Origin of the sequence: Pseudomonas rhizosphaerae (assembly GCF_000761155.1) — a bacterium.
In the GTDB taxonomy this organism is placed as follows: domain Bacteria; phylum Pseudomonadota; class Gammaproteobacteria; order Pseudomonadales; family Pseudomonadaceae; genus Aquipseudomonas; species Aquipseudomonas rhizosphaerae.
Genome location: NZ_CP009533.1, coordinates 1,089,284 through 1,317,046 on the forward strand (window position 1 = coordinate 1,089,284; position 227,763 = coordinate 1,317,046).

Here is a 227,763-nt window from a genome sequence, read left to right on the forward strand (position 1 = left end):
TAACAGCAAAGCCTGCGCCTTCTCAAATCGACCTCTGCAGTGTCCGCTGCCGCCGGGCGGATAGCCTGCCGAACTTGCGGCAGGCAAAGGCTGCACGGGTCGATGGGTCTTGGTAGAGTGAGCCCCCACCTGTGGGGTGCATATTCATCGTTTACGAGGACATTACATGGCAATCGATATCGGCATCAGCGAAGAGGATCGCAAATCGATCGTGGACGGCTTGTCCCGTCTGCTTTCCGACACCTACGTGCTCTACCTCAAGACCCACAACTTCCACTGGAACGTCACCGGCCCTGCCTTCCGCACCTTGCACTTGATGTTCGAAGAGCAGTACACCGAACTGGCGCTGGCCGTGGACTCAATCGCCGAGCGGATCCGTGCCCTCGGCTTCCCTGCGCCGGGCGCGTATTCGATCTATGCCCGTCTGTCCTCGATCAAGGAAGAAGAAGGGGTGCCCTCGGCCCAGGACATGATCCAGCAACTGGTCGAAGGCCAGGAAGCCGTCACCCGCACCGCCCGGGGTATCTTCCCGCTGCTGGACAAGGTCAGTGACGAGCCGACGGCCGACCTGCTGACCCAGCGCATGCAGGTGCACGAGAAGACCGCCTGGATGTTGCGTTCGCTGCTCGAAGGTTGAGCCTGCGCGGCACGGCGGTGCCCGCGTCGAAAGGGCGTCCGCCGTGTCGATCCAGGCCTTTGCGGGCCACATGAAGCAAATCTTGTTGTGGATCACTCCTACGAAACGACGCCGCGCTTCGCACGTGTCCACTTCCGTATTCCCCTGTCGGCGCCGCTCGCCAATACGCTTCCATAGATCTGTCAGCACCCCTCCAGGGTTGGAGGGGGCGATCATCAAGGAAGCATTGATCCATGGAACGGAACATCATTACCCGAGCACGCCAGCTCGACCGATCGAGCAAGCTGGCCATCGATCCCTATGCGGAAAACTTCGACATGGGCCTGGCCCAGCCCGTATCGCGCTCCGTTCGCCTGAACGGTTTTGCCACCTGCCTGCGCCTGGAGCGGATCTACTGGGAGATCCTGGAGCGCATCGCCCTGGCCAACGAATGCACGGTGAACGCGCTGCTTTCCTACGTCGACCGCGAAGTGCACCTGCGCCACGGCGGCGTGAAGAATTTCAGCGGACTGGTGCGCGTGGTCTGCGTCACGCACCTGATGGGACGCGATCGAACGTCGTCTGTTACCTTGGACGGCTGCACGGCGCCGATTAACCGGATATAATCCCGCGTTTCACCCTGGCGCCGCTTGCGCCGCGGTCATTTGGTTGCCGAGACATTACCCATGCCGATGTACGACTATCAATGTGCTTCCTGTGGTCACCAGATGGAAGTCATTCAAAAGATCAGCGCCGAGCCCTTGACCGACTGCCCGGCCTGCCAGGCGCCGCAACTGAAGAAGATGCTCTCCATGCCGGGTTTCCGCCTCGGCGGCACCGGCTGGTACGAGACCGACTTCAAGACCGGCAACAAGAAGAATCTGGCGGGTGGCGACAAGGCCGAGTAAGTTCCGGCCCCCGCCTGCTGCTGCACGATGTCCAGGGTGCCGCGTGTCCAGCTACACGCCGTCATCGAATCATGAATTACGAGAAGTGAAACCACTACTATGATGCGCAGCCACTATTGCGGCCAACTGAACGAGACCCTGGAAGGTCAGGAAATAACCCTGTGCGGCTGGGTCCATCGCCGTCGCGACCATGGCGGGGTGATCTTCCTCGACATTCGGGACCGTGAAGGCATGGCCCAGGTGGTCTTCGACCCCGATCGCGCCGACAGCTTCGCGGCCGCCGATCGCGTGCGCAGCGAGTACGTGGTCAAGGTCACCGGCAAGGTTCGTGCGCGCCCGGCCGGTGCGGTCAATCCGAACATGGCGTCCGGTGCCATCGAGCTGCTGGGCCTGGAGCTCGAAGTGCTGAACGAGGCGGAAACCCCGCCGTTCCCGCTCAACGAATACTCCGACGTTGGCGAGGAAACCCGCCTGCGCTACCGTTTCATCGACCTGCGCCGTCCCGAGATGGCCGAAAAGCTGCGCCTGCGTTCGCGCATCACCACCAGCATCCGTCGCTACCTCGACGAGAACGGCTTCCTCGATGTCGAAACGCCGATCCTGACCCGGGCCACCCCCGAAGGCGCGCGTGACTACCTGGTCCCGAGCCGCACCCACCCCGGCAGCTTCTTCGCCCTGCCGCAGTCGCCTCAGCTGTTCAAGCAGTTGCTGATGGTGGCCGGTTTCGACCGTTACTACCAGATTGCCAAGTGCTTCCGCGACGAAGACCTGCGTGCCGATCGTCAGCCTGAGTTCACTCAGATCGACATCGAGACCAGCTTCCTCGACGAGAAGGAAATCATCGGCATCACCGAAACCATGGTGCGCAAGCTGTTCAAGGAAGTGCTGGACGTCGAGTTCGGCGAATTCCCGCACATGACCTTCGAAGAAGCCATGCGCCGCTACGGTTCGGACAAGCCCGACCTGCGCAACCCGATGGAACTGGTCGACGTTGCCGACCAGCTCAAGGACGTCGAATTCAAGGTCTTCAGTGGCCCGGCCAACGATGCCAAGTGCCGCGTCGCCGCGCTGCGCGTTCCAGGCGGGGCGAGCATGCCGCGCAAGCAGATCGACGACTACACCAAGTTCGTCGGTATCTACGGTGCCAAGGGCCTGGCCTACATCAAGGTCAACGAGCGCGCCAAGGGCGTCGAAGGCCTGCAGTCGCCGATCGTCAAGAACATCCCGGAAGCCAACCTCAACGTGATTCTGGATCGCGTCGGTGCGGTCGATGGCGACATCGTGTTCTTCGGTGCCGACAAGGCCAAGATCGTCAGCGAGGCATTGGGCGCGCTGCGCATCAAGCTGGGTAACGACCTCGACTTGCTGACCTGCGAATGGGCACCGATGTGGGTCGTCGACTTCCCGATGTTCGAAGAAAACGACGACGGCAGCTTCAGCGCCCTGCACCATCCGTTCACCGCGCCCAAGTGCACGCCGGCCGAGCTGGAAGCCAACCCGGCCACAGCACTGTCGCGTGCCTACGACATGGTGCTCAATGGCACCGAGCTGGGTGGCGGTTCGATCCGTATCCACCGCAAGGACATGCAGCAGGCGGTGTTCCGTCTGCTCGGCATCGAGGCGGCGGAACAGGAAGAGAAGTTCGGCTTCCTGCTCGACGCCCTGAAATACGGCGCGCCACCCCATGGTGGCCTGGCCTTCGGCCTGGATCGCCTGGTCATGCTGATGACCGGCGCGCAGTCGATTCGTGAAGTCATTGCCTTCCCGAAAACCCAGAGCGCCGCCGATGTCATGACCCAGGCACCTGGCGTCGTCGATGCCAAGGCACTGCGCGAGCTGCACATTCGCCTGCGCGAACAGCCCAGGGCCGAATAACTGCTGACAGGGCGCATCTTCGGATGCGCCCTTGCGTTGGGCAGTGGAAAAACCCTGCGGGGCAGGGGTCGTATGAGAAACACACAGAATTCGGAGTTGCGTTATGGCTGGTCATTCCAAGTGGGCGAACATCAAGCACCGCAAAGAGCGCCAGGATGCCAAGAGGGGCAAGATCTTCACCAAGTGGATTCGTGAGCTGACCGTGGCAGCCCGTCAGGGCGGCGGCGAGCCAGGGTCCAACCCGCGTCTGCGCCTGGCGCTGGACAAGGCGCTGAGCGCCAACATGAGCCGCGACATCATCGATCGCGCCATTGCTCGAGGTACGGGGGCTGCGGGCAGCGACGACGTAGTCGAACTGAGCTACGAGGGCTATGGTCCCGGTGGCGTTGCCGTGCTGGTCGAATGCATGACCGACAACCGCAACCGTACCGCTGCTGCCGTGCGTCATGCGTTCAGCAAATGCGGCGGCAACCTGGGTACCGATGGCTCGGTGGCGTACCTGTTCGAGCGCAAGGGGCAGCTGTCCTTCGCCCCGGGCGTCGATGAGGATGCGTTAATGGAAGCGGCCATGGAGGCCGACGCCGACGACATCGTCACCCATGGTGATGGCTCGATGGACGTGTTCACTTCGTTTGCCAGCTTCTACTCGGTAGGCAATGCATTGCAGGCGGCAGGTTTCCAGGCCGACGAGGCGGAAATCGTCATGGCCCCGACGACCAGCGCCGAACTCGACGCCGAAGGTGCCGAGAAGGTATTGAAATTGATCGACATGCTCGAAGACCTGGATGACGTGCAAAACGTGTATTCCAATGCCGAGATATCCGACGCCGTGATGGAACAGCTTGGCTGATCCGCCTGTTTGTTTCATCGAAGCCGTGTTTCTCACTACTGCAGGCTTTATGACTTTAATTCTTGGAATCGACCCAGGCTCGCGTATCACCGGGTTTGGCGTCGTGCGTGAAACCGGTCGGGGCTGCGAATACGTGGCTTCGGGCTGCATTCGTACCGGTGGTGGACTGTTGCATGATCGTCTGCAGATCGTTTTCCGCGGTGTGCGCGAAGTGATCCAGACCTACGGGCCGGTGACCATGGGCATCGAGCGGGTGTTCATGGCCCGCAACGCCGACTCGGCCCTGAAGCTGGGCCAGGCGCGAGGCGCGGCCATCGTCGCGGCAGCCGAGGAGGGGCTGGAGATTGCCGAGTACAGCGCCACTCAGGTCAAGCAGGCCATCGTCGGCACCGGTGCCGCCAACAAGGAACAGGTACAGATGATGGTCATGCACTTGCTCAAGCTGACCCAGAAACCCCAGATCGATGCATCCGATGCCCTGGCAATCGCGCTGACCCATGCGCACACCCGCTCAAGCCTCATGCCCCATGGGTTGAGCACCGCCCGCAGTCGCGGTGGACGCCTGCGTCTGTAAAGGCTTACATCGTTTCAAACTTTTTTGCTTGCAGCTCACTCAAGTCCTGCAATGATGGCCACGGTCCGGCGCTCGAGTGCGCCGGCCAGCATGAGCAGGGCGTGACTGCGCCTTCCCATAAAGGATTCAAACGTGATTGGACGCCTGCGCGGTACTCTGGCTGAAAAGCAGCCTCCGCACCTGATTCTCGACGTCAATGGGCTGGGCTATGAGCTCGAAGTACCGATGACCACGCTCTATCGCCTGCCGCCGGTCGGTGAAACCGTGACCTTGCACACCCATCTGGTGGTGCGCGAAGACGCTCAGTTACTCTATGGCTTCTATGAAAAGCGCGAACGCGAGCTGTTTCGCGAGCTGATCCGCCTCAATGGCGTCGGTCCCAAGCTGGCCCTGGCGCTGATGTCGGGGCTGGATGTCGATGAACTGGTGCGCTGCGTGCAGGCCCAGGACACCTCGGCGCTGGTGAAGATACCCGGCGTGGGCAAGAAGACCGCCGAGCGCCTGTTGGTCGAGCTCAAGGACCGCTTCAAGGCCTGGCAAACCACGCCGAGCATGTTCGAGCTGGTGCCCAGCGGGCCGCAAGGCCCGGCGCCGGTCAACAGCGCCGAAGCCGATGCCGTCAGTGCGCTCATCTCCCTGGGGTACAAGCCGCAGGAAGCCAGTCGCGCCGTGGCGGCCATCGATGCCAAGGGGCTGAGCAGCGAGGAATTGATCCGCCGCTCGTTGAAGGGAATGATCTAAGTGATCGAAGCCGACCGCCTGATCGCCGCCACCGGCCGCGATCGAGAAGAAGTACAGGATCGGGCCATTCGCCCGCTCAGCCTGGCCGACTACATAGGCCAGCCCACCGTGCGCGAGCAGATGGAGTTGTTCATCCAGGCCGCGCGCGGGCGCAGCGAATCTCTGGACCATACCCTGATATTCGGCCCGCCAGGGCTGGGCAAGACGACCCTGGCCAACATCATCGCCCAGGAAATGGGCGTGTCGATCAAAAGCACTTCAGGCCCGGTACTGGAGCGGCCGGGCGACCTGGCCGCCTTGCTCACCAATCTGGAACCCCACGATGTGCTGTTCATCGACGAGATCCATCGGCTCTCGCCCATCGTCGAGGAGGTCCTGTACCCGGCGATGGAGGACTTCCAGCTCGACATCATGATTGGCGAGGGGCCAGCAGCGCGTTCCATCAAGCTGGATCTGCCGCCGTTCACATTGGTGGGCGCAACTACCCGTGCCGGGATGCTGACGAATCCGCTGCGCGATCGTTTCGGCATCGTCCAGCGCCTGGAGTTCTACAGCACCGCGGACCTGGCAACCATCGTCAGCCGCTCGGGCAACATCCTTGGCCTGGCGATCGAGGATGAAGGCGCCTTCGAGATTGCCCGGCGCGCCCGCGGCACGCCGCGAATCGCCAATCGCCTGTTGCGCCGGGTGCGGGATTTCGCCCAGGTGCGCGGCAAGGGGCACATCACCAAGCCCATCGCCGATCTGGCCTTGAACATGCTGGACGTCGACGAGCGTGGTTTCGACCACCAGGATCGCCGGCTGCTGCTGACCATGATCGAGAAATTCGACGGCGGCCCGGTGGGCGTCGACAGCCTGGCTGCAGCAATCAGCGAGGAGCGGCACACCATCGAGGACGTTCTGGAACCCTACCTCATCCAGCAGGGCTACATCATGCGGACCCCGCGCGGTCGGGTCGTCACCCGCCACGCCTACCTGCATTTCGGCCTGAACATTCCCAACCGGCTGGGCGACATGCCGACCGGCGATGCCATGCCCGATGAAATCGACCCATGAAAGGCCTACGGCGCAGCGACCTAATTCGGCTTTGCGTGGTCCTAGGGGCTGACGCAGCTTTCGCATGCGCTTTGCCTGCACACGCGACGAAAAAACAGTTGCCTGGGCGGATTGGCAACCTGAGGAGTAAGCACTAGAGTATGCGCGCGCAAAACGGGGTTCAGACGTTTGCCCATCAGTGTCGGGTCTATTACGAGGACACCGATGCCGGCGGCGTCGTCTACTACGTCAACTACCTGAAATTCATGGAGCGGGCTCGGACCGAGCGCCTGCGTGCGCTGGGTTTCGTCCAGTCGCAGTTGGCAGGCGAAAACCTGCTGTTCGTCGTTCATTCGGCAGAGGCGCGCTACCATGCGCCGGCGCGATTGGACGACGAACTGAAGGTGACCGCCGAAATAACCGAATTGAATCGCGCCAGCCTGCGTTTCAAGCAGCAGGTATGGCGTGTGAAGGATACGACGCTGCTCTGCGAAGGGCAGTTCATGGTGGCCTGTGTGCGCGCCGATAATTTCAGACCCCAGGCCATTCCCCCAGCCTTGCGTGCGGCTCTTGCCGACGCAGGCGGCCTGGGCAAACAATCCAATGCAGGAGATTAAGCGTGGAAGCTAACGTCGTCGACCATACCTCCATGTGGAGTTTGGTCAGCAATGCCAGTGTGGTGGTACAGCTGGTCATGCTGATTCTGGTGGCCGCCTCGGTCACCTCGTGGATCATGATTTTTCAGCGCAGCTCCATGCTGCGTGCCGGTCGTCGTGCCCTGGACAGTTTCGAGGAACGCTTCTGGTCGGGCATCGACCTGTCCAAGCTGTATCGTCAGGCTGGCAGCAATCCCGATCCGGACTCAGGTGTCGAGCAGATCTTTCGTGCTGGCTTCAAGGAGTTTTCCCGTCTGCGCCAGCAGCAGGGCGTCGATCCCGATGCCGTGATGGAGGGTGTCGGGCGCGCCATGCGCGTTGCAATTTCCCGCGAGGAAGAAAAACTCGAACAGGGCCTGCCGTTCCTGGCGACGGTCGGTTCCACCAGTCCGTACGTCGGTCTGTTCGGCACCGTGTGGGGCATCATGAACTCGTTCCGCGGCCTGGCCTCGGCCCAGCAGGCGACGCTTGCAACCGTTGCACCGGGTATTGCCGAAGCCCTGATCGCCACGGCAATCGGCCTGTTCGCCGCAATTCCGGCCGTTATTGCCTACAACCGTTTCGCTGCCCGCAGCGAAACCCTGATCAACCGTTACTACACATTCGCTGACGAGTTCCAGGCCATCCTGCACCGTAAAGTGCACACCAGCGAAGAGTGAGCAGGGATAACCCAATGACTCGAGGTCGTCGCCCAAAACGCAAGCCGGTCGCCGAGATGAACGTGGTGCCCTACATCGACGTGATGTTGGTACTGCTGGTCATCTTCATGGGCACCGCTCCGATGATCAACCAAGGTGTGAAGGTCGATCTGCCCAAGGTTTCCAGCGAAGCGTTGCCGCAGGACAACAACACTCAGGTGCTCACCATTTCCATCAAGGCCGACAAGACCTACTACTGGAACGTCGGCAAGGAAGTAGACACTGAAAAGCAGCAGGACAAGGCCATGACCCTGGCGCAGATGACCCAGGCCGCGACCGCAATCATCAATCAGGGCAATGCCAACGGGAAGAAGACCCAGGTCTTCATTCGCGGTGACAAGACCGTGGATTACGGCGCTGTCATGGGCGCCATGGGTGGTTTGCAGCAGGCAGGTGTCGGTAACGTTGGCTTGATTACCGAGGCCCCGTGATGCAAAAGCGAGAGCACTCAGCCTCGGAAAGCTTCTTCTGGCCCACGGTCTGGGCGGTAGCCCTGCACGTGCTGATTTTCGGGATGCTGTTCGTCAGTTTCGCCATGACCCCCGAACTGCCCGAAGCGCGACCCATCGTGCAGGCTACGCTCTATCAGCTCAAGTCCAAGAGCCAGGCCACTACCCAGACCAATCAGAAGCTGGCGGGCGAGGCGAAGAAGTCTGCCGCGCGGCAGACTGAAGTCGAGCAGATGGAAACCAAGAAGCTGGAACAGGAAGCCATAAAGGCGGCGGAACAAAAGAAAGAGGAAACCGCTCAAAAGGCCGAAGCGGCGAAGAAGGCTGACGAAGCCAAGAAAGCCGACGCTGCCGCCAAGGCGGAAGCCGCCTCTGCAGCAGCGGCCAAGGCCGAGGCTGCCAAGGCCGAAGCGGCTGAAAAGGCTGCCGAAGCCAAGAAGAGTGAATTGGCCGATATCGCCAAGAAAAAAGCCGAGCAAGAGGAGGCCAAGAAGGAGGCGGCCGAGGACGCCAAGAAAAAGGCTGCCGAAGACGCCAAGAAGAAGGCCGCCGAAGACGCGAAGAAGAAAGCCGAAGACGACGCCAAGAAAGCCGCTGCTACTGCAGCTGCCGAAGATGCCAAGAAAAAGGCTGCCGAGGACGCGAAGAAGAAGGCTGCGGCCGATGCCGCGAAGAAGAAGGCCCAGGACGCAGCACGCAAGGCAGCGGAAGACAAGAAGGCGCAGGCACTGGCCGATCTGCTTTCCGACAAGCCCGAACGCCAGCAGGCGCTCGCCGATGAGCGGGGTGATGAAGTCGCGGGCAACTTCGACGATCTCATTCGCTCGCGGGCAGCCGAAGGTTGGGCGCGTCCACCTTCTGCACGCAAGAACATGACCGTGGTATTGCAGATCAACATGTTGCCCGATGGTACTGTCACCAATGTCAGCGTTTCGCGCTCCAGTGGCGATGGCCCCTTCGACAGTTCGGCGGTTGCCGCGGTCAAGAACATTGGCCGTTTAACGGAAATGCAGGGTTTGAAACCAGCTGACTTCAACCCCTATCGTTCCTTCAAGATGACATTTACACCTGAGGATCTTGCCTTGTGATTACCCTTCTTCGAGGACTGCTCGTCGTCCTTTGCTGCGCAGCCGGCATGGCCTCTGCGGACGAAAAGAACATCCTGGTCACCAGCGGTGCAGATCGCGCGACGCCGATCGCCGTCGTGCCGTTCGGTTTCCAGGGTGGCAGCGTACTGCCTGACAACATTGCCGAAATCGTCGGCAACGACCTGCGCAACTCGGGCTACTACTCACCCATTCCGCCGCAGAACATGATCAGCCAGCCGTCCCAGGCCAGCGAAGTCATCTACCGCGACTGGCAGGCACTGGGCGCCCAGTACGTCATGGTTGGCAGCATCACGCCAGCCGGTGGCCGTCTGCAGGTGCAGTACGCTCTGCTCAACGTCAACACTCAGCAACCTGTGTTGACCGGCAGCGTGTCGGGCACTACCGATCAGTTGCGTGACATGGCCCACTTCATCTCCGACCAGTCGTTCGAGAAACTGACCGGGATCAAGGGTGCGTTTTCGACGCGCATGCTCTATGTCACCGCCGAACGCGCCGGCACCAATGCCACTCGCTACACCCTTCAGCGCTCGGACTACGATGGTGCCCGTGCCGTGACCCTGCTGCAGTCGCGCGAGCCGATCCTGTCGCCACGCTACTCGCCCAACGGCCGCAACATTGCCTACGTGTCGTTCGAGCAGCGTCGTCCGCGGATCTTCCTGCAGAACGTCGACACCGGTCGCCGCGAGCAGTTGACCAACTTCGAGGGCCTGAACGGCGCACCGGCGTTCTCGCCTGATGGCAACCGCCTGGCATTGGTGCTGTCCAAAGACGGCAACCCGGAAATCTATGTCATGAACCTGGCTTCGCGGGCGTTGACGCGCGTGACCAACAGCCCGGCCATCGATACCGAACCTTTCTGGGGCAAGGACGGCTCGACGCTGTACTTCACCTCGGACCGTGGCGGCAAGCCGCAAATCTACAAGACCAGTACTTCCGGTGGTGCAAACGCCGAACGTGTGACTTTCGTGGGCAACTACAATGCCAACCCGAAACTTTCGGCTGACGAAAAGACCCTTGTAATGATTCACCGGCAAGATGGTTTCACCAATTTCAAGGTGGCGGCGCAGGACTTGGAGCGCGGAAGCGTAAAGATCCTCACAGATTCAACTCTTGATGAGTCGCCTACTGTTGCGCCCAACGGCACCATGGTAATCTACGCCACCCGCCAGCAGGGCCGGGGAGTCTTGATGCTCGTGTCGCTAAACGGCCGCGTGAGGCTCCCGCTTCCTACCGCTCAAGGCGAAGTCAGAGAACCGTCCTGGTCCCCTTACCTGAACTGACGCGGCGTAATACGTTGTACTTAACACATTGGGGTTCATTAGGAGTTTCACGATGGAAATGCTGAAGTTTGGTAAGTTCGCTGCGCTGGCCCTGGCCTTGTCCGTAGCTGTAGGTTGCTCGTCCAAAGGCGGCGAAGATGCTGGTCAAGGCGGCGCTGCTGTCGACCCTAACGCTGGTTACGGCGCAAACACCGGTGCCGTTGACGGCTCCCTGAGCGAAGAAGCTGCTCTGCGCGCAATCACCACCTTCTACTTCGAATACGACAGCTCGGACCTGAAGCCTGAAGCCATGCGCGCTCTTGACGTTCACGCCAAGGACCTGAAAGCCAACGGCGCTCGCGTCGTCCTGGAAGGTAACACCGACGAGCGCGGTACTCGCGAGTACAACCTGGCACTGGGCGAGCGTCGCGCCAAGGCCGTTCAGCGTTACCTGGTACTGCAAGGCGTCTCGCCAGCTCAGCTGGAACTGGTTTCCTACGGCGAAGAGCGTCCAGTAGCTACCGGCAACGACGAGCAGTCGTGGGCTCAAAACCGTCGCGTCGAACTGCGTAAGTAATTCGTCATGCGAACGTGCCGTCGTGCTGTAACTGTTCTGGCTTTCGCCCTGCCTGTGATGGCTTGGGGCGCGGTGCCTGTGGTCGATAGCAACAACAATGGAGGCTACGGTAACAGTGGCGCCGTTGGTGGCAGCTATCCGCCCTCAGGTTACGGTACGAACGGCGCCTCGGCCGGGTCGGGTGCGCAAGCGCCCGTCTCGGCCCAGGGCGAGCTGTTCATGCAACTGCAGCAAATGCAGGAAGACATCGCACGTCTGCGAGGTCAGGTCGAAGTCCAGCAAAACGATATCCAGCGCCTGAAACAGGAAGGGCTCGAGCGGTATCAGGATCTCGATCGTCGGATTGGCTCCGGGGTTACACCTGCACCCGCTGCCCAACCGGATAATTCTTCAGCCAGTGGCGCCTCCGGCGGCGCTGGTGCTTCATCGGCTGCCGGCCAATCGACGGCCAGTTCCGAGCCTGGCGATCCGGCCAAGGAGAAGCTGTATTACGATGCAGCCTTCGACCTGATCAAGGCCAAGGATTTCGACAAGGCCAGCCAGGCGTTTGCCGCTTTCCTGCGCAAGTACCCGAACAGTCAGTACGCGGGTAACGCTCAGTATTGGCTGGGCGAGGTCAACCTTGCCAAAGGTGATCTGCAAGGCGCCGGTCAGGCTTTCGCCAAGGTCAGCCAGCTTTATCCCAAGCACAACAAGGTGCCGGATTCGCTGTACAAGCTGGCCGACGTCGAACGACGCCTGGGCCATACCGACCGAGTCAAAGGCATTCTGCAGCAGGTAGTGACCCAGTACCCAGGCACTTCTGCAGCGCAATTGGCGCAGAAAGATCTGCAAAGATTGTGAAGCTTGCCTTTTGATTCGAAGAAACCCGCGCCTGGCGCGGGTTTTTTCGTTAGAATTTGCCGCCATTTTATGAACACGCTTCCTGAAGCCACGCGATTGCGGGCTGCTTGAAGTGCCCAACGGAGGCGGTCAGCCTGTTTCGCTGTCACGCCCGTGGACCCTATGCAAGACACACTACGCATTACCGAAGTCTTCTACTCCTTGCAGGGTGAGACGCGGACCGCTGGCCTGCCCACGGTTTTCGTGCGCCTGACCGGTTGCCCGTTGCGCTGCCAATACTGCGACAGCGCCTATGCATTCAGCGGGGGTACCCAGCGCACCCTCGACTCGCTCATGGAGCAGGTGGCCAGCTACAAGCCGCGCTATGTGTGCGTGACCGGGGGCGAGCCGTTGGCCCAACCCAATGCCATCCCGTTGATGCAGCGCCTGTGCGATGCCGGCTATGAGGTTTCCGTGGAAACCAGCGGTGCGCTCGACATCAGCGCAGTGGACACGCGAGTCAGCCGGGTGCTTGATTTGAAGACCCCAGGTTCCCTCGAGGTCCATCGCAATCGCTACGAGAACATCGAGTTGCTGACCCGCAACGACCAGGTCAAATTCGTCCTGTGCTCACGTGAAGATTACGACTGGGCCGTGTCCAAGCTGATTCAGTACGGTCTGGACCAGCGCGCTGGCGAAGTGCTGTTCTCGCCGAGCAAGGATCAACTGCGCGCAACCGATCTGGCCGACTGGATCGTGGCCGACAACCTGCCGGTGCGCCTGCAGATGCAACTGCACAAACTTCTTTGGAACGACGAGCCGGGGCGCTGACATGAACCACACAATCGAGCAGCAGAAAAAAGCGGTCATCCTGCTTTCCGGCGGTCTGGATTCGGCCACCGTCGTGGCGATGGCCAAAGACCAGGGCTACGCCTGCTACACCATGAGTTTCGACTACGGCCAGCGCCATCGCGCCGAGTTGAACGCGGCGGCACGCGTCGCTCGCGATCTGGGCGTGGTCCAGCACAAGGTCATCGGTCTGAATCTGGACGGCATGGGCGGTTCGGCCCTGACCGATACATCGATCGACGTTCCCGAAACCCTGGGCGAAGGCATTCCGGTGACTTACGTGCCAGCGCGCAATACGGTCTTCCTGTCGCTGGCACTGGGCTGGGCCGAGGTGCTGGAGGCGCGGGACATCTTCATCGGCGTCAACGCGGTCGACTATTCCGGGTATCCGGATTGCCGGCCCGAGTTCATCGAGGCCTTCGAGCGCCTGGCCAATCTGGCTACCAAGGCCGGGGTGGAAGGCAATGGCTTTACCATTCAGGCGCCGCTGCAGAACATGAGCAAGGCCGAAATCGTCAAGGCAGGCGTTGAATTGGGTGTGGATTATGGCCTGACCGTGTCTTGCTATCAGGCCAACGATGAAGGCCAGGCCTGCGGCAAATGCGACAGTTGCCGCTTGCGCGCTGAAGGCTTCACTGCGGCAGGTGTGAGCGACCCTACGCGTTATTTCTGATTTATTTTCTGTAGGGTGTTGAATTACCAAAAGAATTCGGTATTATACGCCCCACGAAACGGGTCGTTAGCTCAGTTGGTAGAGCAGTTGGCTTTTAACCAATTGGTCGTAGGTTCGAATCCCACACGACCCACCATTTCGAAACCCGCAGCTTGCAAAAGCTGCGGGTTTTTTTATGCCTTGGATTCAGTGCTGGTCCATGCCGCGATAGGGCTTTGCTAAAACCTCGTTTCTCTGTAGCCTGCGCCAGCCCTCAAAAGCCTCACGAAAGCCAGGGCATATACTCCCAGGCCCTTGTCGGCCCGGTCTATACTCGACTCTCGCGCATCAGCGCTCGCAGGTCTTGCCCCATGACGCAGATATCCGAACGCCTTCTGGTTCAGGCTCACCTGGATGCCAAGCAGCCCAAGCCGCTGACACCGCAGCAGGAAGCGGACTACCGTTCAGCCATCGCCGCCGAGCTCAAGGCTCAGGACGCGGTGCTGGTCGCTCACTACTACTGCGATCCGGTGATCCAGGCGCTGGCCGAGGAAACCGGCGGTTGTGTGTCCGACTCGCTGGAAATGGCACGTTTCGGCAACCAGCACCCAGCCCGCACCGTAGTAGTGGCAGGTGTCAGGTTCATGGGCGAAACGGCGAAGATTCTCAACCCGGAAAAACGGGTGCTGATGCCTACCCTCGAAGCGACTTGCTCGCTGGATCTGGGTTGCCCGGTCGATGCCTTTTCGGCTTTTTGCGACCAGCATCCCGAGCGCACGGTGGTGGTCTATGCCAACACCTCGGCCGCGGTGAAGGCGCGGGCCGACTGGGTGGTAACGTCGAGCTGCGCGCTGGAGATCGTCGAGAGTCTGATGGACAACGGCGAGAAGATCATCTGGGCGCCGGACAAGCACTTGGGCAACTACATCCAGACCCACACCGGCGCCGACATGCTGCTGTGGGACGGTGCCTGCATCGTGCACGAGGAGTTCAAGTCGCGGCAACTGAGCGACATGCGTGCGCTGTACCCTGATGCAGCGATTCTGGTGCATCCCGAGTCGCCAGCCGAGGTGATCGCGCTGGCGGACGCCGTAGGCTCCACCAGCCAATTGATCGCCGCTGCCCGTACGTTGCCGCAGCAGACGCTGATCGTGGCAACCGATCGCGGTATTTTCTACAAGATGCAGCAAGCCGTGCCTGGCAAGACGCTGATCGAAGCGCCCACGGCGGGCAACGGCGCTGCTTGTCGTAGCTGCGCGCATTGTCCGTGGATGGCCATGAACACGCTGGAGCTTACGCTGGAATGCCTGCGCGCCGGCAGCAACGAAATCACTGTGGATCCCGCGCTGATTCCCCAGGCGATTCGACCGCTCAAGCGCATGCTGGACTTTACCCAGGCCGCGCGCCTGAAAGTGGCCGGCAACGCCTGATCAGAGGCTTTTGCCCAGCGCGACCACGGGCCGTTCGGGCTTCGGCAGCTCAAGCCTTGGCAGCTCAGGCCGCGGACGGCCCAGTCGTTTGTTCAGTTCCAGCCATTCGGCCAGGGCCAGCATCAGGGCTACGCCGACCAACGCGCTGGCGATCTGCATCGCGAGCTGGTCATCCGCCAGGGCATTGGCCATATCTGCCAACGGTGCCAGCACCACGCTGAGGCAGAAGACCTCGAGCGAATAGCGCCCCATCAGCCCGACTTTGCGTGCCAACAGGTGATTCACCCATGCGCCTTGAGGTATCAGCTTGGCCACACAGTAGGCCAAGGCCACGAAGTGCAGAAGGCGCGAAGGCGAGAGGTTGGTCTTGTCGATGGGGTAGAGCAGTTGACTGAACCAGTCGGGCACCAGTGCCTCATGCAGCGCTGGCCAGCGCCAGCCCAGTGCGACCAGCGCGCTGAATGTCACCAGCGTGGCGCACGCCAGAAACAAAGGCTGACGGCTCAGCGGGCGGACGGGCGTGACCGGCTTGCTCGCCGAATGCAGCGCCGTAGCCCCGCCCAGTACGAACAGCACCTGCCAGGCCAGAGGATTGAAATACCAGAGGCCGTTGTCGTGCGCAGGAATGTTCCAGCCCAGCCATTGCACCATCAGGTACAACACCAGCGACAGGCCGATGGCCTGGGCTGGGCGCTTGATCAGCAACGGCAGGACGATCGGCAGGCCGAGCAGCAACACGATGTACAACGGCAAAGGATCCATCAGGTTGGGCTTGAAGCGCAGCAGTAGCTCGTCGACCATCGCCTGCTGGGGATTGGAGACGAAATAGGTGAGGTTCATCTCCTGGATCATGTCGCGGGTTTCGACGTGATTGTTGGCGACGAAGATGATGCCCATCAGCACGGCCAGCAGGAAGATGTGCACCACGTACAGCACCCAGGCGCGACGCAGGATGCGCACGGCAGCCACCAGGTAGCCGTCGCGCAGGGCGATCTTGCCGTAAGCCAGCACGGCGGCATAGCCGGCGAGGAACACGAACACTTCCGCAGCATCGCTGAAGCCGAAATTGCGCAGCGTGAAGCTGGCCAGTGGGTTTTGCGGTATGTGATCCCAAAAGATGAAGATCAACGCCAAACCTCGATAGAAATCGATCCGATGGTCTCGATCGTTAGTCATGGCGACAGGCTCTTGCGAAAAGGAAGGATGTAGTAAGGATTGAACGCCGGGTGTTGTGGTTCCGCGTCGGCGGCCATTATCGATCAGCGGCGCGGAGGTTGGCGGGTTTCGCAATGAATTGCAAAAGTTTGGCTATTACGGAATGTCACAACGCCAAGTTACCGCAGCCCCGTAGCAGCGGCGCAAGCCGCGTCCGGCCTCACCGCGTCTGTTAAGGCACACCGCATGCACCGATGACGCGGCTTGCGCCGCTGCTACAGGGGGGGATGGATCAGCTGCTGGCGTAGCTCCGTGGTTTCTTCGCTCCAGTACACCGGCTTGCCGGCGATCAAGGCCGCCACGGGCAGGCCGTCGCGGTAGAGCACACGGTTGCTCGGCAACGCTGGCACGGTCTTGTGGATCTGCTGGGGGTCGGCGCCGGGCAATGGCAGCAGGGTACCTGCCAGGTTCAATGGGTCGCTGGCCGAAATGGACACCAGGCTGCCATCCACAGGTCTTTTGCGCACCTCGCGCAGGGCTGGAATGGCCTCTGGCAAGGCGAATTGCTCGCCGGACAAGCCGTCGATGAAACGCCCCCCGCGAATCTGTCCGCGCGCCTCCAGTCGCTGCAGTGCCCGCAGCAGGTCGCGCCAGCTGGGCAGCCAGTCGGCTTCGCGTTGCAGCAGGCGCCAGAACACCACGCCGTAGCGCCGCAGCAGCACCAGCGCGATCTGTTCGACGGCTTCATCGGGGGCACTGCCGTTTGCCTGGAGCAAGGCCCAGCGCCCCGCATCGTCCATGCCGCCAATGAAAGCACCGCGACCACGGCGACTGCTGCGCGCCTGACGTTTTCCGGCCGGTGTGATCAGCGCGCGCAATCCGGCGAAACTGTCGGCGTTCACGCGGCCTGCGGCGACCAGTTCCTGCAGCGCGTTCTCCACTTCGGTGCGCAGCAGGCGCACATCGTGTACGAGATCGTCGAAGAACATCGCGCCCTGCGCGGCCAGGGTTTGTTCGACCTTCTGCGCGCGCATGGACAATTCCTGCGGCTGGACTGTCGGAGCCAGGCTGCGCCACAGGGGCAGGCGCGCGCGGGGCAGCAGCACGATGGGCGTACCGCGCAGGGTGGTTCCTTTGCCGCTGCTGGCCAACCGCGCCCAGACCGTCTTGCCGCTGCGGCAGGCGCGGTCCAGCCACGATGGGTCGTAGCCACGCAGCCGTACGGGCAGCAGATCGCTCTCCCAGGCGCCAGCCGGGGCGCTGTACCCTTCGAACTGTTCCAGGATTTTGGCCAGGGCCTCCTCGCCTTGCAGGCGGGTGCCGGGCGCCAGGCACTGCCAGTCGAGCAGAAAACGCATGAACACTTGCAGGCTGACCGGTTCGATCTCCCGCCGCAGGCGCTTCACCGTATAGCGATGGATACGCGCCAGCAGGTGCCGCTCGCACCACTGGGTTTCCTCGATGTGGGTGAGAAACTGGCCGCGCATCACATAACCCTGGGATTCCAGTTCCAGCAGCGCCAGTTCCACCACGGCAGGATGCAGGTTGAGCGGGGCGGCAATGTCCCCCAGTCGCTGCGGGCCGAATCCGCTCAAGCGGGCGCGGATCAGCTCCAGCGTCGCACTCTCCTGGGTCCACGTCTGGGCCAGATGCGCCGGCACCTGCAGTGCGGGGGATAGCTCGGCGTTGGGGTAAAGGGTTTGCAGGCAGGACATGCGCTCCAGGGCCAGCCACAGGCGATTCCCATCGCCCAGCGTCAGGCGCGCAGCACGGCCGGTGCGCGCCAGTGTCTTCAACAGCGCCAGCTCGCTGGGCTGGGCTTCGTGTTCGGCCAAGGCGCCCAGGCTCATCAAGGCTTCGTGCATCTCGTCGCCGTTGATGGGGGCGGGCCATGCTTCGGCGGCCACGGCGGCGATGGCATCCGTGTCCAGTTCACCCATGTCGTCTGCCGAGCGGGGTTCGTCCCAGCGTCGGTTGAGGACTGCCTGGGTGCGTCGCTCTTCCAGCGGAGCGTCGTCGAGGAACGCGTAGGGCCGGGCATTGAGGATAGCCGCCGCCAATGGCGAAGGGCTGGGCAGGTCGCGCTGGATGAGGGTGATCTGACCGCTCTCGATGCGCCGCAGCAGGGTCAGCCAGCCCGCGCTGTCCATGGCCTCGTGCAGGCAATCGTCGAGGGTCTGCTGGACCAGCGGGTGATCGGGAATCTCCCGCTCGCCGACGATATTTTCCAGGCAGGCGATCTGGTCCGGAAATACCGTGGCGATCAAATCCTCGCCTTTCATGCGCTGCAGTTGCGGGGCCACCTTGCGTCCGCCGCTGTAGCGGGGCAGGGCCAGGGCCGTCGCCGCGTTCCAGCGCCAGCGCACGCCGAACAGCGGCGCATCGAGCAGCGCCTGGATCAATATCGATTCGGCGCTGTGGCTATGCAGGTAATGCCAGACCTCTTCCAGTTCGAAACTGTGGCTGGTCGACAGCGACAGCACGATGGCGTCTTCACTGGCGGCGGCTTGCAGCTCGAAATTGAACGTGCGACAGAAGCGCTTGCGCAGGGCCAGGCCCCAGGCACGATTGATGCGGCTGCCGAACGGCGTGTGGATGACCAGCTGAGTGGCGCCAGAGGCGTCGAAGAAGCGCTCCATGATCAGGGTGTCCTGCGAGGGCAGGGCACCTAATGCCTGGCGTGTGCGCGCCAGATAGTCGAGCAGCTGTTCGGCGCTGTCGCGGGCCAGGCCGAGTTCGTCCTGCAACCAGGGCAGCAGCGGCTCGGGTTGACCTTCGCTGAGTGCCAGGCGGTGGTCGATCGACGCTTGCAAGCGAGCCACGCCAGCAGAAAGCTCGGCGCTGCGTCCGGGTATTTCGCCAAGCCAGAAGGGAATGTTCGGCGCCTGGCCATGGGCGTCTTCGACCCTGACCTTGCCACCTTCGATGCGCAGGATGCGGTAGGAACGGTTGCCCAGTTGGAAGATGTCGCCGGCGAGGCTTTCCACGGCGAAATCTTCGTTGACGCTGCCGATGTTCAACGCCTGAGGCTCCAGCAGCACGCTGTAGTCGGCATTGTCGGCGATTGCGCCACCGCTGGTGACTGCGGTCAACTTGCTGCCGCGCCGACCGCGCAGGGTACGGGTCACGGCGTCGCGATGCAGATAGGCCGCGCGCACACCCTGACGTCCGCTGTAGCCCTCGGCGAGCATGCGCAGCAACCCTTCGAAATCAGCGTCGTCGAGCCTAGCGTAGGGAGTCGCCTGACGGAACATCTGCAGCAGCGCCTGCTCCGGCCATTCCTGGCAGCTGACCTCGGCGATGATCTGTTGGGCCAGCACGTCCAGCGGTGCGTCGGGAATGCGCAGGATGTCCAGTTCGCCGCGGCGCACGCAGTCCAGCAACGCCACGCACTCGATCAGGTCATCGCGCGAGGTGGGAAACAGGCGACCCTTGGGTACGCCACCGACGTGGTGGCCGGAACGTCCGACCCTTTGCAGGAATGCGGAGATAGAGCCGGGCGAGGCGATCTGGCAGACCAGGTCGACGTCACCGATATCGATACCCAGCTCCAGCGAAGCGGTAGCCACCAATACCTGCAAGTCGCCGCGCTTGAGCCGCTGTTCCGCGTCCAGGCGGTGCTCCTTGGCCAGGCTGCCATGGTGGGCCGCCACGTGCTCGCGCCCCAGGCGCTCGCTCACATGCCGGGCCACGCGTTCGGCCAGGCGCCGTGTGTTGACGAACACCAAAGTGGTTCGATGGGCCTGCGCGAGGGCTGCCAAGCGGTCGTAGAGCAGCTCCCAGACATCGTTGGGCATGACTGCGGCAAGTGGCACCGCAGGCACTTCGATCGCAAGGTCCCGTTGCCGAGCGTGGCCGATGTCGACGATCGAGCAGGTCCGCTGCGCGCCGACCAGAAATTGCGCGACCTGATCGATAGGCTTCTGGGTAGCGGACAGGCCAATGCGTCGCAAAGGTTGTGTGCACAGGGCTTGCAGGCGCTCAAGACTCAAGGCCAGATGGCTGCCGCGCTTGCTGCCGGCCACCGCATGAATCTCATCGACGATCACGGTGCGTACATTCGCAAGCATGGTGCGGCCCGAATCCGAGCCGAGCAGCACGTAGAGTGATTCAGGCGTGGTCACCAATATGTGCGGAGGACGCCTGCGCATGGCGGCGCGCTCCTTTTGCGGCGTATCTCCGGTGCGCACCCCGGCGACGATGCTCACCGTGGGCAGGTCCATGGCAGCCAGATGCTCGGCGATGCCTTCTAGCGGGCGCTGCAGGTTCAGCTGGATATCGTTGGACAGGGCCTTGAGGGGCGAGACGTACAGCACCGTCGTGCGCTGGGGCAACTGGCCCTGATGCTCCAGACCTTCTCGCACCAACTCGTCGAGTACCGCCAGAAACGCGGTGAGCGTCTTGCCCGACCCGGTGGGCGCGGCGACCAGGGTCGAGTGCCCTTGCTGGATCAACGGCCATGCCTGGGCCTGGGCCGGCGTGACGGCAGCGAAGTGCTGGCGGAACCAGGCGCTCACCGCCGGATGGAAGTTGGCCAGGGGTGAATCGTGCGGTACGGGTAGGTTCATGATCTATTGATGGGGGAAGGGCGGCGAAGTTGCAAACCAGACAATGCAAACGGCGCACAGGCTGCCGTATTGTCGACGCCCATGAAAAAGGGCGACTTTCGTCGCCCTCGATCATGCCTGTTGCTTTCAACCGCGACGGCGCAAGGCCTCGATGCGGTCTTCCAGCGGCGGGTGGGTCATGAGCAGGCCGGCCAGGCCGTGCTTGAGACCACCGTTGATGCCGAACGCATTCAGCGAGTCGGGCATCTGCACTGGAACGCCCTGTTCGGAGCGCAGGCGTTGCAGCGCACCGATCATTGCATTGGTGCCGGCCAGGCGGGCGCCGGCTTCGTCGGCGCGAAACTCGCGGCGACGCGAGAACCACATGACGATGACGCTGGCCAGGATGCCCAGCACCAGTTCGGCGACGATGGTCGCGATGTAGTAGGCGATGCCCTGGCCCTGTTCGTTCTTGAAGATCACCTTGTCGACGAAGTTGCCGATGATGCGCGCAAAGAACATCACGAAGGTGTTCACCACGCCTTGCACCAGCGCCAGGGTGACCATGTCGCCATTGGCGACGTGGCCGATCTCGTGGGCCAGCACGGCCTTGACTTCATCGGGCGAGAAACGCTCGAGCAGGCCCTGGCTCACGGCTACCAGCGCGTCGTTCTTGTTCCAGCCGGTGGCGAAGGCGTTGGCCTCGTAGGCCGGGAAGATGCCGACCTCGGGCATCTTGATGCCCGCTTCGCGCGACAGCTCCTCGACGGTCTGCAGCAGCCATTGTTCGTGACGGGTGCGCGGTTGGGTGATGATCTGCGTGCCGGTGCTCATCTTCGCCATCCACTTGGAGATGAACAGCGAGAACAGCGAACCGGCGAAGCCGAACACGGCGCAGAAGATCAGCAGCTGATTGAGGTTCAGATCCACCCCGTTGGCCGCCATGAACCCATTGAAGCCAAACAGGCTCAAGGTAATGCTGGCAATCAGCACCACCGCAAGGTTAGTGGCCAGAAACAGCAAAATGCGCATCATGGTTGTAACGTTCTCCTGACGGATTAAAGTGTTGCGTATGCGCTATATAAGGTGCGCGCCCGGTCGATTCAACCGGGGGACTATTTCAAACTGTGTATATGCAGACGGACACTTGAATACGTTCGTTTTTTACTGGCGATAATTCTTCAGAAAGCTGCCGATGCGACCGATGGCCTGCTCCAGATCGTCGACCCGGGGCAGCGTCACTACGCGGAAATGGTCCGGGTTGGGCCAGTTGAACGCAGTGCCCTGGACCACCAGCAGCTTCTCCGACAACAGCAGGTCGAGCACGAACTTCTCGTCGTTGTGAATCGGGCAGACCTTGGGGTCGATGCGCGGGAAGGCGTACAGCGCGCCCATGGGTTTGACGCAGCTGACACCGGGAATGTCGTTGAGCAGTTCCCAGGTGCGGTTGCGCTGCTCCAGCAGGCGGCCGTTGGGCAGGACCAGGTCGTTGATGCTCTGGTAGCCGCCCAGCGCGGTCTGGATCGCGTGCTGGCTCGGCACGTTGGCGCACAGGCGCATGTTGGCCAGGATGTCGATGCCTTCGATGTAGCTCTGGGCATTGTGCTTGGGCCCGGAGATGGCGATCCAGCCCGAGCGGAAACCAGCCACGCGGTAGGACTTGGACAGGCCATTGAAGGTCAGGCAGAGCAGGTCCGGCGCCAGCGAGGCGGTGCAGATGTGCACGGCATCGTCATAGAGGATCTTGTCGTAGATCTCGTCCGAGAACACCACCAGGTTGTGCTGGCGGGCGAGTTCCAGCATGCCCAGCAGCACTTCCCTGGAGTACACGGCGCCGGTCGGGTTGTTCGGGTTGATGATCACCATGGCCTTGGTGTTGGGCGTGATCTTGGCCTTGATGTCGTCCAGGTCCGGCCACCAGTTGGCCTGCTCGTCGCACAGGTAGTGCACGGCATGGCCGCCGGCCAGGCTCACCGAGGCCGTCCACAGCGGGTAGTCGGGCGCCGGGATCAGCACTTCGTCGCCATTGTTGAGCAGGGCCTGCAGCGACATGACGATCAGCTCGGACACGCCGTTGCCCAGGTAGATGTCCTCGATGCCGACACCTTCCACCTGCTTCTGCTGGTAGTACTGCATGACCGCCTTGCGCGCACTGAACAGGCCCTTGGAGTCGCTGTAGCCCTGGGCGGTGGGCAGGTTGCGGATGACGTCCTGGAGGATCTCGACCGGCGCCTCGAAACCGAACGGCGCCGGGTTGCCGATGTTCAGCTTGAGGATGCGGTGGCCTTCCTCTTCCAGGCGCTTGGCGTGCTTGAGCACGGGCCCGCGAATGTCATAGCAGACGTTGGCGAGCTTGTTCGATTTGCTGAACTGCATGGTGAGGTCCCGAAAGATGACAAGGCCCGCGCCGGCCCTGATGATGAAAAAATTGAATCGCTGAAACGCGGGTGACAGACTGCTGTCCAAAGGCGCAATCATACGTGCCGCCTGATCGTTGCAAAAGACACAGATCGGGCTTTTTGAACCGCCGAGGTGTACCGATGGGCAAGCTCACTAGAACCGAAGAAGAATGGAAGCAAATGCTCGATCCCGAGCAGTACAACGTCTGCCGCCTGAGCGCCACCGAGCGGCCGTTCACGGGCAAGTACAACGACTTCAAAGGTGACGGAATCTTCACCTGCGTGGGCTGCGACGAGCCCCTGTTCGACTCCCGCACCAAGTTCGATTCCGGCTGCGGCTGGCCCAGCTTCTACGCGCCGATCGGCGAGCAGGCGATGATGGAGATCCGCGACGTCAGCCACGGCATGATCCGCACCGAGGTCAAGTGCGCTACGTGCGAATCGCACCTGGGCCACGTGTTCCCCGACGGGCCTGCACCGACCGGCCTGCGCTACTGCATCAATTCGGTGTGCCTGGACTTCCAGCCTCGGGCCGACCAGCCTGCATGACCCCTGACAAGAAAACGACCATGAGCAAAGACTTTCTCTCCATCCCGTGCATCACCCTGGACGGCCAGCACAAGACCATCGGCGATTTCGCCGGCAAGGTCCTGCTGGTGGTCAATACGGCCAGCCAGTGTGGCTTCACGCCGCAGTACAAGGGGTTGGAGGAGCTGTGGCAGACGTATCGCAAGCAGGGCCTGGTGGTGCTGGGGTTTCCCTGCAACCAGTTCGGCAATCAGGAGCCCGGCGACACGCTGGACATCGTGCAGTTCTGCGAGAAGAACTTTGGCGTGAGCTTCCCGATGTTCCGCAAGATCGACGTCAATGGCGAGCTGACCCATCCGCTGTTCGCCTACCTGAAGAAAAGCGCGCCGGGAATGTTCGGTTCGGAGAAGGTGAAATGGAATTTCACCAAGTTCCTGGTCGCGCCCGACGGCAGCGTGAAGCGCTTCGCGCCGCTGACCAAGCCCGCCGACCTGGCTCACGAGATCGAGCGCGCGCTGGGGTGAGGCGGTGCAGGTGCCTGGGTTATTCAGGCACCCATTGGTCGATCAGCATCACCAGTTCCTCGCGGCGGAACGGCTTGGACAGGTAGTCGCTCATGCCCGCCGCACGACAGCGCTCACGCTCTTCGGGCATGGCGTTGGCGGTCAGTGCCACGATCGGCAACTGCGGCCACCGCCCGCTTCGACGAATCTGCCGGCTGGCTTCGTAGCCGTCCATGACCGGCATGTTGCAGTCCATCAGCACCAGGTCGAACTCGCTCTTCTCCAGCTCGCTGAGCGCCTCGCCGCCGTGCGCAGCCACGGTGACCTCGCATCCCAGCTTGCTCAGCATGCCTTTGGCTACCAGCTGATTCACCGGATTGTCTTCCACCAGCAGGATGCGGGCGCGGCGCTGCGCCTTGCGCCGGTTGGCCAGGCTGTCCAGCGCCGTTGGTTCGTCACCGACCAGGCTGCGGCGCAGCGCTTGATACAGTGCGTTGCGCGCCAGTGGCCGGGCCTGCTGCTGCAACGGCATCAGCGCAGTGGCCTGCTCGGTAGGCAGGAAGTTGCCGTAGGCGGTGACCAGCAGGATCGGTGCCTGGATGCCCGGGCGCAGGCCGAACAGGCAGTCCAGGCTGTCGGTGATCACCAGGTCCGGCGTGATGCCGGCAAGGTCGGCGCCCAGGTCGTAGCGCTGGTAATCGATGCCCCACAACGGCAACACATCCAGCAGCAGCTCGGCCAGGCCACTGCCGGCGTGTCCGATCAATGCCACCTGGCCACGCAGCAACGGCGGAACATGCGCTGGGCTGTGCGCCATCAAGGGCAAGTCGGCGTAGAACTGGCTGCCGAACCCGGCTTCGGAACTGATGCTCAGTCGCCCCTGCATGGCCTCGCAGAGGTTGTTGGTCAGGGCCAGGCCCAGACCGGTGCCACCGAACTGCCGCGTGATTCCAGCGCCGGCCTGGGTGAAGGGCTGGAAGATCTTGACCTGGGCTTCCTGGGCGATACCGATGCCGGTATCGCTGACTTCGATGCGCACGCCCCCCGGACGGGTATACAGGCGCACGTCGACGCGGCCGAAACGGGTGAACTTCAAGGCGTTGGACAGCAGGTTGCTGACGATCTGCCGCACCCGGGTCGGGTCGCCCAGCACCAGGGCAGGGAAATGCGGGTCGATCAGGCAGGTCAGCTCGACGCTGGGCGCTGCGTTCTGCGACAGCAGGTTGGCGGTGTCTTCGATCAACGCACCGAGGTCGAAGGGAATGCGCTCCAGCTCCAGCTGGCCGGCGTCGAACTTGGACAGGTCGAGGATATCGTTGAGCAGCTCGACCAGCACCTTGCCCGAGTCGTGGGCAATGGAGAGTTGCTGGCGTTGTTCGGCGTTCAGCGGACTGTCCAGCGACAAGGCGATCATGCCCAGCAAACCATTGAGCGGGGTACGGATCTCGTGACTCATGTTCGCCAGGAACGAGGCGCGCGCCTGGGCCATGTCCAAAGCTGTGCGGCGGGCCTTCTCCAGCTCTTCGTTGGACATGCTCAGGCGCGTGTTGCTGGCCTTGAGCTCAGTGGTGCGTGCCGACACGATGTTTTCCAGCTCACCCAGGTACTCGGTCAGGCGGTTTTCGGCGCTGCGCCGCTGCTGGATTTCCGTGGCCATGCTGATGAACTGCTGGTTGGCGACCTTTACCAGCACGCCGATCTCGTCATGTTCGTGGCCCGGGGGATAGTCCAGGCGCGCCGGTTTGGGTTGGTGCGGATCGCTGTTGCTCAACGCGCGGATGACCCGGTTCAGCGGCTTGGTCAACATCACGTAGAAAAAGCCCAGAAGCAGGGCGGTCAGCAGCGCCGTGCGCAGGAAGCCGCTGGCCAAGGTGATTTCGGCACGGCGCAGGAAGCGGTTGCCGATGGCGAAGGTGTCGACGGTCAACTGCAGCGTGCCGAGGCGGTCGTCGGGCATGTGCGAGAGGAACAGCGGGTCTTCGTACTGGCGTTGAGCATTGAAGAGGATGTCGCTGATGAAGCGGTAGCTGCTTTCCAGGCGTGGCCGCTGCACGCTGGCCAGGATGTTGCCATTGTTGTCCGTCAGCCGTGCAGCGGTGATCGACTCCGATTGCAACAGGCCCAGGGTCAGTTCCTTGGCCAGCTCGGCGTCGATGTTGTAGGCGATGCGCGAGGCGGGGTTGTGGCTGATTTCCAACAGTGAACGCATTTGCCGATCGATGGTTTGATCGACGATGGCATAATCGATGCCGATCTGGATAACGCTGAGCAAAGCCCCCAGAATGAAGCCGACCAGTACCGTCAAGCGGGCTTGTTTATAGGACAGCCGCTGGGTGAATTTTATATCCATGGATACTGGGCCAATTTCCATTCCGTGCGCAGGGCCAAAGCATGGACCATGTCTGTGCGCCGCGACGTGCGACGGCATGTTCCCTTGCCGAACCTTTTACACGCAACTTGCCTTGAGGAACAGTCGTGGACTCTCGTTTGAATGCCTTTCTTGAGCGCGCCGAATCCGTGCTGGCGCGGCTCGAGCCTCTGCTGCCCGCGCTGCGCCCCGAGATCGATTGGAATCAGTGCCTGGCCGCGCGCTGGCAGCGCGAGGGTCGCAGTGGCTATCTACTGCCACTGGAAGTCAGCCTCGACATGCGCCTGAGCGACCTGATCGGCGTCGATCAGCAGCGCCAGCAACTGGCGCGCAACACGCAACAGTTTCTCGACGGCCATCCGGCCAACCACGCCCTGCTGTGGGGTTCACGGGGCACGGGCAAATCGTCGCTGGTGCGTGCGTTGCTCGCCGAACACGCCGCCGCTGGACTGCGCCTGATCGAGATCGAGCGTGACCACCTGGCCGATCTGCCGCGGGTGGTCGAGCAGTTGCAGAAGCTGCCGCAGCGCTTCGTGCTGTTTTGCGACGACCTGTCGTTCGAGGCGGGCGAGGGCGATTACCGGGTGCTCAAGAGCGTGCTCGACGGCTCGCTCGAGCAGGCGCCGGACAACGTGCTGCTGTACGCCACCTCCAACCGTCGTCATCTGGTGCCCGAGCATCAGAGCGACAACGAGAACTGGTCGCGGGTCGACGGCGAACTGCACCCCAGCGAAGCGGTGGAAGACAAGATCGCCTTGTCCGATCGGTTCGGGTTGTGGCTGTCGTTCTATCCGTTCACCCAGGAGCATTTCCTGCGCGTAGTGGAACACTGGATCGGCGAGCTGGCCCGTGACAGCGGCTTGCAGTGGTCCCGTGACGAGCAATTGGACATTCTCGCTGTGCGCTGGGCAACCGGTCGCGGCAACCGCAACGGCCGCTGCGCCTATCAATTTGCCCGATACTGGGTAGGTCTTAAACTGCTGGAGCAACAACCATGATCGATCTGCAGGCCGCAGGCGCGGGGCTGGAAGGCTACCGCATGCTGTGCGCTCAACTGGAATCGCTGTTGGCCGACGAGCGCGACTTCGTCGCCAATGCGGCGCAATTCTCGGCGTTTCTTTTCAACCAAGTGGACGAATTGAATTGGGCGGGTTTCTACCTGAACCGTAACGAGGAGTTGGTGCTGGGGCCTTTCCAGGGGCAGGTGGCGTGCGTGCGCATTCCGTTCGGCCGGGGCGTGTGTGGCGCAGCCGCAGCGAGCCAGCAGACTCAGCGGGTCGAGGACGTGCACGCGTTCCCTGGGCATATCGCCTGTGACAGCGCCTCGAACAGCGAGCTGGTGATTCCGCTGATCAAGGACGGCAAGCTGATCGGTGTGCTGGATCTGGACAGCCCACGCACTGCACGCTTCAGCGAAGCGGACCAGCAAGGTATCGAACAGCTGGCAGCGATCTTCCTCGCCTCGACCGACTGCAGCCGCTACTGAAACGCTACCGTCCTCAGTCGTAGTTGGCTTTCTTCTGGAACGGGTCTTCTTTTTCGTCGGCCTTCAAACCGTCGGTGAGTTCGTTGACCTCGTCGCCGGTGGGTTCCATTTCGCTGAGGACCATGGCGTTGGTGCGCTTGAGCATCTTTTGCAGGTACTGCAATTGCTCCTGGTAGAGCACGGCGTCGGGTTGGCTCTTGAGGTACTGCACGCCGCGCTCGAAGGCCAGTCGAGCGCGGCCCGGCAGGCCTTCCCCCAGCAATTGCTGGCCCAGGTTATTGAAGAACTCGATGTGCAGCAGCACCAGGATGCTGCGAATCTCGCGGCCCCAGTGCTTGGTCTCGGCTGGGTTCAGGAAACCCTCCTGCGCGGCCCGGGTCACTTGCGCGTTCAGGGCTTCCAGCAGAAAGCGCACTTCCTTGGCCTGATCTTCGGTCATGATCGGAACAGGGGGATTGTTGATGGCAATGTCATCGCCCTTGGCGATTTCGCCTTGCAACTCTTCCAGGCGAGCCTTGAGCGGCGCGTTCTGCTTGTCGAGCAACAGCAGGCGCTGGCTGATGTTCAAGGCCAGTCGCGTGAGAAGCTGCTTGAGGGCAGGGGTCATCAGTTGACCGGGGAACGTCTCGTCGATGCGAGCGCAGCGGCGCAGGCGGTCGGTGAGTTCGAGCTTGTCGCGCGCCTTGGCCAGCTTGTTGCTCTCGACCATGTTGTTGAGCAGGCCGATGACGATAAGAATGGCGATCCCCGTTACGATGAACAGGGTGATCATGAGTGGAGTCACCGGTGAGCTCTCAAGGTTGAGTGAAGTTGAAGTGTAGGGCCGGTCTGTCGACACGGATAGCACAACACGCTGCGGCGCGCTCATATGATCCGTATCGACGTCTACCGTGACTATGGCTTTGTGCTACCACTGGTGTCAAAGCTTATGGGTCTCGTATGTACAGCCGCTTCCTGCACAGCACCGGGTCGGCGCTCAAAGCACAGTGAAGTCATTGATTTAAATAAATTTATAACAGGGGGTTGACGACCCTCGAAAGCATCCATAGAATGCGCGCCACTTGCAGCGTAAAGCACACACCGAAGCGCAGTAAGTAGTGAATGTTGTAGCGTGTCCCCTTCGTCTAGTGGCCTAGGACACCGCCCTTTCACGGCGGTAACAGGGGTTCGAGTCCCCTAGGGGACGCCATTGCGGGAATAGCTCAGTTGGTAGAGCACGACCTTGCCAAGGTCGGGGTCGCGAGTTCGAGTCTCGTTTCCCGCTCCAGTTTAAGCAGTGTGGCTCTCGGGCGGCACTGAGTGAAACCAGTATCCAGTCTTCGGGCATGGGTCTGGGCGCCGGAATACACACCATGTGTTTCGGTTAGCGTGTCCCCTTCGTCTAGTGGCCTAGGACACCGCCCTTTCACGGCGGTAACAGGGGTTCGAGTCCCCTAGGGGACGCCATTTGCGGGAATAGCTCAGTTGGTAGAGCACGACCTTGCCAAGGTCGGGGTCGCGAGTTCGAGTCTCGTTTCCCGCTCCAAATTCAATGAAAACGCCGCTCAGAAATGAGCGGCGTTTTTGTTCGTGCGTCTTTTTTTGAGGGAACTGCACCGTGGTGGGCTTTTCGCGGCCACTGACCGCTCCCACGGGGTCAGGTGACTATCTGTGGGAGCGGTCAACGGCCGCGAAGGGTTCAACGCGGCTTATCGGCGCTGGCCCGGCGCCGATGGGGTATGTCATCGTCGGCGATCAGCACCCGCTCCATGACCCGGGGGAAATCGCCGTAGTTGTACACCGGGTCATGCAGTGCGGCGCGGTTGTCCCAGAACGCCACATCGCCCGGTTGCCATTTGAAGCGCACAGGGTATTCGGGTCAGGCCACAGCTTCATCCTGACGCGGTCTCGCGTTGCGGTTGGCAGGCACCTCCAGACCGAGGTTGTCGCGCAGGGTCAGGCCGGGGTATTCGGTGCGCAACAGGCCGCGTTGCTGAAGGATCGGCACCACGTAGCGGGTGAAGTATTCGAGGCCGTCGGGCAACAGCGAGTTGATGATGAACCCGTCGGCGGCGTGGCCCTCGAACCAGGCTTGCACGGCGTCGGCAACCTCTTCGGGCAGGCCGACGAAATCCCGTTCGGGCTTGGCAAAGCGCAGGGCCACTTCGCGCAAGGTGAGGTGCTCGTCACGGGCCAGTTGCTTGATCCGCTCGGACGTACCCTTGTGGCTGTTGGCGCCCAGGTCGCCGAGGTCGGGGAAGGGGGCGTCCAGATCGTGGCCGCTGAAGTTGTAGTCGTTGAACGGGCGGCCCAGGGCGACGATGGCGTCTTCGATGCCGACCAGGTCTGCGGCCTCTTGATAGCGACGCTCGACCTCTTCGCGATCGCGCCCGGTGATCGGGCTGATGCCCGGCAGGACGAACAATTTGTCCGGATTGCGACCGGCGCTTGCAGCGCGTTGTTTGAGGTCCTGGTAATAGGCGCGCGACTCGGTGAACGACTCGTGTCGGCAGAAGATCGCATCGGCGTTCTGGGCGGCGAAATTGCGGCCGTCTTCGGAAACGCCGGCCTGGAAGATCACCGGTTGGCCTTGGCGCGAACGAGCGATGTTCAGTGGTCCCTTGACCTGGAAGAACTCGCCACGATGGTTCAGTGCGTGCAGTTTGCTGCGGTCGAAGAACTCGCCGGTGGCCTTGTTGCGGGTGAAAGCGTCGTCCTCCCAGGAATCCCATAGTCCCTTGACCACATCCACGTGTTCCCGGGCGATCTTGTAGCGCACGGCATGGGGTGGATGCTCGGCCTTGCTGAAGTTGTCGGCGGTGCCTGAAAGCCACGAGGTGACCACGTTCCAGCCGGCGCGGCCGCCGCTGATGTGATCGAGGGAGGCCAGTTGCCGGGCGACCTGGTAGGGCTCGGTGTAGCTGACTGTGATGGTGGCGACCAGGCCGATGTGCTCGGTGGTGGCGGCCAGCGCCGAGAGCAGGGTCAGCGGCTCGAAGCGGTTGAGGTAATGGGGGCTTGAGCGTTCGTGGATGTGCAGGCTGTCGGCGATGAAGGCGAAGTCGAAGCGGGCGTCTTCGGCCAGCCGCGCCTGGTGTTGGTAGTAACGCAGGTTGGTACTGGCGTCGGCCAGCGCCTGCGGATGCCGCCACTCGCCCCAGCCGTGCCCTACGCCGTGGATCATGGCGCCCAGTTTCACTTGTCTTGTGCTCATGGAAATCTCCTGTTATGGCGCGCTGGCCAGCGGGGTCTGGGTGGGTGCGCGGAAGTCGTTGAAGTGTTTGTCGAAGCCTTGGGCGACCTTGACTGGCTGCGCCAGCACGCCTTCTTCCAGATAGATGTCGGCGGTCTGCTGCAGGTCGGCGATCACCGCGTCGGTGATCTCGGCGCGCGTGTAGCGGGTCTCGTTGACCGAGGCCAGGTGCACCGCCAAGGGCAGGCGGGTGACCTGGGCCTGAGCGGCAGCGAACTCGTCGTGGTGGGTGTTGGCCCACTGGTAGGCACGCTCCAGGCGCACGACGAAGTCCTCGACCTGAGCGCGCTTGGTTTCGGTGGCCTGCTGGGTGGCCACCAGGTAGGTGTTGTTGGTCAACAGGTCGGTGCCCTTGCGCAGGATGCGGGCGTTGCCCTGGTTCAGCGCAATGGTGGTGTAGGGGTCCCAGGTCGACCAGGCGTCGGCATCGCCGGATTGCAGTGCGCCCTGGGCGTCGCTGGGCAGCAAATTGACGAAGGTGATGTCGGCGGTTTTCAGGCCCGCGTCACGCAAGGCCTTGATCACCAGAAAGTGGCCGATGGAACCGCGGTTGGTGACCACGCGCTTGCCCTTGAGGTCGGCAACCGACTGCAGCGGCGAGTCCTTGGGCACCAGGATGGAGGTGGTGTAGCGGCCTTCGAAGTGAGTGATGCTGACGGCCTTGAGCGGCGCGCCGGAACCCAGCGCAAACACGTAGGGCGCATCGCCCAAGTAGCCCACGTCCACCGCACCCGCGTTCAGCGCTTCACCCAGGGGCGCGGCGGCGGCGAACTCGGAAAACTCGATGGGATAGGGCACGTCCTTGAGCTCGCCTGCAGCGCTGAGCAACAGCTTCAGGGTGGATTTCTGGTTGGCGACACGCAGCGGTTCGAGCTTGTCGGCCCAGGCCAGCGGGCCGGTGGCTAGCAGCCCTGCGGCCAGGAAAAAGGAAAGCACACGAAAACGGGTCATGAACAGCGACTCCTGAAGAGGGATTGAGTTACCTCCACCAGGCAAGGGGTCGGTCTGCGTTCAAACTAAAGCTCTAAAGGAGCGCTGTGAAATGACATTTAGTTCTATGTTAATTATTCTTTTTGTGGATTAATTTAATTTCAAGTTATGCGTAACTCGCATATTAAAGGGCGGCCTGATGTGGGAGCGGTCCGTGGCCGCGAAGAAGGCGCTATGGTGGATCTGACTGAACGCGGTGACTGATTCGCGGCCGATGACCGCTCCCACGGGGACCATGATCCCAAGTGGGAGCGGTCCGTGGCCGCGAAGAAGGCGCTATGGTGTATCTGACTGAACGCGGTGACTGATTCGCGGCCGATGACCGCTCCCACGGGGACCATGTTCCCAAGTGGGAGCGGTCCGTGGCCGCGAAGAAGGCGCTATGGTGTATCTGACTGAACGCGGTGACTGATTCGCGGCCGATGACCGCTCCCACGGGGACCATGTTCCCAAGTGGGAGCGGTCCGTGGCCGCGAAGAAGGCGCTATGGTGTATCTGACTAAACGCGGTGGACTGATTCGCGGCCGATGACCGCTCCTACGGGGACCATGTTCCCAAGTGGGAGCGGTCCGTGGCCGCGAAGAAGGCGCTATGGTGTATCTGACTGAACGCGGTGACTGGTTCGCGGCCGATGACCGCTCCCACGGGCGACCGTGTTCCCAGGGGAAGAGGTCCGGGCCGCGAAAGGGGCAGGACTATGCTAGGGCCCGCCGGCGATTGCCGGGTACCGCGTCGAGCAGTGCCTGGGTGTAGGTATTTGACGGCTGGTTGAACAGTTGAGCGGTGGGGCCTTGATCGACGATGCGACCCTGGCGCATGACCAAGACGTCATCGGCCACGTTGGCGATCACCGCCAGATCGTGCGAAACGATCACATAGGCGATACCCAGCTCGCGTTGCAGTTCGTCCAGCAGGTCGAGAATCTGCCGCTGCACCGAAACATCCAGCGCTGATACCGGCTCGTCCAGCAGTACCAGATCGGGCTGCAACGCCAGCGCCCGAGCGATGGCCACGCGCTGGCGCTGACCGCCGGACAGTTCCCTGGGCAGGCGGTCGAGAAAGTGCGTCGGCAAGTGCACTCGCTCGATCAATTCACGCGCGGCCCGATCCAGCTCCGCACCTTTGGCCAGGCCGAACGACACCAGCGGCTCGACGATGCTGTCGAAAATCGACAGGCGCGGGTCCAGTGCTGCGAAGGGGTTCTGCTGCACCAGTTGCATGCGCCGGCGCAGTGGCCTGAATTGTCGCCAGCCGAAGTCGGTCACGTCCTGTTCGGCAAATTCGATGCGTCCGCTGTCGGCTTTTTCCAATCCCAGGGCGATGCGCAGCGCCGTGCTCTTGCCCGAGCCCGATTCGCCGACGATGCCCAGGGTGCGACCGGCGCAGACCTGGAAACTGACATCGGCCAGCGCCTGGAAGCGATCGGCCTGGCCGCGCACCCGGGGCAGGCGGTAATGCTTGCTCACCGCCGTCAGCGCCAGCAGGGGTGTTTGCCCCGAGGCGGCCACCGGGCGCGGTGCGCGGGGCTCGGCGAACGCCGGCGCGGCGGCGATCAGCGCGCGGGTATAGGGCTGTCTCGGGTTGGCCAGCACCTGGTGTGGCGTGCCCTGTTCGACCAAAGCGCCGGCCTTCATCACCAGCACGCGGTCGGCTCGGTCGGCAGCCACGCCTAGGTCGTGCGTGATGATCAGCAGGGAAATGCCGCGCTCGCGTACCAGCCCTTCGAGATGGTCGAGGATGCGCCGTTGCACGGTGACGTCCAGGGCGCTGGTGGGCTCATCGGCGATGATCAAACGTGGGTTGCCGGCCAGGGCGATGGCGATCAGTACCCGTTGGCGCATGCCGCCGGACAACTCATGGGGGTATTGCCGAGCGCGCAGCTGCGGGTTGTCCAGACCCACCTGAGCCAGCAGTTCGCCGACATCGGCGTCCACCCCTAGGTAGCGCGCGCCTTTGGCCAGCACCAGCGCTTCGGCGATCTGGCAGCCGATGCGCTGGGTCGGATTGAGACTGACCATCGGGTCTTGCGGCACCAGGCCGATGGTGCGGCCGCGCAACTGGCGTTTGGTCCGTTCGGTGGCCTGGCTCAGGTCCTGACCAGCCACCAACAGGCGCCCGGCGGTCACCACGGCGCTGTCCGGCAGCAAGCCAAGAATGGCGTTGGCGATGGTGGTCTTGCCCGAGCCGGATTCACCGACGATGGCCAGGGTCTCGCCTTGCATCAGGCTGAACGACACATCCGTCACGGCCTGGGTCTGTTGCGCGCCGTGGCGGTAGGCGATGCCCAGGTTGTGCACTTCAATGAGCGGATTCATCGCTTGATCTCTTCAAGGGTACGGGCCAGGTGGTTGAGGCTGAACACCACTGCTACGACGAACACGCCCGGCAGCAGCGCCACCCATGGCGCGGTGATCAGAAAGTGTCGGCCGGTGGCGATCAGCGTGCCCCATTCCGGCGCCGGTGGTGCGGCGCCGAAACCGAGGAAGCTGAGCCCGGCGGTGGCCAGGATGGCCGCGCCGAAATCCAGGGTGGCGAGTACCGCGACCGGGCCCCAGGCGTTGGGCAGGATGTGCCGCCACAAGGTCTGCAGCCAGCTCGCGCCGCCCAGTCGTGCGGCCTCAACATAGGGCAAGGTCTTGACCCGCAGCACTTCGGCGCGGGTGGTGCGGGCAAAGCCGGGGATGATTCCTACGCCCACGGCGAGGGCCACCGGCAAGGTGCCGAAGCCGATGGCGGTGACGATGGCCAAGGCCAGGAGCAAGCCGGGCAGGGCCAACAGCACATCGATCACGCGCATGATCACCGCGTCCACGCGGCCACCGGCGAACCCCGACAGCACGCCCAGGGTCAGGCCTCCGAGCAGGGCCAGGCCGACGGCCAGTAGCGCAGCCTGGATCGACAGGCTGGCACCGTGTATCACCCGGGTGTAGAGATCGCGGCCCAACTCGTCGGTGCCGAACCAGTGGGTCGCATTCGGCGCGGTAAGCTTGGCCAGCGGCGCGGTGGCATTGGGGTCGAAGCCGCTGAGCGCGCCCGGTGCCACGGCGGCGAGCAAGGCGAAGGCGACCACCAGAGCAGCCAGCAGGAAGCCAGGTCGGCGTGACAAGGGACGTGAGGCCGCGAGCAGACGCGCCCAGCGACTGCGCCGCCGCCACGCGGGCAGGACCGCTGTCGGTGGCGGCGCGTAGGCCGTCGCAGCAGGCGCGGCCGGGATGAGGCGCTGGTCGAGATCACGCACGGCATTGGATGAAGGCATGAGCGAAGTCCTTGGCTGGCCTAGGCCGCTGTGGGCGCGGCAGGCGCGTGGGTGATACGGGGGTCGAAGATCGGGTAGAGCAGGTCCACCAGCAGATTCACAACCACGAAGGCGGCGGCCGAGATCGCGACGATGGCCAGCACCACCGGGATGTCCTGGCGCAGCACCGCTTCCTGGGCCAGGCGACCGACGCCGTTGCGGCTGAAGATGGTTTCCACCAGCACCGCGCCGGACACGGTATTGCCGACCTGCAGGCCGAACAGCGTGAGGATGGGCAGCGCGGCGTTCTTCAGGCCGTGGCGGTACTGCACCTGGGCGCGGCTGAGGCCCTTGGCGTAGGCGGTGGTGATGTAGGGCTCGCGAGCCACGTGCTGAAATCCGCGTTGGAGCACCTGGGCATACACCGCCGCGCTGGGAATCGCCAGGGTGATGGCCGGCAGCACCAGGCTGTCCAGGCCTTGGCTGCCGGTGGCGGGAAACCAGCCGAGACCGAAGGCGAACACCTGGATCAGCAGCAGCCCCAGCCAGAACACCGGCACCGAGAAGCCCAGCGAAGGCAGACGCGCCATGGCCGATTGCAGCGGCTGCCAACGTACGTAGGCTGTCAGGTAGGCCAGGCCGACGCCGCCGATCAGCGACAGCACGATGGCTGAACCGGCCAGGGTCAGGGTTTGGGGCAAGCGCTCGGCCAGCAACGCGGTCACGGGCCGGTTGAGTGACAGCGACTGGCCAAAGTCACCCTGCAGGGCCTGCCAGAGCAGGTGCCCGTACTGCTCGAACAGACCGCGGTCCAGCCCGTAGTAGGCACGCGCCTTGGCCAGGTCCGCAGGTGACAGCGCATCGACCTCGATCCCCGACGCGCTGAGCATGATCGACAGCGTATCCCCCGGCAGCAGGTAGAGGATGAAGTAGGTGATGGTATAGGCGCCCCACAGCACCAGCAGCGCCTGGCCGACACGGCCCAGCAGGTAACGGTTCATGGCGTGCCGACCTCGATGTCACCGAGGAAGGCGAAGCCCTCGGCGGTCCAGTGGAAGTTCTTCACCCGCGCGGCGGTGGCGGCCTGCCAGACCCGCTCGTAGATCGGAAAGGCCGAGGCTTCGTCCACCAGCAGGTCTTGCAGGTCGCCATAGGCCTTGGCGCGCTGCTCGGTCTGGGTAGCGGTGATGCCGGCATCGAACAGGGCGGTCGCGCGGTTGAGTGCGGCCGGTTCGTAGGTGTTGGTGGCCAGGGTCGAGCTGTTGGCGCTGCGCGGATCGAGAATGGTCTGCAGGATGATCGGGTCGGCACGGGTCATGTAGGTGGACGTCAGGTCGTAGTTGCCCTGGGCGTTGGCCGCCGTCCATTCGGCGCGGGTCACCACGTTGAGTTTGAGGTCGATGCCCACTTTGCGCAGTTGGTCCTGCACCAGCACATCACCGGCCGTTTCGCTGCCGTTGATGTTGTAGGCCAGGCTCAGGCGCTTGCCGTCCTTGTGCCGGTAGCCGTCGGCAGCCTGGGCCCAGCCCGCTTCGTCGAGCAGGCGTGCGGCACCGGCGGCATCGTAGGCCAGCTTTTCGCCCTGGGCCTTGAAGTACGGCGTGGTGCTGTCGTAGACCCCGGTCACCACCGGGAAATCGGCGTTGTACACGGTGCTGGCGTAGCTTTTGCGGTCGATGGACTTGAGCAGCGCCTGACGGACCTTCTTGTCGGCCAGCACGCGGCCGTTGCGGGTGTTGGGGTAGAGGTTCAGGGCCGGACCCGGCAAGGCACGGCTCTGGATGGTCGCGCCCTTGCTCTGGTACAGCTTGAGGTCGACCTCCGAGAAGGGGTTGCGCGGCCACAGCACATCGACCTTGCCTTGCAAAAACAGGCCATTGCGCACGCTTTCCTCGGCGATGTAGCTGATGTCCACGGCATCGAGATGGGCATCGGCCTTGTTCTTCATGTTCGACGACGCCCAGTGGTAGCCCGTACGACGGGTTAGGCGGGCGCCGCTCTCCGGTGTGTAGTGCTCCAGCACGAAAGGCCCGGTGCCGATGATCTGGCCCAGAGAGCGCTGCTTGGCGGTCAATTGGTAGGACGCCGGGGCGAGAATCGCCAGGTTGGTGGTGGAGGTCGCCTGCAGGAAGCCGGCGTTGGGTCGCGACAGCACCAGTTTGACGGTGAAGTCGTCCAGCACTTCGGCGTGGTCGTAGCCGGCCAGGTAGGTGGCGCCGAAGGTGGCCGGCAGTTCCCGGGCGAAGGCCTTGTCGCTGTCGAACGCCGTCTTGACCGCGTGCGCGTCGAAGCGCTCGCCGTTGCTGAAGGTGACGTCGTCACGCAGGTGAAAGGTGTAGCTCAGGGCGTCGTCGCTGATGTTCCAGCTTTTCGCCAGCCAGGGAATGATCTTGCCGCTGTCGGGGTCCTGATCGGTCAGGGATTCGGCGACGTTGCGCAGCAGCACGCGGTGTTCGAGCCAGTAGACCTGGAACGGGTCGACGCTGACCAGGGTGGTGTTGTCGCCGAAGAAGGCGATCTTCAGGGTCTTGTCCGCTTGCTCGGGGGCCGAGGGGGAGCAGCCCACCAGCGTTGCGAGCAGTACGCCGAGCGCCAGCAGGCGGGGGCGTTGAGGTGGGTTCGAAGCCGATGAGAAGGTTGGGTGAGGCATGGGTGAGGGTCCTTGGTAGTGCTGTGATCGGCTTGGGTTTGGGGTAGGGGCCTTCGCGGGCAGAGCCCCGCTCCCACAGGGTCGATGGCGCCTGTGGGAGCGAGGTGTGGGAGCGGGGCTCTGCCCGCGAACGGCTCACCCCGATTCAGGTTGCGAGCGCTCGCGGTCTGCTGGCCAACGGCGAACGCCCATCGGCCACCTGAGGCGGGCCGGCTTCCACGCCCAGCAGTCCGAGCAGGCGCCGGCGAATGGCGTTAAAGGCCGGGGTGCCTTTTTCCCGAGGGCGATCCAGGCCGATGGGCAAGGCCTCGGCAATGCGTCCCTGCTTGAGCACGATGATGCGATCGGCCAGCAGAATCGCTTCTTCCACGTCGTGGGTGACGAGCAACACTGCCGGTCCGTGGGCGCGCCACAGGTCGATGATCAGTTGATGCATGCGGATGCGAGTCAATGCGTCGAGGGCCGCGAAGGGTTCGTCCAGCAACAGCAGACGAGGCTCGCGCACCAGGCTGCGGGCCAGTGCCACGCGCTGGGCTTCACCACCGGACAGGGTCGAGGGAAAGGCGTCGAGCCGGTGCGCCAGGCCCACTTCGGTCAAGGCCTTGACCGCACGCTCGCGGGCCTGCGGGTCGCGCACGCCGAGGGTGACGTTCTTCCACACCCGTTTCCACGGCATCAGGCGGGGTTCCTGAAACACCGCCGAGCGCGCCGCGGGCACCAGCAGGCGGCCGCCTTCGATCGGATCGAGCCCGGCCAGCGAGCGCAGCAGGGTGGTCTTGCCCGAGCCGCTGGCGCCCAGCAGGGCAACGAACTCGCCGGGCGCGATGTCCAGGTCCAGGCCGTCGATGACACGATTGGCGCCGAACTGGCGCACCACGTTCTGCAGGCTGACGGCGGGTTGGGGGTGCAGCGCGGTGTGTGCGGTCATGGGAATCAGCTCTTCACGAAGGAGGGGCGCCAGGCCAGGGCATAGTGCTCCAGGGCGCGGATGATGCCGTCGATCACCAACCCCAGCAGGCTGTACACCAGCAGGCAGATGACGATGATGTCGGTGCGCATGAAGTCGCGCGCGTCGCTGGCCAGAAAGCCGATGCCGGAGGTCGCGTTGATCTGCTCGACGAACACCAGCGCCAGCCAGGAAATTGCCAGGGAGTAGCGCAGGCCGACGAAGAACGAGGGCAGCGCGCCGGGCAATATCACGTGCCAGACCAACTCGCGGTGGTTCAGCCCCAAGGTGTTGCCGGCCTCGATAAGCTTGGGGTCGATGCTGCGGATGCCGGCAAACAAGTTCAGGTACACCGGAAAAGTGGTGCCCATCACGATCAACGCGACCTTGGTGAATTCGCCGATGCCGAACCAGAGGATGAACAGCGGCACCAGTGCCAGTGACGGCACGGTGCGCAGCATCTGCATGGGCGAATCGAGCAGCACTTCGCCGCGTCGCGACAGCCCGGTGAGCAGGGCGGCGACGGTGCCGATGCACACCCCGATGGCCAGGCCCGATACTGCGCGTTGCAGCGAGATCAGCAGGTGCATTGGCAATTCGCCGCTGACCGTCAGGGCCCAGAAGGTCACGCCGATGCTCGACGGCGCGGCGATAATGCGCGGTGGAATCAACCCGGCCCGCGAGGCCAGTTCCCACAGCACCAGGATCGCCAGCGGGCTCAGCAACCTGAGCACGAAGCCAGGCACGCGCACGCCGCGCCGGGGCGCGCTCGGGGTAATTTCCAGCATCTGCACGGGCGCTTGCGCGGTCGGCTGAAAGGCGATTTCAGGTGGCATAGTCTTGGCCCTCGCGTTCCAACTGGCGAATCAGGGCGTCCCAGTGCAGCTGGATCTTGGGGTTGTCGCCGCTGGCTGCACTGGCGGACTGCTGATGCACCTTGTCGATGGCTGCCTGCGGCGCCAGCAACAGGTCGGCGTTGCCGCCGGCCTGGGCGGCGATCTGGATGTTGCAGGCTCGCTCCAGGCCATGCAGTTCGCGAAAGGCGTGCTCGACGCTGACGCCACCGGTCAACAGCCCGTGGTTGCGCAGGATCAGGATGTTGCTGTCGCCCAGGTTGCTGACTAGGCGCGCCTGTTCGTCGAGGTCCAGGGCAATGCCTTCATAGCCGTGGTAGGCCACGCGGCTGTAGTAGAGCAGGGCGTGCTGGGACAGCGGCAGCAGGCCGTTGCGTTGCGCCGACACGGCGGCGCCGTCGCGGGTGTGGGTGTGCAACACGGCCTTGAGGTCGGGACGCGCGCGGTGGATGGCGCTGTGGATCACATAGCCGGCGTGGTTGATGCCCAGGCCTAGCGGGTCGTCGATCAGTTCACCGTCGATATCGACCTTGACCAGGTTGGATGCGGTGATTTCATCGAACAGCAGGCCGAAGGCGTTGATCAGGAAGTGCTCCTGATCGCCCGGAACCCGCGCCGAGAAGTGCGTGTAGATATGGTCGGTCCAGCGCAGTTGCGCGGCCAGTCGATAGGCAGCCGCGAGCTTGACGCGCACTTCCCATTCCTGGGGCGTGACACGCTGGCGCAGCGTGGGCGTGGAATCGTGTAGAACGGACAACGAAGTCATTCGGGTCTCTCCTGAAAAACGTGCAGATCGGCGGCGATGGCGCTGAGGCGCGATCGCCGCTCGGTCCGGTTTCATCAGGTCCCGAGCAGCCAGAAATGTAGGGTGTGGTGGTGTCAGATCACCTTGAAGCCGTGGGTGCCGTCCTTGGCCAGTTGCTCGACCAAGCCGAACTCCCAGTCCAGATAGCCCTGCATGGCTTCGCGGGGGTTGTCGGTGCCCTCGTAGGGGCGGCGATAGCGATCGCTGCGAGGCACCGCCAGATGATGCTCGCCTTGCTCCACCGGTAGGCCTGCCGCCACCCAGGCGGCGTTACCGCCCTCAAGAAGGAAGACGGGCTTGCCGGTCAAGGTTTGCAGGTCGGCCACGGCGAAGCGCGCCAGCAGACCGCTGCCGCAGGTCACCACGTAGCGCTCGGCCACCGGCACTCTCTCCAGGGCCTGGGGCAGTTGCGCGCGCAGTGCCCAGCGGGCCCCGGCGATGTGACGCTGCACGTGGTTGGCGCTGGTGGTGAAATCGAACACCTGAGTGTCGCCCTCACTCTGCCACAGGGCGAGCGTCGCCGGGCTGACCGTCGGCGCCTCGGGCAGGGGTGGCAACGGTGCCTGCCAGGCGCCGGTGGCGGTGAAGTCGCTGGATTGCGCATCGTCCAGCACGGACACGTCCCAGCCCATCTGGGCCAGCCACGACGCACTCATGTTGGCGCGCACACCGTCGTCGTCCACCAGCACCAGCCGCGCGCCGCGCACGCTGGCGAAGTGATCGGTTTCCTGCACCAGTTGGCCGCCTGGCGTGGAGCGCGCCGCAGGCAGGTGTCCGGCTGCGTATTCTTCCGGGGTGCGCACGTCGAACACATAGGTGGTGCGTCCCTGTTCGGCGTGCCAGTTGCCCAGTGTCGCCAGCGTCGTCCGTTGCACGCCGGCCTTGTCTGCCACTGCGCGTGCCGACTGCGCCGCTGCGGCACGGGTGTGTTCGTCGACTTCGCCGAAACGACGTTGCTGGCCGTGCTCCAGGGTCTGACCGGCCAGCGTCCAGCCGATAGTGCCATTGCGCAGCGCCGCCACCGGATTGGGAATCCCGGCGTTGACCAGTGACTGGGTGCCGATGATGCTGCGGGTGCGCCCGGCGCAGTTGACGATCACCTGGGTTTGCGGGTTTGGCGCCAGTTCACGGATGCGCAGCACCAGTTCCGCGCCCGGCACGCTGATGCCGCCGGGAATGCTCATGGTCTGGTATTCATCGAAACGGCGCGCGTCGACCACCACCACGTCCGCTTGACGGTCGAGCAGTGCCTGAACCTCCTCGGCCGCCAGCGACGGCGTGTGCCGGCGGCTTTCCACCAGTTCACCGAACGCCTTGCTCGGCACGTTGACGTCGCGAAACAATTCCCCACCCGCCTCGCGCCAGCCAGCCAGACCGTTTTCCAGCAGGGCCACATCGGTATAGCCCAGCGCCTGCAAGCGTTGCGCCGCGAACTGGGCAAGCTCTTCGCCATCGTCGTAGACAGTGATCGCGGTATCCCGACGCGGTACGCGGGCGTAGATGTCCAGTTCCAGGCGCGACAGAGGAATGTTGGCGGCGAACAGCGGGTGCGCTTCGGCGAAGGGCGCTTCCTCGCGCACATCGATCAAGGCCAGTTCCTGCTGGTCCAGCAGTGCCTGGCGAATCGCGGAGTAGGGGCGTACGGCAATCTTGGTCATGCGGGCGATCTCTCTTTGAACGAGCTTTCGTTGGACGCAGGCTCTTTGGACAGGTCCCAGAAGTTGGGGATACCGGCATTGGAATAGCCGGAAATGAAGGGTTTCCCTTCGCCGTTCTCGCTGTACACGGCGCGCTGCACGGCACCGATGTTGGCGCCGTAGACATGGATGCTGATGGAGACACGGTCGTCGAAGGCGTTGCTGACCTGGTGGATATCGCCGACGCTGGGCGATACCGCTGCGACTTGGCCCGGACCCAAACGGATAGGCGCACCTTCGGGTGCCAGGCGGCCATCGGCCGTGCGGCTGAAGCCTTGGGAGAATTCGGCGCCGCGCAACATGCCGATCAGGCCCCAGACGCGATGATCATGGATCGGCGTGCTCTGCCCAGGGCCCCAGATGAAGCTCACAACGGAAAAGCGCTGGCGCGCATCGGCGTGCAGCAGGAATTGCTGGTAGCGTTGCGGATCCGGCTGCGCAGCGATTTCCGGCAGCCAGTCGTCATGGCTGACCAGTCGTTGCAGCAACACAGCGCCGTGCTCCAGTACTTCGGGCTCGCTTGACGTGCGATCGAGCAGCTCGGCCAGGTCGCCGACGAACTGGCGAAAACGGTCATAGCGCAGGGGATGAGTCATTTCAGTAGCCCTCGAACAGATTCGTTATTACCCTAGCAAAGGGATTAAGCTTCCCGAAATTCAATTTGTTCATAAGCTAATATGCGAAAAGCGAATGAAGATAGATGACATCCAAGCGTTTCTGGCGGTCGTGCGATTGCAGTCGTTGAGCGTCGCCGCCCAATCCCTGCAACTTACGCAGTCCGCCATCACCCGGCGCCTGCAAAGCCTCGAGGAGTCACTGGGGGCAGTCTTGCTCGATCGGCATACCAAACCGATGAAGCCCACGGCCATCGGCCTGCGCGTGTACGAACGCTGCCAGGGCGTGATGCGCGAGATCGATTCGTTGCATGAGCTCGTGGCCGAGGATGCGGCGCCCTCCGGCACCCTTCGACTGGGCGTGCCGCAGACGGTTGGCGACGCGGTGCTGCTCGACGCCCTGCAAGCCCTGAAGCAGCGCTTCGCGGATCTGCAGGTGCAGGTCGCCCATGGCTGGGGAGGCCAGTTGGTCCAGCGGATCCAGCACCGTGAACTGGACGCTGCGGCGGCGCTGTTCCCGGCGGGCAAGGTGTTCCCCGAAGGTGTGGTGGGGCATTCCCTGGCGCGCATGCCGCTGCTGGTCGTCGGCGCCAAGGGCCTGGACCTCGGCAAACGCTGCAAGCTGGCGGATTGCCAAAGCACAGGATGGGTATTGAACCCGGACGGCTGCGGTTTCCGCGCCGGCCTCTCACACGCACTGGCCGAACAGGGCCTGAGCCTCAAACTCAACCTGGAGATCTTCGGCACCGATTTGCAGCTGGGTCTGGCCGCCAGTGGCATGGGCCTGGGGCTGGTCCCGGCACCGCTGTTGCAGCACAGCCGCCACCGCGATCAGTTGCAGGTGTTGCAGGTCTCGGATTTCAAACCCATGGTCGACCTGTGGCTGGTGCACGCCTCCTTCGTAGGTAATCTGCAAGGCGCGATCAAGCTGTTTGGTGAGACCGTGGCCCACGGCATGAATACCGAATGATCACCGTGTCTATGCGTTAATCACATATTAGGATATGAATAAATTGAATTTTACTCATGTCACGGTTCGTGTGTAGAGTGGTATAAATCAACGGCGCCGCGGCTGTGAGTCGTGCTGCCGCGTACCTGTCCGCGAGAGTTTATTCCATGACCCAGTTCGACCCCGTTGCCCTTGCCGCGCTGACCGAACGAATGGCCCTGCACGCCGAGCGCTACGACCGCAGCGGCGAGTTTCCCCATGACAACATCGAGCACCTGCACAGCCTGGGCCTGCTCGCCCTGACCGTGCCCACCGCCTATGGCGGCGGTGGGGCCGACCTGGCCACGGCGCAGAAAGTGGTGGCGGCCGTCGCTAAGGGCGAGCCGGCCACGGCGTTGATTCTGGTCATGCAGTATCTGCAGCAGGCCCGCTTGCACCAGAGCGAGCGCTGGCCCAAGGCCTGGCAGCAGCGCCTGGCCCTGGAGGCTGTGGAAACCGGCGCGTTGATCAACTCCCTGCGGGTCGAGCCCGAGCTCGGCACGCCGGCGCGCGGCGGTTTGCCCAACACCGTGGCGCGGCGAACCGCCGAGGGCTGGCGAATCACAGGTCGCAAGATCTACTCCACGGGCAGCCACGGCCTGACCTGGCTGCTGGTGTGGGCGCGCAGTGACGACGATGAACCGCTGGTGGGCTCATGGCTGGTGCGCAGGGACACGCCCGGCGTCAGCATCGAGGACACCTGGGACCACCTGGGGATGCGCGCGACGTGCAGTCACGACGTGGTCTTCGACGACGTGCTGGTGCCCCTCGACCAAGCGGTGAGCGTGAGCCCGGCCAGCGCGCCGCAGCCGGAACTCGACGCCGAAGGCTTGCGCTGGATGGCGGTGCTGATGTCCAGCGTCTACGACGGCGTGGCCCAGGCCGCGCGGGACTCGTTCATCGACTGGTTGCAGCACCGGGTGCCGGCCAACCTCGGCGCCGCCCTGGCGACGTTGCCGCGCTTCCAGGAGCGGGTCGGCGAGATCGACAGCCTGCTGCTGGCCAACCAGGCCCTGCTGCAATCGTCCGCCGAAGGCCGCCTGCCCGCCGAACGCTGGCCGGCCATCAAGTACCTGGTCTGCAACCAGGCCATCCGCGCCGTGACCCTGGCCATCGAAGCCGGCGGCAACCCCGCGCTGGATCGCCGCAACGCGCTAGAGCGGCACTACCGCAACGTGCTCTGCGCACGCATCCATACGCCCCAGGATGACAGCGCGCTGGTCGCGATCGGGCGCCAGGCGCTGCTGTAGGTCCAGATCTCAGTTGCCCGGCGCCCATACCTCCACGTTCACCGCGTCGATCCGCTTAGGAATCAGCTTCTCGTCTTGAAAGGCGTCGGCGATCTTCTGCTGCTCGGCCAGCCCTTCACGGGTGACTGGCTGCACGTCGTAGCTGCGGCGGGCGTTGGCTTGCTGTACCACGGCCGGATCAAGGTTGCCCCACAATGGGCCCAGTATCGCGGCCGCTTCGGCAGGATGCGACTTGACCCATTTGCCGGTTTCGGCCAGATCATCGAATACGGTTTTCAGAATGGCCGGGTTGGCCTGGGCGTAGGGTGTGCCGGCCAGGTAATAACGCTTGTACGCTGCCAGGCCTTCGCTGCCGGCCAGCACGCGTGTGGGTTGGTGCTGCTGCGCGGCGCTGAGGAAGGGTTCCCACGCCACCCAGGCATCTACCTTGCGGTTCTCGAAGGCAGCGCGACCGTCGGCGATGGTCAGGTAGGCCGGCTGAATGTCGGTGAATTTCAGATCGCCTGCGCGCAAGGCGGCCAGTAGCAGGTAATGCGCGCCGGCGGCCTTGGTGACCGCCACCGTGTGGCCCTTCAGATCGGTCAGTGTCTTCAGTGGCGAGTCTTGCCGAACCAGGATCGCCTGAGCCTGCGGCGAGGCCGATTCGGATGCGTAGTAAGTAAGCTTGCCGCCCGCGGCCTGAGCGAACACCGGCACGGTGTCGGCAACATCGGCGGACAGGTCGACATTGCCGACGTTGAGCGCTTCGAGCAGCGGTTGGCCGCTGGCGAACTCGTGCCAGCTGACGCGCACGCCCTGGTCTGCCAGTTGTTTCTCCAGCGTACCTTGCTGCTTGAGCAGCACCATCAGGGTCGATGATTTTTGGTAGCCGATGCGCAGTTGCGTTTCGGCGTGGGCCGCGACGCTGAAGGACAAGCCGAGCGCAATGCTGAGGCTTGCGGCGAGCAGGTGTCGTGGGGTGAAGAGGGTGGACATGATGTAAGTCTCGTCTTCGACGCATCCGCTGGGCGCGGTCGGCTCGAAGAGAACAGGGGAGGGCATGCCCGGTGATCCGGTCAGGCGACTATAGAAGAACGACAAGGGGGAGGGTAATGGCGTTTGGTTATCAGCTTATGCAGAGAGCACTTCGCCGCCATTGCGACGGCGAAGTGAAGCACCGTCAATGGTGGCTTTGCGGGCCCGACATCGCCATCAACTGCTTCTCCTGATTCCAGTCGAACGGCTCGTCGTTTTCTTCGGCTTCGAAGCGGCGTTCTTCCAATGCTTGATACAGCTCGATCTCTTCGTCGGGCATGTAGTGCAGGCAGTCACCGGCGAAGAACCACAGCAGGTCGCGTGGCACCAGATGGGCGATCTGCGGGTAGCGGGTGATGACCTGACAGATGATGTCCTGGCCCAGGTACTGGCTTTCCACCGGGTCGACCGGTAGTTGCGCGCGCAGTTCGTCGAAACGATCGAGAAACAACGCGTGGCTTTCCTCGGGTACCTGCTCCGCCTCGCCCAATGCCACGAGAATGCTGCGCAAGTGGTCCAGCAGGACAAGGTGGTGTTCGAGATGGGCGGTGGCCATGGTGGGGTCCTCTAGAGCGAAACGGGCGCGGGAGTATAAAGCTCCACGCGCCCGCTGTCTTATCGCAGATCCTCAACGAACCTTGCCGGCGGTGGGCAGCAGTTCATCCTTGTTGAAGTCGTCGACGTCGATCACCTTGCGTCGCGCCGCTTCTGCTCGCTGCAGGGTTTGCGCTTCGGCGGGTTGCAACACGCCGGCGTCCAGCGCTGCGTCAATCAACGATTGCCCAGGCGTTGCACTGAACTGCCGGGCCTTGTAGGCCTGCTGCAGCTTCTTGTGCAAAGGATGGCTCTCGCGCAGCAGATCGTAGGCCACCTGCAAGGCACCGACCGGATCGTCTGCACCTTGCGGGCGATAGCAGCCGGCCAGCAGCTCTTCCAGCGCCGGGTCGCCTTTCGGGCGACCGGTGATAGCCGCCACTTCCGCCTCCAGTTTGTCGGACGGGCCGGTGTGGCGGCGACCGAAGGGAAAGACCACGCCGCGCAGCAGGTAACCGAGCACCTTGCTGGGGAAGTTCTTGAGAATCGCGTCCAGGGCGTGTTCGGCTTTGCCCAGGCTTTCTTCCATGGCCCAGCGTAGCAGCGGCTCCAGGTGTTCGGGTGAGTTCTGGTCGTGGTAGCGCTTGAGCGCTGCCGAGCTCAGGTACAGATAGCTGAGCACATCGCCCAGCCGCGCCGAGAGGCGTTCACGACGTTTCAATTCGCCACCGAGCAGCATCATGCTCAAGTCCGCCAGCAAGGCAAAAGCAGCAGCCTGCCGGTTCAACGCCCGGAAATACCCTTGGGCCAGGCGGTCGCCTGGTGCCTGCTCGAAATGCCCGAACCCCAGGTTGAGAATGAAAGTGCTGGCCGCGTTGCTCACCGCAAAGCCGATGTGCTTGAGCAGCAGGGCATCGAATTCCAGCAGCGCTTGGCCCTGGTCTTCGCGTGCGGCCAGGGCCATTTCCTTGAGCACGAACGGATGGCAGCGGATGGCGCCCTGACCGAAGATCATCAGGTTGCGTGAGAGAATGTTCGCGCCTTCTACGGTGATGAAGATCGGTGCGCCTTGCCAATTGCGACCCAGGTAGTTGTTGGGCCCCATGATGATGCCCTTGCCGCCGTGGACGTCCATGGCGTGGGTGATGCAGTCACGTCCACGCTCGGTCAGGTGGTACTTGAGAATGGCCGACAGTACCGAAGGTTTTTCTCCAAGGTCCACGGCGTTGGCGGTCAGCATGCGTGCGCTGTCCATCAGCCAGGCGTTGCCACCGATGCGCGCCAGAGATTCCTGAATGCCTTCGAACGCCGCCAACGGCACGTTGAACTGCTCGCGCACCTGAGCGTACTGCCCGGTCACCAGGCTGGTGTACTTGGCAGCGCCGGTACCGACCGCTGGCAAGGAGATCGAGCGACCCACCGACAGGCAATTCATCAGCATCATCCAGCCCTTGCCCAGCATCGGCTGGCCGCCAATCAGGTAGTCCAGGGGAATGAATACGTCCTTGCCCGAGTTCGGGCCGTTCATGAACGCAGCGCCCAGGGGCAGGTGGCGACGACCGATCTCGACGCCGGGCGTATCGGTCGGAATCAGCGCGAGGCTGATGCCCAGATTTTCTTTGTCACCCAGCAGGTGCTCGGGGTCATGGGCCTTGAAGGCCAGGCCCAGCAAGGTAGCGACTGGGCCAAGGGTGATGTAGCGCTTTTCCCAGGTCAGACGGATGCCGATGACTTCCTCACCTTGCCACTGGCCTTTGCAGATGACACCGACGTCAGGCATCGCCCCTGCATCGGAACCTGCCAACGGGCCGGTCAGGGCAAAGCAGGGAATGTCGTCGCCACGGGCGAGGCGCGGCAGGTAGTGGTTACGCTGCTCGTCGGTGCCGTAGTGCAGCAGCAATTCAGCAGGGCCGAGGGAATTCGGCACCATGACGGTGGAGGCCAAGTCGCCGCTGCGGGTGGCCAGCTTCATCGCTACCTGGGAGTGTGCGTAGGCGGAAAAACCCTTGCCGCCGTATTCCTTGGGGATGATCAGGGCAAAGAAGCCGTGTTCTTTTATATGGGTCCACGCGGCTGGCGGCAGGTCCATGTCCTGGCCGATCTGCCAGTCACTGACCATGGCGCAGAGCTGCTCGGTCGGGCCGTCGATGAACGCCTGTTCTTCTGCGCTCAATTGCACCTTGGGGTAGGCCAGCAACGTGTTCCAGTCAGGCCGGCCGCTGAACAATTCGCCGTCCCACCAGACCGTACCGGCGTCGATGGCATCGCGCTCGGTGTCGGACATCGGCGGCAGGGTCTTTTTGAACCAGCGGAACAGCGGCGCGGTGAACCACTTGCGGCGCGCCTCCGGCAGGAGCAGGGGCAGGGCGCTGGCAATCAGCAGCAGCCAGAACACCGCCAGCAGCCAACCGGGCGCGCGACTGGCGGCGCCCATGACCAGCAGAAAGACGGCGACGATGCCCATGGCAGGCAGCGCGGGAATACGGCGGTGAGCCAGCCAGGCGATGCCGACCACAAGGGCGACGATCCACAACAACAGCATAGCGTTTTCTCCGTGAAAGCCAGGTGGGACGAACCACCTGCGGATGCCGTCGCTACGGGAACGGCAGACGAAAACACGGTGGCCAGGCACGTAAGCTTCGGTGTGGGAAAGATCCAGGGCTTGCCTGGATAGTGACCGTTGCAGGGTAGGGGAGTTCGCAACACGGCGCTGGTGCACAGTTGTCCGGAACGTTCGCAGGCCGCCGTGGCCATAGCTCAATACCGGCGCGTGGCACGCGTGAGACTGATGTCCACTATCGACAGCGGTCACTTTACGGCGACGGGCACGGCGCCCATCATGGCGTTAGCTCGCACACATCTGGTTGCAAATCATCGCAGTCGCCCTCATTTCATCACCACTCTCAACACGGCGTATAGACCCCTTATGAGTTCTGCTCTGTCCATTCGACAGTTGACCAAAACCTACGGCAACGGGTTTCAGGCCCTCAGTGGCATTGATCTCGACGTAGCGGAAGGCGACTTCTTCGCACTGCTGGGCCCCAACGGCGCAGGCAAATCGACCACCATCGGTATCCTGTCCACCCTGGTCAACAAGACCAGCGGCACGGTCAACATCTTCGGCAACGACCTGGACCGCCAGCCGGCCGCGCTCAAGCGCAGCATCGGCGTGGTGCCCCAGGAGTTCAACTTCAACCAGTTCGAGAAAACCTTCGACATCGTCGTGACCCAGGCGGGCTACTACGGCATTCCGGCCAAGGTTGCCAAGGAACGCGCTGAAAAGTACTTGACCCAGTTGGGCTTGTGGGACAAGCGCGATACGCCATCACGATCGTTGTCCGGTGGCATGAAGCGGCGTCTGATGATCGCGCGGGCATTGATCCACGAGCCGCGCCTGCTGATCCTTGACGAGCCCACCGCGGGCGTGGACATCGAGCTGCGCCGCTCGATGTGGGGCTTTCTCACCGAGCTCAACGAGAAAGGCATCACCATCATCCTTACCACCCATTACCTGGAAGAAGCCGAACAGCTGTGCCGCAACATCGGCATCATCGACCACGGCACCATCGTCCAGAACACCAGCATGCGTGATCTGCTCGGCACCCTGCACGTTGAGACCTTCCTGCTCGATCTGGGGCAGCCGCTGGACGCTGCGCCGCAGTTGCAGGGCTACCCCTGCACGCTGGTCAATCCGCAGACCCTGGAAGTGCAGGTCGACAAGGAGATCGGCATCACCTCGCTGTTCGGCCAGTTGGCATTGCTGAACATCCCGGTGTTGAGCCTGCGCAACAAGACCAATCGCCTGGAGGAGCTGTTCGTGTCCCTGGTGGAGAAAAATCTGAGGAAGGTCGCGGTATGAGCTCCGAATTTCAGGCCAACATGGTCGCCCTGCAGACCATCATCTACCGCGAAGTACGCCGCTTCACGCGGATCTGGCCGCAGACCCTGCTGCCGCCGGCCATTACCATGGTCTTGTACTTCGTCATCTTCGGCAATCTGATCGGCAAGCAGATCGGTGGCATGGGTGGCTTCAGCTACATGGAGTACATCGTACCGGGGCTGATCATGATGTCGGTGATCACCAACTCCTACGGCAACGTGGTCTCGAGCTTCTTCGGTGCCAAGTTCCAGCGTTCCATCGAAGAACTGATGGTCTCGCCGCTGTCGCCGCACACCATTCTGGTGGGCTATGTGGCGGGCGGCGTGTTGCGCGGCCTGATGGTTGGGGTGATCGTTACCGTGCTGTCGCTGTTCTTCACCGACCTGCAGGTGCATCACCTGGGCATCACCGTACTGGTGGTGTTCCTGACGGCGACGATCTTCTCGATGCTGGGCTTCGTCAACGCGGTGTTCGCGCGCAACTTCGACGACATCTCCATCGTACCGACCTTCGTGCTCACGCCGTTGACCTACCTGGGCGGCGTGTTCTATTCGATCAGCCTGCTGCCGCCGTTCTGGCAGACGGTGTCGCTGGCCAACCCGGTGCTGCACATGGTCAACGCGTTCCGCTATGGCATCCTCGGCGTCTCCGATATCAGCATCGGTGTGGCGGTGGCATTCATGCTGGTGGCCACGGTAGTGCTGTACTTCGCCTGCGTGACGCTGCTGGTCAGTGGCCGCGGCATGCGCAGCTGAGTTCCCTCGGCCGGACCGCAAGGCCCGGCCATGTCGTTTCTCGACGGTTCAAGGTCGTAGGTGGAGCATGATCATCGGCGCACGAAGTCGATGATCAGTACGCCAACATTTGCCGTGCGGCATTCGTCGCGCGCAGCCTTATCGGGGAAGCAGAATGAACATGAAGAAAGTTCTCGGAGCCAGTGCTGCTCTGGTTCTGGCCATGGGCTGTAACTGGGCCAGTGCTGCCGCCAAGGAAGTCACCATCGGTTATGTCGATGGCTGGTCGGACAGCGTTGCCACCACCCATGTCGCCGCCGAAGTCATCAAGCAGAAGCTGGGTTATGACGTGAAGCTGCAGGCGGTCGCCACCGGCATCATGTGGCAGGGCGTGGCCACCGGCAAACTCGATGCAATGCTGTCCGCCTGGCTCCCCGTAACTCATGGCGAGTACTGGAGCAAGAACCAGGACAAGGTGGTCGACTACGGCCCCAACTTCAAGGACGCCAAGATCGGCCTGATCGTGCCCGAATACGTCAAGGCCAAGAGCATCGAAGACCTCAAGACCGACGACACCTTCAAGAACCGCATCGTGGGCATCGACGCCGGTGCCGGTGTGATGCTCAAGACCGAACAGGCAATCAAGGATTACGGGCTGTCGGCCTACAAGCTGCAGGCCAGCTCCGGTGCGGGCATGATCGCCGAACTGACCCGCGCCGAAAACGCCCAGCAGTCCATTGCCGTGACCGGTTGGGTCCCGCACTGGATGTTCGCCAAGTGGAAACTGCGCTTCCTGGAAGACCCGAAGGGCGTGTATGGCGCTGCGGAAACCGTGAACAGCATCGGCAGCAAGGGGCTGGACAAGAAAGCGCCTGAAGTGGCTGCCTTCCTGAAGAAATTCCAGTGGTCGTCCAAGGATGAAATCGGCGAAGTGATGCTCGCCATCCAGGACGGCGCCAAGCCCGACGCCGCAGCCAAGGATTGGGTCGCCAAGCACCCGGACCGCGTCGCCGAGTGGACAGCCAAGTAACACCTGCACATCAGCTGAATTGCAGAGAACCAAAAAGGTCGCCCCAGGGCGACCTTTTTGCGTCTGCGAGCCCCGATCTACTACTAAGGTCGTCTGGAGTGCGGCCCAGAGCAGCCTAAAGTGGAATACGTTATATCCATCTGTGCTGCGAGGACAAAAACAATGAACGACAGCATTTACCTCTCGATTCAAAACAGCCCACGCTTCAAGGAGCTGGTGAGAAAAAGGGAGAAGTTTGCCTGGATACTTTCGGCGATCATGCTGGGACTGTATTCGGCCTTCATCCTGTTGATCGCCTACGGCCCCCACATTCTGGGCGCCAAACTCAGTCCCGGATCGTCGATCACCTGGGGCATCCCCATCGGTATCGGCCTGATTCTTTCCGCATTCGTCTTGACCGGTATCTACGTCAAACGCGCCAACGGCGAGTTCGATGACCTGAATCGTCTGATCCTGCAGGAGGCCAAGCAATGATGCGGCGTCTATTGGCAACAATGGGCGCATTCGCCCTGGCCCCGAGCGTAATGGCTGCCGATGCGCTGACTGGCGCTGTGCAGAAGCAGCCCCTCAACGTCGCGGCGATCGTCATGTTCGTGCTGTTCGTGGGTGCCACCCTGTGCATCACCTACTGGGCCTCCAAGCGCAACAAGTCGGCGGCGGACTACTACGCCGCAGGTGGCAAGATCACCGGTTTCCAGAACGGTTTGGCGATCGCCGGCGACTACATGTCGGCGGCATCCTTCCTGGGTATTTCCGCGCTGGTGTTCACCTCTGGCTACGACGGCCTGATCTACTCCATCGGCTTCCTGGTGGGCTGGCCGATCATCCTGTTCCTGATCGCCGAGCGCTTGCGCAACCTGGGCAAGTACACCTTCGCCGATGTGGCCTCCTACCGCTTGAAGCAGAAGGAAATCCGCACCCTGTCGGCCTGCGGTTCGCTGGTAGTGGTAGCGTTCTACCTGATCGCGCAGATGGTCGGCGCGGGCAAGCTGATCCAGCTGCTGTTCGGCCTGGACTATGCCGTGGCCGTGGTCCTGGTAGGCATCCTGATGTGCCTGTACGTACTGTTCGGCGGCATGCTGGCGACCACCTGGGTACAGATCATCAAGGCGGTGCTGCTGTTGTCCGGTGCGTCCTTCATGGCCCTGATGGTGATGAAGCACGTCAACTTCGACTTCAACACGCTGTTCTCCGAAGCCATCAAGGTGCATGCCAAGGGTGAAGCCATCATGAGCCCCGGCGGGCTGGTGAAGGATCCGATCTCGGCGTTCTCGCTGGGCTTGGCGTTGATGTTCGGTACCGCTGGCCTGCCGCACATCCTCATGCGCTTCTTCACCGTTTCCGATGCCAAGGAAGCCCGCAAGTCGGTGCTCTACGCAACCGGTTTCATCGGCTACTTCTACATCCTCACCTTCATCATCGGTTTCGGCGCCATTCTGCTGGTCAGCACCAACCCGGCGTTCAAGGACGCGGCCGGTGCCTTGCTGGGCGGTAACAACATGGCCGCCGTGCACCTGGCCGATGCCGTAGGAGGCAGCATCTTCCTGGGCTTCATCTCGGCTGTAGCGTTCGCCACCATCCTGGCGGTGGTAGCAGGCCTGACCCTGGCCGGTGCTTCGGCGGTGTCCCACGACCTGTACGCCAGCGTCATCAAGAAGGGCAAGACCAACGACAAGGACGAGATCCGCGTCTCCAAGATCACTACCGTCTGCCTCGGTGTCCTGGCGATCGGCCTGGGTATCGCGTTCGAAAGCCAGAACATCGCCTTCATGGTGGGCCTGGCGTTCTCGATCGCGGCCAGCTGCAACTTCCCGGTCCTGCTGCTCTCCATGTACTGGAAGAAGCTGACCACTCGCGGCGCCATGATCGGTGGCTGGATGGGTCTGATCAGCGCGGTAACGCTGATGATCCTCGGCCCGACCATCTGGGTGCAGATCCTGCATCATGACAAGCCGATCTACCCGTACGAGTACCCGGCGCTGTTCTCCATGGCCATCGCCTTCATCGGTATCTGGTTCTTCTCGATCACCGACAAGTCGGCTGCAGCCGACGAGGAACGCGCGCTGTTCTACCCGCAGTTCGTGCGTTCGCAAACCGGCCTGGGCTCCAGTGGGGCAGTTTCCCACTGATACCTGCGCCAAACTGAGTGCAAAAAAAATCCGATGCCTGCAAGGGCATCGGATTTTTTCGTTCGTGGCGCGCGGCCCATGGAGGCCTGCGCACCCGCAAGACTATATCTTGCCGAGCAGTACCAGAATCAGCAGGATGATCAGCACCGTGCCGATGATACCCGACGGACCGTAGCCCCAACTTCTGGAGTGCGGGAATACTGGCAATCCGCCAATCAGCAGTAGAATCAGAACGATGATCAGTATGGTGCCCATGGCGATTTCCTTATGTGGACAGTGAGGTAATGGGTCAGTAAAGCCAGGTGGCGCTCGACTGCTTAATAGGTCGGACTGTGTCACGCCTTAAAAAGTCCCAAAGATTAGAAAATGTTTCTGCGGTGGATGGGCGCTGTCGTATTCTGGCGCTCCGATATTTAGCCGGACACCCTCAATGCTCAACTATTGCTGGTTTTTGCTCGCAGCGCTGTTCGAGATAGGCGGTTGCTATGCCTTCTACCTCTGGCTGCGGATGGACAAGAGTGCCGGGTGGGCGCTGGCCGGGGTGTTGAGCCTGACCTGTTTTGCGCTGCTGCTCACCCGTGTCGAAGCAGCCTATGCCGGACGGGCCTATGCGGCCTATGGCGGGATCTACATCGTGGCGTCGTTGGGCTGGTTGGCAGTGGTCGAAAAAGTCCGGCCACACACCTTCGACTGGATTGGCGCAACACTCTGCGTGTTGGGTGCGAGCCTGATCCTGTGGGGTCCAAGGCTGCAACAGGCGTAAGCCCGTTCAGGGTTCAACTGTCAGTAAATATTCATACAAGATGATTGAAAGTGTATGGATTGGTACAACTTGCCCGCACCATCCCAACTATAAGTGCGAAATATCTGACAGGTAATTTACTAACTTTCGTAGGTCAAGACTGTATTGCTCCGCTTGCCTTGTAGTGCTCGAATACAGGGTCCACCCTCAAGAAGCATTCATTTGAGGGAACAAAGCCATGCTGGTATTGACGCGACATGTAGGCGAGCTGATCTCGATCGGCGATGACGTCTGGATCAAGGTATTGGACGTGCGGGGCAACACCGTGCGGTTCGGCATCCAGGCCCCCAAGGACGTGGAAGTGCACCGCGCCGAGGTCTATCGGCGAATTCAGGAGAAACACGGCAAGCATGCCAAGGAGGTGCCGGTGGTGTGACGCTCAGTCGAACAGCTCGGGCGCTATGTCGTGCTTGAGCATCAGGGTGCACTGCTGGCTTTCCGGATCGAATACGATGAACGCCTGTTTCTTGCCCAGCGCATGACGCACGCGCTCGACGCGGGTCTGCAGCGGTGTTTCGTCGCCGTTGTCGGTCCCGTCCCGGGTCACGAAGTCCTCGATCAAGCGGGTCAGGGTATCGGCTTCGAGATGGTCGTAGGGAATCAGCATGTTAGGCTCTCGCAGGGTAGTAGCGCAGTGTAACAGCGCCGCGCGCCCGGTGGCCCCAGGCCTGTGCAAGGCAAGGGGCAGGGCGGCGGCGCGGGCGTGTCAGGCAGCTCAACTGCTGGATTTTTGCCCTAGCACGTCTTCTACCGCCGGCACTCGGGTGTCCGACTCCATCTGCGCGTCGTGTTCCAACTGATGGCTAAAGCGCTCGAGCGAGCTGTTATTAGGCTTGGCATCGCTGGCGAACACCGGCGGGCTGAGCATGTAGGCCGTGAGAATTCGGCTGAGGGCGCTCAAGCTGTCGATATGGGTACGTTCGTAGCCATGGGTGGCGTCGCAGCCGAACGCCAACAGGGCCGTACGAATATCGTGGCCAGCCGTGACGGCGGAATGGGCGTCGCTGAAGTAGTAGCGAAACAGGTCGCGGCGTACCGGCAGTTCGTTTTCGTCGGCCAGGCGCAACAGGTGTCGCGACAGGTGATAGTCGTAGGGACCACCGGAGTCCATCATCGCCACGCTCACGGCGTGCTCGCTCGAGTGCTGGCCGGGAGCGACCGGCGCGATGTCGATGCCGACGAACTCGCTGACGTCCCAAGGCAGTGCCGCCGCCGCGCCGGAGCCGGTCTCCTCGGTGATGGTGAACAGCGGGTGGCAGTCGATCAGGGGCTCGTAGTCGCTTTCGACGATGGCCTTGAGCGACGCAAGCAGCGCGGCCACACCCGCCTTGTCATCCAGGTGGCGGGCGCTGATGTGGCCACTGTCGGTGAACTCGGGCAGCGGATCGAACGCCACGTAGTCACCGATGTTCACGCCCAGCGACTCACAATCGGCGCGTGTCGCGCAGTAGGCATCCAGGCGCAATTCGACGTGATCCCAGCTCACCGGCATCTGGTCGATGGCGGTATTGAAAGCGTGTCCGGAGGCCATCAATGGCAGCACGCTGCCGCGAATCACGCCGTTGTCGGTGAAAACGCTGACCCGGCTGCCTTCGGCGAAGCGGCTTGACCAGCAGCCCACCGGCGCCAGCGACAGGCGACCGTTGTCCTGCACGGCGCGCACGCTGGCGCCAATGGTGTCCAGGTGCGCGGACACGGCGCGGTCCGGCGAATTCTGCTTGCCCTTGAGCGTGGCGCGAATGGTGCCGCGACGGGTCATTTCGAACGGAATACCCAACTCTTCGAGACGCTCGGCCACATAGCGCACGATGGTGTCGGTGAACCCGGTGGGGCTGGGAATGGCGAGCATTTCCAGCAGCACTTTCTGCAGGTACTGAATATCCGGTTCGGGAATTTTGGCAGTCATGGAAACTCCTGAGGTGGATAGGGATGACAGCGACGGTGTCATAAGCCCAGTGAAACACGAGGCGCAGGGCCTGCGCGGTCGACCCGGCAGGCACTGCGCATGGCCGCTACATCGGGCGGCTGTGGGGAAACAGCAGGTCGACGAAACGCTCTGCCGTGGGTTGCGGTTCATGGTTGGCCAGGCCGACCCGCTCGTTGGCCTCGATAAACACGTACTCGGGCTGGTCGGCGGCCGGCACCAATAGGTCCAGGCCCACCACCGGTATGTCCAGCGCACGGGCAGCGCGTACCGCTGCGTCGACCAGCACTGGATGAAGGATCTGCGTTACGTCTTCCAGATGCCCGCCGGTGTGCAGGTTGGCCGCCTTGCGCACGGTCAATTCCTCGCCTCGCGGCAAAACGCTATCCATCTCGAACCCCGCCGCCTGTACGGTACGCAGGGTTTCCTGGTCCATCGGGATGCGGCTTTCACCTCCCGTGGCCGCCTGGCGACGGCGGCTCTGCACTTCGATCAATGTGCCGATGTCGGTGTGCCCGTCACCGATGATCTGCGCAGGCCGGCGAATGGCTGCCGCGACTACTTCGTAGCCGATGACCACGATGCGCAGGTCGACGCCCTCATGGAAGCTTTCCAGCAACACGCGACTGTCGAACTGGCGAGCATGCTCGATGGCGTGTTGCACTTCCTCGAGGGTGCTCAGGTCCACGGCCACGCCGTTACCTTGTTCACCGTCCAGCGGCTTGACCACCACGCGGCCATGTTCGTCGAGAAAATCCTGATTGTCGTCGGCGCTGCCGGCCAATTGCTGCGCTGGCAGGCTCAGCCCAGCGGCCCGCAATACCTTGTGGGTCAGGCTCTTGTCCTGACACAGGGTCATGCTTACCGAGCTGGTCAGGTCGCACAACGACTCACGGCAGCGAATCCGCCGGCCACCATGGACCAGGGTGAACAGGCCCGCCTCGGCGTCGTCCACTTGCACGTCGATACCACGACGGAATGCTTCGTCGACGATGATCCGCGCATAGGGATTCAAATCGGCCTGCGGGCCAGGCCCCAGGAACAGCTTCTGGTTGATGCCGTTCTTGCGCTTGATGGCGAAGGTGGGCAGGTTGCGGAAACCCAACTTGGCGTAGAGGTTCTTGGCCAAACGGTTGTCGTGCATCACCGAAAGGTCCAGGTAGGCCAGGCCACGGCTCATGAAATGCTCGACCAGATGCCGTACCAGCACCTCGCCCACGCCTGGGCGTGTGCAACGTGGATCGACGGCCAGGCACCACAGGCTGCTGCCCTTTTCCGGGTCGCGAAATGCTTTGGCATGGTTAAGGCCCATGACGCTGCCAATCACATGGCCGGTGTCCTCGTCTTCAGCCAGCCAGTACACCGGTCCCCCCTGGTGACGTGGGGTCAACAGGCCTTGATCGATGGGCAGCATCTTGCGCTTGAGATAAAGCTGGTTGATCGCGCTCCAGTCGCCATCACTCTGTGCCCGACGAATACGAAACCCGCGGAACACACGCTGCGCCGGCCGATAATCGCTGAACCACAGGCGCAGCGTGTCGGAAGGATCGAGGAACAGTTGTTGCGGCGCCTGTGCCAGCACCTGCTGCGGTGCGGCAACGTACAGAGCAATGTCGCGCTCGCCTTGCTGTTCATTGAGCAGTTCGGCGGCCAGCGCTTCGGGGTCAGGGTAGGTATGGCCGACAAGCAACCGTCCCCAGCCACAGTGCAGCGGGCGCTGTTGCAGTTCATCGCTGTTGCCATCTTCGGCGAAGCGCGCCTGCAACCGTTCGTACGACGGCGACTGGCCGCGCAGCAGGCGCTGATTGAGGGCCGTGGCATTAGCTTTCATCGATCAGAGTCCTTGTTCGCTGAGCCACAGATTCAACGCAGCCAATTGCCACAGCTTGGAGCCGCGCAGCGGCGTGAGCTGGCCTTGCGGATCGGTCAGCAGGCGGTCGAGCATGTTGGGGTTGAACAAGCCACGGTCCTGGCTCGGGTCCAGCAGCAGGTCCCTGACCCAGTTCAGCGTGTCGCCTTCCAGGTGCTTGAGGCCAGGCACCGGGAAATAACCTTTCTTGCGGTCGATGACTTCACTAGGGATCACCAGACGTGCGGCTTCCTTGAGCACCTGCTTGCCGCCATCGGGCAGCTTGAACTTGCCGGGAATGCGCGCCGACAGTTCGACCAGGCGGTAGTCCAGGAACGGCGTACGCGCTTCCAGGCCCCAGGCCATGGTCATGTTGTCGACACGTTTGACCGGGTCGTCGACCAGCATCACCGTGCTGTCCAGACGCAACGCCTTGTCCACCGCGGCATCGGCACCGGGCATGGCAAAATGTTCGCGCACGAAATCGCCGGCCGCATCGTTGGCGGTCAGCCACTTGGGCGCGACGGTGGCAGCGTAGTCATCGTAGCTGCGGTCGAAGAACGCGTCGCGGTAGGCCTGGAAGGGATCGCTGGCGCCGTCCACTTGCGGGTACCAGTGGTAGCCTGCGAACAGTTCGTCAGCGCCTTGGCCGCTCTGTACTACTTTGCAATGCTTGGACACTTCTCGCGACAGCAGGTAGAAGGCAATGCAGTCGTGGCTGACCATCGGTTCGCTCATCGCGCGGAAGGCGGCCGGCAGTTGCTCGATGATTTCCCGCTCTTGGATGCGCAGCTGGTGGTGCTGCGTGCCGTAATGCTTGGCGATCAGGTCGGAATACTGGAACTCGTCGCCACGTTCGCCACCGGCGTCCTGGAAACCAATCGAGAAGGTCGACAGATCCTTCACGCCCACTTCGCGCAACAGGCCCACCAGCATGCTCGAGTCGACGCCGCCCGAGAGCAGCACGCCAACATCGACAGCGGCACGCTGGCGAATGGCGACCGCTTCACGGGTGCTTTCCAGCACGCGGTCGCGCCAGTCTTCAAGGGTCAGGTTGGCTTCGTCGGCATGGGGCCCGAAGGGCAGGGTCCACCAAGTCTGCTGTTCGGTCTTGCCATTGGCGTCGACGCGCATCCAGGTCGCTGGCGGTAGCTTTTCGATGCCCGCGATCAACGTACGCGGTGCAGGCACCACGGCGTGGAAGTTCAGGTAGTGGTTCAGCGCCACCGGGTCGAGGATCGGGCTGATGTCGCCACCCTTGAGCAACGCCGGCAGGGCCGAGGCAAAACGCAGGCGCTTGTCGGTACGCGACAGGTACAACGGCTTCACGCCCAGGCGGTCGCGGGCGATGAACAGGCGCTGCGTATCACGCTCCCAGATGGCGAAGGCGAACATGCCATTGAGCTTGGGCAGCAGCTTTTCGCCCCAGGCGTGGTAGCCCTTGAGCAGCACTTCGGTGTCGCCACCGGAGTGGAAGCCGTAGCCCAGCGCCTCGAGCTCGGCGCGCAGTTCGGGAAAGTTGTAGATCGCCCCGTTGAAGGCCAGGCTCAAGCCCAGGTGGGCATCGGTCATCGGCTGGGCGGAGCCATCCGACAAATCCATGATCTTCAGGCGGCGATGGCCCAGGGCAATCGGCCCTTGGGCTTGAAAGCCCCAGGCGTCCGGCCCGCGCGGGGCCAGGTCATGGGTGATGCGTTCCACGGCCGCAAGGTCCGCAGGTTGAAAGTCGAAGCGCAACTCACCAGCTAATCCGCACATAAGTCCTTACCGGTTTTTCCGTTGGGGAACGGCCGATGGAAGTTCGGCCAGGTATGAAACTGACCGAGGCAGGTAGCGAGAGTTTTAGATCGATCGGTTATAAGGAAGCCGTTCGCTGGGGAGCCATTCGCGGGTAGAACCCGCTCCCACAGGGGTGTGGTGCCCGAGGGTTATTTGAGATTGCCGCTGAGAAACTGCCGCAAGCGTTCGCTTTTCGGGCTGCCCAATACTTGTGCCGGTGGGCCTTCTTCCTCGACCAGGCCTTGATGCAGGAACAGCACCTGGCTGGAGACTTCACGGGCGAAGCTCATTTCGTGGGTGACCATGATCATGGTGCGGCCTTCCTCCGCGAGGCCTTTGATCACTCTCAGCACTTCACCCACCAGCTCCGGGTCCAGTGCCGAAGTCGGCTCGTCGAACAGCATGACTTCCGGCTCCATGGCCAATGCACGGGCAATCGCGACGCGCTGTTGCTGGCCACCGGACAGGAAGGCCGGATACTGGCTGGCCACGCGCTCCGGCAGGCCGACCTTGTCCAGGTAGCGCAACGCGCGGGCGCGGGCTTCGTCCTTGTCGACGCCCAGCACCCGGCGCGGGGCCATGGTGATGTTGTCGAGCACGGTCATGTGGCTCCACAGGTTGAAGTGCTGGAACACCATGGCCAGACGCGTGCGCAAGCGCTGCAGTTCCTCGGCATCGGCGACGCGCATGCCGCCGCTGTCGGTGGTCATGCGAATGGCCTTGCCATCCAGGCTCATGGCACCGTCGTCAGGCTGTTCGAGGAAGTTGATGCAGCGCAGAAAGGTGCTCTTGCCCGAGCCACTGGCGCCGATCAGGCTGATCACGTCACCCGTGCTGGCCTTGAGCGAAACACCCTTGAGCACCTTGTTGTCGCCATAGCTTTTGTGCAGGCCATCGATGGTCAGTTTGTACATGCGCAACAGGTCCTCAAGGTTGAAGTAGATAGCCGCTGCGGCAGGCCTGGGTGCCGGCGACATGGGCGACCAGCATGCCCGCGGTGGCCATGCGACGCAGCGAGCGGGCATACATCAGCCCCGGCTGGCGGTTGCGCACAGGGGTGACCGTATTGCTCAGCGGATCGATGATTTCGGCGATCAACTGCCCGGCTTCCAGGTACTGGCCGGGCACCGCAGTGAACACCAACAGTCCACCCACCGGCGCGGTCACCGGTTCCACGCCGGCCAGCGGCGTGGCGGCGGCGAGCAGGGCAGGCAACGGTGCCGGCGTGCGGTCGATGGCCCCGGTGCTGGCCAGGTAGTCGAGAATGGCCTGACAGTCGCCGCTGGCCATGGGGTGGTTGACGTCACCCTGGCCGCGCAACTCGATGGTCACCGAAAAGCTGCCCATGGCGATCGGGAAACGCTCGGCAAAGCGCTGCTGAAGTTGCCACCAGAACAGACTGAAGCACTCGTCGAACGATTGCCCGCCCGAGTCGGTGGCCAGCAGGCTGGCCTGAGTGCCCAGGTAGCGTGCCAGTGGTTCTACCAGAGGCCAGGCTTCGGGTGTGGTGTACAAATGCTGCACGGCCTCGAAATCGCAGTGCAGGTCCAGCACCATGTCGGCATCGCATGCCAGGCGCTGCAGAGTCAGGCGCTGTGATTGCAGGGCTGTGGTCGGCTGCAACTGGTTCAGCGCCTGGCTCAGGTGCGTGCGGATCAACGCCGTATTGTGTGCCTCATCATCACCCAGCAGCGGCTCGACGGCGCAGCCGACCTGATCGGCCAGGTCGACGAAACGGCGATTGAAATTCTCGCCGGTTTCCAGCTCGTAGCGGCCCAGTGGCGTGTCCATGACGATCTGATCGAGCCCGGCGGGGTTGGCGATCGGTACGATGACCACCTGCTGGCGCAGCAGTCCTGCGTCCTCCAGTTCGGCCAGACGCTGGCGCAGGTGCCAGGCGACCAGCATCCCCGGCAACTCGTCGGCGTGTAGCGAGGCCTGGATATAGACTTTTCCGGCACCCGTCGGGCCGTAGCTGAAGCTGTGGATCTGGCGCGCGGTGCCGGGCAGGCGAGCCAGCAATTCATGAATGTCGTGTTGCATGTTCAGGTCCTAGTGCGTCGGGCCGAGAAAGGCCAGCCAGCGGCGTTCGGCCAGGCGAAACAGTCCGACGAGGGCAAAGGTGATGGTCAGGTAGATCAGCGCGGCGATGCCGAAGGATTGGAAGGTCAGGAAGGTCGCCGAGTTGGCATCCCGTGCGACCTTGAGGATGTCCGGGATGGTGGCAGTGAACGCCACCGTGGTCGAGTGCAGCATGAGGATCACTTCGTTGCTGTAGTAGGGCAGCGAACGGCGCAGGGCCGACGGCATGATCACGTAGGCATACAGCTTCCAGCCGCTCAGGCCATAGGCCTTGGCCGCCTCGACCTCGCCGTGGTTCATGCTGCGGATCGCCCCGGCGAAGATCTCGGTGGTGTAGGCGCAGGTGTTCAGGGCGAACGCCAGGATGGTGCAGTTCATCGCATCGCGGAAGAAGTCGTTGAGCAGGGGCTGCCCACGCACGGCCTCCAGGCTGTAGATGCCGGTGTAGCAGATCAGCAGCTGGATATAGAGCGGTGTTCCGCGAAACAGGTAGGTATAGAACTGCACTGGCCAGCGCACCCAGCGCCGGCGCGAAACCCTGGCGATCGACAGTGGCACCGAAACCGCGAAGCCGATCACCAGCGCCGCACTGAGCAGCCACAGGGTCATGGCCAGGCCGGTGATGTTCTGCCCATCGGAATAGAGGAAAGGCCGCCAGTATTCCTGGAGAAGTTCGATCATCGCAGCGCCTCCCGGGTACCCGCGCTGTAGCGTCGCTCAAGCCAGCGCAGGGCGATGTTGGACGCACTGGTAATCAGCAGATAGATGAGCGCGGCCAGCACCAGAAAATAGAACAGTTGGTAGGTGCTCTTGCCGGCGTCCTGGGCGGCCTTGACCAGATCGGCCAAACCAATGATCGACACCAGCGCCGTGGCCTTGAGCATGACCATCCAGTTGTTGCCGATGCCGGGCAGGGCGTAACGCATCATTTGCGGGAAGACTACATAGCGGAAACGCTGCGAGCGCTTGAGGCCATAGGCCGTGGCCGCCTCGAGCTGACCGCGTGGTACCGCCAGCATGGCGCCGCGAAAGGTCTCGGTGAAATACGCGCCATAGATGAAACCCAGGGTGATCACCCCGGCGGCGAAAGGATCGATCTCGATGTAATCCCATTCCAGCGCTTCGGTGAGGCCGGTCAGCCAGGTCTGCAGGCTGTAGAAAATCAGCAGCATCAGCACCAGGTCAGGCACGCCGCGAATCAGGGTGGTGTAGAGCTGCGCAGGCACGCGCAGTGCGGCCGAACCGGACAGCTTGGCGCTGGCGCCAATCAAGCCCAGCATCACGCTCACCAGCAGGGACAACAGGGACAGCTTGATGGTCATCCAGGTGCCTTCGAGCAGCAGTGGGCCAAAGCCCTTCAAGCTGAACGCAGACAACCCGAGGTGCTGCAAAAGGTCGTCGAACATGAATCTGGCCTGTGCCGGTCAAAAAAACGCCCATCCCCGCATGGGAATGGGCGCTGTCAACGCAAGATTTACTTGCCGCTGTACAGGTTCAGCTCACCGAAGTGTTTCTTCTGGATTTCGGTGTAGGTGCCATCATCGTGTAACGCTTTGATACCTTTATCGATCAACGCCTTGAGTTCCTTGTTACCTTTGGCGATACCCACAGCCGTCTTGGACGGCAGCAATTCGCTGTCGATCGGCTCGCTGACTTCATAGCCTGCACCTTGCGGCGATTTCAGGAAGCCCAGCTCGGCCTGCAGCATGTCCTGGATGGAAGCATCGAGACGACCCGAAACCAGGTCGGCATAGACCTGATCCTGATTCTGATAGGCCTGGGTCTTCACACCGGCCTTGTCCAGCACGGCCTTGGCATAGGCTTCCTGGATGGTGCCTTGTTCGTAGCCCACGGTCTTGCCTTTCAGCGATGCCAGGTCGGTGCTCAGGCTTGCACCTTTCTTGAACACCAGCGAAGTCGGACCGGAGAACAGTTCGTTGGAGAAGTCGATGACCTTCTCGCGGGCCGGGGTCACGGTCATCGAGGAAATCACGCCATCGAACTTCTTCGCCTTGAGGCCAGGAATCATGCCGTCAAAATCGCTTTCGACCCACTTGCAGGTGACCTTGAGTTCCTTGCAGATGGCATTGCCCAGATCGATGTCGAAGCCCACCAGGCTACCGTCGGCGGCCTTGGATTCGAACGGTGCATAGGAAGGATCGACCCCGAAGCGCAACTCCTTGTATTCCTTGGCCATCGCGCCGCCAGCCGAGAACGCCAGGGCCAGAGCAGAAAGGGTCAGCAATGCTTTTTTCATCGTGCAGTCCTTAAAACCAGTTGAATGCGTGGGGGGTGAGGGCGATGTACGTTACCGGCGAGGGCCAGATATCATTTTGACAGCAATTTCCGCACCATAGTCCCAGTGCCGACCGACCTGAGCAAGGTTGTGTCGCCTGGTTGCAACTTTGCCAAAGCCCACCGGCAAGCTTATGCGCAGCAGCCGACTCAGAGCGCTTGCCATTGGTACAGCAATGCCCTGAAATAATCCATGGCAAAAAAATGCACCTGAGCGGTGCATTCGAATGCGTCAGGCCAGCAGGTCCTGCAAGGTCGCCAGGCTGTCGGCTTCGGCCACTGGTTTGTCGTGCCGCCAGCGCAGCATGCGCGGAAAGCGCACGGCAATGCCGCTCTTGTGGCGCTTGGACAGCGCAATGCCTTCGAACCCGAGTTCGAAGACCAGCGTGGGCGTCACGCTGCGCACCGGGCCGAATTTCTCCACAGTGGTCTTGCGCACGATGGCATCGACCTTGCGCATCTCTTCGTCGGTCAACCCCGAATAGGCCTTGGCGAAGGGCACCAGGGTCCGCTCCGATGCTCCGGGTGGCCCGTCCCACACGGCAAACGTGTAGTCGCTGTACAGACTGGCCCGGCGCCCATGGCCGGCCTGGGCATAGATCAAAACCGCGTCGACGCTGAAGGGGTCCACCTTCCACTTCCACCAGGTGCCCATGTCCTTGGTCCGGCCCACGCCATACAGTGAATCGCGCGCCTTGAGCATCATGCCTTCCACACCCAGCGCCCGTGATGCCTCACGCTGTCGGCTCAGATCCAGCCAGTCTTCGCCGGTCAATACCGGCGATGGACGCAGTACCGGATCGGCCGCTTGCGCGATGACCTGTTCCATCTGTGTGCGACGTTCGTGTTGCGGACGACTGCGCCAGTCTTCACCCTGCCATTCGAGCAGGTCATAGGCGAGTACCACCACGGGAATCTCTTCGAGGATCTTCTTGCTCAAAGTCTTGCGGCCGATTCGCTGTTGCAGCAGGGCAAACGGTTGAACGGCCGGTGCATCCTCCGAGGGGCTCGATGCGTCGTCCAAGCTGAAATCCTCGGGCGCCACATCCGTCGGTGGCGGTGTCTTCCAGACCACGATCTCGCCATCGATGACCGTGCCGTCGGGCAGGCTTGCCGTCAAAGCGTGCAGTTCCGGAAACCGGTCCGACACCAGCTCCTCGCCTCGCGACCAGATCCACAGGCGTCCGTCACGCTTCACCAATTGGGCGCGGATGCCATCCCATTTCCATTCCACCTGCCAGTCACTGCTGGGGCCCAGCAACGTGTCGAACTGATCGACCGGCTGTTGCAGCGAGTGGGCGAGGAAGAACGGGTAGGGCTGGCCACCACGCTGCGCGTGCTCGTCCGTGGATTCCTCAGCGATCAGCTTGAGGTAGCTGTCCGCGACAGGGCGGTGCGACAGGTCGGTATAGCCCACCAGGCGCTGCGCTACACGCTTGCTGTCCAGACCGGCCATCTGCGCCAGCGCTCGGGTCACCAGCAGTTTCGAAACGCCAACGCGGAAGCTGCCTGTAATCAATTTCAGACAAAGCATCAGGCTGGCCCGATCCAACTGGGCCCACAACGGTGGCAGGCGCTCGTGCAGCTCTTCGGGTGGCAGGCCGCGCAAGGGCAACAGGGCGTTTTCCAGCCACCAGGCCAGGCCTTCGTCGCTGGTCTGTTCGGCTTCGGGCAGCAACAGCGAGAACGTCTCCGCCAGATCGCCCACGGCCTGATAGCTTTCTTCGAACAACCATTCGGGCACGTTCGCCAGCTTCACCGCCAGCTCGCGCAACACCTTGGTCGGCACCAGTTGGCGCGGGCGGCCACCGGACAGGAAGTACACCGCCCAGGCCGCGTCGGCTGGCTGTGCCTGACGGAAGTAGTCTTCCAGAAACTGACGCTTGGCATTGGTCGAAGTGGTTTCGTCCAGATTGGCATACAACTGCGCAAACGCTTTCAAGACGCGGCCTCCTGAGGTTCCTCTTCGTCACCGTATTCGGTGGTGAACCCCTGCGCATCCAGACCGATGTCGCGCAGGTAGCGCACCAGCACTTCCACCGAACCGTGGGTGACCATGACCCGCTCGGCCTCGGTCTGCTCGATGGCCCACAACAGGCCCGGCCAGTCGGCATGGTCGGATAGCACGAAGCCACGGTCCACGCCGCGGCGCCGACGGGTGCCGCGCAGGCGCATCCAGCCACTGGCGAATGCATCGCTGTATTCGCCGAAGCGGCGCATCCAGGTACTGCCACCGGCTGATGGCGGAGCGATGATCAACGCATTGCGCAACGCCGGGTCGGTTTTCTTGAAGTCGCCGGCGTACTGGGTTTCCGGAATGTAGACGCCGGCATCGCGGTAGACCCTATTGAGCGGCTCCACCGAACCATGGGCCAGGATCGGGCCGATGCTGGCATCGATGCCGTGCAGCAACCGCTGGGCCTTGCCAAAGGCATAGGCGAACAGCACGCTGGCTTTGCCTTGCTCGGCATTGGCACGCCACCACTGATTCACTTCTTCGAAGATCTCGGCCTGTGGCTGCCAGCGATAGATCGGCAGACCGAAGGTCGATTCGGTGATGAAGGTATGGCAGCGCACCGGCTCGAAGGGCGCGCAGGTACCGTCTGGTTCGACCTTGTAGTCACCCGAAGCCACCCAGACTTCACCCTTGTATTCCAGGCGGACCTGAGCAGAGCCCAGCACGTGTCCGGCCGGATGAAAACTCAGCGTCACGCCGTTGTGCTGCAGGACCTCCCCGTACTCGAGCAGTTGCAGATTGATGTCCTGGCCCAGGCGAGTACGCAATATGCCTTCGCCGGGCGCGGCGGCCAGATAATGTTCATTGCCAGTACGCGCGTGGTCGCCGTGGCCGTGAGTGATCACCGAACGCTCGACGGGCCGCCACGGGTCGATATAGAAATCTCCGGCGGTGCAATACAGGCCTTCGGGACGCGCGACGACTAGGTCCATGGCAGGTGGCCAGGTAATGGGTGTGTTGTTATGATCGGGCAGGGCAGGGGAAAGTTCGAAGGCAAAGGCGGTGAGGCGCACTGCACGAAGGCCACCGTGCAGGCAAAAAAAAGCCCCTGCAATGAGGGGCTTTCTTTCAGTATTTGGCTCCACGACCTGGACTCGAACCAGGGACCCAATGATTAACAGTCATTTGCTCTACCAACTGAGCTATCGCGGAATCTGCTGCGTATGTTACTGATTGCTAAGGGGAAGTCAAGCCTCCCCTAAGCAAAGAACCTACAGCACCGCAACAATGGCCTTGATCACGCCATCGATGTTGCGCTGGTTCAACGCGGCTACGCAGATGCGCCCGGTGTCCAGCGCGTAGATGCCGAACTCGTTGCGCAGGCGAGCGACCTGTTCGGCGCTCAGCCCCGAATAGGAAAACATGCCGGCCTGACGGGCGACGAAACCGAAATCACGGTTCGCACCCTGTGCCGCCAGCCCCTCGACCATTTGCAGGCGCATGCCGCAAATGCGCTGGCGCATCTCGCCCAGCTCGGCTTCCCACATGGCGCGCAGCTCAGGGCTGTTGAGCACATTGGCAACGATCATCGCGCCGTGGGTCGGCGGATTGGAATAGTTGGTACGAATGACGCGCTTGATCTGCGACAGCACGCGAGTGCTCTCGTCGCTCGACTGGGTGACGATCGACAAGGCGCCGACACGCTCGCCGTACAACGAGAACGATTTGGAGAACGAGCTGGAAACGAAGAAGCTCAGGCCCGACTCGGCAAACAGGCGCACGGCCGCGGCGTCTTCATGGATGCCGTCGCCAAAACCCTGGTAAGCCATGTCGAGGAACGGCACGTGGCCCTTGCGCTTGACCACCTCCAGCACGTTGACCCAGTCGGATGCACTGAGGTCTACGCCGGTCGGGTTGTGGCAGCAGGCATGCAGCACAACGATGGAACCGGCGGGCAGGACGTCGAGGTCTTCGAGCATGCCTGAACGGTTCACGTCGTTGCTGGTCGCATCATAGTAGCGATAGTTCTGCACGCCGAAACCGGCGGTTTCGAACAGGGCGCGATGGTTTTCCCAGCTCGGATCGCTGATCGCGACCACGGCATCGGGCGACAGTTGCTTGAGCAGATCCGCCCCGATCTTCAGCGCGCCGGTGCCACCGACGGCTTGGGTGGTGACCACGCGGCCTGCTGCCAGCAACGGCGACTGGTCACCGAATATCAAGGTCTGTACGGCCTTGTCGTAAGCCGCGATACCGTCGATTGGCAGGTACCCACGGGCAGCGTGCTGTGCAACGCGCTGGGCTTCGGCTTCGATCACCGCGCGCAGCAGGGGAATTCGCCCTTCTTCGTTGCAGTACACGCCAACGCCCAGATTCACCTTGTCGGTGCGGGTATCGGCGTTGAATGCTTCGTTGAGGCCCAGGATAGGATCGCGGGGTGCCAATTCGACAGCGGAAAACAGGCTCATTTTTACCTTGGCTCTGATCGGGAGTGAAGGGAGGAGAGACACGCTTCACCCATTCGGCGCAAAGCGGTGCACGACTGAGGGTCGAGTATAAAGACGCTTGGCGGATGGGGCGACTGGTTGCACTTGGTTTTACCGCTTTTTACCGAATATTTTTCGACCATTGGTCCCGTGTTTATCGAAGGTCCAGGGTCACACCCTTGAAACTCTTGGTAACAAGCGCCAATTAGGGTTAAGTACTGTCTATAAATACAGTCGGAAAAGTCCGGCTGTGGCGACTCACGAGGTGTGGCATGTCCGAGTTTCAACTGGTTACCCGATTCGAGCCGGCCGGCGACCAGCCGGAAGCCATTCGCCTGATGGTGGAGGGTATCGAGGCGGGCCTGGCGCACCAGACCTTGCTGGGGGTAACCGGGTCGGGCAAGACGTTCAGCATCGCCAACGTGATTGCCCAGGTCCAGCGTCCCACACTGGTGCTGGCGCCGAACAAGACCTTGGCGGCTCAGCTGTATGGCGAGTTCAAGGCGTTCTTCCCGAACAACGCGGTCGAATATTTCGTCTCCTACTACGACTACTACCAGCCCGAAGCGTACGTGCCGTCGTCGGACACCTTCATCGAGAAGGATTCCTCGATCAACGACCACATCGAGCAGATGCGCTTGTCCGCGACCAAGGCGTTGCTCGAGCGCAAGGACGCCATCATCGTCACCACCGTGTCGTGCATCTACGGTCTGGGCAGCCCTGAAACCTATCTGAAAATGGTCCTGCACGTGGATCGCGGCGACAAGCTCGACCAGCGCGCGCTGCTGCGCCGGCTCGCCGACCTGCAATACACCCGCAACGAGATGGACTTTGCCCGCGCCACATTCCGCGTACGCGGCGACGTCATCGATATATTTCCTGCCGAATCCGATCTGGAAGCCATCCGTATCGAATTGTTCGACGACGAGGTCGAGAACATTGCTGCCTTCGATCCACTGACCGGTGAAGTCACGCGCAAGCTTCCGCGCTTTACCTTCTACCCCAAGAGTCACTACGTGACCCCGCGCGAGACGTTGCTGGGCGCGGTAGAAGGTATCAAGGAAGAACTCAAGGATCGTCTGGATTACTTCCGCGACAAGAACAAGCTGGTCGAAGCCCAGCGGCTGGAGCAACGTACGCGCTTCGATCTGGAGATGATCCTGGAGCTGGGCTATTGCAACGGCATCGAAAACTATTCGCGCTACCTGTCCGGGCGTCCGTCCGGCGCGGCACCACCCACGCTCTATGACTACCTGCCGGCCGACGCCTTGCTGGTGATCGACGAGTCCCACGTCAGCGTTCCCCAAGTGGGCGCGATGTACAAGGGCGACCGCTCGCGCAAGGAGACCCTGGTCGAGTACGGCTTCCGCCTGCCCTCGGCGCTGGACAACCGACCCATGCGTTTCGACGAATGGGAAGGGGTGAGCCCGCAGACCATTTTCGTCTCGGCCACGCCCGGCAATTACGAGGCTGAACACGCCGGGCGCATCATCGAGCAGGTGGTACGGCCCACCGGCCTGGTCGATCCTCAGGTGGAAGTGCGGCCCGCGTTGACCCAGGTGGACGATCTGTTGTCGGAGATCCGCAAGCGCGTCGCCACCGACGATCGCATCCTGGTCACCGTGCTGACCAAGCGCATGGCCGAGGACCTGACCGACTACTTGGCCGACCACGATGTACGCGTGCGTTACCTGCACTCGGACATCGATACCGTCGAGCGTGTCGAGATCATTCGCGACCTGCGCCTCGGCGCGTTCGATGTGATCGTAGGGATCAACTTGCTGCGCGAAGGCCTGGACATGCCCGAGGTGTCGCTGGTGGCCATTCTGGATGCCGACAAGGAAGGTTTCCTGCGCTCCGATCGCTCATTGATCCAGACCATCGGCCGCGCCGCGCGAAACCTCAATGGCCGCGCCATCCTTTACGCCGATCGCATGACCGGCTCGATGGAGCGCGCCATCGGCGAGACCGAGCGTCGTCGCGAAAAGCAGATCGCCTTCAACGAAGCCCACGGCATCGTGCCCAAGGGCGTGGTCAAGGACGTCGCCGATATCATGGAAGGCGCCACCGTGCCCGGCTCGCGCAGCAAGAAGCGCAAGGGCATGGCCAAAGCCGCCGAGGAAAATGCGCGCTACGAGAACGAGCTGCGCTCGCCGAGTGAGATCACCAAGCGCATCAAGCAGTTGGAAGAGAAAATGTACCAGTTGGCCCGCGACCTGGAATTCGAAGCCGCCGCGCAGATGCGCGACGAAATCGGCAAGCTGCGCGAACGCCTGCTCAAGGTCTGACCCCGAGCCGCTCCCCTTCGCGGCCGATGACCGCTCCCACAAGGCATCTGCAAGCATACGACCTGTGGGAGCGGTCACCGGCCGCGAAGGCCGCACCACCGTTCCCAAGTCGAGCACCAATACCCTCGCCACACGATTCTGGAGCCTGCCCCCCAAGCCCTGCTAACATCGGCGTTTCGATTCAACCTGCTCGAGACCCTCAATGACCGTTCGTACGCGTATCGCCCCATCGCCCACCGGCGACCCCCATGTCGGCACGGCCTACATCGCCCTGTTCAACTATTGCTTTGCCAAACAGCATGGCGGCGAATTCATCCTGCGCATCGAAGACACCGACCAACTGCGCTCGACCCGCGAATCCGAACAGCAGATCTTCGACGCCCTGCGCTGGCTCGGCATCGAATGGAGCGAAGGCCCCGACGTAGGCGGCCCACATGGTCCGTACCGGCAGAGCGAGCGGGGCGACATCTACAAGCAATACGCCCAGCAACTGGTCGACATGGGCCACGCGTTCCCGTGCTTCTGCACCGCCGAAGAACTCGACCAGATGCGCGCCGAACAGACCGCCCGTGGCGAGACCCCTCGCTACGATGGCCGCGCGTTGTTGCTGTCGGCCGAGGAAGTCCAGCGCCGCCTGGCCGCTGGCGAACCCCACGTCATCCGCATGAAGGTCCCCACCGAAGGCGTCTGCGTGGTTCCCGACATGCTGCGCGGCGACGTTGAAATCCCGTGGGACCGCATGGACATGCAGGTCCTGATGAAAACCGACGGCCTGCCCACCTATTTCCTGGCCAACGTGGTCGACGACCACCTGATGGGCATTACCCACGTGCTGCGCGGCGAAGAATGGCTGCCGTCGGCGCCCAAGCTGATGAAGCTTTACGAATACTTCGGCTGGGAGCAACCGGCGCTGTGCTATATGCCGCTGCTGCGCAATCCGGACAAGAGCAAGCTGTCCAAACGCAAGAACCCGACCTCGGTGACCTTCTACGAGCGCATGGGCTTCATGCCCGAGGCCATGCTCAACTATCTGGGCCGCATGGGCTGGTCAATGCCCGACGAGCGCGAGAAGTTCTCCCTCGCCGAAATGGTCGAGCACTTCGATCTCTCCCGGGTTTCCTTGGGCGGTCCGATCTTCGATATCGAGAAGCTCTCGTGGCTCAACGGCCAGTGGTTGCGCGAGCTCCCGGTACAGGAGTTCGCCGCACGGGTGCAGCAGTGGGCCTTCAATCCCGACTACATGATGAAGATCGCGCCGCACGTGCAGGGCAGGGTAGAGACCTTCAGCCAGATCGTTCCGCTGGGTGGCTTCTTCTTCGCCGGTGGGCTGCAGCTGGATGCGCGGCTGTTCGAGAGCAAAAAGCTTTCTGCCGACCAGGTGCGGCAGTTGATGCAGTTGATCCTCTGGAAGCTGGAAAGCCTGCGCCAGTGGGACAAGGAGCGCATCACCGCGACCATCCAGGCCGTGGTCGAGTCGCTCGGATTGAAGCTGCGCGACGCCATGCCCCTGATGTTCGCCGCGATCACCGGGCAAGCCAGTTCGGTGTCGGTCTTGGACGCCATGGAAATCCTCGGCCCCGACCTGACCCGCTTCCGTCTGCGCCAGGCCCTGGACCTGCTCGGCGGTGTTTCCAAGAAAGAAAACAAGGAATGGGAAAAGCTCCTGGCCGCCATCGCCTGACCCCCGACGCGGCTCGCGCCGCTGCTACAAAAGATCGCGGGCCAGGGTGCATCCGATGCACCACGATCCCCGTAGCAGCGGCGCAAGCCGCGTCGCTCTTCGACGAAACCCAGCAAAACCGGTAAGTCCCTGTAATCGCGATAAAAAACTTCCAAATAATTCTGAAAATAAGTTTGACACCCTGGCGAGGTCGTCTTAATATGCGCCCCGTCCACACAGCAACACACTGTTTGGGGCTATAGCTCAGCTGGGAGAGCGCTTGCATGGCATGCAAGAGGTCAACGGTTCGATCCCGTTTAGCTCCACCAAATTCCAGGCTTGATGTCGCAGGTTGACAATGAGCCGATCAGTTCCAGACTGATCTTGGTAGAAGGTATGTCCCCTTCGTCTAGTGGCCTAGGACACCGCCCTTTCACGGCGGTAACAGGGGTTCGAGTCCCCTAGGGGACGCCAGTTGTAAAGAAATATCGAGTGAAGTCGGTATTCCGCCGCAGGGCGATAAATTCGGGGCTATAGCTCAGCTGGGAGAGCGCTTGCATGGCATGCAAGAGGTCAACGGTTCGATCCCGTTTAGCTCCACCAATTTGCCAGAGTTCGCGTTAGCGAGCTCGACTGAAGGTTTTGCGTCCCCTTCGTCTAGTGGCCTAGGACACCGCCCTTTCACGGCGGTAACAGGGGTTCGAGTCCCCTAGGGGACGCCACGATTACCCGCTCTGCGGGACTTATAAGGCTCATTCGATTATTGAATGAGCCTTTTGTTTTTCTGCCCTCGCCATATCCGCCTGTTCCTAATTCTCCAGGAGCGCCCATGAACTGGGATCGGCCCACCCCCTTCGTCATCGCCCTCAAAGTCCAGCCCGACGACATCGACGGCCTCGGACACGCCAACAACGCCGTCTACGTGACCTGGCTCGAGCGTTGTGCCTGGCAGCATTCACAACACCTGGGCCTGGATCTTGCGACCTATCGGCAGCTAGACCGCGCCATGGCTGTGGTCCGTCATGAAATCGACTACCTGGCCAGCGCCCGTGAAGGTGATGAACTGGAGTTGGGGACCTGGATTCTCGATTGGGACCGACGCCTGAAAATGACTCGCCAATTCCAGCTGTTGCGGCCACGTGACGGCGCAGTACTGTTGCGGGCCAGCACCACGTTCGTGTGCATCGAGCTGTCCAGCGGCAAGCCCAAGCGCATGCCGGCGCAGTTCCTCGAAGGGTATGGTGCAGCGATAGCCATCGAGCCCTAGCGTTACCATTGCTACATGGCCTTTCTGCTAGAATCCGCAGCCTTTCAAGCACGCTGTTCGAGAACCCCCTCATGCAATTAGCCTTGGCGCCCATGGAAGGCTTGGTCGACGATATCCTGCGCGACGTCCTGACCCAGGTCGGTGGCATCGACTGGTGCGTCACCGAGTTCATCCGCGTCAACGAACGCGTGCTTACCGCCGCCTACTACCACAAGTTCGGGCCTGAGCTGCTTGTCGGTGCCAAGACGCGCGCAGGCGTGCCGCTGCGCGTGCAGCTGCTCGGCTCGGACCCGGTGGCGCTGGCCGACAACGCCGCTTTCGCCTGCACCCTGGGAGCGCCGGTGATCGATCTGAATTTCGGCTGTCCGGCCAAGACGGTGAACAAGTCCCGAGGCGGCGCCGTACTGCTCAAGGAGCCGGAGTTGCTCCACCGCATCCTGCGCGAAGTGCGCGCCACGGTCCCCGCGCACATTCCGGTGACGGCGAAGATGCGGCTGGGTTTCGATACGCCCGACAGCGCCATCGAATGCGCCACGGCGCTGGCCGAAGGTGGGGCCGAGGTCCTTGTGGTGCATGCGCGGACCAAGGTCGACGGTTACAAGCCCCCGGCACACTGGGAATGGGTCGCCAAGGTACAGGACGTGGTGAAGGTGCCGGTCTACGCCAACGGTGACATCTGGACCGTCGCCGACTGGAGGCGCTGCCGTGAAGTCAGCGGTGCCAAGGACTTCATGCTCGGTCGTGGGCTGGTGTCCAAGCCCGATCTGGCGCGGCAGATCGCCGCTGCGGAGCAGGGCATCGAGCTGCCTGACATGACCTGGGCCCAACTGCTGCCATTGATCCGCGAGTTCTGGCGCCAGGCCCGTGCGCAACTCACGCCACGTCAGGCGCCGGGCCGGCTCAAGCAGTGGCTGGCCATGCTGACCCGCACCTACCCCGAAGCGACCGAGCTGTTCACCCTGGTGCGCCGCGAACAGGATTGTGAGGCCGTCGAACGCCTGCTGCAGCCGGGCTAGCGAGTCAGCAGGTAACGAAGAAAATCTTCGCACTGCGAAAGAAAATTTTCCTGGAAGCTCTTGAAAGCGTTTGGCTGGTCCCTATCTATGGATTACGCGATGCCGAATTCGGGTCGCGGAGACAATCACTCGCTGAGATTCAGGAGAAACACATGGCTACTGCATTTTCCCTTGCTCCACTGTTCCGCCACTCCGTGGGCTTCGATCGCTTCAACGATCTGTTCGAGTCTGCCGCACGCAACGAGTCGGCCAGCAGCTACCCACCCTACAACGTCGAAAAGCACGCCGATGATCAGTACCGGATCGTCATCGCTGCTGCAGGCTTCCAGGAAGAAGACCTGGAGCTGCAAGTCGAGAAGGGCGTTCTGACCGTCAGCGGCGGCAAGCGCGACGCCGAGACCACCGGCGTGACCTACCTGCACCAAGGCATCGCCCAGCGCGCGTTCAAGCTGTCGTTCCGCCTCGCCGACCATATCGAGGTCAAGGCTGCGGCGTTGAACAACGGTTTGCTCAACATCGACCTGCTGCGTGTCGTGCCCGAAGAGGCCAAGGCCAAGCGCATCCCGATCAACGCATCCGCGCAGACCCGTCTGCAATAACGCTTGAAGCTGTAGAAGAAAGGGCGCTTGGTGGAGCGCCCTTTTTTATTGCCTGGGATTTGCCGGTTGCTTCAGGCGTGTCGCTGCGGCTCGTTGAGCACCGGTACGCTGCCTGCTGCGGGAAACAGCACCAGATGATCGGCAGCGACCTGAATGCCCACTTCCGCGCCCGGCGGGTAATCCAGGTGGCTGGGGAACACGGCTTCCAGCTGGCTGCCGGTAGGCAGCTGCAAACGGTACAGGGTCGCCGCACCCTGGAAACTCTTGCCGACAATGCGGGCCCTGAGCGCGCTGTCCGGGGCATGAACGATGTCGTCGGGCCGCAAAAGCAGGTCGACCGCGCTGCCGGTAGGCCAGGTGTAGGCACGGTTGCCGCGCAAGGCGCCCAGCTCCGTGGTCACGGTGTCCGGATCAAGCAGTTGGCCGCGAATGAAATAACCCTGGCCGATGAAGCTGGCCACGAACGGCGTGGCCGGTTCGTGATACAGGTTGTACGGCGTATCCCACTGCTCCAGCCGACCTTCCTTGAACACACCGACATGGTCACTCACGGCGAAGGCTTCTTCCTGGTCGTGGGTTACCAGAATGGCACTGGTGCCGCGGCACTTGAGGATGTCGCGCACCTCATGGCTCAGGCGACGGCGCAGTTCGACGTCGAGGTTGGAGAACGGCTCGTCCAGCAGCAACAACTGCGGCTCCGGCGCCAGTGCCCGGGCCAACGCGACACGCTGCTGCTGGCCGCCCGAAAGCTCATGGGGATAGCGCGCGTCCAGGCCACCGAGGTTGACCAGTTCGAGCATGTCGCCGATCACCTGTGCCTGCCGGGGGTGCTTGCGGATGCCGAAGGCGATGTTCTGGGCCACGGTCAAGTGGGGGAACAGTGCATAGTCCTGGAAGACCATGCCGATTCGGCGCTTTTCCGGAGCCAGGGTATGGCCGGGCCGGGAAATGACCTCGCCATCGAGCCTGATCTCACCTTCATGGACCGGCTCGAAGCCGGCGATGGCGCGCAGGGTCGTGGTCTTGCCGCACCCGGAGGAGCCGAGCAAGCAGCCGATGTCGCCCGCGTTCAGGTGCAGGTTGAGGTTCTGCACCACACGTTGGGCGCCGTAGCCACAGGCCAGATTGCGCAGTTCGAGCAGCAATGCGGCACTCATTCAGGGCGATAGCCGGGAGCGACGAGAAATTCCAGCAAGGCTTTCTGCGCATGCAGGCGATTCTCGGCCTGGTCCCAGGCCACGGCGCGTGGGTCGTCGAGCACGTCATGGCTGATCTCCTCGCCACGGTGCGCAGGCAGGCAATGCATGAACAGCGCATCGTCCGCCGCCAGATCCAGCAGCTCACGGGTCACCTGGTAGGGCTTGAACAGTTTCAAGCGGCGCGCGGTTTCCTCTTCCTGCCCCATGGAGGTCCAGACATCGGTGCTGACCAGATGGGCACCACGCACGGCTTCGCGCGGATCGCGGACCACACTGACGCGCTCAGGCGCCATGGCCACGAAGCGTGGGTCGGGCTCGAAACCTTCAGGGCAGGCGATGCGTAGTTGGAAGTCGAATTGAATCGCCGCTTCTATATAGCTGTGGCACATATTGTTGCCGTCACCGATCCAGGCCACTGTTTTGCCCTGGATGGCGCCGCGGTGTTCGAGAAAGGTCTGCATGTCGGCCAGCAGTTGGCACGGGTGCAGGTCGTCGGACAGCCCGTTGATCACCGGTACCCGCGAATTGGCGGCGAACTCGGTCAGTGTCTGGTGAGCGAAGGTGCGGATCATCACCGCATCGAGCATGCGCGACATGACGATGGCACAGTCGCCGATGGACTCGCCACGGCCCAGTTGCGTGTCGCGTGGGGACAGAAAGATCGCCTGGCCGCCCAGCTGGATCATGCCGGCTTCGAAGGACAGGCGCGTACGAGTCGAGGACTTCTCGAAGATCATGCCCAGGACGCGGTTCTTCAACGGTTCGAACAGGACGCTGCGCTGACGCAGGTCCTTGAGCTCGACACCGCGACGAATGATGCTGATTAGCTCTTCGGGCGTGCAATCCATAAGGGAGAGAAAGTGCCTTGCGCTCATCATTGACTACCTTTTGAAACGGACCGCAGGTACTCGAAAACAGGTTTTTCGGAAAAACGAGTGAGACCTGCGGCGAAAGCCGCACGGGGCGACGAAATAAGGGAAGGCGCCATCCTATAAGGAACTGTCGCCTTTTACCAATAGCCGCTGAAGTTTTAACCCGTGTGCACAAGTTTCCACGGGTTTCGATCTCCGGATGTTTCGCCCGACCATCTGACGTTCCCTAAACATCGGACGTGGGTTATAAATGCGTATTGGGAAACACACGGAGTTTGCGGAATGGAATCGAAAGAACAACAACTGCTGGAGCTGCTCGGCCTGACCGCCCGCACCCTGACCCACCTGACGGCGTCCATGACCTCGATGTCGTTCGAGCTGCTGCGCAGTTCCGATGAGGTCACGCGCTCGGCGGGCAAGCACATGATCGATCGCATGGCGACCATCAGCACCGGCCTGGACGACCACTGGCGGCTCATCGGCGAGCTGACCGGTGTGCATATGGCCCAGGAAGAAGTCGAAACGGTTCTGGAAATCCAGTTGCAGGCACTGCCACCGTCCCTGCCGATGAACTGAGTCGGTCGACCTTATCACAACGCCGCGGGCTGCAAGAGCCCGAGCGTTGCGCTCGGCTTTCCGTTACAATAGCTCACCGTGCCGACCACTGAGTCGGATATACAAGCCGAGCGAGGTGCTCCATGGATATTATCGAAACGATCAAAGAGCAGATTGCCAACAACACGATCCTGCTTTACATGAAAGGCTCGCCGAATGCGCCTCAGTGCGGCTTTTCGGCCAAGGCTTCGCAGGCGATCATGGCCTGCGGCGAGAAGTTCGCCTACGTCGACATCCTGCAAAATCCGGAAATCCGCGCCAACCTGCCCAAGTACGCCAACTGGCCGACCTTCCCTCAGTTGTGGGTCGCCGGTGAGCTGGTAGGCGGTAGCGACATCGTGGCCGAAATGGCCGCCAACGGTGAGTTGCAGACATTGGTCAAGGACGCCTCGGCCAAGGCTGCACAGCCCAAAGCCGACGCCTGACCCCGTGCTTGGCTGGCCTTGCGGCCGGCCAGGAACGTGAAAAGCCCCGCCTGTTCACACAGCGCGGGGCTTTTTCATGGGTTCGCAGCAGCGGTGGGTGGAACTCAGTCTTCCTCGCCCATGCTCGACTGCAGGTAGTTCTCGATTCCGACCTTGTCGATGAGGCTCACTTGAGTCTCCAGCCAATCGATCTGTTCTTCCTTGCCTTCCAGGATATCTTCGAGCATTTCACGGCTACCGAAGTCGCCTGCGGTTTCGCAGTGAGCGATAGCGCCCTTCAGGTCTGCCAGGCCCCTGTACTCGATCTTGAGGTCGCAGGCGAGCATTTCGCCAGCGTGTTCGCCGATCAGAATCTTGCCCAGCTCCTGCAGGTTGGGGATGCCTTCCAGGAAGAGAATGCGCTTGATCAGCTTGTCGGCGTACTTCATGGCATGGATCGATGCCTTGTACTCGTGTTTGCCGAGCTTGTTCAGGCCCCAGTCTTCATACATGCGGGCATGCAGGAAGTATTGGTTGATGGCGACCAGCTCGTTTCCGAGGATCCTGTTGAGATGCTGGATGACGCTGATATCGCCTTTCATGATCGGAGAGCCTGCGCGGGTATTGAAGTAATGGCGTGAAGTTTGGCCTCAGACAGGGATCGTGTCAAACCTAAGTTATTGAATACTATATGAAAATTAATCGGAATAAGAATGACTGAGTTCCGCGTTTGTTGCTAAGTCGTTGTATTTCAGACATAAAAAAACCGGGCATGGCCCGGTTTCTTCAATAGAGGTGTTTTACGCCGGTGTAAATTCTACCGGATAGGGCAGGGTGGACGCCTGGGCAGTCTGGATTTGAGTCAGGGTATCGCGCACCACTTCCTTGGCAAGGCAGGCACATTTACCGCACTGCGTGGCTACGCCGAGGGTTTCGCGCACGTCACGATAGCTGCAGCAGCCTTCATAGATCGCATCGCGAATCTGACCATCGGTGACACCCTGGCAAAGACAGACATACATACGTAAGAACCGCCGCTGTGTTGGTTTCAGTGCGGACGATCCTAATGTTAATGAGAATGCTTGTCAAAGCAACTCGCGTCTACGTTTGGCGCAAGCGATGAACGGTGCGACAGGGGCCCTGGTCGTTTCCGGCAGCCCCTGTTGCAAGGGTTCAGTCGTTGAAATCCTGCCAGCCGCCCATTTGTTTCCAGCGGTTGACGATACCGCAGAACAGCTCGGCGGTTTTCTCCGTATCGTAGCGCGCGGAGTGGGCTTCACGACCATCGAAGTCGATATCGGCTGCCTGGCAGGCCTTGGCCAGAACGGTCTGGCCGTAAGCGAGGCCCGCCAGCGTAGCGGTATCGAAGCTCGAGAACGGGTGGAACGGATTGCGCTTCATGTCGGTACGCGCAACGGCGGCGTTGAGGAAGCCGAGGTCGAAGCTGCTGTTGTGGCCGACCAGAATCGCGCGCTTGCAGCCGTTGGCTTTCAATGCCTTGCGGATGCCGCGAAAGATGTCGGTCAGCGCTGTCTCTTCGCTGACCGCCATGCGCAGTGGATGGTCCAGCTTGATTCCGGTGAACTCCAGCGCGGCGGCCTCGATATTGGCCCCCTCGAAAGGCTCGACCCGGAAGAAGTAGGTGTGGTCGGGAAACACGAAGCCTTTCTCGTCCATGCCGATGGTCGTCGCGGCGATCTCGAGCAGGGCATCGGTGGCGCTGTTGAAGCCGCCAGTCTCGACGTCCACGACTACCGGCAGGTAGCCGCGAAATCGAGCGGCCATGGGATGGCGCGAGCCGGTGCCTGAACTGCCCGTGTCTTCGTCGTCGTAGTTGTCTTCACTCACGCATCTTTCTCCAGCAGGCGCCAGCGCAGTTTTTCACCGGCGCGCAGCGGGATGACGACCTGCTCACCGAATGGCAGGCTGGTTGGGGCGGTCCACTCGTCGCGGACCAGGGTAATGGTGTCGGTGTTGCGCGGCAGGCCGTAGAAGTCAGGGCCGTGCAGGCTGGCGAAGCCTTCGAGCTTGTCCAGCGCGCCGCGCTGCTCGAACGCCTCGGCGTACAGCTCGATGCCCGCATAAGCGCTGTAGCAACCGGCGCAGCCGCAGGCCGCTTCCTTGGCATGCTGGGCATGGGGCGCGGAATCGGTGCCCAGGAAGAACTTGCCGCTGCCGCTTGTAGCGGCGTCGAGCAAGGCGACCTGGTGAGTGTTGCGCTTGAGGATCGGCAGGCAATAGAAGTGCGGCCGGATCCCGCCCACCAGCATGTGGTTGCGGTTGTAGAGCAGGTGCTGGGGGGTGATGGTCGCAGCGACATTGGCCGGAGCGGCCTTGACGAAGTCGGCGGCCTCGGCGGTGGTGATGTGCTCGAACACGACCTTGAGCGTGGGGAAACGCTCTACCAGCCGGCGCATGTGCTCGTCGATGAAGATCTTCTCGCGGTCGAACACGTCGACATCGCCGCGGGTGACCTCGCCGTGGATCAGCAGGGGCATGCCTGCTTCACTCAGGGCCTCGAGCGCCTCTGTGATGTTGTCCAGGCTGGTGACCCCGGAATCGGAATTGGTAGTGGCTCCGGCCGGGTACATCTTGGCCGCCTTGACGAATCCACACGCTGCGGCTGCACGGATGTCGGCGGCGCTGGTGCGGTCGGTCAGGTACAAGGTCATCAGCGGTTCGAAGGCGCTGCCTGCAGGGCGTGCGGCAAGGATGCGCTGGCGATAGGCGTCGGCATCGGCGGCGGTGCGCACCGGCGGGACCAGGTTGGGCATGACGATGGCGCGGGCGAAGATCCGCGATACATCGGCCACGGTATGCGGCAGCACGGCACCATCACGAAGATGGATGTGCCAGTCGTCGGGACGCAGAAGGGTCAGGCGGTCGGACATTGGGGATTCCAGGCGGTTCGAACTCGCGCGAATGCTACCGGAAAACGCCGCCCACGGCATCCGCTATCAAGTTTTGCAGGCCATGTCCGATACCTTGGAAGTACCCCGATCGAACCCGTGGAGCCTGTCGTGCGCCAGCGTTATCTTGCCCTGCTCAGTGTGTTTGCCAGCCTTCCGGCCCTGGCGATGAACTTCCAGACCCGTCTGGAGAACGTCGAGTGGAAAGTCGCTGGTGATCAGTTCGAGTGCCGCCTGGGCCAGCCGGTGGCCAATTTCGGGTCGGCCGAGTTCGTGCGCCGCGCAGGCGAGCAGGCCGTGTTCAGGCTCACTTCCGCCAGTCGCCTGCTGGGCACGGGCTCCGCCACGCTCCTGGCAGCGGCGGCGCCATGGCAGCCAGGTCGCGGCGACATCAACCTGGGCAGCGTGCGCCTGGGCCATGGCGAAGCCTTGTTGACCAGTTCGCAAAGCCAGGCCAGCGGCTTGATCAATGGTCTGCTGGAGGGGCGCATGACACTGGTGCGCAGTCAATCCGGCAGCGGCCAACCGGTCGAGATCCGGTTGCTGTCGGCACGCTTCGGCCAGGCCTTCGGTGAATACCAGGCGTGTGCGGCGAAACTGCTGCCGATGAACTACGACCAGATTCGCCTGAGCGAAGTGGGTTTTCCCCGCGGGCTCGAGCTCGACGCACCGGCCAAGGCGCGCCTGGACAAGCTCTTGGCCTTCATGAAAGCCGATCCCAGCGTCAATCACGTGCAACTCGACGGCCATTCGGACAACAGCGGCAATCGACTGGTGAACCGCGACTTGTCCCGGCGTCGGGCGATGGCCGTGCAGGACTACCTGCTGGCTCATGGCCTGAACGAGAGCCAGGTCACCCTGCGCTTCCATGGCGAGAGCTATCCGCTGGTGACCAACAGCACGGCTGCGAACCGGGCGCGTAATCGCCGCGTGAGCATCGAGCTGAGCCGTGTCGCCGCAGCGCCGAGCGCCGCACCTGCTGCCGATTCATCTGCCGTGCTGGCCACCGACAAGCCCCCCGCCAAGCCGTTGTGACTGTCGCGTGTTCAACCAAAGCTGTCGCGCCCCTGTAAATTCGTGGCCTTGGGCGGTAGAATCGACGGCTTTCCGTAGAACCCCGTGGAGTGATGGCATGGCGGACGTAAACAAGGTCGTTCTGGCGTATTCCGGCGGCCTGGACACTTCGGTGATCCTCAAGTGGCTGCAGGACACTTATAACTGTGAAGTAGTGACGTTCACTGCCGACCTCGGCCAGGGCGAAGAGGTCGAGCCGGCACGCGCCAAGGCGCAGGCCATGGGCGTCAAGGAAATCTACATCGACGACCTGCGCGAAGAGTTCGTGCGCGACTTCGTCTTCCCGATGTTCCGTGCCAACACCGTGTACGAAGGTGAATACCTGCTGGGCACTTCCATCGCGCGGCCGCTGATTGCCAAGCGCTTGATCGAAATCGCCAACGAAACCGGCGCCGACGCCATCTCGCACGGTGCCACCGGCAAGGGCAACGACCAGGTGCGTTTCGAGCTGGGCGCCTATGCGCTCAAGCCTGGGGTCAAGGTCATCGCGCCATGGCGCGAGTGGGACCTGCTCTCCCGTGAAAAGCTGATGGACTACGCCGAGAAGCACAACATTCCGATCGAGCGCCACGGCAAGAAGAAGTCGCCGTACTCGATGGACGCCAACCTGCTGCACATCTCCTATGAAGGCGGCGTGCTGGAAGACACCTGGACCGAGCACGAAGAAGACATGTGGCGTTGGACCGTCTCGCCGGAGAACGCCCCGGATACCCCGCAGTATCTGGAGCTGACCTACCGCAACGGCGACATCGTCGCGCTGGACGGCGTCGACATGACACCTGCCACCGTACTGGCCACCTTGAACCGCATCGGCGGCGAGCACGGCATCGGCCGCCTGGACATCGTCGAGAACCGCTATGTCGGGATGAAGTCCCGTGGTTGCTACGAAACCCCAGGCGGTACGATCATGCTGCGCGCCCACCGCGCCATCGAATCCATCACCCTGGACCGCGAAGTCGCTCACCTGAAAGACGAGCTGATGCCCAAGTATGCCAGCCTGATCTACACCGGCTACTGGTGGAGCCCGGAGCGCCTCATGCTGCAGCAGATGATCGACGCGTCGCAGGTCAACGTGAACGGTGTGGTTCGCCTGAAGCTGTACAAGGGCAATGTGATCGTGACCGGCCGCAAGTCCGACGACTCGCTGTTCGATGCCAACATCGCGACCTTCGAGGAAGACGGCGGCGCCTACAATCAGGCCGACGCTGCAGGTTTCATCAAGCTCAACGCCTTGCGCATGCGCATTGCCGCGAACAAGGGCCGCAAGCTGTTCTGACAGCAGCGGTTCTTGCAGCAGTCAGGCATGCCCTGGAAACCCCGGTCTCGACCGGGGTTTTTTTATGGATCAACCCAACAGCACCGTCCACTTCAACCGGTTCGGTTGCAGTGCCGCTACCTGGCATTGCAAGCCGGCCAACCGCGCAGCCAGCGCATGGGACAGGGGCGGCGGTGGAACCTGCCCTACCAGCACGATCAGCAGCGGTCGGGGGTGTTTGCGCGCCTCCAGAACATGGGCCAAGCGCTCAAGGTGGGCTGCCATGCGCGCGCGGGTATGCAAGGTACTGGCGTCGATGATATGCAGATCGTTGTGCGCCAAACTTATACGATTGTCGGCACGGTACTTATAAGCGTCCGCTTCGCTGTCGAGACTTTCCAGAAAATACGCCGAGCTCTCGAAGTCCGATGGGGAATACAGTGCCCGTCGATTGAAGTTGAGCGTTGCAAAGAAAAGAATGGCCAGGAAAGTTGGGAAGCCCACCAGGAACCATATATAAATGGTCTGGCTGGTTTCATCCAGAAAGGGCAAGCTCGCCAAGGCCGATGCCTCGACCATTGCGGTGAACAGGGCGATGATGCCGAGCGGATTGGGACGGGTGATTTTCTTGTGAGCCACGAGTGCCTCGCCGGGCCGTATCCGGCCGATGGTTGCTTGGCCACCGATAGTAGTAGGGTCGCCAGGCCGCGCAGGATGCATAGTTATCCGTCGGCAAGCGCTCGCAGTGGCGCGGGGTTGCGAGAGGCAGGCGCAGGCGTGAAGGCTCTGGCGTGCGGCTCTGGGTAGAAATCGATAATGATTTTTCGCCGGTATTTATCCTGCAACAGCTTGCCCGGCTAACGCCGCACGGCTCAATTGAAGCGGCAGGGCAATTATGCAATGCTCCTGTTCCTTAGTTTCATAAGCAGAGCTCGATGCCGCCAGGCACTGTACAAGAATTTTCACAGGCGCAATATGTAGGAATATTCTTCTGGGGTTGTAGGAAGTGTCTTAGTTATTGCCTGCCCAGATTCTGAGCCGTCCATGACGGCAAGCGTCTGGGGTAATGTGCGGGCTCTAGAATTCGAACAGCGAAAAATTGGATCCTCCCATGAATAAAGTGCTGATCGTGGACGATCATCCGGTCATTCGCCTCGCCGTGCGGCTGCTGATGGAGCGCCATGGCTACGAGGTCGTGGCCGAGACCGACAACGGTGTCGACGCGCTGCAACTGGCCCGTGACCATGCCCCGGACATCGTCATTCTCGACATCGGGATTCCCAAGCTCGATGGGCTGGAAGTGATCAGCCGGCTGACAGTGAGTGAGCCTCAACTCAAGGTGCTGGTGCTGACCTCCCAGGCGCCGGGGCATTTCTCCATGCGCTGCATGCAGGCGGGTGCGGCGGGCTACGTGTGCAAGCAGCAGGACCTCACCGAGTTGCTCAGTGCGATCAAGGCCGTGCTGTCTGGCTACAGCTATTTCCCCAACCAGGCGCTGCACTCGGTGCGCGCAAGCCTTGGCAATGCCTCGGAAGCCGACATGGTGGACCGCCTGTCCGGGCGGGAAATGATGGTGTTGCAGCAACTGGCCAAGGGCAAGTCGAACAAGCAGATTGCCGATGGCATGTTCCTGAGCAACAAGACCGTAAGTACCTACAAGACGCGCTTGCTGCAAAAGCTCAATGCGCGCTCGCTGGTCGATCTGATCGAATTGGCTCAGCGCAACGGCCTGGCCTGACCTCGAGAGGTAGGTGGGCGCATCGTGCGCTACAGGTCGAAATCGTAGTCCGCCAACTGTCGTTGCAGGCGTCTTTCCTCGAGCAGGTTGTCGATCGTACGCCGCTTGCTCAGGTTGCTCTTGACGGGTTCGACGACGGGCTCGGCGTCTTCACTGTCTACAGTGATGAAGTCGTCTTCCGTTTCCAGCGCTTCTTTATCGGTACTCATGACGTCCGCTCCAGGCATAGGCTGCCATTGGCGGACCTTATAGCGATATTCGAAGACGGCGTAAAAAAGATTTTTTCAATCGAGAGATGAGATTCTACAGGCCGCCTCAATCGTCGCTGGTCTTGTGCTTGTATTCACACAGGTCTTCGATACGGCAACTGCCGCAGCGTGGCTTGCGCGCCTGGCAAACATAGCGGCCGTGCAGGATCAGCCAATGGTGCGAGTCCAGCAGGTAAGGGCGGGGCACGAACTTCATCAATTTCTGTTCGACCTCCACCACATTCTTGCCCGGTGCGATTCCGGTTCGGTTGCTGACGCGGAATATGTGTGTGTCGACCGCCATGGTCAGTTGCCGAAATGCCGTGTTGAGCACCACGTTGGCGGTCTTGCGTCCGACGCCGGGCAGCGCTTCGAGGGCCTCGCGGGTTTGCGGCACCTCGCCCTCGTGCCGCTCGACGAGCAAGCGGCAGGTCTCGATGACGTTGCGCGCCTTGCTGTTATAGAGGCCGATGGTCTTGATGTAGCCCGACAGCCCTTCGACACCCAGCGCATACATCGCCTGGGGCGTCGGCGCCACGGGGAACAACTTCGCCGTGGCCTTGTTGACCCCAACATCGGTGGATTGCGCAGAAAGAATCACGGCGATCAGCAGTTCGAAAGGTGAACCATAGGCCAGTTCCGTCTTGGGCTCCGGATTGTCTTCATGCAGCCGGCGGAAGATTTCCTGGCGTTTGGTGGCGTTCATCGAGGTGATAGGTCCTTCACAGGCTGGGCTAGAGGGGTTGCAGTGCAGCGAGCTGGCGTTCGGCAGCCTCATGCTCGCGATTCAAGGCGTCGAGTATGAGGTACTGGTCGAACGTGGGTGGAGTCACGAAAGCCTTCTGGGTCTTCACCAGCTGCGCGCGAGTCATGGCCACGGCGATCTTCGCTTGTTTCAGGGCACTGTCGCTATCACTTGCCTTGGCCGCCTTGATCCGTTCGATCGCCGACAAGGCCGGGGGCGGTGGCGCTACGACGGTAGAGGGTCGCTCAAGCTTGAGCGAACGCTCGGCCTGTCGTGCACTCTGGGTACTTTGCAGGCGCTGGTTGCGAGCTTCGTAGCGTTGTCGGGCGCGATCGCGTGTGCGCAGCCGAACGCGTTGCTGCTGCGGGCTGCAAGCAGGATCGCTCGCCACTGAAGTGAACGCCGATGCCGGCGCAGGGCGCATCTCGATGCAGTCGACGGGGCAGGGCGCAACGCACAGATCGCACCCGGTGCATTCGTCCACCAGCACGCTGTGCATCAATTTGGCGGCGCCAAGAATGGCATCCACCGGGCAGGCCTGGATGCACTTGGTGCAGCCGATGCACTCCGCTTCGCGTATGTAGGCGATCTGTGCAGGGGCCGTGCCCCGTTGCGCGTCCAGCGGCAAAACGGGTAGCTGGAGCAGTTGCGCCAGGGCGGCGATGGTCGCTTCACCCCCGGGCGGGCAACGGTTGATCGGCTCGCCTGCCATGATGCCGGCCGCATAGGGCTTGCAGCCGGCATGGCCACATTTGCCGCACTGAGTCTGTGGCAACAATGCGTCGATGCGTTCGATCAGGTTCATGGGCAGCCGGACTGCGCAAGGGCAGTTTGCGAAGGTGAGATAGGTAGCGGTCCCGCCGCACGTCTTGCGTGCAAGAAGAGCGGCGAGGCGCTTTGGCCAGGAACCTATTTGATGCGCTGGCCCGGCTTGGCGCCGCTGTCGGGGCTGAGCAGGTAGATTTCCTTGTCGCCGGGGCCAGCGGCCATGACCATGCCCTCGGAGATGCCGAAGCGCATCTTGCGAGGCTTGAGGTTGGCAATCATCATGGTCAGTCGACCTTCCAGCGCGGCCGGATCCGGATAGGCGCTCTTGATCCCGGAAAAGACATTGCGCTGTTCATCACCGATGTCGAGGGTCAAGCGCAGCAGCTTGTCCGCGCCTTCGACCGCTTCGGCCTTGAGGATCAAGGCCACGCGCAGATCGACCGCCGCAAAGGCATCGAAGTCGATTTCGGCGGCCAACGGCTCCTTGGCCAGCTCGCCGTTACCGGTGGCCGGTGCCGGGGCGGCAGGGTCCTGCGCAGCGGCGAGGTCCTGCTTGGACGCGTCGGTCATTGCCAGCACCTTGATCGGGTCAATGCGCGTCATCAACGCCTGGAAGGGGTTGAGCGAGTGATCGGCGAGCCAGGTGGCGTGATCGTTCCAGGTCAACGGCTCGACATTGAGGAAGCGTTCCGCCTCACGTGCCAGCTCGGGCAGGACTGGCTTGAGGAAGATGATCAACTGGCGGAACAGGTTGATACCCACTGCGCAGACGGCCTGTACTTCGTCGGCGCGGCCGTCCTGCTTGGCCAGCGACCAGGGCGCTTTTTCGGCGATCCAGGCATTGGCACGGTCGGCCAATGCCATGATTTCGCGCATGGCGCGAGCGAAATCGCGCACTTCGTAGGCTTCGGCGATGCTGGGCGTCGCTTCCAGGAAAGCCTGGGTCAGCTCCGGTGCGGCATTGGCAGCGACCAATACGCCGTTGTTGCCCTTGTGCACGAAACCGGCACAACGGCTGGCGATGTTGACCACCTTGCCCACCAGGTCGGAGTTGACCTTCTGCACAAAGTCGTCGAGGTTGACGTCCAGGTCATCCACGCCACGGCCCAGCTTGGATGCGAAGTAATAGCGCAGGTATTCGGGCGCCAGGTGATCCAGGTAGGTGCGGGCCTTGATGAACGTGCCCCGGGACTTGGACATCTTCTCGCCATTGACCGTCAGGAAGCCGTGCACGTTGAGCGCGGTCGGCTTGCGATAGCCTGCGCCTTCGAGCATGGCTGGCCAGAACAGCGCATGGAAATTGATGATGTCCTTGCCGATGAAGTGGTACAGCTCGGCTGTCGAATCCTTGCCCCAGTACGCGTCGAAGTCCAGTTCAGGACGACGGGCGCAGAGGTTTCTGAAGCTGGCCATGTAGCCAATTGGCGCATCCAGCCACACATAGAAGTACTTGCCGGGCTCGCCTGGAATCTCGAAGCCGAAGTAAGGTGCGTCGCGGGAGATGTCCCACTCCTGCAGGCCGGCGTCGAGCCATTCGGCGATCTTGTTGGCCACGGCGTCCTGCAGGGTGCCGCTGCGGGTCCAGCCTTCGAGCATCTGCTGGAAATCAGGCAGCTTGAAGAAGAAATGCTGGGAATCCTTGAGCACGGGCGTGGCGCCGGAGATCGCCGATTTCGGATCCTTGAGCTCGGTAGGCGCGTAGGTGGCGCCGCATTTCTCGCAGTTGTCACCGTATTGATCGGCGGCCGCGCACTTGGGGCATGTGCCCTTGATGAAGCGGTCGGCCAGGAACATCTGCTTCTGCGGGTCGAAATACTGGGTGACCGAGCGCTGGGCGATATGACCGGCCTCGCGCAGCTTGAGGTAGATTTCGCTCGACAGCTCGCGGTTTTCTTCGCTGTGGGTGGAGTGGAAATTGTCGAAGTCCACCAGGAAGTCGGCGAAGTCGGCGCTGTGCTCGGCCTTGACGTTGGCGATCAGCTGTTCAGGCGTGATGCCTTCCTTTTCCGCCCGCAGCATGATGGCCGAGCCATGGGCGTCATCTGCACAGACATAGATGCACTGATTGCCGCGATGCTTCTGGAAGCGCACCCACATATCGGTCTGGATATACTCCAGCATGTGGCCAAGGTGAATGGAACCGTTGGCATAGGGCAGGGCGCTGGTGACGAGAATCTTGCGTGGCTCGGACATGGGGCTCGGCTACTGGAAGTGAAACGAAGACCGAACACTATAAAGGGGCGAGGGGATTTTTTCACCTGTTGTCAGGGGAGACGGGCGATTGCAACCGCGTTGCTGCAGCCAAGACGAGTGCGACAAAATGTCTCAAGTTGCCACGGTGGCGGCCGACAACCTTGGATTAGGAGACTTCCCCCATGATTCCGCCCCTGATTCCGATCAGCGTCGTGCCGGTGACCTCGCAACTGGACCCGGTCAAGCCCACGCCCAGCATCGCACCTGTGGCGCCGGCACAGCCGGGCTCCAATGAAACCGCCATCGACCTGCGTCATCACGATGCCGATCAAACGGCGTTGCTGCTGCGCGAAGAGCAACGACGACGCCAGCGCGAAGGTCGGCCGCCGGAGCCGGACGAGCACGCACCGGTGCCGGGTGACTCGCTGAACGCCGACAATACGGTTCCAGTGGCACCTTTGGTCGAGGACCCGCCGCGCCAAGGCTTGTGGGTCGACATCCAGGTCTAGTCAGCGCCGTTCGCGCGCTGCATCATGGGCCACTCTTTCTTGCCATCCGACCCGACTGCCATGAGCCAAGACGACAACCTGATCGATTTTGCCAGCGAACGCGGCAAGCGCATCCATGACCTCAAGGACAAACGTCTCGACGAGATGCGCCAGGCATTCGAGCAGGCGCTGCCATTGAGCCCGGCCAAGGCGCGGAAAAAAGCCAAGAAGCCGAAGAAGCGCTGAGAGGTCGCCTAGCCGATGCTGATCGGTGGCGGGCTGACCAGGGTCACGGTCTGCTGCTTGCGAGGGGCGAGGATTTCCGCCTCGCCGTCGACCACGAGTTCATCGCGCTGGTTGAACACCCGGGTGGCGATGCGGACACGAAACTTTGGCAGCTTTTCGAGGATTTCCAGGCGCACCGTCAAGGTGTCGCCCAGTTTCACCGGCTTCTGGAAGCTCATCTGCTGCCCCAGGTAGATGGTGCCTGGTCCGGGCAACTCGCAGGCCACCGCGGCGCTGATCAGCGCCCCACTGAACATGCCATGGGCGATGCGCTCCTTGAACATGCTGCTGGCGGCGAACTCGGCGTCGAGGTGAACCGGGTTGTGGTCGCCCGACATCGCGGCGAACAACTGGATGTCGCGCTCCTGCACGGTTTTGCTGAAACTGGCGGTCTGGCCAACCTCGAGCGCTTCGTACGGGGTATTGGTGACTTGGGTCATGGGCGATAGGTCCTTGGTTTGGCGACGGTCATGGCCGCGTCAAATAGATTCACGATGTTAACAGGCGGGTCGTGCGCATTTGCGTCGGTTGCGGCAGCTGCTAACGTCGGCAGCATACCGCAGGCGCAATGGCCGGGCGGGCTTCGAATCAGAGGACAATAATAATGCATCCTGATTTCTGGAACGACAAGCGCCCACCCGGCGTCCCCCATACCCTTCCCGTTGGTGAATTCACCTCCATCGTCGATGTCTTCGACCGCTCCTGTAGCACTTTTGCCCAGCGTCCGGCCTTCAGCAACATGGGCGTGACCCTGAGCTATGCCGAGCTCGACCGGCACTGTGCCGCGTTCGCCTGCTGGCTGCAGCAGCACACCGACCTGGTGCCCGGCGACCGCATCGCCGTGCAGTTGCCCAACGTTCTGCAATACCCCATCGCAGTGTTCGGCGCATTGCGCGCGGGCCTGGTGGTGGTCAACACCAACCCTTTATATACCGCACGCGAGATGCGTCATCAGTTCTGTGATTCCGGTGCCCGAGCACTGGTCTATTTGAATCTGTTCGGTGACAAGGTCGAGCAGGTGCTGCCCGATACGAAGCTCGATTACCTGATCGAAGCTCGCTTGGGCGATCTGATGCCCAGCGCCAAGGGCTGGCTGGTCAACACGCTGGTGAGCAAGGTCAAGAAGCGCGTGCCCGCGTACCGTTTACCCCTGGCAATGTCGTTCAAATCGGTATTGGCCCAAGGCGCAGCGCATTCGCCACGCTCGGTGGCGCTCACGCTCGATGACCTTGCCGTGCTGCAATACACCGGCGGCACCACTGGCCTGGCCAAGGGCGCCATGCTCACCCATGGCAATCTGGTCGCCAACATGCAGCAGGTACGGGCCTGTTTTCGACAGCTCGACGAGCAGGGGCAGCCGATCCTGCGGGAAGGCTTCGAGGTGATGATCGCGCCCCTGCCGCTGTACCACGTGTATGCGTTCACCGCGAACTGCCTGTGCATGATGGTCACCGGCAACCATAACGTGCTTATCACCAACCCCCGCGACATCGGCGCCTTCATCAAGGAACTGAAGAAGTGGAAGTTCACCGCGTTGCTGGGTCTCAACACCCTGTTCGTGGCCTTGATGGAGCACCCCACGTTCCGTTCGCTGGACTTCTCCCATCTGAAGGTCACCAACTCCGGTGGCACGGCGCTGGTCAAGGCCACGGCCGAGCGCTGGGAAAGCATGACCGGCTGCCGCATCGTCGAAGGCTATGGCCTGACCGAGACATCGCCGGTGGCCTGCACCAACCCCTACGGCCAGAGCGCGCGCATCGGCAGCGTCGGCATTCCCGTGGTCGGCACGGCGCTGAAGGTGATCGACGACCAAGGGGCCGAGTTGCCGCTGGGCGAGCGCGGTGAGCTATGCATCCAGGGACCACAGGTAATGCGCGGCTACTGGCAGCAACCCGAAGCGACCGCCGAGGCACTGGACGCGCAAGGCTGGTTCAAGACCGGCGACATCGCCGTCATCGATCCCGATGGCTACGTGCGTATCGTCGACCGCAAGAAAGACCTGATCATCGTTTCCGGTTTCAACGTCTACCCCAACGAGATCGAGGACGTGGTCATGGCTCATCCGCAGGTGGCCAACTGCGCGGCCATTGGCATAGCGGACGAGCGCTCCGGCGAGGCGGTCAAGCTGTTCGTGGTGGCCCGTGATCCACAGCTGACCACGGCTGAACTCATGGCCTACTGCAAGGCCAACTTCACCGGCTACAAGCTGCCACGGGAAATCGTCCTGCGCGATGCCTTGCCGATGACGCCGGTGGGCAAGATCCTGCGGCGAGAACTTCGCGACGGTTGACCCGTATTGAATGCCCTGGATCGTGGGCATCGCAAGCGGAAATCGAGTGTGACCGGAGCTGCCAATCCGGTCACAATAGTGACCGTCTGGCCACCTTCGACCTCTAGGCGCCTCATGGCAAAGCTGCTACTCTCGGCGCGCTTTGCGGCATTCGACCTGTATCGGGCGTGCTGACATATCAATAATAATCGCATCGAATGCGGTGAAGATTCGCTGGCGCTGGAGGAGTGGGCTTCCATGATCGAAAATTTCTGGAAGGATAAGTATCCAGCTGGGATCGCAGCGGATATCGATCCAGACATGTATCCCAATATCCAGGCGGTGCTCAAGCAGTCCTGCCAGCGCTTCGCCGACAAGCCAGCGTTCACCAACCTGGGCAAGACCCTCACCTACGGCGAGCTGTATGAGCTGTCCGGTGCCTTTGCCGCGTATCTGCAGCGCAACACCGACTTGGTGCCGGGTGACCGCATCGCGGTGCAGTTGCCCAACGTTCTGCAGTATCCGGTCGCGGTCTTCGGCGCCATTCGCGCAGGCCTGGTGGTGGTCAATACCAACCCGCTGTATACCGCGCGGGAAATGGAACACCAGTTCAAGGACTCCGGCGCCAAGGCGCTGGTGTGCCTGGCCAACATGGCGCATCTGGCGGAAAAAGTCGTACCCAAGACGGCCGTCCGCCACGTCATCGTCACTGAAGTTGCCGACCTCTTGCCGCCGCTCAAGCGGCTGTTGGTCAACAGCGTGATCAAGTACGTGAAGAAGATGGTGCCGGCCTATCACCTGCCACGGGCGGTGAAGTTCAACGACGTGTTGAGCAAGGGCCGCGGCCAGACCGTCAACGAGGCCAATCCAGCCAGCTCGGAAGTGGCCGTGTTGCAGTACACCGGCGGCACTACGGGCGTGGCCAAGGGTGCGATGCTCACCCATCGCAACCTGGTCGCCAACATGTTGCAGTGCAAGGCCTTGATGGGGTCCAACCTGGACGAAGGTTGCGAAGTGCTGATCACGCCGCTGCCCCTCTACCATATCTACGCCTTCACCTTTCACTGCATGGCCATGATGCTGATCGGCAATCACAACGTGCTGATCAGCAACCCACGCGACCTGCAGGCGATGGTCAAGGAGCTTTCGAAGTGGAAGTTCAGCGGCTTCGTCGGGCTCAACACGCTGTTCGTGGCCCTGTGCAATAACGAAGCGTTCCGCAAACTCGACTTCTCGGCCCTGAAAGTCACTCTGTCGGGCGGCATGGCCCTGCAACTGGCGGCGGCCGAGCGCTGGAAAGAGGTAACCGGCTGCGCCATCTGCGAAGGTTACGGCATGACCGAAACCAGCCCGGTGGCCACGGTGAACCCCAACCAGCGCATCCAGATCGGCACCATCGGCATTCCGGTGCCGTCCACGCTGGCCAAGATCATCAACGATGCGGGCGAAGAGCTGCCGTTGGGTGAGATCGGCGAACTGTGCATCAAGGGCCCGCAGGTCATGAAGGGTTACTGGCAGCGCCAGGACGCCACCGCCGAGATCCTCGATGCGCAGGGCTGGCTGAAGACTGGCGACATCGCGCTGATTCAGCCCGACGGCTACATGCGTATCGTCGATCGCAAGAAGGACATGATCCTGGTCTCGGGCTTCAACGTGTACCCCAACGAGCTGGAGGATGTTCTCGCGACCCTGCCGGGCGTGTTGCAGTGTGCGGCCATCGGCATACCGGACGAGAAGTCCGGCGAGTCGATCAAGATCTTCGTCGTGGTCAAGCCAGGTGTCACTTTGACCAAGGAAAAGGTCATGGAGCACATGCGCGCCAACGTCACGGCCTACAAGGTGCCGCGCACCGTGGAGTTCCGCGACGTACTGCCGACCACCAACGTCGGCAAGATCCTGCGGCGCGAACTGCGCGACGAGGAAATGAAGAAGCTGGGCATCAAGAAATCGGCTTGAGCCCTGTCGGATAGCGGGGGCTGCCGACACGACCCCCGCAAATCTGCGACAATCGCGGGGTGTGACCTTCGACGTACCCTACCAAGACCTCTGCGTACCTGATGACCGACCAAACCGCTTCGATTGACCAGCTTCTGAAAAACCTCGACCAGGCCATGATCGGCGACCGCCACCGGCTGCGCCGGCAGTTGCATGAACTGCGCAAGCGGCCCGACGAGGCGAAGCTTGGCCAGTGGGTCGAGAAAGTCCAGGCCTCGTTCGCCCGCGTCGAGGCACGGCGCCTGAGCGTGCCGACCGTACGCTATGACGACAGCCTGCCCATTGCCGCCAAGCGCGACGAGATCAAGAAGATTCTCGCCGAGCACCAGGTGCTGATCATCGCCGGCGAAACCGGCTCGGGCAAAACCACCCAGTTGCCCAAGATCTGCCTGGAAATGGGCCGCGGCCAGCATGGCCTCATTGCTCATACCCAGCCACGGCGGATCGCTGCGCGCAGTGTGGCCAGCCGTGTTGCCGAGGAGTTGGCCACACCGCTGGGCGGGTTGGTGGGTTACCAGGTGCGCTTCGAAGACCAGAGCGATGCCAATACCCTGGTCAAGCTGATGACCGATGGCATCCTGCTGGCCGAGACCCAGCACGACCGTTTCCTCGAACGCTACGACACCATTATCGTCGACGAGGCCCACGAGCGAAGCCTGAACATCGATTTTCTGCTGGGCTACCTGAAGACCCTGCTGCCACGGCGTCCCGACCTCAAGGTCATCATTACTTCGGCCACCATCGATCTGCAGCGCTTCTCGGAGCATTTCGACGATGCGCCGATCATCGAGGTGTCCGGGCGTACCTTTCCGGTGGACACCTGGTACAGACCGCTGACCGCCGAGCAGGACGAGGAAGGCAATCAGATCGAGAACGACCTGACCGTCGACCAGGCGATCCTGGCGGCACTCGACGAAATCGCCGCCTTCGAGCGCAGCGAGCGCAAGACGCCGGGCGATGTGCTGGTGTTCCTGCCCGGCGAGCGCGAGATTCGCGATGCCGCCGACATGTTGCGCAAGGCCCAGCTCAAGCACACGGAAATCCTGCCGCTGTACGCGCGCCTGTCGCCGGCCGAGCAGCAGCGCATTTTTCAGTCCCACCCAGGGCGCCGCGTGGTCCTGGCCACCAACGTGGCGGAAACCTCACTGACCGTGCCGGGCATTCGCTACGTGATTGACAGCGGCACCGCGCGCATCAGTCGCTACAGCTACCGGGCCAAGGTCCAGCGCCTGCCGATCGAGGCGGTGTCCCAGGCCAGCGCCAACCAGCGCAAGGGTCGCTGTGGGCGGGTCGAGCCGGGCATCTGTATCCGCCTGTTCAGCGAAGAGGATTTTCTCGCCCGTCCCGAATTCACCGATCCGGAGATCCTGCGCACCAACCTGGCAGCGGTGATCCTGCAGATGCTGCACCTGCGTCTGGGCGAAATCGACCAGTTCCCGTTCATCGAGCCGCCCGATGGCAAGGCCATCAGCGATGGTTTCAACCTGCTGCAGGAGCTGTCGGCGGTCAACCGCGAGAACCAGCTCACGCCGATGGGCCGACAGCTCGCACGCCTGCCGATCGACCCGCGGCTGGGGCGCATGCTGCTCGAAGGCGCGCGTCAGGGCAGTCTGCAGGAAGTGCTGATCATCGCCAGCGTGCTCTCGGTGCAGGATCCGCGCGAGCGTCCGCCCGAGCGCCAGCAGGCCGCCGACCAGGCCCACGCGCAATGGAAGGATGCCGACTCGGATTTCGCCGCGCTGGTCAATCTGTGGCGTGGTTTCGAAACCCAGCGCCAGGAGCTGGGGTCCAGTGCCTTGCGCAACTGGTGTCGCAAACAGTTCCTCAATTACCTGCGCCTGCGCGAGTGGCGGGATGCGCACCGCCAGTTGAGCCTGATCTGCCGTGACCTGCAATTGCAGGTCAACAAGGAAGCCGCGGACTATCCCAAGTTCCACAAGGCGGTGCTGTCCGGCCTGCTCAGTCAGATTGGCCAGAAAACCGAAGACGGCGACTACCTGGGCGCACGCCAGCGACGATTCTGGGTGCATCCGTCTTCCGGCATGGGGCGCAAGAAGCCGCAGTGGCTGATGGCCGCCGAGCTGGTCGAAACGACCAAGCTGTATGCGCGCATGGTCGCCAAGATCGAGCCGGACTGGATCGAGCCGCTGGCTGGGCATCTGATCAAGAAGAACCATTTCGAGCCGCATTGGGAGAAGAAGCGCGGGCAGGTAGTGGCGTTCGAGCAGATCACCCTCTACGGCATGATCGTGGTTGGCCGGCGCCCGGTGCATTTCGGACCCATCGACCCGGTGGCGTCGCGCGAGCTGTTCATTCGTGAAGGGCTGGTACGTGGCGAGATCCAGTCGCGGGCCAAGTGCCTGACGGCCAACCGTTTGCTGCTCGAGCAGCTCGATGAACTGGAAGCCAAGGCACGGCGGCGTGACATTCTGGCCGACGAAGAAACCCTTTACGGGTTCTATGAAGCGCGCCTGCCTGCCGAGATTCACCAGACGGCCACGTTCGACAGTTGGTACAAGGTCAACAGCCAGAAGAATCCCGACCTGCTGATCATGCGTGAAGAGGACGTGCTGGCCCGCGAGGCCAGCGAAGTCACCGCTGCGCAATACCCCGATACCCTGCGCCTGGGCGATCTGAGCCTGCAGTTGAGCTACCATTTCGAGCCCAACCACCCGCGCGACGGCGTCACCCTGCGCGTGCCGGCGCCGTTGCTGCCGGCCTTGCCGGGCGAGCGCCTGGAATGGCTGGTGCCGGGACTGCTGGAAGCCAAGTGCATTTCCCTGGTACGCAACCTGCCCAAGGCCCTGCGCAAGAACTTCGTGCCGGTGCCGGACTTCGTTCGCGCAGCCCTGGCGCGCCTGACCTTCGGCGAAGGCTCGCTGCCCCAGGCCCTGGGCCGCGAACTGCTGCGCATGACCGGCGCGCGGGTCAGCGACGAGGCGTGGGCCGAGGCCGCGCAGCAGGTCGACAGCCATCTGCGTATGAACATCGAAGTGCTCGACGGCAAAGGCACGTTTCTGGGTGAAGGACGTGACCTGGCCGAGCTGACCGCGCGCTTTGCCGAGGCCAGCAGCGCCGCATTGGCCGTGCCGAATACCGCCAAGAGCCAGCAACCGGTGCAGGCCAAGGCGTTCGCCAAGGTCGAACAGACCACCCAGCAGAACATCGCCGGATTGTCGATGACGGTGTATCCGGCGCTGGTCGAAGAAAGCGGGACGGTCAAGGAAGGACGCTTCTCGACAGCGGCCGAAGCCGAGTACCAGCACCGACGCGCCTTGCAGCGGCTGCTGCTGCAGCAACTGGCCGAGCCGGCCAAATTCCTGCGCGGCAAGTTGCCGGGTCAGACCGAGTTGGGTTTGCTGTACCGCGAACTGGGTCGTGTCGAAGGCTTGGTCGAGGATATCCTGCTGGCCAGCCTGGACAGCTGCGTGCTCGAGGGGGAAACCAACCTGCCGCGCGACGGTGTAGCGCTGGCGGCACTGGCGGAGCGCAAGCGAGGCGCGTGGGCGGAGCATGCCGAACGTGTGGCGCGCCTGACCCTGGATATTCTCAAGCTCTGGCATGGCTTGCAGAAGCGGTTCAAGGGCAAGATCGATCTGACCCATGCCGTGGCGTTGAACGACATCAAGCAGCAATTGAGCAACCTGGTCTATCCCGGTTTCGTGCGCGACACGCCGGCGGCCTGGTTGAAGGAAATGCCGCGCCTGCTCAAGGCCGTCGAGCTACGCTTGGAGAAGCTGCCGAGCCAGGTGCAGAAGGATCGGGTCTGGAGTGGCGAGCTGTCCACGCTGTGGAGCCAGTACCAGGCCCGCCTGAACAAGCATGGCCAGGAAGGCAAGCGTGATCCACAGCTGGAGGCTTACCGCTGGCTGCTGGAGGAGTATCGAGTGTCGTTGTTCGCGCAGCAGTTGGGCACCAAGGTGCCGGTGTCGGACAAGCGCTTGAGCAAGCAGTGGAGTGCAGTGGAAGCCTGAGTACGGCCCGGTCGTTCGACTCGGGCTTGCGCGGCGTCCATCTGAATGAGTTGCCCCTAACAATAGAGGAACGACCGTGCATAACGTCGTCATCAGCGGCACCGGCCTGTACACACCGGCCCAGAGCATCTCCAACGAGGAGCTGGTCGAGTCTTTCAACGCCTACGTGGAAGCGTTCAACCAGGACAACGCCGCCGCCATCGAGCGCGGCGACGTGCAGGCGCTGGCACCTTCCAGCGCCGCCTTCATCGAGAAGGCCAGCGGCATCAAGAGCCGCTTCGTCATGGACAAGGCGGGCATTCTCGATCCGCAACGGATGAAACCCAACCTGCCGGAACGCAGCAACGAAGAACAGTCGATTCTGTGCCAGATGGCCGTTGCCGCTGCCGAGCAAGCCTTGCAAAGGGCCGGCCGTACGGCTGCCGATGTCGACGCGGTGATCGTTGCCTGTTCCAACCTGCAACGTCCCTATCCGGCGATGGCCATCGAGGTGCAGCAGGCGCTGGGCATCCAGGGTTTCGGCTTCGACATGAACGTGGCGTGCTCTTCGGCCACTTTCGGTATCCAGCAGGCGAGCAACAGCGTGCAGCTGGGGCAGGCGCGTGCGGTGCTGGTGGTGAGCCCGGAGATCTGTACCGGGCATTTGAATTTCCGTGACCGCGACAGCCACTTCATCTTCGGCGACGCGGCCACTGCCGTGTTGGTGGAGCGTGCAGACCTGGCGACTTCAGCGAATCAGTTCGACATCGTCAGCACCCGTCTGCAAACCCAGTTTTCCAACAACATTCGCAACAACTTCGGTTTTCTCAACCGGGCCGAAGCGCTGGGGCCGGGCGGGGATGACAAGCTATTCGTGCAGGAAGGCCGCAAGGTGTTCAAGGAAGTCTGCCCGATGGTCGCCGAGCTGATCGCCGCCCATCTGGCGCAGAACGATATCGCGGTGCACAGCGTCAAGCGTTTCTGGCTGCACCAGGCCAACCTGAGCATGAACCACCTGATCGTGAAGAAACTGCTTGGCCGCGATGCCAGCGTCGAGGAGGCACCGGTGATCCTCGACCGCTACGCCAATACCAGTTCGGCCGGTTCGGTGATTGCCTTGCACACCCATCAGGATGACCTGGCGGCGGGCTCCATCGGCGTGCTGAGCTCGTTCGGCGCAGGCTACTCGATTGGCAGCGTGATTCTGCGCAAGCGTTGATCGAGCGCTGCAACGGCAACGAAAAAGGCGCAACGTGCGATGAACTCGCACGTTGCGCCTTTTGTTCGTGGCGAACAGGGTAGGCTTAGAACTTGGCTTCCAGGTCCAGCTGCAGGGTGTTCACGTCGGCATCGGTGCGGGTGCGGCTGGCGACGTCGGATTCGGCCAGGAAGTAGGTGGCACCGACGGCGAAGTTCTTGTCGATCTCGTAGCCCAGCTTGACCTTGTGGCCGCGCGATCCAGTGAAGCCGTTGGCGAAGTCGGAGTCGGTGAACGCGCCCACCACGGCGTTGCGTTGTACGTCGCGGTAGTTGTAGTCCAGGCCGAAGCCGGCGAACTTGGTCTTGAAACCGGTCAGCCAGGCATTGTCCTGCTTGCCGACGGTGGCGGTGGCTTCGGCATCGCCGTTGACCACGTACTGGCCATAGATCGACAGCGGCAGGGGCAGGCCGGTGATGTCCAGTTGACCGAAGCCTTCGTACAGGGTGAATTCGGTCGAGGCGTTGCCGTTGACGGCCAGTACGGCAGCGGCGTTGGTCGCATTGTCGTTGTCGTAGGAATAGACGCTGCCGCCCAGGGTCATCTTGACGTTGTCGCCCAGCGCGAAGCGCGCGCCTGCCTGGCCGGTGTACATGCGCAGGTCGTGCTCGAACTGGCGGCCTTCGCCGTCGATGTTGTCGGTCAGCACATAGTAGCCGGTGCTGCCGAACAGTTCGGCGCCGCCCAACGGCAGCTTGTAGGTCGCGGCCACACCTTCAGGGTTGATATCGCCGTCCCAGATCACGTCGCCCATGCTGACCCAGGGCTGGCTCATCTTGCCGCCGATCAGGTGCAGGTCCTTGACGGCCGTTGGGTGCCAGTCCAGGTAGGCCTGATCGAGCCAGATGGATTTCTTGCTGAAGGCGCCATCCAGGCTCTGGTTGGTGGAGCGGGCATCGGCGCTGCTGCCGGTGGCGACACGGATGCCTGCGTCGACCTGCGGGTTGATCTCGCTGTACACACCCAGGCGAGCGCGGATGCGTTGACGGTCCTGGTTGCGATCGCCGCTGGAGCCATCGCGTTCGCCATCGACATTGATGCTTTCGTGGCGCAGGCGTACGTCGCCCTTGATCTGGGTCTTCGCGGCCCAGGCGACTTTCTGGTCGAATGCGCTCATCTTCTTCGACTGTTCGGCGGCGGCTACTTGCTGGGCCTGTTTCTCACCGTCCAGCTCGGTCTTCAACTCGGCGTATTGCGCCGCGTTGATCGAGCCGTTGGCACGCAGCATGTCGAGCAGCTTGGCATCGACCGCAGCGCTGGCCTGGCTGCTGATGGCCATCAGAACAGCAGTGCTCAGGCTGACCTTGGTGAGTGTTGGAACACGACGCATGACATTCTCCCTATCGCAAAAAAAGGCCGGCAAGCGCCGAGCCTGAAAGTGCTTTCGGACACGCCTGGCAGCTGGCGTGGCAGACCCCGAAAAACTGGCGCAAGTATTGCGAGGGGTGATGACAAAACAATGTCAGAACAATGGCTTAGTGATGACATTGAAAAGACGGTATGCATTGATCCAGAGCCTTCGCCGTGTAATGGCACCGTATTGGCGAGTGACCGCAGGCGGAGGCTGCGCGATACTGCTCGGCACGTCTCATCTATTGGAGCCTATCGATGCCGTTGCATGTTGCTGCCAGCTTGTCCGCCATCGACGCCGCGCAGTGGGACGCGTTGTTGCCCGAACCGCAGCCGTTCCTGCGCCATGGTTTTCTCAGCGCGCTGGAGGACAGCGGCAGCCTGGGAGAGCGCTCGGGCTGGGCGCCGGAGCACGTGTTGCTGATCGAAGAGGGCCAGTTGGTGGCGGCACTGCCCAGCTACCGTAAATGGCATTCCTACGGGGAGTATGTGTTCGACCACGGCTGGGCCGATGCTTGCGCGCGCGCCGGTATCGATTATTACCCCAAGCTGCTGAGCGCAGTGCCGTTCAGTCCGGTGAGCGGTCCGCGCCTGCTGGTTCGTCGTCCGCAGGACGGAATCGAGCTACTGCGCAGCCTACCGGGCTATCTCGAAGCGGAAGGGCTCAGTGGTGCGCACGTCAATTTCACCGACCCGGCCCTCGATGAACTGATGGCTGACGAGGAAGGCTGGATGGAACGGCTGGGTTGCCAGTATCACTGGCACAACCGCGGCTACCGGGATTTCGATGATTTTCTCGATGCGCTGAGTTCGCGCAAGCGCAAGCAGATGCGCAAGGAGCGCGAGCAGGTGCGGGCGCAAGGCATCGAGTTCGAATGGCGCGAGGGCGGGCAGGTCAGCGAGGCCGAATGGGATTTCGTCTATGCCTGCTATGCCAATACCTACTACGTTCGTGGACGCTCTCCCTATCTGACGCGTGATTTCTTCAGTCTGCTGGCCGAACGCATGCCCGAGGCGATCCGCGTGGTGTTGGCGACCCATGAACGTCGGCCCGTGGCTATGGCTTTCAGTCTGCTGGGAGGCGACAGCTTCTATGGTCGCTATTGGGGATGCCTAGCCGAGTATGACCGGCTGCACTTCGAAACCTGTTTCTATCAGGGCATGGACTATGCGATTGCCCACGGTATCCAGCGTTTCGATGCCGGGGCGCAGGGCGAGCACAAGTTGATCCGCGGGTTCGAACCGGTGATCACACGGTCATGGCACTACCTGCGGCATCCGGGACTGCGGGCTGCGGTGGAGAATTTTCTGCAGGAGGAAAGGGTAGGAGTGATGGGCTATGCGGAGCAAGCGCGGGAGGCGTTGCCGTATCGGCAGGCCTGAGCCATTCATTGACCGGTCCTACAGGGGCGCCCCCATGGCCCCGTGAGCCATGGGAGCAGCAGGATCAATCCATGCCAACGAAACCGCCGGTCTGATGGTGCCAGAGGCGCGCATACAGGCCTTGTTGTGCCAGAAGCTCGGTATGGCTGCCGATTTCCACGACCTTGCCTTTTTGCAGCACTACCAGGCGATCCATCTTGGCGATGGTGGACAGGCGGTGGGCGATTGCAATCACAGTCTTGCCCTTCATCAGGGTCTCCAGGCTTTCCTGAATCGCTGCTTCGACTTCGGAGTCGAGTGCCGAGGTCGCCTCGTCCATGATCAGGATCGGCGCGTTCTTCAGCAGCACGCGGGCGATGGAGATCCGCTGGCGCTGGCCACCGGACAGCTTCACGCCGCGCTCACCCACGTGAGCATCGAAACCGCGACGGCCTTCGCTGTCGGACAGCAATGGCAGAAAGTCATCAGCCCGCGCCTTGCGCACTGCTTCCCAGACCTGCTCCTCGGTGGCGTTGGGCTTGCCATAGCGCAGGTTGTCGAGAATCGAGCGGTGCAGCAGGGAGGTATCCTGGGTGATCAGGCCGATCTGCTCGCGCAGGCTTTCCTGGGTCACGTCGGCAATGTCCTGGCCATCGATCAGAATGCGCCCGCTGGGCAAATCGTACAGGCGCAGCAGCAGGTTGACCAAGGTCGATTTGCCCGCCCCGGAAGGCCCGATCAACCCAATCTTCTCGCCTGGGCGAATATCCAGGGTCAAGCCCTCAATGATGCTGTCGCCCTTGGGGTAATGGAAATGCACGTCTTCGAAACGCACGTTGCCGCGGTCGACCTTGAGCCGTGGCGCGCCCTTCTTGTCGGTCACGCTGACCGGTTGGGCGATGGTCTGCAGGCCGTCCTGCACCATTCCGATGTTTTCGAAGATGCCGTTGACCACCCACATGATCCAGCCGGACATGTTGACGATACGGATCACCAGGCCGGTTGCCAGGGCGATGGCACCTACGGAAATCAATGACTGGGTCCACAACCACAGGGCCAGGCCAGTGGTGCCGACGATCAACAGGCCGTTGATGGTGGTGATGGCAAAGTCCATGGCCGTGATCACCCGGCTGGCCAGCTGGGTTTTCTCGGTTTGCTCGCTGATCGCGTCACGGGCGTATTGTTGCTCCATGCTGGTATGAGCGAACAGTTTGAGCGTGGCGATGTTTGAATAGCCGTCGACGATGCGGCCCATCAGTTTCGAGCGGGCGTCGGAAGACACCACCGAGCGTTCCTTGACGCGCGGAACGAAGTAATAGAGCGAAATCACGTAGGCGATAATCCACAGGATCAAGGGAATCATCAGCCGCCAGTCGGCTTCGGCGAACAGCACCAGGGCGCTGATCGCATAGATCAGCACGTGCCACAGCGCGTCGACCGCGGCCACCGCCGAGTCGCGCAGCGAGTTGCCTGTCTGCATGATGCGCTGGGCGATACGCCCGGCGAAGTCGCTGTGGAAGAAATTCATGCTCTGCTTGAGCACATAGTTATGGTTCTGCCAGCGGATGAGGCTGGTCATGCCCGGGCTGATCGCCTGATGCACCAGCAGGTCGTGCAGGCCAATGAAAATGGGCCTGAGGACTAGCGCGACCACCACCATCCAGGTCAACTCCAGCGCATTGTCGCTGAAGAAATGCACATTGGGCGTGCCCTGGGCCATGTCGATGATGCGACTGAGGTAGCGGAACAGGGCGACCTCGATCAGTGCACCGATCAGGCCGACCACCAGCAGGGTGGCGAAGCTGGGCCAGACCTGCTTGAGGTAGTAGATGTAGAAGGCCAGGACCTTGTTGGGAGGCGTTTCCGTAGGCGCTTCGCGGAAGATATCGATCCATTGTTCGAAGCGGCGATAAATGCTCAAGCGTGCTCTCCTGTGCGGGTTGACGGTCCTGGCTGTTACGAGGCCGGCAGGGCGTGCGGCTTAGTCCACGCGTTTTGCCGACTTGATCATCACCGGGTCGCTGGGCACGTTCTGCATGCCGCTTTTGGTGGTGGTCGGCGTATTGGCGATGTTGTCGACCACTTCCATGCCCTTGACCACCTTGCCGAAGACCGCGTAGCCAAAATCGCGACCACCGTGGTCAAGGAAATCGTTGTCCTTCTGGTTGATGAAGAACTGGCTGGTGGCCGAGTCCTTTACTTGAGTGCGCGCCATCGCTAGGGTTCCCCGCACGTTGTGCAAACCGTTGTCGGCTTCGTTCTTGATGGGCGCCTGGGTGGGCTTTTCGCGCATGGTGGCATCGAAGCCACCGCCCTGCACCATGAAGCCTGGAATCGTGCGGTGAAAAATGGTGTTGTTGTAGTGACCCTTCTCGACGTAGGCGAGGAAGTTCGCGGTGCTGATGGGCGCCTTGACCGCGTCCAGTTCGACTTCGATCGTGCCCATGCTGGTGTCGAGCAACACATGCGGGTGCTTGGCATCGGCAGCCATCAAGTGGCCTGCGAAGGAGAGGGAGCAGGCAGCCAGGAGGATTTTTTTCAGCATCGGTACGAGGTCCTTGAGAGAGAGGCATAGGCTTTGAGCCGTGAGTGGCGCAAGCGTTCGGGGCAATGTAGCAAGCGTGTCGCCAAAGGGCGGCCCACGCGAGCCGGTTTGAAAAAAATGAATGTTACTTAATGTTCGCAAGACGACCGTCAGTCGTCCTGGTTCATCACGGCACTGACCTGCTCCAGGGCTGGAATCGGCACGTCCAGGGGCGCAGTATCGAAGGTGCGCAGCAACTCGACGAGAATCTGCGTGGCCGGACCCAGCGGCTTGTCCTTGTTCGAATACAGATGGAAGATCGGATGCCGACTGCCGCCTTGTTCCAGGGGCAGGGCGGCCAGGGTGCCCTCGCGCAGTTCGCGTTCGATCAGGTGCCGCGGCAACCAGGCGAAGCCCAGGCCGCTGCCGACGAAGCTGGCCGCCGTGGCCAGGCTGCCGACGGTCCAGCGCTGTTCCGCGCCCAGCCAGCCGACGTCTCGCGGCTGCTGGCGGCCCGAGTCGCGGATGACCACCTGCATGTGGCCGTGCAGGTCCTGCACGCTCAAGGCCCGCCCCATGCCCAATAAGGCATGTTCGGGATGGGCCACGGCGACGAATTCGACGGCGCTGAGTTCGGTGCCCAGGTAGCCGGCAATGCTGTAGCTGCTGATCGCCAGGTCGGCGACGCCTTCTTGCAGCACTTCCTCGACCCCCGACAGCACTTCCTCGCGCAGCCGCACGCGGCAGCCGCGGCTTTGCGGCATGAACGCGGTGAGCGCGCGGATCAGCCGTGCATTGGGATACGCGGCGTCGGCCACCAGGCGGACTTCGGCCTCCCAGCCTTGCTCCATGTGGTGGGCCAAGTCTTCCAGCTGGCTGGCCTGATTGACCAGTTGCCGGGAGCGGCGCAACAGCACGCCACCGGCGTCGGTGAGCACGGCCTTGCGTCCGTCGATGCGCAGCAGCGGGACGCCGAGCTGGTCCTGCATGCGGGCCACGGTGTAGCTGATCGACGACTGCGAGCGGTGCAGGGCGTCGGCCGCCTGGGCGAAGCCGCCGTGGTCGACCACGGCCTGCAGGGTTCGCCATTGATCAAGGGTGACGCGAGGCGCTTTCATCTTCGATTCCTGGTGTCCTGAGCTGGCGTACAGCCCTGTGTCTGGATGCCAGACAGGGTAGAGCAATGATCGGACAAGACAACTTATTTGATGGATAAGGGCAGCTAACCTGGGGTATTCAATCGGATCGAGGCTGGCTTCACTGGCCTGACCCGGCCCGGATGCGCTAAGGTCCGCGCCTCGCCAATTCGGGACGCACCATGCAATACCTTCTGATCGTCACTCTCATCCAGGCTTTCTCTTTCAGCTTGATCGGCGAATACCTCGCCGGCCACGTCGACAGCTACTTTGCCGTGCTTGCCCGGGTGCTGCTCGCCGGGCTGGTGTTCCTGCCGCTGACCCGCTGGCGTCAGGTCGAACCGCGCTTCCTGCGCGCCATGCTGCTGATCGGCGCGCTGCAGTTCGGGATCACCTACGTTTGTCTGTACTTGAGCTTTCGGGTCTTGAGCGTGCCGGAGGTGCTGCTGTTCACCATCCTGACGCCGGTGCACGTCACACTGATCGAGGACGCGTTGAACCGTCGCTTCAACCGCTGGGCACTGGTGGCGGCGCTGGTGGCGGTGGCGGGGGCCGCGGTCATCCGCTTCGACCGCGTCAGCCCGGACTTCTTCATCGGGTTCCTGTTGCTGCAGCTGGCCAACTTCACCTACGCGGCCGGGCAGGTGCTGTACAAGCATCTGCTGGCACGCCACCCCAGCGACCAGCCACAATACCGCCGCTTCGGCTATTTCTACGTCGGCGCCTTGCTGGTGGTGCTGCCGGCCTTCCTGCTGTTCGGCAACCCCCACAACCTGCCGCAGACGTCTGTGCAGTGGAGCGTGCTGGCGTTCCTCGGGCTGGTGTCGACGGCGCTCGGCATGTATTGGTGGAACAAGGGCGCCAGCCGCGTGCCAGGCGCAACCTTGGCGGTGATGAACAACCTGCACGTACCGATCGGGCTGCTGCTCAACCTGCTGATCTGGAACCAGGACGAGCCTTTGGGGCGACTGTTCCTCGGAGGTGGGGTGATCTTGTTCTCGGTCTGGTTGAGTCGGTTGGGTGCGCGCGCCCAGATCGCTAGCCGATAGCAGGGGCAGGGCGAGAGGGTGATGCAAGCAGGCCTGCATGCAGAGAGATACCCAGTGCACGCGTCACCTTCAGTATCGTCGCGAAGCTCGGATTGCCGTCTTCCGAAAGCGCTTTGTACAAACTCTCGCGACCCAGCCCGGTGTCCTTCGCCACCTGGGCTATACCCTTGGCGCGCGCAATGTTGCCCAGCGCCTTGGCAATGAATGCCGCGTCATCACCAGCTTCGGCCATGCAAGCATCGAAGTACATGATCATGTCCTGATCGGTTTTGAGGTGTTCAGCGCTGTCCCATTCCCGTAGCTTGATTTTCATCGTTCCTGTTCCTGAAGTTGGTGTGCCATGCGCTTGGCGATAGCGATGTCGGAGGACTGTGTCGACTTGTCGCCACCAGCCAACAGCACTATCCAGCACTGCTCGTGTTGCATGAAGTACAGGCGGTAGCCTGGCCCAAAATGAAGCCGCATCTCGCATACGCCTTCTCCCACTGACTGCCAGTCACCCCAGTTCCCGTCTTCCAGCCTGTCGATCCGGGCCTGGATCCGTATGGCGGCCTGGCGATCGCGCAATCGAGTGAACCAGCGCTCAAACACATCCGTTGTGGCGATCTTCATCAGCATAGATCCGTATCCCATGGGATACAAATCTTCTCGATCGCTGGTTCCGAGGGCAAGCCCGAAACTGTGTAGCGACGTTGCCAGGTATCGTCTGCTGCTTTACTGCGCGAGGTGGGCGACCGCATTGTGCCTGCCGTGTGCGGGGCGTAGAATCCGCCGCATCTGGCGTCGCCCCTCAACACTCATAACAATCATTCATTGCTTGCTCCGCTTGGCTTGAAAGTCGGGCGGCACACGTATGCGTGGTGTTTGATAAGGCGAGACCGTTCCTACTATTTTTGAGAGTCGCTGAAGCCATCCAATGAATACGTCTTCGAATACACCCACAGGCAGCTGGTCCAGCGTGATTGCGCTGGCGCTGGCGGCCTTCATCTTCAATACCACGGAGTTTGCGCCAGTCGGGCTGTTGACCTCGATCGGTCAGAGCTTTGCCATGCCGACGGCACAAGTGGGGTTGATGTTGACGGTGTATGCCTGGGTGGTGTCGCTGATGTCGCTGCCAATCATGTTGCTAACGCGCAACGTCGAGCGTCGCCGGTTGCTGATCGGGGTGTTCATCCTGTTTGTGGCCAGTCATGCGGTGTCCAGCGTCGCCTGGAGCTATGGGGTGCTGCTGGCCAGTCGTATCGGCATCGCCTTTGCCCACGCCTTGTTCTGGTCGATCACCGCATCGCTGGCGGTGCGGCTGGCGCCACCGGGCAAGCACACTCAGGCCCTGGGTCTGCTCGCCACTGGTACGTGCCTGGCCATGGTGCTGGGTGTGCCGTTGGGGCGGGTAGTCGGTGAAGCGCTGGGCTGGCGCACCACCTTCGTTGGCATTGGCGTGGTGGCCACGGCAGTAGGGCTGTGGTTGGCAAAAAGCCTGCCCGCATTGCCGAGCCAGAATTCCGGATCGCTGCGCAGCCTGCCCATGTTGCTCAAACGCCCGGTATTGGTCGCCCTGTATGTAACGACTGCACTGGTGATCACCGCGCAGTACACGGCGTACAGCTACATCGAGCCGTTCGTGCAAGCCGCGGCGCAGATGAGCGGGGAAATGACCACGACCCTGCTGTTACTGTTCGGCGGCGCCGGGGTGATCGGTTCGGTGGTGTTCAGCCGCTACAGCGGTCGCTATCCGCGTGGCTTCATGGTGGCATCGATCGCGTTGCTGGCGCTCTGCCTGATGCTGTTGTTGCCATTGGCGCGTTACGCTACCTATCTGGGTGGGGTGAGCGTGGTGTGGGGTATTTCGATCATGTGCTTCAGTCTGGCGATGCAGTCCAAGGTGCTGGAGCTGGCGCCGGATGCCACGGACGTGGCCATGGCGCTGCATTCAGGGATCTACAACGTCGGCATCGGCGGTGGGGCGTTGCTGGGCAGTGTGGTGATCACCCAGTTGGGCGTGGCCAACATCGGCATCGTCGGCGCGCTGATGGCGGGGGCGGGTTTGCTGTTGTGTTGGCACACGACGTATCGGCGGGTTCAGTCGGCGCCTATCTCGGGTTGATTGGTCAGTAATACCGCGCCGATCCCGGACGCGGCTCGCGCCGCTGCTACAGGGGGTGCGTGGTGGGCGAATGCAGCATCGAGGGCGCAAGTAACGGTTCCGCTGCAAACCCTTTTTAAAATACAATCGATCTCATTTACATCTGACAGGGTGCCGATGATGGTCGAGCCTGCGGGGGCGGACGTTCGGGCGTTCGAGACGCTCTATCGCGACAATCGCAGCTGGCTGGAGCACTGGCTCGGCCGGCGCCTGGGCAGTGCCTGGGATGCCGCGGACCTGAGCCAGGATACGTTCATTCGAGTGTTGGCCAGCTCCCAGTCCATTGCCGAGCTGCAGGAGCCTCGCGCCTACCTCAAGACGGTCGGCAAACGCCTGCTGGTGAATTTCTACCGTCGGCGCAGTCTGGAACAGGCTTATCTTGATGCGCTTGCCACCTTGCCCGCCAATGTCGCCTCCTCGCCGGAACAGCGCTGGCAGGTGCTGGAAACCCTGCACGCCCTGGATCAATTGCTTGATGGCCTACCGGCCAAAGTCCGCCGGGCCTTTTTGCTTAGCCAGCTCGAAGGGCTGGGCTACCGGGAAATCGCCGAACGCTTGAAGGTCACCGAGCGCAGCGTCAAGCGCTACATGGCCCAGGCCTACGAGCACTGCCTGTTGGCCGATCTGTGCTAAGCCTCGAGCCGAGCGACGAAGCCCGCCAGGCTGCCCGATCGGCGGCGCGCTGGTGGGTGTGCATGGAGTCTGGCGCCGTCACCGAGCAGGACCTGGCTCGCCTGCAACGCTGGCGCGAAGCCAGTGAGGCCCATGAGTCGGCGTGGCGCAGGGTGTCGGCGCTCAAAGGCCGGTTTCAGAGTTTACCGCCAGCGGTGGCCATGGCCAGCCTGGATCGACCAGCCCCGAGCCGCCGCACCGTGATGAAAAGCCTGTTGGGCTTGGCCGTGGCGATGCCGGCCGGCTTGTGGGTTGCGCGTGAGCTGCCCACCGATGCCTGGCGCGCCGACGTGGCCACCGACACCGGCGAGCGACGCCGACTGACCTTGGCCGATGGCAGCGTGTTGCAGATCAACACTGCCACGGCGGTCGACATAGACGCTGGGCAACGACGGTTGACCCTGCTGCGCGGCGAAATTGGCCTGCGTCTGGCCAATGCCACGCCGTTCGCTATCCACACCGCGCTTGGCCACGTGAAACTCAATAGCGGCGAGATCAATGTGCGCTACGGCAACGGTCGCTGTCAGTTGTCGGTCCTTGCAGGATCTGCGCACGTTCGACCCACAGGCTTTGCGCCCCTGACCCTGCTTGCGGGCCAACAAGTGCGGCTGACCAGCACAGGGACCGGTCCGGTCGAACGCTTCGACCCACGTCAACCGGGCTGGCGCGACGGGGTGCTGGTCGCCTTGAACGAGCCCTTGGGCGATTTCCTGCGGGAACTGGACCGCTATCGTCCCGGCATCCTGCGCTGGCAACCTGAACTGGAAGATTTGCGGGTAACCGGCAGTTTCCGCCTCGATGACCCCGACCAGGTGCTGAACCTGCTGGCGGTCAGCCTGCCGCTGCAGGTCCAATGGCGCACGCGCTATTGGGCCACGCTGGTGCCACGAGAAAAAACCACGTAGCGCCTGTCCCCTTTTTCGCACTCGCGTGTCATGGAAAGGTAAGTACACTCACAGAGCCTCTAGCCATGCCCCCACGGCCCCCTCGTTCGTTTCCCCGTGATAGCCGCAAACCCTCGACGCGCTACGTGCGCGCCTTGCCTCTGAGCCTGTTGCTCGGCATTGCGCCGTTGCCCCTGCAAACGGCGCTTGCCGACGACACGGCGCGTGTCTACAACGTACCCCGAGGTGAGCTCGCCGCCTCGTTGATCCGCTTTGCCAGCCAGGCGGGCGTTAGCCTCTCGGTCGCGCCCGCGTTGGTCAACGGTCGGCAGAGCGCCGGTCTGGTCGGCGAGTACAGCGTGGAAGGCGGTTTTGCCCAGTTGCTCGCTGGTAGCGGTCTGCGCCTGCAGGCAGTGGGGCAGGATGCCTATACCCTGGTGGCTGCGCCTCAGGGTGCCGACGTGCTGGAGATCACGCCCACCACCGTGACCGGTGCGGCGCAGGGCAATGTCGCGGGCGAGTCCTACGCAGGAGGCCAAGTGGCGCGCCGCAGTTCGCAGGGTCTGCTGGGGGCACGTGACTTCATGGACACGCCGTTCAGCATGACCACCTACACCAGTGAAACCGCGAAGAATCAGCAGGCTCGTACATTGGGCGATCTGGTGGCCAGCGACCCGGCTGTGCGTACCACCAACCCGGCCGGCGGGCGTTTCGAGCAGTTCACCATCCGCGGCTTCAGCCTGTTCAACAGCGATGTGTCGTACAACGGGCTGTACGGAATACTGCCCACGTACTCCATCGACATGGAGATGGCCGAGCGGGTGGATATCCTCCGTGGGCCCAGCCAGTTGATCAATGGCATCTCCCCGCGGGGCAGCGTCGGCGGCGGCATCAATGTGGTGCCCAAGCGCGCCACCGATGCACCGATCAACGAGTTCACCGCCAGCTACGCGTCCGACAGCCAGGCCGGGGGCGCGGTGGATGTCGGCCGACGTTTTGGCGAAGACAACCGGTTCGGCATCCGCCTCAACGCGGTGAAGCAGGCCGGTGATACCACGTGGGACGAGCAGAGCGTGGACCGGCAGATGGCCGTGCTCGGCCTGGATTTCCGCGGCGAGCGCCTGCGCTTGTCTGCCGATGTGGGGCATACCGAGCGTGATACCGATGCGCCGCAGGAGCGTGTCCAGGTCGGAGCCAACGCGCGCGTGCCCGGTGCCAACCATGTGCGCGACAACTATGCGCAAGGGTGGAGCAAGGCACGTACCGAGGACACCTTCGGGGCTTTCAATGGTGAGTATGATCTCAGCGATTCGGTCATGGTGTACGGCAGCATCGGCGCCCGCGAGAGCAATCATGATTTCCTGCGGCACAACGTATCGGTCACCAACGACGCCGGTGATTTCGATGTGCTGCCCCGCGACTTCACCCGCGACGAGAGCGTGCGAACGGCCACGGTGGGCGTGCGCAACTGGTTCCAGACCGGCCCCGTCAGCCATGAGGTGAACCTGGCTGCCAGTCATTTCTACATGGACTTCACCAATGGTGGCGCTCGCTATGCCAGGGGGCGCAGCAACCTGTACGCGCCGACTGCAACGCCGACGCCTGCCAACCCCACGCGGCAGGACCCTGAGGTCTACACCGAGAACCGTTTCGACGGCGTGGCGTTGTCCGACACCCTCGGGTTCTTCGATGACCGGCTGTTGTTGACCTTGGGCGCGCGCTGGCAGCGGGTCAAGGTCGATGACTGGAGCGACGGCGTGAGGGGCGATACGGGCTATGACGAAGAGAAGCTGTCGCCTTCGGCGGGAGTGCTCTACAAACTCACCGACGAGCTGTCGGTGTACGCCAACTATTTGGAAGGCCTGAGCCAGGGCAAGATTGCCCCTTCCACGTCGATCAACGAAGACGAGATCTTCCCGCCCTTCATCAGTCGTCAGGTCGAGGTGGGCGCCAAGTACGACCTCGGCAGCCTGGCTATTACCGCTGCAGCATTTCGCATCAAACAACCGGCGTACGAGACCAACGCGCTCACCCGCACTTTCGGCCCCAATGGCAAGCGGGAGAACAATGGCGTGGAGTTGAGCGTGTTCGGTGAACCACTGCCGGGCGTGCGCCTGCTGGGCGGGGTGATGTACATCGATAGCGAGTTGACCGGCACCAGCGCAGGGGCCTTCGATGGCAACCGCGCACCGGCCACGCCCGAACTCAATGTCAACCTGGGTGCGGAGTGGGACGTTCCGGCATTGCCGGGTTTGACCCTTACCGGGCGCGGTATCTATTCCAGCTCGCAATACCTGGATCAGGCCAACAGCAAGGAAATCGACAGCTGGGAGCGCTTCGATGTGGGTGCCCGGTATGCGTTCAAGGTGCAGGGCAAGGCGGTTACCCTGCGGGCTAATGTCGAAAACGTCCTGGACAAACGCTACTGGGCCTCGGCCGGCGCTTCCGACGACAGCGAACCCGGTTTGACCCTTGCTACCCCAAGAACCTATCTGGTTTCCGCAACGGTCGGGTTCTGACTGTCTGTGAGGTCGGACGCTGCGGGGTGTCAGGTGTTGAGCGGTTCAGCCTTCGCGGCCAATGACCGCTCCCACGGGGTGGCATGCCTTTGCGTGGGAGCGGTCTGTGGCCGCGAAGAAGGCGCTGCGGATTTTCGGCGTCACACCTTGAAGCGCCCCACCAGGCCCCGCAGGTTCCCGGAAATGTCGGTCAGACGCCCCGATCCCGACTGCGCCGTGTGCGCGTACTCTTCAACCAGTTGGGCATCGGCATGGATCTGCGCGATGTGCCGGTTGATCTCCTCGGCCACCTGGTGCTGCTCCTCGGCGGCCGTGGCGATCTGGTTGTTCTGGTCGCGTATCGAATCGACCGACGTGCGTATCTTGTCGAAGCTGTCCCGCGCTTGCTGGATGCACTCGACGCTGTCTTGAGACACTTGCAGGCTGCCCTGCATCTGCTGAGTGATGACCTGCGTCCGACGGGCCAGATTACCCAACAGGCCATCGATCTCCCCGGTTGAATCGGCGGTACGACGGGCCAGCGCGCGCACCTCGTCGGCGACCACCGCAAACCCGCGACCCTGATCGCCGGCGCGGGCCGCCTCGATGGCAGCATTGAGGGCGAGCAGGTTGGTCTGCTCGGCGATGGAGCGAATGGTGTCCAGAATGCTGTTGATGTTCTTGCTGTCTTGTTGCAGCAGTTGCATGGTTTCGGTGGATTGCTGCAGCTCCGAACTCAGCTTGAGGACGCAGGTGGTCGCTTCGCCGATGCGCTGCTGGCCGTCATGGACTTCCTGATAGCCGTTGTCGGCGCTGGTTGCCGCCTGGCCGCAGGAACGCGCCACTTCGTTGGCGGTGGCGACCATTTCGTTGAACGCCGTGCTCACCAGTTCCACCGCTTCGCGCTGGCGACCAGCGACTTCGTCCATGTGGCGCGCCACTTCATGGGTATCGGCAGCCGCCGCCTGCAGATCGGAAGATGCAGTACCGATGCGCTGCACCAACTGGGCAATCATCCCGACGAACTGATTGAACCAGCCCGCCAGCGCCGCCGTTTCATCCTTGCCCTGGACCTTGAGCTGACGCGTCAGGTCGCCTTCGCCTTCGGCGATCTCCTGCAGACCATTGGCGACGCCACGGATCGGCCGCACGATGACCCCGGCGAAGCTCGCACCCACGATGGCGAACACCACGGCCAGAACGGCGGCGATGGCCGCGATCAGCCACGTCAGGTTAGAAGCCTGAGCCATCACTTCTTCGCGCTCGATCAGGCCGATGAAACGCCAGCCCAGGCCAGATGAGCTGACGATATTGGCCATGTAGACCTTGCCGTCGATCTCGATCTGGGTCGCACCGTCGCCATGCCTGGCCAGCTCGGCATAGTTGCCGCCAAGCTCGGCCAGCGGCTTGAAGTTGTGTTGTGCATCGCGGGCATCCACCAACACGTTGCCGTTGGCCTCGATCAGCATCAGGTAACCGCTGTTACCCAGCTTGATGTTCTTCACCAGCTCGGTCATCTGCTTGAGCGACACATCCAGGCCAACCACGCCGACCACCTGGCCAGCAGTGTCGGTGACGCTGTGCACCGTGCCGATCAGCGACACATCGTCCGCCGCCCAGTAGTAGGCATCGGTGCGAACCGTGGTGCCAGGCGCCGCCATCGCGGCTTTGTACCAGGGCCGCTGGCGCGGATCGTAGTTGGCGATCTTGGGGTCGTTGGGCCAGCTGGCGTAACCGCCATCACTCATTCCCATGGACAGGTAGGCCGTGCTTGGGTGGGTCTTGGCAAAGCCATCGAAGATCTCGAGCAGGCGCTGATTGTTCTCGGTCAGGGGAATTTGCGGCGCGTCGGCGCCTGAATAGTTCTTCAGATCCCGAGCAGCCACGATGCGAGGGTCCTTGGCGAGGTATTCGACGTTCTGGCTGATGCCGTCGAAAAACTGCTTTATTCCATTGTCGATCTGACGAATCTCGCGGCCGCTGCTGTCAACGAACTCAGCCCTGGCGGCTTCACGCAGGTTGAAGACGACAAGCACGGCGACCACGATCACCGGGAGACACGCGATGACCGCAAAGCCCCAGGTCAATTTCTGTTTGATGTTCATGGAATATTCCGCTGGATTTATAAGTGTTGGTCGGCAGAAAAGGGCAAGGCGTGCAGCGTGTTTTCTTCGAATGGGTTTTAGGCTGCTTCCTACCTATCGGCGACGAACGGTAAAGCTGAATGCGGTATACCAACGACCAGACAAACGGTGAGTCCGAATGGCGCAAAGGGCATGAACGGGCGGTGTTTGTCGGTACTTTCCCAACCGTGCGCAGTCTATACAGCGACCTTCCTCACCGAGCTTCCGCGCATGCCCACCGTACCTCGCCTTACTCTGCTCGCCGCCGCGCTGGCGGCTGTCATGCAACCCAGCTTGGCTGCAACGCGCAGCGTGCCGTCCATCGAAACCGAAGATGCCGCACTGGGCAGTGTCGACATCGGCGAGACGTCCGGTCGCTTTCACCCGCAACTGAGCATCGATGCGCGCAACGGCGACTTCTCCCGCGGCAACTACGACGATGACGCGGCCAGCCTGGGTCGCATTCCACTGCACGCCCAGGCCGGCTTCGCGCTGGACCTGCACCAGGCCGCCGACGGCAGCGCCGACGCCTGGCTGGTGTTCAGCACCAGCAACGGTTTCCATAGCCCGTCGAGCGACGAAACGGTGAGCCCGCGACGCTGGTACGAAAGCAACAACCTGCTGGGCCTGGTGGTTTCGCCCAGCGAGGGGCTGCGACTGGGCTTCGTCTATACCGTCAAGACCAGCCCCAACGATGTCGCCGCCACCACCCAGGAGGCGAGCTTCACCATGGCTTACCAGGCTGAAACGGGATTTGGTGCCTGGCGACCGGGGCTGGCAGTCACCAGCCGCACTCAAGGCGACAGCGGCTTGTATACACAGGGCAGTCTGGAGCCAGGTGTGGATTTGAGCGATGCAGGCTTACGCTTGAGTTTTCCCAGTGCCGTCGGGGTCGGCTGGAACGGTTTCTATGGTCCTGATTCTGGCGACCGCCTGTACGCCCGCACAGGTCTGGCACTCGAGCAGCCTTTCCAGTGGAGCGAAACCCGCTGGAGCGCCCGCGCCGAGGCCCTGGCCATCTACCGCGATGGCACCCTGCGTGAACTCAGCGGCCCGGATGGAGAGACCGACAGCGTGGTGCCTCAGGTGACCTTGAGTCTGTCCATGGCGTATTGAAAGAGGAGGGCGGGCGTGCCGTAGGCGATGCCCATTCCAGCGCAAGGATCAGGGCAGTGGATTGCCGCCGGTGACACCGAATACTTCGTCGGTAATGCAGGTCGATTCCTGATCCGCCACCGTCATTTACTAATAGTTGCAATTTCGCGCAGACGACAGGCAGAATCGCGATTGTTGTATGATGACGGACAAGCACGGTCATCTGCGACTTCTTCTTTTCGTATCCTACAATTACAACAAAAGGATCTGTGCATGAAAAAGCTGACACTACTAGTGGGTTTCCTGTGCCTGTTCACGGGCTACGTGGCTGCTGCATCCCCCGATGAAACTGATGTCGCCGCTGCCGTGGATAGGCTGACGCAGGCCATGTGGCACAAGGATATTGCGCAACTCAATGCACTGACGGCCGAGAATCTGACCTATGGTCATTCGAGTGGCAACATTCAAGACAAGCGAGCGTTTATCGCCGACATCGAAACCGGTAAAAGCGCCTTTAACGAGCTGAAAATGCTCAACCAGAAGATCACCCTGTCCGGGGATGTCGCTTTGGTGCGCAATCATTTTTCGGCTCAGGCTGTGAACAGCGGAAAAGTCGTGCCTACTGAAATCGAAAACTTTCAGATCTGGCAGAAACAGAATGGCGAGTGGCTATTGATCGGCCGTCAGGCCTTTCGCTTCTGATACCTGCGTCCAAGCAGTCGTGAGTCCAGTGTAGGAGCGGTCATTGGCCGCGAAGGGTTCACCGCGCAGTTCCCGACACACTGCGGCGTGCTCTTTGCGGTCACACCCCGCTCCCATATGGAGTCTTCGGCGTCCTGCGGGGGTGTCATACCAGTCCCTTCAAAAGCCCGCTGGGCGGACGAGCTCCACTAAGAAACACCTTGACTCAGAATCCCTACTTCGGCCAAAACGGGCAACGGTATGATCTGGCGCAGTCCAATTTCCTATAGAGGTTTCCATGCCGTCCAGACTGATCGTTTACCCGGCCGTCGTCGCGCTGACCGTTCTTCTTGCGGGCTGTGACGCCGCCGAGACCGCTGCGAACAAAGTCATCGAAACATCCAAGACGCAATTGGTCGAGGCAGCGCGCGATACCTTCAGCGAATCCGCCAAGCAGATCAACGAGACGATCGACAAGGCGCAGCAAAGCGCCAAGCCGTGGATGAAGGACGGTGACGAAAAAAACGAGACCCAGCAATCGACCGCTGAACGAGAGGACAAGGCCAAGTCTGAAGGTTGAATCAGGTCCGCAGCTTCAAATCCCATGAAGCATTGGCCTGAAGGAGCAGCGGGCACGGCCAATTGTCCGCTGCGGCAAAACAGTTAGATTTTGAAGCTGTCCACCAACTGCTTCAAACGGTTGGCTTGTTGGGAAAGGGCGTCGCAATTGCGCAGCGTCTCGGTGAGGTTGGTCACGCCCTGCTGGTTGAGCATGTTGATTTGACTGATGTCCACATTGAGCGCCTCCACCACCGAGGTCTGCTCCTCGGTCGCCGCAGCCACCGATTGGTTCATGCCGTCGATCTCGCCGATGCGCTGGGTCACGATGCTCAAGCGGTCACCGGCCTGATTGGCCACCGCCATGCTTTCCTGGCTGGAAGCCTGGCTGGTGTTCATCGTCACCACCGCCTCGCGCGAACCCACCTGAAGCGTCGTGATCATCTTGTGGATTTCTTCGGCAGACTGCTGGGTGCGGTGCGCCAGATTTCGAACTTCATCGGCCACCACCGCAAATCCGCGGCCGGCTTCACCTGCCCGCGCCGCCTCGATTGCCGCGTTCAAGGCCAGCAGGTTGGTCTGCTGGGAAATACCTTTGATCACGTCGAGGATATGGCCAATGTTGTCGGTACCGGCATTCAGGGTCTCGATCTGCTCGCATGACAGACTGATTTTCTCGGACAAGGTGCTTATGGCCTCGATGGTACGCGACATCACCTGGCGACCGTCGTCGGCTTGACTGCTGGCATCACTGGCCTGACGCGACGCTTGCGCTGCATTGCGCGCAATCTCCTGGGCCGCGGCGCCCAGCTCGTTGATTGCAGCGGCAACGCTCTCGGTGCGAGCGCTTTGCTCGTCGGAACCGGCAATCGACTGGTTGGAAGAGTGCATCACGCGTTGCGACAGCGCATGTACTTCGCGGGTGGCCGAGGACACTTCGCCGATGGAGGCGTGGATACGCTCGACGAACTGATTGAACGAGGTACCGAGTTCGCCGAATTCATCGCGGCTTTCAACGACCAGGCGACGCGTCAAGTCACCTTCGCCCTGCGCGATATCCCGCATCGCCCGGCCCATGGTGACCAATGGGCGCATCAAGACGTTGATGAGCAGGGTCAGCAGCAGCGCAATGGCGATCACCGCGACTATCATGGCGATCAGCGCCGACGTACGGAACTGGCGCAGCGGCGCGTAGGCCTTGTCCTTGTCGATCGACAGACCCACGTACCAGTCCGCCGAAGGCAGCCCCGTGACCGGCGTGAACGAGAGCAGTCGTTCCTGGCCATTGAGGATGACTTCCTGCAGATTCTTCTCGATGCGAGGGGTGTTGCCGGGGTAGACGTCTTTCAGGTTTTTCATGACCTGATCCTTGTCCGGCGACACCAGCACCTGGCCGTCACCGCTGACCAGAAACGCGTGGCCGATACCGCCAAAATCCACCGAATTGATGATCTGCACCAATGTATCGAGGCTCAGATCGCCGCCGACCACGCCCATCAGTCGGCCCTGGCTTTTAACGGGCGCTGCCACGGTGACAACCAGGCCACCGACCGAGGCCAGATAGGGTGGCGTGAGCATGACCTGATCTGCACTCACCGCAGCCTTGTACCAGGGCCGTTGGCGCGGATCGTAGCCCGCAGGCATCTGAGTATCGGGGCGTTGGGTGAAGGTGCCGTCTGCCTGACCCATGTAGGTGAATTGAAAATTGCTGGTGATGACGGGCTGATCCAGCAACCCGGCGTAGTCGGCCTTGTCTGCCTGGTAGGCAATGTTCTGGCGCAGGTTCTCGATCACCAGGATCCGACCGCTGAGCCAGTTCTTGACGCTGCTTGCCGTCAGTTCGCCCGATTGCTTGACCGACGCACTGAGGTTTTGCTGGATGGAACTGCGCTGAAGGTAGTCGTTGTAGACCGTAAACAATGCAAACGCCAGGATGACGATGCTGCAGCCGGCGATCAGGATTTTATGGCTGAATTTCAGGTTCATGGACGCGAAGGGTTCCAAGGCGTGAGTAGGCGAATACTGAGCACAGAGCCAGTGATGCGGTAGCGCTGTTGGGCAGCGGATCGGACAGGGGGCAAGCGGCGGAGGGCGTCAAATGATTGCGCGGACAACCCTGGCCTTGAGCTTTGTCGGCTGCATGCGCGTGAACATGAGATCGGGTGCGTGATTTCGGCTGTGTGGTTGTCTTCACGGTACCCATCGGTATCACTTCATCGAGCGCCGCGTCTTTTCACACAAACCATTTCTGGTCAACCACTCAGCCCACCCGTGGGAGCGGTCATCGGCCGCGAAGGGCGCACCGCGTAGTGCCTGGCACACCGCGGCGCCTGCTTCGCGGCCACGGACCGCTCCTACAGAAAGGCACTGGCACCCCGTAGGAGCGGTCATTGGCCGCGAAGGGCGCACCGCGTAGTGCCTGGCACACCGCAGCGCCTGTTTCGCGGCCACGGACCGCTCCTCAGTGCACCGCAAGTTGCGATCACCCTCCCTTCAAGCTAACCTCCCCACCGTCGCTGCACATTCAGTGACCCAGGCTTGGCGGCCTGAGAGATACGGCGCAAAGCGCCGCCCCACCCATCGCGGCGTTTTTTATGCCCGCGATGTCGTGTCATGGCGGGTTGCGCAGGGACCTCTTCGGAGGTGCCGGTTCGTATCCCGGTCCGCCAACCTTGTGCAATTCGCCACCCTTCCTGCTTGGCGGCAGAGGGTGTCGATTCCTCACTCGATACGGATCATCACACCATGACTACTCTGCATAACTGCAAAACCTTGGGTATCACTTCGTTCGCCCGGTGCGGCGACGGCTCGCACACGTTATTTCTGGTCAACTCCAATGTTCCCGCCGATGCGGCGCTCGAATATGCAGCGATGCTGCAGGCGAGCGTGAATCAGGCGCTGCTGGAGGCGGTGGAGGGGGATTCGGTAGCTGCGTTGCTGTGGCCGGCGTTGTATCTGGGGGAAATGGCGAAGGCGGTTATCGAGGATCTGGCTGAGGGAGCGAAGGCGACGGGTTAGGCTATCGCCTTCAGGCGTTTGCCAGGAATATCTGATTTCTGAAGGAATGAGCATGGCTCCATGTGGGAGGTGCCTTCTTCGCGGGCAGAGGGCTCGCCGCCCGCCCCGTTCCCACTTAAGGCCGCGAAGGGCGCGCCGCGGAGTGCCTGGCATACCGCAGCGCCTGGTTCGCGGCCACGGACCGCTCCCACAAGGGACTGGTATTCAACTGTGGGCAGTCACCGCCACCAACCCACCGCGCAAATCCGCGCCGCTGGGCTTCTGGTACACGCTTAGCCCGAACTCCGGCAGCACGGCCAGCAGGTAATCGAAGATATCGCCCTGAATCCGCTCGTACTCGGCCCAGGCCGTGGTGCGGGTGAAGCAGTAGATTTCCAGGGGTACGCCTTCGGCGGTGGCTTCCATCTGTCGGACCATGCAGGTCATGTTCGGCTGGATGTCGGGGTGCGCGTTGAGGTACGCCAGGGCGTAGGCGCGGAAGGTGCCCAAGTTGGTCATGCGGCGCTGGTTGGCGGACAGTTCTGCCACTTCGCCTTGGGCTGCGTTCCAGGCCTTGAGTTCGGCCTGCTTGCTGCTGACGTAGCCACTAAGCAGATGCACCTGGGTCAGGCGCAGTTGTTCCTGTTCGTCGAGAAAACGCACGCCGCTGGCATCGATGTTCAGGGCGCGCTTGATGCGCCGGCCGCCGGACTGCTGCATGCCGCGCCAGTTCTTGAACGACTCGCTCATCAGCCGCCAGGTGGGAATGGAAACGATGGTCTTGTCGAAGTTCTGGATCTTCACCGTGTGCAGGGTGATGTCGACGACATCGCCGTCGGCGCCTACCTGGGGCATTTCGATCCAGTCGCCGACGCGTAGCATGTCGTTGCTGGTCAACTGCACACTGGCCACGAACGACAGCAGGGTGTCCTTGTAGACCAAAAGAATGACCGCAGACATGGCACCCAGGCCGGACAGCAGCAGCAACGGCGAGCGGTCGATCAAGGTAGCGACGATGATGATCGCGCCGAAGATGTACAGGATCATCTTCGCCAGTTGCACGTAGCCCTTGATCGAGCGGGTGCGAGCGTGTTCGGTGCGGGCGTAGATGTCTAGCAGGGCGTTGAGCAGGGCGCCCAGGGCCAGCACCATGAACAGGATGGTGAAGCCCAGGGCGATGTTGCCGATGACGTGCTTGCTGTTGTCGCTCAGCACCGGGATCAGGCCCAGGCTGAACTGCACCACCAGCGACGGCGTCATCTGCGCCAGGCGATGGAAGACCTTGTTGTGCAGGAAGTCGGTGAGCCAGTGCAGCGAAGGGCGGCGACTGAGCAGCTTGACCGCGTGCAGGGTGAGAAAGCGTGCCAGGCGGCCCAGGGTGAAGGCGGCGATCAGCAGCAGGAACAGCGACACACCGGCCTGCAGGACCGGCTGGTCGTCGAGGCCCGTGATGAAGGTGACAGTTTGTTGCCAGAGCGATTCGATATTCATGGGTGGGCGTGCAGCTCCCGAGTTGAAAAGGGGGCGGGGATTAAAGCCCATTGCGCAGGGCAATCGCCACGCCTGGAAAGATTTGCATGCAATTTACCCAGTTACGGGTAAAGAAATTCGGCTAATCGTCCGCAAACCGGTACCCTATGCAGTCGAATTTATGTACTCCGTCGAGGTAACACCCGTGTTTTCCCAATTCGCCCTGCATGAACGCCTGCTCAAAGCCGTCGCCGAGCTGAAATTTGTCGAGCCGACGCCGGTGCAGGTAGCGGCCATTCCTTTGGCCTTGCAAGGGCGCGACCTGCGGGTGACGGCGCAAACCGGCAGCGGCAAGACCGCGGCATTCGTGCTGCCGATCCTCAACCGCTTGATGGGTCCGGCCAAGGTCCGTGTGGACATCCGTGCCGTGATCCTGCTGCCGACCCGTGAGTTGGCGCAGCAGACCTTGAAGGAAGTGGAGCGCTTCAGCCAGTTCACCTTCATCAAGGCTGGCCTGATCACCGGCGGCGAAGACTTCAAGGTGCAGGCCGCCATGCTGCGCAAGGTGCCGGATATCCTCATCGGTACGCCGGGCCGCCTGCTGGAGCAGCTCAACGCCGGCAACCTGGACCTCAAGAACGTCGAAGTGCTGGTGCTCGACGAAGCCGACCGCATGCTCGACATGGGTTTCTCCGAAGACGTGACGCGCCTGAGCCAGGAGTGCGCCCAGCGCGAACAGACCCTGCTGTTCTCGGCCACCACCGGCGGTGCGGGTCTGCGCGAGATGATCGGCAAGGTACTGAAAGACCCGGAGCACCTGCTGATCAACAACGTCAGCCAACTGGCCGAGGGGACTCGCCAGCAGATCGTCACGGCCGACCACAACGTCCATAAAGAGCAGATCCTCAACTGGCTGCTGGCCAACGAGACGTACCAGAAAGCCATCGTCTTCACCAATACCAGGGCCATGGCCGATCGCATCTACGGGCGGCTGGTGGCACAGGAATACAAGGCGTTCGTGCTGCACGGTGACAAGGACCAGAAGGATCGCAAGCTGGCCATCGACCGCCTCAAGCAGGGTGGCGTGAAGATCCTTGTGGCCACCGACGTGGCGGCGCGTGGTCTGGATGTGGACGGTCTGGACTTGGTAGTCAACTTCGACATGCCGCGCAGCGGCGATGACTATGTGCACCGCATCGGCCGCACCGGCCGTGCCGGCAACGAAGGCCTAGCGATATCCCTGATCTGCCACGGTGACTGGAACCTGATGTCCAGCATCGAACGCTACCTCAAGCAGACCTTCGAGCGTCGCGTGATCAAGGAAGTGAAGGGGACCTACGGCGGACCGAAGAAGGTCAAGGCGTCGGGCAAGGCGGTCGGCGTGAAGAAGAAAAAGACCGACAAGGACAAGAAGGGCGACAAGAAAAGCGTCGCCAAGGGCCCGACCAAGCGCAAGAGCGTCAACCGTCCCAAGGCCGATACTCCGGCATTGGTGAGTCAGGACGGGATGGCGCCGCTCAAGCGCCGCAAGCCTGCCGTCAGCGAGTAACACCCGCCTGGCGGGTCTGCCTCCGTTGGAGGCCAGACCTGCCAAAACACCCCGCTAAGCCGTCTTCCCGCAACTCCCTCGCACGCACCCGGTCCCATGCCTGGCAAGCCCTTTCACTCATGTGTTGGAGGTTCTTCCGGATGACCACTTACGACTGGCAGTTGATCGAGCGTCTGTTGCACGAAGTGCAGAATGGCGCCAACCAGGATTTCGCTGCACACCGCTATGCCCAGGACCACGCAGAGGCGACCACGGCGCAGGGTGACACGCCTGCTCATATTGACGAGCTGGCGGCCCAAGCCCGTGACTATGAAAAGCTGTTGCTAGAACGAGGGTTCATCGAGCAGCGACCAGACAGCGAAGGCGGCACGGGACACAATTTCCAGCTGACCCTGCGCGGGTCCAGCCTGTTGAGCCTGATAGACAGCAGCATTCCGGATAATGACCACGGGCTTGAAGTGCTCGACGACCAGGACGATGCGCTGGACCCGGCGACCTTTGACGAAGTGGCTAGTAAACCGCAGATTGTCTGACTCAATGCGGATGAGCTGATGTAGAGGTGTGCCCTTCGCGGCCGCTGACCGCTCCCACGTATTGCAAAGCGCAAGTCGTGAGCGCGACTGATGGCCGCGAACGCTTTGTGATGAATGGCTTGATACACTGGTGTTTTCCTTGCGGAGAGCACCGTCATGCCGTGGTCGATTCACCGATGAGCGCAGAACGTCGTCAAACCGATGGCTTCGCCCTCAAGGTCATGCTGGGTCTGTGCCTGATCTGGGGTATCCAGCAGGTCACCATCAAATGGGCCGCCGCCGATATCGCGCCGGTGATGCAGGCGGCCATGCGCTCGGGTATTTCCGCTGTGCTGGTGGCGATGCTGCTCTGTTGGCGCGGTGGTTGGGGGCATGTGCCCTACACCTGGCGTGCCGGGCTGGTCGCCGGGTCGTTGTTTGGCCTGGAGTTCCTGTTCATTGCCGAAGGCTTGAAGCTGACCTCGGCGGCGCACATGTCGGTGTTTCTCTACACCGCGCCGGTGTTTACCGCCCTTGGCCTGCATGCTCTGTTGCCAACCGAACGCCTGCGACCCTTGCAGTGGCTGGGCATTGCCTTGGCGTTCAGCGGTATCGCCTTCGCCTTTGCCGGCGGGATTTCCTGGCAGCACTTGGATCGGCGTATGTTGCTGGGCGATGCCATGGGCTTGATGGCGGGCCTGTGCTGGGGCGCGACCACGGTCGTGGTGCGCACCTCGCGGCTGTCCGAAGCGCCCGTTGCCCTGACGCTGTTCTACCAGTTGATCGTCTGCGTGGTGGGACTGTTGATCATCGCCCTGGCCACGGGCCAGTTCAGTCATGTGAGCTTCACGCCAATCGGGGTCGCCAGCGTGTTGTTCCAGGGCGTTGTGGTCTCTTTCGCCAGCTTTTTGATCTGGTTCTGGCTGCTGCGCCGCTACCTGGCGTCCAACCTTGCCGTGTTCTCGTTCATGACCCCGTTGTTTGGCGTGACGTTCGGGGTGGTGCTGCTGGGCGAGCCACTGAGCATCAACTTCATCCTGGGTGCGATGTGCGTGCTGTTGGGCATCACCCTGGTCAGTGCCGAGCAGTGGGTGCGCCGAAAGCTGCGAATCTGGATAACGTAATGAATTACTCGCCAGGCCGATGATCAATTGATAGGACTGCGACTTTTCGACACAAGTGCGTGCATGCATCCTACGTCGCTTAGCGCTATGATCGAACAGAAGCGACGGACCATGACCGTCGCTCGGGCTTTTCCCTGAAGGGGGGCGATATGAACGGAAACTTGTACAACTGGCTCCATGATCTGGCTGTCGCACTTGGGCTGGTGCCGCCACCACCGCAGCCCGTGCCGATCCCGGCCGATAACCACCGACCTCGGCAGCGTCCACGGCGCTGAGCCTTCTCAGCCTGCCTCGCGCCATGCAAAACGCCCCTTACGGGGCGTTTTTCGTTACGGGTAATACTGGCGTGGTTCAAGCCGCCTGAGTATTCGCCCGGCTGGCGTCGATTTTAGCCAGGTAGGCATCCAGGCGAGCCGCAGCCGCTTCGTCGACGAACAGGCCCAGCTTGCTGCGGCGCCACAGTACGTCGTCGCTGCGCGTAGCCCATTCGTGCTCGTACAGGTAATCGACTTCGCGGCTATACAGGCCTGCACCGAGCTCTTCGCCCAGATCGGCCAGCGACTGCGCGCCTTCGATCAGGCGCAGGCTGCGGCTGCCATAGCTGACGGCCCAACGCTCGGCCAGCCCGCTTGGCAGCCATGGCGCCTTGGCGCGCATGGATTGCGCCAGCGCCTGGGGCGTGGTCATGTCTTCGCCGCCAGGCAGGGCACTGGTCGCCGTCCAGCTACCGCGCATCTGCGCGAAGAACGGCTTGAGTTGTGCCATGGCCGATTCCGCCAGCTTGCGATAGGTCGTCAGCTTGCCGCCGAACACCGACAGGATCGGTGCCTCGCCCTGGCCACCGCTGAGTGACAGGGTGTAGTCGCGGGTGATGGCCGACGGGTTGTCCGACTCATCGTTGCACAGCGGGCGAACACCGGAATAGGTGCGCACGATGTCGCTGCGGCTGACCTGTTTCTTGAAGTGCGCGTTGACCACCTTGAGGATGTAGTCGGTTTCGGCATCGGTGATTTCCACCTTGGACGGGTCGCCGGTGTACTCGCGGTCGGTGGTGCCCAGGATGGTGAAGCGGTCCAGATACGGAATAGTGAAGACGATGCGCTGGTCTTCGTTCTGCAGAATGTGCGCTTGCTCGCCTTCGTACAGGCGCGGGACGATCAAGTGACTGCCTTGGATCAGGCGAATGCCGTACTGAGATTGCAACTGCAAGTCGTCGCGGATGAACTTGGCCACCCATGGGCCCGCTGCGTTGACCAGTGCGCGCGCCTTCAACGTGAAGGTGCTGCCGTCTTCGCGCTGCAGATTGACCTGCCAGATACCGTCCACACGCTTCGCGTCGACACAACGAGTGCGGGTGTGGATGTGCGCGCCTTTTTCCCGCGCGGCCATGGCGTTCAATACCACCAGGCGGGCGTCGTCCACCCAGCAGTCGGAGTATTCGAAGCCACGGGTAATCTCTGGCTTCAGTGCACTGTCGGCACCGAAACGCAGGCTGCGCGAGCCGGGCAGTTTTTCTCGCTTGCCCAGGTTGTCGTAAAGGAACAGGCCGGCACGGATCATCCACGCAGGACGCAGATGAGGCCGGTGCGGCAGCACGAAACGCATCGGCTTGACGATGTGCGGGGCCTTGGCCAGCAGCACTTCGCGTTCGGCCAGCGCTTCGCGCACCAGGCGGAATTCATGGTGTTCCAGATAACGCAGGCCACCGTGGATCAGCTTGCTGCTGGCCGACGAGGTGTGGCTGGCAAGGTCGTCCTTCTCGCAGAGAAAGACGGAGAGCCTACGCCCGGCAGCGTCGGCGGCGATCCCCACACCATTGATACCACCACCGATCACGGCGACGTCGTAGATTTCAGCCAACGGTTGGCGGGGCAAGGTCGAATGGGGCATGGCAGCCTCCTGCGTTTATCAAGGAGCGTTCGAATGAGTGCTTTGAATTCGAACATCGATGTTCAATTCCGAAAATACTAGCCCAATACGTAGGGGTTAGCCAGTTGAAGATGATTGAATTTGTTGATCGGTGCAGGCGAAAGCGAAGAAATGTGAACATCGAGCGCGTGCGCGCCAGGTCGCAAGCGTTGCTGGGTGGGGTTCTGGGAGAGGAAGAGACCGGGCGCGGTTAGCCATGCCGGACGACCGCCGACGCGGCTTGCGCCGCTGCTACACGGATACGCGCTCTCTGCAGTAGGAGCGCGCGTAGGATCAGACGATTTCGAGGCGGATCTTGTGTTGCTGCAGCAGTTGCAGCAGGGCGGGGACGGGCGGTTGGTCGGTGACCAGGCAATCGATCAGGCTGATCGGGCCCAGACGAACCATGGCATTGCGGCCGAATTTGCTCGAGTCGGCGGCCAGAATGACCTGCCGGGCGTTGGCGATGATCGCCTGGCTGACGCGAACCTCTTGGTAGTCGAAGTCGAGCAGGCTGCCGTCTTCGTCGATGCCGCTGATGCCGACCAGGGCGAAGTCGACCTTGAACTGGGTGATGAAATCGATACTCGCCTGACCCACCACGCCGCCGTCGCGACGCACATTGCCACCGGCCAGCAGTACATCGAAGTCGTCTTTGCCGCTGAGGATCGAGGCCACGTGCAGGTTGTTGGTGATGATCTTCAGGTGGCTGTGGTTGAGCAGGGCGCGGGCGATGGATTCGGTAGTGGTGCCGATGTTGATGAACAGCGAGGCGTGGTCGGGGATCTGGGCGGCGATGGCTTCGGCGATGCGTTGTTTTTCGTCACGCATCTGGTCGGCACGCATGGCGTAGGCCGTGTTCTCGATGCTCGAGTCGTAAGCGGCGCCACCGTGGTAACGGCGCAGCAGGTTGACCTCGGCCAGCTGGTTGATGTCGCGGCGGATGGTCTGCGGTGTCACGACGAACAGCTGGGCCATTTCCTCGATGCTGACATAGCCGCGTTCGCGTACCAGTTCCAGTATCTGCTGTTGGCGGGGAGGCAGGTTCATGGGGCTTCCTTTGGCTGCCATGCAAAAGCATGCATGATGCCGCAGGAAAGGCCCCCATCGCCAGACTTGATTGCAGGGGCCGGCATTGCATCAATCCGCAAGGCACCGGCCGGATTGCCCGGTCGGTGCCTGCTCGATCACTGCTCTTCGTGCGGTTCCCAGTCGCGGGTACGCTCGACGGCCTTTTTCCAGCCGGCGTAGAGTTTCTCCTTGCCGGTTTCGTCGAGCAGCGGCTCGAAGGTGCGTTCGATCACGGCTTTGCCGCGCAGCTCGTCCAGGCTGCCCCAGAAGCCACACGCCAGGCCCGCCAGGTAGGCGGCGCCCAGTGCCGTGGTTTCGCGCATCTGCGGACGCTCCACCGGCGTGCCGAGGATGTCGGCCTGGAACTGCATGAGGAAATTGTTGGCCACCGCGCCGCCGTCCACGCGCAGGGCGCTCAGGCGTTCGCCGGAGTCCTGTTGCATGGCGTCGAGCACGTCGCGGGTCTGGTAGGCGATCGACTCCAGCGCGGCGCGAATGATGTGGTCGACACGCACGCCACGGGTCAGGCCGAACAACGCGCCACGGGCATAGGGGTCCCAGTAGGGTGCGCCCAGGCCGGTGAAGGCGGGCACCAGGTAGACACCGTTGGTGTTCTTGACCTTGCTGGCGAAGTATTCGGTGTCGTAGGCGTCGTTGACGATCTTCAGTTCGTCGCGCAGCCACTGCACGGTCGAGCCGCCGTTGAACACGGCGCCTTCCAGGGCGTAGGCCACTTCGCCACGAGGGCCGCAGCCGATGGTGGTGAGCATCCCGTGCTGGGAAGTCACGGCCTTCTTGCCGGTGTTCATCAGCAGGAAGCAACCGGTGCCGTAGGTGTTCTTGGCCTGGCCGGGCTCTACGCACATCTGGCCGAACAGGGCGGCCTGCTGGTCGCCGGCGATCCCGGCGATGGCGATGCCGCTCTTGGTATGGCCGTAGACTTCCGACGACGACTTGACCTCTGGCAGCATCTCGCGCGGGATGTCCAGGGTCTGCAGCATCTTCTCGTCCCACTCCAGGGTGTGGATGTTGAAGAGCATGGTGCGCGAGGCGTTGGTGTAGTCGGTGACGTGGACCTTGCCGCCGGTGAATTTCCAGATCAGCCAGCTATCGATGGTACCGAACAGCAATTCGCCGTTGCGGGCGCGCTCGCGGCTGCCTTCGACGTTGTCCAGGATCCACTTGAGCTTGGTGCCCGAGAAATACGGATCGACGACCAGGCCGGTGGTCTGCTTGATGTAGTCTTCCATGCCATCGCGCTTGAGCTGCTGGCAGATCTCGGTGCTGCGTCGGCACTGCCAGACCACGGCGTTGTAGATCGGGCGACCGCTGTTCTTGTCCCAGACCACGGTGGTTTCACGCTGGTTGGTGATGCCGATGGCTGCAACCTGGGCGTGGCTCAAACCGGCCTGGGCCAGGGCCTCGACCATGGTCGCGCTCTGGGTGGCGAAGATTTCCATCGGGTCGTGCTCGACCCAGCCCGCCTGCGGGTAGTGCTGGGCGAACTCGCGCTGCGACGTGCCGACGACGTTGGCGTCGCGGTCGAAAATGATGGCCCGGGAGCTGGTAGTACCTTGGTCCAGGGCGATGATGTAGTTCTTGTTGTCGGTATCGGTCATGTCGATGGCCTTGCGCAAGTTTGAAATAAATGCGGAACGTGGTGTGTACAGGCTCAGGAAGCCTGCACCTTGGATGCGGCTGCTTTGGCCGACTCGTTGACCGAGTTGGGCAAATGGCGCGCGATCAGTACCCGGTAGGCGCCGGCGCCCAGGCAGGCACCTACGATCGGCGCCACGATGGGAACGATGAAATAGGGAATCGTGCGGCCACCGGTGAAGGCTATTTCACCCCACCCGGCGATAAAGGTCATCAGCTTGGGGCCAAAATCCCTGGCAGGGTTCATGGCGAAGCCGGTCAGCGGGCCCATGGCACTGCCGATCACGGCGATCAGCAGGCCGACCAGCAGGGGCGCCATGGCGCCGCGCGGAAGGCCGTTGTGCTCGTCGCCCAGGGCCATGATCACGGCCATCAGGATGGCGGTGATGACCATCTCGACGAGGAACGCCTGACCGACCGACAGCGCGGCGTGCGGGTAGGTGGAGAAGATACTGGCGGTTTCAAGGCTCGCTTGCGTGCCGCGGACGATGCCGTGGGTTTGTTCGTAATCGAAGAACAGGCTGCTATAGAGGGTGTAGACCAGCGCCGCCGAGCAGAACGCGCCGGCTACCTGGGCCAGAATGTAGAAGGGCAGCTTGCGTTTTTCGAAGCCGCCGAACAGGCACAGGGCAATGCTCACCGCCGGGTTCAGATGCGCCCCGGACACACCAGCCGTCAGGTAGATCGCCATGCTCACGCCGACGCCCCAGATGATGCTGATTTCCCAGAGGCCGAGGCTGGCCCCTGCGACCTTGAGCGCCGCGACGCAGCCGGTACCGAAGAAGATAAGCAGCGCGGTACCGAGAAACTCGGCAGTGCACTGGCCCGACAGGGTCGGTTGTTGCTGTGCGGTCATCGTGTGTTACCCCAATTGTTTTTTTTGTCTGACGCTGTTTTCAGCGCCTGGAATCTACCGCCGTGCGATCCCCATCGCGCGTCGGGTTACAGCCGTTCAGCACATTGTACTATCGTGCCTATCTTCACAAACGAAAAAATATAGACAAGAAACGCCGCTGTCAAAGGTCGAAAGTGAACGAGTTCGTTCAATGATCGAGAACCGAATCGTCCATTTGCGGCAAAGCCACGGTTGGCGTGGCTTGCCTGCCTGTGTCCTAATGCCGGGCATCGGTTTTATTTGTCTGGAGTCCCTGCATGACACCCGCCCTGGACCTCTTGAAGAAGCATCGCGCCGACCATCGGGTGCATGCCTATGAACACGATCCCAAGGCCGCGTCCTACGGATTGGAAGCGGTCGAAAAGCTCGGCCTGGCCCCGGCTCAGGTGTTCAAGACCCTGCTGGCGGCCACTGAAAAAAGCGAACTGCTGGTGGCAGTGGTGCCCGTGACCGGCACGCTGGATCTCAAGGCGCTGGCCCAGGCCGCAGGGGTCAAGAAATGCGAGATGGCCGATCCACAGGCCGCGCAGCGTGCTACTGGCTATCTGCTGGGCGGCATCAGCCCGCTGGGACAGAAGAAGCGCTTGCGCACTTTCATCGATCAAACTGCAGCGGCGCTGCCCCATGTGTTCGTCAGCGCCGGCCGGCGAGGGCTGGAAGTGGAGCTGGCGCCGCAGTTGCTGGCCGAGCATACCGGGGGGCACTTCGCCGATATCGGCCGCGTCTGATGCACGCAGGACCGATGCACGCAGGACTGATACACGCAGAAAAGTAATCAGCGACTTCACGAGTCGAACGCCGACAGCCCTACGGCCTGGCCGCCGCCCCCTTTACGCAACAGCGAGGATTGCCATGCAGCTGGATTTCCATCAGGTCGATGCGTTTACCCAACATCCCTTTGCGGGCAACCCGGCCATTGTCTACCGCCTCGACAGCTGGCTGGCCGATGAGCTGATGCAGAAGATCGCCGCCGAACATAACCTGGCCGGGACCGCGTTCATGGTCCGCGAGGCCCAAGGGTGGCATATTCGCTGGTTTACACCGCTCACCGAGATGCCCTTGTGCGGTCATGCCACCCTGGCCAGTGCCTACGTGCTGTTCGAGGTCTATGGCGAAACCGCTTCGAGCCTGTCGTTCGCCAGCCGTGCCGGCACTCTGATCGTCAGCCGTGAAGGCGATCGCTTGTGGCTGGACTTCCCGGCAATGATGCCCGAAGAGCAGTTGGGCCTGACCCTGGAAGTTGAGCGCGCCTTGGGCTGCGAGGCGGTCGACGTGATGGCGGCGGCTTCACTGTTCGTACTGCTGGAATCGGAGCAGGCGGTGCGTGAATGCCAGCCGAACATGACGGCCTTGGCGCGCCTGCCCTGGCCTGGGGTGATCATCACCGCACGGGGTGATCATCACGATTTCGTCTCGCGCTACTTCGCCCCGGCCATGGGCATCGATGAAGACGCGGTGACCGGTTCCACCCATTGCAGCCTCATTCCGTACTGGTCCAAACGCCTGGTCAAGACCAGCCTCACTGCCTACCAGTGCTCGCCGCGCGGTGGCGAGTTGTTCTGCCGAAGGGAAGGCGAGCGGGTCAAGATCGGCGGTTATGCCATGCTGGTCAGCAGCGGCCGTCTACTGCTTGGCCCCCAGATCTGACTCATTGTCGGCCAAGGTGCTGGCTTGGCCATCGAGCAAGGCCATGAAGGCGCGCGCGGCGTTGGACAAGGTCCGCTCGGTGTGGAGGATATAGCCCAGCTGGCGGCTCAACTGAACGCCGGGCAGTTCGAAGCGCGCCACTTGCTCGTCGAGCATGGTGCGCGGCAGCACGCTCCACGCCAGCCCGATCGACACCATCATCTTGATGGTTTCCAGGTAGTTGGTGCTCATGGCGATGTTCGGGCTCAGGCCTTGAGCTTCGAACAGGCGGCTGACGATGTGATGGGTGAAGGTGTTGCCGCCCGGAAACACCGCCGGATGTTCAGCAATGTCGCTCAGCTTCACCGCCTCCTGCAGGGCCAGCGGGTGTTCGGGGGCAGCGACGAAATCCAGCGGGTCATGCCACACCGGCACCGAGCGCACCAAGTGATGGGGCTCGGGTGCCAGGGTAATCACGGCCAGCTCCGCACGGCCGTGGAGAATTTCCTCGTAGGCCACTTCCGAATCGAGAAACTGGATGTCCAGGGCGACCTTGGGGTACATCCGCGTGTAGGTGCGCAATAGCGAGGGCAGTCGGTGCAGGCCGATGTGGTGACTGGTCGCCAGGGTCAGCCGACCGGTCACGTCACCGCTGAGATTGGTCAGGGCGCGACGGGTGTCTTCCAGCACGTCGAGGATCTGGTAGGCGCGCGGCAGTAGGGCCCGGCCGGCTTCGGTCAGATTGACTTCGCGGCCCAGGCGGTCGAACAGGCGAATACCCAATTGCTGCTCCAATCCGGCGATGCGTTTGCTGATCGCCGGCTGGGTCAGGTGCAAGCGATCTCCGGCCCTGGAAAAACTGCCCACCTCGGCAATCGCTATAAAAGCATTGAGACTGGCCAGGTCCATGGGTGGATTCCTTTTGGTTATCCAAAGTATGAAAATTATGAATTTGAGTTATTGAAGATAACCTCATAGCATCATCCCTACAAGCCAAGCGGTTATTGGCATAGAAAAGATAGAAAGACTGATGAGGAAACGTCCGATGGCCGGCAAAACGCTCTACGACAAGCTCTGGGATTCGCATTTGGTCAAGCAGCGCGACGATGGCTCGGCGCTGATCTACATCGACCGTCACATCATCCACGAAGTGACTTCGCCCCAGGCGTTCGAGGGCTTGCGACTGGCCGGCCGCAAACCATGGCGCATCGACGCCAACATCGCCACACCCGACCACAACGTGCCGACCACCCCGGAACGCAAGGGCGGCATTGCGGCCATCGCCGACCAAGTGTCGCGTTTGCAGGTGCAGACCCTGGACGACAACTGCGACGAGTACGGCATCACCGAATTCAAGATGAACGACGTGCGCCAGGGCATCGTCCACGTCATCGGTCCGGAGCAGGGCGCGACCTTGCCCGGCATGACCGTGGTCTGCGGCGATTCGCACACTTCCACCCATGGTGCCTTCGGTGCCTTGGCCCACGGCATCGGTACATCGGAGGTCGAGCACGTGCTCGCCACCCAGTGCCTGGTGGCCAAGAAGATGAAGAACATGCAGGTGCTGGTCGAAGGCACCTTGCCGTTCGGCGTCACCGCCAAGGACATCGTGTTGGCCGTGATCGGCAAGATCGGCACCGCTGGTGGCAATGGCCACGCCATCGAGTTCGCCGGCAGCGCCATCCGCGATCTGTCGGTGGAAGGCCGCATGACCATCTGCAACATGTCCATCGAGGCCGGTGCTCGTGTGGGCCTGGTGGCCGCCGATGAAAAGACCATCGCCTACGTCAAGGGTCGCCCGTTCGCGCCCAGCGGCGCCGATTGGGACAAGGCAGCGCAATCCTGGAAGGGGTTGGTGTCCGACGCCGACGCCCATTTCGACACCGTGGTGCGCCTGGATGCTGCGCAGATCAAGCCGCAGGTCAGCTGGGGCACTTCGCCGGAAATGGTCCTGGCCGTGGACCAGAACGTGCCGGATCCGGCCCGTGAGGCGGATCTGGTCAAGCGCGGTTCCATCGAGCGTGCCTTGAAGTACATGGGTCTGACCGCCAACCAGGCGATCACCGATATTCAGCTCGACCGGGTGTTCATCGGCTCGTGCACCAATTCGCGCATCGAAGATTTGCGCGCCGCCGCCGTCATTGCCAAGGGCCGCAAGGTGGCTTCGACCATCAAGCAGGCGATCGTCGTGCCGGGCTCGGGCCTTGTCAAGGAGCAGGCCGAAAGCGAAGGCCTGGACAAGATCTTCCTCGAAGCCGGCTTCGAATGGCGTGAGCCGGGCTGCTCGATGTGCCTGGCGATGAACCCGGACCGGCTGGAGTCGGGCGAGCATTGCGCGTCGACCTCCAACCGCAACTTCGAAGGCCGTCAGGGCGCCGGTGGACGTACCCACCTGGTCAGCCCGGCCATGGCCGCCGCTGCCGCCGTTGTCGGCCGTTTCGTCGATGTTCGTGAATTGATCCAGGGGAACGCAGCATGAAAGCCTTTACTCGACACACCGGGCTGGTTGCCCCGTTGGATCGTGCCAACGTCGACACCGACCAGATCATTCCAAAGCAGTTCTTGAAGTCGATCAAGCGCACCGGGTTCGGCCCGAATCTGTTCGACGAGTGGCGCTACCTGGATGTGGGCCAGCCTTATCAGGACAACTCCAAGCGCCCGCTGAACAAGGATTTCGTGCTCAACCATGAGCGTTATCAAGGCGCCAGCGTATTGCTGGCGCGAGAAAACTTCGGCTGCGGCTCCAGCCGCGAGCACGCGCCGTGGGCGCTGGACGAGTACGGTTTCCGCACCGTGATCGCCCCCAGCTATGCCGATATCTTCTTCAACAACAGCTTCAAGAACGGCCTGCTGCCGATCATCCTCAGTGATGAAGAAGTGGATGAACTGTTCAAGCAAGTCGAGGCGGCGCCGGGTTACCAGCTGACCGTAGATTTGGCGGCGCAGACCGTGACCGGCCCGAGCGGCAAGGTGTACGGCTTCGAGATCGACGAGTTTCGCAAGCATTGCCTACTTAACGGGTTGGACGATATTGGCTTGACCTTGCAGGATGGGGAAGCCATTGCAGCGTTCGAGGCCAAGCATCGTGCGAGCCAGCCTTGGTTGTTTCGCGATTGATTGATTGATTTAGGCAGGTTTGGCCTCTTCGCGGGTAGAACCCGCTCCCACAGGGTCTCCATCCATCTGTCAAAAAAGGGAATCCTGTGGGAGCGGGGCGGGCGGCGAGCCCTCTGCCCGCGAAGAGGCCGGCAAGTCCACCACAAACCCAGGCACAAGGAAGCCCAGCCACATGACCCAGCACAGCCAAGTCGTGCAGAGACAGTTCGGCGAACAGGCATCGGCCTACCTGAGCAGCGCCGTTCACGCCCAGGGCGCGGAATTTGCGCTGCTTCAGGCGGAACTGGCCGGCCAGTCCCACGCTCGGCTGCTGGATCTGGGTTGCGGCGCCGGGCACGTCAGCTTTCACTGTGCGCCACTGGTCAATCAGGTGGTGGCCTATGATTTGTCGCAGCAGATGCTCGACGTCGTCGCCAGCGCCGCCCGAGAGCGAGGGCTAGGCAACGTCAGCACCCAACTCGGTCCGGCCGAACAGCTGCCGTTCGCCGATGGCGAGTTCGACTACGTGTTCAGCCGCTACTCGGCCCACCACTGGAGCGACCTGGGCCTGGCCCTGCGCGAAGTGCGCCGGGTGCTCAAGCCCGGTGGCGTGGCGTGCTTCATCGACGTGATGTCACCGGGCAGCCCGCTGCTCGATACCTATCTGCAGAGCGTCGAAGTGCTGCGCGACACCAGTCATGTGCGCGACTACAGTGCCAGCGAATGGCTGAGCCAGGTTAATGCGGCCGGGCTGCAGGTGCGTGCGCATACACGCCAGCGCCTGCGCCTTGAATACGTGTCTTGGGTGGAGCGCATGCGCACCCCCGAGGTGATGCGCGCGGCCATCCGCAACTTGCAGCAAGCCGTGGGCGCCGAGGTGCGCGAGTATTACCAGATCGACGACAATGGCTCGTTCAGCACCGACGTGCTGGTGTTGTGGGCCCAGCGTTGAGCATTCATTCACGGCCTGCCCGCGGGCGCGCCGTATCAACGGAATTAACGAGGAAAGCATGAGCAAGCAGATTCTGATTCTCCCAGGCGATGGCATCGGTCCGGAAATCATGGCCGAAGCGGTCAAGGTGCTGGAGCTGGCCAACGACAAGTTCCAGCTGGGCTTCGAGCTGAGCCACGATGTGATCGGCGGCGCTGCCATCGACAAGCACGGCGTGCCGCTGGCCGACGAGACCCTGGAACGCGCCCGCGCCGCCGATGCCGTGCTGCTGGGTGCGGTGGGCGGACCGAAATGGGACAAGATCGAGCGCGACATCCGACCGGAGCGCGGCTTGCTGAAAATCCGTTCGCAGTTGGGCCTGTTCGCCAACCTGCGTCCGGCCATCCTCTATCCGCAGCTGGCCGATGCTTCCAGCCTGAAGCCGGAAATCGTTGCCGGGCTGGACATCCTCATCGTCCGTGAGCTGACCGGTGGCATCTACTTCGGCGCCCCCCGTGGCACCCGCGAACTGGAAGGCGGCGAGCGCCAGGCGTATGACACGCTGCCCTACAGCGAGAGCGAAATCCGCCGCATCGTGCGCGTGGGCTTCGACATGGCCCAGGTGCGCGGCAAGAAGCTGTGCTCGGTGGACAAAGCCAACGTCTTGGCGTCCAGCCAGCTGTGGCGCGAGATCGCCGAAGAGGTCGGCAAGGATTATCCCGACGTCGAGCTGAGCCACATGTACGTCGACAACGCCGCCATGCAACTGGTACGCGCGCCGAAACAATTCGACGTGATGGTCACCGACAACATGTTCGGCGACATTCTTTCCGATGAAGCGTCGATGCTCACCGGCTCCATCGGTATGCTCCCGTCGGCATCCCTGGACGCCGACAACAAGGGCATGTACGAGCCTTGCCATGGTTCGGCGCCGGACATCGCCGGCCAGGGCATCGCCAACCCGCTGGCGACCATCCTGTCGGTATCGATGATGTTGCGTTACAGCTTCAATCAGCACACGGCCGCCGATGCCATCGAGCAGGCTGTCAGCCTGGTCTTGGATCAGGGCTTGCGCACCGGCGATATCTGGTCCGAAGGCAACGCACGGGTCGGTACGCAGGAAATGGGCGATGCAGTAGTCGCCGCGCTGCGGAATCTGTAATCTCTTGGGCCCGCTGCGACTTTCAATCGAAAGCAGCGGCCCACTTTTCAAGAAGGTGTAGTTGCGATGAAACGTGTAGGTCTGATCGGTTGGCGCGGCATGGTCGGTTCCGTGCTCATGCAGCGGATGCTGGAAGAGCAGGATTTCGATCTTATCGAGCCGGTGTTTTTCACCACTTCCAATGTGGGCGGCCAAGGGCCTGCGGTGGGCAAGGAGATTGCCCCGCTCAAGGATGCCTACAGCATCGAAGAGCTGAAGACACTCGACGTGATCCTGACCTGCCAGGGTGGCGACTACACCAGCGAGGTATTCCCCAAGCTGCGCGAAGCTGGCTGGCAGGGCTATTGGATTGACGCTGCTTCCAGCCTGCGCATGCAGGATGACGCGGTGATTGTGCTCGACCCGGTCAACCGCCGCGTGATCGACCAGCAGCTCGATGCCGGTACCAAGAACTACATCGGCGGCAACTGCACCGTGAGCCTGATGCTGATGGGCCTGGGCGGGCTGTTCGAGGCCGGTCTGGTGGAGTGGATGAGCGCCATGACCTACCAGGCGGCATCCGGCGCCGGCGCGCAGAACATGCGCGAGCTGATCAAGCAGATGGGCAGCACCCATGCCTCGGTGGCCGATGACCTGGCCAACCCGGCCAGTGCCATTCTGGACATCGATCGCAAGGTGGCCGAGGCCATGCGCGGCGAGGGTTATCCAACCGAGAACTTCGGTGTGCCACTGGCCGGCAGCCTGATTCCGTACATCGACAAGGAACTGCCGAACGGGCAGAGCCGTGAAGAGTGGAAGGCTCAGGCCGAGACCAACAAGATCCTGGGTCGTTTCAAGAGCCCGATCCCGGTGGACGGCATCTGCGTGCGCATTGGCGCCATGCGCTGCCACAGCCAGGCGCTGACCATCAAGCTGAACAAGGACGTGCCGATGGCGGACATCGAGGGCCTGATCAGCCAGCACAACCCGTGGGTCAAGCTGGTAGCCAACAGCCGCGAAGCGAGCATGCAGGAACTGACCCCGACCCAGGTCACCGGCACGCTGAACGTTCCGGTCGGGCGCCTGCGCAAGCTGAACATGGGCTCGCAGTACCTGGGCGCGTTCACCGTCGGCGACCAGCTGCTGTGGGGCGCCGCCGAACCGCTGCGTCGCATGCTGCGGATTCTGCTGGAGCGCTGATGCCTTCAGGTTCGCTGGGTTCCGCCAGCCGAACCGCATCCATCGCCGACGCGGCTCGCGCCGCTGCTACGGGGGTGGATTGCCCTACTCGAAGGCTTCCAGTGCATGGTCCAGGCTGGCCTTCGACAACTCGCCCAGATGACTGCCCAGCAGCTTGCCTTCGGCGCTGTAGAACAGCGTGGTCGGCAGCGCGACCGAACCCAATGCGCGGCCTAAATCCCCTTGACTGTCGAATGCCACTTGACCTAGATCCAGCCCCGTCGTTTCGGCAAAGCTGGCAACGATCTGTGCGGTCTCTCCATGGTTGACGAATAGAAAGCGCACCTGCGGATGACGTTTCTGCATGTCCAGCAGCACCGGCATTTCTCGTCTGCAGGGTGGGCACCAGCTCGCCCACAGATTCACCACCAGCGGCTGGCCCTGGTAGCTGCGCAAAGCCACCGGCTCGCCCTTTGCGGTGTGCAGCGTGACCTCGGGCAATTGTGCGTGGCGTTCTTGCAGATACCACTGGCTACCCCCGCTGGCGAGGGCCCAGAAGAGCAGACCGCTGACCAGACTCCAGCCCAGCGTGACGCGTGCCGCTGGGCGCCGCCATGCGTAGATCAACGCCGTCAGGCCGCTGACCGCCAGCCCTGGCCACAGCAGGAAGCCACCGTCGCGGATATCGGGGATCTGCCACGGATCTTCACGGTACTGCGCCCAGTAGCGCAGCACGAAAGCCCCGCGCGCCACCACCAGGCACAGCACGAACAAGCGAAAGACGAGCGCTTCGGGATTACTGCCCAACCCCCTGCGAGCCAGGCGCCAACCCACGACACTGGCCAGGCCCAAGGCCAGCAGTATCAGCAGATGCTGCAGGGAAAGGGCGAAAGGCCCCACGGAAAGGCTGAGCATGGAAACAATTCCCTTTGAGGTGGTGCGAGCGATTATGACCGTGCCAAGGTTAACCAATGGTTAACCAAATCCAAGCCAGGCATTAATCTACTTGGAAATGCGCCACCATTCGTAGGAACGGTCTGTGAACGCGGAGGGTCAACGCGATCCGGGCAGGCGGACTGCGGTGTGTTTTTCGCGGCCGATGACCGCTCCCACGGGGAAGGGGGGCGGGGCATAATGTTGTGTTAATCACGGCCTGCCATGCTGGGCCTTTATTTTTCGAGCGCTTTCATGCACGTATTGCTTTGCGAAGACGATGACCTGATCGCCAGCGGCATCGTTGCCGGGCTCAACGCCCAAGGGCTCAACGTCGATCGGGTGGCCACCGCCTCTGCCGCCCAGGCCATGCTGCGGGCCGCCAGTTTCGATGTGATGGTGCTGGACCTGGGCCTGCCCGACGAAGACGGCATCAAGCTGCTCGATCGGCTGCGCCAGCGTGGCGAGGCCTTGCCGGTACTGGTGCTGACCGCTCGCGACAGCGTCAGCGATCGGGTTGCCGGGTTGCAGGCCGGTGCCGATGATTACCTGCTCAAGCCCTTCGACCTGCGCGAACTGTGTGCGCGCCTGCACACCCTGCAACGCCGAGTGGCCGGCCGGACCCTGAACATGATCGAACACGGCCCTTTGCAACATGACCCCAGCACCCGCCAGACCTGGTTGGCGGGCCAGGCCGTCGACCTGTCCCGCCGCGAGCAAGCGCTGTTGTACGCCCTGCTGCAGAACCGCGGCCGGGTGCTCTCGGGCGAACAGCTCAAGGACAGCGTCTACGGGTTCAGCGACGAAGTGGAAAGCAATGCGCTGAACGTGCACATCCACCATCTGCGGCGCAAGCTGGGCAACGGCATCGTCGAAACCGTCCGCGGCCTGGGCTATCGCCTGGGGCCGGCCCAGGCTGCACCGCAGGAGGCGCCATGAGCCTGCGCCTGCGCTTGAGCCTGATCCTTGGCACGGCCTTCGTGCTGATCTGGGCACTGGCCGCGACCTGGATGTTCCGCGACCTGCGCAGCCAGATGATGTTCTCCCTCGACCAACGCCTGGTGGCCTCGGCGCGCATGGTCGCAGGGCTGGTCGATCGTTTGCCCCAGCCACTGCCTGCCCAAGGCGAGGGCACGCGCTTCAGTGCCGATCAATGGAGCATTCCCGACGGCATTGCCTGCCAGGTCAGCTCGTTGCGTGGCGAAATCCTTGCACGCAGCCACGGCAATAGCGATCAGGTGCTGGACGACCAGCGCACCGGCTTTCACGATCAGGAAATCGACGGCGAGCACTGGCGCAGTTTCACCCTGGCTCGGGACGATGTGCGAATCACCACCGCGGACCGCGAGCTGGAGCGCGAAGCCCTGAACCGTTCGGTATTGCTGGCCGCCTCTGCGCCGGTGCTGATGGCCCTGCTGGGCAGCATCGCGATGCTTTGGCTGGGTATCGGCAAGGGGCTGGCGCCGCTGAACCGGATGTGCGAGGCGCTGCGCAAGCGCGATGTCGACGCTCTCGAACCGCTGGCCTTGAAGTCGCTGCCCCGCGAGCTGCAACCGCTGCTGGAAACCCAGAACCAGTTGTTTCTGCGCATCGGTCGTACCCTTGAGCGAGAACGACAACTGACCGGCGACGCGGCCCATGAACTACGCAGCCCGCTGACCGCGATCAAGACCCACCTGCAAGTGGCTCGCATGACCGCCGGGCTCGCCCATGAGCAGGCCCTGGCCCACGCCGAGGAGGGCGCCGACCGGCTGCAGCGCACGCTGGAGCAGTTGCTCTTGTTGGCGCGAGTCGAAGGCAGTCTGTCGTTCGACGACGGCGCGCCGTGCAGCGCCGAACACGTGGCTCGACTGGCCATCGGCGACGCGCGCCCGGAAGACCGTTGGCGGGTCGAGCTGCACATGCCACCACGGCTGCCGTCGATCGCACTGGGCATGCCCTCGACCCTGGCGGTGCAGGCGCTGCGCAATCTGATCGACAATGCCCTGCGGCACAGCCCCGACCAGGCGCCCGTATGGCTGACGCTGGCCACCGAGCCGGGTTGGGTGTGCTTCACGGTGCGTGACTTCGGCCCCGGCATCGGTGCCGACGACCTGCAACACCTGACCCAGCGCTTCTGGCGCAGCCGCGCCAGCACCGGCTGCGGCCTGGGGTTGGCTATCGTTCAGGCGATCGCTCAACGTTGCGGCTGTACCTTGCACTTCGACAGCAGCGACGACGGCTTGCGCGTCAGTTTCAAGGTCCCCTTCCGGCCTGCATGAGTAACGGCGGTTCAGCGTGCCGACAGCGCGCTGGCCAGTTGCTGCGGGTCACTGAAGGTCTTGATGTCCACCACCACGCCATCCTTGAGTTCCAGCCACTGCACGGTTTCGCGGTCGCCGTTGTAACGCGGCGCCACGCGGCCTTCCTCGTCCAGGAGGATGCGGTAGTTGAGTTTCTTCATGCCGGGGATGGCAATCCACTTGGCCACCGAAGGCATGCGCTCGATGTCGGCAATGTAGGCGGCATGGCGCGACTCGAGAAAGTCCTTGGGCCGCTTCTCCATGGCCGTGCCCATCAACTGGGCGGCGTCCATGCTGCGCGCGACGATGATCAACTGGGTCTCGTCGCTGAGCGAGTAGGGTTGTTCGAACTGGTCGAGCAGGGTCCAGGGGCCCAGGCGCTCGCCGATTTCCGTAGCCTGGGCGGTAAGGGACAGCAAGCTGAGAAGTAATGCGCAGCAGTATTTCATTGCGGCAGGGTCCTGGGACAGTGGGGCTCACATTAGAGCGGATCGGCCACGTGGGTTCAAAGGTTTAGCGGGGTAGTGCGCGACTTTTTCAATAGCGTTGACCTAACCCAGGTATTGCGCGACGTGGCGTCATGGCACAATTGCGCATGTCCAGACCTCAATGCCCTCGTTGCCAACGTCCCCAGGCCCAGTGCCTATGCGCCCTGATCCCGAGCCTGCCCAGCCAGACGCGGGTGCTGATCCTGCAGCACCCCAGCGAGGTGAATCACGCGCTGAATACGGCGCGCCTGGCCGCGCTGGGCTTGCAGAATTGCGACATCAGGATCGGTGAGGTCTTCGCAGACCTTGCCCAGTGGCTGGCGCTGCCGGGATATCGGCCCTGCCTGCTGTTTCCCGGCGAGCTCAGTGAAGGATTGAGCGCCTATTCGCCAGGTGCTCAGCCCAGATTGCTGGTGGTACCCGACGGCACGTGGCGCAAGGCGCGCAAGCTGCTGCACATGAACCCGTTGCTGGCCCGCTTGCCCAGGGTCCAGCTGACGGATGCCCCGCCGTCGCGCTATCGTCTGCGCAAGGCCCCCGGTCCGGACGCGTTGTCGACCCTTGAGGCCATTACCCAGGCGCTGGAGGTGCTGGAATCACCGGCCTCGTTCCAGGCGCTGCTGAAGCCGTTCGACACACTCATTGACGGGCAGATCGCTGCCATGGGCGAGGACGTTTACCAGCGCAACCATCGACGCCCGTGATCATCAGCGCCAGTGATGAATCGGCCATCCGGCCTTTTCGGCATGCTCGCGCAGCACGGGGTCGGGATTGACCACATGGGGGAACGCCACTTCCAACAACAGCGGCAGGTCGTTGCGTGAGTCCGAATAGAAGCTGGCGCCTTCCAGCGTTTCGCCCTCGTCGTGCATCCATTCGCGCAGGCGCGTGATCTTGCCCTCGCGGTAGGTCAATACACCGACCGTGCTGCCGCTGAACGTGCCGTGCTTGAGTTCCAGTTCGATCGCCAGTACATCGTCGACGCCCAGGCGCTCGGCGATGGGCTGGACCAGATGCACGCCCGAGGCGGAAATGATCAGGATGCGGTCACCAGCTGCTCGGTGTGCCGCGATGGTGCGGGTAGCGTCGCTGAAAATGATCGGCTCGATGAAGTCCTCGACCCACGGCCCGACCAGGTGTTCGACCTCCTCGGGCGTGCGCCCGAGCATCGGCTCCAGGCTGAACGCCATGTAGTCTTCCATGGCCAGCCGACCCTCGCTGTAGGCCTGCATCAACTCGTGGTCGCGTTGCATGAAAGACTCGGGGTCGACCCAGCCCAGACGGCCCATCTGCTCGCTCCAGAGTGAAGAGCAGTCGCCGTGGATCAGGGTTTCGTCGAGATCGAAAATCGCTAGAGCCATGTGAAACCTCCCTTGGAAAGCTGATCAGGCTACCGCACAAAGTGCGTCCGGCCCAATCGTCAGGGAAACACGCTGGCCGTCGGGCAGCAGGTCGGCGGCAGCGCGGTTGAGCACGTCCACCACCAGCAGTACGCCATGGGCCTGCACCCGGTAGCGGATCACGTTGCCCAGCAGGCTGTGGCTGCGGATCTCGCCGTCCAGGGCGCCGCTTGCACCCAGCTCGATGGCCTCCGGACGAATCGCCACGCGGGTATGGATCGGTCGCTGCAACAGGGCACTGGCCTGGGCGGCATCGAGCAGGTTGTAGTTGCCGATGAAACCGGCGGCGAAGGCGTCGGCCGGCGCCGTGTACAGGCTTTGCGCGTCGCCGCTCTGGACGATGCGGCCCTTGTTCATCAGGAAGATGCGGTCGCTCATGGTCAGCGCCTCTTCCTGGTCGTGGGTGACGAAGATCGTGGTCAGGCCGAGCTCGCGCTGGATCTGCCGGATCTGTTCGCGCAAGTGCTTGCGAATGCGCGCATCCAGCGCCGACAGCGGCTCGTCGAGCAGCAGCAGGCGCGGGCGGGTGACCAGCGAGCGGGCCAGCGCTACCCGCTGGCACTGGCCGCCCGAGAGTTGATGCGGATACCGTTTGGCGAACTCGCCCAGTTCCACCAGCGCCAGCACCTCGGCCACGCGCCGGGTGCTTTCGGCGCCCTTGACCTTCTGCATGCGCAAGCCGAACGCGACGTTCTGCTCCACGTTCATGTTGGGAAACAGGGCGTAGCTCTGAAAGACCATGCCAATGTCGCGCTTCTGCGGACCGAACGGGGCGAGGTCCTGGCCATCGAGCAGGATGCGCCCGGCGTTGATCGGGGTCAGCCCGGCGATCGCGCGCAGCAGGGTCGACTTGCCGCAACCGGACGGCCCGAGCAGGGTGATGAATTCGCCCCGTTCGATAGTGAAACCGATATCGCTGAAGACTTCGGTGTTGCCGTAGCGCTTATCCAGTCTTTCGACGCTGACGAAGCTCATATCAGTCTTTGTCCTTGTTCAAGCGGTTCGCACCCCAGGTGAGCAGCAACACGAAGAAGAAATAGGAAATCACCAAGGCGCTGTTGAAGTGGCCGCTGCTGTTGCGCATGTTGTTCAGGTACACCTGCAGGGTTTCATAGCGAGTGCCGACCAACAGGTTGGCGAACACGAACTCGCCGAACAGGAACGAGAACGACAGCAGCAGGGCAATCATCAGGCCCTTGCGCAGGTTGGGCAGCACCACCAGGAACGCTGCCTGGAAGGTGCTGGCGCCCAGCAGTTGCGCCGCGTCCATCAGATCGCGCAGGTTGATCGCCTGCAGGTTGTTGGTAATGGCTCGGTACATGAAGGGCAGGGCCACGGTGAAGTAGCAGCCGATCAGGATCCACGGCGTGCCGACCATGGCCAGCGGGCCGGAGCCGTACAGGTTCAACAGGCCCACCGAGGAGACCACCGGCGGCACGGCGAAGGGCAGCAGGATGAGGATGTTCATCAGCGCGTCCAGCCTGGGGAAGTGGTAGTGCACGACGAACAGCAGCGGCAGGATCAGCAGCACTGAGAGCACCAGGGCGCCGACGCAGACCACCAGCGACTGGGCGAAGGCCTGGAGGAAGCGCGGGTCGCCCCACAGTTGCAGGTACCACTTGAAGGTCAGACCGCTGGGCAGGATCGAGGCCGACCAGCTGGTGGCGAACGAATACAGCAGGGTGCCGGCCAACGGCAGCAGCAGAATCAGAAACAGCAGCCACACCACGACTCTGTGGTAGAGGCTGGGGACGTTGTGTTCAGCGCGCGACATGGTAGCTCCTGCGCAACAGCCATTGATGGGCCAGGGTGACCAGGGTCATCAGGCCCACCAGAATCATCGCCAGGGCACTGGCCAGGTTGGGGTCCAGGCTGATGTCGCCGGCCACCATGGCGGCGATGCGGATCGGCAGCACGTTGAAATTGCCCGTTGTCAGCGCGTACACCGTGGCATACGCGCCCAAGGCATTGGCCAGCAGGATGACGAAGGTGCCCAGCAGCGCCGGGGTCAGCACCGGCAAGCCGATGTAACGCCAGTAGGCCCAGCCGTTGGCGCCGAGCAGGGCGGCGGACTCGCGCCAGTCTTCGCGCAGGGCGTCGAAGGCGGGGTAGAGCAGCAGGACGCCCAGCGGAATCTGAAAATAGGTGTAGGTGATAATCAGGCCGGTCTTGGAGTAGAGGTTGAAATCGTCGATCAGGCCGCTTTGCTTGAGCGCCAGGGTGATGGCGCCGTTGAAACCCAGCAGGATGATGAAAGCGAAGGCCAGCGGCACGCCGGAAAAATTGCTGGTCATGTTGGCAAAGGCGCTGACGAAATCCCGCAGCCGGGAGTCGACCCGACGCAGGGAGTAGGCGCCGATGACGGCGATGACGATGCCGAACAGGCTCGACCAGAAGCTGATTTCCAGGCTGAACTGGATGGCCTGGCGATAGAAACGCGAGTTGAAAGCCTTGCTGAAGTTGTCCAGGCTCCAGCCGGCGTCGGTTTGCACGCTGTGGATGGCCACCCAGGCGAGGGGGGCGAGCTGGAAGACGATGAAGAACAGGGCGAAGGGCGCCAGCAGGAGCAGGGCCAGGGTTCTGCCGCGGGTGAGGGTGATCACTGCTGGAGGGCTCCGGGATTTCGGGGTGCAGGGAAAATGGGTGTTGACTCATTCGCGGCCGATGACCACTCCCACGGTGAGGCGGTGTCAGGGTGGGAGCGGAGGGTTGCCTTGAAACATCACTGCGGTGTATCAGGTTTACTGCGGTGAATGCTTCGCGGCCGATGACCGCTCCTACAGCGGTCAGGGTGGGAGCGGTCAGTGGCCGCGAAAGCAGCGACGCGGTGATTGGCCGCAATCACTGCATCTCGAAGATCACCTGCTCCTGCCATTGCTGGGGCAGGGCTTTGGAGCTGGCTTCCCAGACATCCGGGTTCTTGATCGGGGTGACGTTGCGGTACTGCTCGGCGGGCAGCAGCTTGGCCGCGACGTCATCCGGCAGCTTGATGTGGTCGGCACGGATCGGCCGAGCGTAGCCGCGCGCCAGGTTAATCTGCCCGGCATCGCTGAGGATGTACTCACGCGCCAGCTTGGCCGCGTTCGGGTGCTTGGCGTACTTGTTGATGATGGTGGTGTAGCCGGAGATCACCGAGCCGTCCGAGGGGATCAGTACATCGAAGCGTTTCGGATCGATCTGGTCGCGGTAGCTCAGGCCATTGAAGTCCCACACCACACCCACTTCGATCTCGCCTTTTTCCAGGGTCTGAATGGTCGGGTTGGCCAGCGACAAGCGTTTCTGCTGGGCCAGCTCGGTGAACAGTTGCAGGCCAGGGGCCAGGTTGCTCTCGTCGCCCTTGAAGGCGATGGCCGCCGCAAGTACGCCGTTGGCGGCCTGGGCCGCCGTGCTGACGTCGCCGATCGCCACCTTGTACTTGCCGTTCTTCAGGTCGGCCCAGCTTTTGGGGGCGTCTTCGGCCTTGACCAGTTGCTTGTTGATGATGAAGGCAATGGTGCCGGTGTAGGCCAGCATCCAGTGGCCATCGGCATCCTTGGCCCAGTCGGGGATCTGCGCCCAGGTGGAAGGCTTGTACGGCTGGGTCACGACCTGTTTGGTGGCAATGGGGCCGAACGCTGCACCGACATCGCCGATATCGGCACTGGCGTTGTCTTTCTCGGCGGCGAACTTAGCCACTTCCTGGGCCGAGCTCATGTCGGTGTCCATGTGCTTGAGGCCGTACTTGTTGGCCAGGTCGTCCCAGGTGCCTTTCCAGTTGGCCCAGGCATCGGGCATGCCGACGCTGTTGACCATGCCTTCGGTCTTGGCCGCGGCTTCCAGGGTGGGTAGATCGGTATCCGCGGCCGAGGCCAGGTTGCACAACGCGATGCTCGAACCTAACAGTGTGGCCAGGAAAAGCTTTTTCATCCGGTGCTCCTATGGGCGCCTATCGAAACGAGGGGACTGTCGACGATTGGATTGATCAGGATCAGCAATACCCGAGCCAACGTAGGGGACGCGCATGACATTTTGACGTCGAGCGCGCAGCCACAGGCATGCTCAGGGCAGTCGCGCCCCTGGAAACCAAGCGTAGACGAGATTTTCCGTTTCGATCGGTGCGGCGCGAGGATAGTTGCAAGCAGGGATGTACAAAGCGATAGCCGGGCAGGGCCGCCAAGCGGGCCCCGCGAGGCGCAGGGGGATCAGTGGTTCACGGTGAAGGCCAGCATCGCCGACAGCTGGCACATCGGCCGGCCGCTTTCGGCGTGCCACTGGTTGAACGCGGCCTGCACGGCCGCCTGGTCGCGCTTGGAACTGGGCACCTTGTCGACGATCTCCTGGGCGTTCAGTGCGGCCACCACGTCCCAGCTGGGAATGAAGGTGTCCTTGCCGATCATGCGCAGGAAGCGTGGCGCCGACAGCCCGCCCATCTGGTTGCCGTGCTTGGCGATGTACTGCCACAGCCCGGTGATGTCTTCCACCGGCCAGTCGGCGATGAAGTCACCGAAACTGCCGTGCTCCATGGCCACGTCGAGAATCATCTGGGCATTACGCGGGACGCTCTTGAGCTTGCCGAAATGACGAATGATGCGGGTGTCCTGCATCAGCCGTTCCAGGCGCTCGGCGCCCATGAGCACGATCTTCTCCGGATCGAAGCCGAAGAACACTTCTTCGAAGGCAGGCCACTTCGAGTCAACCAGGCTGTGCTTCAAACCCGCGCGGAAGACCCGCAGGGCCATGGTCGACAGGTAGCGGTCGGCGCTGATCTTGCGCAGCTGCGCCGGGGACTTGGCCGTGGGCAGACGCGCCTCGAGCGCTTTCTGCGAGCCGAAGCGATTAAGGCAGTATTCGTTCAGCCACTTGTAGTCTTGCATGGAGCCGGTGTCCTCAACTGCTGGATGAATGCACGGGCAGGTCGCCTTCGCGCAGCCAGACCTCGTCGATGCGGTGGTCCGGTGCCTTGTGCAGAACCATCTGCGCCCGATCGCGGGTCACCAGGATGTTTTCCGTGAGGTTCTTCAGGTTGACCTCTTCCCACAAATAGTCGGCGCGCGCCTGTGCAGCGTCGCCCGATAGAGTGGTCAGGCTCATGAAGCGTTCCATGTACCAGTGACGAATGTCGGCGGTAGGGGCATCCAGGTAGATGGAGAAGTCGTGGGCATGGTCCAGCTGGAGGATGTTCAGCCCCTCCAGAATGAGGATGTCCGGCTGGTCGATCAGGTGCGAGTGCGTGTCGATGTCCTTGATCGCCTGGGAATAGACCGGCACCTGCAAATCACGGACGCCCTGCCTGAGATCGTGCAGGAACGCCTTCAGGTCGTCGGTGCGGTAGCTTTCCGGGAAGCCCTTGCGCGGCATCAGCTGACGCTCTTCCAGGATCCGGTTGGGATACAGGAAGCCATCGGTGCTGACCACCTCGACCCGCGGTGCTTCCGGCCAGCCCTCGAACCGTTCCTTGAGCAGCGTGGACAGGGTGCTCTTGCCCACGGCGACGCTGCCGGCGATGGCCACCACGAAGGTGTGCCGATGGCCTTGATAGTGCTCGCGGATGTGTTCGCTGATCCAGGCCAGCGGCGACTCGTCGCCGAACGCCATGGCGGGGTACTTGGTGTAGGCGTGGATGCTCAAGCGTGGCCCGCCATCGTGCGATGCAACCTGCGATTCGACTTAGCCACGCGGTGTGCTCAACAGCTGTGCGGTCTGGCCCAGGCGCTTGCCCAGTGCCCGGCAAAGGGTCTTTTCGTGCTCGTCGAGCGCGCGCTTGCCATCGGCGCCGGCGTGGTGGCTGGCGCCGTAGGGGGTGCCGCCGCCCTGGGTTTCCACCAGGGCCGACTCGCTGTAGGGCAGCCCGGTGATGAGCATGCCGTGGTGCAGCAGGGGCAGCAGCATCGACAGCAGGGTGGTTTCCTGGCCGCCGTGCAGGCTGGCGGTGGAGGTGAACACACCGGCCGGCTTGCCGACCAGGTCGCCGCTGAGCCACAGGCTGCTGGTGCCGTCGAGGAAGTACTTGAGCGGTGCGGCCATGTTGCCGAAGCGCGTAGGGCTGCCCAGCGCCAGGCCAGCACAATTCTTCAGGTCATCAAGGCTGGCGTAGACCGCGCCCTGCTCGGGGATCGAGGGTGCCACGGCTTCGCATTCGGTCGAGACCGCCGGCACGCAGCGCAGACGTGCTTCCAGGCCGCTGGCTTCGACGCCGCGGGCAATCTGCCGCGCCATCTCGGCGGTGGCGCCGTGGCGGCTGTAATAAAGCACCAGGATGTAGGCTGTGTTCACGCAAGAATCTCCAGTACGTTTTCCGGTGGCCGGCCGATGACCGCGCGTTCGCCATTGACCAGAATCGGACGCTCGATCAGTTTCGGATGCTGGGCCATGGCTTGCACCAGGGCTTCTTCGCCCAGGGTGGCGTCGGCCAGGTCCAGGGTTTTGTATTCCTCTTCACCGGTGCGCAACAGCGCCCGGGCACTGATGCCCAGCTTGCCCAGCAGCGCTTGCAGGGTGGCCGCATCGGGCGGCGTTTCCAGGTAGCGCACGATGACGGGCTCGAGCCCACGGGCTTGCAGAAGCTCCAGCGCCGCGCGGGATTTGGAGCAGCGCGGATTATGGTAAAGGGTCAGTTGGGTCATGGGAAAAGTCGCCTCCGGCATCCAGTGGCGGGTATTCTAACCACGTGGCGGTATTCGGTCGCCTTTTTCGCATGGCCGCAGGAATAAGGAAGGGTTAAGCATGAGATGGCGTATCAAGGCCAACCTCGCCCAGTTGGCGGGCCTGCTGCTGGCAGCGGCGTTGCTGGGCGGTTGCGGGGCCGACTACGGGCCCGATCAGCATGGCAACCCGGTATCCGCCAAGACCCTGGACAAGCAGTGGCTGGTGGTCAACTACTGGGCGGTCTGGTGCGGGCCATGCCGTCGCGAGATTCCCGAACTCAACGCATTGTCGCAGAGCCTGCAAGGGCAGGGCGTCAGCGTCGTCGGTGTCAACTTCGACAACCTGCAAGGGGATGAACTGAAGGCGGCCGCCAGCACCCTGGGGATTGATTTCACCGTACTCGCCCAAGACCCGGCCCCCCGCTTCGACTTGCCCCGCAGCCAGGCCTTGCCGGTCACCTTCATCATCGATGCCCAAGGCAAGCTTCGCGATCAACTGATGGGTGAGCAGACCGCCGCAGGCATCGAGGCGCGCCTGGCGACATTGCAGGGCGGCGAACGGTGAGCAGTCGTAGCAGGGCCTGGCGCGCGGCAATCCTTGTACGCGACCAGGCTCGGACGCGGTGTTACGCAGTTTGTAACTGAATTGACGTTGGTCATCAGCTCCGGTTCGGATGGCCTCGGTGCTAGCATTACCGATGGCCTCGCGAAAGTGCGAGACTGATCGTGAGGATCAAGCAGGCCTCATGAGGATACTTGGATCAAGGATGATTATCTTGAGTGACAATACTATAGAGGCAATTTATGAGAAAATGTATGTCTATGAGGAAGAAATAAAAAAACAGCATTTCCATCAAGACTCAGTTGATGTTCACCGCGATGTTTGCACTTTTGTCCGTTGCTGCCTATTTAGCCAGGTTTCTGGATTTTACTGAAAAACCCACGATAGCTTGCATTATTGCTTTTCTTGTATTTGGAGTGATTGCAATCGCTGCGGTTTCGGTTGATTTCAATTGCCGGGCTTTCAGTGGCTCTGAATTCAATAGAATGCCCTATGCCTCGGAAGTTAAGAAATACCATGACGATCAGTTAAGCTATAATGGCGAACTCACGGAGTACAATCGTCAAGTAAAACCGGCGGAACAGCTGAAATGGGTCGACCCGGTGCATGAAACGCGGGCGTATATATCTGAAACCTATGTGCAGTGTGCAACCCATAATGCGTTGGTCAATGAACAGCGTTCCCGATGGGTCTTCAAAGCAGTGGCCACTTTTTTGATTGCCTGCATACCGCTTATGTCGGCGAGCTTCTTGTTTGTGGTTTTTGATATGGATACATCCTCACCCAGAAAAAGTATCTCAGTCAGAGACAGTTATGTGGGGAATGAGATCGCGTCTTTGAAAGATAAGCTATTGATGACCTCCGCTAATGCGCAGATGGCAGATTTGGAAAAAAGGACTATGATTCTGGAGGGTGTCCTTTTGGCAAAGAGGTCGGAAAACTTGAGCGAATCCAAAAAAACCGCGAGTGAGCAAGCACCGAAGCCCACGGCTCCGGTCAAACCTGCGGCGCCTCCTCGCCGAATGACATTGGACGAAGCCCCTGCTGGAGAGAAAAAATGAAACCGGAAAGCGAGCAGTCCAAACCGACCAGCCATATAAAGCCCGTTCCGCCACAGAAGCCGTCCGTGCCGGTAGTACGACGAGTGGTCAATGAAAAGGTGATCAACCGGCGTGACGTCGCGTTAGGTCGCTGAAAGGGCGTTTGAAACCCAATGGTAGTTGCCTGGTTCACTCAGTCATCGCCCACTATTAATAGAGGGGTCATAAGCCGGAGCGCGGCTATACGGCCATGCACCCGTTTCGATCCATCGCAGACTCCACCAGGCCGCTGCGCACGCAAGGTGCGTGGCGAGCACAAACGGTGCACCGGCGCTGGCAACTGTCTGATCGACCCACGCTGCTCTCCCATGGTTCCGGCAACTCCCACGCCTCCCTGGCGTTGGCGCAGGTATTGCAAGTACACGCCTACATAACGCAATCGATGCCGATTGCCCCCCACGACGACGGTGCCGTGCTGCCCGCTCTGATGAGCGAAGGGAGCCGGCGCCGTTTTTCGTTTTGTAGCCAGCAGCGAGGAGGGCCGATGACCCGCACTTCAGTCCGTAGCGTGTGCCCCTACTGCGGCGTTGGCTGCGGGATCGTCATGACCGTCGAGAACGATCGCGTGGTCAAGGTCAGCGGCGACAAGCAGCACCCGGCCAACGCCGGGCGCCTGTGCACAAAGGGCAGTACCTGTGCCCAGCCCCTGAGCGATCCTGGCCGTATGCAACAGGCCTACCTGCGCGAGGGCCGCAACCACGAGCCCGTACAGTCGAGCATGGACGCTGCCATCGTCGCCGCCGGCAGCCGCTTGCGGCAGATCCTCGATGAGCATGGCCCGGATGCACTGGCCTTCTACGTCTCCGGGCAGATGTCGCTGGAAGCCCAGTACCTGATCAACAAGCTCGCCAAGGGTTACGTGCGCACGCGGCACATCGAGTCCAACTCGCGGCTGTGCATGGCCAGCGCCGGCAGTGGCTACAAGCTGTCGTTGGGCGCCGACGGCCCACCCGGTTCGTACGATGATTTCGAGCAGGCCGAGGTGTTTCTGGTGATCGGCGCCAACATGGCCGACTGTCATCCGATCCTGTTCCTGCGCCTGCTCGATCGCCTCAAGGCAGGTGCTCGGTTGATCGTGGTCGACCCGCGGCGCAACGCCACCGCCGACAAGGCCGACCTGTTTCTGCAGATCAAACCCGGCACCGACCTGGCGCTGCTCAACGGCCTGCTGCACCTGCTGCATGCGAACGGCGCAACCGACGCCGCGTTCATCGCCGCGCACACCGAGGGTTGGGAGGAGCTGCCAGCGTTTCTGGCCGACTACACCCCGGCTCGCGTGGCAGAAATCACCGGCCTCGAGGAATACGCCATTTGCCAGGCCGCGCAGTGGCTCGGCGGCGCCGCGAACTGGATGAGCTGCTGGACCATGGGGCTCAACCAGAGCATCCAGGGCACCTGGAACACCAATGCGCTGTGCAACCTGCACCTGGCCACCGGTGCCATCTGCCGTCCAGGCAGCGGGCCGTTTTCCCTGACCGGCCAGCCCAATGCGATGGGTGGGCGTGAAATGGGCTACATGGGTCCTGGCCTGCCCGGCCAGCGCTCGCTACTGGTGGCGGCCGATCGCGCCCATGTCGAAGCCCTGTGGGGCATTGCTCCTGGCAGCCTGCGTGAAGACGGCAACGCCGGCACCGTCGACCTGTTCCGGCAGATGGGCGAGGGCGCGATCAAGGCCTGCTGGATCATCTGCACCAACCCCGTGGCCAGCGTTGCCAACCGCCAGCAGGTGATCGATGGCCTGCATGCGGCCGAACTGGTCATCACTCAGGACGCCTTTCTCGATACCGAAACCAACCGTTACGCCGACGTGCTGCTGCCTGCCGCGCTGTGGGCCGAGGGCGAAGGCGTGATGATCAACTCCGAGCGCAATATGACCTTGATGCCCAAGGCCGTAAATGCGCCGGGGCAGGCCTTGCCGGACTGGCAGATCATCGCTCGGGTGGCCTGCGCCATGGGCTTTCCCGAGGGCTTCGACTACACCAGCGCCGAGCAGGTCTATCAAGAGCTGCAACGCTTCGACAACCCCCAGAGTGGCTACGACCTCCGCGGCGCTGGCTACGCGCAATTGCGCGAGCAGCCGCGCCAGTGGCCGGCGGCGCCTGGGCAGCACGCTGCGCGCAGCCCGATTCGCTACCTGACCGCCGACGGGCCGCGCTTTCCCACGCCCAGCGGCCGCGCACGGTTTTTCGCCCGTCCACACCTGCCGCCTGCGGACCTGCCCGACGCAGAATTCGCCATGGTGCTCAACACTGGTCGCCTGCAGCATCAGTGGCACACGCTGACCAAGACCGGCAAGGTCGCCACCTTGAATCGGCTCGACCCCGGCCCCTTCGTGGAGCTTCACCCCGACGACGCCGAGCGCCTGGGCATCGGCGAGGCCGATCAGGTTCAGATCCGTTCGCGGCGCGGCCGGGCGGTATTGCCAGCACGCATCAGCAGCCGGGTGCGGCCGGGCAATTGCTTCGCGCCGTTTCACTGGAACGACGTGTACGGCAGCGACCTGGCCATCAATGCCGTGACCAGCGATGCCACCGACCCGCTGTCGCACCAGCCGGCGTTCAAGTTCGCCGCCGTGGCGCTGCAACGCGTCGGCTCGCCGAAAATCGCCCTGCAGAACCTCGACCTCGAGGTGCCCGATGCGCTTGCACAGGTTGACCCGCAGACGGCAATCCAGGTGCTCTGGGCTTCGCAGACCGGCACCGCGCAAGCCATCGCCGAACGCTGCGCACACACCTTGCGCGAGCGTGGTGCGTCGGTGGAGCTGCGCGGCATGGACGAGGTCACGTCCGCCCAATTATTGGCTGCGCGTAGCGTGCTGCTGGTGACCAGTACCTTCGGCGATGGCGACGCACCGGACAATGCCGCGTGTCTGTGGGCGCAATTGCAGGCCGAACGGATCGAGCCTTGCCCGGACCTGCGCTATGGCGTACTGGCATTGGGCGATTCCAGTTACGGACAGTTCTGCGGCTTTGCCCGCAAGCTGGACCAACGCCTGAACCAGCTGGGCGGGATGCGTCTGCTCGAACGGGTCGAGTGCGAACCCGATGATCAAGCGTTGGCCGAGCACTGGATGCAGGCAGTGGGCCTGCTGCTCGCCGGCCCATCCACTGCCCCGATGACAGCGCCCATGACAGCGGCGATAACGCCCGACCCGCCCCTGTATACGCGCAAACGACCGTGGCTGGCGCGGGTGCTGCACAATCAGGTGCTCAACGCTGCCGGTACCGAGAAGGAAGTACGCCACGTGGTGTTCGACCTCAAGGACAGCGGCCTGGTGTATGAAGCCGGCGATGCCCTTGGGGTGTGGCCAAGCAACTGCATGAGCCTGGTCGAAGAGCTGCTCGCCTGCCTGGGTCTGGACAGCAGCGAGCGGGTGCTGCTCAAGGACCAGGGCGAGCAGCCGCTGGCAGTGGCGTTGCACAAGTACCTCGACATTACCCGGATCACCCCGCAGTGGCTGGCATTCCTGGCCGAGCGCTGCGCCGATCCGCTGCTGGCCTCGCTGCTCGAAGCGGACAATGCCAGCCAGCTGCAGCAGTGGTTGTGGGGCAAGCAACTGATCGATCTGCTCGAGGCGTTCCCCATTACCCTGACCACGCAGGAATTGCTCGGCCTGCTCAAGCCGCTGCAGCCGCGGTTGTATTCCATCAGTTCCAGCGCCCGCACCGATCCGCAGCAGGTGCACATCACCTTGTCGACGGTACGCTACCGTTGCAACGAGCGCTTGCGCAGCGGGGTCTGCTCAGGCTTTCTTGCCGACCGCTCGGCGGCGGCGCTGGTGCCGATCTTCGTGCACAAGGCCACCCAGTTCCGCGTACCCCGCCAAGCCGATACACCGATGATCATGGTCGGACCGGGTACCGGCATCGCGCCGTTTCGCGCCTTCCTTCACGAGCGCCAGGCACTGGGGCACGGCGGCCGCAATTGGCTGCTGTTCGGCGAGCAGCGCGAACACAGCGACTTCTACTACCGCGACGAGCTGCACGCCTGGCTGCGCAGTGGGCATCTGCATCGGCTGGACACGGCGTTCTCCCGGGATCAGGCGGAGAAAGTCTACGTCCAGGACAGGCTGCGCCAGCAGGGTGCCCAGGTCTGGTTGTGGTTGCAGCAAGGGGGGCACTTCTATGTGTGCGGCGATGCCAGCCGCATGGCCAAGGATGTCGACGCTGTGCTGCGCGACGTGGTGGCGGAACACGGTGCCATGAGCACGCTGGAGGCCGAGGCCTATCTGGCGCAGTTGAGCCGGGACAAGCGTTATGTGCGGGATGTGTACTGAAAGGGTGCGGTGTGCACTGGGGTGGGGCTTTTTATCAGGGAGGGCCTCTTCGCGGGCAGAGGGCTCGCCGCCCGCCCCGCTCCCACAATGGTCCGGCGAACGCATAGCAATGTGGGAGCGGGCTCTGCCCGCGAAGAGGCCCCAACTGACACCCCACCCAACAAACCCTGGCACGCAACCTGCTTCCACCCAGACACGTCCCCGGTGCTCAACGACGATCACCCCACCGGACACCCACATTTCGACGATCAGGCAAAGGCGCCTGGAGCATTCGCTCCAGGCGTTTTTTTTTGCCCGATGGTCAAGACACCGTGACTCGCTTGGAGATACCTATGAATGCGCTCGTGAACCTCAGGCCCCGGCAGAAACTCATCGTCGTCGGCAACGGCATGGTGGGGCATCACTGTGTCGAGCAGTTGATCGAGCGCAACGCGGTCGATCGCTACGAGATCCACGTCTTCGGCGAAGAACGTCAACGTGCCTACGACCGGGTTCACCTGTCCGAATACTTCGGCGGCTCGTGCGCCGAAACCCTGGCCTTGGGCGACGCCCAGCTGTATGGCAAGCACGGCGTCACCCTGCACCTGGGCCAGCCGGTGATCGAGATCGACCGCCAGGCCCGCGAAGTGGTAACCACCACCGGGCGGCATGCCTACGATGTGCTGGTGCTGGCCACCGGCTCGTTTCCGTTCGTGCCGCCGATTCCGGGCTGTGAGGGCAACGCGCGGCTGGTCTATCGCACCCTGGATGATCTGGACGCGATCCGCGCTGCGGCGGTTGGGGCGCGCCGTGGTGTGGTGGTCGGCGGCGGACTGTTGGGCCTGGAAGCGGCCAACGCTCTGAAGTCGCTGGGGCTTGAGGCCCACGTGGTCGAGTTCGCCCCGCGGCTGATGCCGGTGCAACTGGACGCCGATGGCGGCGCGGCCCTGCGTGCTCGCATCGAAGCCTTGGGCGTGGGCGTGCACACCTCGCGCGCCACTCAGAACGTAGAGGCCGGCGAGACTCATCGCTACCGGATGAACTTCGACGGCGGCGAGTTTCTGGAAACCGACCTGATCGTGTTTTCCGCCGGCATTCGCCCTCAGGATGCATTGGGTCGCGCCTGTGGGCTGGAAATTGCCGCCCGCGGCGGCATCGTCATCGACCCGCACTGCCGCAGCAGCGACCCGGCGGTGTATGCGATCGGTGAATGCGCCTCCTGGAACGGCAGCATCTTCGGTCTGGTGGCGCCGGGCTACAGCATGGCTCGCAACGTCGCCTGCGAACTGGCAGGCGAGGCACCGGTGGCGTTCAGTGGTGCCGACATGTCTACCAAGCTCAAGCTGCTGGGCGTCGACGTGGGTTCCATCGGCGATGCCCATGCCAGCACGCCGGGGGCCAAGAGCTACCGCTTCATCGACGAAGCCAATGCCAGCTACCGGCGCCTGGTGGTGGACGCCACCGGCACTCAGGTACTGGGCGCCGTGCTGGTCGGCGACAACAGCTACTACGACACCCTGCTGCAATACGCGCAGAACGGCATCGCCTTGCCAGCCGACCCCTCGACGTTGATCCTGCCGCTGTCCGACGGCGCACCGGTTCTCGGCGCCGATGCGTTGCCCGACACGGCCATGATCTGCTCCTGCCACAACGTCAGCAAAGGCGCGATCTGTTCCGCCGTCGACGGCGGTTGCGGCGACCTCTCGGCACTCAAGTCGCAGACCAAGGCCTGCACCGGCTGTGGCGGCTGCGCGGCGCTGCTCAAGCAGGTGTTCGAGCACGAGTTGACGGCCCGTGGCGTCAGCGTCGACAAGAGCCTGTGTGAACACTTCGCCTACACCCGCGCTGAGCTGTACGCGCTGGCCCGTGTCGAAGGCATCGCCAGCTTCGAGGACATGCTCGCCCGCCACGGACGCGGTGCCGTGGGCTGCGACGTGTGCAAGCCCACCGTCGGCAACATCCTCGCCTCGTGCTGGAACCAGCCGATCATGGACCCTTCGCTGGTGCCGCTGCAGGACACCAACGACACCTTCATGGCCAACATGCAGAAGAACGGCACCTACTCGGTGGTGCCGCGCATTCCCGGCGGTGAGATCACCCCGGACAAGCTCATCGCCATCGGCGTGGTGGCGAAGAAATACGACCTCTACACCAAGATCACCGGTGGCCAGCGCATCGACCTGTTCGGCGCGCAGTTGCACGAGCTGCCGGAGATCTGGAGCGAACTGATCGAAGCGGGCTTCGAAACCGGGCATGCCTACGGCAAGTCGACCCGCACCGTGAAGTCCTGCGTGGGCAGCACCTGGTGTCGTTACGGCGTGCAGGACAGCGTGGCCATGGCCCTGCGCATCGAGGATCGCTACAAGGGCTTGCGTTCGCCGCACAAGCTCAAGTTCGCCGTCTCGGGTTGCACCCGCGAGTGCGCCGAGGCGCAGAGCAAGGACATCGGCGTGATCGCTACGGAAAAGGGCTGGAACCTGTACGTGTGCGGCAACGGCGGCATGCGTCCGCGCCACGCCGAGCTGTTCGCCATCGACCTGAACGACGAACAGTTGATCCGCTACATCGACCGCATCCTGATGTTCTACATCCGTACCGCCGACAAGCTGCAGCGCACCTCGGTGTGGCGCGAAAACCTGGAAGGCGGCCTGGAATTCCTCAAGCAGGTGGTGCTGGAAGACAGCTTAGGTTTGGGCGCCGAGCTCGAAGCGCAGATGCAGCGGGTGGTCGATCACTATGAATGCGAATGGGCCAACGCCCTGAAGGATCCGGAAAAGCTCAAGCGCTTCCGCACCTTCGTCAACGACAAGCGCGCGGACCCTGGCGTGCAGTTCGTCAAGGAACGCGGCCAGCGTCGCCCCGCCCAGGCCGGCGATGCGCTGGTAATGATCCCGGTAGTCGAGGAGGTGGTGTGATGCAGGCAGCCAACGCAGTGCAAGCGATGACCTGGCAAGCGGTGTGCGATCAGTCTGATCTGATTCCCAACTCCGGTGTGGTGGTGTGGCTGGACGGCGACCAGGTGGCGTTGTTCTACCTACCCGAGGCGGGCGAGGGCAGGGCGCTGCACGCCATCGACAACCACGATCCGCGCTCGGGCGCCAACGTGCTGGGACGCGGGATCGTCGGCTACCTGCAGGGAGAGTTGGTGGTGGCGGCGCCGCTGTACAAGCAGCATTACTGCTTCAGCGACGGGCGCTGCCTGGAGGCGCCGGATCAGCATGTCAGGGTCTGGCCGGTGCGCTTGAATGGGGATCGCGTGGAGATTGGCAGATTGTAGGTAGGTCTTGCTGGCCTCTTCGCGGGCAGAGAGCTCGCCGCCCGCCCCGCTCCCACACAATCGGAAGCGTCAGTTGAACTTGTGGGAGCGGGCTCTGCCCGCGAAGAGGCCCTCACTACCAAAGCAAACCCCATGGCCCAATGCTACGATTGGCGCCATGAACCTCGACAGCCGCATCAAATTCCGCCACCTGCTGTGCTTTCTCGAAATTGCCCGCCAGGGCAGCTTCGCCAAGGCCGCCGACACCTTGTCCATCAGTCAGCCGGCGATCTCCAAGACCCTCAAGGAACTCGAAGACCTGCTGCAGACTCGCCTGTTCGACCGCGACAAGAGCGGTGTCGAACTGACCGCCGCCGGTGTGCGCTTCATGCGCTACGCTGGCCCCTGCGTGCAGGCCCTGCGCGACGGCGTCAGCAGCCTGCGCGGCGAACCGCACGAAGCCCCGCAGGTGCGCATCGGTGTGCTGTCCACCGTGGAAAGCCAATTGCTGCCCGAGGTGCTCTGCCGCCTGCACGCGCGCCATGCCGCGCTGGTGGTCAGCGTCGCGACCGGGCCGGGGGCATACCTGTTGGCGCAACTGCATGTGGGCGAGCTGGACCTGGTGATCGGTCGCATGACCGACAGCCCGCAAATCCAGGGCTTGTCGTTCGAACACCTGTACAGCGAGTCGATGACCCTGGTGGTGCGCCCTGGCCATCCATTGCTGGAAGCCCGCCCGCTCAATGCCGAACAGGTCGGCGCCTGCCCGTGGGTGCTGCCATTGGCTGGGACGACCATCCGCAAACACGCCGACAGCCTTTTCGTGCAGTGCGCCATCACGCCCTCCGCGCAACGTCTGGAAACGCTTTCCCCGACCCTCAGTCGTCGCTACGTCGCCAGCAGCGACGCCATCTGGGTCGCGCCACGTGACGCGGTGCAGCGTGACATCGCCACCGGCCAGCTCTACGAACTGGACCTGGGCGTGCACGAGCCGGGTGGTTCGGTAGGCATCTGCCGCAATGCCGCGCTGCCGCTGTCTTTGCCGGCGCAGTGGCTGTGTGAGGTGGTGCGCGAAGTGGCCGCGCAGTACGAGCAGTCCTCCACTGTCCCATGACACATGTTTCATCCAGCCGCTGCCGAGCCAGTTTCCTTTTGCTGGCCTGAACTTATCGCCTTTTTGCCTCTCTCATGCCGGTAGCCATTGGTCGTGGCCGCCTGATAAGCTCGCGGCCTCATTCGATTGCCCTTATGGCGCATGAACAAGGAAATAGCATGAAACAGCATCGGTTGGCGGCGGCAGTCGCCTTGGTCACCCTGGTCCTCGCCGGTTGCGATTCCCAGACCAGCGTCGAGCTCAAAACCCCGGCGCAGAAAGCTTCCTACGGTATCGGCCTGAACATGGGCAAGAGCCTGGCTCAGGAAGGCATGGACGATCTCGACTCCAAGGCCGTAGCGCTGGGTATCGAAGATGCCGTCGGCAAGAAAGAGCAGAAGATCAAGGACGACGACCTGGTCGCAGCCTTCGCCGATCTGCAGAAGCGTGCCGAAGAACGCATGACCAAGATGAACGCCGAGGCGCAGAGCGCTGGCAAGAAGTTCCTGGAAGACAACGCCAAGAAAGACGGCGTGGTCACCACCGCTTCGGGCCTGCAGTACCAGGTCATCAAGAAGGCCGACGGCGCCCAGCCCAAGCCTACCGACGTGGTCACCGTTCACTACGAAGGCAAGCTGATCGACGGCAAGGTCTTCGACAGCTCCATCGAGCGCGGCGCCCCGATCGACCTGCCGGTCAGCGGTGTGATTCCGGGTTGGGTCGAAGGCCTGCAACTGATGCACGTGGGCGAGAAGGTCAAGCTGTTCATTCCAGCCGACCTGGCCTACGGCGCGCAGAGCCCGAGCCCGACCATTCCAGCCAACTCGGTGCTGGTGTTCGACCTCGAGCTGATCGCCATCAAGGACGCTGCCAAGGCTGCTGCCGACGCCGCTGCCGAAACCGACGACGCCGAAGTCGAAGAAGCCGCGCCCGCCAAGTAAACGCTTGCGCTGCAACGAACGCCCCGTCTCGACGGGGCGTTTTCGTTTGAACCGGGCTTTGGGCAACAGGTCTGATGTGGTGCTGCAGTAGCTGTTTTCATAACACTGCGTCAAGGAATTTCGTGGCTTTTTTGTGTGAGTAAAAAACGCCCGATTTGACCTCAGCCCTTGAAAACCGGGCAGGTCAGGCGTGAAAAGCGGCTCTGTTCACAAGGTTATCCACAAATACTGTGGATAACCTTAAACCACCATTCGGCACCGGAGGGCTCATGAAGGCACCTTGGAATTTCACCCGTTTTCTGCCCATTGCCGAACGCATCCTGAGTCGGGGTCGCCTGCCGGCCTTGATCTTCGCCGTGGCGCGCAAGGGCAAGGGCTATCGGCTGGGCGCCCTGAAAGAAGACGTGCAATTGCTCCAGGCTCTGTGCCTGGCCTACTGGCGCGGCGAGTACCGCAACATCAGCCCCAAGGCGCTGCTGTCCATCGTCGCCGGGTTGGTCTACTTCGTCAGCCCCATCGACGCCATCCCCGACTGGCTGCTGGGCGTTGGCATGCTGGACGATATCGCCGTACTGGCGTGGGTCATGAAGACCCTGTCGGGCGAGCTGGACGCCTTCCGTGCCTGGCGTCAGCGCCAGTCCCCGGAAAAGCTGCGAGTGGTCGAGCGCTTGCCGGCATCTGAAAAAGATCTGGAGCTGGAAAAGTCCCACCGCTGAATCTGCCTGCCGGCTGCGGTGCAGTTAACCCCCCGAAGCCGGCAATCCCCTGTTAACATTCCGTCATTATGGTTGCATCGCCCGATGTGATCGGTCAGTTTGCGGGAGGATGCAATGGGGGTTCAGGTGATCAGCCGCGACGGCCAACCCGAATACGCGGTGCTGCCATGGGCTGAATATCAGCGGCTCTTGGCTGCAGCGGCTGCCGACCCGTTCGAGGCATCCCGTGCAGGTCACATGGCAGTCGATCAGCAGTCTGTCGCCGATCCCGCCACAGCGGCGGCTCAGGTGCCACCGCCAGCCTTCGCGCGTCTGCGCGAGCTGCGCGAGGCGCAAGGGTTACCGCTCGAGAGCCTGGCCCGTGCCGTCGGCATCAGCCCCTCCTATCTATCGATGATCGAGACTGGCGAGCGTCAGCCCGATGCCGCCATCCGACGCAGCCTCGCCTGGGAATTGGGGGTGCCGGCCTGGAGCGACGCTTCATGAGCGTACGCATCAGTCGACAGCAATGGGAAGGCCTGCTCGGCGAGCTGGACCACGCCCGCCGTCAGCGGCAGTTGCTCACCTATCGCGCGTTGCTCGAACGCCTCGCACTGCCCACGCCCGCCATGCAGACCTTGACTGCGGCCCTGGAATACCTGGCCATGATCGACGCCCGCGCCGCTCAGCCATTGCGCAGTTCGCTGGTGATCAGCCAGGGTGCCAGCCGTCTGCCTCGTCCTGGTTTTTTCGAATGCGTGGAAAAGCTCGGACGCTTCTCCGGCCCGTCCGATGGTGTGGCAGCGGCCTCCTGGCATGCTGCCGAAGTGGTGCGGGTGTTCGAGTATGCGTACCCGGCCACTACCCAGGTATGAATTTCTAGGCCGGTTCAACGGCCTGGGTATCGATCACGTGTACGCTCGAACCCAGCACCGCCTTGGCTTGATGCTTGGCCTGGGAGGCCATTTCCGCCAGTTGGCTGCTGTCCATGAGCGGGCAGGCTTGGGGCCGCAAGTGAACCACGCCGATGGACAGTGACAGCAACGCGAAGCGCTGCTGTTCGCCACGACGATCCTGCGCCAGAAAACTCCCTGCGCGCAGATCTTCGGCGCGATAGAAACGCCGACACTGGTGTTGGAAATCCTCCTGCAGCTGGCTTAGGCGACGACACCACTCGGTTGGACTGATGGCCAGGATGAAATCGTCGCCACCAATGTGGCCGACGAAATCCCGACTCGGGTCGACCCGTTCGTTCAGGCATTGAGCCAGGCATAGCAGCACTTCGTCGCCGCGCGCATAGCCGTAGATATCGTTGAAGGGCTTGAAGTTGTCGATGTCGACGTAGCAGATGATCGCTTCGCGGCATTGCTCCAGCACCCGAGTCAGGCACTGCTGGATCGGCACGTTGCCCGGTAGCAGGGTCAAGGGGTTGGCATGCCGCGCCTGCTGGATCTTCAGTTCGGTGATCAGCTTCAGCACGTCGATGACCCGGCCCAGCCCCAGGTATCGACCACCCTGGATGACCATGAAGTCTTCCTCGATCCTTTGCCGTGCGCGCCCGGTCAGCAAGCGGCTGACCTGCTGCAGGGATTGCTTGCTGTCCACCGCGAGGAAATCGGTGCTCATCAGACGGCTGATCGGCTTGCGTGCGAACAGGTCGGTGGCGAATGGCTTGAGCAAGGCCTCGGACAGCGAGTGACGATGGACGATGCCGCAGGGGCGCCGGTCGCTGTCGACGATGGCGAGGGTGTTCAGGTTGGCCTGCAGGCGAAAGGCTTCCAGGACCTGCTGCGTCGGGGTATCACAGTGTACTGCCGCCTGCTCGATGATCAGCGCAGCCAGGTCGCTGGCGTCGTCGCCGAGGGGAGGCGTGCTGCCCTCCAGCCGCGGGATCAGCCCACGCGCGTCCCGCGGCGGCTGCTCCTGCGGGCGGCAGAGCAGATAGCCCTGGACCAGGTCGACGCCCATCTCGATCAACACCAGCAGCTCTTCCACCAGCTCGATGCCTTCGGCGATCACCTGCGCCCTCGACGCCTTGGCGATCTGCAAGATCGAGCCGACGAATTCGCGCTTGAGGGCGTCCTGGTGAATGCCGTCGATGAAGTGCCGGTCGATCTTGACGTAGTCCGGGCGCAGCTCGGACCACAGGCGCAGGCTCGAATAACCCGCACCCAAGTCGTCCAGCGCAATCGAAAAACCCATGGCCCGGTAGTGGTGCAGCGCGTTGAACAACAGCTGGAAATCGTCGGTGGGGGTTTGCTCGGTGAGCTCGATGACCACTTGGCTCGGACTGATACCGTAGCGTTGCAACAGCTGCAGCGTGCGGCCGTCCTCGTGCAAGGGTTCGAGCAGCGACTCCGGCGAGACGTTGAGAAACAGTTTGCCGTTCAGGCGCTGTTCGCTGAACCGACGGCAGGCAGTCTCCCGGCACATCACTTCCAACTCATTGAGCCGACCGGCCTGGCGTGCGACGGCGAACAGATTGATCGGCGAGTGCAGCGGGCTGTTGGAAGGCCCTCGGCTCAACGCCTCGAAGCCCAGTATCTGCCGTTGGGACAGTGACACGATCGGCTGGAACAAGCTGTGCACACCACCTTGGGCGAGAATGCTGTCCAGGGCGCTGATCTGTTCAATGACGGTCATCGGTTCGCTACCTTGCTGAAGGTCGTGCTGACCGATGCTTGAAACAGGTTGAAAGCACCGGGCCAGACGCAAAAAAAGACCCGCTGCCAAGGCAGCGGGTCCCTATTTCACGACAGCTTCATTTCGGTTTGATGACGCAGGTGTCACTTTGCTGTCATTACTTACGTGGATCAGTGCTTGGCCACCGACGTATTGAGTTTCAGGTAGTCGAGCAGGATGCGCCCGGTCTCTGCCAGGTAAGCGTCGTCTTCCGGTTTGGTCTTGTCCGGATCAGCGCCCAGGGCGTCCTCGTCTTCTTTCTTCAGCTCTTTGAGCGGCTCTTCGCCCTTGGCCTTGCGACGGGTGTTTTCCAGGGCCAGCTGCTTGGCTTCGATATCGCTGTGCTGCGCGCGACGGTCGGCCTCGTTCAGGCTGACGGTCTTCTCTTTCATCAACTGCTCGGCCAAGGCCAGGCGATCGCGGATGTAGATGAATTCCGGGTCCTTGACGGTGCGCGCGTCATGGTCGGCGGTCAGCTTGGCCAGGTACGGCTTGAATGGATCGCTGGCTGGCTTGATGGCCGGGCGGATGGTGTCCCACGGCATCGCTTCGGGCAGGGCGCTCTCGCCAATTTCCTTGGTGTCGATGATCGACGGGTAGGCAATGTCCGGCAGCACGCCCTGGTGCTGGGTGCTCTGCCCGGAGACGCGGTAGAACTTGGCCAGGGTCAGCTTGAGCTCGCCGTGGTTGAGCGGCTGGATGGTCTGCACCGTGCCCTTGCCGAAGGTCTGTCCGCCAACGATCAGCGCGCGGTGGTAATCCTGCATGGCACCGGCGAAAATCTCCGAAGCCGAAGCGGACAGACGGTTCACCAGCAGCGCCAGCGGGCCTTTGTAGAACGCACCGGGATTTTCATCTTCCAGCACGTCGACACGGCCATCGGCGTTACGCACCAGCACGGTCGGGCCTTTCTCGATGAACAGGCTGGTCAGTTCGGTGGCTTCCTGCAGGGAGCCGCCGCCGTTGTTGCGCAGGTCGATGACCACGCCGTCGACTTTTTCCTTCTGCAGCTCGGTAAGCAGCTTGCGCACGTCGCGGGTGGTGGACTTGTAGTCCGGGTCACCCGCGCGGAACGCCTTGAAGTCCAGGTAGAAGGCAGGAATCTCGATCACGCCCAGCTTGTAGTCGCGGCCGTTTTCCTTGAGGTTGAGGATCGACTTCTTCGCCGCCTGTTCCTCGAGCTTGACCGCTTCGCGGGTGATCGAGACGATCTTGCTGGTCTGATCGTTGGGCGCATTGGTGTGCGGAATCACTTCCAGGCGCACGGTGGAGCCTTTCGGACCGCGAATCAGCTTGACCACTTCATCCAAACGCCAGCCGACCACGTCGACCATTTCCTTGTCGCCCTGGGCGACGCCGATGATCTTGTCGGCAGGGGCGACCTGCTTGGTCTTGTCGGCAGGGCCGGCAGGCACCAGGCGGACGATCTTGACCTGGTCGTTGTCGCTTTGCAGCACCGCACCGATGCCTTCGAGCGACAGGCTCATATTGATGTCGAAGTTTTCCGCGTTGTCCGGAGACAGGTAGTTGGTGTGCGGATCGTACGACTGGGCAAAGGTATTGATGTAGGCCTGGAAGATGTCCTCGGCGCGGGTCTGGTCCAGGCGCGCAAGCTGGTTCTTGTAACGCTTGGACAGGGTTTCCTGAATCTGCGCGGCGTCTTTGCCGGCGATCTTCTGGCGCAGCACTTCATCTTTGACACGTTTGCGCCACAGGTCGTCCAGCTCGGCCTCGTTCTTCAGCCAGGGGGCGTCCTTGCGCTCGACCAGCAAGGTTTCCTTGGTGGTGAAGTCGAACTTGTCGACGCCCTTGTTCAGCTCGGTCAGGGCGAAGTCCAGGCGCGCCTTGACCCGATCCAGATACCGCTTGTAGATGATGAAACCAGGATCCAGGTTGCCGTTCTTCAGGAAGTCGTCGAACTGGGTCTTCCACTTGTCGAACTCAGCGATATCAGCGGCAGTGAAATAACTGCGCGAGGGATCGAGCAGCTTGATGTAGCTGTCGTAGATGATGACCGAGCGCGCATCGTTGAGCGGCGGCTTGCTGTAATGATGACGCTTGAGCAGCTCGACGACATTGAGGCTGGCCACCACTTCGTCGCGATCCGGCTGAAGTTTGTCCCAGCTGTTGGCAGCGAAGGTATTGGCCGACATCGACAAGGTGCCGAGGCCGATACACAGCGCCAGGGCACTGCCGGGAATGAAATGCTTCATGCTGATTCGACGTGGGGGCAATTGATCACGCATATTAGGCCGTCTTTGAATTCGCCGGTTCCGTTGAAGCCGGACGCATAATGCGAAAAGCCCGGCGCCTAGGCGTCGGGCTCAGTCATGACTCAACTATGGAGGCACCGTGAAGGCATTGCAAGGCGTGGAAGGACATGTGGAGTGGCGCGAACAACCGAGCCCGACGTGTGACGTAGGTCAAGTGAAGATTCGGGTCGCTGCGGCCGGTCTCAATCGGGCCGACCTGATGCAGCGTGCCGGCCTGTACCCGCCACCACCGGGAGCCAGCGATATCCTGGGCCTGGAATGCGCAGGTGTCATCAGCGAAGTGGGCGTGGGTTCGTCCTGGCAGGTCGGCGACCGGGTGTGCACCCTGCTGGCCGGTGGTGGCATGGCCGAGGAAGTAGTAGTAGATGGCCGTCATGTACTGCCCGTGCCCGAAGGGCTGAGCCTGCATGAGGCCGCAGCCATCGTCGAAGTCTACGCGACGGTGTGGCTGAACCTGTTCCAGCTGGCCGAGCTGCAACCGGGCGAGAAGGTCCTGCTGCATGCCGGCGCCAGCGGCATCGGCTCGGCGGCGATCCAGCTGTGCAAGGCGTTCGGCAACCCGACCTGGGTCAGCGTCGGTTCTGCCGAGCGCCTGGCCTATTGCGAAGCGCTGGGTGCCCAGGGCGGCGTGGTGCGCGGCGATGGCCTGGAGGGGTTGAAGGACCTGGGTCCTTTCGATGTGATCCTCGACCCGGTCGGCGCCAATTACAGCGAGCTGAACCTGGACGTGGTGGCACTGGACGGACGTTGGGTGATGATCGGCCTGATGGGCGGCCGCCAGGCACAGTTCGACCTGGCCAAGGTGCTGAGCAAGCGCGTGCGCTTGCAGGGTTCGACGCTGCGCAGCCGCGACGATGCGTTCAAGGCCGACCTGCTCAGTGACCTGGGCCAGCAGGTGTGGCCGTTGTTCACCGAAGGGCGCTTGAAGCCGCAGCTGGCCAAGACGTTTCCAATCGCCGACGCGGAAGCTGCGTTCGAGGCGCTGGCAAGCAATCAGATTTCGGGGAAGGTCGTACTGGTGATCGACGAAACCCTGAGCTGATCCCAGGGTATTCGTCGTGCAAATCCCGTGGCCGGCTGCGAACGAGCGGTCACGGGGTTCGCGTCGGCGATCAGCGCATCTCTGGCAGGCGCGCTTCGCTCTTCACTTCGGTCAAGGCAACGGCTTCGGCTGGCAGGACCACGCGGGTCTTGGCCAGCAGCTCACCCATGCTCGAAAGCACGCGGTACATCGAGTATTCCTCGGTGTAGCGCACTTCGGCGTAGCGGGTGTTGGCGGTGTACAGCTCGTTCTCACTGTCGAGCACGTCGAGCAAGGTCCGCTGGCCCAGGCCGAACTGATCCTGGTAGGCCGCACGCACGCGCGTGGTGGTCTCGGCGTATTCACGGGCATACGGGATCTGCGTGCCTGCGTTCTTCATGGCGTTCCACGACAACGCCATGTTTTCGTTCAGCTGACGCAGGGCGTTGTTGCGAATGTCCATGGCCTGGTTGATGCGATGCGCGTCACCTTGCAAACGAGCCTTGTCGCTGCCGCCGCGGTACAGGTTGTAGCTCATGCTCACGCCGGCGCGCCAGTCGGTGTTGTTGTGACCACGCTCGCCCGACAGATTGTTGTTGGCACCGGTAGCCAGCTCCGCATCGACCCGTGGGTAGAACGCGGACTTGGCGCCTTGGTACTGGCTCTCGGCAGCCTGTACATCAGCCTGGGCCGATTTGAGGTATGGGTTGTTTTCCATCATGGACTGACGCGCGGCGTTCAGGTCGGCCGGCAGTTCGCCACGGATCGAAGGCAAGGGTTCCAGTTCGTCGGGCAGGCGGCCCACGGCGCTGAAAAATGCAGCTTCGGCATCGGCCAGGTTGACCTGGGCGGTGTTGTAGTTGTTCTCGGCCAAGGCGCGACGGGCACGCGACTGATCAACGTCGGCGGTGCTGCCAACGCCACGTTCGCTGCGCAAGCCGATCTGGTCGTTGACGCGCAGGTGCGCCTGCAGGTTGTTCTTGGCCAGAGTCACCAGTTCGCGGTTGCGCAGGACATCCAGGTACACCTGGACGGCGCGCAGGGCGAGGTCCTGGGCGGTGGCTTGAACATAATAGGCACGGGACGTGGCAGTCGAGCGGGTCCGGCTGATCTCGCTGGATGCACTGGAGCCGTCGAACAGCATCTGGCGCAGACGCAGTTCCGATTGCGTGTAGTTCAGCGTTTCCTTGTTGTGATTGCCCCGCGCGCGGGTGTTCAGGTTGTCCGAACGCTCACGGCCGTAGCCTGCAACGAAATCGACGCTGGGGCGGTAGGCACCCTGAGCAATTTTCGCGTCCTCATCTGCGGCCAGGCGACTGTTGATGTTGGATGCCAGCTCAGGGTGGTTATCCACGGTGCTCTGGATCGCCTGGGTGAGCGACATGGCTTGCGCGTGCGAGCACGCCATGGCCAACAAAATCGCGCTGCAGATGGGGGTGAAAACGCGCATTCGGGTGCTTCTCCGTTATGTTTGAAGTCAGGCATACGCCAGAATGTTGGCGAATAACTCGGTTAAAAGTCCGTTTCAGGTGTGTAACAGGCGCAATCGCAGCGCCGAGAGCAGCGCTTTCAACGGAATTTTCACATGATATAGAGCAAAAAACAGTTATGCCATCATTCCTTTCGATGATGGCAAATAGATTTCACCGCCGCTGAGGCGCGCGCGGGGAGCGGGGTTGCGCAGGGTGTAAGGCTCAGGGCCAGCGTTTTGGGGGGTGTGAGGGGGTGCCAAAGCAAAGGCGGAAAATTGCAGTCAGATAGTGACGGAAAATTGTCACCTGGGAAGGGTGTTGTATCAGCCCTGATTCAGATGGGCATGAAGGATTAGATACTTGATTTAATTCAGGTTTTAGCGGGCAGTCACCGTTCGTCGCCGTCACGGCTTCGACCCCACTGACTTTTTGCGGCACATCGTGAAGTGCTCGATAGTGGATTTGCCATCAGGTACGGGTTTTCTGTCGGGCAATATAAACCGTTACTGCCAGCGCGACGGCGACCAGCAGCACGCGTACCCAGGGCCATGGCACGAACCAGCAGGACACTGCGATGCTGACCCACATCGAACCGATGGAAAGCACCTTGGCCTTCAAGGGGATGCCTTCGCCGTTCAGATAGGACTTCAGCAGTGGCCCCAGCTGCGGATGGTTCAGCAGCCACGCGTGGAAGCGTGGCGAGCTGCGTGCAAAGCATGCGGCGGCGAGCAGGAGGAAAGGGGTAGTGGGCATGATCGGCAGGAACACGCCGATAACGCCCAGACAGACACTTGCGCAACCGACGCCCAGCAGCAGGTAGCGCAACCAGGCGGACTTGGCCTGATGCACGACCCCAGCCTTAGTGATGGCGCGGCTTGAGGATCGCCGGTTTTTCGTCCGGGGCGTTGCACAGCAGGTACAGGGCAGTCAGCGCTTCGGGAATCTGCACGATCATGTCGTCCATCAGATTGGCATCGGCGGCGATGTCGGCAAACTCCGGCTGCTCGTCGAACAGGCCCGAACCGACCATGATCGGCAGCAGCATCTCGCTGACTTCATCCTCGGCGGTTTCGAACCAGGCCGACTCACGCAGGAACACCCCCTCCATGAAGCCGATGCACCAGCCGCGCAGGTCGGAATCATCAGGTTCCTCGCCCAGGTCGAGATCGCAGGGCAGCTCGAACTCTTCGTCGCTGGCCAGTTGGCGAGCGATATGCGCCTTGAGCTGGATCAGGGTGCCTTCGATCTCTTCGCGCTGGGCGTCATCGCTGTAGTGCGGCGGCTCGGCGAACAGCGCATCGATCCACTCGCGCTCCGGAACGTCCTCGGAACAGATCGACAGGGCGGTCAGGTAGCCATGCGCGGCGACGTAGTCCAGCGCCTCGTCATGCAGCTCGTCGGCGTCGAGGAAGGCTTGCAGGCGGGTCAGTTGCTCGGCGAAGGACATTAACAGGTTACCTTGGAAGACTATGCGGATAGTGAATTCTAGGCCTTGTTAGGGCCTGTGCGCCACCCAAGGGGCTAAATGGCAGGATGTCCGGGTGCCGCGCGACGTTGCGGGCACTGGGGTATACTGCCGCGGTCTTTCGCTCAGGCCCCGAGTTCACGGGGCGGTAACCCCCGCTTACGCAAAGGCGGATGCGGCAAAAGCGCTTTTCATCCAGCCTGTGCGGCCCGGGTGGTTTTACGATTTCTGGAGTGACCCATGCTCGAACAGGCTCAACGCGTTCTTAAAGACATCTTCGGCTACGACAGCTTCCGCGGTCGCCAGGGTGCCATTATCGAGCGTGTGGCCCGCGGTGGCGATGCCTTGGTATTGATGCCCACCGGCGGCGGCAAATCGCTGTGCTTCCAAGTGCCGGCCCTGCTGCGCGACGGCCTGGCCGTGGTGGTGTCGCCACTGATCGCCCTGATGGACGACCAGGTCGCCACCCTCGAAGAACTTGGCGTGGCGGCAGCGGCGCTCAACTCCACGCTCAGTTCCGATGAACAGCGCGAGCTGGCCGCGCGCATCCGCCGCGGCGAAATCAAGATGCTCTACCTGGCGCCCGAGCGCCTGGTGCAGCCGCGCATGCTGGATTTCCTGCGCGGGCTGGACATCGCCCTGTTCGCCATCGACGAGGCTCACTGCGTTTCGCAATGGGGGCATGATTTCCGTCCCGAGTACTTGCAGCTAGGCCAGTTGGCCGAGCAGTTTCCCCAAGTTCCGCGGATCGCCCTGACTGCCACCGCCGACAAGCGCACGCGCGAGGAAATCGTCACCCGTCTGCACTTGCAGGACGCCGAACGCTTCCTGTCCAGTTTCGACCGACCCAACATCTTCTACCGCATCGTGCCCAAGGAAAGTCCGCGCAAGCAGCTGCTGGCGTTCCTCGCCGAGCGGCGCAGCGATGCCGGCATCGTCTATTGCCTGTCGCGCAAGAAAGTCGACGAGGTCGCCGCCTTCCTCTGCGAAAACAACTTCCCGGCGTTGCCGTACCACGCTGGCCTGCCCGCGGCGACGCGGGCGGCGAACCAGAAGCGCTTCCTCAACGAGGAAGGTTTGATCATGGTTGCCACCATCGCCTTCGGCATGGGCATCGACAAGCCCAACGTGCGCTTCGTGGCGCACATGGACCTGCCCAAGTCGCTGGAAGCCTACTACCAGGAAACCGGCCGCGCCGGCCGCGATGGCCTGCCGGCGGATGCATGGATGGCCTACGGGCTGCAAGACGTGCTGATGCTCAAGCAGATGCTGCAGAGTTCCGAAGGCGACGAGCGCCATAAACGCCTTGAGCACCACAAGCTCGATGCCATGCTGGCCCTGTGCGAAGAAACCCGCTGCCGTCGCCAGGCGCTGCTGGCCTATTTCGACGAAGACATGCCGCAACCCTGTGGCCACTGCGACAACTGTGTCGACGGCGTGCAGACCTGGGATGCCACCGAACCGGCGCGCCAGGCGCTGTCGGCGATCTACCGCACCGGCCAGCGTTATGGCGTCGGCCATCTGGTGGACGTGCTGTTGGGCAAGGACACCGAAAAGGTGCGCAGCTTTGGCCATGACAAACTGGCCGTGTTCGGCGTCGGCAAGGGCCGTTCGGAAGGGGAGTGGCGTTCGCTGTATCGCCAGGTGGTGGCGCGCGGGCTGGCGGACATCGACCTGGAAGGCTACGGCGGTCTGCGCCTGAGTGACACTTGCCGGCCGCTGCTGCGTGGCGAGGTTATGCTCGAACTGCGCAAGGAGCTCAAGCCGCAGACGTCCTCCACCCGTGGCAGCGGCTCGGCCAGCCCGGCCAGCCAGCTGGTGCGCGACGAAGAGCGCGAACAATGGGAAGCGCTGCGTACGCTGCGGCGCAACCTGGCCCAGGAACATGCGGTACCGCCCTACGTCATTTTCCCCGACTCGACGTTGCTCGAAATGCTGCGCAGCCAGCCCACCAGCATGGCTGAGATGGGTCGGGTCAGCGGCGTGGGCGCGCGCAAGCTCGAGCGCTACGGCGAAGCGTTTTTGCAGGTCCTGGCAGGTGCGGGCGGCGCAGAAGCGCCACGCGAGGTGGCGGATATTCGCCACGAGCTGATCAGTTTGGCGCGCGCTGGCATGACCCCGCTGCAGATCGCCGGCCAGTTACAGTGCAGTGAGAAGAATGTCTACAGCCTGCTCGCCGAAGCGATCGCGCAACAACAGCTGTCGTTGGAACAGGCGCTCGACCTTCCCGAAGAATTGATGAGCGAGATCCAGGACGCATTTCTCGACGGCGAAGGCGAGTTGCCTGCCGTCGCCGAGATTGCTGGGCAATTTGCCGGTCGGGTGCCCGAGGGCGTGCTGTATTGCGTACGCGCGGCGTTGCAGTCTGAATTCGAAGTGTGAACCAGGCAGCTACTGGGCATGAGTCTTGCCTGTGTGCCAAGGTCATGATTAGCTGACTAATCATCAGCTCGGGCCTTGACGCAGGTGCTGCTTGCGCGAGGCTGTTTTTTCAAGAGAGATCTATGCCGTTAACTGATCAACATCGCTTTGGAATGCAGCTGGCGCACATGTCCCGTGGTTGGCGGGCCGAGCTGGATCGCCGACTGGCGGGCCTGGGATTGTCGCAGGCACGTTGGCTGGTGCTGCTGCACCTGGCGCGATTCGGCGAACCGCCGACCCAGCGCGAGCTGGCCCAGAGCGTCGGCGTCGAAGGGCCGACCCTGGCCCGGCTGCTGGACAGCCTGGAAGCGCAAGGCCTGGTCGAGCGTCAGGCCGTGGTCGAAGACCGTCGGGCCAAGAAGATCATGCTCTGCCCCTCGGCCCGGCCGCTCATCGAGCAGATCGAAACCATCGCCAACGCCTTGCGTGTCGAGCTGTTCATGGGGGTCGACGAAGAAGAACTGAGCACCGCCATGCGGGTACACAGCCGTATTCTGGCGAATCTGGAAAAGAAATCCTGAAGTCAACGGGCCGTCACCCGCTTGGAGCAAGTGGGCCGCACGGGCTATAAAGTTATTGGATGTCGGTTTTCAAGGGATTCCCATGCAAGTGCGTATACCGTCGCGTTCAAGGTTTGCCTCGCTTCGCCTGCTGGCGCCGATATGGGCTGTGGCGCTGTGCTATTCCACGGCGGCTTCGGCCTTGGGCCTGGGCGAGTTGACTCTGCGCTCCTCGCTCAACCAGCCGTTTCGCGCCGATATCGCCTTGCTCGACACCGCAGGGCTGGAACAGGACGACATCCGTGCCAGCCTGGCGACGGCCGAAGAATTCGCCAGGGCGGGGGTGGAACGCAGTTTCTTCCTCAACGACTTGAAGTTCTCGCCCGATTTCAGTGGCGGTCGCAAGGTCATTCATGTCAGCTCGAGCAAGGTGGTGACCGAGCCGTTCATGAGTTTCGTGATACAAGTCGGCCGGCCGAATGGGCAGTTGCTGCGCGCTTTCACGGTGTTGCTCGATCCACCGGGAATGGGCCCAGGCTTGGCCGAACGCGCACCGCAGCGCACACCGGTCGCGCAAGCCACTGCCCAGCCGCCCACCCAGGCGGCTGCCGCGCCCAGAACGCCCTCGGCATCTGCGCCATCGAATGAGCCGGCGAAACAGGCGCCGGCCAAGGCCGCTGCGCCGACACCTTCCCAGGATGCTGCGCAGCTCGCAGCCGCTGCCCTGGAAAACCAGCAGCTGCAGAAAAGCTTCGATGAGGTGCAGACGCGTCTGCAAAACCTGGAGACGCAGGTCGCCGACAAGGACAAGCAGGTCGCCCAGCTGCAGGCACGTTTGGCCGAAACCCCGCCCGTCCAGCCTGGATCGCCTGTGCCTGCACCTGCCGTACCGACGGCTGCAAGCGCGACGACCGACCCCGCGCTTCCAACGCCAGCGCCCACCGCGGCGGCACCTGCACCCGCACCTGCGCCCGTTACCACCACAGTACCCACGGCCCCGGTGGATACCGGCAGTTGGCTGAACATCCTGGCCCTGGTCGCCGCTCTGTTGCTGGTCATCGCTCTGTTGCTGCTGTTGCGTCGTCAACGGCAGCGCAAGGCGGCCGGATTGCAAGACACGTTCGAGCCGGTCATCACCCAACCGGCGCAGCCAGCAGCGCTCGCTGCCGCGCCAGCCATGGCGGTGGCAGCTGCCGCGCCGCCGATGCGCGCCGAGCCTGCGCCGGTACCTCGCCGGGAAGCCCCGACCGCCACCGATGCCCTCGACGGCGCGAGTATCTATATTGCCTACGGCCGTTTCAACGAAGCTCTGGGCATTCTGCGCGACGGTCTGGCCAAGCAACCGGAACGGACCGACCTGCGTGTGCGTATGCTCGAAGTGCTGGGCCAGCAGGGCAATGCCAAGGGGTTTGCCGAACAGGAGGCCCTGCTGCTGGCCGCAGGCTTCAACCCGGTGACCCTGGCCGAGATACGTGGCCGCTTCGTCAATCTGGAACCTGCACCGACCCCCGCCCCGAAGGCCCCCGAACGCGCGGCACCTATCGCCGCTGCCGCTGCACTGGCGACGGGCGTGGCGGCCGCCGCGTCTGTGCAGTCCGCGCCCACGCTCACACCAGAATCCGCGCCAGAGCCCGAACCGGAGCCTGAGCCGGAACCCGATTTCGACTTGCCTGATTTCGATCTGGAGGCGTCCGACACGCCCGCCCGGCCTGCCACGTCGCAGGAGCAGGATGACGAATTCCAGCTCAACCTCGACGACCTGTCGATGGACGCCGATTGGGCGTTGGTCAGCCCGTTCGGCGATACGCCGGCGCCCAAGGGCAAGCCAACGGTGAGCCCGGCGGAGCCGGACGATACGATGGACCCGGCCTTCACCAGCAACTTGAAGGAACTGCCGGAAGTCTTCGAGATGCCCGAAGAGCAGTTTCTCAGCGACTTTGCCAATGTCGAGGAGGAACCGTTCCTCCAGCAAGACGACGTGCCAGTTGGGAAGAGCCAGGATGACATCGACAACGATTTCCTCGACAGCTTCATCGCCGACAGCGACCTGCCCGAGCTGGATGCCCTGACCGTCGACTTCGACGATCTGGAACTGCAGCACGCCTCGGCGCAGAAACTCGACCAGGCCCAGCAGTTGCTCGACGAAGGCGATACCTTCGAAGCCAGCACTTTGCTTCATGAACTGCTGAGCGAAGGCGACGAGTCCTGCAAGCAGGCAGCGCGGCAGTTGCTGGCACGGATGGGGGAGGCATGAGCGAGGTCGTCGCAAGCAAGCCTGCCGTGGTGATCACCTACTGCACCCAGTGCCAGTGGTTGCTGCGTGCGGCATGGCTGGCTCAGGAGCTGCTCAGCACCTTCGGCGAGGACCTGGGCCAGGTTGCCCTGGCGCCAGCCAGTGGCGGTACCTTTCACATCACCTGTGACGGTGTGCAGGTCTGGGAGCGCAAGGCCGACGGTGGCTTTCCCGAAGCGAAGGTGCTCAAGCAGCGCATTCGTGACCTGATTGATCCGGCGCGCGACCTGGGGCACAACGAGGCCACGCGCTCGGCGCCCTAGAAACCCTTGGTTTCGCCTCTATCAGTGCCGCCAGAATGCCGGCATGCAGAGGATCAGCACGGTGATGATTTCCAGACGACCCAGCAGCATGCCCAGGGCCAGTATCCACTTCGCAGCGTCCGGCAGCGTGGCGAAATTGCCCGCCGGGCCGATCACCTCGCCCAAGCCAGGGCCGACGCCGGAAACCGTACTGGCCGCGCCGGTCAGGGCCGTCATCCAGTCCAGTCCCAGCAGCGACAATGCCAGGGCGATGATGCCGACAGTGAAGCCGAAGAAGAACGAGAAGGTCAGGATCGAGCGGACGATCTCCTCGTCCAGGCGATGGCCGTTGTACTTCTGCTTGATCACCGCGCGCGGGTGGATCAGCTGGTTGAGGTTGGATTTGAGCAGGATATAGGCCACCTGAAAGCGGAAGATCTTGATCCCACCCGCAGTCGAGCCCGAACAGCCACCGATGAAGCCCAGATAGAAAAACAGCATCAGCGAAAAGTTGCCCCACAGGCTGTAGTCGCCCAGGGCGAAGCCCGTGGTGGTGACTACCGAGGTGACGTTCAGGGCCACGTGGCGGAACGCCGTCCACCATGGCAGCTCGGTGGTGGCCCAGTACCAGGTACCGAGCACCAGCCAAGTCACCACCAACAGCATCAGCATGCCCTGCACCTGCTGGTCGCGCAGCAGCGCCTGGCGGTTGCCGCGCAGGGTCGAGACGTAGAGTGCGAACGGCAGGCTGCCCAGAATCATCACCACGATCGCCACCCAGTGCACCGCCGGTTGCTGCCATTTGCCCAGGGACAGGTCGGAGGTCGAGAAGCCGCCGGTGGAAATCGCCGACATGGCATGGTTGACCGCATCGAACGGGCTCATCCCGGCCCACCAGAAGCCCAGGGTGCCCAGCGCAGTGAAGCCGACATAGACCAGCACGATGAACTTGGCGACCATGTGCGAGCGCGGCATGACCTTTTCCGAGCGGTCGCTGGATTCGGTCTGGAACAGGCGCATCCCACCGATGCGCAGCAGCGGCAGGATCGCCACGGCCATGCCGATGAAGCCGATGCCGCCCAGCCAGTGCAGCATCGAACGCCACATGAGGATGCCAGGTGACATCTCGTCCAGATGGCTGAGTACCGTCGAGCCGGTGGCGGTGATGCCCGACATGCTTTCGAAGAAGGCGTCGGTGTAGCTGATGTGCTGGGTCAGCAGGAAGGGCAGGGCGGCGAACACGCACACCACCACCCAGCTGCTGACGGTGAGCAGGTACATGTCCCGCGGGCGCAGGTTGACGTTGTCGGGGCGCCCCGGCAGCACTAGCACCAGGCCTGCGACGAAGGTGATCAGGCTGGCCCAGAGGAACGACTGGATATCCTGGCTACGTTCGAACACCACCAGTGTGCCCATGGGCACGACCATGCTCATGGCCAGGGTGATCAGGAAGATGCCGATAATGAAACCGATGATGCGCAGGGTCGGCAACGCCATGGGGTCAGCTCTGGCCAGGAAGGAAAGGGCCGCCATTCTACCTGCGGGCCACAGCATGTAAACCCGGCAGGCGAAGGCTGCTTGGGTCTAGAATAGCGGCTTATCGTTCGACAGGAGGTTGCCCATGGAGGCGCTCGAGGTTTTGCTCAATCGTGTTTCCGCTCCCCGGCTCATGGAGCCCGCGCCGACGGCTGCACAGCGTGAAGTGCTGTTCCAGGCCGCCCTGCGCGCGCCCGACCACGGCCAGCTGCGGCCGTGGCGTTTTCTGACCGTTGAAGGCGAAGGTTTGCAGCAGCTTGGCGAAGTCCTGGCCGAGGCCACCGCGCTCAACCCTGAGGCGGGTGAAGCGGCGCTGGAGAAAGCGCGCAACATGCCGTTGCGCGCGCCCCTGGTCGTGGTGGTGATCGCCCGTTTGCAAGCGCATCGCAAGGTGCCGCAGAGCGAACAGCTGCTGGCGGCCGGCTGCGCCGCCCATGGTATTCTGCTTGCGGCCAATGCCCAGGGCCTGGGCGGCGTCTGGCGCACCGGCGAGTTGTCCTATGCGCCCTATGTCGCCGACAAGCTGGGCCTGACCGAGGGCGAGCAGGTCATCGGTTTCCTGTACCTGGGCACGCCTGCGCGCGAATTGCGCGAGGCGCCAGCGCTGGCCACTGCCGACTTCGTTCAGGCGTGGGGCGCCTGATCATGCTCGGCTAGGCCACCACGACAGGTACCGGTGGCAGGTCCAGGGTCGCGATCAAGCCACCCTGGGCATGGTTTTCCAGCTGCAGGCTGCCGCCGTGGCGCTCGGCAGCACGGCGGGCAATGGCCAGGCCCAGTCCGTGGCCGGCGGCGCTCTGCCCCGGCGCGCGGAAAAACGGCTCGCTCAGGCGCGCCAGGTGTTCGTCGGCCACGCCTGGGCCGTGATCGCGGACGCTGATCCGCACCCGCCCATCCACCGGCTGCGCCGACAGCACCACGGGTGACGCCGCGGGGTTGAAACGCAGGGCGTTGCGCAACAGGTTGTCCACGGCCCGTTCGATCATGGTGGGCCAGCCTTGCAGCGCAAGGTGCGGGGCGATGTCCAGTTCGATGGATTGCTCCGGCACGGCAACCAGAGCGTCCTTGCGCACGGCTTGCAGCAGCGCTGGCAAATCGACGTCTTCGGCCGTGGCCTGTTCCGCGTCGACCCGCGCCAGCACCAGAATCTCGCTGATCAGGGCTTCCAGACGGTCGCACTCACGGGTCAGGCACGGCCACAGCAGGTCACGCTGGGCAGGCTCGGCACGTTCGGCCAAAGCCAGGGCGATGCGCAGCCGGGCCAGGGGCGAGCGCAGTTCGTGGGACACGTCGCGCAACAGCTGCCGCTGGCTGCCGATCAGGCTCTGCAGGCGCGCGCCCATGCGGTTGAAATCGCGGGCCAGCACACCGAATTCGTCGCGACGACTGGCCAGTTGCGCCAGGCTGTTCTGCTGATAGGTGGTCTGCCCCAATTGATGCACGGCGCCGCGCAGACGGCTCAGGGGGCGGGTAATGGACAGCGTCACCATCAGGCTGAACAGCGTCAGCACGACCAGCGCGATCACCAATGCACTGATGGGCATGAGCAGGGAGTCGCGGTGCCAGGAGTCGAGTTCGGGGTGGGGAATGCGGTAGATCAGCAGGTAGGTGTCGCCTGTGGTGGGGCTGGTGTAGTCCGCCGTCAGCCGGCGCCATGGCAGGTCGCGATCGGCTTCGTTGTGGCGCGCCTCGAAGGCTTCGGCACGGCGTGGAAACGTCCCCGGCACGACCGCCTCGCCGGCTTCGTTGAGCACCTGGGTGTCGATGCGATAGCGACGCTTGCGCTGTTCGAGCAGATCCTGGGCGGCCTCGGCACCCTTGCTTTCATAGCGCTCCACCCAATCCTGGGCGAAATGCTTGACCGCCGGGTGCCGACTGAGGATCCAGGTGTCCTGGTTCAACATGTGGCCCAGCAGCACCGACAGGCCGGCTACCAGGGCGATGGCCAGCCAGAAGCTGGCCAGGATGCGCCAGAACAATGAACGCAAGGCTGATTCCTCAATGAACGAAGCCCGGTACGCGTGAGCGTACCGGGCTGGGGGGCTTGCGCCGATATTACTGGGTTTTCTTGCCTTGCTGGGCTTTCCAGGCCTGGAATTCGGCCCATTCGGCGCGGCGCTCTTCCTGGGTCTTCTTCATCTCGTCGAACTGCTTCTGCTGCTCGGGCTTGAGCACGGCACGGACGTCGGTCTGGGCCTTGTCGTGGTTGGCCTTGATTTCATCTTCCATTGCCTTGCGATCGGCTGCTGGCAGCTTGTCCAGGTACTTCTTGGTGATTTCGCGCTGCTGGTGGCGTTCTTCACCCATCAGTTTGCCAACCTGGGTACGCTGCTCGTGGGTCAGGTCGAGCTGGGCAAACGGCTCGCCGCCACGAGGGCCTGGGCCGCCTTTGCCTGGGCCAGGGCCGAAACCCTCAGGGCCGCCTTGTGGCATGGCCATGGCCAGGGTAGGCAGGGTGGCGGCGAACAGCATTGCGAGGGTGGTCTTGCGCATGGTGAATCTCCTGTCTGGTTCCCGGTCGTTACCGGATGTGCCCAGTTTAGGGAGATCAAGGTCAGGCACGGTCAGGGCCGCGTAAAGCTTGTGTAAAGGGATGACGCAGGGGGGTGCTGACAAATCGTTGCGCGTTCAGTGCACGTAGCGGCTGTGCGCACTTGTACCGCTATTGCGCATAGAAGTACCCGCGACTGCGCAGGGCCATGATGCGCGGCCGGCCGTCGGCATGGGGGCCGATCTTCTTGCGCAGGTTGCTGACATGCATGTCCAGGCTGCGATCGTAGAGGGTCAGTTTGCGACCCAGGGCAATTTGCGCCAGTTCCTGTTTTTCCAGCGGCTCGCCCGGTTGGCGCATGAGCGCTTCGAGCAGGCGGCTTTCGGAAACGGTCAGGTTGATGTCGTGCTGGTCGATGCTGACCACGCCGCGGGCCGGGCTGAAGCACAGGTCGCCCAGCTCCATCTGGCCCGCCACTGCGGTCGGATGGCTGCGACGCAACACTGCCCGCAGGCGGGCCGTCAGCTCGCGCGGATCACAGGGTTTGGCCAGGTAATCGTCGGCGCCCAGTTCCAGGCCCAGGATACGGTCCAGCGGCTCGCCCCGGGCCGAGAGCATCAGCACGGGCAACTCGGCATGTTCGCTGCGCAACTGCTTGAGCAGCTCCAGGCCGCTGCCGTCGGGCAGCATGACGTCGAGCACGACGGCCGCCGGGGCCTGCTCGGCCAGGGCCTTGCGTGCGCTGCTGCCGTCGTGGCAGGCCCGGACCTGAAAACCTTCCTGGCTCAACCAGCTGTTCAGCAGCTCGCACAGCTCGACGTCATCGTCGATCAGTAGCAGATCGCTCATCTAAACCTTCACTCGGGTGCAGGCAGGGTCTGCTTGAACGGTTTGACCAGCACATGCTCGTACACGCCGGCCGCAACGAATGGGTCGGCCTGGGCCCAGGTCTGGGCTTCGGCCAGCGATTCGAAACGCGCGACGATGAGGCTGCCGCTGAAACCGCTGGCGCCGGGGTCGTTGCTGTCGATGGCAGGGTGTGGCCCGGCCAGGACCAGGCGTCCGGCCGCTTCCAGCTGTTTCAGGCGGTCCAAATGCTCGGGCCGTGCGGCCAGGCGTTTTTCCAAAGAATCGGGCGTGTCGGTGGCGATGATGGCGTAGAGCATGTCAATCCTCGGTTTTTGGTGTTGTACGATCGGAATCATGCAGGTGGCGGGACAGGTAGATGCCCTGGGCCACCAGGAACAGCAAGGTCATGGCCAGGCTGCCGAACACTTTGAAGTCGACCCAGAACTGCTCGTAGGTGAATGCCACGAACAGGTTGGCCGCGCCGCAGAACAGAAAGAAGACCACCCAGGCGACGTTGAGTTTCGCCCAGATCGGGTCGGGCAGGGTCAGCGCGTGGCCCATCATGCGCTTGATCAGCAGCTGCTTGCCGATGAAGTGACTGCCGGCGAACGCCAGGGCAAACAGCCAGTTGACCACCGGCGCCTTCCACTTGAGGAAGGTTTCGCTGTGGAAGGCCAGGGTCAGGCTGCCGAACACCAGGCAGGCGATCAGGGTCAGCCACTGGCCCTTTTCCAGCTTGCGCTGCTTGAGGAACAACAGGCCGTAGACGATCACGGAGCTGGCGATGAGCACCTTGGTGGCGCTGAAGATGCCGCCCAGTTCGAAACTGTGGCCGGCCAGGTCGACCATCCGGGGATCGGTCTTGTAGACGATGAGGAACAGGAGCAGCGGGATGAAATCGATCAATTGTTTCACAATGGCAGCCAGAAGCAGGATGTGACGGCATAATAACAAACATCAATGACTGCGAAAGCGCCACTATGAATGTTGACCTGCACTGCCACAGCACCGCTTCCGACGGCGCCCTTGCGCCTGCCGTCCTGGTGCAGCGAGCCTTCGATCACGGCGTGCAGACCCTGGCGTTGACGGACCATGACACCCTGGAAGGCCTGCCAGAGGCCCGCGCGGCGGCGACAGCACTGAACATGCAGTGGGTCAGTGGTGTCGAGATGTCGTGCACTTGGGGCGGCGCGACCATCCACGTGCTCGGTTACAATTTCGACCTGGAGGCGCCGCCCCTGGTCGCTGCGCTCGACAGCCTGCACCACGGTCGCTGGCTACGTGCCGAGGAAATCGACCGACGCCTGGCGCTCAAGGGCATGCCCGGTGCATTGGAGGGCGCGCGCGCCATCCAGCAGGGCCTGGGCGACAGCGGTAATGCGCCGGCCCGTCCGCACTTCGCCGATTTTCTGGTGCAGCAGGGGCATGTGAAAGATCGCCAGGAGGCGTTTCGCAAATGGCTGGGGGCGGGCAAGCTGGGTGACGTCAAGCAGCACTGGCCCACCCTCAAAGACACCGTGCGCACGTTGCGCGAGGCCAAGGCCTGGATCAGCCTGGCGCACCCGTTGCACTACGACTTCACCCGCAGCAAGCGGCGCAAGCTGATCGGCGACTATATTCAAGCGGGTGGCCATGCGATCGAAGTGGTCAACGGCATGCAGGCGGCCGAACAGGTCGGCACGCTGTCCATTCTGGCTCGCGAGTTCGGCCTGATGGTCAGTGCCGGCAGCGACTTCCACGGGCCGGGGACGTGGGGCGAAATCGGTGTCTATCGACCTCTGCCCGTAGACCTGCCGCCGTTGTCCGCGCGGTTCAAGCACGACCCGTCAATCTCCGCCTGAACAGGATGCAAACGTGAGTCAATTCTTTCAGATCCATCCGCAGAATCCGCAGCCGCGGTTGATCAAGCAAGCGGTCGAGATCATTCGTGGCGGTGGCATCGTGATCTATCCCACCGATTCTTCCTACGCCATCGGTTGCCAGATCGGCGACAAGAGCGCGGTGGAGCGGGTGCGGCGCCTGCGACAGCTGGACGACAAGCACAACTTCGCGATCATCTGCTGCGACCTGTCGCAGCTGGGTCTGTTCGCCAAGGTCGATACGGCGGCGTTCCGCCTGCTCAAGGCGCACACGCCCGGGCCCTACACCTTCATCCTCAGCGCCACTCGAGAAGTGCCGCGGCTGCTGTTGCACCCCAAGCGCCGCACCATCGGCCTGCGCGTGCCCAGCCACCCGATCGCCCTGGCGTTGCTGGAAGAGCTGGGCGAGCCGTTGATGAGCGTGAGCTTGATCATGCCCGGCGAAAAGGAGCCGCTCAGTGATCCGTACGAGATGCGCCAGTTGCTGGAAAAACACGTCGACCTGATCATCGACGGCGGCTTCGGCGGTACCGAAGCTTCAACCGTGATCAACCTGGCCGATGGCGATCCGCAGGTGGTACGCGTGGGTTGTGGTGACCCTGCACCCTTCGCGGCCATGGCGTGAGTGATCTGAGCGCGGTTGAAAACCCGCCGTCGAGCATCGCTCTGGAATCACCCGAGCAGTTGCAACTGGCCCTGGTCTACGGTCAGGCGTTCACGCAGATGCCGCAGGACCTGTACATCCCGCCGGACGCACTGGAAGTGTTTCTGGAAGCGTTCGAAGGCCCGCTCGACCTGCTGCTTTACCTGATCCGCAAGCAGAACATCGACATTCTCGACATTCCCGTGGCCGAGATCACTCGCCAGTACATGGGTTATGTCGAGCTGATGAAAACCGTGTGCCTGGAGTTGGCCGCCGAGTACCTGGTGATGGCGGCCATGCTCGCCGAGATCAAGTCGCGCATGTTGCTGCCGCGCAGCGCCGTGGTCGAGGACGAAGAACATGATCCGCGTGCCGAGCTGATTCGTCGCCTGCAGGAATACGAGCGCTTCAAGGCCGCCGCCGAAGGCATCGACACCCTCAAGCGGGTGGGCCGCGATCTCCATGTGCCCAAGCTCGATGCCCCCCAGGCCAAGGTGCGCAAGCTGTTGCCCGAGGTCAGCCTGGAAGAGCTGTTGATGTCGATGGCCGACGTGCTGCGGCGCAGCGACATGTTCGAAAGCCACCAGGTCAGCCGCGAGGCGCTGTCGACCCGCGAACGCATGAGCCAGGTGCTCGAACGCCTGCGCGGTGGCGGCTTCGTGCCCTTCGTCGAACTGTTCGGCGCCGAGGAGGGCAAGCTGGGTGTGGTGGTGACCTTCATGGCCATCCTCGAACTGGTGAAGGAGCAACTGATCGAACTGGTGCAGAATGACGCCTTTGCAGCCATCCATGTGCGTGCCCGAGCCGAACAATGAATTTGACTGACCCGCGCGATCTGGCGCCGTTGCTCGAGGCCTTTCTGCTGGCCTCCGGAAAACCTCAATCCCTCGAACGTCTGCATGAACTGTTCGAGGAGGCCGAACGGCCCGAACCGGCGGTGTTCAAGAAGGCTCTGGAAGTGCTCGGCAAGTCCTGCGACAAGCGCGCTTTCGAATTGGTTGAAGTAGCGTCCGGTTACCGCCTGCAGATTCGCGAGAAATACGCGCCGTGGGTGGGCCGTCTGTGGGAGGAGCGGCCGCAGCGCTATTCCCGTGCCCTGCTGGAAACCATGGCGTTGATTGCCTATCGCCAACCCATTACCCGCGGCGAGATCGAAGACGTGCGTGGCGTCGCGGTGAACAGCAATATCGTCAAGACCCTGGTGGAGCGTGAGTGGATCCGTGTGGTGGGTTATCGCGACGTACCGGGTCGGCCGGCGATGTTCGCCACCACCAAGGCGTTTCTCGATCACTTCAACCTCAAGAGTCTCGACGAATTGCCGCCGCTGGCGGTTCTGCGCGAGATGGAACCCGAGTCGATCCTCGACGACCACGACGAAGACGCGCCGGTGCCCGCTCATCTGCAGGCGTTGGCCGATGCCAGCGAAGAGGGCGAAGGCGAAGCGCCCGTCAAGGACGAAACCAGCTTCCGTTCGCTGCTGGTGGAGCTCGATTCGATGGAGCAGGGGCTCAAGATCGACTTCGATGATCTGCTCCAAGATCCTGCCAAGACTGACGACGATCGCTGATACCGCGCTGCGCTTTTCGCGGCCACTGACCGCTCCTACAGAGGATGGGGGTATTACGGTAGGAGCGGTCATCGGCCGCGAAAAGGGCAGCGCGGTGTGTCAGGTTGAGCTGCGGTGCAGTCGCGATCCATGCTCCGCTTGAGTGCATCTGAGGCCTGCAATACCTGAACGACACCCGCCGCCCCACACATTTCCTACCTCTGCTAGACGCACCAATGCGGACATGGATCGCCCTCCAATGAAGCATTTAATTCATTTAAATTAATTCTTGAAGTATTTGATTCTGAGCTCTAGTCTCGTTCTCGACAGGCCTGCGCAAGCACCCAGGCCGCCATTGGCACTGACGTGAATCGGGGAGCTAGACATGAGCGTGAAAGTACTTTTGAGCATGGCCATGGCCACTGCGTTTTCGGCCTCGGCACTGGCGGCCGATTGGACCGTCGGTGCCAACGTCGGCAACGTCCCTTGGGAGTTCCAGGACGCCAAAGGCGACATCGTCGGCTTCGAAGTCGATGTGGTGAAAGAAGTCGCCAAGCGCGCCGGCAAGACTGTGGAGTTCGTCAACATCCCCTTCAATGGCCTGTTCAGCGCCGTGCAGTCCAAGCGCGCCGACATCGCCATCTCCTCCATCACCATCACCCCCAAGCGACTTGAATCGGTAGGGTTCGCCCAGCCGTACTACGACAGTGACCAGTCGCTGTCGGTGCTGACCAAGTCCGGCATCAAGGGTCTGGACGACATGAACGGCAAGGTGGTGGGCGTGGACACCGGTTCGACCGGCGACATGTGGGCCGCCAAGCACCAGGGCGAGTACAAGTTCAAGGACATCTCGCGCTACGAAGGGCTGTCGCCGGCCATGCTCGATCTGGCGTCCGGGCGCATGGATGGCTACATCAGCGACATTCCCGCCGTGCTCTATTACATCAAGGACAAGCCGCAGTATGCCGTGGTCGCGCGCATTCCCACTGGCGAGAAGTACTCGCTGATGCACGCCAAGGGCTGGGCCGAAGGCGAACGCGTGAACACGATCATCAGCGAGATGAAAAAAGACGGCGTGATCGCCGACCTGCACAAGAAGTGGTTCGGTGCAGCCGCCGCGGACGATTCCAGCACCGTGAAGGTCGTCGACGTACCCAAGTAAGTTCAGCCTTTCGCCCCGCCCGCTACCGGCTCACGACCAAGGGATCCGTTCATGGAGTTGCTACACACATTCTTCAACTGGGACGTGTTCGTCGATGCGCTGCCGTTGATGCTGCGCGGCCTTGGCGTGACCATCGTGCTGGGCGTGGTGAGTATCGTGCTGGGCCTGGTCGGCGGGTTGCTGCTGGCCATGCTCAGGCTGTATGGCTACACCCCCGTGCGCTGGCTGGCACGGGTCTACATCGATGTTCTGCGCTCGATCCCGCTGCTGGTATTGCTGGTGCTGATCTACTACGCACTGCCCTTCGTCGGCATTCGCCTGTCTTCCTTCGCTGCCGCGGCGGCCGCGCTGTCTTTGGTGTCGTGCGCCTATTCGGCGGAGATATTCCGCTCTGGCATCGAGGCCATCCCCAAGGGGCAGTTCGAAGCGGCGGCCTCCCAGGGCATGAGTTTCTTCAACACCATGCGTGATGTGATCCTGCCCCAGGCCATGCGCATCGTCCTGCCGCCCATGACCAGCAATTGCATCAACGTCATGAAGGACACCGCGCTGGCCTCGGTGGTGGCCATGCCCGACCTGCTCAAGCAGGCCACCCAGGCCCAGGCGCTCTCGGCCAATCCCACACCGCTGGTGGGGGCGGCGATCATGTACCTGTTGTTGCTGCTGCCGCTGGTGCAACTGGTCAGCTGGGTCGAGCGGCGCAACGGCAACGGAGGCAAGCGCACATGAGCAACGTCATCGAAATCGAACGGCTTGACAAATTCTACGGGCCTTTCCAGGCCCTCAGCGATATTAACCTGACCGTCGCCCAGGGCGAGGTGGTGGTGATTCTCGGGCCATCGGGGTCGGGCAAATCCACCCTGATCCGCTGCATCAACCTGCTCGAACCCTATCAGGGCGGCGATATCCGGGTGTCCGGACAACGCGTGGAAACCGGCGCCAAACTCGCCGGGATCCGCTGCGAAGTGGGCATGGTCTTTCAGAACTTCAACCTCTATCCGCATCTCACCGTGCTGGCCAACGTGGTCCTGGCACCGGTGCGGGTGCGCGGCATGAATCGACGCGATGCACAGGAGCGCGCGCGGCTGCTGTTGGAAAAGGTCGGCATGGCCGCTCACGCCGACAAGTATCCCAGCCAGTTGTCCGGCGGCCAGCAACAGCGGGTCGCGATTGCTCGGACCATGGCCATGGAGCCGCGGGTGATCCTGTTCGACGAACCGACCTCGGCGCTGGACCCGGAGATGGTCGGCGAAGTGCTCGACGTGATGCAGAACCTGGCGCGCTCCGGCGTGACCATGATCGTGGTGACCCACGAGATGGGCTTCGCGCGCAAGGTCGCCGACCGGGTGATCTTCATGGAAACCGGCCGCATCATCGAACAGAACGCTCCGCAGGCATTCTTCACTGCGCCGCAGGAACCTCGAACCCAGGCATTCCTGCAGGCCATCCTGCACCACTGAAATGCTCGGCACCCAACAAGCAACCGGGAGACTCACTTTGACTGCCCTCGATATCGACTACGTTCGTAGCCAATTCCCTGCACTCGCCGACGGCTACGGCTACCTGGACAATGCCGGCGGCTCGGCGGTGCTCAAGCCGGTGGCCGAGCGCATCACCGAGTACCTGCTCAACCACGCGGTGCAACTGGGCGCCTCGTACGCGCCATCGGTCAAGGCCGGTGAGAAAGTGCTGGAAGCACGCGCTTCGGTGGCCCAGCTGATCAACGCCCGGCATTCGGAAGAGTGTGTGATGGCTGGTTCGACCACGCTGCTGCTGCAGTTGCTGGCACGGGCCATTGCGCCGTCGATCGGCGCGGGCAACGAGATCATCGTCACCCACAGCGATCATGAAGCCAATATCGGCCCATGGCAGCGTCTGTGCGAAGAACGCGGGGCTACGCTGCGCGTATGGTCGGTGGATTCGTCCACGCTAGAGCTGGAGCTGCAAGACCTGGAGGCACTGCTGGGACCGCGCACCCGTTACGTGGCGATGACCCACGCGTCGAACATTCTGGGCAGCGTCAACCCTGTCGCCCAGGTCGCCGAGCGTGTGCACGCCTGCGGTGCGAAGCTGGTGGTGGACGCGGTGGCGTACGCCCCGCACCGCCTGGTCGACGTGCAGGCCAGCGGCGCCGACTACTACGTGTTCAGTTTCTACAAGGTCTTCGGCCCGCATTTCGCGGTGCTGTGGGGCAAGCGCGAACTGCTGCTGGAACTGCCCAGCCTCAACCACTTCTTCATCGGCCAGGACGTGCTGCCCTACAAACTGCAGCCGGGCAACGTCAACTACGAGTTGTCTTACGGCTGCATGGGCATCAGCGACTACCTGCTCGACATCGGCCAGCGCCTGGGCGCCGAAGGCAGCGAGCGGCAGATCATGCAGGCAGCCTTCGATGCGTTCGAAGTGCAGGAGAACGGGCTCGCCGAGATTCTGCTGGGCTATCTGCGCGAGGCCGACGGCGTACGCATCATCGGCAAGCCGCGCGTGACCGCAGGTGGCCGGGTGCCGACCATCAGTTTCGTGGTCGAGGGCGTGCAGTCCGAAGCGATCGTGCGTCGGGTCGATGCAGCGCGAATCGGCATCCGTTTTGGTGACTTCTACGCCCGTCACTTGATCGAAGCACTGGGCCTGGCGCCTCAGGGCGGGGTGGTGCGTGTTTCCATTGCGCACTACAACACCGTCGACGAAATGACCCGGCTGGTGGAATGCCTGGCCCATGCCATCGCAGAACTGCGTCCGCGCTGACCGTCATCGAGCTACCGAACCATTGAGCCATAGAACCATCGAGCCACAGAACCATGCCATTACCGCACACCCTTGAAGAGCTGCGCAGCGCCATCGCCGTCGGCCAGGACAAACTCACCGCGCGCATGCGCGATGCCGCGCAGTACGTGATCGAGCACCCCCATGACGTGGCGCTCAACACGGTCGCCGCCCTGGCGACGCGTTCGCAGATTCCCGCTTCGGCGTTCATTCGCCTGGCCCAGGCCCTGGGCTATGGCGGCTTCAGCGACCTGCAGCGCGTGTGCAAGGCGCCGTTGGAAAAGGCCGGGCAGGGCAGCTTCAAGGAGCGTATCCGCCACTATCGCGGCGAGCAGTTGCTGGACGATCCGACCGACGTGGGCGCCATGCTGGGCGCCTTCAGCCGGGCCAATATCGTCTCCCTCGAACACCTCGCCGAAGGGCAGCAGGCGCAGGCGCTGGAACAGGCCATCGCCCTGCTGCAGCAGGCGCGGACCACCTTCGTGGTGGGCATGCGCCGCTCGTTTCCCATGGCCGCCTACCTCAGCTATGCCTTGAGCCGGGTCGGCCGCCGCGCCGTGCACATCAGCGGCCTGGGCGGCAGCCTGCGCGAGCAGGTGGGGGCGCTGCATGGCGACGACGTGCTGGTGGCCGTCAGCTTTCCGCCCTATGCCCAGGAAACCATCGACGCCTGCAACCAGGCAGTGGCTGCCGGCACGCCGATCGTCGCCATCACCGACAGCCTGCTCAGCCCTATCGGCCAGTGCGCTTCGGTGATGATCGAAGTCGACGACGCCGAACTGCTCGGGTTCCGCTCGCTGACCGCGGCGTTCTGCGTCGCCCAGACACTGGCCATGGGCCTGGCCTTCGGTGATGGCCGCGACCATGAAGCCCTGAAAGACATCGACTGCTGAGGCCCCAGGCCCGGTATTTTGCCCAACCTGCTGGAGAGCCGTACCGTGACATCACCCCTCAGAGACTTGGTCGGTTATGGCCAGCAACGCCCCCAAGGTACCTGGCCCAATGGCGCCCGGCTGGCGATCAGCCTGGTCATCAACTATGAGGAAGGCTCCGAGCGTTCCCTGGCCATGGGCGACCCTGACCAGGAGAGCATGACCGAGTGGGGCAGCTATCAGTTTCCCGATGGCGTACGCAACCTAGCCATGGAGTCGATGTACGAATACGGTTCGCGGGTCGGCATCTGGCGAATTCTGGAGATTTTGCGGAAGGCCGACGTGCCGTCCACCTTCCATGCCTGCGCGGTGGCGTTCGAGCAGAATCCCGACGTCGCCCGCGCGGCGGTCGAGCTGGGTCATGAAGTGTGCAGCCACGGCTACCGTTGGGAAGAAGTGTTCCGCCTCACCGAAGACCAGGAGCGAGAGCACATCCGCCTGGCCATCGAATCGTTCCAGCGCACCTGTGGCAAGCGTCCGGTGGGCTGGTACTGCCGCTATGGCGCCAGCGTGCGGACCCGTCGCCTGGTGGCCGAGGAGGGCGGTTTCCTCTACGACTCGGACGCCTACAACGATGACGTGCCGTACTTCGTCGACGTGGAAGGCAAGCGCCACCTGGTGGTGCCGTACACCAGTGACGTCAACGACTTCCGTTACTGGAATTCACCGGGCCTTTCCCAGGCTTCGGATTTTCTCGAGTACATGAAGGAAAGCTTCGAGGTGCTGCACGAGGAGTCCGCGAATGGCCTGCGCATGATGTCCGTCGGCCTGCACCCGCGCATGGTCGGACGCCCAGGCCGGGTGCGCGCCCTGCAGAAGTTCATCGAATACGCCCAGGGCCATGAAGGCGTCTGGTTCGCCACCCGCGAACAGATCGCCCAGGCCTGGCTGGAACGCGATGCCGCTGGGGTGTGAATTCACGCCGTGGTGAATCGGACACGGCGTGCGCCGTCTCGGCTACTGCTTGAAGAGGCTTGATATGCAACCTTTCGATACGGTTATTCGCAACGCTCGCGTGGTCACTGCCGCAGACACCTTCACCAGTGACATCGGCATTCGCGACGGGCGCATCGTCGCCCTGGCGTTGGACTTGCCCCCAGGCCTCAAGGAAATCGATGCCGCAGGTCGGCATGTGACCCCAGGCGGCATCGACAGCCATGTGCACCTGGACCAGCCCACCGGTGACGGCTCGGTCATGGCCGATGACTTCTTCAGCGGCACGGTGTCCGCAGCCTGTGGCGGAACCACCACGGTGATTCCGTTCGCCTGCCAGCAAAAGGGCGAAACCCTGCGCGCGGCGGTGGACGACTACCATCGTCGTGCCGGCGACAAACCGGTGATCGACTACGCCTTCCACCTGATCGTCACCGACCCCACCCCCGAGGTCTTGCGTGAAGAACTGCCCGCGCTGATTGCCGAAGGCTACACTTCGTTCAAGATCTACATGACCTACGACGCGCTGAAACTGAGCGATCGGGAGATTCTCGAAACCCTCTCCGTGGCGCGCCGCGAAGGCGCCATGGTCATGTTGCATGCCGAGAACAGCGACTGCATCGCCTGGCTCACCGAGCGCTTGCTGGCGGCCGGGCTCAGCGCGCCGCGCTACCATGCCAGCTCCCGGCCGATGCTGGTGGAGCGCGAGGCCACTCATCGCGCCATTGCCCTGGCCGAACTGGTGGATGTGCCCATTCTGATCGTGCACGTGTCAGGTCGCGAGGCCGTGGAGCAGATTCGCTGGGCGCAGAGCCACGGCTTGAAGGTCTACGCCGAAACCTGCCCGCAATACCTGTTCCTGACCGCCGATTCTCTGGGCTGCGACGACAGCTTCGAAGGCGCCAAATGCATCTGCAGCCCACCGCCGCGTGATGCCGCGAACCAGCAGGTGATCTGGGATGGGCTGGAAAACGGCTCGTTCGAGATCTTCTCGTCCGACCATGCGCCGTTTCGCTACGACGGTCCCGACGGCAAGAAGGCCCATGGCGAGCACGTCTCGTTCGACAAGGTCGCCAACGGTATTCCCGGCGTCGAAACGCGCATGGCGCTGTTATGGTCCGAAGGTGTGCGCACTGGCCGCATCACCCCGCAGAGCTTCGTCGCGCTGACCTCGACCAATGCGGCGAAGATGTACGGGCTGTACCCGCGCAAGGGCAGCATCGCCATCGGCGCGGATGCCGACCTGGTGATCTGGGATGAAGGGCAGCCGGTGTCGATCAGCAACGAGATGCTGCACCACAACGTCGACTACACCCCCTACGCCGGCATGCAGCTGAGCGCCTGGCCGGCCATCACGCTGTCGCGCGGCGATGTAGTGTGGGACGGCGAGCCTCGCGGCGAAGCGGGCCGTGGCCAGTTTCTGCCGTGCGAGCGTCCGGCCCCGGCGCAGGTCCGCCGGCGCAAGACCGAGTTGCCGCTGTGAGCGCGGTGCAGCAGGTAGCAGCCAGCCTGATTCGTGCCTGGCAGACGCACCAGCGCCAGCCCACCGAAGGCCTGCTGCTGGATAACGAGGGCCAGGCTTATGAAGTGCAGCGGCAGGTGGCCGCTGCACTGGGGTGGTTCGACCAGGCCCCCGCGCGCGCGTGGAAACTGGGCGGCGCGCCAGGCGGCTTGATCAGCGCCGCGGGCGTGCCGGCTGATGCCGTGCATCCCTCGGGCTGGCAGGTGCCCCCGGGCCATTGCCACGGCTTGGGTATCGAAGGCGAACTGTTCGTGCGGTTGTCCCGGGATCTGGACGAGCACACCGATCTGGCGACGGCCTACGCCGCCATCGATGCCTGGATGCCGGGCATCGAGTTGTGCGACACACGCTGGGTGCAGGGCGCGCAGGCCGATGCGCTGCTGCGCCTGGCAGATCAACAGCTGAACCGCGCCTTGATCGTCGGTGAGCCGGTGTCGCTGTCGGCGCTGCCCGACTGGACCGTGCAGAGCGCGACCCTGAGCGTCGACGGCGAACAGGTGGTTGTGAGCAGCGGCAGCCATCCGTTCGTCGAACCGCTGAACTCCCTGCCTTGGCTGGCACGGCATGCCGCTGCCTTGGGCAATCCACTGCGAGCAGGCGATCTGATTGCGACTGGAAGCTGGACCGGCATCCATTGGGCACACATAAACGCCCAGATAAAAGTCGAATTCCCCGGCATCGGCAGTGTGACGCTCGCCACCTGACACTCGTGGGAGCGGTCATCGGCCGCGAAAAGAGCACCGCGTAGTACCTGACCGGCTGCGGTGAGCCCTTCGCGGCCACGGACCGCTCCCACAGGAGCTCGGTTTCCACCGGTCACCGCCCCCGCGCATTCGCCGATAAAAAAGAGTAGAGTGGCGCGCTTTTCCGATCTGCCCAAAGTTTTTCATGAAAAGTTCAGCTCCCGCTGCACCCAAGCGTTTCACCCTCAAGGTCGCCCTCTGGCTGCTCGACAGCCCCCGCCTGGGCCACAAGGCCAATGTCAAACACCTGGCCGGGCGCATGCTCAAGCAACCTGCGCGCGAAGGCGTGGTGGTCGCGCAAAGCCGTCTGGGCCAGTTGATGTGCCGCGACTGCGGCAACGCCCGCGACCAGCGCATCGGCCAGGAACTGCTGCGCCAGGCTGCCCGCGCCGGCGATCCGGGTGCCCAGACCGCACTGAGCCATCTGCGCCGCAGCTGACAGCCGGTTTGCCCCGAACGGCCAATGGCCTCAGACTGCCGCTCATCGAATCTGCATGAGAGCACACCATGGCCCTGGACGTGACCAGCCTCTTGATCGGCCTGCTGGCGGCCGCCTTGCCGTGCCTGGCACTGGCCTGGCAGCTACAGCGCAAAAGCACCGCCGCTATGGCCCAGGTCGCCTTGCTCGACGAGCGCCTGAGCAACGCGCAGTTGGCCCAGGATGGACTGAGCGCGCAACTTGATGCCTGCCGCGACGAGGTCAGCGACCTGGGCCAGGCCAACTCGGCCAAGCAAGCCGACTTGGCCGGCCTGCGCCGCGAGGTCGAGCTACTGCAGAACGAGCGCGACAACGCCCGCGATGCCGCCCACGCCTGGAGCATCGAGCGCAGCACCCGTGAAACCGAGCTGCGCCGCCTGGATGCGCAATGTGCCGGGCTCTCCGCGGAATTGCGCGAACAGCAGGACAGCCACCAGCAGCGCTTGAACGACCTGCAAGGGTCAAGGGACGAACTGCGCGCCCAGTTCGCCGAGCTGGCCGGCAAGATCTTCGACGAACGCGAGCAACGCTTCGCTGAAAACAGCCAGCAACGTTTGGGTCAACTGCTCGATCCGCTCAAGGAGCGCATCCAGTCGTTCGAAAAGCGCGTGGAAGAGAGCTACCAGAACGAAGCCCGCGAACGCTTCTCCCTGGGCAAGGAGCTGGAGCGCCTGCAACAGCTGAACCAGCGCCTGAGCACCGAAGCCACCAACCTGACCCAGGCCCTCAAGGGCCAGAAGACCCAGGGCAACTGGGGCGAGCTGATCCTGGAGCGGGTGCTGGAGCATGCCGGGCTGGAGAAGGGCCGCGAGTACCAGACCCAGGTCAGCCTCAAGGGGCCGGACGGCGAACGTTTCCAGCCCGACGTGCTGATCATGCTGCCGGGCGACAAACAGGTAGTGGTCGACTCCAAGGTCAGCCTCACCGCCTACCAGCAGTACATCGCCGCCGAAGACGGCGCCATTGCCCAGGCTGCACTCAAGCAACACGTGCTGTCGCTGCGCAATCACGTCAAGGGCCTGTCCGGCAAGGACTACAGCCGCCTGGACGGCCTGCACAGCCTGGATTTCGTCCTGCTCTTCGTGCCCATCGAAGCGGCGTTCTCCGCCGCCCTGCAGGCCGAGCCCAACCTGTTTCAGGAAGCCTTCGACCGGCAGATCGTCATCGTCAGCCCGACCACACTGCTGGCCACCCTGCGCGTCATCGACAGCCTCTGGAAGCAGGAGCGGCAAAGCCAGAATGCCCGTGAAATCGCCGAGCGCGCCGGGTGGCTGTACGACAAATTCGTGCTGTTCATCCAGGACCTTGACGAAGTCGGCAACCGCCTTCAGCAACTGGACAAGGCCTACGGCGCGGCGCGCAACAAGCTTACCGAAGGGCGCGGCAACCTGGTCAGCCGCAGCGAACAGCTCAAGCTGCTTGGCGCCCGTGCCAGCAAGAGCTTGCCGCCTGACCTGCTCGAACGCGCCATGACCGAAGCCCATCAGGACGCCGGCGCCGAGGCCGACGCCGACGGCGTATCAGTGCCGGCCCAGGTACCGGTTGAGTAGCGCCCGCAAGGCCGCCGGTTTGACCGGCTTGGCCAGATAGTCCAAGCCTGCGGCATGCACCTGAGCGACGGTTTCGGGGCGCACGTCGGCGCTGATCACCACGCCCGGCACCGGCTCGGCCAGCGCAGTGCGCAGCCAGGCCATCAGGTGCGTCCCGGTCTCGCCTTCGTCCAGATGGTAGTCGACCAAGGCCAGTTGCGGACGCTTGCCTTGGGCCAGCAGCGCCGCACACTCCTGGCGGTTGCGCGCGGTCCACACCTCGCACCCCCAGCGGCTGAGCAGGCTGTGCATGCCCAGCAGGATGCTGTCTTCGTTGTCGACGCACAGCACTCGCGCCCCGCCCAGCGGCTGGCTCACGGGCGCCGGAGCGGGCAGGGCGTTCTGGGTGTCGACGCCGGCCAGCGGGACCGTCACGCTGAACACGCTGCCATGACCCGGCCAGGAGCGCACCTGCAGCGGATGGCCGAGCACCCGGCACAGCCCGTCGGCAATCGCCAGGCCCAGGCCCAGACCCTTTTCGGCCCGGGTCTGGTGGCTGTCCAGGCGCTTGAATTCCTCGAAGATCGTTTCCAGCTTGTCACGGGCGATGCCCGGGCCGCGGTCCCACACCTCGAGGCTCAAGGCGCCGGGCTTGCGCCGCACCCCCAGCAGGATCGGCCCGCGGCCGTAGCGGAACGCGTTGGTGAGGAAATTCTGCAGCACGCGGCGCAACAGCTTGATATCGCTGTCCACCCGCAAGCGGCTGCCGCGCACGCGGAAATCCAAGTCCTGTTCGCGGGCCTGGGCCTTGAATTCCGGCCCCAGCCCATCGAACAGTTCGCTGAGGGCGAAGCCCTTGCGATCCGGGCTGATCTTGCCGTTCTCCAGGCGGGAGATATCCAGCAGATCGCTGATCAGGTCTTCCGCCGAGCGCAGTGAATGGTCCATATGCTGCACCAGTTGGCTGGCCTCGGTCGATAAACCGGGCTGGTGCGACAGCGCGGCGGAGAACAGCCGTGCGGCATTGAGCGGCTGCATCAGGTCATGACTGACCGCGGCCAGGAAACGGGTCTTGGACTGGTTCGCCGATTCGGCATGACCCTTGGCTTCGGTTAGCGCCTGGTTCAATTGCGACAGTTCATGGGTGCGCTCGGCGACCCGCTGTTCCAGTCCCTCGTTGGCGTCCTTGAGTGCCTGCGCAGCCTCGCGGTAGGCGGTGATGTCGGTGAAGCTCATGACGAAGCCGCCGCCCGGCATCGGGTTGCCGATCAGTTCGATCACCCGACCATTGGGAAACAGCCGCTCAGAGGTGTGCGCGCGACCCTGGCGCATCCAGTGCAGGCGCCGGGCAACATGCACCTGCGCTTCACCGGGTCCGCACAGGCCGCGCTCGGCGTTGTAGCGGATGATGTCGGCAATCGGCCGACCCACGCTGATCAAGCCGTCCGGGTAATTGAACAGCTCCAGATAGCGGTGGTTCCACGCCACCAGGCGCAGCGACTGATCGATCACGCTGATGCCCTGGGTGATGTTTTCGATCGCGCCCTGCAACAGCGCGCGGTTGAATTGCAGCACCTCGCTGGCTTCGTCGGCGATGCGCACCACGTCTTCGAGTTGCATGTCACGACCTTCGATGGCCGCCTTCACCACCGCGCGGGTCGATGAACTGCCCAGTACGCCCGCCAGCAGCCGTTCGGTATGGGCGATCCACTGGCCGTCGGCGTTCTGGTTGGGGTTGAAGCCCTTGCCCTGGCGGTAGGCGTAGCGAAGAAAGCTCTGCCGGGCGCGTTCTTCACCCACGAAGCGCGCGGCCAGGTTGAGCAGGTCGTTGATCTGCACCGCGAGCAGCGAGCGTCCATGGGGTCCGGCGTTGATCTCCTGACCGATGAAACGCCCGGCCTGCCAGTGCTCGCTGACACGGGTGCGCGACAGCACCGAAACCCAGGCGAAGAGGATGAAGTTACCGGCCAGCGACAACACCACACCTTGGGTCAACGGGGTGATCGGCAAACCGAAGGGGTTGCCGTGGATCCAGGCCAGGCCGGGAAAGAGGTTCAGCGGCAGGTTCAGGCTGTGCGCCGCGACCGGCAGCACCAGGGTGTAGAACCAGAGGAAGATACCCACCGCCAGCCCGGCGAAAACCCCGCGCCGATTGGCCTGCTTCCAGTACAGCGCACCGAGCATCGCCGGCGTCAGTTGGGTCACGGCGGCGAAGGCAATCTGGCCGATGGTGGCCAGGCTGGCGGTGGAGCCGAGCAGGCGATAGCTGACGTAAGCCAGCAAGAGGATCACCACGATGCTCAGCCGGCGTACGCTGAGCATCCACTGGCGAAACACTTCGAAAGGCCGCTCCGCACTCTGCCGACGCAACAGCCATGGCAGCAGCATGTCGTTGGAGACCATGGTCGACAGCGCCACGCTGGCGACGATGACCATGCCGGTGGCCGCCGATGCGCCCCCGATGAACGCCAGCAAAGCCAGGGCCGGGTGGGCTTCGGCCAGGGGCAGGCTGATGACGAACGAATCCGGAATCACCGAGCTGGGCAGCAGCATCTGCCCGGCCAGCGCAATCGGCACCACGAACAGCCCGGCCAGGATCAGATAGGCGGGAAACACCCAGCGTGCCAGGCGCAGGTCCTGCGGGTCGGTGTTCTCCACCACGGTGACGTGGAACTGCCGGGGCAGGCACAGGATGGCCATCATGGCCACGCCGGTCTGCACCACCATCGAAGGCCAGTTGATGGTTTCCTTCCAGTACGCTTCCAGGCGTGGCGCTAGCATGGCTTGATCGAGCAGGTCATCGAAACCGTCGTACAGACCGTAGGTGACGAAGATGCCCACGGCCAGGAATGCGAACAGCTTGACCAGCGCTTCGAAGGCGATGGCCAGGACCATGCCGCGGTGGTGCTCTGTGACGTCCAGCGTGCGCGTGCCGAAGAGGATGGTGAACAGCGCCAGCACCAGGGTCACCACCATGGCAGTGTCCTGCACACGGGTGCCGGTGGCGTCGGCACCGGCACCGATCAGCAGGTTCACGCCCAGCACGATGCCCTTGAGCTGTAGGGCGATGTAGGGCAGCACTCCGATCAGACAGATCAGCGCGACCACCACCGCCAGGCTCTGCGATTTGCCGTAGCGCGCCGCGATGAAGTCGGCGATGGAGGTGATGTTCTCCTGCTTGCTGATCATCACCATCTTCTGCTGCACCCAGGGCGCCAGCAGCATCAGCAGTACCGGCCCCAGGTAGATTGGCAGGAACGCCCAGAGCTGCTCGGCCGCTTGGCCCACCGCGCCGAAGAACGTCCAGCTGGTGCAGTACACCGCCAGCGACAGGCTGTAGACCCAGGCCCGCAGCCGGGGTGGCAGGGGCGTGCTGCGGCGGTCGCCATAGAAAGCGATGGCGAACATCACGGCCATGTAGGCCAGGGCGACAGTGGCGATCAATCCGCTGGACAACGACATCGATGACTCCGGAACGGGACGGGCAGGCGCCTGCGAGAAGGGCGCCCGCCAGTCTCGCACGGCCAGCGTTGCGCCGTCAGTGCCGACCATGGTCGCAGCCGCTGTCATCAAGTTGGGCAGTGGGTGGTATAGGGTTATGCTGTGCGCCAACGACGACAGCTCGATCCTGGGCATCGTTGTCACGTCAAGCCACGCCACATCACAGACCCGCCCAGCCCACCCGGCATCATGCAGGTACCGCATCGATGAGTCAGCCGTCGCAGTTCGCCTTGCTTGGCAAGCGCCGTTTCCTGCCTTTTTTCGTGACCCAGGCCCTGGGTGCGTTCAACGACAACATCTTCAAGCAATCGTTGATCCTGACCATCCTCTACAAGCTCGCCATCGAAGGCGACCGCAGTGTCTGGGTCAACCTCTGCGCACTGCTGTTCATTCTGCCGTTCTTCCTGTTCTCGGCGCTGGCGGGTCAACTGGGCGAGAAATTCCCCAAGGATCGGCTGATCCGTGCGATCAAGCTGGCCGAGATCGTCATCATGGCGGTGGGCGCGGTAGGCCTTGCGTTCGACCAACTGGGGTTGATGCTAGCCGCGCTGTTCGCCATGGGCACCCATTCGGCGCTGTTCGGTCCGGTCAAGTACTCGATCATGCCCCAGGCCCTGCGCCCCGAAGAACTGGTGGGTGGCAACGGCCTGGTGGAAATGGGCACGTTTCTGGCGATCCTGGCCGGCACCATCGGTGCGGGCGTGATGATGTCGTCGGCCAACTACGCCGGCGTCGTGGCCACCGCCGTGCTGCTGGTGGCGCTGTTGGGCTATCTGGCCAGCCGCGCCATTCCGCCGGTCAGCGCTGCCAACCCGGCGCTGGTGCTGGACTGGAACATTGCCCGGCAGACCTGGGTCACCCTGCGTCTTGGCCTGGGGCAGACCAAGGCGGTCTCGCGCTCGCTGGTCGGCAACTCCTGGTTCTGGTTCGTCGGCGCCGTCTACCTGACCCAGATTCCCGCCTACGCCCAGCAGTGGCTGGACGGCGACGAAACCGTGGTCACCCTGATCCTCACCGTGTTCTCGGTAGGCATCGCCTTGGGTTCGATGCTGTGCGAGCGATTGTCTCGGCACAAAGTCGAAATGGGCCTGGTACCACTGGGCGCACTTGGGCTGACGCTGTTCGGGCTGCTGCTGTGGTGGCATTCGAACGGCCTGGTGCCAACGGCGCAGCCTCAAGGCTGGCTGGCGGCGCTGGGCCATGCCCAGAGCTGGTGGGTATTGCTCGATATCCTCGGGCTGGGCGTCTTCGGCGGGTTCTACATCGTTCCGCTGTACGCCTTGATCCAGTCACGCACCGCTCAGGATCAGCGCGCCCGAGTGATCGCGGCCAACAACATTCTCAACGCGCTGTTCATGGTGGTCTCGGCAATCATCTCGATCCTGTTGCTCAGTGTGGCGAAACTGAGCATTCCCCAACTGTTCCTGGTGGTGTCGCTGGCGAACATCGTGGTCAACGCCTACATCTTCAGCGCCGTGCCGGAGTTCCCCACGCGTTTCATCCGCTGGTTGCAGGGTCGCTGATCGCCGGGGCGGCCTGGCCGAGCACCACGCTGAGCGCATTGCGTGCGTCGTCCAGTTGAACCAGCGTAGCGTGCCGGGCGCCGAGCGCGTCGCGGTTCTCGATGGCGGTCAGGATTGCCTTGTGCCGCGGCAGAGCCAACTCGTGCAGGTTGGGCCGCTGGTTGGAATGACGCAGGGCCTCGCGCAAGGCCAGCGACAGCATGTTGCACAAGTGCGCGAGCAGGTCGTTATGGGTGGCATCGGCGATGCGGCTGTGGAAATCCAGGTCTGGCTGCAGCACGTCATCGATCGACTCGGCCGCTTCCATGCGCTGGTAGGCCTCGCCGATCGAAGCGACCTCGGCTTCGGTGGCATGCTGGGCCGCCAGCGCCGCCGCCGCTGGCTCGATGATGGTCCGCACGCTGGTCAGCAGGGCGAAGAACTCGTTCTGTGGTGTGCTCTGCATCACCCAATGGAGCACGTCGGGGTCGAGCATGTGCCATTCGCGGCGCGGCTTGACCACCGAGCCTACACGTGGCTTGGAGTACACCAGGCCCTTGGCCACCAACACCCGCGTCGCCTCACGCAGCACCGGACGGCTGACCGCGTACTCTTCACACAGCAGGGCTTCGGCGGGCAAACGGTCGTCGGGTTTGAAGCGGCCGGAGACGATTTGCATCCCCAGTTCCTGGACGATCCGCGAGTGCATGCTTTTGCGATCTGAAGGCTTGCGATAATCCATGGGGCGCATTCGGTCCTTGGGGCAGGTAATGCGCGATGATAGCACCTGCGCGCCACGTCATTGGATGGGGCTTCAGAGCCCTTGCTGCAGGTTCTTGCGCAGGCTCAACAAGCTGACCTGCAGGGCACGCAGCTCTTCGACGCTATGGCCGGTTGCCTTGACGATGTTAAGCGGCACCGACCCGGCCTTGTCGCGCAGGGCGCGGCCCTGCGGCGTCAGCTCGACGATCACCACGCGCTCGTCTTCCTTGCTGCGGGTACGGCTGAGCAGACCTTCGACTTCCAGGCGCTTGAGCAGAGGGGTCAGCGAGCCCGGATCGGTCAGCAGTCGGGTGCTGATTTCGCCCACGGTCATGCCGTTCTTTTCCCACAACACCATCATGGTCAGGTATTGCGGGTAGGTCAGCCCCAGGGCGTGCAACAAGGGCTTGTACACCTTGGTCATCAACAGCGATGTGGAGTACAACGAGAAGCACAGCTGATTATCCAGCAGCAGGCTGTCGTCCGCGCTGACTGCCCTGTCGTGAGTGGATTCCGTGTTCATGCTGATCCTTTTTCCAATGGTGCGAGAGCATTACGCGATCCGCCGTACGCTGGCTTGGCCATTCGCTCGGTGCGTCATGAAGCCGTTGTAGATTTCGAGCTACAAACACCTCGCATAGTTCGTTCCAGGTTGTGCAGCACTTCTACATCCATCGGCAGTGGTCACACTGGTAGGATGCAGGGCGCAATGGTGCAGTGTGAAGGGAGAAGCGGTATGTTGGAAACAGTGCTGTACATTGCATTGGGCGCGGCGATGGGTACGCTGGGTGGCGTGTTCGGCATCGGCGGGGGCCTGATCGCGATCCCGGCACTGGGTCTGCTGTTCGGCGTCGACCAGCAGCTGGCTCAGGGCACATCGTTGGTCATGGTGGTGCCCAATGTGCTGCTGGCCATGTGGCGCTATCACCAACGTCGTCCCATTCCCTGGCGGCACGCCTTGCCCCTGGCCGGCGGCGGCCTGGTCTGCGCCTGGCTTGCCTCCATGCTCGCGTCCGGGCTGGATCCGGCATCGATGCGAGTGGGCTTCGTGGTCTTCTTGTTGGCACTGGTGGTCTACAACGTTGCGCAGATGTTCCTGCGGCCGGTAAGCGGTACAGGCGAGATGCGCTATGCCTGGCCATGGCTGGGCGTGCTGGGTGGCTTTTCCGGAGTGATCGGCGGCTTTTTCGGCGTCGGTGGCGCGGTGCTGGCCACGCCCGTGCTGACCAGCGTCTTCGGCACCACGCAGATCATGGCCCAGGGCTTGTCACTGGCGCTGGCCGCGCCCAGTACCAGCGTGACCCTCTTGACCTATGCCGTGCACGATCACGTCGACTGGGCCATGGGCATACCGATGGCCATCGGCGGCCTGCTGAGCATCAGCTGGGGCGTGAAGATCGCCTATAGCCTGTCGGAAAAAGCCCTGCGTGGCAGCTTCTGCGTGTTCCTTCTGCTCTGTGCGATCCTGCTGCTGTTCAAGGTCTGACCGCGAATCGATTTCACGGGGTGCCCGGCGCGGGAGGTTTAATGCCACAATCGCCGCTTCAATTCGCCGTGACGAGCCTTCAGGTGGAAGACCAAGACGCCCTGCAACCCCACGAACGCACCGAGCACGTACTGGCCGAGGTGCACGACGCCTGGGGCATGATCCGTGTACTGGAAGTCGCGGACTACCGTTTCCTGGAGTTCGGCGACGCCATCGAACAGAGCTGCACCTTCACCGCCGACCCCAGCTGGCTGGAATACGACTACACCCGGGCCATGCTGGTAGGCGCGCTGTGCCATGGCCAGCCTGAAAGTGCATTGTTCCTGGGGCTCGGCGCCGGCACCCTGACTCAGGCGTGTTTGAAGTTCCTGCCTCTGGAAGACGTCGAATGCATCGAACTGCGCCCTGACGTACCTCGTCTGGCGACTCAATACATGGGCCTGGAAGACGATCCGCGTTTGTACATCCGGGTGGGCGACGCCCTGGAACTGCTGCCCAGTGCCGAAAGCGCCGACCTGATTTTCGTCGACCTCTATACCGATCACGGCCCGGCGCCTGCGCACCTGGCCTGGCGCTTCCTGGAACAATGCCAGCAGCGCCTGAATCCTCAGGGTTGGCTGATCATCAACCAGTGGGCCGGCAACGACGGCAAGCCGCTCGGGGCCGCATTGCTGCGCGGGCTCTATCACCGCCATTACTGGGAGCTGCCGGTCAAGGAGGGCAACGTGATCGTCATGGTGCCGGCCGATATCGAACAAGCGCTGGACATGCCCGGCCTGCGGCAGCGCGCCGAAACCCTTGCGCCGCAGTTGGGTTACTCCCTGCAGGGCCTCATAGACGCGATACGCCCGGCGACCTGAGACGTGGCGCGCGGTCGCCTTGCCGGCTCCTGCCCACGCTGAGTTGCGCGGTGTGGTGCGCGCCGATTTCCCGATTATTTCCCGGCAAACAGGGCAGGGCGCTGCTGCTGCATGGCCGCCAGCCCCTCCTGCGCGTCCTCGCTGGCGAACAGGCGGCCGGTGGTGGCTGACAGTTGGCGGCTGGCGGCGACTTCGCCTTCGCTGATGGCCAGGCGGGCCGATGCCAAGGTCGCCTGCACGCCCAGCGGTGCCTGCCGGGCAATCCGCTGAGCCAGCGCGAGGGCGTTGGGCAGCAAGTCTTCGCTGGCCATGACTTCCTGGACCAGGCCCAGGCGCAAGGCCTCATGGGCATCGAATTCATCGCCGGTGAGCAGCCAGCGCATGGCATTGCCCCACCCGGCGATCTGTTGCAGGCGCAGGGTGGCGCCGCCGAAAGGAAAGAGTCCGCGCTGCACTTCCATCTGGGCAAACCGGGTATTGCTGGCGCACAGATTGATGTCGGCCGCGAGCATCAGTTCGATGCCCACGGTCAGGCAGTAACCTTGGGCTGCGACGATCACCGGCTTGCTGACCACAGGCCCGGCCGACACCCGCCAGGGATCGCAGCCGCCGGGGGGTACCTGCCAGCCCTGGGTCAGGCGCGTGCTGACCGCCGCCAGGTCGAGCCCGGCGGTGAAGTGCTCGCCATGGCAGAACACCAGCGCCACCCGCGCCGCCGGCTCGCGTTCGAACGCGCCATAGGCCAGGCTCAGTTCATCGAGCATGGGCAGGTCGAAGGCGTTGCGTTTGGCAGGACGGTCGAGGCCGATGAGCATGACGTGCTCGCGCAACTCGCAGCTGACCTTGCCGGGGCAGGGGGTAGGCATGACGGCATCCTCGGAACGTTTTGAGTGAAAGGTTTCAGCCGCCGCACCTGCGCAGGCGCCCCTGCTAAAATAGACCGTGTCGCCGATTCGCGCAAAGCCCGCGTGGCTCTGCCGTTCACGCAGCATGAAGGTTCAAAAAAGTCTCACGTCGCGGTCATTTTCAGGTATAGTGCGCGCCGGTCTTTAACCAGGCCGCGTTTAGGTAGCGCAATCCCCCGAAGACAGCTTCGGCTGCACGTCCGTTCCGCGGACTCTCCCTAACGATTCTTTCATTCAATCGTTTTCGCAAATCCCCGCCGACAAAGCTGCCAGGGTGACTCTCGAGTCTTACAAGGCATGCGCAGCTTTGGAGCATGGGTCTTTGCGGATGCACTTAGAGGCAGACCCATGACCCAGGAAACCGGCGGCTTCGCCGCTCTCGAACTTCATCCGAACATTGTTGCTGCTGTAGTCGCTACCGGCTACGAAGAGCCTTCGGCTATCCAGTACCAATCGATCCCGATCATCCTTGCCGGTCATGACATGATCGGCCAGGCGCAGACAGGCACCGGCAAGACCGCGGCCTTCGCTCTGCCGATCCTGCATCGTATCGACCCGAGCAAGCGCGAGCCGCAAGCCCTGATCCTGGCGCCAACCCGTGAGTTGGCGCTACAAGTAGCCACTGCATTCGAAACCTACGCCAAGCAGATGCCTGGCGTTACCGTAGTGGCCGTGTATGGCGGTGCCCCGATGGGCCCGCAATTGAAAGCCATCCGTAACGGCGCGCAAATCGTCGTCGCCACCCCCGGCCGTCTCTGCGACCACCTGCGTCGCGACGAGAAAGTCCTCGCCACCGTGAACCACCTGGTGCTCGACGAAGCCGACGAAATGCTCAAGCTGGGCTTCATGGATGACCTGGAAGTCATCTTCAAGGCCATGCCCGAGACTCGTCAGACCGTACTGTTCTCGGCAACCTTGCCGCAGTCGATCCGCGCCATCGCCGAGCGTCATCTCAAAGACCCCAAGCACGTCAAGATCCAGACCAAGACTCAGACCGTCACCGCGATCGAGCAGGCTCACCTGCTGGTTCACGCCGACCAGAAGACCTCGGCTGTCCTGCGCCTGCTGGAAGTCGAAGAGTTCGATGCGCTGATCGCCTTCGTGCGCACCAAGCAAGCCACCCTCGACCTGGCCAGCGCCCTTGAAGCCAAAGGCTACAAGGCTGCGGCACTCAACGGTGACATTGCCCAGAACCAGCGCGAGCGCGTCATCGACTCGCTCAAGGATGGTCGCCTGGACATCGTCGTCGCCACCGACGTCGCTGCCCGTGGCCTGGACGTACCGCGCATCACCCACGTGTTCAACGTCGACATGCCGTACGACCCCGAGTCCTACGTGCACCGCATCGGTCGTACTGGCCGTGCCGGTCGTGAAGGCCGTGCTCTGTTGCTGGTGACTCCACGTGAGCGTCGCATGCTGCAGGTCATCGAGCGTGTGACCGGCCAGAAGGTCGCCGAAGTTCGCCTGCCAGATGGCCAGGCTGTACTGGATGCGCGCATTCGCAAGCTGACCAACAGCCTGGCGCCGTTGGTAGGTGATGCCGAAAGCACCCACGGCGATTTGCTGGATCGCTTGACGGCCGACATCGGTTGCAGCCCGCGCGCCTTGGCCGCAGCCCTGCTGCGCAAGGCCACCAATGGCCAGGCGCTGACCCTGGATGCCGTCAACAAGGAGCAGCCGCTGGTTCCGACCAGTGCTCCGCGCGAACGCACCAGCAGTGGTGATCGTCCAGAACGCAGCGGCGACCGTGAGCGCCGTGCGCCCATGCCGCTGGGTGAAGGCCGCGCTCGCTGCCGTACCGCGCTGGGTGCGCGTGACGGCATCGCTGCCAAAAACCTGCTCGGCGCTATCCTCAACGAAGGCGGCTTGGCCCGCGAAGCCATCGGCCGCATCCAGGTGCGCGACAGCTTCAGCCTAGTCGAGCTGCCGGAAGAGGGTCTGGAAAGTCTGCTGAGCAAGCTCAAGGACACCCGCGTCGCTGGCAAGCAACTGAAGCTGCGTCGCTATCGCGAAGACTGATTGCACATAGTCTGAAGGCATAGTCTGAAGGCATAAAAAAATCCCCGACTGGTTCGGGGATTTTTTTTGTCTCGATCGCGGCTCGGTCATCGCAAGGTCAAGCTCGCCCCTGAGGGGCGGGCTCTGCCCGCGAAGCAGGCGCCGCCGATTTATTAGTTCTTCGCTGGCGGCACTTGGGTAGCAGGGGTGGTACCTGGTGCTACTGGCATGCTCGAATCAGACTTGGAAGCTTCTTGAGCTGCAGCCTTGTTCGACTCCATGGCCGCTTCGTTGGCCTTGGCGTTTTCCTTGGCGGCATCGTTCATCTTGTCTTGAGCCGAATCCATTTTCTCTTGCGCTTCCTGACGGTGCTCAGCAGCGTCCTGGGCCTTGTCTTCGGATTTCTTGTCGCAAGCGGCCAGACCAAGGGTGGCAGCCAGCATCAGGGAGTAAGCGAGTGTCTTGCGCATGGTGTTTCTCCTTATTGGGTATCTACGAGGCTAAGAGGCCAGCCGCCGGATATAAGTTCCATCACTGCGGTTATATAAGTATCGGATCGCAATGAGTTTTTTCCGCAGCCTTGCTGTAACGGTCAAGCAGCCGACCGGTTTTCAGGTCGGCAAGCGGTGAAAGGGTTCATTCACGTGCGCGTGTCCATCGGCGCACCGGGCAACCCTTGAAATACCGATTGGCGGCCCCATCTCCTTGTCATCCCGCCGCTCACCGGCGGCACCTGCCATCTGATTGGAGTTTGATGACCATGAGTGTGGAAACTCAAAAGGAAACCCTGGGCTTCCAGACCGAGGTGAAGCAACTGCTGCACCTCATGATCCATTCGCTGTATTCCAACAAGGAAATCTTCCTTCGCGAATTGATCTCGAACGCCTCCGACGCCGTCGACAAACTGCGTTTCGAAGCGCTGGCCAAGCCTGAGCTGCTCGAAGGCGGCGGCGAGCTTGGCATCCGTATCAGCTTCGACAAGGACGCCAAGACCGTCACCCTAGAAGACAACGGTATCGGCATGAACCGCGACGATGTCGTGACCCATCTGGGCACCATCGCCAAGTCCGGCACTGCCGACTTCATGAAGAACCTCACCGGTGACCAGAAGAAGGACTCGCACCTGATCGGTCAGTTCGGCGTGGGCTTCTATTCGGCGTTCATCGTCGCCGACCAGGTCGACGTCTACAGCCGTCGTGCCGGCACCGCTGCCAGCGAGGGCGTGCACTGGTCGTCCAAGGGCGAGGGCGAGTTCGAAGTCGCCAACGTCGAGAAAGCCGAGCGCGGTACCCGTATCGTGCTCCACCTCAAGAGCGCTGAAGATGAGTTCGCCGACGGTTACCGCCTGCGCAACATCATCAAGAAGTACTCCGACCACATCGCCCTGCCGATCGAGCTGCCCAAGGAAAGCACGCCGGCCGAAGGCGAAGAGGCACCTGCGCAGGAATGGGAGACCGTTAACCGCGCCAGCGCCCTGTGGACCCGTCCGCGTACCGACATCAAGGACGAGGAATACCAGGAGTTCTACAAGCATGTCGGTCACGACTACGAGAACCCGCTGAGCTGGAGCCACAACAAGGTCGAAGGCAAGCTGGAATACACCTCGCTGCTGTATGTACCTGCACGTGCCCCGTTCGATCTGTACCAGCGCGAAGCACCGCGTGGGCTCAAGCTCTACGTGCAGCGCGTATTCGTGATGGATCAGGCCGAATCCTTCCTGCCGTTGTACCTGCGCTTCATCAAGGGCGTGGTCGACTCCAACGACCTGTCTCTGAACGTGTCGCGTGAGATCCTGCAGAAGGACCCGATCATCGACTCGATGAAAACGGCCCTGACCAAGCGTGTTCTCGACATGCTGGAGAAACTGGCCAAGAACGAGCCTGAGCAGTACAAGGGTTTCTGGAAGAATTTCGGCCAGGTCCTCAAGGAAGGTCCGGCCGAAGATTTCGCCAACAAGGAAAAGATCGCCGGCTTGCTGCGCTTCGCTTCCACCAGCGACGACAGCGGCGAACAGAGTGTTGGCCTGGCCGACTACTTGGCACGCGTCAAGGAAGGCCAGGACAAGGTCTACTACCTGTCCGGCGAGTCTTACGCGCAGGTCAAGAACAGCCCGCACCTGGAAGTCTTCCGCAAGAAAGGCATCGAAGTGCTGCTGCTGACCGATCGCATCGACGAGTGGCTGATGAGCTACCTGACCGAATTCGACGGCAAGGGCTTCGTCGACGTCGCCCGCGGCGACCTCGACCTGGGCAAACTGGATTCCGAGGAAGACAAGAAAGCCCAGGAAGAAATCGCCAAGGACAAGGAAGGCCTGGTCGAGCGCTTGAAGGCGGCGCTGGGTGATTCGGTCAGCGAAGTGCGGGTTTCCCACCGCCTGACCGATTCGCCGGCGATCCTGGCCATCGGCGAGCAGGACCTCGGCTTGCAGATGCGCCAGATCCTGGAGGCCAGCGGCCAGAAGGTTCCGGATTCCAAGCCGATCTTCGAGTTCAACCCCAACCACCCGCTGATCGCCAAGCTGGACGTGGAGCAGAGCGAAGATCGTTTCGCCGACTTCTCCCATATCCTGTTCGATCAGGCGGCCCTGGCTGCAGGCGACAGCTTGAAAGACCCGGCAGGCTACGTTCGACGCCTGAACAAGTTGCTGGTCGAGTTGTCCGTTTAAACAGTCCAGGTAAAAGCCCGCTTCGGCGGGCTTTTTCGTTTTCAGCCATGACCTTTTGGGAAACAAGCATGAGCACATTGACCGTTCAATCCGTGGTCTACCAGATCGACGGGCAGGCGTACGAAAGCCGCCTGGTGTACGACGCCGATATCGTTTCCCCACGTCCGGGGTTGGTAATGGCGCCCAATTGGATGGGCGTCAGCGAAGGTGCCGAGCGTATCGCCCAGTCGGTGGCCTCGAAGGGCTACGTGGTGCTGCTGGTCGACCTCTACGGTCAAGGCGTACGGCCAGGCAACAACGACGAAGCGGCCGCAGCCATGACCCCGCTGAAGAATGACCGTGCCTTGCTGCGCAAGCGCATGCAAGTGGCCCTGCAGCAGTTGCACGAGCAGGCCCATGCCGCTGTCGATCCGGCACAGTCGGCGGCCTTCGGTTTCTGCTTTGGTGGCTGTTGCGCATTGGAGCTGGCCCGCACCGGTGCGGCGCTCAAGGCCGCCGTGTCGTTCCATGGCACCCTGGATACGCCGAATCCGGCCGATGCCCACGACATCAAGGGCTCGGTCCTGGTCCTGCACGGCGATGCCGATCCGCTGGTGCCAGCCGAGCAGTTGCCCGCGTTCCGTTCCGAGATGAACTCGGCGGGTGTGGATTGGCAATTGACCAGCTACGGTGGCGCCTACCATTCGTTCACCGATACCGAGGCCAATAACCCCGGTGTGCAGATGTACGATGCCAAGGTTTCGGCGCGCGCGTTCCAGGCCATGCACAATCTGCTCGAAGAAGTGTTCCAGGCCTGAGTCAGCATGTGCCTGTGAATGCCTGTTCGCGGCCACTGGCCGCTCCTAGGAATTGCGTAGGAGCGGTCATTGGCCGCGAACACCTGCCAGTCAAGCCTCCGCCAGGTACGTCTCTATATCGATCACGGCGCTGGTCATCAGCTTGTGTATCGGGCAGTGGTCGGCGACTCGGTCCAGGTCATGACGCTGTGCTTCCGTCAGGTTGCCCAGCAGTGTCAGCTTGACCCGCAAGCCGTACTTGCCGGTGGGTTCCTGGCTATTGTCCCGTTTGACCTCGATGTTCACCCCGGTCAGCGGGATGTTTTTCCGCTGAGCGTAGAGCTTGAGGGTCAAGGCTTTGCAGGCGCCCAGTGCGGCGTCGAAGTAGTCGTGAGGAGAGGGGGCGGAATCTGCGCCGCCCAAGGCTTCGAGCAGGTCGGTATGGAATGAGTGGCGGGCATCGATGTCGATGCGGTGGCGAAATCCGTCGCCGGGTTCGGTAGTCACGGTGATAGACATGGAGATCCCTTCGTTAGAGTGCACAAACCACACTGTATAGAGGCTTGTGCCGCCAAAGGGGTTCAACTGTCGTCAGCCGACCGACTACAGGCAAAAAAAACGGCGCCCGCAGGCGCCGTGTTTTTGTGAGGCTATGAACCTTACTGGCCAGTCCAGCGCTTGAGCACCAACGTAGCGTTGGTGCCGCCGAAGCCGAAGCTGTTGCTCATCACGGTGTTGATTTCGACGTTTTCCTGGGTGACGGTCTGCACGGGCAGATCAGCTACGGCAGGGTCCAGTTCGTCGATGTTCGCCGAACCGGCGATGAAATTGCCTTCCATCATCAGCATGCAGTAAATCGCTTCGTGAACGCCTGCGGCGCCCAGGGAGTGACCGGACAGGCTCTTGGTCGAACTGATGGCTGGGTACTTGCCAGCGAAGACCTCGCGCACACCTTTCATCTCGGCCACGTCGCCCACAGGCGTCGAAGTGCCGTGGGTGTTCAGGTAGTCGATCGGGGTGTCGACGGTGGACAGCGCCTGCTGCATGCAGCGGATGGCGCCTTCGCCGCTCGGCGCGACCATGTCGTAGCCATCGGACGTCGCGCCGTAGCCGACGATTTCGGCATAGATGTGCGCGCCGCGGGCCAAGGCGTGTTCCAGTTCCTCGACCACCACCATGCCGCCGCCGCCGGCGATGACGAAGCCATCGCGATCGCTGTCGTAGGCACGCGAGGCTTTCTCGGGGGTGTCGTTGCGCTTGCTGGACAATGCGCCCATGGCGTCGAACAGGAACGACTGGGTCCAGTGCTCCTCTTCACCACCACCGGCGAACACGACGTCCTGCTTGCCCATCTGGATCTGTTCCATGGCCGTGCCGATGCAATGAGCGCTGGTGGCGCAGGCCGAGGCGATGGAATAGTTCAGGCCCTTGATCTTGAAAGGGGTGGCCAGGCAAGCCGACACGGTGCTGCTCATGGTCCGGGTGACACGATACGGGCCGACGCGCTTCACGCCTTTCTCGCGCAGGATGTCCAGCGCTTCCATCTGGTTCAGGGTGGAGGCGCCGCCGGAGCCTGCGATCAGACCGGTGCGCGGGTTGGAAACCTGCTCGTCGGTCAGGCCGGAATCCTTGATGGCATCCTGCATGGCCAGGTAGGCGTACGCTGCGGCGTGGCCGACGAAGCGGTATACCTTGCGGTCGATCAGTTCTTCCAGGTTGAGGTCGATGGAACCGGAAACCTGGCTACGCAGACCCATTTCGGCATATTCCGGGTTGAAGCGGATGCCAGGGCGGCTTGCACGCAGGTTTGCGGAGACGGTGTCTTTGTCATTGCCCAGGCACGAAACGATGCCCAGACCAGTGATAACAACGCGGCGCATGCGGATAACCCTTAGAAATTTTCGGTGGATGTAAAGACGCCAACCCGAAGGCCGTCGGCGGTGTAGATCTCGCGGCCGTCGACACTGACCGAACCATCGGCGATGGCCATGTTCAGCTTGCCCTTGAGCACGCGCTTGATATGAATGTTGTACGTGACCTTCTTGGCGGTCGGCAGCACTTGGCCGAAGAACTTCACTTCGCCCGAACCCAGCGCACGACCACGGCCCGGCAGGTCCTGCCAGCCCAGGAAGAAACCGACCAGCTGCCACATGGCATCCAGGCCCAGGCAGCCCGGCATCACCGGATCGCCCTCGAAGTGGCAGGCGAAGAACCACAGGTCCGGGGTGATATCCAGCTCGGCGACCAATTCACCCTTGCCATACTTGCCACCTTCGGCGCTGATATGGGTAATGCGGTCCACCATCAGCATGTTCGGGGCGGGCAATTGCGCGTTACCTGGGCCGAACAGCTCGCCACGACTGCAGCGCAGCAGATCTTCCCGGGTAAAGGCGTTTTGTTTGGTCATGCGAGCTCCTCAATAGTCCCTGGTGGCAGGGGGCAAATCTTCCCGACCGACCAGAAGGATCAACACCTGGGTCGGCAGCCTACACATAGACTATTGCGTTGTAGTGAAAGTCACAGCGCAAGCGATACGGAAGTACACTTGTTCACTGAAATTATAATGCCAGACAGCAGGCTTTGTCCGAATGGATGTACAAGACTGCCGCACTTTAGCATTTCTTGCCAGCAACGGGCGCTATCCAGGGGACATCTGGTAGCCAATTCCCCGCGTCTTTCAGTCCCTCCAGCGGTGCAATACCTGCTGCAGGTCGGCACGTTTGAATGGCTTGGCCAGGTAATCGTTCATTCCGGCGGCCAGGCAGGCATCGCGGTCGCCCAGCAGGGCGTTGGCGGTCAGGGCGATGATCGGCAGCTCGGTGCGGCCGGGAATCAGGCGAATCTGCCGGGAGGCTTCATAGCCGTCGAGCACGGGCAGGCGGCAGTCCATCAGGACGGCTGAATACAGGTGCTCGCGCACCTGGTCGACTGCCTCGGCGCCGTCGCTCACCACATCGACGTCGTAGCCCAGGCTGCGCAGCATCGCCTCGATCACGGTCTGGTTGACCGGGTTGTCTTCCACCAGCAAAACCCGGTGGCCGGCACCGTCTTCGTGTCCGCAGGTATTGGGCACCGGTGCCGGGCGTGTCAGGCTCTGCTGGCTCACGGCCAAGGGCATTTCCAGGGTGAACAGCGAGCCTTGACCCTCATGGCTCTGCGCTCGCAGGGTGCCACCCATGCGTTCGGCCAAGGTCCGTGCGATCGGCAGGCCCAGGCCGGTACCACCGTAGCGTCGCGATATCGAGCTGTCGGCCTGGGCGAAGGCGACGAACATGCTCTCCAGGCGATCCTCGCCGATACCGATTCCGCTGTCGCGCACGGTGCAGGTCAGCCAGATCAGTTGATGATCCAGCACCTGCCATTGCACGCCGACGTGTACGCCGCCTTCATCGGTGAACTTCAGCGCATTGCCGATCAGGTTCACCAGGATCTGCCGGATGCGCGTCGGATCGCCTTCAACCTGCAACCCTTGAATATCGTCGGGCAGCGCCAGGTCGAGGGCCAGCTTTCGCTGTCGTGCGCTGTGCTGGAACGCCTGCACGCAACTGGTGATCAGCTCGTGCAGGCCAAAACCGATATGCTCCAGTTCCATCGCCGCGCGTTCGATGCGGGAAAAATCCAGGATGTCGTTGATGACCTTCAGCAGGTGTTCGGTGGACTCGGTGGCCACTTGGGCATAGTCGCGCTGTTCATCGCTCAGCGCGGTGGTTTCCAACAGCTGCAACATGCCCAGCACGCCATTCATCGGCGTGCGCAGTTCGTGACTCATCATTGCCAGGAAGTCCGACTTGGCGCTGTTGGCCCGTTCGGCCTCCTCCCGGGTACGGATCAGCTGCTGCATCGCCTGGTGTTGTTCGTGGCTGGCCTTGGCCAGGGCATTGGCCAGGTTGTTGATGTGCCCGGCCAGATGGCCCAGTTCGCTGTCGTCGACGATGGGCAGCGGCGTGTCGAACTCGCCCTGGCCAATGGCCTTGACCACCCGGCTCATGTCGCTGATCGGCTGCGCCAGGCTGCGTGCCAGGCGGCGGGCCAGCAAGTACGTGAACAGCAGGGCGAACAGCGCCAGTACGCCGGCCTTGAACACGATCTCCTGCTGGCGCTGGCTGAAGGCATCGTCGGACATGCCCACGAGCACCCGCCCCAGGTAGTCGCCACTGCTGGCACTGCCCAAGTGCTGCTGTACCTGCGCTTGGTGGTCTTCGAGGAATGCACCACGAATCTGGATCGGCGCCTGGAACACCTCGACATGGGCCGAGCGATGGCCATCGCCCGCACGTTGTTCGACGTAGGCCACTCGCCGGTCGGTCTGGTCCTGGATTTCCAGGAAGCGCACATGGGGGATGGCAAGGGTCGCGTCGAGCAGGGCTTCGAGCACGGCGGCGTTGTCGGTGACCACGCCGTATTCGGAGGCAGGGGCGAGCTGGTTGGCGATCAACTGGCCGGTGTGGTTGAGCTCCTGGCGCAGGTCCTGCAGGCGCACGAAGGTAAAGAAGCCGATCAGTAGCAGGGTCAGGAGCAGGGCTGGTCCGACGCTGATGATCTGGGTCCGCGTATGGATATCGCGGTTCAGGCGCAACTTCATGTCAGGGCGCGAGGCAATGGGAAGATAGCGGTCACGACGGCGCCTGAATCGAAATGAACAGTCAGGCATGTTAACCGGTCAGAGCGACAATTCCAGTCGTAATGTTACCGAGGCACGGCCGGGACTGGTCGTGTCGAGGCGGCTCCGTATAATGCCCCTCATTGCCTTCAACTCGACCAAATGGATGGGATATGACTCAAGAGCAGCCGATAGCCGTGCTGGGTGGAGGTAGTTTCGGCACCGCCGTGGCCAACCTGCTGGCCGAGAACGGCCATTCGGTCCGGCAATGGATGCGCGACCCGCAGCAGGCCGAAGCCATTCGCCTGAACCGGGAAAACCCGCGCTACCTCAAGGGCATCAAGATTCTGCCGGGCGTAACGGCAGTCACCGACCTGCCGGCGACCATCGCCGGCAGCTCGCTGATCTTCGTTGCGCTGCCCTCCAGTGCTCTGCGCAGCGTCCTGGCGCGGCACGCCGACCAGTTGACCGGCAAGATGCTGGTCAGCCTGACCAAAGGCATCGAGGCCCAGAGCTTCAAACTGATGAGCGAAATCCTCGAAGAGGTCGCGCCGGGGGCCCGCATCGGCGTGTTGTCCGGCCCCAACCTGGCCCGCGAGATCGCCGAGCATGCGCTCACCGCCACGGTGGTGGCGAGCGCCGACGAAGCGCTTTGCGAGCGGGTCCAGGCCGTTCTGCACGGGCGCACGTTTCGTGTCTATGCCAGCAGTGACCGCTTCGGTGTCGAACTGGGCGGCGCTTTGAAAAACGTCTACGCGATCATCGCCGGTATGGCCGTCGCCTTGGGCATGGGCGAGAACACCAAGAGCATGCTGATCACCCGTGCGCTGGCCGAGATGACACGCTTCGCCGTCAGCCAGGGCGCCAACCCCATGACGTTCCTTGGCCTGGCCGGCGTGGGCGACCTCATCGTGACCTGTTCCTCGCCCAAGAGCCGCAACTACCAGGTGGGCTTCGCCCTCGGCGAAGGCCTGAGCCTGGAAGACGCCGTGTCGCGCCTGGGCGAGGTGGCCGAAGGCGTCAATACGCTCAAGGTACTCAAGGCCAAGGCTCAGGAATTGCAGGTGTACATGCCGCTGGTGGCGGGGCTGCATGCAATTCTTTTCGAAGGGCGTACGCTGAACCAGGTCATCGAACTGCTGATGCGGGCCGAACCCAAGACCGATGTCGACTTCATTTCCACCAGTGGCTTCAATTGAGGAGCAATTCATGAACCGTTCTTTCAACGATCCAGGCCGCGAGGCGATCGTCCTGCGTGTGCTCTGGATGCTGGTATTCGTGCTGGTCTGGCAAGTTGCCCAGTTCCTGCTCGGCGCGCTGGTGCTGGTGCAGTTGATCTACCGCCTGGTCTATGGCGCACCGAATGCCGGCATCATGGCCTTCGGCGACAGTTTGAGCCGATACCTGGCCCAGATCGGTCGATTCGGGAGTTTTCATACCGAGCAGAAACCCTGGCCATTTTCCGATTGGCCACAACCGCGCCCGGCCGAGGGGGAAGCCGCTCATCAACCAGGGGTCAACCAGCCGTTGGCCGATAACGAGCCCAAGCCATGAAGCTCTGGGTCTTGCGCCATGGTGAGGCGGTCAGTCACGCCCGCAGCGACGCCGAGCGCGCGCTGACGTCCGTGGGCCAGCAGCAGGCATTGACCAGCGCCGCGCGCCTGCACGATCAACCACTGGATGCCATCCTTGCCAGCCCTTACGTCCGTGCCCAGCAGACTGCCGCCCTGGCCCATGGCGTGCTGCCCAGCGCTCCAGCGGTGCGGACCGTGCCCTGGCTGACGCCCGACAGCGACCCGCTCGCAGTCATCGGCCATCTGGAAAAGCTGGGTCTGGACAACGTGCTGTTGGTGAGCCACCAACCTCTGGTCGGCAATCTGCTGAGCCTGCTGGTGCACGGCAACCTGCGTCAGCCAGAGCCGATGCAGACGGCCAGCCTTGCCGAGTTGCAGGGCGAGTGGCCGCTGGCCGGTCTGATGTCCCTGCACGCGGTCCATCATCCTTAACCTGTCAGGAATACACCCATGAGCCTGTGGCGCACCGAACCGGATCTGGAACGTTTGAATGCAGCGCAGAAAAACACCATCGGCGAGTTGCTGGATATCCGCTTCGAACGTTTCGATGAACAGTCCTTGACTGCCAGCATGGCGGTCGATGCACGTACCCACCAGCCCTTCGGCCTGCTCCACGGCGGCGCCTCTGTGGTGCTGGCCGAAAGCCTGGGCTCCATGGCCAGTTATCTGTGCATCGATACCGAGCGTTTCTACTGTGTGGGGCTTGAGGTCAATGCCAACCACCTGCGCGGATTGCGCACTGGCAGGGTGACGGGGGTTGCCCACGCGGTGCACATCGGTCGTACCACACACGTATGGGACATCCGCCTGCACGGTGATAATGGCAAGCCCAGCTGCATTTCGCGCCTGACGGTAGCCGTCGTGCCGCTGGGGCAAAACCCACCGGCGCGCTGAGTCGTGACTGCGCCGGCGCGCGAAATCCGCCTGTCGTTGCCCCATATCGAGTTGGCCGCCCAGGTTTATGGACCCGAGGACGGCAGGCCGGTGCTGGCGCTGCACGGCTGGCTGGACAACGCCAACAGCTTTGCCCGCCTGGCGCCGAAGCTGGCCGGCCTGCGCATCGTTGCTCTCGACCTGGCAGGCCACGGTTGCTCGGGACATCGCCCGGTCGGCGCCGGTTATGCCCTGTGGGACTATGTGCACGACGTGCTGGAGGCTGCCGACCAGCTTGGATGGCAACGCTTTTCCCTGCTCGGGCACTCGCTGGGCGGGATCGTCGCGACGTTGCTGGCAAGCGCCTTGCCCGAGCGAATAGAGCGCTTGGCGCTCATCGACGGCGTGGTGCCGCCGCTGGGCGTTGCCGAAGAGGGCCCATTGCGTTTGGGCGAGGCGTTGCGTGCGCAACAGGGGTTACGGCACAAGCGCAAATCGGTGTATCCCGACATCGACCGGGCGGTGCTTGCGCGCATGCGCGGTCGTATCGCAGTCAGCCACGAGGCAGCCGCATTGCTAGCGGCCCGTGGGCTGGAAGCCTTGGCGGGTGGCTTCAGCTGGCGCAGCGACAGTCGTCTGACCCTGCCGTCCCCTTTGCGCCTGGGCGAAGAGCAGGCGCTGGCTTACGTGCAGGCGATCCGCTGCCCCAGCCTGTTGATCCTCGCCGAGCAAGGCTTGCTGGTGAAAAATACCGCACTGCTGGCCCAGTTGCGGCTGCCCATGCAGGCGTTGCCTGGAGGCCACCACCTGCACTTGGACGACGACGCTGGGGCCAAGCTTGTCGCAGACTGTTTCAATCGCTTTTTTGCGATACCTTGACTTGCAGCAGTCAACTGCCGAGGCTTGTCAGGTTGAAACAGGAGAAGACCCCGATGGAACTCGCTGCTACGCTCGCCTACGGCCCTTTGGTCATCCACGCCTTGCTGCCCTCATGAACGGCTCGAAGCTGCTGCTATCGGTACTTACGGGTCTGCTGGCCACTGCCGCCTTGGCTGCCGAGGTCCCCGCGCCGCCGGACGCCAAGGTAGTCGACCAGCGCCCGGCGGTCGACAAGGAGCGCATCTACCCACTGGGGTCGCTGCGCACCATCAGCGGCAAGCTGCGCATGGATGGCCAGGTCAGTGCCAAGGGTCAGGTCAGCGCCGTCACGTACGAGCTTCCCGAAACCCAGACCGCACGACAAGCCTTCAACGACGCCCGCGAGGCCTCGCAGCAGGGCGGTGCACACACGCTTTACTGGTGCCAGGCGCGTGACTGTGGCGAAAGCAGCCTGTGGGTCAACACGATATTCGACGGCGCACGGCTGTCGGGGGCCGACGATCAGCAGGCGTTCGTTCTGCTGCGCCAGGCGGCTCCGGACGACAACACCCTGACCGCGATCTATGCCATCACCCGCGGCAACCGTCGCGCCTACCTGTACGTCGAAACCTTAGTCGCCGATGCCCCCCTGGGTACCTTGCTGCCCACGCCGGCCACGGTGCTGCACGAACTGCGCAGCACCGGCGATCTCGACTATCCGGGCCTTGGCGAAACGCCCGACGACACCTGGGTGGCCTTGCTGGCCCGCAGCCTGCAACTGGACAGCTCGATTCGAGCGAGCATCTCCGGCGTTTCACCCGCTTCGGCCGCTGCCTGGCGCGATGCCCTGATAGCCAAGGGCGTGCGTGCGGCCCGTCTGGAAACCGGCACCCAGAGCGTCAAGGGGCTGCACCTGGAAATCATTCGTTGAGCCTGCTTCGGCTTTTGGAGCCTGGATGCTGAGTAACGACCGCCTGCTGGTACAGATCGTGTTGCTGGCCTTGCTCGGTGCCTGCCTTTGGGTATTGGCGCCATTCTGCTCGGCACTGTTGTGGGGTGCGATCCTGGCCTACGCCAGTTGGCCGCTGATGCGTCTGCTGACCCGCTGGCTCAACGGCCGCGAGTCGCTGGCAGCCGGCATCCTCACGGGCTGCTGGATGTTGCTGGTGGTCTTGCCACTGGTCTGGCTGGGTTTCAATCTGGCCGACCATGTGCGCGATGCAACGGCGTTCATCCGTGACGTCCAGGTCGATGGCCTGCCTGACGCGCCCGACTGGCTGGCAGGCATTCCCCTGGTCGGTGGCAGCCTGGTCGGCCTGTGGAACACCCTCGACGCACAGGGCGCGGCATTTCTGGCCAGCGTGCGGCCGTATCTGGGGCAGGTCGGCAACTTCCTGCTGGCGCGCAGCGCGCAGATCGGAGGCGGGATTCTCGAACTCACCTTGAGTCTGGTCTTCGTGTTCTTTTTCTATCGCGACGGGCCGCGGATGGCAGCCTTCGTGCTCAGGCTGCTGGAACGTCTGATCGGCGAGCGTGCCGGGTACTACATCGACCTGGTGGCCGCCACGGTGCAACGGGTGGTCAACGGGGTGATCGGCACCGCCGCCGCCCAGGCGATCCTGGCCTTGATCGGCTTTCTCATTGCGGGTGTGCCGGGGGCCCTGGTGCTGGGCATCGTCACCTTCCTGCTGAGCCTGATCCCCATGGGGCCGCCACTGGCGTGGATTCCGGCCACCGCTTGGCTGGTGTGGCAGGGCGACTATGGCTACGCGATCTTCCTCGGTATCTGGGGGACCTTCGTCATCAGTGGCGTGGACAACGTGCTCAAGCCCTACCTGATCAGTCGCGGCGGCAACTTGCCGCTGGTGATCGTGCTGCTGGGGGTGTTCGGCGGGCTGCTGGCTTTCGGCTTCATCGGCCTGTTCATCGGCCCGACTCTGCTGGCAGTTGCCTACAGCCTGTTGCACGACTGGACTCACACCCAACACAAACCGCTTTAACCCGCCCCGTGGGGATTATTTGGGATACAGCGGCGGCAACCCGGCGTTTTCAGCTGCCGGATCCAGGGCCGGGCCGCTGCGCAGGATACTGCCGATCGCGCGCCACAGTTCCTCGCCTTGCCAATACTGGCCGCTTTCACTGTAGAGCGCTCCATTGAGCCCATCCAGGGCGTCGGACAACGGCACGAAGCGCGCCGCCATATCGGCCAGTGTCTCGGGTTGCTGGCGGGCCCAGGCGTCCAGGGCCTGGCGGGTGGCCTGGGGGTCATTGGCCTGGCACGCGCGCTTGAGGTCATCGAGCAAGGTACGTGGGCTCGGCCCGGTTTGTGCCGCGCGCAGCACTGCCGGCTGTCCCCGGGCCCGCCACCACAGGGCAAAACCGATCATCGTGGTGAACAACAAGATCACACTGACCAGTTTCCAGGGCCAGGCGACATCCGGTTCGGTACCCGCGGCGCCAACCGGTGTATCGACCATCAGTCCGGCGTTCCCGGCGACGTCCAAACTGCGCGCCGGCAGGCCGGTACGCTCCAGATGGTCTTCATGGGTGTTCCACCAGACCACCTCGACGCTGGGCAGCTGCAGCGTGCCACTGCGCGCCGGCACCAGTGCCTCGCGCTCCTGGCGGCTGCCGATCAGGCCTCGGTCGCTAGTCTGGTTGCTCAACTGGGGCTGGTCCGGGTAGCGGCGCAAGCCGTCCACCAGGGTACCCGGCAGCGCGGGCAGCTGAGCACTGGACAGGCCTTCGGCCTTCACTTCCAATGTCCGAGTGAGGGAATCGCCAACCTGGCTGCTGGGCGGGTCGGGGTTCCAGCTTTCGCTCAGGCTCAGGCTGCGTGCTGGCAGCCACGGCGTGTCGGCGGGGTAGGCCGCTGGCACGCCCCTGACCGTCAACGACATCGGTGCAGACGTCACCCGGGTCAGCTTGCCCGGTCGTGGCGAACTGCTGCCGCTCTCGCCCGGTGCGGCGGGCTCGACTGTGGTGGCGGTGAAGGCCAAGGCAGGAATCGACAGTTCGCCACTGCGTTGCGGATAGAGGGCATAGCGCATCTCGATGACACCGTGGCGGACACCGTTGATGATCTTCTCGAACGTGCGCGAACCGCCCAGTGGTTCGATGCGCGCATCGGCCAGCTGCAGTGGCGTCAGGCTGCTGTCGTCGTACAGCGGCACCGAATGATAGATGCGCAAGGTCAATACCGCTTGCGCCTGCACATAGACATTGTCGCTATCCAGGCTGGCATCGATGAACACCGGCGCCATGTTCGCCCGCAGCGGCAGGTCGCTGTGCAGAATTTGCAGGACGATCGGCTGGCTGCGCAGTTCGCCTAGTTGCAGGGCAGCGATGGTCACGCTGCCGGTCTGGCGCGGCAGCAGGGTAATGATCCAGCGGGTCGTGGCCTGACGGTCGCCATCCAGGCTGGTGAGGCGGTTGACCTGGCGTGTATCGCGCACCTCGAACGAGCCCTCGAGCGGGGTCAGGTCAGGCTTGCCGAACTGCGTGACATCGTTGGTTTCCAGGGTCAGTTCGACCGTTTCACCCGAATTGAGCCGCGAGCGATCGACGCTGGCCACCAACGTTGCGGCCTGCGCCCACTGGGCGAGCATGGCCAGGGTTGCAGTGATGCAGAGGGCGCTGAGGCGACTCATCGAATCGTGTCCTGATGCTGTTGCTGTTCGTACCAGAATTTGCGCCGCAGCAATTCCGCCGGGTCGTCCGGGATCTGCTGCAACCATTGCTCCAACGCTTGGCGCTGTTCGGCATCCAGGCTGGTCTGGGTCGGCCGGGGCGGCGGCCGGGTGGTGGCGTCGTCGCTTGGCGGCTGGGGTGGTGTCGAGGATTGTGCCTCAATCCGGTCTCCGCCTGCTTGTCCAGAAGGGCTTTCCTGAGCGCCTGGCGCATCGTTGTCCTGCGCGCCATTGTCGGCCGATGCGGATGAATGTGGATCCTGATCGTCAGGCACGGTGGCGCCCGGTGCCTGTGGTTTGTGGGCCTGATCGGAGGCCGAGTCGGGTTCGGCAGGCGCCTGGCGCAGCAGTTGTTCCACCAGCGCACGGTTTTCCAGCGCCGGGCGCAGGTCGGGTTGACGTTCCAGCGCCTGGTCGTAGGCGTCCAGGGCGGCGTCCAGTTCGCCGCTGCGCGCCAGGGCGTTGCCCCGGTTGTAGTGATCACGGGCACTGTCGCCCTGGGCGAAGCGCTCGGCGGCTGCGGCGTAGTCGCCCGCCTCGTAGAGCGCCATGCCCTGCCACTGGGCATCGGCAAAGCGTCGCGCAGCCTGGGCCGGACGCTGCTGCTCTAGCAGGGCTTGTCCTTGCTGATCGCGGCGCAGCCAAAGGTCCTGAAAGTCGAAGGCATACCCGGGCTGTGGCGCGATCAACAGGCACAAGGGCAGGCAGAACAGCCAGCCGCGGCGGCCGGCGAGGGCTGCAAGCAACAGCAGGGGGAGCAATAACCAATGACCCTGGTCGGCCCAGCTGTCCAGCTGTTGGGTCTTGCCGTTGCCGCGCAATACGGTGGGCCGATCGAGCAATCCGAGGTTGCGCAAGTCCAGGTCATCCGAACGCGCCTGCCGGTACAGACCGCCGACATCGCCGGCGAAGCTGCGCAGCCCGGCACTGTCCAGGCGAGGCAGGCGGATGGCACCTTGCTCGTCCCTGAGGAAATCACCGTTTTCCTGCTTCACCGGCGCACCGTCGCGGGTGCCGATACCCAGGATCAACAGCTGTGGTGAATGGTTGTCCAGACGCTGGGCAATCCCTCGACGCTCTGTGTCCGATAACTGTGAAGCCAGCAGCAGAATGCGGCCCTGACCTTGTTCGGCCTGGTCGAGCAAGTCCAACGCACGCTGTACGCCGAGGTCGGCGCGTTGGCCTTCAACCGGCATGATCGAGGGCTTGAGTGCCTCCAGCAGGTTGCGGCTGGTCCCCAGGTCGTCGGACAGCGGCACCAGCACGTGCGCGCTGCCGGCATAGACGATGAAGGCCGTCTGCGCATCGCGGCGTGCGTTGAGCAAGTCCAGCAGTTTGCGTCGGGCCTGCTCCAGGCGATTGGGCGCCACGTCGGTGGCGAGCATGTCGGGGCTCAGGGCGAGCACCACCACCAGCGGGTCGACGACGGTTCGGCCAGGCTGTTCGATGCGCTGCCAGCTAGGACCCAGCAAGGCGACGCCGGTCAGCAACCAGGCCATACCCAGCACAATCCAGGGCGCCTTGCTCTGGCGACCGCTGCCACCGCCCAGCAGCACGGCGTGAAAATGGCGGGGCAGCAGCAGCTGCCAGCGCCCGGCGCGTTTTTGCCGGTGCCACAGTTGCCAGAGCAACCAGCCCAGCGCCGGCCAGGCCAGCAGCCACCAGGGCCGGAACCAATGCGGCCATGCCTCGATCATTTGCGCCTCCGCAGTTGCAGCCGTTCCAGGCGTTCGCGCCATTGCGGGGCGGTCGGCAGGAATCGGCGCTTGCGCAGGAACAGTTGCACGGGGTTGTTCGGCCAGTTCTCGCGCACCACCAGCAACACACTGAGCAGCAACGCTGCGCTCAGCGGCCAGATGTACAGCGCCTGTGCCGGTCGCGCCTGGGTGGGCTGCTGATCGACCGGCTCCAGGGTATCCAGGCTGGCACCGATGGCTTGCAGTTGATCGCCGTCGCGGGCGCGGAAGTACTGCCCGCCGGTGATCTGGGCAATCTCGCGCAGACTTGGCTCGTCCAGATCCAGGCTGGGGTTGAGTCCCAGCATGCCCAAGGCACCATTGGCACTGGGGTCGGCGCCGATGCCGATGGTATGGATGCGCACATGCTCCTGGGCTGCCAGGCGTGCAGCCGTGAGGGGGTGAATCTGGCCACCGTTGTTGGCCCCGTCGGTGACCAGAATCAACACCCGACTCTGCGCCGGACGCAGGCGCAGACGCTTGAGCGCCAGGCCGATCGCGTCGCCGATCGCGGTGTTCTTGCCGGCGATGCCGATCCGCGCTTCGTCCAGCCAGGTGCGTACGGTGCGTCGGTCGAAGGTCAGCGGCGCCTGGACATAGGCCTTGCTGCCGAACAGGATGAGACCGACCCGGTCGCCCTGGCGGTGTTCGAGAAAGTCGCCAAGCAGGCGCTGGACCAGCTCCAGCCGGCTGATGTCCTCGTTCTGCCAACGCATGTCGGGGTAGTCCATGGAACCGGACACATCCACGGCCACCAGCAGGTCGCGCCCGCTGGCGGCGATGGGCAAGGGGTCACCCAGCCACTGCGGGCGTGCCGCAGCGATCAGCAACAGCAGCCACAGCAGCACATAGGGCGCCTGCTGTTGCCAGGTGGGCAGGCTGATCCGGGCCCGACGCCCGGCCAGTCCTTCGAGTTCGTCGAGAAAACTGACCTTGAGCGCCGCCTCGCCGCTGTCGGCCGCCGGCAGCAACACGCGCAGCAACCACGGCAGGGGCAGCAAGGCGAAGACCCACAGCCAGGCAAATTCAAACATGCTTGCGTATCCAGGTTTCAACCGACTGCTGCAGGCCGGCGATGGCCTTGTCGTCGAGCCTGCATTCAGGCTTGTAGACCCCTTCCACCAGCACCATCCAGCGGGTCAGGCCGGCGGCCGGACAGCGGTTGTCGAGAAACGCCAGCCACTGGCGGCCATTGAGCACATGGCTGTTGGCGTTGGGGTAATGGTTGCGGCACAGGCGCTTGAGCAGGCCGTTGATCTGCTGCAGCCAGGCCCCGGCGGGCGCGCCGTCGTAAGGTCTGGGCAGGCGCGCCAGCTCTTCCAGCGCACCTTGACGCACCGGATCCAGAGGCTGCTCTTCGGCTACCGGAGGTTTGGTCGTGCGGCGCCAGCGGTGGCGCCAGCGCCAGGCAGCCCAGCCCAGCGCCGGTAGCACGAACGCGAGCAGCCACCAGCCGGGGGCGGGCGGCCAGAGGCCGATGGGCGGCGGCGCGATCAGGGGCCGCAACTGCTCCAGTGTGCTCATTTGGGTGTGCCCGGACGCTGCGGATTGAGGTACTCACGCAACTGCTCGATCATTTCGCTCTGCGTACTCAGGGGCATCATCAAGACGCGCAGCTTTTGTGCCAGGCGCTCCCAGCGGGCAATGCGCGCCTCGCTCAGCGCACGGTAGGCCAGGCGCATCTCCGGATTCAGGGTATCGATTTCCATCTGCCGGCCGCGTTGGGCGAAACGCAACAGCCCAGCAGCGGGCAGGGCGTGGTCGAGTGGGTCGGAAACCGGCAGCAACAGCAGGTCGCAGTGACGCGACAGCAGGCTCAACTGCTGTTCGGCGCCGTCGGTCAGCGCACGCTCGTCGCAGATGACGATGGCCAGGCTGCCAGGGCGCAGCACCTCGCGCGCCCGGCGCAGGGCCATGCCCAGGGCATCGTTTTCCGGCAGTGCTTCGGTGTGCAACGACTGATTCACCCGCACCAGGCGGTTGAGCAACTGCAACAGGCTCTGCTTGCTGCGCCGCGGCTTGATCTCGTAGTGCTCGCCATCGCCGAATACCAGCCCGCCGACCCGGTCGTTGTGCCCCAGCGCCGCCCAGCCGATCAACGCGGCTGCCTGCGCGGCGAGCACCGACTTGAACATCTGGCCGGAACCGAAGAACAACCGCCGGCTCTGCTCGACCAGAATGAAGATCGGCCGCTCGCGCTCTTCGTGGAACAGCTTGGTGTGCGGTTCCTGGGTGCGTGCGGTGACGCGCCAGTCGATGCTGCGCACATCGTCGCCGGCCTGGTACACCCGCACCTGGTCGAAATCCACACCGCGTCCACGCAGCTTGGAATGGTGCAGGCCGATCAAGGGGCTGCGCTGGGCCGGGGTGGAGAACAGCTGCACTTCGCGCACTCGATGGCGCATCTCGATCAGCTCGGCCAGGCTGATGCGAATGCCAGGCTCTGGCGGCGGCTCCTGGCTCATGGGGCTAGGCGACGGCCACGACGTCGAGGATGCGCTGGATCACTCGATCCTGATCGACCCCGGCGGCTTCGGCCTCGAACGAGAGGATGATGCGATGGCGCAGGACGTCGAATAGCACCGCCTGGATGTCTTCCGGGCTAACGAAGTCACGTCCTGCAAGCCAGGCGTGGGCCCGCGCGCAACGATCCAGCGAAATGGAACCGCGCGGGCTGGCGCCGTAGGCCAGCCACTCGCCAAGCTCGGCGTCGAATTTGCTCGGGGTGCGTGTGGCCATGACCAACTGCACCAGGTATTCCTCCACGGCGTCGGCCATGTACAGCCCGAGGATTTCCTTGCGCGCGGCGAAAATGGCCTGCTGGC

The 227,763-nt window shown here is 62.8% G+C and carries 208 protein-coding genes, 10 tRNA genes and 4 pseudogenes (1 of these 222 running past the window's edge); 123 read left to right on the forward strand and 99 right to left on the reverse strand.

From position 1 onward, the window contains the following. Positions 1-166: 166 nt before the first annotated feature. The 19 genes from LT40_RS04920 (at position 167) to nadA (ending at position 15,100) form a co-directional block, all read left to right on the forward strand. Positions 167-637, forward strand: a complete 471-nt coding sequence (locus tag LT40_RS04920) for a Dps family protein (protein WP_043187180.1) — start codon at positions 167-169, stop codon at positions 635-637. 233 nt (positions 638-870) lie between these two features. Then, a complete protein-coding gene (locus LT40_RS04925) occupies positions 871-1,242 on the forward strand; it encodes a ribbon-helix-helix domain-containing protein (protein ID WP_052393248.1) in 372 nt (123 codons plus the stop codon). Positions 1,243-1,302: 60 nt separating this feature from the next. Next, entirely contained in the window at positions 1,303-1,524 is a 222-nt protein-coding gene (locus LT40_RS04930; RefSeq protein ID WP_043187182.1) for an FmdB family zinc ribbon protein, read from the forward strand. 99 nt (positions 1,525-1,623) lie between these two features. Continuing rightward, complete coding sequence (gene aspS / locus LT40_RS04935; protein WP_043187184.1) at positions 1,624-3,399, forward strand: aspartate--tRNA ligase; 1,776 nt, start codon at positions 1,624-1,626, stop codon at positions 3,397-3,399. 103 nt (positions 3,400-3,502) lie between these two features. After that, positions 3,503-4,249, forward strand: a complete 747-nt coding sequence (locus LT40_RS04940) for a YebC/PmpR family DNA-binding transcriptional regulator (protein ID WP_043187186.1) — start codon at positions 3,503-3,505, stop codon at positions 4,247-4,249. A 49-nt stretch (positions 4,250-4,298) separates the two neighbouring features. Further along, positions 4,299-4,823 carry a crossover junction endodeoxyribonuclease RuvC gene (gene ruvC / locus LT40_RS04945; RefSeq protein WP_043193311.1) on the forward strand — a complete coding sequence of 175 codons (525 nt, stop codon included), beginning with the start codon at positions 4,299-4,301 and terminating at the stop codon, positions 4,821-4,823. 132 nt (positions 4,824-4,955) lie between these two features. Continuing rightward, positions 4,956-5,564, forward strand: coding sequence for a Holliday junction branch migration protein RuvA (ruvA, locus tag LT40_RS04950; RefSeq protein WP_043187187.1), 609 nt, complete (start codon positions 4,956-4,958; stop codon positions 5,562-5,564). After that, on the forward strand, positions 5,565-6,620 hold the full coding sequence (ruvB, locus tag LT40_RS04955; protein WP_043187188.1) for a Holliday junction branch migration DNA helicase RuvB: 1,056 nt from the start codon (positions 5,565-5,567) through the stop codon (positions 6,618-6,620). It begins immediately after the preceding gene. A gap of 140 nt (positions 6,621-6,760) precedes the next feature. After that, positions 6,761-7,216, forward strand: a complete 456-nt coding sequence (gene ybgC, locus LT40_RS04960) for a tol-pal system-associated acyl-CoA thioesterase (RefSeq protein WP_043187189.1) — start codon at positions 6,761-6,763, stop codon at positions 7,214-7,216. 2 nt (positions 7,217-7,218) lie between these two features. Next, entirely contained in the window at positions 7,219-7,914 is a 696-nt protein-coding gene (tolQ, locus tag LT40_RS04965; protein WP_043187191.1) for a protein TolQ, read from the forward strand. Between the two features lie 14 nt (positions 7,915-7,928). Beyond that, the gene (gene tolR, locus LT40_RS04970; RefSeq protein ID WP_043187193.1) at positions 7,929-8,384 is read left to right on the forward strand and encodes a protein TolR; all 456 of its coding nucleotides are present in this window, start codon (positions 7,929-7,931) and stop codon (positions 8,382-8,384) included. After that, positions 8,381-9,490: a cell envelope integrity protein TolA gene (tolA, locus tag LT40_RS04975; protein ID WP_043187195.1), complete on the forward strand. Its 1,110-nt coding sequence runs from the start codon at positions 8,381-8,383 to the stop codon at positions 9,488-9,490. The genes tolR and tolA overlap by 4 nt, the downstream gene beginning before the upstream one ends. Next, entirely contained in the window at positions 9,487-10,791 is a 1,305-nt protein-coding gene (gene tolB / locus LT40_RS04980; RefSeq protein ID WP_043187197.1) for a Tol-Pal system beta propeller repeat protein TolB, read from the forward strand. Before tolA ends, tolB begins: the two co-directional genes overlap by 4 nt. A gap of 52 nt (positions 10,792-10,843) precedes the next feature. Then, positions 10,844-11,347 (forward strand): peptidoglycan-associated lipoprotein Pal, encoded by a 504-nt coding sequence (gene pal / locus LT40_RS04985; protein ID WP_043187198.1) that lies wholly within the window; start codon positions 10,844-10,846, stop codon positions 11,345-11,347. A 6-nt stretch (positions 11,348-11,353) separates the two neighbouring features. Beyond that, a complete protein-coding gene (gene ybgF / locus LT40_RS04990) occupies positions 11,354-12,190 on the forward strand; it encodes a tol-pal system protein YbgF (RefSeq protein WP_043187200.1) in 837 nt (278 codons plus the stop codon). Between the two features lie 162 nt (positions 12,191-12,352). After that, positions 12,353-13,000 carry a 7-carboxy-7-deazaguanine synthase QueE gene (gene queE, locus LT40_RS04995; RefSeq protein ID WP_043187201.1) on the forward strand — a complete coding sequence of 216 codons (648 nt, stop codon included), beginning with the start codon at positions 12,353-12,355 and terminating at the stop codon, positions 12,998-13,000. Between the two features lies 1 nt (position 13,001). Further along, positions 13,002-13,691 (forward strand): 7-cyano-7-deazaguanine synthase QueC, encoded by a 690-nt coding sequence (gene queC, locus LT40_RS05000; protein WP_043187203.1) that lies wholly within the window; start codon positions 13,002-13,004, stop codon positions 13,689-13,691. Positions 13,692-13,751: 60 nt separating this feature from the next. Continuing rightward, positions 13,752-13,827, forward strand: a tRNA-Lys gene (locus LT40_RS05005). Positions 13,828-14,041: 214 nt separating this feature from the next. Next, positions 14,042-15,100 carry a quinolinate synthase NadA gene (gene nadA / locus LT40_RS05010; protein WP_043187204.1) on the forward strand — a complete coding sequence of 353 codons (1,059 nt, stop codon included), beginning with the start codon at positions 14,042-14,044 and terminating at the stop codon, positions 15,098-15,100. Here the strand turns inward: nadA and LT40_RS05015 are convergent, their stop codons facing one another. From LT40_RS05015 to LT40_RS05030, 4 genes are all read right to left on the reverse strand, one after another. Continuing rightward, a complete protein-coding gene (locus tag LT40_RS05015) occupies positions 15,101-16,276 on the reverse strand; it encodes an OpgC family protein (RefSeq protein ID WP_084139714.1) in 1,176 nt (391 codons plus the stop codon). Positions 16,277-16,530: 254 nt separating this feature from the next. Then, complete coding sequence (locus tag LT40_RS05020) at positions 16,531-20,823, reverse strand: DEAD/DEAH box helicase (protein WP_043187205.1); 4,293 nt, start codon at positions 20,821-20,823, stop codon at positions 16,531-16,533. A 126-nt stretch (positions 20,824-20,949) separates the two neighbouring features. Next, complete coding sequence (gene htpX / locus LT40_RS05025) at positions 20,950-21,837, reverse strand: protease HtpX (RefSeq protein ID WP_043187206.1); 888 nt, start codon at positions 21,835-21,837, stop codon at positions 20,950-20,952. A 129-nt stretch (positions 21,838-21,966) separates the two neighbouring features. Then, positions 21,967-23,178: a pyridoxal phosphate-dependent aminotransferase gene (locus LT40_RS05030; RefSeq protein WP_043193314.1), complete on the reverse strand. Its 1,212-nt coding sequence runs from the start codon at positions 23,176-23,178 to the stop codon at positions 21,967-21,969. 164 nt (positions 23,179-23,342) lie between these two features. Here LT40_RS05030 and msrB point away from each other — a divergent pair, with 164 nt between their 5' ends. Further along, positions 23,343-23,750 carry a peptide-methionine (R)-S-oxide reductase MsrB gene (gene msrB, locus LT40_RS05035; protein WP_043187207.1) on the forward strand — a complete coding sequence of 136 codons (408 nt, stop codon included), beginning with the start codon at positions 23,343-23,345 and terminating at the stop codon, positions 23,748-23,750. 20 nt (positions 23,751-23,770) lie between these two features. Next, positions 23,771-24,253, forward strand: coding sequence for a glutathione peroxidase (locus LT40_RS05040; RefSeq protein WP_043187208.1), 483 nt, complete (start codon positions 23,771-23,773; stop codon positions 24,251-24,253). A 19-nt stretch (positions 24,254-24,272) separates the two neighbouring features. On the opposite strand, the gene LT40_RS05045 is transcribed toward LT40_RS05040, so the two are convergent. After that, positions 24,273-26,582 carry a response regulator gene (locus LT40_RS05045; RefSeq protein ID WP_043187209.1) on the reverse strand — a complete coding sequence of 770 codons (2,310 nt, stop codon included), beginning with the start codon at positions 26,580-26,582 and terminating at the stop codon, positions 24,273-24,275. A 125-nt stretch (positions 26,583-26,707) separates the two neighbouring features. On the opposite strand from LT40_RS05045, the gene LT40_RS05050 reads away from it, so the two are divergent. Together LT40_RS05050 and LT40_RS05055 are read left to right on the forward strand one after the other, a co-directional pair. Further along, on the forward strand, positions 26,708-27,598 hold the full coding sequence (locus LT40_RS05050) for an ATP-binding protein (RefSeq protein WP_043187211.1): 891 nt from the start codon (positions 26,708-26,710) through the stop codon (positions 27,596-27,598). Continuing rightward, on the forward strand, positions 27,595-28,086 hold the full coding sequence (locus LT40_RS05055) for a GAF domain-containing protein (RefSeq protein ID WP_043187213.1): 492 nt from the start codon (positions 27,595-27,597) through the stop codon (positions 28,084-28,086). Before LT40_RS05050 ends, LT40_RS05055 begins: the two co-directional genes overlap by 4 nt. Positions 28,087-28,099: 13 nt before the next feature. On the opposite strand, the gene LT40_RS05060 is transcribed toward LT40_RS05055, so the two are convergent. After that, the gene (locus tag LT40_RS05060) at positions 28,100-28,870 is read right to left on the reverse strand and encodes a hypothetical protein (protein ID WP_043187215.1); all 771 of its coding nucleotides are present in this window, start codon (positions 28,868-28,870) and stop codon (positions 28,100-28,102) included. Between the two features lie 329 nt (positions 28,871-29,199). Here LT40_RS05060 and LT40_RS05065 point away from each other — a divergent pair. The 4 genes from LT40_RS05065 (at position 29,200) to LT40_RS05080 (ending at position 29,611) form a co-directional block, all read left to right on the forward strand. After that, a tRNA-Glu gene (locus tag LT40_RS05065) sits at positions 29,200-29,275 on the forward strand. Between the two features lie 2 nt (positions 29,276-29,277). Next, positions 29,278-29,353, forward strand: a tRNA-Gly gene (locus tag LT40_RS05070). Positions 29,354-29,456: 103 nt separating this feature from the next. Beyond that, positions 29,457-29,532, forward strand: a tRNA-Glu gene (locus LT40_RS05075). 3 nt (positions 29,533-29,535) lie between these two features. After that, a tRNA-Gly gene (locus tag LT40_RS05080) sits at positions 29,536-29,611 on the forward strand. 153 nt (positions 29,612-29,764) lie between these two features. Here the strand turns inward: LT40_RS05080 and LT40_RS21540 are convergent. From LT40_RS21540 to LT40_RS05135, 12 genes and pseudogenes are all read right to left on the reverse strand, one after another. After that, the gene (locus LT40_RS21540) at positions 29,765-29,932 is read right to left on the reverse strand and encodes a TauD/TfdA family dioxygenase (RefSeq protein ID WP_148308513.1); all 168 of its coding nucleotides are present in this window, start codon (positions 29,930-29,932) and stop codon (positions 29,765-29,767) included. Between the two features lie 12 nt (positions 29,933-29,944). Then, complete coding sequence (locus tag LT40_RS05085; protein WP_043187217.1) at positions 29,945-31,279, reverse strand: LLM class flavin-dependent oxidoreductase; 1,335 nt, start codon at positions 31,277-31,279, stop codon at positions 29,945-29,947. Between the two features lie 12 nt (positions 31,280-31,291). Beyond that, entirely contained in the window at positions 31,292-32,269 is a 978-nt protein-coding gene (locus LT40_RS05090; protein ID WP_043187219.1) for an ABC transporter substrate-binding protein, read from the reverse strand. A 734-nt stretch (positions 32,270-33,003) separates the two neighbouring features. Continuing rightward, positions 33,004-34,623 (reverse strand): dipeptide ABC transporter ATP-binding protein, encoded by a 1,620-nt coding sequence (locus LT40_RS05095; RefSeq protein ID WP_043187221.1) that lies wholly within the window; start codon positions 34,621-34,623, stop codon positions 33,004-33,006. Further along, complete coding sequence (locus LT40_RS05100; RefSeq protein ID WP_084139715.1) at positions 34,620-35,564, reverse strand: ABC transporter permease; 945 nt, start codon at positions 35,562-35,564, stop codon at positions 34,620-34,622. The genes LT40_RS05095 and LT40_RS05100 overlap by 4 nt, the downstream gene beginning before the upstream one ends. A 20-nt stretch (positions 35,565-35,584) precedes the next feature. Next, on the reverse strand, positions 35,585-36,544 hold the full coding sequence (locus LT40_RS05105; RefSeq protein ID WP_043187222.1) for an ABC transporter permease: 960 nt from the start codon (positions 36,542-36,544) through the stop codon (positions 35,585-35,587). Then, positions 36,541-38,193, reverse strand: a complete 1,653-nt coding sequence (locus LT40_RS05110; protein ID WP_052393250.1) for an ABC transporter substrate-binding protein — start codon at positions 38,191-38,193, stop codon at positions 36,541-36,543. The genes LT40_RS05105 and LT40_RS05110 overlap by 4 nt, the downstream gene beginning before the upstream one ends. A gap of 145 nt (positions 38,194-38,338) precedes the next feature. Then, complete coding sequence (locus LT40_RS05115) at positions 38,339-39,121, reverse strand: ABC transporter ATP-binding protein (protein ID WP_043187226.1); 783 nt, start codon at positions 39,119-39,121, stop codon at positions 38,339-38,341. A 5-nt stretch (positions 39,122-39,126) separates the two neighbouring features. After that, positions 39,127-39,900, reverse strand: a pseudogene (locus LT40_RS05120) (ABC transporter permease); the annotation flags it as partial. 64 nt (positions 39,901-39,964) lie between these two features. Further along, positions 39,965-40,759: a class II aldolase/adducin family protein gene (locus LT40_RS05125; protein ID WP_043187228.1), complete on the reverse strand. Its 795-nt coding sequence runs from the start codon at positions 40,757-40,759 to the stop codon at positions 39,965-39,967. Positions 40,760-40,872: 113 nt separating this feature from the next. Further along, positions 40,873-42,456, reverse strand: coding sequence for a rhodanese-related sulfurtransferase (locus LT40_RS05130; RefSeq protein ID WP_043187230.1), 1,584 nt, complete (start codon positions 42,454-42,456; stop codon positions 40,873-40,875). After that, positions 42,453-43,091, reverse strand: coding sequence for a cysteine dioxygenase family protein (locus LT40_RS05135; RefSeq protein ID WP_043187232.1), 639 nt, complete (start codon positions 43,089-43,091; stop codon positions 42,453-42,455). The genes LT40_RS05130 and LT40_RS05135 overlap by 4 nt, the downstream gene beginning before the upstream one ends. 94 nt (positions 43,092-43,185) lie before the next feature. Here LT40_RS05135 and LT40_RS05140 point away from each other — a divergent pair, with 94 nt between their 5' ends. Next, entirely contained in the window at positions 43,186-44,079 is an 894-nt protein-coding gene (locus LT40_RS05140; protein ID WP_043187234.1) for a LysR family transcriptional regulator, read from the forward strand. A 146-nt stretch (positions 44,080-44,225) separates the two neighbouring features. Next, positions 44,226-45,347, forward strand: a complete 1,122-nt coding sequence (locus LT40_RS05145) for an acyl-CoA dehydrogenase family protein (RefSeq protein ID WP_043187237.1) — start codon at positions 44,226-44,228, stop codon at positions 45,345-45,347. Positions 45,348-45,356: 9 nt separating this feature from the next. Here the strand turns inward: LT40_RS05145 and LT40_RS05150 are convergent, their stop codons facing one another. From LT40_RS05150 to LT40_RS05160, 3 genes are all read right to left on the reverse strand, one after another. Further along, positions 45,357-46,322: an aliphatic sulfonate ABC transporter substrate-binding protein gene (locus LT40_RS05150; RefSeq protein WP_052393503.1), complete on the reverse strand. Its 966-nt coding sequence runs from the start codon at positions 46,320-46,322 to the stop codon at positions 45,357-45,359. Positions 46,323-46,506: 184 nt separating this feature from the next. Beyond that, entirely contained in the window at positions 46,507-46,917 is a 411-nt protein-coding gene (locus LT40_RS05155; RefSeq protein ID WP_043187239.1) for a PA2817 family protein, read from the reverse strand. 72 nt (positions 46,918-46,989) lie between these two features. After that, the gene (locus LT40_RS05160) at positions 46,990-49,437 is read right to left on the reverse strand and encodes an acyl-CoA dehydrogenase (RefSeq protein WP_043187241.1); all 2,448 of its coding nucleotides are present in this window, start codon (positions 49,435-49,437) and stop codon (positions 46,990-46,992) included. A 384-nt stretch (positions 49,438-49,821) separates the two neighbouring features. Here LT40_RS05160 and LT40_RS05165 point away from each other — a divergent pair, with 384 nt between their 5' ends. The 5 genes from LT40_RS05165 (at position 49,822) to LT40_RS05185 (ending at position 54,668) form a co-directional block, all read left to right on the forward strand. Continuing rightward, positions 49,822-50,754, forward strand: a complete 933-nt coding sequence (locus LT40_RS05165; RefSeq protein WP_043187242.1) for an ABC transporter ATP-binding protein — start codon at positions 49,822-49,824, stop codon at positions 50,752-50,754. After that, complete coding sequence (locus LT40_RS05170) at positions 50,751-51,530, forward strand: ABC transporter permease (protein WP_043187243.1); 780 nt, start codon at positions 50,751-50,753, stop codon at positions 51,528-51,530. Before LT40_RS05165 ends, LT40_RS05170 begins: the two co-directional genes overlap by 4 nt. 154 nt (positions 51,531-51,684) lie before the next feature. Further along, complete coding sequence (locus LT40_RS05175) at positions 51,685-52,539, forward strand: glycine betaine ABC transporter substrate-binding protein (RefSeq protein ID WP_043187244.1); 855 nt, start codon at positions 51,685-51,687, stop codon at positions 52,537-52,539. Positions 52,540-52,701: 162 nt separating this feature from the next. After that, positions 52,702-53,013: a DUF485 domain-containing protein gene (locus tag LT40_RS05180; RefSeq protein WP_043187245.1), complete on the forward strand. Its 312-nt coding sequence runs from the start codon at positions 52,702-52,704 to the stop codon at positions 53,011-53,013. Continuing rightward, positions 53,010-54,668: a cation acetate symporter gene (locus LT40_RS05185; RefSeq protein ID WP_043187246.1), complete on the forward strand. Its 1,659-nt coding sequence runs from the start codon at positions 53,010-53,012 to the stop codon at positions 54,666-54,668. The genes LT40_RS05180 and LT40_RS05185 overlap by 4 nt, the downstream gene beginning before the upstream one ends. 102 nt (positions 54,669-54,770) lie before the next feature. On the opposite strand, the gene LT40_RS21080 is transcribed toward LT40_RS05185, so the two are convergent. Further along, the gene (locus LT40_RS21080) at positions 54,771-54,929 is read right to left on the reverse strand and encodes a DUF3309 family protein (RefSeq protein WP_090356827.1); all 159 of its coding nucleotides are present in this window, start codon (positions 54,927-54,929) and stop codon (positions 54,771-54,773) included. 169 nt (positions 54,930-55,098) lie between these two features. On the opposite strand from LT40_RS21080, the gene LT40_RS05195 reads away from it, so the two are divergent. Together LT40_RS05195 and csrA are read left to right on the forward strand one after the other, a co-directional pair. After that, positions 55,099-55,431 (forward strand): YnfA family protein, encoded by a 333-nt coding sequence (locus LT40_RS05195; RefSeq protein WP_043187249.1) that lies wholly within the window; start codon positions 55,099-55,101, stop codon positions 55,429-55,431. Positions 55,432-55,648: 217 nt separating this feature from the next. Then, a complete protein-coding gene (gene csrA / locus LT40_RS05200; protein WP_043187251.1) occupies positions 55,649-55,846 on the forward strand; it encodes a carbon storage regulator CsrA in 198 nt (65 codons plus the stop codon). A gap of 3 nt (positions 55,847-55,849) precedes the next feature. On the opposite strand, the gene LT40_RS05205 is transcribed toward csrA, so the two are convergent. From LT40_RS05205 to LT40_RS05265, 13 genes are all read right to left on the reverse strand, one after another. Continuing rightward, positions 55,850-56,077 (reverse strand): YheU family protein, encoded by a 228-nt coding sequence (locus tag LT40_RS05205; RefSeq protein WP_043187253.1) that lies wholly within the window; start codon positions 56,075-56,077, stop codon positions 55,850-55,852. A 108-nt stretch (positions 56,078-56,185) separates the two neighbouring features. Further along, positions 56,186-57,376, reverse strand: a complete 1,191-nt coding sequence (locus LT40_RS05210) for an osmoprotectant NAGGN system M42 family peptidase (RefSeq protein WP_043187254.1) — start codon at positions 57,374-57,376, stop codon at positions 56,186-56,188. 106 nt (positions 57,377-57,482) lie between these two features. Further along, entirely contained in the window at positions 57,483-59,225 is a 1,743-nt protein-coding gene (ngg, locus tag LT40_RS05215; RefSeq protein ID WP_043187256.1) for an N-acetylglutaminylglutamine synthetase, read from the reverse strand. Positions 59,226-59,228: 3 nt separating this feature from the next. Further along, positions 59,229-61,001 carry an N-acetylglutaminylglutamine amidotransferase gene (locus LT40_RS05220; RefSeq protein ID WP_043187259.1) on the reverse strand — a complete coding sequence of 591 codons (1,773 nt, stop codon included), beginning with the start codon at positions 60,999-61,001 and terminating at the stop codon, positions 59,229-59,231. A gap of 170 nt (positions 61,002-61,171) precedes the next feature. After that, positions 61,172-61,936, reverse strand: coding sequence for an ABC transporter ATP-binding protein (locus LT40_RS05225; RefSeq protein ID WP_043187262.1), 765 nt, complete (start codon positions 61,934-61,936; stop codon positions 61,172-61,174). 13 nt (positions 61,937-61,949) lie between these two features. After that, positions 61,950-63,065, reverse strand: coding sequence for a succinylglutamate desuccinylase/aspartoacylase family protein (locus tag LT40_RS05230; protein WP_043187265.1), 1,116 nt, complete (start codon positions 63,063-63,065; stop codon positions 61,950-61,952). A gap of 9 nt (positions 63,066-63,074) precedes the next feature. Next, positions 63,075-63,785, reverse strand: a complete 711-nt coding sequence (locus tag LT40_RS05235; protein ID WP_043187267.1) for an ABC transporter permease — start codon at positions 63,783-63,785, stop codon at positions 63,075-63,077. After that, positions 63,782-64,510 (reverse strand): ABC transporter permease, encoded by a 729-nt coding sequence (locus LT40_RS05240; protein WP_043187269.1) that lies wholly within the window; start codon positions 64,508-64,510, stop codon positions 63,782-63,784. The genes LT40_RS05235 and LT40_RS05240 overlap by 4 nt, the downstream gene beginning before the upstream one ends. A 68-nt stretch (positions 64,511-64,578) precedes the next feature. Next, complete coding sequence (locus LT40_RS05245) at positions 64,579-65,361, reverse strand: transporter substrate-binding domain-containing protein (protein ID WP_043187271.1); 783 nt, start codon at positions 65,359-65,361, stop codon at positions 64,579-64,581. Between the two features lie 270 nt (positions 65,362-65,631). Continuing rightward, positions 65,632-67,341, reverse strand: coding sequence for an ATP-dependent DNA ligase (locus LT40_RS05250; RefSeq protein ID WP_043187273.1), 1,710 nt, complete (start codon positions 67,339-67,341; stop codon positions 65,632-65,634). After that, complete coding sequence (locus LT40_RS05255) at positions 67,338-68,348, reverse strand: ligase-associated DNA damage response exonuclease (protein WP_043187275.1); 1,011 nt, start codon at positions 68,346-68,348, stop codon at positions 67,338-67,340. The genes LT40_RS05250 and LT40_RS05255 overlap by 4 nt, the downstream gene beginning before the upstream one ends. Positions 68,349-68,492: 144 nt before the next feature. After that, positions 68,493-68,568, reverse strand: a tRNA-Asn gene (locus LT40_RS05260). A gap of 59 nt (positions 68,569-68,627) precedes the next feature. Then, entirely contained in the window at positions 68,628-69,824 is a 1,197-nt protein-coding gene (locus tag LT40_RS05265) for an amino acid aminotransferase (RefSeq protein WP_043187277.1), read from the reverse strand. Positions 69,825-70,114: 290 nt separating this feature from the next. Here LT40_RS05265 and uvrB point away from each other — a divergent pair, with 290 nt between their 5' ends. From uvrB to LT40_RS05310, 9 genes are all read left to right on the forward strand, one after another. Continuing rightward, positions 70,115-72,130, forward strand: coding sequence for an excinuclease ABC subunit UvrB (gene uvrB, locus LT40_RS05270; protein ID WP_043187280.1), 2,016 nt, complete (start codon positions 70,115-70,117; stop codon positions 72,128-72,130). Between the two features lie 202 nt (positions 72,131-72,332). After that, positions 72,333-73,811 carry a glutamate--tRNA ligase gene (gene gltX, locus LT40_RS05275; protein WP_043187284.1) on the forward strand — a complete coding sequence of 493 codons (1,479 nt, stop codon included), beginning with the start codon at positions 72,333-72,335 and terminating at the stop codon, positions 73,809-73,811. Between the two features lie 232 nt (positions 73,812-74,043). Beyond that, positions 74,044-74,119, forward strand: a tRNA-Ala gene (locus tag LT40_RS05280). A gap of 69 nt (positions 74,120-74,188) precedes the next feature. Then, positions 74,189-74,264 (forward strand) — tRNA-Glu (locus LT40_RS05285). Between the two features lie 53 nt (positions 74,265-74,317). After that, positions 74,318-74,393, forward strand: a tRNA-Ala gene (locus LT40_RS05290). A gap of 43 nt (positions 74,394-74,436) precedes the next feature. Continuing rightward, positions 74,437-74,512 (forward strand) — tRNA-Glu (locus tag LT40_RS05295). A 107-nt stretch (positions 74,513-74,619) separates the two neighbouring features. Then, positions 74,620-75,057 carry an acyl-CoA thioesterase gene (locus LT40_RS05300; RefSeq protein ID WP_043187287.1) on the forward strand — a complete coding sequence of 146 codons (438 nt, stop codon included), beginning with the start codon at positions 74,620-74,622 and terminating at the stop codon, positions 75,055-75,057. A gap of 71 nt (positions 75,058-75,128) precedes the next feature. Further along, the gene (locus tag LT40_RS05305; RefSeq protein WP_043187289.1) at positions 75,129-76,073 is read left to right on the forward strand and encodes a tRNA dihydrouridine synthase; all 945 of its coding nucleotides are present in this window, start codon (positions 75,129-75,131) and stop codon (positions 76,071-76,073) included. A 152-nt stretch (positions 76,074-76,225) separates the two neighbouring features. Beyond that, complete coding sequence (locus LT40_RS05310; protein ID WP_043187292.1) at positions 76,226-76,672, forward strand: Hsp20 family protein; 447 nt, start codon at positions 76,226-76,228, stop codon at positions 76,670-76,672. A 71-nt stretch (positions 76,673-76,743) separates the two neighbouring features. Here the strand turns inward: LT40_RS05310 and LT40_RS05315 are convergent, their stop codons facing one another. After that, positions 76,744-77,829 (reverse strand): ABC transporter ATP-binding protein, encoded by a 1,086-nt coding sequence (locus LT40_RS05315; protein WP_043187295.1) that lies wholly within the window; start codon positions 77,827-77,829, stop codon positions 76,744-76,746. Then, positions 77,826-78,746, reverse strand: coding sequence for an ornithine carbamoyltransferase (argF, locus tag LT40_RS05320; protein ID WP_043187298.1), 921 nt, complete (start codon positions 78,744-78,746; stop codon positions 77,826-77,828). The genes LT40_RS05315 and argF overlap by 4 nt, the downstream gene beginning before the upstream one ends. A gap of 279 nt (positions 78,747-79,025) precedes the next feature. Here argF and LT40_RS05325 point away from each other — a divergent pair, with 279 nt between their 5' ends. Together LT40_RS05325 and grxD are read left to right on the forward strand one after the other, a co-directional pair. Further along, complete coding sequence (locus LT40_RS05325) at positions 79,026-79,319, forward strand: hypothetical protein (protein ID WP_043187301.1); 294 nt, start codon at positions 79,026-79,028, stop codon at positions 79,317-79,319. A gap of 122 nt (positions 79,320-79,441) precedes the next feature. Next, entirely contained in the window at positions 79,442-79,783 is a 342-nt protein-coding gene (grxD, locus tag LT40_RS05330) for a Grx4 family monothiol glutaredoxin (RefSeq protein ID WP_043187303.1), read from the forward strand. Between the two features lie 104 nt (positions 79,784-79,887). On the opposite strand, the gene bfr is transcribed toward grxD, so the two are convergent. The 4 genes from bfr to pyrC all read right to left on the reverse strand — a co-directional run bounded on the left by bfr (position 79,888) and on the right by pyrC (position 82,653). Continuing rightward, positions 79,888-80,364 carry a bacterioferritin gene (gene bfr, locus LT40_RS05335; RefSeq protein WP_043187306.1) on the reverse strand — a complete coding sequence of 159 codons (477 nt, stop codon included), beginning with the start codon at positions 80,362-80,364 and terminating at the stop codon, positions 79,888-79,890. Between the two features lie 198 nt (positions 80,365-80,562). After that, positions 80,563-80,784 (reverse strand): bacterioferritin-associated ferredoxin, encoded by a 222-nt coding sequence (locus LT40_RS05340; protein WP_043187308.1) that lies wholly within the window; start codon positions 80,782-80,784, stop codon positions 80,563-80,565. Between the two features lie 151 nt (positions 80,785-80,935). Then, positions 80,936-81,610, reverse strand: coding sequence for a ribonuclease T (gene rnt / locus LT40_RS05345; protein ID WP_043187311.1), 675 nt, complete (start codon positions 81,608-81,610; stop codon positions 80,936-80,938). After that, positions 81,607-82,653, reverse strand: coding sequence for a dihydroorotase (gene pyrC / locus LT40_RS05350; protein WP_043187313.1), 1,047 nt, complete (start codon positions 82,651-82,653; stop codon positions 81,607-81,609). The genes rnt and pyrC overlap by 4 nt, the downstream gene beginning before the upstream one ends. A 129-nt stretch (positions 82,654-82,782) precedes the next feature. Between pyrC and LT40_RS05355 the strand changes: the two genes are divergently transcribed. Continuing rightward, positions 82,783-83,706 (forward strand): flagellar protein MotY, encoded by a 924-nt coding sequence (locus tag LT40_RS05355; RefSeq protein ID WP_043187315.1) that lies wholly within the window; start codon positions 82,783-82,785, stop codon positions 83,704-83,706. A 97-nt stretch (positions 83,707-83,803) separates the two neighbouring features. Next, on the forward strand, positions 83,804-85,021 hold the full coding sequence (locus tag LT40_RS05360; protein WP_043187317.1) for an argininosuccinate synthase: 1,218 nt from the start codon (positions 83,804-83,806) through the stop codon (positions 85,019-85,021). A gap of 69 nt (positions 85,022-85,090) precedes the next feature. On the opposite strand, the gene LT40_RS20895 is transcribed toward LT40_RS05360, so the two are convergent. Further along, entirely contained in the window at positions 85,091-85,639 is a 549-nt protein-coding gene (locus tag LT40_RS20895; protein WP_148308514.1) for a hypothetical protein, read from the reverse strand. Between the two features lie 472 nt (positions 85,640-86,111). On the opposite strand from LT40_RS20895, the gene LT40_RS05370 reads away from it, so the two are divergent. After that, on the forward strand, positions 86,112-86,738 hold the full coding sequence (locus LT40_RS05370; RefSeq protein ID WP_043187324.1) for a response regulator transcription factor: 627 nt from the start codon (positions 86,112-86,114) through the stop codon (positions 86,736-86,738). Positions 86,739-86,767: 29 nt separating this feature from the next. Here the strand turns inward: LT40_RS05370 and LT40_RS05375 are convergent, their stop codons facing one another. The 4 genes and pseudogenes from LT40_RS05375 to metG all read right to left on the reverse strand — a co-directional run bounded on the left by LT40_RS05375 (position 86,768) and on the right by metG (position 90,692). Then, a complete protein-coding gene (locus LT40_RS05375) occupies positions 86,768-86,947 on the reverse strand; it encodes a PA3496 family putative envelope integrity protein (RefSeq protein ID WP_043187326.1) in 180 nt (59 codons plus the stop codon). A gap of 106 nt (positions 86,948-87,053) precedes the next feature. Then, positions 87,054-87,692: an endonuclease III gene (gene nth, locus LT40_RS05380; RefSeq protein WP_043193323.1), complete on the reverse strand. Its 639-nt coding sequence runs from the start codon at positions 87,690-87,692 to the stop codon at positions 87,054-87,056. A gap of 37 nt (positions 87,693-87,729) precedes the next feature. After that, positions 87,730-88,536: pseudogene (locus tag LT40_RS05385) on the reverse strand (RnfABCDGE type electron transport complex subunit B); the annotation flags it as partial. A 104-nt stretch (positions 88,537-88,640) separates the two neighbouring features. After that, positions 88,641-90,692: a methionine--tRNA ligase gene (gene metG / locus LT40_RS05390; protein WP_043187329.1), complete on the reverse strand. Its 2,052-nt coding sequence runs from the start codon at positions 90,690-90,692 to the stop codon at positions 88,641-88,643. Between the two features lie 182 nt (positions 90,693-90,874). On the opposite strand from metG, the gene LT40_RS05395 reads away from it, so the two are divergent. Beyond that, on the forward strand, positions 90,875-91,201 hold the full coding sequence (locus LT40_RS05395; protein WP_043187333.1) for a hypothetical protein: 327 nt from the start codon (positions 90,875-90,877) through the stop codon (positions 91,199-91,201). Positions 91,202-91,261: 60 nt separating this feature from the next. After that, positions 91,262-91,426 (forward strand): hypothetical protein, encoded by a 165-nt coding sequence (locus tag LT40_RS21715; protein WP_167335516.1) that lies wholly within the window; start codon positions 91,262-91,264, stop codon positions 91,424-91,426. An 8-nt stretch (positions 91,427-91,434) separates the two neighbouring features. Here the strand turns inward: LT40_RS21715 and LT40_RS05400 are convergent, their stop codons facing one another. Next, positions 91,435-91,905: a MaoC family dehydratase gene (locus LT40_RS05400; RefSeq protein ID WP_043187336.1), complete on the reverse strand. Its 471-nt coding sequence runs from the start codon at positions 91,903-91,905 to the stop codon at positions 91,435-91,437. Positions 91,906-92,069: 164 nt separating this feature from the next. On the opposite strand from LT40_RS05400, the gene fadD2 reads away from it, so the two are divergent. The 4 genes from fadD2 (at position 92,070) to LT40_RS05420 (ending at position 100,901) form a co-directional block, all read left to right on the forward strand. Further along, positions 92,070-93,755 (forward strand): long-chain-fatty-acid--CoA ligase FadD2, encoded by a 1,686-nt coding sequence (gene fadD2, locus LT40_RS05405; protein WP_043187338.1) that lies wholly within the window; start codon positions 92,070-92,072, stop codon positions 93,753-93,755. A gap of 237 nt (positions 93,756-93,992) precedes the next feature. Next, on the forward strand, positions 93,993-95,690 hold the full coding sequence (gene fadD1, locus LT40_RS05410) for a long-chain-fatty-acid--CoA ligase FadD1 (protein ID WP_043187341.1): 1,698 nt from the start codon (positions 93,993-93,995) through the stop codon (positions 95,688-95,690). A gap of 101 nt (positions 95,691-95,791) precedes the next feature. Then, positions 95,792-99,703 carry an ATP-dependent RNA helicase HrpA gene (hrpA, locus tag LT40_RS05415; RefSeq protein ID WP_043187343.1) on the forward strand — a complete coding sequence of 1,304 codons (3,912 nt, stop codon included), beginning with the start codon at positions 95,792-95,794 and terminating at the stop codon, positions 99,701-99,703. A 76-nt stretch (positions 99,704-99,779) separates the two neighbouring features. After that, positions 99,780-100,901, forward strand: coding sequence for a beta-ketoacyl-ACP synthase III (locus LT40_RS05420; RefSeq protein WP_043187345.1), 1,122 nt, complete (start codon positions 99,780-99,782; stop codon positions 100,899-100,901). A gap of 85 nt (positions 100,902-100,986) precedes the next feature. Here LT40_RS05420 and LT40_RS05425 read toward each other — a convergent pair whose 3' ends face one another. Continuing rightward, complete coding sequence (locus LT40_RS05425; RefSeq protein ID WP_043187348.1) at positions 100,987-102,270, reverse strand: putative porin; 1,284 nt, start codon at positions 102,268-102,270, stop codon at positions 100,987-100,989. Between the two features lie 278 nt (positions 102,271-102,548). On the opposite strand from LT40_RS05425, the gene LT40_RS05430 reads away from it, so the two are divergent. Then, positions 102,549-103,673, forward strand: a complete 1,125-nt coding sequence (locus LT40_RS05430; protein ID WP_043187352.1) for a GNAT family N-acetyltransferase — start codon at positions 102,549-102,551, stop codon at positions 103,671-103,673. Between the two features lie 64 nt (positions 103,674-103,737). Here the strand turns inward: LT40_RS05430 and LT40_RS05435 are convergent, their stop codons facing one another. The 3 genes from LT40_RS05435 to LT40_RS05445 form a co-directional block, all read right to left on the reverse strand. Then, on the reverse strand, positions 103,738-105,567 hold the full coding sequence (locus tag LT40_RS05435; RefSeq protein WP_043193325.1) for an ABC transporter ATP-binding protein: 1,830 nt from the start codon (positions 105,565-105,567) through the stop codon (positions 103,738-103,740). Positions 105,568-105,633: 66 nt separating this feature from the next. Then, the gene (locus LT40_RS05440; protein ID WP_043187354.1) at positions 105,634-106,197 is read right to left on the reverse strand and encodes a peptidylprolyl isomerase; all 564 of its coding nucleotides are present in this window, start codon (positions 106,195-106,197) and stop codon (positions 105,634-105,636) included. Between the two features lie 149 nt (positions 106,198-106,346). Then, complete coding sequence (locus LT40_RS05445; protein ID WP_043187357.1) at positions 106,347-107,294, reverse strand: LysR family transcriptional regulator; 948 nt, start codon at positions 107,292-107,294, stop codon at positions 106,347-106,349. Positions 107,295-107,494: 200 nt separating this feature from the next. Between LT40_RS05445 and LT40_RS05450 the strand changes: the two genes are divergently transcribed. Then, on the forward strand, positions 107,495-108,361 hold the full coding sequence (locus LT40_RS05450) for a carboxylate/amino acid/amine transporter (protein WP_043187359.1): 867 nt from the start codon (positions 107,495-107,497) through the stop codon (positions 108,359-108,361). Here the strand turns inward: LT40_RS05450 and LT40_RS05455 are convergent. Both LT40_RS05455 and LT40_RS05460 read right to left on the reverse strand, forming a co-directional pair. Further along, positions 108,351-108,674 carry an addiction module antidote protein gene (locus LT40_RS05455; RefSeq protein ID WP_052393255.1) on the reverse strand — a complete coding sequence of 108 codons (324 nt, stop codon included), beginning with the start codon at positions 108,672-108,674 and terminating at the stop codon, positions 108,351-108,353. The genes LT40_RS05450 and LT40_RS05455 overlap by 11 nt on opposite strands. Then, positions 108,671-108,973 (reverse strand): type II toxin-antitoxin system RelE/ParE family toxin, encoded by a 303-nt coding sequence (locus tag LT40_RS05460; protein ID WP_237749284.1) that lies wholly within the window; start codon positions 108,971-108,973, stop codon positions 108,671-108,673. The genes LT40_RS05455 and LT40_RS05460 overlap by 4 nt, the downstream gene beginning before the upstream one ends. A gap of 304 nt (positions 108,974-109,277) precedes the next feature. Here LT40_RS05460 and LT40_RS05465 point away from each other — a divergent pair, with 304 nt between their 5' ends. The 4 genes from LT40_RS05465 to LT40_RS05480 all read left to right on the forward strand — a co-directional run bounded on the left by LT40_RS05465 (position 109,278) and on the right by LT40_RS05480 (position 114,579). After that, a complete protein-coding gene (locus LT40_RS05465; RefSeq protein ID WP_084139717.1) occupies positions 109,278-110,465 on the forward strand; it encodes a sugar transporter in 1,188 nt (395 codons plus the stop codon). 159 nt (positions 110,466-110,624) lie between these two features. Further along, a complete protein-coding gene (locus LT40_RS05470) occupies positions 110,625-111,137 on the forward strand; it encodes a sigma-70 family RNA polymerase sigma factor (protein WP_043193327.1) in 513 nt (170 codons plus the stop codon). Next, entirely contained in the window at positions 111,131-112,081 is a 951-nt protein-coding gene (locus LT40_RS05475; protein ID WP_043187367.1) for a FecR domain-containing protein, read from the forward strand. Before LT40_RS05470 ends, LT40_RS05475 begins: the two co-directional genes overlap by 7 nt. Positions 112,082-112,146: 65 nt before the next feature. Beyond that, positions 112,147-114,579 (forward strand): TonB-dependent receptor, encoded by a 2,433-nt coding sequence (locus LT40_RS05480; protein WP_084139718.1) that lies wholly within the window; start codon positions 112,147-112,149, stop codon positions 114,577-114,579. A gap of 140 nt (positions 114,580-114,719) precedes the next feature. Here the strand turns inward: LT40_RS05480 and LT40_RS05485 are convergent, their stop codons facing one another. Next, the gene (locus tag LT40_RS05485) at positions 114,720-116,663 is read right to left on the reverse strand and encodes a methyl-accepting chemotaxis protein (protein ID WP_043187373.1); all 1,944 of its coding nucleotides are present in this window, start codon (positions 116,661-116,663) and stop codon (positions 114,720-114,722) included. A gap of 249 nt (positions 116,664-116,912) precedes the next feature. Here LT40_RS05485 and LT40_RS05490 point away from each other — a divergent pair, with 249 nt between their 5' ends. From LT40_RS05490 to LT40_RS05500, 3 genes are all read left to right on the forward strand, one after another. Further along, positions 116,913-117,797 (forward strand): hypothetical protein, encoded by an 885-nt coding sequence (locus LT40_RS05490; RefSeq protein ID WP_043187375.1) that lies wholly within the window; start codon positions 116,913-116,915, stop codon positions 117,795-117,797. 252 nt (positions 117,798-118,049) lie between these two features. Next, positions 118,050-118,478, forward strand: a complete 429-nt coding sequence (locus tag LT40_RS05495) for a nuclear transport factor 2 family protein (protein ID WP_043187379.1) — start codon at positions 118,050-118,052, stop codon at positions 118,476-118,478. Positions 118,479-118,755: 277 nt separating this feature from the next. Next, positions 118,756-119,037 carry a hypothetical protein gene (locus tag LT40_RS05500; protein WP_043187381.1) on the forward strand — a complete coding sequence of 94 codons (282 nt, stop codon included), beginning with the start codon at positions 118,756-118,758 and terminating at the stop codon, positions 119,035-119,037. A gap of 83 nt (positions 119,038-119,120) precedes the next feature. Here the strand turns inward: LT40_RS05500 and LT40_RS21960 are convergent, their stop codons facing one another. Together LT40_RS21960 and LT40_RS21965 are read right to left on the reverse strand one after the other, a co-directional pair. Beyond that, positions 119,121-119,906 carry a methyl-accepting chemotaxis protein gene (locus LT40_RS21960; protein ID WP_410904121.1) on the reverse strand — a complete coding sequence of 262 codons (786 nt, stop codon included), beginning with the start codon at positions 119,904-119,906 and terminating at the stop codon, positions 119,121-119,123. A 69-nt stretch (positions 119,907-119,975) separates the two neighbouring features. Then, a pseudogene (locus tag LT40_RS21965) lies at positions 119,976-121,001 on the reverse strand (HAMP domain-containing protein); the annotation flags it as partial. A gap of 759 nt (positions 121,002-121,760) precedes the next feature. Between LT40_RS21965 and LT40_RS05510 the strand changes: the two are divergent. Then, complete coding sequence (locus tag LT40_RS05510) at positions 121,761-122,033, forward strand: DUF3077 domain-containing protein (protein ID WP_043187386.1); 273 nt, start codon at positions 121,761-121,763, stop codon at positions 122,031-122,033. A gap of 204 nt (positions 122,034-122,237) precedes the next feature. Here the strand turns inward: LT40_RS05510 and LT40_RS05515 are convergent, their stop codons facing one another. Next, positions 122,238-123,503, reverse strand: a complete 1,266-nt coding sequence (locus LT40_RS05515; protein ID WP_043187390.1) for a mechanosensitive ion channel family protein — start codon at positions 123,501-123,503, stop codon at positions 122,238-122,240. Between the two features lie 184 nt (positions 123,504-123,687). Between LT40_RS05515 and LT40_RS05520 the strand changes: the two genes are divergently transcribed. From LT40_RS05520 to LT40_RS21940, 4 genes are all read left to right on the forward strand, one after another. Next, the gene (locus LT40_RS05520; protein WP_043187392.1) at positions 123,688-125,031 is read left to right on the forward strand and encodes a DEAD/DEAH box helicase; all 1,344 of its coding nucleotides are present in this window, start codon (positions 123,688-123,690) and stop codon (positions 125,029-125,031) included. A gap of 140 nt (positions 125,032-125,171) precedes the next feature. Further along, positions 125,172-125,564 (forward strand): hypothetical protein, encoded by a 393-nt coding sequence (locus LT40_RS05525; protein WP_043187397.1) that lies wholly within the window; start codon positions 125,172-125,174, stop codon positions 125,562-125,564. Between the two features lie 176 nt (positions 125,565-125,740). Beyond that, complete coding sequence (locus LT40_RS05530) at positions 125,741-126,667, forward strand: DMT family transporter (protein WP_043187399.1); 927 nt, start codon at positions 125,741-125,743, stop codon at positions 126,665-126,667. Between the two features lie 149 nt (positions 126,668-126,816). Further along, positions 126,817-126,942, forward strand: coding sequence for a PA1414 family protein (locus LT40_RS21940; RefSeq protein ID WP_286916280.1), 126 nt, complete (start codon positions 126,817-126,819; stop codon positions 126,940-126,942). A 76-nt stretch (positions 126,943-127,018) separates the two neighbouring features. On the opposite strand, the gene glpD is transcribed toward LT40_RS21940, so the two are convergent. The 4 genes from glpD to LT40_RS05550 all read right to left on the reverse strand — a co-directional run bounded on the left by glpD (position 127,019) and on the right by LT40_RS05550 (position 132,158). After that, positions 127,019-128,557: a glycerol-3-phosphate dehydrogenase gene (gene glpD, locus LT40_RS05535; RefSeq protein ID WP_043187401.1), complete on the reverse strand. Its 1,539-nt coding sequence runs from the start codon at positions 128,555-128,557 to the stop codon at positions 127,019-127,021. 312 nt (positions 128,558-128,869) lie between these two features. Then, the gene (locus tag LT40_RS05540; protein WP_043187404.1) at positions 128,870-129,625 is read right to left on the reverse strand and encodes a DeoR/GlpR family transcriptional regulator; all 756 of its coding nucleotides are present in this window, start codon (positions 129,623-129,625) and stop codon (positions 128,870-128,872) included. A 137-nt stretch (positions 129,626-129,762) separates the two neighbouring features. Continuing rightward, on the reverse strand, positions 129,763-131,265 hold the full coding sequence (gene glpK / locus LT40_RS05545; RefSeq protein ID WP_043193328.1) for a glycerol kinase GlpK: 1,503 nt from the start codon (positions 131,263-131,265) through the stop codon (positions 129,763-129,765). A 53-nt stretch (positions 131,266-131,318) separates the two neighbouring features. After that, a complete protein-coding gene (locus tag LT40_RS05550; protein ID WP_043187407.1) occupies positions 131,319-132,158 on the reverse strand; it encodes an MIP/aquaporin family protein in 840 nt (279 codons plus the stop codon). 296 nt (positions 132,159-132,454) lie between these two features. Here LT40_RS05550 and ybaK point away from each other — a divergent pair, with 296 nt between their 5' ends. Both ybaK and LT40_RS05560 read left to right on the forward strand, forming a co-directional pair. Continuing rightward, positions 132,455-132,925: a Cys-tRNA(Pro) deacylase gene (gene ybaK, locus LT40_RS05555; RefSeq protein ID WP_043187409.1), complete on the forward strand. Its 471-nt coding sequence runs from the start codon at positions 132,455-132,457 to the stop codon at positions 132,923-132,925. Between the two features lie 124 nt (positions 132,926-133,049). Beyond that, the gene (locus tag LT40_RS05560) at positions 133,050-133,844 is read left to right on the forward strand and encodes a PhzF family phenazine biosynthesis protein (protein WP_043187412.1); all 795 of its coding nucleotides are present in this window, start codon (positions 133,050-133,052) and stop codon (positions 133,842-133,844) included. Here LT40_RS05560 and LT40_RS05565 read toward each other — a convergent pair. Next, positions 133,821-134,732 carry a LysR family transcriptional regulator gene (locus tag LT40_RS05565; RefSeq protein WP_043187416.1) on the reverse strand — a complete coding sequence of 304 codons (912 nt, stop codon included), beginning with the start codon at positions 134,730-134,732 and terminating at the stop codon, positions 133,821-133,823. The genes LT40_RS05560 and LT40_RS05565 overlap by 24 nt on opposite strands. Positions 134,733-134,868: 136 nt before the next feature. On the opposite strand from LT40_RS05565, the gene leuC reads away from it, so the two are divergent. The 5 genes from leuC to asd all read left to right on the forward strand — a co-directional run bounded on the left by leuC (position 134,869) and on the right by asd (position 140,191). Then, entirely contained in the window at positions 134,869-136,302 is a 1,434-nt protein-coding gene (gene leuC / locus LT40_RS05570) for a 3-isopropylmalate dehydratase large subunit (protein WP_043187422.1), read from the forward strand. Then, positions 136,299-136,940 (forward strand): 3-isopropylmalate dehydratase small subunit, encoded by a 642-nt coding sequence (gene leuD / locus LT40_RS05575; RefSeq protein WP_043187427.1) that lies wholly within the window; start codon positions 136,299-136,301, stop codon positions 136,938-136,940. Before leuC ends, leuD begins: the two co-directional genes overlap by 4 nt. Positions 136,941-137,112: 172 nt before the next feature. After that, positions 137,113-137,871 carry a class I SAM-dependent methyltransferase gene (locus tag LT40_RS05580; RefSeq protein ID WP_043187429.1) on the forward strand — a complete coding sequence of 253 codons (759 nt, stop codon included), beginning with the start codon at positions 137,113-137,115 and terminating at the stop codon, positions 137,869-137,871. 58 nt (positions 137,872-137,929) lie between these two features. Then, positions 137,930-139,012, forward strand: coding sequence for a 3-isopropylmalate dehydrogenase (leuB, locus tag LT40_RS05585; protein ID WP_043187431.1), 1,083 nt, complete (start codon positions 137,930-137,932; stop codon positions 139,010-139,012). Between the two features lie 66 nt (positions 139,013-139,078). After that, positions 139,079-140,191 (forward strand): aspartate-semialdehyde dehydrogenase, encoded by a 1,113-nt coding sequence (gene asd / locus LT40_RS05590; RefSeq protein ID WP_043187433.1) that lies wholly within the window; start codon positions 139,079-139,081, stop codon positions 140,189-140,191. A gap of 84 nt (positions 140,192-140,275) precedes the next feature. Here asd and LT40_RS05595 read toward each other — a convergent pair whose 3' ends face one another. Next, entirely contained in the window at positions 140,276-141,085 is an 810-nt protein-coding gene (locus LT40_RS05595; protein ID WP_043187435.1) for a TlpA disulfide reductase family protein, read from the reverse strand. A gap of 273 nt (positions 141,086-141,358) precedes the next feature. Here LT40_RS05595 and LT40_RS05600 point away from each other — a divergent pair, with 273 nt between their 5' ends. Continuing rightward, positions 141,359-142,042, forward strand: a complete 684-nt coding sequence (locus LT40_RS05600; protein WP_043193331.1) for a response regulator — start codon at positions 141,359-141,361, stop codon at positions 142,040-142,042. After that, positions 142,039-143,364 carry an ATP-binding protein gene (locus LT40_RS05605; RefSeq protein ID WP_043187440.1) on the forward strand — a complete coding sequence of 442 codons (1,326 nt, stop codon included), beginning with the start codon at positions 142,039-142,041 and terminating at the stop codon, positions 143,362-143,364. The genes LT40_RS05600 and LT40_RS05605 overlap by 4 nt, the downstream gene beginning before the upstream one ends. A gap of 11 nt (positions 143,365-143,375) precedes the next feature. On the opposite strand, the gene LT40_RS05610 is transcribed toward LT40_RS05605, so the two are convergent. Further along, positions 143,376-143,834: a hypothetical protein gene (locus tag LT40_RS05610; protein WP_043187442.1), complete on the reverse strand. Its 459-nt coding sequence runs from the start codon at positions 143,832-143,834 to the stop codon at positions 143,376-143,378. Between the two features lie 146 nt (positions 143,835-143,980). On the opposite strand from LT40_RS05610, the gene LT40_RS05615 reads away from it, so the two are divergent. Continuing rightward, a complete protein-coding gene (locus tag LT40_RS05615; protein ID WP_043187445.1) occupies positions 143,981-144,577 on the forward strand; it encodes a tRNA-uridine aminocarboxypropyltransferase in 597 nt (198 codons plus the stop codon). A 3-nt stretch (positions 144,578-144,580) separates the two neighbouring features. Here LT40_RS05615 and LT40_RS05620 read toward each other — a convergent pair whose 3' ends face one another. The 9 genes from LT40_RS05620 to arsC form a co-directional block, all read right to left on the reverse strand. Next, complete coding sequence (locus LT40_RS05620; RefSeq protein ID WP_043187449.1) at positions 144,581-145,234, reverse strand: HAD family hydrolase; 654 nt, start codon at positions 145,232-145,234, stop codon at positions 144,581-144,583. A 24-nt stretch (positions 145,235-145,258) separates the two neighbouring features. Next, a complete protein-coding gene (locus LT40_RS05625; protein WP_043187454.1) occupies positions 145,259-146,248 on the reverse strand; it encodes an ABC transporter ATP-binding protein in 990 nt (329 codons plus the stop codon). A gap of 1 nt (position 146,249) precedes the next feature. Then, positions 146,250-147,047: an ABC transporter permease gene (locus LT40_RS05630; RefSeq protein ID WP_043187457.1), complete on the reverse strand. Its 798-nt coding sequence runs from the start codon at positions 147,045-147,047 to the stop codon at positions 146,250-146,252. Beyond that, positions 147,034-147,876, reverse strand: a complete 843-nt coding sequence (locus LT40_RS05635) for an ABC transporter permease (protein WP_043187461.1) — start codon at positions 147,874-147,876, stop codon at positions 147,034-147,036. The genes LT40_RS05630 and LT40_RS05635 overlap by 14 nt, the downstream gene beginning before the upstream one ends. Before the next feature lie 238 nt (positions 147,877-148,114). Next, positions 148,115-149,179, reverse strand: a complete 1,065-nt coding sequence (locus tag LT40_RS05640; protein ID WP_043187464.1) for an ABC transporter substrate-binding protein — start codon at positions 149,177-149,179, stop codon at positions 148,115-148,117. Between the two features lie 275 nt (positions 149,180-149,454). Further along, a complete protein-coding gene (locus LT40_RS05645) occupies positions 149,455-150,126 on the reverse strand; it encodes a DNA-3-methyladenine glycosylase I (RefSeq protein ID WP_043187466.1) in 672 nt (223 codons plus the stop codon). A 13-nt stretch (positions 150,127-150,139) separates the two neighbouring features. Beyond that, positions 150,140-150,880 (reverse strand): type I pantothenate kinase, encoded by a 741-nt coding sequence (locus LT40_RS05650; RefSeq protein WP_052393257.1) that lies wholly within the window; start codon positions 150,878-150,880, stop codon positions 150,140-150,142. Between the two features lie 39 nt (positions 150,881-150,919). After that, the gene (wrbA, locus tag LT40_RS05655) at positions 150,920-151,525 is read right to left on the reverse strand and encodes an NAD(P)H:quinone oxidoreductase (RefSeq protein WP_043187468.1); all 606 of its coding nucleotides are present in this window, start codon (positions 151,523-151,525) and stop codon (positions 150,920-150,922) included. Beyond that, positions 151,522-151,875 carry an arsenate reductase (glutaredoxin) gene (arsC, locus tag LT40_RS05660; RefSeq protein ID WP_043187469.1) on the reverse strand — a complete coding sequence of 118 codons (354 nt, stop codon included), beginning with the start codon at positions 151,873-151,875 and terminating at the stop codon, positions 151,522-151,524. The genes wrbA and arsC overlap by 4 nt, the downstream gene beginning before the upstream one ends. Before the next feature lie 100 nt (positions 151,876-151,975). Here arsC and LT40_RS05665 point away from each other — a divergent pair, with 100 nt between their 5' ends. The 10 genes from LT40_RS05665 to LT40_RS05710 all read left to right on the forward strand — a co-directional run bounded on the left by LT40_RS05665 (position 151,976) and on the right by LT40_RS05710 (position 164,673). Further along, positions 151,976-152,461, forward strand: coding sequence for a TlpA disulfide reductase family protein (locus LT40_RS05665; protein WP_043187472.1), 486 nt, complete (start codon positions 151,976-151,978; stop codon positions 152,459-152,461). 302 nt (positions 152,462-152,763) lie between these two features. Further along, positions 152,764-153,519 carry a hypothetical protein gene (locus tag LT40_RS05670; RefSeq protein WP_052393259.1) on the forward strand — a complete coding sequence of 252 codons (756 nt, stop codon included), beginning with the start codon at positions 152,764-152,766 and terminating at the stop codon, positions 153,517-153,519. 523 nt (positions 153,520-154,042) lie between these two features. Then, entirely contained in the window at positions 154,043-157,834 is a 3,792-nt protein-coding gene (locus LT40_RS05675) for a bifunctional nitrate reductase/sulfite reductase flavoprotein subunit alpha (protein ID WP_084139720.1), read from the forward strand. 332 nt (positions 157,835-158,166) lie between these two features. After that, positions 158,167-160,728 (forward strand): nitrite reductase large subunit NirB, encoded by a 2,562-nt coding sequence (nirB, locus tag LT40_RS05680; RefSeq protein WP_043187476.1) that lies wholly within the window; start codon positions 158,167-158,169, stop codon positions 160,726-160,728. Then, a complete protein-coding gene (nirD, locus tag LT40_RS05685; protein ID WP_043187479.1) occupies positions 160,728-161,090 on the forward strand; it encodes a nitrite reductase small subunit NirD in 363 nt (120 codons plus the stop codon). Before nirB ends, nirD begins: the two co-directional genes overlap by 1 nt. 157 nt (positions 161,091-161,247) lie before the next feature. Beyond that, on the forward strand, positions 161,248-162,183 hold the full coding sequence (gene pcaQ, locus LT40_RS05690; protein ID WP_043187482.1) for a pca operon transcription factor PcaQ: 936 nt from the start codon (positions 161,248-161,250) through the stop codon (positions 162,181-162,183). Between the two features lie 158 nt (positions 162,184-162,341). Then, the gene (locus LT40_RS05695) at positions 162,342-163,103 is read left to right on the forward strand and encodes a BamJ family beta-barrel-assembly machinery protein (RefSeq protein WP_043187488.1); all 762 of its coding nucleotides are present in this window, start codon (positions 162,342-162,344) and stop codon (positions 163,101-163,103) included. 269 nt (positions 163,104-163,372) lie between these two features. Next, positions 163,373-163,819, forward strand: a complete 447-nt coding sequence (locus LT40_RS05700; RefSeq protein WP_043187491.1) for a YkvA family protein — start codon at positions 163,373-163,375, stop codon at positions 163,817-163,819. Between the two features lie 114 nt (positions 163,820-163,933). After that, entirely contained in the window at positions 163,934-164,305 is a 372-nt protein-coding gene (locus tag LT40_RS05705) for a helix-turn-helix domain-containing protein (protein WP_043187496.1), read from the forward strand. Further along, positions 164,302-164,673: a hypothetical protein gene (locus LT40_RS05710; protein ID WP_043187498.1), complete on the forward strand. Its 372-nt coding sequence runs from the start codon at positions 164,302-164,304 to the stop codon at positions 164,671-164,673. Before LT40_RS05705 ends, LT40_RS05710 begins: the two co-directional genes overlap by 4 nt. A gap of 4 nt (positions 164,674-164,677) precedes the next feature. Here LT40_RS05710 and LT40_RS05715 read toward each other — a convergent pair whose 3' ends face one another. Further along, on the reverse strand, positions 164,678-166,441 hold the full coding sequence (locus tag LT40_RS05715; RefSeq protein ID WP_043187500.1) for a bifunctional diguanylate cyclase/phosphodiesterase: 1,764 nt from the start codon (positions 166,439-166,441) through the stop codon (positions 164,678-164,680). 170 nt (positions 166,442-166,611) lie between these two features. Next, a complete protein-coding gene (locus LT40_RS05720; RefSeq protein WP_193385570.1) occupies positions 166,612-168,693 on the reverse strand; it encodes a carboxy terminal-processing peptidase in 2,082 nt (693 codons plus the stop codon). A 139-nt stretch (positions 168,694-168,832) separates the two neighbouring features. Between LT40_RS05720 and LT40_RS05725 the strand changes: the two genes are divergently transcribed. Continuing rightward, positions 168,833-169,795 carry a zinc-binding dehydrogenase gene (locus tag LT40_RS05725; protein WP_043187509.1) on the forward strand — a complete coding sequence of 321 codons (963 nt, stop codon included), beginning with the start codon at positions 168,833-168,835 and terminating at the stop codon, positions 169,793-169,795. Between the two features lie 70 nt (positions 169,796-169,865). On the opposite strand, the gene LT40_RS05730 is transcribed toward LT40_RS05725, so the two are convergent. From LT40_RS05730 to LT40_RS05740, 3 genes are all read right to left on the reverse strand, one after another. Next, entirely contained in the window at positions 169,866-171,224 is a 1,359-nt protein-coding gene (locus LT40_RS05730) for a TolC family outer membrane protein (protein ID WP_043187513.1), read from the reverse strand. A gap of 490 nt (positions 171,225-171,714) precedes the next feature. Continuing rightward, positions 171,715-172,095, reverse strand: coding sequence for a YbaN family protein (locus LT40_RS05735; protein ID WP_043187516.1), 381 nt, complete (start codon positions 172,093-172,095; stop codon positions 171,715-171,717). Between the two features lie 10 nt (positions 172,096-172,105). Beyond that, a complete protein-coding gene (locus LT40_RS05740) occupies positions 172,106-172,693 on the reverse strand; it encodes a UPF0149 family protein (RefSeq protein ID WP_043187521.1) in 588 nt (195 codons plus the stop codon). 258 nt (positions 172,694-172,951) lie between these two features. Here LT40_RS05740 and recQ point away from each other — a divergent pair, with 258 nt between their 5' ends. The 4 genes from recQ (at position 172,952) to LT40_RS05760 (ending at position 178,188) form a co-directional block, all read left to right on the forward strand. Next, entirely contained in the window at positions 172,952-175,093 is a 2,142-nt protein-coding gene (recQ, locus tag LT40_RS05745) for a DNA helicase RecQ (protein ID WP_043187525.1), read from the forward strand. Between the two features lie 122 nt (positions 175,094-175,215). Further along, positions 175,216-175,653: a MarR family transcriptional regulator gene (locus tag LT40_RS05750; RefSeq protein WP_043187529.1), complete on the forward strand. Its 438-nt coding sequence runs from the start codon at positions 175,216-175,218 to the stop codon at positions 175,651-175,653. 82 nt (positions 175,654-175,735) lie between these two features. Further along, positions 175,736-177,886, forward strand: a complete 2,151-nt coding sequence (locus LT40_RS05755) for a FimV/HubP family polar landmark protein (protein WP_148308516.1) — start codon at positions 175,736-175,738, stop codon at positions 177,884-177,886. After that, positions 177,883-178,188, forward strand: coding sequence for an Rdx family protein (locus LT40_RS05760; RefSeq protein WP_043187531.1), 306 nt, complete (start codon positions 177,883-177,885; stop codon positions 178,186-178,188). Before LT40_RS05755 ends, LT40_RS05760 begins: the two co-directional genes overlap by 4 nt. 21 nt (positions 178,189-178,209) lie before the next feature. On the opposite strand, the gene LT40_RS05765 is transcribed toward LT40_RS05760, so the two are convergent. Then, positions 178,210-179,664: a TrkH family potassium uptake protein gene (locus tag LT40_RS05765; protein ID WP_043187534.1), complete on the reverse strand. Its 1,455-nt coding sequence runs from the start codon at positions 179,662-179,664 to the stop codon at positions 178,210-178,212. Between the two features lie 124 nt (positions 179,665-179,788). Here LT40_RS05765 and LT40_RS05770 point away from each other — a divergent pair, with 124 nt between their 5' ends. After that, on the forward strand, positions 179,789-180,346 hold the full coding sequence (locus LT40_RS05770) for an NAD(P)H nitroreductase (RefSeq protein ID WP_043187536.1): 558 nt from the start codon (positions 179,789-179,791) through the stop codon (positions 180,344-180,346). A 10-nt stretch (positions 180,347-180,356) separates the two neighbouring features. On the opposite strand, the gene LT40_RS05775 is transcribed toward LT40_RS05770, so the two are convergent. From LT40_RS05775 to LT40_RS05795, 5 genes are all read right to left on the reverse strand, one after another. Beyond that, positions 180,357-181,691 (reverse strand): sensor histidine kinase, encoded by a 1,335-nt coding sequence (locus tag LT40_RS05775; protein WP_043187538.1) that lies wholly within the window; start codon positions 181,689-181,691, stop codon positions 180,357-180,359. Positions 181,692-181,758: 67 nt separating this feature from the next. After that, a complete protein-coding gene (locus LT40_RS05780; protein WP_043187540.1) occupies positions 181,759-182,196 on the reverse strand; it encodes a Spy/CpxP family protein refolding chaperone in 438 nt (145 codons plus the stop codon). A 169-nt stretch (positions 182,197-182,365) separates the two neighbouring features. Next, positions 182,366-183,043, reverse strand: a complete 678-nt coding sequence (locus LT40_RS05785) for a response regulator transcription factor (RefSeq protein WP_043187542.1) — start codon at positions 183,041-183,043, stop codon at positions 182,366-182,368. 8 nt (positions 183,044-183,051) lie between these two features. Further along, complete coding sequence (locus LT40_RS05790; protein WP_043187543.1) at positions 183,052-183,360, reverse strand: YciI family protein; 309 nt, start codon at positions 183,358-183,360, stop codon at positions 183,052-183,054. A gap of 1 nt (position 183,361) precedes the next feature. Next, entirely contained in the window at positions 183,362-183,958 is a 597-nt protein-coding gene (locus LT40_RS05795; protein ID WP_043187545.1) for a septation protein A, read from the reverse strand. A 65-nt stretch (positions 183,959-184,023) separates the two neighbouring features. Between LT40_RS05795 and LT40_RS05800 the strand changes: the two genes are divergently transcribed. From LT40_RS05800 to LT40_RS05865, 14 genes are all read left to right on the forward strand, one after another. Continuing rightward, positions 184,024-184,884, forward strand: coding sequence for a PHP domain-containing protein (locus LT40_RS05800; protein ID WP_043187547.1), 861 nt, complete (start codon positions 184,024-184,026; stop codon positions 184,882-184,884). A gap of 13 nt (positions 184,885-184,897) precedes the next feature. After that, positions 184,898-185,527: an L-threonylcarbamoyladenylate synthase gene (locus tag LT40_RS05805; protein ID WP_043187549.1), complete on the forward strand. Its 630-nt coding sequence runs from the start codon at positions 184,898-184,900 to the stop codon at positions 185,525-185,527. Between the two features lie 131 nt (positions 185,528-185,658). Then, positions 185,659-186,360, forward strand: coding sequence for a segregation and condensation protein A (locus LT40_RS05810; RefSeq protein WP_162473365.1), 702 nt, complete (start codon positions 185,659-185,661; stop codon positions 186,358-186,360). Beyond that, positions 186,357-187,112: an SMC-Scp complex subunit ScpB gene (scpB, locus tag LT40_RS05815; protein ID WP_043187553.1), complete on the forward strand. Its 756-nt coding sequence runs from the start codon at positions 186,357-186,359 to the stop codon at positions 187,110-187,112. The genes LT40_RS05810 and scpB overlap by 4 nt, the downstream gene beginning before the upstream one ends. Positions 187,113-187,476: 364 nt before the next feature. After that, complete coding sequence (locus LT40_RS05820; RefSeq protein ID WP_043187555.1) at positions 187,477-188,253, forward strand: transporter substrate-binding domain-containing protein; 777 nt, start codon at positions 187,477-187,479, stop codon at positions 188,251-188,253. Positions 188,254-188,304: 51 nt separating this feature from the next. Next, positions 188,305-188,982, forward strand: a complete 678-nt coding sequence (locus LT40_RS05825) for an amino acid ABC transporter permease (protein WP_043187558.1) — start codon at positions 188,305-188,307, stop codon at positions 188,980-188,982. Then, the gene (locus LT40_RS05830; RefSeq protein WP_043187559.1) at positions 188,979-189,713 is read left to right on the forward strand and encodes an amino acid ABC transporter ATP-binding protein; all 735 of its coding nucleotides are present in this window, start codon (positions 188,979-188,981) and stop codon (positions 189,711-189,713) included. The genes LT40_RS05825 and LT40_RS05830 overlap by 4 nt, the downstream gene beginning before the upstream one ends. Before the next feature lie 37 nt (positions 189,714-189,750). After that, complete coding sequence (locus LT40_RS05835; RefSeq protein WP_043187562.1) at positions 189,751-190,998, forward strand: cysteine desulfurase-like protein; 1,248 nt, start codon at positions 189,751-189,753, stop codon at positions 190,996-190,998. A 53-nt stretch (positions 190,999-191,051) separates the two neighbouring features. Continuing rightward, positions 191,052-191,909, forward strand: coding sequence for a MurR/RpiR family transcriptional regulator (locus tag LT40_RS05840; protein ID WP_043187564.1), 858 nt, complete (start codon positions 191,052-191,054; stop codon positions 191,907-191,909). A 45-nt stretch (positions 191,910-191,954) separates the two neighbouring features. Further along, positions 191,955-192,863 carry an allantoinase PuuE gene (locus LT40_RS05845; RefSeq protein ID WP_084139871.1) on the forward strand — a complete coding sequence of 303 codons (909 nt, stop codon included), beginning with the start codon at positions 191,955-191,957 and terminating at the stop codon, positions 192,861-192,863. Positions 192,864-192,927: 64 nt separating this feature from the next. Beyond that, positions 192,928-194,364 (forward strand): dihydropyrimidinase, encoded by a 1,437-nt coding sequence (gene hydA, locus LT40_RS05850; protein WP_043187567.1) that lies wholly within the window; start codon positions 192,928-192,930, stop codon positions 194,362-194,364. Next, on the forward strand, positions 194,361-195,107 hold the full coding sequence (locus tag LT40_RS05855; RefSeq protein WP_043187568.1) for a 2-keto-4-pentenoate hydratase: 747 nt from the start codon (positions 194,361-194,363) through the stop codon (positions 195,105-195,107). Before hydA ends, LT40_RS05855 begins: the two co-directional genes overlap by 4 nt. A 184-nt stretch (positions 195,108-195,291) precedes the next feature. Then, on the forward strand, positions 195,292-195,585 hold the full coding sequence (locus tag LT40_RS05860; RefSeq protein ID WP_043187570.1) for an SEL1-like repeat protein: 294 nt from the start codon (positions 195,292-195,294) through the stop codon (positions 195,583-195,585). 182 nt (positions 195,586-195,767) lie between these two features. Next, the gene (locus LT40_RS05865; RefSeq protein WP_193385578.1) at positions 195,768-197,174 is read left to right on the forward strand and encodes a DNA recombination protein RmuC; all 1,407 of its coding nucleotides are present in this window, start codon (positions 195,768-195,770) and stop codon (positions 197,172-197,174) included. Here LT40_RS05865 and LT40_RS05870 read toward each other — a convergent pair. Further along, on the reverse strand, positions 197,145-200,615 hold the full coding sequence (locus LT40_RS05870) for a hybrid sensor histidine kinase/response regulator (RefSeq protein ID WP_043187575.1): 3,471 nt from the start codon (positions 200,613-200,615) through the stop codon (positions 197,145-197,147). The two genes, LT40_RS05865 and LT40_RS05870, sit on opposite strands and share 30 nt — an antisense overlap. 245 nt (positions 200,616-200,860) lie before the next feature. Between LT40_RS05870 and LT40_RS05875 the strand changes: the two are divergent. Continuing rightward, positions 200,861-202,165 (forward strand): annotated as a pseudogene (locus LT40_RS05875) (MFS transporter); the annotation flags it as partial. Here LT40_RS05875 and LT40_RS05880 read toward each other — a convergent pair. Beyond that, on the reverse strand, positions 202,152-202,898 hold the full coding sequence (locus LT40_RS05880; protein WP_043187580.1) for a FadR/GntR family transcriptional regulator: 747 nt from the start codon (positions 202,896-202,898) through the stop codon (positions 202,152-202,154). The pseudogene LT40_RS05875 and the gene LT40_RS05880 overlap by 14 nt on opposite strands. 72 nt (positions 202,899-202,970) lie before the next feature. Next, complete coding sequence (locus tag LT40_RS05885) at positions 202,971-203,441, reverse strand: MarR family winged helix-turn-helix transcriptional regulator (RefSeq protein WP_043187582.1); 471 nt, start codon at positions 203,439-203,441, stop codon at positions 202,971-202,973. A 213-nt stretch (positions 203,442-203,654) separates the two neighbouring features. Between LT40_RS05885 and LT40_RS05890 the strand changes: the two genes are divergently transcribed. Beyond that, entirely contained in the window at positions 203,655-204,404 is a 750-nt protein-coding gene (locus tag LT40_RS05890; protein ID WP_043187586.1) for a sulfite exporter TauE/SafE family protein, read from the forward strand. A gap of 158 nt (positions 204,405-204,562) precedes the next feature. Continuing rightward, positions 204,563-205,264 (forward strand): spermidine synthase, encoded by a 702-nt coding sequence (locus tag LT40_RS05895; protein ID WP_052393504.1) that lies wholly within the window; start codon positions 204,563-204,565, stop codon positions 205,262-205,264. A 74-nt stretch (positions 205,265-205,338) separates the two neighbouring features. Here the strand turns inward: LT40_RS05895 and LT40_RS05900 are convergent, their stop codons facing one another. After that, a complete protein-coding gene (locus LT40_RS05900) occupies positions 205,339-206,130 on the reverse strand; it encodes a crotonase/enoyl-CoA hydratase family protein (protein WP_043187589.1) in 792 nt (263 codons plus the stop codon). Between the two features lie 387 nt (positions 206,131-206,517). Here LT40_RS05900 and LT40_RS05905 point away from each other — a divergent pair, with 387 nt between their 5' ends. Further along, positions 206,518-208,188: a DEAD/DEAH box helicase gene (locus tag LT40_RS05905; protein ID WP_043187593.1), complete on the forward strand. Its 1,671-nt coding sequence runs from the start codon at positions 206,518-206,520 to the stop codon at positions 208,186-208,188. A 152-nt stretch (positions 208,189-208,340) separates the two neighbouring features. On the opposite strand, the gene LT40_RS05910 is transcribed toward LT40_RS05905, so the two are convergent. After that, entirely contained in the window at positions 208,341-208,637 is a 297-nt protein-coding gene (locus LT40_RS05910) for a hypothetical protein (protein ID WP_043187596.1), read from the reverse strand. 290 nt (positions 208,638-208,927) lie between these two features. On the opposite strand from LT40_RS05910, the gene htpG reads away from it, so the two are divergent. Further along, a complete protein-coding gene (gene htpG / locus LT40_RS05915) occupies positions 208,928-210,832 on the forward strand; it encodes a molecular chaperone HtpG (protein WP_043193340.1) in 1,905 nt (634 codons plus the stop codon). Between the two features lie 68 nt (positions 210,833-210,900). Beyond that, positions 210,901-211,629 (forward strand): dienelactone hydrolase family protein, encoded by a 729-nt coding sequence (locus tag LT40_RS05920; RefSeq protein ID WP_043187598.1) that lies wholly within the window; start codon positions 210,901-210,903, stop codon positions 211,627-211,629. Positions 211,630-211,719: 90 nt separating this feature from the next. On the opposite strand, the gene LT40_RS05925 is transcribed toward LT40_RS05920, so the two are convergent. The 4 genes from LT40_RS05925 to LT40_RS05940 form a co-directional block, all read right to left on the reverse strand. Beyond that, positions 211,720-212,127, reverse strand: coding sequence for an OsmC family protein (locus LT40_RS05925; RefSeq protein ID WP_043187601.1), 408 nt, complete (start codon positions 212,125-212,127; stop codon positions 211,720-211,722). Positions 212,128-212,267: 140 nt separating this feature from the next. Continuing rightward, positions 212,268-213,488, reverse strand: coding sequence for a beta-ketoacyl-ACP synthase I (fabB, locus tag LT40_RS05930; protein WP_043187605.1), 1,221 nt, complete (start codon positions 213,486-213,488; stop codon positions 212,268-212,270). An 11-nt stretch (positions 213,489-213,499) separates the two neighbouring features. Then, positions 213,500-214,015 (reverse strand): 3-hydroxyacyl-[acyl-carrier-protein] dehydratase FabA, encoded by a 516-nt coding sequence (gene fabA / locus LT40_RS05935; RefSeq protein ID WP_043187606.1) that lies wholly within the window; start codon positions 214,013-214,015, stop codon positions 213,500-213,502. Between the two features lie 270 nt (positions 214,016-214,285). Then, positions 214,286-216,190: an ATP-binding protein gene (locus LT40_RS05940; RefSeq protein WP_043187608.1), complete on the reverse strand. Its 1,905-nt coding sequence runs from the start codon at positions 216,188-216,190 to the stop codon at positions 214,286-214,288. A 191-nt stretch (positions 216,191-216,381) separates the two neighbouring features. On the opposite strand from LT40_RS05940, the gene LT40_RS05945 reads away from it, so the two are divergent. From LT40_RS05945 to LT40_RS05975, 7 genes are all read left to right on the forward strand, one after another. After that, positions 216,382-217,407, forward strand: a complete 1,026-nt coding sequence (locus tag LT40_RS05945; RefSeq protein ID WP_043187610.1) for an NAD(P)H-dependent glycerol-3-phosphate dehydrogenase — start codon at positions 216,382-216,384, stop codon at positions 217,405-217,407. A 10-nt stretch (positions 217,408-217,417) separates the two neighbouring features. Next, positions 217,418-217,762 carry a DUF4389 domain-containing protein gene (locus tag LT40_RS05950; protein WP_043187612.1) on the forward strand — a complete coding sequence of 115 codons (345 nt, stop codon included), beginning with the start codon at positions 217,418-217,420 and terminating at the stop codon, positions 217,760-217,762. Continuing rightward, positions 217,759-218,214, forward strand: a complete 456-nt coding sequence (gene sixA / locus LT40_RS05955; RefSeq protein ID WP_043187615.1) for a phosphohistidine phosphatase SixA — start codon at positions 217,759-217,761, stop codon at positions 218,212-218,214. The genes LT40_RS05950 and sixA overlap by 4 nt, the downstream gene beginning before the upstream one ends. Positions 218,215-218,232: 18 nt before the next feature. Then, entirely contained in the window at positions 218,233-218,676 is a 444-nt protein-coding gene (locus tag LT40_RS05960; protein WP_043187616.1) for a hotdog fold thioesterase, read from the forward strand. A 3-nt stretch (positions 218,677-218,679) separates the two neighbouring features. Then, positions 218,680-219,534 carry an alpha/beta hydrolase gene (locus LT40_RS05965; RefSeq protein WP_043187619.1) on the forward strand — a complete coding sequence of 285 codons (855 nt, stop codon included), beginning with the start codon at positions 218,680-218,682 and terminating at the stop codon, positions 219,532-219,534. Between the two features lie 112 nt (positions 219,535-219,646). Next, positions 219,647-220,444: a DUF4892 domain-containing protein gene (locus LT40_RS05970; protein WP_043187620.1), complete on the forward strand. Its 798-nt coding sequence runs from the start codon at positions 219,647-219,649 to the stop codon at positions 220,442-220,444. A 25-nt stretch (positions 220,445-220,469) separates the two neighbouring features. Next, positions 220,470-221,513 carry an AI-2E family transporter gene (locus LT40_RS05975; protein ID WP_043187624.1) on the forward strand — a complete coding sequence of 348 codons (1,044 nt, stop codon included), beginning with the start codon at positions 220,470-220,472 and terminating at the stop codon, positions 221,511-221,513. Positions 221,514-221,528: 15 nt separating this feature from the next. On the opposite strand, the gene LT40_RS05980 is transcribed toward LT40_RS05975, so the two are convergent. The 6 genes in view from LT40_RS05980 to LT40_RS06005 are tightly spaced (at most 4 nt apart) and all read right to left on the reverse strand, a layout consistent with a single transcriptional unit that may run on beyond the window. Continuing rightward, positions 221,529-223,163: a BatD family protein gene (locus LT40_RS05980; protein WP_043187628.1), complete on the reverse strand. Its 1,635-nt coding sequence runs from the start codon at positions 223,161-223,163 to the stop codon at positions 221,529-221,531. Continuing rightward, positions 223,160-224,899 (reverse strand): VWA domain-containing protein, encoded by a 1,740-nt coding sequence (locus LT40_RS05985; protein WP_043187630.1) that lies wholly within the window; start codon positions 224,897-224,899, stop codon positions 223,160-223,162. The genes LT40_RS05980 and LT40_RS05985 overlap by 4 nt, the downstream gene beginning before the upstream one ends. Next, positions 224,896-225,972, reverse strand: a complete 1,077-nt coding sequence (locus LT40_RS05990) for a vWA domain-containing protein (protein ID WP_043187634.1) — start codon at positions 225,970-225,972, stop codon at positions 224,896-224,898. Before LT40_RS05990 ends, LT40_RS05985 begins: the two co-directional genes overlap by 4 nt. Next, positions 225,965-226,462 (reverse strand): DUF4381 domain-containing protein, encoded by a 498-nt coding sequence (locus tag LT40_RS05995; protein ID WP_043187636.1) that lies wholly within the window; start codon positions 226,460-226,462, stop codon positions 225,965-225,967. The genes LT40_RS05990 and LT40_RS05995 overlap by 8 nt, the downstream gene beginning before the upstream one ends. Beyond that, the gene (locus LT40_RS06000; protein WP_043187642.1) at positions 226,459-227,403 is read right to left on the reverse strand and encodes a DUF58 domain-containing protein; all 945 of its coding nucleotides are present in this window, start codon (positions 227,401-227,403) and stop codon (positions 226,459-226,461) included. The genes LT40_RS05995 and LT40_RS06000 overlap by 4 nt, the downstream gene beginning before the upstream one ends. Before the next feature lie 4 nt (positions 227,404-227,407). Further along, positions 227,408-227,763, reverse strand: partial view of an AAA family ATPase gene (locus LT40_RS06005; RefSeq protein ID WP_043187645.1) — the end only. 604 nt of this gene lie beyond the right edge of the window; only the last 356 of its 960 coding nucleotides appear in the window; its start codon lies off the right edge, out of view; it ends in the stop codon at positions 227,408-227,410.

Excerpts from the sequence above, each read along its gene's own strand:
- asd (WP_043187433.1), top strand. The coding sequence starts at position 139,079 with ATGAAACGTGTAGGTCTGATCGGTTGGCGCGGCATGGTCGGTTCCGTG.
- hrpA (WP_043187343.1), top strand. The coding sequence starts at position 95,792 with ATGACCGACCAAACCGCTTCGATTGACCAGCTTCTGAAAAACCTCGAC.
- ngg (WP_043187256.1), bottom strand. The coding sequence starts at position 59,225 with ATGAAAGCTAATGCCACGGCCCTCAATCAGCGCCTGCTGCGCGGCCAG.
- LT40_RS04930 (WP_043187182.1), top strand. The coding sequence starts at position 1,303 with ATGCCGATGTACGACTATCAATGTGCTTCCTGTGGTCACCAGATGGAA.
- LT40_RS05425 (WP_043187348.1), bottom strand. The coding sequence starts at position 102,270 with ATGCGTCGTGTTCCAACACTCACCAAGGTCAGCCTGAGCACTGCTGTT.
- pyrC (WP_043187313.1), bottom strand. The coding sequence starts at position 82,653 with ATGTCCGACCGCCTGACCCTTCTGCGTCCCGACGACTGGCACATCCAT.
- LT40_RS05020 (WP_043187205.1), bottom strand. The coding sequence starts at position 20,823 with ATGAACCTACCCGTACCGCACGATTCACCCCTGGCCAACTTCCATCCG.
- LT40_RS05630 (WP_043187457.1), bottom strand. The coding sequence starts at position 147,047 with ATGTCGCGCGCTGAACACAACGTCCCCAGCCTCTACCACAGAGTCGTG.
- LT40_RS05375 (WP_043187326.1), bottom strand. The coding sequence starts at position 86,947 with ATGAGTACCGATAAAGAAGCGCTGGAAACGGAAGACGACTTCATCACT.
- LT40_RS05840 (WP_043187564.1), top strand. The coding sequence starts at position 191,052 with ATGCCATTACCGCACACCCTTGAAGAGCTGCGCAGCGCCATCGCCGTC.
- LT40_RS05910 (WP_043187596.1), bottom strand. The coding sequence starts at position 208,637 with ATGCGCAAGACACTCGCTTACTCCCTGATGCTGGCTGCCACCCTTGGT.
- LT40_RS05765 (WP_043187534.1), bottom strand. The coding sequence starts at position 179,664 with ATGGCGTTGCCGACCCTGCGCATCATCGGTTTCATTATCGGCATCTTC.
- LT40_RS05105 (WP_043187222.1), bottom strand. The coding sequence starts at position 36,544 with ATGAACCGTTACCTGCTGGGCCGTGTCGGCCAGGCGCTGCTGGTGCTG.
- LT40_RS05265 (WP_043187277.1), bottom strand. The coding sequence starts at position 69,824 with ATGAGCCTGTTTTCCGCTGTCGAATTGGCACCCCGCGATCCTATCCTG.
- LT40_RS05870 (WP_043187575.1), bottom strand. The coding sequence starts at position 200,615 with ATGTCGTTGTCCAGCGGATTGATCGCCACTGTCGCCCTGGCCTACATG.
- LT40_RS05315 (WP_043187295.1), bottom strand. The coding sequence starts at position 77,829 with ATGAGTGCCGCATTGCTGCTCGAACTGCGCAATCTGGCCTGTGGCTAC.
- LT40_RS05895 (WP_052393504.1), top strand. The coding sequence starts at position 204,563 with ATGATCCGTGTACTGGAAGTCGCGGACTACCGTTTCCTGGAGTTCGGC.
- LT40_RS05550 (WP_043187407.1), bottom strand. The coding sequence starts at position 132,158 with ATGACCGCACAGCAACAACCGACCCTGTCGGGCCAGTGCACTGCCGAG.
- LT40_RS04920 (WP_043187180.1), top strand. The coding sequence starts at position 167 with ATGGCAATCGATATCGGCATCAGCGAAGAGGATCGCAAATCGATCGTG.
- LT40_RS05890 (WP_043187586.1), top strand. The coding sequence starts at position 203,655 with ATGTTGGAAACAGTGCTGTACATTGCATTGGGCGCGGCGATGGGTACG.
- nirD (WP_043187479.1), top strand. The coding sequence starts at position 160,728 with ATGCAGGCAGCCAACGCAGTGCAAGCGATGACCTGGCAAGCGGTGTGC.
- LT40_RS04940 (WP_043187186.1), top strand. The coding sequence starts at position 3,503 with ATGGCTGGTCATTCCAAGTGGGCGAACATCAAGCACCGCAAAGAGCGC.
- LT40_RS05140 (WP_043187234.1), top strand. The coding sequence starts at position 43,186 with ATGAAGATAGATGACATCCAAGCGTTTCTGGCGGTCGTGCGATTGCAG.
- LT40_RS05450 (WP_043187359.1), top strand. The coding sequence starts at position 107,495 with ATGCAATACCTTCTGATCGTCACTCTCATCCAGGCTTTCTCTTTCAGC.
- LT40_RS05730 (WP_043187513.1), bottom strand. The coding sequence starts at position 171,224 with ATGCGCGTTTTCACCCCCATCTGCAGCGCGATTTTGTTGGCCATGGCG.
- LT40_RS05225 (WP_043187262.1), bottom strand. The coding sequence starts at position 61,936 with ATGTACAAACTGACCATCGATGGCCTGCACAAAAGCTATGGCGACAAC.
- LT40_RS05780 (WP_043187540.1), bottom strand. The coding sequence starts at position 182,196 with ATGCGCAAGACCACCCTCGCAATGCTGTTCGCCGCCACCCTGCCTACC.
- tolR (WP_043187193.1), top strand. The coding sequence starts at position 7,929 with ATGACTCGAGGTCGTCGCCCAAAACGCAAGCCGGTCGCCGAGATGAAC.
- LT40_RS04925 (WP_052393248.1), top strand. The coding sequence starts at position 871 with ATGGAACGGAACATCATTACCCGAGCACGCCAGCTCGACCGATCGAGC.
- fabB (WP_043187605.1), bottom strand. The coding sequence starts at position 213,488 with ATGCGCCGCGTTGTTATCACTGGTCTGGGCATCGTTTCGTGCCTGGGC.
- ruvC (WP_043193311.1), top strand. The coding sequence starts at position 4,299 with ATGACTTTAATTCTTGGAATCGACCCAGGCTCGCGTATCACCGGGTTT.
- pcaQ (WP_043187482.1), top strand. The coding sequence starts at position 161,248 with ATGAACCTCGACAGCCGCATCAAATTCCGCCACCTGCTGTGCTTTCTC.
- LT40_RS05400 (WP_043187336.1), bottom strand. The coding sequence starts at position 91,905 with ATGACCCAAGTCACCAATACCCCGTACGAAGCGCTCGAGGTTGGCCAG.
- fabA (WP_043187606.1), bottom strand. The coding sequence starts at position 214,015 with ATGACCAAACAAAACGCCTTTACCCGGGAAGATCTGCTGCGCTGCAGT.
- LT40_RS05460 (WP_237749284.1), bottom strand. The coding sequence starts at position 108,973 with ATGAAGATCGCCACAACGGATGTGTTTGAGCGCTGGTTCACTCGATTG.
- htpG (WP_043193340.1), top strand. The coding sequence starts at position 208,928 with ATGAGTGTGGAAACTCAAAAGGAAACCCTGGGCTTCCAGACCGAGGTG.
- LT40_RS05160 (WP_043187241.1), bottom strand. The coding sequence starts at position 49,437 with ATGCTGTTGTTGTGGATCGTCGCCCTTGTGGTCGGCATCGCCTGGCTG.
- LT40_RS05985 (WP_043187630.1), bottom strand. The coding sequence starts at position 224,899 with ATGATCGAGGCATGGCCGCATTGGTTCCGGCCCTGGTGGCTGCTGGCC.
- LT40_RS05045 (WP_043187209.1), bottom strand. The coding sequence starts at position 26,582 with ATGGATATAAAATTCACCCAGCGGCTGTCCTATAAACAAGCCCGCTTG.
- gltX (WP_043187284.1), top strand. The coding sequence starts at position 72,333 with ATGACCGTTCGTACGCGTATCGCCCCATCGCCCACCGGCGACCCCCAT.
- LT40_RS05135 (WP_043187232.1), bottom strand. The coding sequence starts at position 43,091 with ATGACTCATCCCCTGCGCTATGACCGTTTTCGCCAGTTCGTCGGCGAC.
- LT40_RS05445 (WP_043187357.1), bottom strand. The coding sequence starts at position 107,294 with ATGAAAGCGCCTCGCGTCACCCTTGATCAATGGCGAACCCTGCAGGCC.
- LT40_RS05610 (WP_043187442.1), bottom strand. The coding sequence starts at position 143,834 with ATGAAATACTGCTGCGCATTACTTCTCAGCTTGCTGTCCCTTACCGCC.
- ybgC (WP_043187189.1), top strand. The coding sequence starts at position 6,761 with ATGCGCGCGCAAAACGGGGTTCAGACGTTTGCCCATCAGTGTCGGGTC.
- LT40_RS05900 (WP_043187589.1), bottom strand. The coding sequence starts at position 206,130 with ATGCCTACCCCCTGCCCCGGCAAGGTCAGCTGCGAGTTGCGCGAGCAC.
- csrA (WP_043187251.1), top strand. The coding sequence starts at position 55,649 with ATGCTGGTATTGACGCGACATGTAGGCGAGCTGATCTCGATCGGCGAT.
- LT40_RS05530 (WP_043187399.1), top strand. The coding sequence starts at position 125,741 with ATGAGCGCAGAACGTCGTCAAACCGATGGCTTCGCCCTCAAGGTCATG.
- LT40_RS05370 (WP_043187324.1), top strand. The coding sequence starts at position 86,112 with ATGAATAAAGTGCTGATCGTGGACGATCATCCGGTCATTCGCCTCGCC.
- LT40_RS05240 (WP_043187269.1), bottom strand. The coding sequence starts at position 64,510 with ATGTTCGACGACCTTTTGCAGCACCTCGGGTTGTCTGCGTTCAGCTTG.
- LT40_RS05220 (WP_043187259.1), bottom strand. The coding sequence starts at position 61,001 with ATGTGCGGATTAGCTGGTGAGTTGCGCTTCGACTTTCAACCTGCGGAC.
- queC (WP_043187203.1), top strand. The coding sequence starts at position 13,002 with ATGAACCACACAATCGAGCAGCAGAAAAAAGCGGTCATCCTGCTTTCC.
- LT40_RS05830 (WP_043187559.1), top strand. The coding sequence starts at position 188,979 with ATGAGCAACGTCATCGAAATCGAACGGCTTGACAAATTCTACGGGCCT.
- LT40_RS05205 (WP_043187253.1), bottom strand. The coding sequence starts at position 56,077 with ATGCTGATTCCCTACGACCATCTCGAAGCCGATACCCTGACCCGCTTG.
- LT40_RS05090 (WP_043187219.1), bottom strand. The coding sequence starts at position 32,269 with ATGACCCGTTTTCGTGTGCTTTCCTTTTTCCTGGCCGCAGGGCTGCTA.
- LT40_RS21715 (WP_167335516.1), top strand. The coding sequence starts at position 91,262 with ATGAGCCAAGACGACAACCTGATCGATTTTGCCAGCGAACGCGGCAAG.
- LT40_RS05210 (WP_043187254.1), bottom strand. The coding sequence starts at position 57,376 with ATGACTGCCAAAATTCCCGAACCGGATATTCAGTACCTGCAGAAAGTG.
- LT40_RS05395 (WP_043187333.1), top strand. The coding sequence starts at position 90,875 with ATGATTCCGCCCCTGATTCCGATCAGCGTCGTGCCGGTGACCTCGCAA.
- sixA (WP_043187615.1), top strand. The coding sequence starts at position 217,759 with ATGAAGCTCTGGGTCTTGCGCCATGGTGAGGCGGTCAGTCACGCCCGC.
- ybaK (WP_043187409.1), top strand. The coding sequence starts at position 132,455 with ATGACACCCGCCCTGGACCTCTTGAAGAAGCATCGCGCCGACCATCGG.
- LT40_RS05720 (WP_193385570.1), bottom strand. The coding sequence starts at position 168,693 with ATGAAGCATTTCATTCCCGGCAGTGCCCTGGCGCTGTGTATCGGCCTC.
- LT40_RS05645 (WP_043187466.1), bottom strand. The coding sequence starts at position 150,126 with ATGCAAGACTACAAGTGGCTGAACGAATACTGCCTTAATCGCTTCGGC.
- LT40_RS21940 (WP_286916280.1), top strand. The coding sequence starts at position 126,817 with ATGAACGGAAACTTGTACAACTGGCTCCATGATCTGGCTGTCGCACTT.
- LT40_RS05110 (WP_052393250.1), bottom strand. The coding sequence starts at position 38,193 with ATGCCTCACCCAACCTTCTCATCGGCTTCGAACCCACCTCAACGCCCC.
- LT40_RS05790 (WP_043187543.1), bottom strand. The coding sequence starts at position 183,360 with ATGCTCTACGCCATCATCGCCACCGACACGCCCGATTCTTTGGAAAAA.
- nth (WP_043193323.1), bottom strand. The coding sequence starts at position 87,692 with ATGAACGCCACCAAACGCCAGGAAATCTTCCGCCGGCTGCATGAAGAC.
- LT40_RS05675 (WP_084139720.1), top strand. The coding sequence starts at position 154,043 with ATGACCCGCACTTCAGTCCGTAGCGTGTGCCCCTACTGCGGCGTTGGC.
- LT40_RS05470 (WP_043193327.1), top strand. The coding sequence starts at position 110,625 with ATGGTCGAGCCTGCGGGGGCGGACGTTCGGGCGTTCGAGACGCTCTAT.
- queE (WP_043187201.1), top strand. The coding sequence starts at position 12,353 with ATGCAAGACACACTACGCATTACCGAAGTCTTCTACTCCTTGCAGGGT.
- pal (WP_043187198.1), top strand. The coding sequence starts at position 10,844 with ATGGAAATGCTGAAGTTTGGTAAGTTCGCTGCGCTGGCCCTGGCCTTG.
- LT40_RS05235 (WP_043187267.1), bottom strand. The coding sequence starts at position 63,785 with ATGATCGAACTTCTCCAGGAATACTGGCGGCCTTTCCTCTATTCCGAT.
- LT40_RS05945 (WP_043187610.1), top strand. The coding sequence starts at position 216,382 with ATGACTCAAGAGCAGCCGATAGCCGTGCTGGGTGGAGGTAGTTTCGGC.
- LT40_RS05455 (WP_052393255.1), bottom strand. The coding sequence starts at position 108,674 with ATGAAAATCAAGCTACGGGAATGGGACAGCGCTGAACACCTCAAAACC.
- LT40_RS05515 (WP_043187390.1), bottom strand. The coding sequence starts at position 123,503 with ATGAATATCGAATCGCTCTGGCAACAAACTGTCACCTTCATCACGGGC.
- LT40_RS05175 (WP_043187244.1), top strand. The coding sequence starts at position 51,685 with ATGAACATGAAGAAAGTTCTCGGAGCCAGTGCTGCTCTGGTTCTGGCC.
- LT40_RS05195 (WP_043187249.1), top strand. The coding sequence starts at position 55,099 with ATGCTCAACTATTGCTGGTTTTTGCTCGCAGCGCTGTTCGAGATAGGC.
- LT40_RS05940 (WP_043187608.1), bottom strand. The coding sequence starts at position 216,190 with ATGAAGTTGCGCCTGAACCGCGATATCCATACGCGGACCCAGATCATC.
- LT40_RS05325 (WP_043187301.1), top strand. The coding sequence starts at position 79,026 with ATGGAATCGAAAGAACAACAACTGCTGGAGCTGCTCGGCCTGACCGCC.
- LT40_RS05300 (WP_043187287.1), top strand. The coding sequence starts at position 74,620 with ATGAACTGGGATCGGCCCACCCCCTTCGTCATCGCCCTCAAAGTCCAG.
- LT40_RS05625 (WP_043187454.1), bottom strand. The coding sequence starts at position 146,248 with ATGAGCTTCGTCAGCGTCGAAAGACTGGATAAGCGCTACGGCAACACC.
- nadA (WP_043187204.1), top strand. The coding sequence starts at position 14,042 with ATGACGCAGATATCCGAACGCCTTCTGGTTCAGGCTCACCTGGATGCC.
- LT40_RS05615 (WP_043187445.1), top strand. The coding sequence starts at position 143,981 with ATGTCCAGACCTCAATGCCCTCGTTGCCAACGTCCCCAGGCCCAGTGC.
- LT40_RS05185 (WP_043187246.1), top strand. The coding sequence starts at position 53,010 with ATGATGCGGCGTCTATTGGCAACAATGGGCGCATTCGCCCTGGCCCCG.
- LT40_RS05510 (WP_043187386.1), top strand. The coding sequence starts at position 121,761 with ATGACTACTCTGCATAACTGCAAAACCTTGGGTATCACTTCGTTCGCC.
- LT40_RS05095 (WP_043187221.1), bottom strand. The coding sequence starts at position 34,623 with ATGAATCCGCTCATTGAAGTGCACAACCTGGGCATCGCCTACCGCCAC.
- LT40_RS05880 (WP_043187580.1), bottom strand. The coding sequence starts at position 202,898 with ATGGATTATCGCAAGCCTTCAGATCGCAAAAGCATGCACTCGCGGATC.
- LT40_RS05245 (WP_043187271.1), bottom strand. The coding sequence starts at position 65,361 with ATGAAAAAAGCATTGCTGACCCTTTCTGCTCTGGCCCTGGCGTTCTCG.
- LT40_RS05770 (WP_043187536.1), top strand. The coding sequence starts at position 179,789 with ATGGAGGCGCTCGAGGTTTTGCTCAATCGTGTTTCCGCTCCCCGGCTC.
- LT40_RS05925 (WP_043187601.1), bottom strand. The coding sequence starts at position 212,127 with ATGTCTATCACCGTGACTACCGAACCCGGCGACGGATTTCGCCACCGC.
- grxD (WP_043187303.1), top strand. The coding sequence starts at position 79,442 with ATGGATATTATCGAAACGATCAAAGAGCAGATTGCCAACAACACGATC.
- LT40_RS05165 (WP_043187242.1), top strand. The coding sequence starts at position 49,822 with ATGAGTTCTGCTCTGTCCATTCGACAGTTGACCAAAACCTACGGCAAC.
- arsC (WP_043187469.1), bottom strand. The coding sequence starts at position 151,875 with ATGACCCAACTGACCCTTTACCATAATCCGCGCTGCTCCAAATCCCGC.
- LT40_RS05145 (WP_043187237.1), top strand. The coding sequence starts at position 44,226 with ATGACCCAGTTCGACCCCGTTGCCCTTGCCGCGCTGACCGAACGAATG.
- glpK (WP_043193328.1), bottom strand. The coding sequence starts at position 131,265 with ATGACCGATACCGACAACAAGAACTACATCATCGCCCTGGACCAAGGT.
- LT40_RS05740 (WP_043187521.1), bottom strand. The coding sequence starts at position 172,693 with ATGTCCTTCGCCGAGCAACTGACCCGCCTGCAAGCCTTCCTCGACGCC.
- LT40_RS05030 (WP_043193314.1), bottom strand. The coding sequence starts at position 23,178 with ATGCAGTTCAGCAAATCGAACAAGCTCGCCAACGTCTGCTATGACATT.
- LT40_RS05980 (WP_043187628.1), bottom strand. The coding sequence starts at position 223,163 with ATGAGTCGCCTCAGCGCCCTCTGCATCACTGCAACCCTGGCCATGCTC.
- ybgF (WP_043187200.1), top strand. The coding sequence starts at position 11,354 with ATGCGAACGTGCCGTCGTGCTGTAACTGTTCTGGCTTTCGCCCTGCCT.
- hydA (WP_043187567.1), top strand. The coding sequence starts at position 192,928 with ATGCAACCTTTCGATACGGTTATTCGCAACGCTCGCGTGGTCACTGCC.
- LT40_RS05670 (WP_052393259.1), top strand. The coding sequence starts at position 152,764 with ATGTTCACCGCGATGTTTGCACTTTTGTCCGTTGCTGCCTATTTAGCC.
- leuB (WP_043187431.1), top strand. The coding sequence starts at position 137,930 with ATGAGCAAGCAGATTCTGATTCTCCCAGGCGATGGCATCGGTCCGGAA.
- LT40_RS05750 (WP_043187529.1), top strand. The coding sequence starts at position 175,216 with ATGCCGTTAACTGATCAACATCGCTTTGGAATGCAGCTGGCGCACATG.
- LT40_RS05760 (WP_043187531.1), top strand. The coding sequence starts at position 177,883 with ATGAGCGAGGTCGTCGCAAGCAAGCCTGCCGTGGTGATCACCTACTGC.
- LT40_RS05970 (WP_043187620.1), top strand. The coding sequence starts at position 219,647 with ATGAACGGCTCGAAGCTGCTGCTATCGGTACTTACGGGTCTGCTGGCC.
- bfr (WP_043187306.1), bottom strand. The coding sequence starts at position 80,364 with ATGAAAGGCGATATCAGCGTCATCCAGCATCTCAACAGGATCCTCGGA.
- fadD2 (WP_043187338.1), top strand. The coding sequence starts at position 92,070 with ATGCATCCTGATTTCTGGAACGACAAGCGCCCACCCGGCGTCCCCCAT.
- LT40_RS21960 (WP_410904121.1), bottom strand. The coding sequence starts at position 119,906 with ATGCACTCTTCCAACCAGTCGATTGCCGGTTCCGACGAGCAAAGCGCT.
- recQ (WP_043187525.1), top strand. The coding sequence starts at position 172,952 with ATGCTCGAACAGGCTCAACGCGTTCTTAAAGACATCTTCGGCTACGAC.
- LT40_RS05885 (WP_043187582.1), bottom strand. The coding sequence starts at position 203,441 with ATGAACACGGAATCCACTCACGACAGGGCAGTCAGCGCGGACGACAGC.
- LT40_RS05485 (WP_043187373.1), bottom strand. The coding sequence starts at position 116,663 with ATGAACATCAAACAGAAATTGACCTGGGGCTTTGCGGTCATCGCGTGT.
- scpB (WP_043187553.1), top strand. The coding sequence starts at position 186,357 with ATGAATTTGACTGACCCGCGCGATCTGGCGCCGTTGCTCGAGGCCTTT.
- fadD1 (WP_043187341.1), top strand. The coding sequence starts at position 93,993 with ATGATCGAAAATTTCTGGAAGGATAAGTATCCAGCTGGGATCGCAGCG.
- LT40_RS05150 (WP_052393503.1), bottom strand. The coding sequence starts at position 46,322 with ATGTCCACCCTCTTCACCCCACGACACCTGCTCGCCGCAAGCCTCAGC.
- LT40_RS05040 (WP_043187208.1), top strand. The coding sequence starts at position 23,771 with ATGAGCAAAGACTTTCTCTCCATCCCGTGCATCACCCTGGACGGCCAG.
- LT40_RS05155 (WP_043187239.1), bottom strand. The coding sequence starts at position 46,917 with ATGGCCACCGCCCATCTCGAACACCACCTTGTCCTGCTGGACCACTTG.
- LT40_RS05595 (WP_043187435.1), bottom strand. The coding sequence starts at position 141,085 with ATGCTCAGCCTTTCCGTGGGGCCTTTCGCCCTTTCCCTGCAGCATCTG.
- LT40_RS05860 (WP_043187570.1), top strand. The coding sequence starts at position 195,292 with ATGAAAAGTTCAGCTCCCGCTGCACCCAAGCGTTTCACCCTCAAGGTC.
- LT40_RS05600 (WP_043193331.1), top strand. The coding sequence starts at position 141,359 with ATGCACGTATTGCTTTGCGAAGACGATGACCTGATCGCCAGCGGCATC.
- LT40_RS05715 (WP_043187500.1), bottom strand. The coding sequence starts at position 166,441 with ATGACCGTCATTGAACAGATCAGCGCCCTGGACAGCATTCTCGCCCAA.
- LT40_RS05340 (WP_043187308.1), bottom strand. The coding sequence starts at position 80,784 with ATGTATGTCTGTCTTTGCCAGGGTGTCACCGATGGTCAGATTCGCGAT.
- LT40_RS05500 (WP_043187381.1), top strand. The coding sequence starts at position 118,756 with ATGCCGTCCAGACTGATCGTTTACCCGGCCGTCGTCGCGCTGACCGTT.
- LT40_RS05540 (WP_043187404.1), bottom strand. The coding sequence starts at position 129,625 with ATGAACCTGCCTCCCCGCCAACAGCAGATACTGGAACTGGTACGCGAA.
- LT40_RS05480 (WP_084139718.1), top strand. The coding sequence starts at position 112,147 with ATGCCCCCACGGCCCCCTCGTTCGTTTCCCCGTGATAGCCGCAAACCC.
- LT40_RS05820 (WP_043187555.1), top strand. The coding sequence starts at position 187,477 with ATGAGCGTGAAAGTACTTTTGAGCATGGCCATGGCCACTGCGTTTTCG.
- LT40_RS05310 (WP_043187292.1), top strand. The coding sequence starts at position 76,226 with ATGGCTACTGCATTTTCCCTTGCTCCACTGTTCCGCCACTCCGTGGGC.
- LT40_RS05990 (WP_043187634.1), bottom strand. The coding sequence starts at position 225,972 with ATGTTTGAATTTGCCTGGCTGTGGGTCTTCGCCTTGCTGCCCCTGCCG.
- LT40_RS05785 (WP_043187542.1), bottom strand. The coding sequence starts at position 183,043 with ATGAGCGATCTGCTACTGATCGACGATGACGTCGAGCTGTGCGAGCTG.
- LT40_RS05800 (WP_043187547.1), top strand. The coding sequence starts at position 184,024 with ATGAATGTTGACCTGCACTGCCACAGCACCGCTTCCGACGGCGCCCTT.
- aspS (WP_043187184.1), top strand. The coding sequence starts at position 1,624 with ATGATGCGCAGCCACTATTGCGGCCAACTGAACGAGACCCTGGAAGGT.
- LT40_RS05015 (WP_084139714.1), bottom strand. The coding sequence starts at position 16,276 with ATGACTAACGATCGAGACCATCGGATCGATTTCTATCGAGGTTTGGCG.
- LT40_RS05695 (WP_043187488.1), top strand. The coding sequence starts at position 162,342 with ATGAAACAGCATCGGTTGGCGGCGGCAGTCGCCTTGGTCACCCTGGTC.
- LT40_RS05755 (WP_148308516.1), top strand. The coding sequence starts at position 175,736 with ATGCAAGTGCGTATACCGTCGCGTTCAAGGTTTGCCTCGCTTCGCCTG.
- LT40_RS05705 (WP_043187496.1), top strand. The coding sequence starts at position 163,934 with ATGGGGGTTCAGGTGATCAGCCGCGACGGCCAACCCGAATACGCGGTG.
- msrB (WP_043187207.1), top strand. The coding sequence starts at position 23,343 with ATGGGCAAGCTCACTAGAACCGAAGAAGAATGGAAGCAAATGCTCGAT.
- LT40_RS05605 (WP_043187440.1), top strand. The coding sequence starts at position 142,039 with ATGAGCCTGCGCCTGCGCTTGAGCCTGATCCTTGGCACGGCCTTCGTG.
- metG (WP_043187329.1), bottom strand. The coding sequence starts at position 90,692 with ATGTCCGAGCCACGCAAGATTCTCGTCACCAGCGCCCTGCCCTATGCC.
- LT40_RS05180 (WP_043187245.1), top strand. The coding sequence starts at position 52,702 with ATGAACGACAGCATTTACCTCTCGATTCAAAACAGCCCACGCTTCAAG.
- LT40_RS05465 (WP_084139717.1), top strand. The coding sequence starts at position 109,278 with ATGAATACGTCTTCGAATACACCCACAGGCAGCTGGTCCAGCGTGATT.
- argF (WP_043187298.1), bottom strand. The coding sequence starts at position 78,746 with ATGAGCGCAAGGCACTTTCTCTCCCTTATGGATTGCACGCCCGAAGAG.
- LT40_RS05305 (WP_043187289.1), top strand. The coding sequence starts at position 75,129 with ATGCAATTAGCCTTGGCGCCCATGGAAGGCTTGGTCGACGATATCCTG.
- LT40_RS05360 (WP_043187317.1), top strand. The coding sequence starts at position 83,804 with ATGGCGGACGTAAACAAGGTCGTTCTGGCGTATTCCGGCGGCCTGGAC.
- LT40_RS05825 (WP_043187558.1), top strand. The coding sequence starts at position 188,305 with ATGGAGTTGCTACACACATTCTTCAACTGGGACGTGTTCGTCGATGCG.
- LT40_RS05495 (WP_043187379.1), top strand. The coding sequence starts at position 118,050 with ATGAAAAAGCTGACACTACTAGTGGGTTTCCTGTGCCTGTTCACGGGC.
- LT40_RS05960 (WP_043187616.1), top strand. The coding sequence starts at position 218,233 with ATGAGCCTGTGGCGCACCGAACCGGATCTGGAACGTTTGAATGCAGCG.
- LT40_RS05920 (WP_043187598.1), top strand. The coding sequence starts at position 210,901 with ATGAGCACATTGACCGTTCAATCCGTGGTCTACCAGATCGACGGGCAG.
- LT40_RS05700 (WP_043187491.1), top strand. The coding sequence starts at position 163,373 with ATGAAGGCACCTTGGAATTTCACCCGTTTTCTGCCCATTGCCGAACGC.
- LT40_RS05620 (WP_043187449.1), bottom strand. The coding sequence starts at position 145,234 with ATGGCTCTAGCGATTTTCGATCTCGACGAAACCCTGATCCACGGCGAC.
- LT40_RS05255 (WP_043187275.1), bottom strand. The coding sequence starts at position 68,348 with ATGGACCTAGTCGTCGCGCGTCCCGAAGGCCTGTATTGCACCGCCGGA.
- LT40_RS05560 (WP_043187412.1), top strand. The coding sequence starts at position 133,050 with ATGCAGCTGGATTTCCATCAGGTCGATGCGTTTACCCAACATCCCTTT.
- LT40_RS05100 (WP_084139715.1), bottom strand. The coding sequence starts at position 35,564 with ATGCCTTCATCCAATGCCGTGCGTGATCTCGACCAGCGCCTCATCCCG.
- LT40_RS05085 (WP_043187217.1), bottom strand. The coding sequence starts at position 31,279 with ATGAGCACAAGACAAGTGAAACTGGGCGCCATGATCCACGGCGTAGGG.
- LT40_RS05975 (WP_043187624.1), top strand. The coding sequence starts at position 220,470 with ATGCTGAGTAACGACCGCCTGCTGGTACAGATCGTGTTGCTGGCCTTG.
- LT40_RS05525 (WP_043187397.1), top strand. The coding sequence starts at position 125,172 with ATGACCACTTACGACTGGCAGTTGATCGAGCGTCTGTTGCACGAAGTG.
- LT40_RS05430 (WP_043187352.1), top strand. The coding sequence starts at position 102,549 with ATGCCGTTGCATGTTGCTGCCAGCTTGTCCGCCATCGACGCCGCGCAG.
- nirB (WP_043187476.1), top strand. The coding sequence starts at position 158,167 with ATGAATGCGCTCGTGAACCTCAGGCCCCGGCAGAAACTCATCGTCGTC.
- leuD (WP_043187427.1), top strand. The coding sequence starts at position 136,299 with ATGAAAGCCTTTACTCGACACACCGGGCTGGTTGCCCCGTTGGATCGT.
- htpX (WP_043187206.1), bottom strand. The coding sequence starts at position 21,837 with ATGATGCGCATTTTGCTGTTTCTGGCCACTAACCTTGCGGTGGTGCTG.
- LT40_RS05115 (WP_043187226.1), bottom strand. The coding sequence starts at position 39,121 with ATGACCGCACACACCGCGCTGCACCCCCAACCCGCCGTCAGCCTGCAG.
- LT40_RS05640 (WP_043187464.1), bottom strand. The coding sequence starts at position 149,179 with ATGAAAAAGCTTTTCCTGGCCACACTGTTAGGTTCGAGCATCGCGTTG.
- LT40_RS06000 (WP_043187642.1), bottom strand. The coding sequence starts at position 227,403 with ATGAGCCAGGAGCCGCCGCCAGAGCCTGGCATTCGCATCAGCCTGGCC.
- uvrB (WP_043187280.1), top strand. The coding sequence starts at position 70,115 with ATGTCCGAGTTTCAACTGGTTACCCGATTCGAGCCGGCCGGCGACCAG.
- LT40_RS05130 (WP_043187230.1), bottom strand. The coding sequence starts at position 42,456 with ATGACCAAGATTGCCGTACGCCCCTACTCCGCGATTCGCCAGGCACTG.
- LT40_RS05230 (WP_043187265.1), bottom strand. The coding sequence starts at position 63,065 with ATGCAACACGACATTCATGAATTGCTGGCTCGCCTGCCCGGCACCGCG.
- leuC (WP_043187422.1), top strand. The coding sequence starts at position 134,869 with ATGGCCGGCAAAACGCTCTACGACAAGCTCTGGGATTCGCATTTGGTC.
- LT40_RS05580 (WP_043187429.1), top strand. The coding sequence starts at position 137,113 with ATGACCCAGCACAGCCAAGTCGTGCAGAGACAGTTCGGCGAACAGGCA.
- glpD (WP_043187401.1), bottom strand. The coding sequence starts at position 128,557 with ATGCCCCATTCGACCTTGCCCCGCCAACCGTTGGCTGAAATCTACGAC.
- LT40_RS05665 (WP_043187472.1), top strand. The coding sequence starts at position 151,976 with ATGAGATGGCGTATCAAGGCCAACCTCGCCCAGTTGGCGGGCCTGCTG.
- LT40_RS05125 (WP_043187228.1), bottom strand. The coding sequence starts at position 40,759 with ATGACTTCGTTGTCCGTTCTACACGATTCCACGCCCACGCTGCGCCAG.
- LT40_RS05565 (WP_043187416.1), bottom strand. The coding sequence starts at position 134,732 with ATGGACCTGGCCAGTCTCAATGCTTTTATAGCGATTGCCGAGGTGGGC.
- LT40_RS05905 (WP_043187593.1), top strand. The coding sequence starts at position 206,518 with ATGACCCAGGAAACCGGCGGCTTCGCCGCTCTCGAACTTCATCCGAAC.
- LT40_RS05995 (WP_043187636.1), bottom strand. The coding sequence starts at position 226,462 with ATGAGCACACTGGAGCAGTTGCGGCCCCTGATCGCGCCGCCGCCCATC.
- LT40_RS05055 (WP_043187213.1), top strand. The coding sequence starts at position 27,595 with ATGATCGATCTGCAGGCCGCAGGCGCGGGGCTGGAAGGCTACCGCATG.
- LT40_RS05710 (WP_043187498.1), top strand. The coding sequence starts at position 164,302 with ATGAGCGTACGCATCAGTCGACAGCAATGGGAAGGCCTGCTCGGCGAG.
- LT40_RS05950 (WP_043187612.1), top strand. The coding sequence starts at position 217,418 with ATGAACCGTTCTTTCAACGATCCAGGCCGCGAGGCGATCGTCCTGCGT.
- LT40_RS05170 (WP_043187243.1), top strand. The coding sequence starts at position 50,751 with ATGAGCTCCGAATTTCAGGCCAACATGGTCGCCCTGCAGACCATCATC.
- LT40_RS05440 (WP_043187354.1), bottom strand. The coding sequence starts at position 106,197 with ATGCTGAAAAAAATCCTCCTGGCTGCCTGCTCCCTCTCCTTCGCAGGC.
- LT40_RS05490 (WP_043187375.1), top strand. The coding sequence starts at position 116,913 with ATGCCCACCGTACCTCGCCTTACTCTGCTCGCCGCCGCGCTGGCGGCT.